General features: G+C 66.3%; 217 protein-coding genes and 1 pseudogene (1 of these 218 running past the window's edge). 111 read left to right on the forward strand and 107 right to left on the reverse strand.

Annotated elements, in window-relative coordinates; genetic code table 11:
* The 4 genes from fliI to fliF all read right to left on the reverse strand — a co-directional run.
* Positions 1–1,197, reverse strand: partial view of a flagellar protein export ATPase FliI gene (fliI, locus tag AB3147_RS11470; protein WP_056318674.1) — the 5' portion only. It extends 231 nt beyond the left edge of the window; 1,197 of the gene's 1,428 nt are visible here — the first part of the coding sequence; the start codon lies at positions 1,195–1,197; its stop codon lies beyond the left edge, outside the window.
* Between the two features lie 86 nt (positions 1,198–1,283).
* Positions 1,284–2,027: a flagellar assembly protein FliH gene (gene fliH / locus AB3147_RS11475; protein ID WP_175126258.1), complete on the reverse strand. Its 744-nt coding sequence runs from the start codon at positions 2,025–2,027 to the stop codon at positions 1,284–1,286.
* On the reverse strand, positions 2,020–3,030 hold the full coding sequence (gene fliG, locus AB3147_RS11480) for a flagellar motor switch protein FliG (protein WP_175126257.1): 1,011 nt from the start codon (positions 3,028–3,030) through the stop codon (positions 2,020–2,022). Before fliG ends, fliH begins: the two co-directional genes overlap by 8 nt.
* Positions 3,020–4,696: a flagellar basal-body MS-ring/collar protein FliF gene (fliF, locus tag AB3147_RS11485; RefSeq protein ID WP_175126256.1), complete on the reverse strand. Its 1,677-nt coding sequence runs from the start codon at positions 4,694–4,696 to the stop codon at positions 3,020–3,022. Before fliF ends, fliG begins: the two co-directional genes overlap by 11 nt.
* A gap of 331 nt (positions 4,697–5,027) precedes the next feature.
* On the opposite strand from fliF, the gene fliE reads away from it, so the two are divergent.
* A complete protein-coding gene (gene fliE / locus AB3147_RS11490) occupies positions 5,028–5,360 on the forward strand; it encodes a flagellar hook-basal body complex protein FliE (RefSeq protein ID WP_175126255.1) in 333 nt (110 codons plus the stop codon).
* Positions 5,361–5,449: 89 nt separating this feature from the next.
* On the opposite strand, the gene AB3147_RS11495 is transcribed toward fliE, so the two are convergent.
* The 7 genes from AB3147_RS11495 to AB3147_RS11525 all read right to left on the reverse strand — a co-directional run bounded on the left by AB3147_RS11495 (position 5,450) and on the right by AB3147_RS11525 (position 10,711).
* Complete coding sequence (locus AB3147_RS11495; protein ID WP_175139215.1) at positions 5,450–6,253, reverse strand: flagellar brake protein; 804 nt, start codon at positions 6,251–6,253, stop codon at positions 5,450–5,452.
* Positions 6,254–6,267: 14 nt separating this feature from the next.
* Complete coding sequence (locus AB3147_RS11500) at positions 6,268–6,594, reverse strand: EscU/YscU/HrcU family type III secretion system export apparatus switch protein (protein WP_175126254.1); 327 nt, start codon at positions 6,592–6,594, stop codon at positions 6,268–6,270.
* Positions 6,594–7,961 carry a flagellar hook-length control protein FliK gene (fliK, locus tag AB3147_RS11505; RefSeq protein WP_239213578.1) on the reverse strand — a complete coding sequence of 456 codons (1,368 nt, stop codon included), beginning with the start codon at positions 7,959–7,961 and terminating at the stop codon, positions 6,594–6,596. Before fliK ends, AB3147_RS11500 begins: the two co-directional genes overlap by 1 nt.
* Positions 7,958–8,308: a flagellar protein FliT gene (locus tag AB3147_RS11510; RefSeq protein ID WP_175121949.1), complete on the reverse strand. Its 351-nt coding sequence runs from the start codon at positions 8,306–8,308 to the stop codon at positions 7,958–7,960. The genes fliK and AB3147_RS11510 overlap by 4 nt, the downstream gene beginning before the upstream one ends.
* A 47-nt stretch (positions 8,309–8,355) precedes the next feature.
* Positions 8,356–8,784, reverse strand: a complete 429-nt coding sequence (fliS, locus tag AB3147_RS11515; protein ID WP_175186102.1) for a flagellar export chaperone FliS — start codon at positions 8,782–8,784, stop codon at positions 8,356–8,358.
* Positions 8,785–8,804: 20 nt separating this feature from the next.
* The gene (gene fliD / locus AB3147_RS11520) at positions 8,805–10,190 is read right to left on the reverse strand and encodes a flagellar filament capping protein FliD (protein WP_239213579.1); all 1,386 of its coding nucleotides are present in this window, start codon (positions 10,188–10,190) and stop codon (positions 8,805–8,807) included.
* 143 nt (positions 10,191–10,333) lie between these two features.
* Positions 10,334–10,711, reverse strand: a complete 378-nt coding sequence (locus AB3147_RS11525; protein WP_175121946.1) for a flagellar protein FlaG — start codon at positions 10,709–10,711, stop codon at positions 10,334–10,336.
* A gap of 139 nt (positions 10,712–10,850) precedes the next feature.
* On the opposite strand from AB3147_RS11525, the gene AB3147_RS11530 reads away from it, so the two are divergent.
* Complete coding sequence (locus tag AB3147_RS11530) at positions 10,851–11,588, forward strand: IclR family transcriptional regulator (RefSeq protein ID WP_175121945.1); 738 nt, start codon at positions 10,851–10,853, stop codon at positions 11,586–11,588.
* A gap of 21 nt (positions 11,589–11,609) precedes the next feature.
* Here AB3147_RS11530 and AB3147_RS11535 read toward each other — a convergent pair whose 3' ends face one another.
* The 4 genes from AB3147_RS11535 to AB3147_RS11550 all read right to left on the reverse strand — a co-directional run bounded on the left by AB3147_RS11535 (position 11,610) and on the right by AB3147_RS11550 (position 15,459).
* The gene (locus AB3147_RS11535; protein ID WP_367351977.1) at positions 11,610–12,776 is read right to left on the reverse strand and encodes an acyl-CoA dehydrogenase family protein; all 1,167 of its coding nucleotides are present in this window, start codon (positions 12,774–12,776) and stop codon (positions 11,610–11,612) included.
* Positions 12,766–14,007, reverse strand: coding sequence for a CaiB/BaiF CoA transferase family protein (locus AB3147_RS11540; RefSeq protein ID WP_367351978.1), 1,242 nt, complete (start codon positions 14,005–14,007; stop codon positions 12,766–12,768). Before AB3147_RS11540 ends, AB3147_RS11535 begins: the two co-directional genes overlap by 11 nt.
* Positions 14,004–14,975, reverse strand: coding sequence for a Bug family tripartite tricarboxylate transporter substrate binding protein (locus AB3147_RS11545; RefSeq protein ID WP_191578080.1), 972 nt, complete (start codon positions 14,973–14,975; stop codon positions 14,004–14,006). The genes AB3147_RS11540 and AB3147_RS11545 overlap by 4 nt, the downstream gene beginning before the upstream one ends.
* Before the next feature lie 67 nt (positions 14,976–15,042).
* The gene (locus AB3147_RS11550) at positions 15,043–15,459 is read right to left on the reverse strand and encodes a cupin domain-containing protein (protein WP_175121941.1); all 417 of its coding nucleotides are present in this window, start codon (positions 15,457–15,459) and stop codon (positions 15,043–15,045) included.
* Between the two features lie 166 nt (positions 15,460–15,625).
* On the opposite strand from AB3147_RS11550, the gene folC reads away from it, so the two are divergent.
* The 4 genes from folC to purF all read left to right on the forward strand — a co-directional run bounded on the left by folC (position 15,626) and on the right by purF (position 19,879).
* Positions 15,626–16,936: a bifunctional tetrahydrofolate synthase/dihydrofolate synthase gene (gene folC, locus AB3147_RS11555; RefSeq protein ID WP_367351979.1), complete on the forward strand. Its 1,311-nt coding sequence runs from the start codon at positions 15,626–15,628 to the stop codon at positions 16,934–16,936.
* Positions 16,937–17,009: 73 nt separating this feature from the next.
* Complete coding sequence (locus tag AB3147_RS11560; RefSeq protein WP_175121939.1) at positions 17,010–17,840, forward strand: SPOR domain-containing protein; 831 nt, start codon at positions 17,010–17,012, stop codon at positions 17,838–17,840.
* Positions 17,840–18,328: a CvpA family protein gene (locus AB3147_RS11565; RefSeq protein ID WP_175186107.1), complete on the forward strand. Its 489-nt coding sequence runs from the start codon at positions 17,840–17,842 to the stop codon at positions 18,326–18,328. Before AB3147_RS11560 ends, AB3147_RS11565 begins: the two co-directional genes overlap by 1 nt.
* 30 nt (positions 18,329–18,358) lie before the next feature.
* Positions 18,359–19,879 (forward strand): amidophosphoribosyltransferase, encoded by a 1,521-nt coding sequence (gene purF / locus AB3147_RS11570; RefSeq protein ID WP_175121937.1) that lies wholly within the window; start codon positions 18,359–18,361, stop codon positions 19,877–19,879.
* Between the two features lie 85 nt (positions 19,880–19,964).
* Here purF and AB3147_RS11575 read toward each other — a convergent pair whose 3' ends face one another.
* The 5 genes from AB3147_RS11575 to map all read right to left on the reverse strand — a co-directional run bounded on the left by AB3147_RS11575 (position 19,965) and on the right by map (position 25,261).
* A complete protein-coding gene (locus AB3147_RS11575) occupies positions 19,965–20,486 on the reverse strand; it encodes a M48 metallopeptidase family protein (protein WP_175121936.1) in 522 nt (173 codons plus the stop codon).
* A gap of 17 nt (positions 20,487–20,503) precedes the next feature.
* Positions 20,504–20,986 carry a disulfide bond formation protein B gene (locus AB3147_RS11580; RefSeq protein ID WP_175121935.1) on the reverse strand — a complete coding sequence of 161 codons (483 nt, stop codon included), beginning with the start codon at positions 20,984–20,986 and terminating at the stop codon, positions 20,504–20,506.
* A gap of 49 nt (positions 20,987–21,035) precedes the next feature.
* Positions 21,036–21,749 (reverse strand): MarC family protein, encoded by a 714-nt coding sequence (locus tag AB3147_RS11585; RefSeq protein ID WP_056570280.1) that lies wholly within the window; start codon positions 21,747–21,749, stop codon positions 21,036–21,038.
* Positions 21,750–21,817: 68 nt separating this feature from the next.
* Entirely contained in the window at positions 21,818–24,424 is a 2,607-nt protein-coding gene (locus tag AB3147_RS11590) for a [protein-PII] uridylyltransferase (RefSeq protein WP_175121934.1), read from the reverse strand.
* A gap of 15 nt (positions 24,425–24,439) precedes the next feature.
* Positions 24,440–25,261: a type I methionyl aminopeptidase gene (gene map / locus AB3147_RS11595; protein ID WP_367351980.1), complete on the reverse strand. Its 822-nt coding sequence runs from the start codon at positions 25,259–25,261 to the stop codon at positions 24,440–24,442.
* A gap of 290 nt (positions 25,262–25,551) precedes the next feature.
* On the opposite strand from map, the gene AB3147_RS11600 reads away from it, so the two are divergent.
* The 21 genes from AB3147_RS11600 (at position 25,552) to AB3147_RS11700 (ending at position 44,048) form a co-directional block, all read left to right on the forward strand.
* Positions 25,552–25,752: a hypothetical protein gene (locus tag AB3147_RS11600; RefSeq protein ID WP_343736942.1), complete on the forward strand. Its 201-nt coding sequence runs from the start codon at positions 25,552–25,554 to the stop codon at positions 25,750–25,752.
* Positions 25,753–26,209: 457 nt separating this feature from the next.
* Positions 26,210–26,959 carry a 30S ribosomal protein S2 gene (rpsB, locus tag AB3147_RS11605; protein WP_175121932.1) on the forward strand — a complete coding sequence of 250 codons (750 nt, stop codon included), beginning with the start codon at positions 26,210–26,212 and terminating at the stop codon, positions 26,957–26,959.
* 180 nt (positions 26,960–27,139) lie between these two features.
* On the forward strand, positions 27,140–28,018 hold the full coding sequence (gene tsf / locus AB3147_RS11610) for a translation elongation factor Ts (protein WP_092582300.1): 879 nt from the start codon (positions 27,140–27,142) through the stop codon (positions 28,016–28,018).
* Positions 28,019–28,198: 180 nt separating this feature from the next.
* A complete protein-coding gene (gene pyrH, locus AB3147_RS11615) occupies positions 28,199–28,915 on the forward strand; it encodes a UMP kinase (RefSeq protein WP_054425864.1) in 717 nt (238 codons plus the stop codon).
* Positions 28,916–28,930: 15 nt separating this feature from the next.
* The gene (frr, locus tag AB3147_RS11620) at positions 28,931–29,491 is read left to right on the forward strand and encodes a ribosome recycling factor (protein ID WP_056316760.1); all 561 of its coding nucleotides are present in this window, start codon (positions 28,931–28,933) and stop codon (positions 29,489–29,491) included.
* Positions 29,492–29,666: 175 nt separating this feature from the next.
* Positions 29,667–30,431, forward strand: a complete 765-nt coding sequence (uppS, locus tag AB3147_RS11625) for a polyprenyl diphosphate synthase (RefSeq protein ID WP_175121931.1) — start codon at positions 29,667–29,669, stop codon at positions 30,429–30,431.
* Between the two features lie 51 nt (positions 30,432–30,482).
* Entirely contained in the window at positions 30,483–31,340 is an 858-nt protein-coding gene (locus AB3147_RS11630) for a phosphatidate cytidylyltransferase (protein WP_175121930.1), read from the forward strand.
* A complete protein-coding gene (locus tag AB3147_RS11635) occupies positions 31,337–32,536 on the forward strand; it encodes a 1-deoxy-D-xylulose-5-phosphate reductoisomerase (protein ID WP_367351981.1) in 1,200 nt (399 codons plus the stop codon). Before AB3147_RS11630 ends, AB3147_RS11635 begins: the two co-directional genes overlap by 4 nt.
* A 42-nt stretch (positions 32,537–32,578) precedes the next feature.
* On the forward strand, positions 32,579–33,910 hold the full coding sequence (gene rseP, locus AB3147_RS11640) for an RIP metalloprotease RseP (protein ID WP_218343553.1): 1,332 nt from the start codon (positions 32,579–32,581) through the stop codon (positions 33,908–33,910).
* Between the two features lie 53 nt (positions 33,911–33,963).
* Positions 33,964–36,300, forward strand: coding sequence for an outer membrane protein assembly factor BamA (bamA, locus tag AB3147_RS11645; RefSeq protein ID WP_175121927.1), 2,337 nt, complete (start codon positions 33,964–33,966; stop codon positions 36,298–36,300).
* A 109-nt stretch (positions 36,301–36,409) separates the two neighbouring features.
* On the forward strand, positions 36,410–36,970 hold the full coding sequence (locus tag AB3147_RS11650; RefSeq protein ID WP_175121926.1) for an OmpH family outer membrane protein: 561 nt from the start codon (positions 36,410–36,412) through the stop codon (positions 36,968–36,970).
* 18 nt (positions 36,971–36,988) lie between these two features.
* Positions 36,989–38,086: a UDP-3-O-(3-hydroxymyristoyl)glucosamine N-acyltransferase gene (gene lpxD / locus AB3147_RS11655; protein ID WP_175186111.1), complete on the forward strand. Its 1,098-nt coding sequence runs from the start codon at positions 36,989–36,991 to the stop codon at positions 38,084–38,086.
* Between the two features lie 67 nt (positions 38,087–38,153).
* Positions 38,154–38,609: a 3-hydroxyacyl-ACP dehydratase FabZ gene (gene fabZ, locus AB3147_RS11660; RefSeq protein WP_006385190.1), complete on the forward strand. Its 456-nt coding sequence runs from the start codon at positions 38,154–38,156 to the stop codon at positions 38,607–38,609.
* The gene (gene lpxA, locus AB3147_RS11665; RefSeq protein ID WP_175121924.1) at positions 38,610–39,404 is read left to right on the forward strand and encodes an acyl-ACP--UDP-N-acetylglucosamine O-acyltransferase; all 795 of its coding nucleotides are present in this window, start codon (positions 38,610–38,612) and stop codon (positions 39,402–39,404) included.
* Positions 39,401–40,597, forward strand: a complete 1,197-nt coding sequence (lpxB, locus tag AB3147_RS11670; RefSeq protein WP_367351982.1) for a lipid-A-disaccharide synthase — start codon at positions 39,401–39,403, stop codon at positions 40,595–40,597. Before lpxA ends, lpxB begins: the two co-directional genes overlap by 4 nt.
* Positions 40,584–41,192 carry a ribonuclease HII gene (gene rnhB, locus AB3147_RS11675; RefSeq protein WP_367351983.1) on the forward strand — a complete coding sequence of 203 codons (609 nt, stop codon included), beginning with the start codon at positions 40,584–40,586 and terminating at the stop codon, positions 41,190–41,192. The genes lpxB and rnhB overlap by 14 nt, the downstream gene beginning before the upstream one ends.
* Positions 41,189–41,977, forward strand: a complete 789-nt coding sequence (locus AB3147_RS11680; protein ID WP_367351984.1) for a TrmH family RNA methyltransferase — start codon at positions 41,189–41,191, stop codon at positions 41,975–41,977. Before rnhB ends, AB3147_RS11680 begins: the two co-directional genes overlap by 4 nt.
* A gap of 128 nt (positions 41,978–42,105) precedes the next feature.
* Positions 42,106–42,573 (forward strand): DUF2846 domain-containing protein, encoded by a 468-nt coding sequence (locus AB3147_RS11685; RefSeq protein WP_367351985.1) that lies wholly within the window; start codon positions 42,106–42,108, stop codon positions 42,571–42,573.
* 167 nt (positions 42,574–42,740) lie between these two features.
* A complete protein-coding gene (locus AB3147_RS11690; RefSeq protein WP_255595513.1) occupies positions 42,741–43,073 on the forward strand; it encodes a hypothetical protein in 333 nt (110 codons plus the stop codon).
* Entirely contained in the window at positions 43,070–43,549 is a 480-nt protein-coding gene (locus tag AB3147_RS11695; RefSeq protein ID WP_218343559.1) for a DUF2846 domain-containing protein, read from the forward strand. The genes AB3147_RS11690 and AB3147_RS11695 overlap by 4 nt, the downstream gene beginning before the upstream one ends.
* Positions 43,550–43,571: 22 nt before the next feature.
* Positions 43,572–44,048 carry a DUF2846 domain-containing protein gene (locus tag AB3147_RS11700; RefSeq protein WP_367351986.1) on the forward strand — a complete coding sequence of 159 codons (477 nt, stop codon included), beginning with the start codon at positions 43,572–43,574 and terminating at the stop codon, positions 44,046–44,048.
* Between the two features lie 42 nt (positions 44,049–44,090).
* Here the strand turns inward: AB3147_RS11700 and ppsR are convergent, their stop codons facing one another.
* On the reverse strand, positions 44,091–44,918 hold the full coding sequence (gene ppsR, locus AB3147_RS11705; protein ID WP_175121920.1) for a posphoenolpyruvate synthetase regulatory kinase/phosphorylase PpsR: 828 nt from the start codon (positions 44,916–44,918) through the stop codon (positions 44,091–44,093).
* A gap of 215 nt (positions 44,919–45,133) precedes the next feature.
* Here ppsR and ppsA point away from each other — a divergent pair, with 215 nt between their 5' ends.
* The 5 genes from ppsA to AB3147_RS11730 all read left to right on the forward strand — a co-directional run bounded on the left by ppsA (position 45,134) and on the right by AB3147_RS11730 (position 54,403).
* A complete protein-coding gene (ppsA, locus tag AB3147_RS11710) occupies positions 45,134–47,500 on the forward strand; it encodes a phosphoenolpyruvate synthase (protein ID WP_175121919.1) in 2,367 nt (788 codons plus the stop codon).
* A gap of 268 nt (positions 47,501–47,768) precedes the next feature.
* Positions 47,769–49,919, forward strand: a complete 2,151-nt coding sequence (locus tag AB3147_RS11715) for a type VI secretion system Vgr family protein (RefSeq protein WP_367351987.1) — start codon at positions 47,769–47,771, stop codon at positions 49,917–49,919.
* Between the two features lie 7 nt (positions 49,920–49,926).
* Entirely contained in the window at positions 49,927–50,799 is an 873-nt protein-coding gene (locus AB3147_RS11720) for a DUF4123 domain-containing protein (RefSeq protein WP_367351988.1), read from the forward strand.
* Between the two features lie 8 nt (positions 50,800–50,807).
* The gene (locus AB3147_RS11725) at positions 50,808–53,408 is read left to right on the forward strand and encodes a T6SS effector BTH_I2691 family protein (protein ID WP_367351989.1); all 2,601 of its coding nucleotides are present in this window, start codon (positions 50,808–50,810) and stop codon (positions 53,406–53,408) included.
* Positions 53,408–54,403, forward strand: a complete 996-nt coding sequence (locus AB3147_RS11730) for a DUF6708 domain-containing protein (RefSeq protein WP_218343564.1) — start codon at positions 53,408–53,410, stop codon at positions 54,401–54,403. The genes AB3147_RS11725 and AB3147_RS11730 overlap by 1 nt, the downstream gene beginning before the upstream one ends.
* 59 nt (positions 54,404–54,462) lie before the next feature.
* Here the strand turns inward: AB3147_RS11730 and AB3147_RS11735 are convergent, their stop codons facing one another.
* Complete coding sequence (locus AB3147_RS11735) at positions 54,463–55,308, reverse strand: bifunctional transcriptional activator/DNA repair enzyme AdaA (RefSeq protein WP_367351990.1); 846 nt, start codon at positions 55,306–55,308, stop codon at positions 54,463–54,465.
* A 136-nt stretch (positions 55,309–55,444) separates the two neighbouring features.
* The gene (locus tag AB3147_RS11740) at positions 55,445–56,185 is read right to left on the reverse strand and encodes a glutamine amidotransferase (protein ID WP_367351991.1); all 741 of its coding nucleotides are present in this window, start codon (positions 56,183–56,185) and stop codon (positions 55,445–55,447) included.
* Between the two features lie 170 nt (positions 56,186–56,355).
* Between AB3147_RS11740 and AB3147_RS11745 the strand changes: the two genes are divergently transcribed.
* From AB3147_RS11745 to AB3147_RS11755, 3 genes are all read left to right on the forward strand, one after another.
* Complete coding sequence (locus AB3147_RS11745) at positions 56,356–56,787, forward strand: NfeD family protein (RefSeq protein WP_191578059.1); 432 nt, start codon at positions 56,356–56,358, stop codon at positions 56,785–56,787.
* Positions 56,788–56,883: 96 nt separating this feature from the next.
* Complete coding sequence (locus tag AB3147_RS11750) at positions 56,884–57,810, forward strand: SPFH domain-containing protein (protein ID WP_367351992.1); 927 nt, start codon at positions 56,884–56,886, stop codon at positions 57,808–57,810.
* A 26-nt stretch (positions 57,811–57,836) separates the two neighbouring features.
* The gene (locus tag AB3147_RS11755; RefSeq protein ID WP_218343566.1) at positions 57,837–59,024 is read left to right on the forward strand and encodes a GGDEF domain-containing protein; all 1,188 of its coding nucleotides are present in this window, start codon (positions 57,837–57,839) and stop codon (positions 59,022–59,024) included.
* Between the two features lies 1 nt (position 59,025).
* Here AB3147_RS11755 and smpB read toward each other — a convergent pair whose 3' ends face one another.
* Positions 59,026–59,535, reverse strand: a complete 510-nt coding sequence (smpB, locus tag AB3147_RS11760) for an SsrA-binding protein SmpB (RefSeq protein WP_224776897.1) — start codon at positions 59,533–59,535, stop codon at positions 59,026–59,028.
* 137 nt (positions 59,536–59,672) lie between these two features.
* Here smpB and AB3147_RS11765 point away from each other — a divergent pair, with 137 nt between their 5' ends.
* The 7 genes from AB3147_RS11765 to AB3147_RS11795 all read left to right on the forward strand — a co-directional run bounded on the left by AB3147_RS11765 (position 59,673) and on the right by AB3147_RS11795 (position 65,249).
* Positions 59,673–60,107 carry a type II toxin-antitoxin system RatA family toxin gene (locus tag AB3147_RS11765; protein WP_056316825.1) on the forward strand — a complete coding sequence of 145 codons (435 nt, stop codon included), beginning with the start codon at positions 59,673–59,675 and terminating at the stop codon, positions 60,105–60,107.
* Entirely contained in the window at positions 60,097–60,444 is a 348-nt protein-coding gene (locus AB3147_RS11770; RefSeq protein WP_175121910.1) for an RnfH family protein, read from the forward strand. The genes AB3147_RS11765 and AB3147_RS11770 overlap by 11 nt, the downstream gene beginning before the upstream one ends.
* A 261-nt stretch (positions 60,445–60,705) precedes the next feature.
* Positions 60,706–61,860, forward strand: coding sequence for an acyl-CoA dehydrogenase family protein (locus tag AB3147_RS11775; RefSeq protein WP_291386380.1), 1,155 nt, complete (start codon positions 60,706–60,708; stop codon positions 61,858–61,860).
* Entirely contained in the window at positions 61,857–63,032 is a 1,176-nt protein-coding gene (locus AB3147_RS11780) for an enoyl-CoA hydratase/isomerase family protein (RefSeq protein WP_367351993.1), read from the forward strand. Before AB3147_RS11775 ends, AB3147_RS11780 begins: the two co-directional genes overlap by 4 nt.
* Before the next feature lie 124 nt (positions 63,033–63,156).
* Positions 63,157–64,047: a 3-hydroxyisobutyrate dehydrogenase gene (mmsB, locus tag AB3147_RS11785; protein ID WP_239213598.1), complete on the forward strand. Its 891-nt coding sequence runs from the start codon at positions 63,157–63,159 to the stop codon at positions 64,045–64,047.
* Between the two features lies 1 nt (position 64,048).
* Positions 64,049–64,486, forward strand: coding sequence for a PaaI family thioesterase (locus AB3147_RS11790; RefSeq protein ID WP_175139179.1), 438 nt, complete (start codon positions 64,049–64,051; stop codon positions 64,484–64,486).
* A 73-nt stretch (positions 64,487–64,559) separates the two neighbouring features.
* A complete protein-coding gene (locus tag AB3147_RS11795) occupies positions 64,560–65,249 on the forward strand; it encodes a VIT1/CCC1 transporter family protein (protein WP_175121905.1) in 690 nt (229 codons plus the stop codon).
* A gap of 53 nt (positions 65,250–65,302) precedes the next feature.
* On the opposite strand, the gene ygfZ is transcribed toward AB3147_RS11795, so the two are convergent.
* Positions 65,303–66,301, reverse strand: a complete 999-nt coding sequence (gene ygfZ, locus AB3147_RS11800) for a CAF17-like 4Fe-4S cluster assembly/insertion protein YgfZ (RefSeq protein WP_367351994.1) — start codon at positions 66,299–66,301, stop codon at positions 65,303–65,305.
* 153 nt (positions 66,302–66,454) lie between these two features.
* Here ygfZ and mltG point away from each other — a divergent pair, with 153 nt between their 5' ends.
* The 11 genes from mltG to AB3147_RS11855 all read left to right on the forward strand — a co-directional run bounded on the left by mltG (position 66,455) and on the right by AB3147_RS11855 (position 76,759).
* Positions 66,455–67,561 carry an endolytic transglycosylase MltG gene (gene mltG, locus AB3147_RS11805; RefSeq protein WP_367351995.1) on the forward strand — a complete coding sequence of 369 codons (1,107 nt, stop codon included), beginning with the start codon at positions 66,455–66,457 and terminating at the stop codon, positions 67,559–67,561.
* Complete coding sequence (gene tmk, locus AB3147_RS11810) at positions 67,558–68,181, forward strand: dTMP kinase (protein WP_175121902.1); 624 nt, start codon at positions 67,558–67,560, stop codon at positions 68,179–68,181. The genes mltG and tmk overlap by 4 nt, the downstream gene beginning before the upstream one ends.
* A complete protein-coding gene (gene holB / locus AB3147_RS11815; RefSeq protein WP_175139183.1) occupies positions 68,178–69,227 on the forward strand; it encodes a DNA polymerase III subunit delta' in 1,050 nt (349 codons plus the stop codon). Before tmk ends, holB begins: the two co-directional genes overlap by 4 nt.
* 17 nt (positions 69,228–69,244) lie before the next feature.
* Positions 69,245–70,015, forward strand: a complete 771-nt coding sequence (locus AB3147_RS11820) for a TatD family hydrolase (protein WP_175186124.1) — start codon at positions 69,245–69,247, stop codon at positions 70,013–70,015.
* 38 nt (positions 70,016–70,053) lie between these two features.
* Complete coding sequence (locus AB3147_RS11825) at positions 70,054–70,932, forward strand: ankyrin repeat domain-containing protein (RefSeq protein ID WP_175121899.1); 879 nt, start codon at positions 70,054–70,056, stop codon at positions 70,930–70,932.
* A 182-nt stretch (positions 70,933–71,114) separates the two neighbouring features.
* Positions 71,115–71,855: an IclR family transcriptional regulator gene (locus AB3147_RS11830; protein ID WP_175139186.1), complete on the forward strand. Its 741-nt coding sequence runs from the start codon at positions 71,115–71,117 to the stop codon at positions 71,853–71,855.
* 138 nt (positions 71,856–71,993) lie between these two features.
* Positions 71,994–72,737 (forward strand): transporter substrate-binding domain-containing protein, encoded by a 744-nt coding sequence (locus AB3147_RS11835; RefSeq protein ID WP_175121897.1) that lies wholly within the window; start codon positions 71,994–71,996, stop codon positions 72,735–72,737.
* Positions 72,734–73,402, forward strand: a complete 669-nt coding sequence (locus AB3147_RS11840) for an amino acid ABC transporter permease (protein ID WP_056570374.1) — start codon at positions 72,734–72,736, stop codon at positions 73,400–73,402. Before AB3147_RS11835 ends, AB3147_RS11840 begins: the two co-directional genes overlap by 4 nt.
* A complete protein-coding gene (locus tag AB3147_RS11845; RefSeq protein ID WP_286898685.1) occupies positions 73,399–74,187 on the forward strand; it encodes an amino acid ABC transporter ATP-binding protein in 789 nt (262 codons plus the stop codon). The genes AB3147_RS11840 and AB3147_RS11845 overlap by 4 nt, the downstream gene beginning before the upstream one ends.
* The gene (gene hutG / locus AB3147_RS11850; RefSeq protein ID WP_367351996.1) at positions 74,184–75,131 is read left to right on the forward strand and encodes a formimidoylglutamase; all 948 of its coding nucleotides are present in this window, start codon (positions 74,184–74,186) and stop codon (positions 75,129–75,131) included. Before AB3147_RS11845 ends, hutG begins: the two co-directional genes overlap by 4 nt.
* Positions 75,132–75,469: 338 nt before the next feature.
* The gene (locus AB3147_RS11855) at positions 75,470–76,759 is read left to right on the forward strand and encodes a Glu/Leu/Phe/Val family dehydrogenase (RefSeq protein ID WP_175121895.1); all 1,290 of its coding nucleotides are present in this window, start codon (positions 75,470–75,472) and stop codon (positions 76,757–76,759) included.
* A 186-nt stretch (positions 76,760–76,945) separates the two neighbouring features.
* On the opposite strand, the gene AB3147_RS11860 is transcribed toward AB3147_RS11855, so the two are convergent.
* The 6 genes from AB3147_RS11860 to AB3147_RS11885 all read right to left on the reverse strand — a co-directional run bounded on the left by AB3147_RS11860 (position 76,946) and on the right by AB3147_RS11885 (position 81,134).
* Positions 76,946–77,764 (reverse strand): RsiV family protein, encoded by an 819-nt coding sequence (locus AB3147_RS11860; protein WP_175121894.1) that lies wholly within the window; start codon positions 77,762–77,764, stop codon positions 76,946–76,948.
* A gap of 28 nt (positions 77,765–77,792) precedes the next feature.
* Complete coding sequence (locus tag AB3147_RS11865) at positions 77,793–78,569, reverse strand: lipoate--protein ligase family protein (protein ID WP_105238573.1); 777 nt, start codon at positions 78,567–78,569, stop codon at positions 77,793–77,795.
* Complete coding sequence (locus AB3147_RS11870) at positions 78,566–78,841, reverse strand: lipoate protein ligase C-terminal domain-containing protein (protein WP_056318682.1); 276 nt, start codon at positions 78,839–78,841, stop codon at positions 78,566–78,568. The genes AB3147_RS11865 and AB3147_RS11870 overlap by 4 nt, the downstream gene beginning before the upstream one ends.
* Positions 78,842–78,879: 38 nt before the next feature.
* The gene (locus AB3147_RS11875) at positions 78,880–79,344 is read right to left on the reverse strand and encodes a GNAT family N-acetyltransferase (RefSeq protein WP_367351997.1); all 465 of its coding nucleotides are present in this window, start codon (positions 79,342–79,344) and stop codon (positions 78,880–78,882) included.
* A gap of 17 nt (positions 79,345–79,361) precedes the next feature.
* The gene (locus AB3147_RS11880) at positions 79,362–80,060 is read right to left on the reverse strand and encodes a glutathione S-transferase N-terminal domain-containing protein (RefSeq protein ID WP_367351998.1); all 699 of its coding nucleotides are present in this window, start codon (positions 80,058–80,060) and stop codon (positions 79,362–79,364) included.
* 168 nt (positions 80,061–80,228) lie between these two features.
* The gene (locus tag AB3147_RS11885; protein ID WP_175186129.1) at positions 80,229–81,134 is read right to left on the reverse strand and encodes a DMT family transporter; all 906 of its coding nucleotides are present in this window, start codon (positions 81,132–81,134) and stop codon (positions 80,229–80,231) included.
* Positions 81,135–81,256: 122 nt separating this feature from the next.
* Between AB3147_RS11885 and AB3147_RS11890 the strand changes: the two genes are divergently transcribed.
* A complete protein-coding gene (locus AB3147_RS11890) occupies positions 81,257–81,724 on the forward strand; it encodes an Lrp/AsnC family transcriptional regulator (RefSeq protein WP_105238577.1) in 468 nt (155 codons plus the stop codon).
* Here the strand turns inward: AB3147_RS11890 and AB3147_RS11895 are convergent.
* Positions 81,721–82,212, reverse strand: coding sequence for a glutathione peroxidase (locus tag AB3147_RS11895; RefSeq protein ID WP_367351999.1), 492 nt, complete (start codon positions 82,210–82,212; stop codon positions 81,721–81,723). The genes AB3147_RS11890 and AB3147_RS11895 overlap by 4 nt on opposite strands.
* Positions 82,213–82,370: 158 nt before the next feature.
* On the opposite strand from AB3147_RS11895, the gene AB3147_RS11900 reads away from it, so the two are divergent.
* Positions 82,371–82,703 (forward strand): tetratricopeptide repeat protein, encoded by a 333-nt coding sequence (locus AB3147_RS11900; protein WP_367352000.1) that lies wholly within the window; start codon positions 82,371–82,373, stop codon positions 82,701–82,703.
* Here AB3147_RS11900 and AB3147_RS11905 read toward each other — a convergent pair.
* Together AB3147_RS11905 and phrB are read right to left on the reverse strand one after the other, a co-directional pair.
* Entirely contained in the window at positions 82,693–83,715 is a 1,023-nt protein-coding gene (locus tag AB3147_RS11905; protein WP_367352001.1) for a methyl-accepting chemotaxis protein, read from the reverse strand. The genes AB3147_RS11900 and AB3147_RS11905 overlap by 11 nt on opposite strands.
* A gap of 128 nt (positions 83,716–83,843) precedes the next feature.
* Positions 83,844–85,262, reverse strand: a complete 1,419-nt coding sequence (gene phrB, locus AB3147_RS11910) for a deoxyribodipyrimidine photo-lyase (RefSeq protein ID WP_239213611.1) — start codon at positions 85,260–85,262, stop codon at positions 83,844–83,846.
* A gap of 307 nt (positions 85,263–85,569) precedes the next feature.
* Between phrB and AB3147_RS11915 the strand changes: the two genes are divergently transcribed.
* Positions 85,570–87,018, forward strand: a complete 1,449-nt coding sequence (locus AB3147_RS11915) for a CoA transferase (RefSeq protein ID WP_343738181.1) — start codon at positions 85,570–85,572, stop codon at positions 87,016–87,018.
* A 40-nt stretch (positions 87,019–87,058) separates the two neighbouring features.
* On the opposite strand, the gene AB3147_RS11920 is transcribed toward AB3147_RS11915, so the two are convergent.
* The 4 genes from AB3147_RS11920 to AB3147_RS11935 all read right to left on the reverse strand — a co-directional run bounded on the left by AB3147_RS11920 (position 87,059) and on the right by AB3147_RS11935 (position 90,103).
* Positions 87,059–87,595, reverse strand: coding sequence for a peroxiredoxin (locus tag AB3147_RS11920; RefSeq protein ID WP_175121884.1), 537 nt, complete (start codon positions 87,593–87,595; stop codon positions 87,059–87,061).
* A gap of 76 nt (positions 87,596–87,671) precedes the next feature.
* Positions 87,672–89,228: an adenylate cyclase gene (locus AB3147_RS11925; RefSeq protein WP_367352002.1), complete on the reverse strand. Its 1,557-nt coding sequence runs from the start codon at positions 89,226–89,228 to the stop codon at positions 87,672–87,674.
* A gap of 31 nt (positions 89,229–89,259) precedes the next feature.
* Entirely contained in the window at positions 89,260–89,427 is a 168-nt protein-coding gene (locus AB3147_RS11930) for a hypothetical protein (protein WP_175139197.1), read from the reverse strand.
* 268 nt (positions 89,428–89,695) lie between these two features.
* The gene (locus AB3147_RS11935; RefSeq protein WP_175121881.1) at positions 89,696–90,103 is read right to left on the reverse strand and encodes a DoxX family protein; all 408 of its coding nucleotides are present in this window, start codon (positions 90,101–90,103) and stop codon (positions 89,696–89,698) included.
* Between the two features lie 349 nt (positions 90,104–90,452).
* On the opposite strand from AB3147_RS11935, the gene AB3147_RS11940 reads away from it, so the two are divergent.
* From AB3147_RS11940 to AB3147_RS11950, 3 genes are read left to right on the forward strand one after another with little or no spacing between them, the layout of a single operon-like run.
* A complete protein-coding gene (locus tag AB3147_RS11940) occupies positions 90,453–91,844 on the forward strand; it encodes an SWIM zinc finger family protein (RefSeq protein WP_367352003.1) in 1,392 nt (463 codons plus the stop codon).
* Positions 91,841–94,426: a DUF6493 family protein gene (locus AB3147_RS11945; RefSeq protein ID WP_367352004.1), complete on the forward strand. Its 2,586-nt coding sequence runs from the start codon at positions 91,841–91,843 to the stop codon at positions 94,424–94,426. The genes AB3147_RS11940 and AB3147_RS11945 overlap by 4 nt, the downstream gene beginning before the upstream one ends.
* 8 nt (positions 94,427–94,434) lie before the next feature.
* Positions 94,435–96,804 (forward strand): DUF6493 family protein, encoded by a 2,370-nt coding sequence (locus tag AB3147_RS11950; protein WP_367352005.1) that lies wholly within the window; start codon positions 94,435–94,437, stop codon positions 96,802–96,804.
* A gap of 75 nt (positions 96,805–96,879) precedes the next feature.
* Here AB3147_RS11950 and dbpA read toward each other — a convergent pair whose 3' ends face one another.
* Positions 96,880–98,268, reverse strand: coding sequence for an ATP-dependent RNA helicase DbpA (dbpA, locus tag AB3147_RS11955; protein WP_367352006.1), 1,389 nt, complete (start codon positions 98,266–98,268; stop codon positions 96,880–96,882).
* 146 nt (positions 98,269–98,414) lie between these two features.
* On the opposite strand from dbpA, the gene AB3147_RS11960 reads away from it, so the two are divergent.
* Positions 98,415–98,933 (forward strand): hypothetical protein, encoded by a 519-nt coding sequence (locus tag AB3147_RS11960; RefSeq protein WP_175186142.1) that lies wholly within the window; start codon positions 98,415–98,417, stop codon positions 98,931–98,933.
* 9 nt (positions 98,934–98,942) lie between these two features.
* On the opposite strand, the gene AB3147_RS11965 is transcribed toward AB3147_RS11960, so the two are convergent.
* On the reverse strand, positions 98,943–99,701 hold the full coding sequence (locus AB3147_RS11965; RefSeq protein ID WP_175139204.1) for an IclR family transcriptional regulator: 759 nt from the start codon (positions 99,699–99,701) through the stop codon (positions 98,943–98,945).
* Between the two features lie 161 nt (positions 99,702–99,862).
* Between AB3147_RS11965 and xsc the strand changes: the two genes are divergently transcribed.
* The 11 genes from xsc to AB3147_RS12020 all read left to right on the forward strand — a co-directional run bounded on the left by xsc (position 99,863) and on the right by AB3147_RS12020 (position 113,060).
* Complete coding sequence (gene xsc, locus AB3147_RS11970) at positions 99,863–101,674, forward strand: sulfoacetaldehyde acetyltransferase (RefSeq protein WP_286898666.1); 1,812 nt, start codon at positions 99,863–99,865, stop codon at positions 101,672–101,674.
* Positions 101,675–101,773: 99 nt separating this feature from the next.
* A complete protein-coding gene (locus AB3147_RS11975) occupies positions 101,774–102,694 on the forward strand; it encodes a bifunctional enoyl-CoA hydratase/phosphate acetyltransferase (RefSeq protein ID WP_175139206.1) in 921 nt (306 codons plus the stop codon).
* Positions 102,695–102,816: 122 nt separating this feature from the next.
* Positions 102,817–104,394 (forward strand): ABC transporter substrate-binding protein, encoded by a 1,578-nt coding sequence (locus AB3147_RS11980; protein ID WP_175139207.1) that lies wholly within the window; start codon positions 102,817–102,819, stop codon positions 104,392–104,394.
* A gap of 11 nt (positions 104,395–104,405) precedes the next feature.
* Positions 104,406–105,374 carry an ABC transporter permease gene (locus AB3147_RS11985; RefSeq protein WP_367352007.1) on the forward strand — a complete coding sequence of 323 codons (969 nt, stop codon included), beginning with the start codon at positions 104,406–104,408 and terminating at the stop codon, positions 105,372–105,374.
* Complete coding sequence (locus tag AB3147_RS11990) at positions 105,371–106,273, forward strand: ABC transporter permease (RefSeq protein ID WP_175121871.1); 903 nt, start codon at positions 105,371–105,373, stop codon at positions 106,271–106,273. Before AB3147_RS11985 ends, AB3147_RS11990 begins: the two co-directional genes overlap by 4 nt.
* Positions 106,270–107,271, forward strand: coding sequence for an ABC transporter ATP-binding protein (locus AB3147_RS11995; protein ID WP_175121870.1), 1,002 nt, complete (start codon positions 106,270–106,272; stop codon positions 107,269–107,271). Before AB3147_RS11990 ends, AB3147_RS11995 begins: the two co-directional genes overlap by 4 nt.
* Positions 107,268–108,290, forward strand: a complete 1,023-nt coding sequence (locus tag AB3147_RS12000) for an ABC transporter ATP-binding protein (protein WP_367352008.1) — start codon at positions 107,268–107,270, stop codon at positions 108,288–108,290. The genes AB3147_RS11995 and AB3147_RS12000 overlap by 4 nt, the downstream gene beginning before the upstream one ends.
* A 79-nt stretch (positions 108,291–108,369) precedes the next feature.
* On the forward strand, positions 108,370–110,025 hold the full coding sequence (locus AB3147_RS12005) for an amidohydrolase (protein ID WP_367352009.1): 1,656 nt from the start codon (positions 108,370–108,372) through the stop codon (positions 110,023–110,025).
* Between the two features lies 1 nt (position 110,026).
* Positions 110,027–111,130, forward strand: coding sequence for a CobW family GTP-binding protein (locus tag AB3147_RS12010; RefSeq protein ID WP_367352010.1), 1,104 nt, complete (start codon positions 110,027–110,029; stop codon positions 111,128–111,130).
* A 113-nt stretch (positions 111,131–111,243) separates the two neighbouring features.
* Positions 111,244–111,636, forward strand: coding sequence for a nuclear transport factor 2 family protein (locus tag AB3147_RS12015; RefSeq protein WP_367352011.1), 393 nt, complete (start codon positions 111,244–111,246; stop codon positions 111,634–111,636).
* Between the two features lie 8 nt (positions 111,637–111,644).
* Complete coding sequence (locus AB3147_RS12020; RefSeq protein WP_313065700.1) at positions 111,645–113,060, forward strand: NAD(P)/FAD-dependent oxidoreductase; 1,416 nt, start codon at positions 111,645–111,647, stop codon at positions 113,058–113,060.
* Positions 113,061–113,147: 87 nt separating this feature from the next.
* Here AB3147_RS12020 and AB3147_RS12025 read toward each other — a convergent pair whose 3' ends face one another.
* From AB3147_RS12025 to AB3147_RS12055, 7 genes are all read right to left on the reverse strand, one after another.
* The gene (locus AB3147_RS12025) at positions 113,148–114,692 is read right to left on the reverse strand and encodes a MocR-like pyridoxine biosynthesis transcription factor PdxR (protein WP_367352012.1); all 1,545 of its coding nucleotides are present in this window, start codon (positions 114,690–114,692) and stop codon (positions 113,148–113,150) included.
* 110 nt (positions 114,693–114,802) lie between these two features.
* Positions 114,803–115,630, reverse strand: coding sequence for an ABC transporter permease subunit (locus AB3147_RS12030; protein ID WP_105238604.1), 828 nt, complete (start codon positions 115,628–115,630; stop codon positions 114,803–114,805).
* Complete coding sequence (locus tag AB3147_RS12035; protein WP_175121863.1) at positions 115,623–116,456, reverse strand: taurine ABC transporter ATP-binding protein; 834 nt, start codon at positions 116,454–116,456, stop codon at positions 115,623–115,625. The genes AB3147_RS12030 and AB3147_RS12035 overlap by 8 nt, the downstream gene beginning before the upstream one ends.
* Positions 116,457–116,562: 106 nt before the next feature.
* Positions 116,563–117,591 (reverse strand): taurine ABC transporter substrate-binding protein, encoded by a 1,029-nt coding sequence (tauA, locus tag AB3147_RS12040; protein ID WP_175121862.1) that lies wholly within the window; start codon positions 117,589–117,591, stop codon positions 116,563–116,565.
* Between the two features lie 211 nt (positions 117,592–117,802).
* A complete protein-coding gene (folE, locus tag AB3147_RS12045) occupies positions 117,803–118,348 on the reverse strand; it encodes a GTP cyclohydrolase I FolE (protein ID WP_056316955.1) in 546 nt (181 codons plus the stop codon).
* 153 nt (positions 118,349–118,501) lie between these two features.
* Complete coding sequence (locus AB3147_RS12050; protein WP_175121861.1) at positions 118,502–119,158, reverse strand: response regulator; 657 nt, start codon at positions 119,156–119,158, stop codon at positions 118,502–118,504.
* Positions 119,155–120,579 carry a cache domain-containing protein gene (locus tag AB3147_RS12055; RefSeq protein ID WP_367352013.1) on the reverse strand — a complete coding sequence of 475 codons (1,425 nt, stop codon included), beginning with the start codon at positions 120,577–120,579 and terminating at the stop codon, positions 119,155–119,157. The genes AB3147_RS12050 and AB3147_RS12055 overlap by 4 nt, the downstream gene beginning before the upstream one ends.
* Before the next feature lie 314 nt (positions 120,580–120,893).
* Between AB3147_RS12055 and AB3147_RS12060 the strand changes: the two genes are divergently transcribed.
* Positions 120,894–122,981, forward strand: a complete 2,088-nt coding sequence (locus tag AB3147_RS12060) for a carbon starvation CstA family protein (protein ID WP_175121859.1) — start codon at positions 120,894–120,896, stop codon at positions 122,979–122,981.
* A gap of 21 nt (positions 122,982–123,002) precedes the next feature.
* On the forward strand, positions 123,003–123,215 hold the full coding sequence (locus AB3147_RS12065) for a YbdD/YjiX family protein (protein ID WP_105238611.1): 213 nt from the start codon (positions 123,003–123,005) through the stop codon (positions 123,213–123,215).
* A 1,167-nt stretch (positions 123,216–124,382) separates the two neighbouring features.
* Here AB3147_RS12065 and AB3147_RS12070 read toward each other — a convergent pair.
* Positions 124,383–125,561, reverse strand: coding sequence for an MFS transporter (locus AB3147_RS12070; RefSeq protein ID WP_367352014.1), 1,179 nt, complete (start codon positions 125,559–125,561; stop codon positions 124,383–124,385).
* A 158-nt stretch (positions 125,562–125,719) separates the two neighbouring features.
* Between AB3147_RS12070 and AB3147_RS12075 the strand changes: the two genes are divergently transcribed.
* On the forward strand, positions 125,720–126,271 hold the full coding sequence (locus tag AB3147_RS12075; RefSeq protein WP_175121857.1) for a Dps family protein: 552 nt from the start codon (positions 125,720–125,722) through the stop codon (positions 126,269–126,271).
* A gap of 89 nt (positions 126,272–126,360) precedes the next feature.
* Here AB3147_RS12075 and AB3147_RS12080 read toward each other — a convergent pair whose 3' ends face one another.
* The 3 genes from AB3147_RS12080 to AB3147_RS12090 are packed head-to-tail and all read right to left on the reverse strand — an operon-like array spanning position 126,361 to position 128,691.
* Positions 126,361–126,861, reverse strand: a complete 501-nt coding sequence (locus AB3147_RS12080; protein WP_367352015.1) for a RidA family protein — start codon at positions 126,859–126,861, stop codon at positions 126,361–126,363.
* Complete coding sequence (locus AB3147_RS12085; protein WP_367352016.1) at positions 126,849–127,730, reverse strand: PhzF family phenazine biosynthesis protein; 882 nt, start codon at positions 127,728–127,730, stop codon at positions 126,849–126,851. Before AB3147_RS12085 ends, AB3147_RS12080 begins: the two co-directional genes overlap by 13 nt.
* Positions 127,723–128,691: a Bug family tripartite tricarboxylate transporter substrate binding protein gene (locus AB3147_RS12090; RefSeq protein WP_367352017.1), complete on the reverse strand. Its 969-nt coding sequence runs from the start codon at positions 128,689–128,691 to the stop codon at positions 127,723–127,725. Before AB3147_RS12090 ends, AB3147_RS12085 begins: the two co-directional genes overlap by 8 nt.
* Before the next feature lie 217 nt (positions 128,692–128,908).
* On the opposite strand from AB3147_RS12090, the gene AB3147_RS12095 reads away from it, so the two are divergent.
* A complete protein-coding gene (locus AB3147_RS12095; protein ID WP_175121854.1) occupies positions 128,909–129,706 on the forward strand; it encodes an AraC family transcriptional regulator in 798 nt (265 codons plus the stop codon).
* A 51-nt stretch (positions 129,707–129,757) separates the two neighbouring features.
* On the opposite strand, the gene AB3147_RS12100 is transcribed toward AB3147_RS12095, so the two are convergent.
* From AB3147_RS12100 to AB3147_RS12125, 6 genes are all read right to left on the reverse strand, one after another.
* Positions 129,758–132,163, reverse strand: coding sequence for a TonB-dependent siderophore receptor (locus tag AB3147_RS12100; RefSeq protein ID WP_218343598.1), 2,406 nt, complete (start codon positions 132,161–132,163; stop codon positions 129,758–129,760).
* Positions 132,164–132,298: 135 nt separating this feature from the next.
* Positions 132,299–133,333: a FecR domain-containing protein gene (locus tag AB3147_RS12105; protein ID WP_218343599.1), complete on the reverse strand. Its 1,035-nt coding sequence runs from the start codon at positions 133,331–133,333 to the stop codon at positions 132,299–132,301.
* 47 nt (positions 133,334–133,380) lie between these two features.
* Positions 133,381–133,887: a sigma-70 family RNA polymerase sigma factor gene (locus AB3147_RS12110; protein WP_175121851.1), complete on the reverse strand. Its 507-nt coding sequence runs from the start codon at positions 133,885–133,887 to the stop codon at positions 133,381–133,383.
* A 174-nt stretch (positions 133,888–134,061) separates the two neighbouring features.
* Positions 134,062–134,562, reverse strand: coding sequence for a hypothetical protein (locus tag AB3147_RS12115; protein WP_175121850.1), 501 nt, complete (start codon positions 134,560–134,562; stop codon positions 134,062–134,064).
* Positions 134,563–134,677: 115 nt separating this feature from the next.
* Positions 134,678–135,829, reverse strand: coding sequence for an NADH:flavin oxidoreductase (locus AB3147_RS12120; RefSeq protein ID WP_367352018.1), 1,152 nt, complete (start codon positions 135,827–135,829; stop codon positions 134,678–134,680).
* Between the two features lies 1 nt (position 135,830).
* Entirely contained in the window at positions 135,831–136,226 is a 396-nt protein-coding gene (locus AB3147_RS12125) for a RidA family protein (RefSeq protein ID WP_175136739.1), read from the reverse strand.
* Positions 136,227–136,371: 145 nt separating this feature from the next.
* On the opposite strand from AB3147_RS12125, the gene AB3147_RS12130 reads away from it, so the two are divergent.
* Positions 136,372–137,250 carry a LysR substrate-binding domain-containing protein gene (locus AB3147_RS12130; RefSeq protein ID WP_367352019.1) on the forward strand — a complete coding sequence of 293 codons (879 nt, stop codon included), beginning with the start codon at positions 136,372–136,374 and terminating at the stop codon, positions 137,248–137,250.
* Positions 137,251–137,304: 54 nt separating this feature from the next.
* Here the strand turns inward: AB3147_RS12130 and AB3147_RS12135 are convergent, their stop codons facing one another.
* The 7 genes from AB3147_RS12135 to AB3147_RS12165 form a co-directional block, all read right to left on the reverse strand.
* Positions 137,305–138,360 (reverse strand): RNA methyltransferase, encoded by a 1,056-nt coding sequence (locus AB3147_RS12135; RefSeq protein WP_367352020.1) that lies wholly within the window; start codon positions 138,358–138,360, stop codon positions 137,305–137,307.
* 12 nt (positions 138,361–138,372) lie between these two features.
* Entirely contained in the window at positions 138,373–139,488 is a 1,116-nt protein-coding gene (locus tag AB3147_RS12140) for a GGDEF domain-containing protein (RefSeq protein ID WP_367352021.1), read from the reverse strand.
* Positions 139,489–139,673: 185 nt separating this feature from the next.
* Positions 139,674–140,393, reverse strand: coding sequence for a peptide-methionine (S)-S-oxide reductase MsrA (gene msrA / locus AB3147_RS12145; RefSeq protein WP_367352022.1), 720 nt, complete (start codon positions 140,391–140,393; stop codon positions 139,674–139,676).
* A 33-nt stretch (positions 140,394–140,426) separates the two neighbouring features.
* Positions 140,427–140,936, reverse strand: a complete 510-nt coding sequence (msrB, locus tag AB3147_RS12150; protein WP_175136734.1) for a peptide-methionine (R)-S-oxide reductase MsrB — start codon at positions 140,934–140,936, stop codon at positions 140,427–140,429.
* A 60-nt stretch (positions 140,937–140,996) separates the two neighbouring features.
* A complete protein-coding gene (locus AB3147_RS12155; RefSeq protein WP_367352023.1) occupies positions 140,997–141,323 on the reverse strand; it encodes a pentapeptide MXKDX repeat protein in 327 nt (108 codons plus the stop codon).
* Between the two features lie 40 nt (positions 141,324–141,363).
* A complete protein-coding gene (locus AB3147_RS12160) occupies positions 141,364–142,152 on the reverse strand; it encodes a molybdopterin-dependent oxidoreductase (RefSeq protein ID WP_367352024.1) in 789 nt (262 codons plus the stop codon).
* 10 nt (positions 142,153–142,162) lie between these two features.
* Positions 142,163–142,882, reverse strand: coding sequence for a cytochrome b/b6 domain-containing protein (locus tag AB3147_RS12165; RefSeq protein WP_367352025.1), 720 nt, complete (start codon positions 142,880–142,882; stop codon positions 142,163–142,165).
* A gap of 142 nt (positions 142,883–143,024) precedes the next feature.
* Here AB3147_RS12165 and AB3147_RS12170 point away from each other — a divergent pair, with 142 nt between their 5' ends.
* On the forward strand, positions 143,025–143,744 hold the full coding sequence (locus AB3147_RS12170) for a response regulator transcription factor (RefSeq protein WP_367352026.1): 720 nt from the start codon (positions 143,025–143,027) through the stop codon (positions 143,742–143,744).
* Positions 143,741–145,219: a sensor histidine kinase gene (locus AB3147_RS12175; RefSeq protein ID WP_367352027.1), complete on the forward strand. Its 1,479-nt coding sequence runs from the start codon at positions 143,741–143,743 to the stop codon at positions 145,217–145,219. Before AB3147_RS12170 ends, AB3147_RS12175 begins: the two co-directional genes overlap by 4 nt.
* 6 nt (positions 145,220–145,225) lie before the next feature.
* On the opposite strand, the gene AB3147_RS12180 is transcribed toward AB3147_RS12175, so the two are convergent.
* The 12 genes and pseudogenes from AB3147_RS12180 to AB3147_RS12235 form a co-directional block, all read right to left on the reverse strand.
* Positions 145,226–146,845, reverse strand: a complete 1,620-nt coding sequence (locus AB3147_RS12180; protein WP_367353534.1) for a PEP-utilizing enzyme — start codon at positions 146,843–146,845, stop codon at positions 145,226–145,228.
* A gap of 81 nt (positions 146,846–146,926) precedes the next feature.
* A pseudogene (locus AB3147_RS12185) lies at positions 146,927–147,799 on the reverse strand (PEP/pyruvate-binding domain-containing protein); the annotation flags it as partial.
* The gene (locus tag AB3147_RS12190) at positions 147,796–148,443 is read right to left on the reverse strand and encodes a TetR/AcrR family transcriptional regulator (RefSeq protein WP_367352028.1); all 648 of its coding nucleotides are present in this window, start codon (positions 148,441–148,443) and stop codon (positions 147,796–147,798) included. The gene AB3147_RS12190 and the pseudogene AB3147_RS12185, both read right to left, overlap by 4 nt.
* 106 nt (positions 148,444–148,549) lie before the next feature.
* Positions 148,550–149,848, reverse strand: a complete 1,299-nt coding sequence (locus AB3147_RS12195; protein WP_367352029.1) for an RNA polymerase sigma factor — start codon at positions 149,846–149,848, stop codon at positions 148,550–148,552.
* Positions 149,845–150,252, reverse strand: a complete 408-nt coding sequence (locus tag AB3147_RS12200; RefSeq protein ID WP_175121831.1) for a VOC family protein — start codon at positions 150,250–150,252, stop codon at positions 149,845–149,847. The genes AB3147_RS12195 and AB3147_RS12200 overlap by 4 nt, the downstream gene beginning before the upstream one ends.
* 41 nt (positions 150,253–150,293) lie before the next feature.
* Complete coding sequence (locus AB3147_RS12205; RefSeq protein ID WP_367352030.1) at positions 150,294–150,707, reverse strand: YciI family protein; 414 nt, start codon at positions 150,705–150,707, stop codon at positions 150,294–150,296.
* Between the two features lie 441 nt (positions 150,708–151,148).
* Positions 151,149–151,502 carry a YciI family protein gene (locus AB3147_RS12210; protein WP_367352031.1) on the reverse strand — a complete coding sequence of 118 codons (354 nt, stop codon included), beginning with the start codon at positions 151,500–151,502 and terminating at the stop codon, positions 151,149–151,151.
* Between the two features lie 94 nt (positions 151,503–151,596).
* Positions 151,597–151,788 carry a helix-turn-helix transcriptional regulator gene (locus AB3147_RS12215; protein ID WP_175121827.1) on the reverse strand — a complete coding sequence of 64 codons (192 nt, stop codon included), beginning with the start codon at positions 151,786–151,788 and terminating at the stop codon, positions 151,597–151,599.
* Complete coding sequence (locus tag AB3147_RS12220) at positions 151,785–152,171, reverse strand: hypothetical protein (protein ID WP_175136724.1); 387 nt, start codon at positions 152,169–152,171, stop codon at positions 151,785–151,787. The genes AB3147_RS12215 and AB3147_RS12220 overlap by 4 nt, the downstream gene beginning before the upstream one ends.
* A 146-nt stretch (positions 152,172–152,317) precedes the next feature.
* Positions 152,318–153,406, reverse strand: a complete 1,089-nt coding sequence (locus tag AB3147_RS12225; RefSeq protein ID WP_367352032.1) for a flagellar motor protein MotB — start codon at positions 153,404–153,406, stop codon at positions 152,318–152,320.
* Positions 153,403–154,341 carry a motility protein A gene (locus AB3147_RS12230; RefSeq protein ID WP_367352033.1) on the reverse strand — a complete coding sequence of 313 codons (939 nt, stop codon included), beginning with the start codon at positions 154,339–154,341 and terminating at the stop codon, positions 153,403–153,405. The genes AB3147_RS12225 and AB3147_RS12230 overlap by 4 nt, the downstream gene beginning before the upstream one ends.
* 180 nt (positions 154,342–154,521) lie before the next feature.
* The gene (locus AB3147_RS12235) at positions 154,522–155,097 is read right to left on the reverse strand and encodes a GNAT family N-acetyltransferase (RefSeq protein ID WP_367352034.1); all 576 of its coding nucleotides are present in this window, start codon (positions 155,095–155,097) and stop codon (positions 154,522–154,524) included.
* Positions 155,098–155,217: 120 nt separating this feature from the next.
* Between AB3147_RS12235 and AB3147_RS12240 the strand changes: the two genes are divergently transcribed.
* The 3 genes from AB3147_RS12240 (at position 155,218) to AB3147_RS12250 (ending at position 158,066) form a co-directional block, all read left to right on the forward strand.
* Positions 155,218–157,107, forward strand: coding sequence for an NYN domain-containing protein (locus AB3147_RS12240; protein WP_367352035.1), 1,890 nt, complete (start codon positions 155,218–155,220; stop codon positions 157,105–157,107).
* A gap of 145 nt (positions 157,108–157,252) precedes the next feature.
* Positions 157,253–157,759: a DUF523 domain-containing protein gene (locus AB3147_RS12245; protein WP_367352036.1), complete on the forward strand. Its 507-nt coding sequence runs from the start codon at positions 157,253–157,255 to the stop codon at positions 157,757–157,759.
* Entirely contained in the window at positions 157,746–158,066 is a 321-nt protein-coding gene (locus AB3147_RS12250) for a hypothetical protein (protein ID WP_367352037.1), read from the forward strand. Before AB3147_RS12245 ends, AB3147_RS12250 begins: the two co-directional genes overlap by 14 nt.
* An 81-nt stretch (positions 158,067–158,147) precedes the next feature.
* On the opposite strand, the gene AB3147_RS12255 is transcribed toward AB3147_RS12250, so the two are convergent.
* Complete coding sequence (locus tag AB3147_RS12255) at positions 158,148–158,741, reverse strand: hypothetical protein (RefSeq protein ID WP_367352038.1); 594 nt, start codon at positions 158,739–158,741, stop codon at positions 158,148–158,150.
* 225 nt (positions 158,742–158,966) lie between these two features.
* On the opposite strand from AB3147_RS12255, the gene AB3147_RS12260 reads away from it, so the two are divergent.
* A complete protein-coding gene (locus tag AB3147_RS12260) occupies positions 158,967–159,581 on the forward strand; it encodes a TetR family transcriptional regulator (RefSeq protein ID WP_438860972.1) in 615 nt (204 codons plus the stop codon).
* Between the two features lie 100 nt (positions 159,582–159,681).
* Positions 159,682–160,014, forward strand: coding sequence for a hypothetical protein (locus AB3147_RS12265; RefSeq protein ID WP_367352040.1), 333 nt, complete (start codon positions 159,682–159,684; stop codon positions 160,012–160,014).
* A gap of 14 nt (positions 160,015–160,028) precedes the next feature.
* Here AB3147_RS12265 and AB3147_RS12270 read toward each other — a convergent pair whose 3' ends face one another.
* On the reverse strand, positions 160,029–161,003 hold the full coding sequence (locus AB3147_RS12270; protein ID WP_367352041.1) for a Bug family tripartite tricarboxylate transporter substrate binding protein: 975 nt from the start codon (positions 161,001–161,003) through the stop codon (positions 160,029–160,031).
* A 375-nt stretch (positions 161,004–161,378) separates the two neighbouring features.
* On the opposite strand from AB3147_RS12270, the gene AB3147_RS12275 reads away from it, so the two are divergent.
* Positions 161,379–163,832, forward strand: coding sequence for a mechanosensitive ion channel domain-containing protein (locus AB3147_RS12275; RefSeq protein WP_367352042.1), 2,454 nt, complete (start codon positions 161,379–161,381; stop codon positions 163,830–163,832).
* A 90-nt stretch (positions 163,833–163,922) separates the two neighbouring features.
* Here the strand turns inward: AB3147_RS12275 and AB3147_RS12280 are convergent, their stop codons facing one another.
* Positions 163,923–164,627, reverse strand: a complete 705-nt coding sequence (locus AB3147_RS12280) for a hypothetical protein (RefSeq protein ID WP_367352043.1) — start codon at positions 164,625–164,627, stop codon at positions 163,923–163,925.
* A gap of 117 nt (positions 164,628–164,744) precedes the next feature.
* Here AB3147_RS12280 and AB3147_RS12285 point away from each other — a divergent pair, with 117 nt between their 5' ends.
* From AB3147_RS12285 to AB3147_RS12295, 3 genes are all read left to right on the forward strand, one after another.
* On the forward strand, positions 164,745–165,494 hold the full coding sequence (locus AB3147_RS12285; protein ID WP_367352044.1) for a hypothetical protein: 750 nt from the start codon (positions 164,745–164,747) through the stop codon (positions 165,492–165,494).
* 141 nt (positions 165,495–165,635) lie between these two features.
* On the forward strand, positions 165,636–166,592 hold the full coding sequence (locus AB3147_RS12290; protein WP_218343628.1) for an alpha/beta fold hydrolase: 957 nt from the start codon (positions 165,636–165,638) through the stop codon (positions 166,590–166,592).
* An 83-nt stretch (positions 166,593–166,675) separates the two neighbouring features.
* Positions 166,676–167,590: an MBL fold metallo-hydrolase gene (locus AB3147_RS12295; protein ID WP_175121813.1), complete on the forward strand. Its 915-nt coding sequence runs from the start codon at positions 166,676–166,678 to the stop codon at positions 167,588–167,590.
* On the opposite strand, the gene AB3147_RS12300 is transcribed toward AB3147_RS12295, so the two are convergent.
* From AB3147_RS12300 to AB3147_RS12330, 7 genes are all read right to left on the reverse strand, one after another.
* Positions 167,574–168,974 (reverse strand): M20 family metallopeptidase, encoded by a 1,401-nt coding sequence (locus tag AB3147_RS12300; protein WP_175121812.1) that lies wholly within the window; start codon positions 168,972–168,974, stop codon positions 167,574–167,576. The two genes, AB3147_RS12295 and AB3147_RS12300, sit on opposite strands and share 17 nt — an antisense overlap.
* Complete coding sequence (locus AB3147_RS12305; protein ID WP_279974162.1) at positions 168,971–169,951, reverse strand: ABC transporter ATP-binding protein; 981 nt, start codon at positions 169,949–169,951, stop codon at positions 168,971–168,973. Before AB3147_RS12305 ends, AB3147_RS12300 begins: the two co-directional genes overlap by 4 nt.
* On the reverse strand, positions 169,948–170,937 hold the full coding sequence (locus tag AB3147_RS12310; protein ID WP_105238664.1) for an ABC transporter ATP-binding protein: 990 nt from the start codon (positions 170,935–170,937) through the stop codon (positions 169,948–169,950). Before AB3147_RS12310 ends, AB3147_RS12305 begins: the two co-directional genes overlap by 4 nt.
* Positions 170,938–170,939: 2 nt before the next feature.
* The gene (locus AB3147_RS12315; protein WP_175121810.1) at positions 170,940–171,848 is read right to left on the reverse strand and encodes an ABC transporter permease; all 909 of its coding nucleotides are present in this window, start codon (positions 171,846–171,848) and stop codon (positions 170,940–170,942) included.
* 1 nt (position 171,849) lies between these two features.
* A complete protein-coding gene (locus tag AB3147_RS12320) occupies positions 171,850–172,767 on the reverse strand; it encodes an ABC transporter permease (protein ID WP_175121809.1) in 918 nt (305 codons plus the stop codon).
* Positions 172,768–172,830: 63 nt separating this feature from the next.
* Positions 172,831–174,417 (reverse strand): ABC transporter substrate-binding protein, encoded by a 1,587-nt coding sequence (locus AB3147_RS12325; protein ID WP_175185423.1) that lies wholly within the window; start codon positions 174,415–174,417, stop codon positions 172,831–172,833.
* Between the two features lie 23 nt (positions 174,418–174,440).
* Positions 174,441–175,199 carry a GntR family transcriptional regulator gene (locus AB3147_RS12330; RefSeq protein ID WP_175136704.1) on the reverse strand — a complete coding sequence of 253 codons (759 nt, stop codon included), beginning with the start codon at positions 175,197–175,199 and terminating at the stop codon, positions 174,441–174,443.
* 200 nt (positions 175,200–175,399) lie between these two features.
* Here AB3147_RS12330 and AB3147_RS12335 point away from each other — a divergent pair, with 200 nt between their 5' ends.
* From AB3147_RS12335 to AB3147_RS12345, 3 genes are all read left to right on the forward strand, one after another.
* Positions 175,400–176,596, forward strand: a complete 1,197-nt coding sequence (locus AB3147_RS12335) for a pyridoxal-phosphate-dependent aminotransferase family protein (RefSeq protein ID WP_367352045.1) — start codon at positions 175,400–175,402, stop codon at positions 176,594–176,596.
* A 22-nt stretch (positions 176,597–176,618) separates the two neighbouring features.
* Positions 176,619–177,671 (forward strand): serine hydrolase domain-containing protein, encoded by a 1,053-nt coding sequence (locus AB3147_RS12340; RefSeq protein WP_175136702.1) that lies wholly within the window; start codon positions 176,619–176,621, stop codon positions 177,669–177,671.
* 108 nt (positions 177,672–177,779) lie between these two features.
* Positions 177,780–178,790, forward strand: coding sequence for an aldo/keto reductase (locus AB3147_RS12345; RefSeq protein ID WP_239215944.1), 1,011 nt, complete (start codon positions 177,780–177,782; stop codon positions 178,788–178,790).
* A gap of 45 nt (positions 178,791–178,835) precedes the next feature.
* Here the strand turns inward: AB3147_RS12345 and AB3147_RS12350 are convergent, their stop codons facing one another.
* On the reverse strand, positions 178,836–179,387 hold the full coding sequence (locus AB3147_RS12350) for a TetR/AcrR family transcriptional regulator (RefSeq protein ID WP_218343632.1): 552 nt from the start codon (positions 179,385–179,387) through the stop codon (positions 178,836–178,838).
* Positions 179,388–179,598: 211 nt separating this feature from the next.
* Between AB3147_RS12350 and AB3147_RS12355 the strand changes: the two genes are divergently transcribed.
* Genes AB3147_RS12355 through AB3147_RS12365 form a run of 3 tightly spaced genes read left to right on the forward strand, consistent with a single transcriptional unit; the run spans position 179,599 to position 185,418 of the window.
* Positions 179,599–180,777 carry an efflux RND transporter periplasmic adaptor subunit gene (locus tag AB3147_RS12355; protein WP_367352046.1) on the forward strand — a complete coding sequence of 393 codons (1,179 nt, stop codon included), beginning with the start codon at positions 179,599–179,601 and terminating at the stop codon, positions 180,775–180,777.
* A 39-nt stretch (positions 180,778–180,816) separates the two neighbouring features.
* Positions 180,817–183,978, forward strand: a complete 3,162-nt coding sequence (locus tag AB3147_RS12360) for a multidrug efflux RND transporter permease subunit (protein WP_367352047.1) — start codon at positions 180,817–180,819, stop codon at positions 183,976–183,978.
* A 3-nt stretch (positions 183,979–183,981) separates the two neighbouring features.
* On the forward strand, positions 183,982–185,418 hold the full coding sequence (locus tag AB3147_RS12365) for an efflux transporter outer membrane subunit (RefSeq protein WP_367352048.1): 1,437 nt from the start codon (positions 183,982–183,984) through the stop codon (positions 185,416–185,418).
* A gap of 76 nt (positions 185,419–185,494) precedes the next feature.
* On the opposite strand, the gene AB3147_RS12370 is transcribed toward AB3147_RS12365, so the two are convergent.
* Together AB3147_RS12370 and AB3147_RS12375 are read right to left on the reverse strand one after the other, a co-directional pair.
* Positions 185,495–186,835 carry an MFS transporter gene (locus AB3147_RS12370; RefSeq protein ID WP_239215952.1) on the reverse strand — a complete coding sequence of 447 codons (1,341 nt, stop codon included), beginning with the start codon at positions 186,833–186,835 and terminating at the stop codon, positions 185,495–185,497.
* Between the two features lie 73 nt (positions 186,836–186,908).
* Positions 186,909–188,570, reverse strand: coding sequence for a GMC family oxidoreductase (locus AB3147_RS12375; protein WP_367352049.1), 1,662 nt, complete (start codon positions 188,568–188,570; stop codon positions 186,909–186,911).
* A 135-nt stretch (positions 188,571–188,705) separates the two neighbouring features.
* On the opposite strand from AB3147_RS12375, the gene AB3147_RS12380 reads away from it, so the two are divergent.
* The gene (locus AB3147_RS12380) at positions 188,706–189,560 is read left to right on the forward strand and encodes an IclR family transcriptional regulator (protein WP_367352050.1); all 855 of its coding nucleotides are present in this window, start codon (positions 188,706–188,708) and stop codon (positions 189,558–189,560) included.
* A 16-nt stretch (positions 189,561–189,576) separates the two neighbouring features.
* Here the strand turns inward: AB3147_RS12380 and AB3147_RS12385 are convergent, their stop codons facing one another.
* Complete coding sequence (locus AB3147_RS12385; protein ID WP_367352051.1) at positions 189,577–190,005, reverse strand: VOC family protein; 429 nt, start codon at positions 190,003–190,005, stop codon at positions 189,577–189,579.
* Positions 190,006–190,126: 121 nt separating this feature from the next.
* On the opposite strand from AB3147_RS12385, the gene AB3147_RS12390 reads away from it, so the two are divergent.
* The 11 genes from AB3147_RS12390 (at position 190,127) to AB3147_RS12440 (ending at position 198,763) form a co-directional block, all read left to right on the forward strand.
* Positions 190,127–190,471, forward strand: a complete 345-nt coding sequence (locus AB3147_RS12390) for a GFA family protein (protein WP_175136693.1) — start codon at positions 190,127–190,129, stop codon at positions 190,469–190,471.
* Positions 190,472–190,556: 85 nt separating this feature from the next.
* A complete protein-coding gene (locus AB3147_RS12395; RefSeq protein ID WP_367352052.1) occupies positions 190,557–190,964 on the forward strand; it encodes a carboxymuconolactone decarboxylase family protein in 408 nt (135 codons plus the stop codon).
* Positions 190,965–190,977: 13 nt separating this feature from the next.
* Complete coding sequence (locus AB3147_RS12400; protein ID WP_367352053.1) at positions 190,978–191,589, forward strand: LON peptidase substrate-binding domain-containing protein; 612 nt, start codon at positions 190,978–190,980, stop codon at positions 191,587–191,589.
* Positions 191,590–191,616: 27 nt separating this feature from the next.
* Positions 191,617–192,537 carry a ParB N-terminal domain-containing protein gene (locus AB3147_RS12405; RefSeq protein ID WP_367352054.1) on the forward strand — a complete coding sequence of 307 codons (921 nt, stop codon included), beginning with the start codon at positions 191,617–191,619 and terminating at the stop codon, positions 192,535–192,537.
* A 157-nt stretch (positions 192,538–192,694) separates the two neighbouring features.
* Positions 192,695–193,375 (forward strand): RraA family protein, encoded by a 681-nt coding sequence (locus tag AB3147_RS12410; RefSeq protein WP_367352055.1) that lies wholly within the window; start codon positions 192,695–192,697, stop codon positions 193,373–193,375.
* Positions 193,372–194,574 (forward strand): aminotransferase class I/II-fold pyridoxal phosphate-dependent enzyme, encoded by a 1,203-nt coding sequence (locus AB3147_RS12415; protein WP_218343641.1) that lies wholly within the window; start codon positions 193,372–193,374, stop codon positions 194,572–194,574. Before AB3147_RS12410 ends, AB3147_RS12415 begins: the two co-directional genes overlap by 4 nt.
* Positions 194,575–194,648: 74 nt before the next feature.
* Positions 194,649–195,470: an ABC transporter substrate-binding protein gene (locus tag AB3147_RS12420; RefSeq protein ID WP_367352056.1), complete on the forward strand. Its 822-nt coding sequence runs from the start codon at positions 194,649–194,651 to the stop codon at positions 195,468–195,470.
* A gap of 123 nt (positions 195,471–195,593) precedes the next feature.
* A complete protein-coding gene (locus AB3147_RS12425; protein ID WP_175121788.1) occupies positions 195,594–196,283 on the forward strand; it encodes an amino acid ABC transporter permease in 690 nt (229 codons plus the stop codon).
* Complete coding sequence (locus AB3147_RS12430) at positions 196,276–196,965, forward strand: amino acid ABC transporter permease (protein ID WP_175122014.1); 690 nt, start codon at positions 196,276–196,278, stop codon at positions 196,963–196,965. Before AB3147_RS12425 ends, AB3147_RS12430 begins: the two co-directional genes overlap by 8 nt.
* A 12-nt stretch (positions 196,966–196,977) precedes the next feature.
* Entirely contained in the window at positions 196,978–197,712 is a 735-nt protein-coding gene (locus tag AB3147_RS12435; RefSeq protein ID WP_175121787.1) for an amino acid ABC transporter ATP-binding protein, read from the forward strand.
* A 64-nt stretch (positions 197,713–197,776) separates the two neighbouring features.
* On the forward strand, positions 197,777–198,763 hold the full coding sequence (locus AB3147_RS12440) for a LysR family transcriptional regulator (RefSeq protein WP_279974279.1): 987 nt from the start codon (positions 197,777–197,779) through the stop codon (positions 198,761–198,763).
* Here the strand turns inward: AB3147_RS12440 and AB3147_RS12445 are convergent.
* The 5 genes from AB3147_RS12445 to AB3147_RS12465 all read right to left on the reverse strand — a co-directional run bounded on the left by AB3147_RS12445 (position 198,760) and on the right by AB3147_RS12465 (position 206,402).
* Positions 198,760–199,143: an I78 family peptidase inhibitor gene (locus AB3147_RS12445; protein ID WP_175121786.1), complete on the reverse strand. Its 384-nt coding sequence runs from the start codon at positions 199,141–199,143 to the stop codon at positions 198,760–198,762. The genes AB3147_RS12440 and AB3147_RS12445 overlap by 4 nt on opposite strands.
* 214 nt (positions 199,144–199,357) lie before the next feature.
* Complete coding sequence (locus tag AB3147_RS12450) at positions 199,358–202,672, reverse strand: error-prone DNA polymerase (RefSeq protein WP_367352057.1); 3,315 nt, start codon at positions 202,670–202,672, stop codon at positions 199,358–199,360.
* Between the two features lies 1 nt (position 202,673).
* Positions 202,674–204,143 carry a Y-family DNA polymerase gene (locus tag AB3147_RS12455; protein ID WP_218343645.1) on the reverse strand — a complete coding sequence of 490 codons (1,470 nt, stop codon included), beginning with the start codon at positions 204,141–204,143 and terminating at the stop codon, positions 202,674–202,676.
* Positions 204,073–204,777, reverse strand: coding sequence for a translesion DNA synthesis-associated protein ImuA (imuA, locus tag AB3147_RS12460; protein WP_175121783.1), 705 nt, complete (start codon positions 204,775–204,777; stop codon positions 204,073–204,075). The genes AB3147_RS12455 and imuA overlap by 71 nt, the downstream gene beginning before the upstream one ends.
* Before the next feature lie 119 nt (positions 204,778–204,896).
* Positions 204,897–206,402, reverse strand: coding sequence for an amino acid permease (locus AB3147_RS12465; RefSeq protein WP_367352058.1), 1,506 nt, complete (start codon positions 206,400–206,402; stop codon positions 204,897–204,899).
* A gap of 198 nt (positions 206,403–206,600) precedes the next feature.
* Between AB3147_RS12465 and ypfH the strand changes: the two genes are divergently transcribed.
* Both ypfH and AB3147_RS12475 read left to right on the forward strand, forming a co-directional pair.
* Complete coding sequence (ypfH, locus tag AB3147_RS12470; protein WP_105238691.1) at positions 206,601–207,305, forward strand: esterase; 705 nt, start codon at positions 206,601–206,603, stop codon at positions 207,303–207,305.
* Complete coding sequence (locus AB3147_RS12475; protein ID WP_175121782.1) at positions 207,305–208,129, forward strand: IclR family transcriptional regulator; 825 nt, start codon at positions 207,305–207,307, stop codon at positions 208,127–208,129. Before ypfH ends, AB3147_RS12475 begins: the two co-directional genes overlap by 1 nt.
* A 91-nt stretch (positions 208,130–208,220) precedes the next feature.
* Here the strand turns inward: AB3147_RS12475 and AB3147_RS12480 are convergent, their stop codons facing one another.
* The 11 genes from AB3147_RS12480 to queE all read right to left on the reverse strand — a co-directional run bounded on the left by AB3147_RS12480 (position 208,221) and on the right by queE (position 219,175).
* Positions 208,221–209,015 carry an SDR family NAD(P)-dependent oxidoreductase gene (locus AB3147_RS12480; RefSeq protein ID WP_367352059.1) on the reverse strand — a complete coding sequence of 265 codons (795 nt, stop codon included), beginning with the start codon at positions 209,013–209,015 and terminating at the stop codon, positions 208,221–208,223.
* Position 209,016: 1 nt separating this feature from the next.
* The gene (locus tag AB3147_RS12485) at positions 209,017–209,994 is read right to left on the reverse strand and encodes a Bug family tripartite tricarboxylate transporter substrate binding protein (RefSeq protein WP_175121780.1); all 978 of its coding nucleotides are present in this window, start codon (positions 209,992–209,994) and stop codon (positions 209,017–209,019) included.
* 59 nt (positions 209,995–210,053) lie between these two features.
* Positions 210,054–211,778, reverse strand: coding sequence for a thiamine pyrophosphate-binding protein (locus AB3147_RS12490; protein WP_367352060.1), 1,725 nt, complete (start codon positions 211,776–211,778; stop codon positions 210,054–210,056).
* Positions 211,779–211,791: 13 nt separating this feature from the next.
* Entirely contained in the window at positions 211,792–212,625 is an 834-nt protein-coding gene (locus tag AB3147_RS12495; RefSeq protein WP_367352061.1) for a hypothetical protein, read from the reverse strand.
* 156 nt (positions 212,626–212,781) lie between these two features.
* Positions 212,782–214,203, reverse strand: coding sequence for an efflux transporter outer membrane subunit (locus AB3147_RS12500; protein WP_367352062.1), 1,422 nt, complete (start codon positions 214,201–214,203; stop codon positions 212,782–212,784).
* A 67-nt stretch (positions 214,204–214,270) separates the two neighbouring features.
* Positions 214,271–215,185: an efflux RND transporter periplasmic adaptor subunit gene (locus tag AB3147_RS12505; protein ID WP_367352063.1), complete on the reverse strand. Its 915-nt coding sequence runs from the start codon at positions 215,183–215,185 to the stop codon at positions 214,271–214,273.
* A gap of 2 nt (positions 215,186–215,187) precedes the next feature.
* Entirely contained in the window at positions 215,188–215,400 is a 213-nt protein-coding gene (locus tag AB3147_RS12510) for a DUF1656 domain-containing protein (protein ID WP_175121775.1), read from the reverse strand.
* Positions 215,397–217,448 carry an FUSC family protein gene (locus AB3147_RS12515; RefSeq protein WP_367352064.1) on the reverse strand — a complete coding sequence of 684 codons (2,052 nt, stop codon included), beginning with the start codon at positions 217,446–217,448 and terminating at the stop codon, positions 215,397–215,399. The genes AB3147_RS12510 and AB3147_RS12515 overlap by 4 nt, the downstream gene beginning before the upstream one ends.
* On the reverse strand, positions 217,445–217,918 hold the full coding sequence (locus tag AB3147_RS12520; protein WP_175121773.1) for a MarR family winged helix-turn-helix transcriptional regulator: 474 nt from the start codon (positions 217,916–217,918) through the stop codon (positions 217,445–217,447). The genes AB3147_RS12515 and AB3147_RS12520 overlap by 4 nt, the downstream gene beginning before the upstream one ends.
* A 152-nt stretch (positions 217,919–218,070) precedes the next feature.
* Positions 218,071–218,514 (reverse strand): 6-carboxytetrahydropterin synthase QueD, encoded by a 444-nt coding sequence (queD, locus tag AB3147_RS12525; RefSeq protein WP_175121772.1) that lies wholly within the window; start codon positions 218,512–218,514, stop codon positions 218,071–218,073.
* 28 nt (positions 218,515–218,542) lie between these two features.
* The gene (queE, locus tag AB3147_RS12530; RefSeq protein WP_175121771.1) at positions 218,543–219,175 is read right to left on the reverse strand and encodes a 7-carboxy-7-deazaguanine synthase; all 633 of its coding nucleotides are present in this window, start codon (positions 219,173–219,175) and stop codon (positions 218,543–218,545) included.
* Positions 219,176–219,376: 201 nt separating this feature from the next.
* On the opposite strand from queE, the gene arfB reads away from it, so the two are divergent.
* The 4 genes from arfB to AB3147_RS12550 all read left to right on the forward strand — a co-directional run bounded on the left by arfB (position 219,377) and on the right by AB3147_RS12550 (position 222,033).
* Positions 219,377–219,793 carry an alternative ribosome rescue aminoacyl-tRNA hydrolase ArfB gene (gene arfB / locus AB3147_RS12535; protein WP_175121770.1) on the forward strand — a complete coding sequence of 139 codons (417 nt, stop codon included), beginning with the start codon at positions 219,377–219,379 and terminating at the stop codon, positions 219,791–219,793.
* A gap of 8 nt (positions 219,794–219,801) precedes the next feature.
* A complete protein-coding gene (locus AB3147_RS12540) occupies positions 219,802–220,509 on the forward strand; it encodes a DUF2238 domain-containing protein (protein ID WP_367352065.1) in 708 nt (235 codons plus the stop codon).
* 69 nt (positions 220,510–220,578) lie between these two features.
* Entirely contained in the window at positions 220,579–220,926 is a 348-nt protein-coding gene (locus AB3147_RS12545; protein WP_056560656.1) for an ArsR/SmtB family transcription factor, read from the forward strand.
* Positions 220,927–220,977: 51 nt separating this feature from the next.
* Positions 220,978–222,033 carry an alkene reductase gene (locus AB3147_RS12550; protein WP_175121768.1) on the forward strand — a complete coding sequence of 352 codons (1,056 nt, stop codon included), beginning with the start codon at positions 220,978–220,980 and terminating at the stop codon, positions 222,031–222,033.
* 12 nt (positions 222,034–222,045) lie between these two features.
* Here the strand turns inward: AB3147_RS12550 and AB3147_RS12555 are convergent, their stop codons facing one another.
* Entirely contained in the window at positions 222,046–222,882 is an 837-nt protein-coding gene (locus AB3147_RS12555) for a CPBP family intramembrane glutamic endopeptidase (protein WP_367352066.1), read from the reverse strand.
* Positions 222,883–222,937: the final 55 nt, after the last annotated feature.

Here is a 222,937-nt window from a genome sequence, read left to right on the forward strand (position 1 = left end):
CTGCTGCGGCGTGATGAGCGAAGTCATTGCCCGCGAGATCGACGCTTCGATGTCGATGGCGGGGTAGTGGCCCGATTCGGCCAGGTGCCGCGACAGCACGACGTGACCGTCCAGAATGGCGCGCGCCGAGTCGGCGATCGGGTCCTGCTGGTCGTCGCCTTCGGCCAGCACGGTATAGAACGCCGTGATGGACCCGGCCTTGCCGGACGGACCGGGCGCGCCCATGCCCGCGCGTTCCACCAGCGTGGGCAGCTTGGCAAACACCGACGGCGGATAGCCCTTGGTGGCGGGCGGTTCGCCGATGGCCAGCGCGATTTCCCGTTGCGCCATTGCGTAGCGGGTCAGCGAGTCCATGATCAGCAGCACGTCCAGGCCCTGGTCACGGAAATGCTCGGCCAGGCGCGTCGCATAGGCGGCGCCCTGCAGGCGCAGCAGCGCCGACACGTCGGCTGGTGCTGCCACCACGACCGAGCGCGCCAGGCCTTCGGGACCCAGGTTGTGCTCGATGAATTCCTTGACTTCGCGGCCCCGCTCGCCGATCAGTCCGACGACGATGACGTCGGCCTTGGTGTAGCGGGCCATCATGCCCAGCAGCACCGATTTACCCACGCCGGACCCTGCGAACAGACCCATGCGCTGGCCGCGGCCGACGGTCAGCAGACCGTTGATGGCGCGCACGCCGGTGTCCAGCACCGTATCGATGGGCGCGCGCGACAGCGGGTTGATCGGTTGGGCGGACAGGGGGGCAAGTTCGGCGCCCGTCAGCGGACCCAGTCCGTCCAGCGGGCGGCCGGCGCCATCCAGCACGCGGCCAAGCAGCGCGTTGCCGACGGGCAGGTGGCGGCCAAGCTGGGGCTTGGCGTTGCCGTTCAGTTCGGCCTTGCGCGGCAGCGGAATCTGGCGCTGCACGGGCGGTTCGCCGGGCACGACGCGCGCGCCGGGCGGCAGGCCGGAAATATCGGCCTGCGGCATCAGGTACAGCGTGTGGCCGTCAAAGCCCACGACTTCGGCGTCGGCCCAATGGTCGTGGCCGCGCGCGATCTCGATGCGGGCGGCGGCGCCGACGGGCAGGCGCAGGCCGGTGGCGTGCAGCACCAGGCCCGTGGCCCGCGTGATCTTGCCGCTGACCAGCCAAGGATCGGTGGACGCCGCGCGGATCGAGCCGATCTCAAGCTGCGTCTGCCAGCGGTCGAGCACGGGCGCGGTCGGCTTGGCCGCCGCGGAAGCGGTTGCGGCGCCCGCGAGGGGCGCCTGGCCGGATTGCTCGGAGGCCGGATTGCCGTTCACACCGGCTCCTCCCAGGTTGCGTTGCGGCCGAGCGAGGCGGCCACGCGGCGCCAGCGGGTCTGCAGGGTGGCGTCGATGTCGCCGAAAGGCGTCTCGGCGCGGCAGCCGCCGCGCAGGATGGATTCATCGGCCAGCACGCGCCAATGGCCTTCTTTCAGTTCGTCGGCCAGGTGCAGGCGGATCAGTTCGATATCTTCCGGATTGGCCCACAGGCGCATTTGGCCGCCGGCCGTCGGATTGATGTGCAGAACGTCGCGAACCGCGTTCACCACTGTCTCTGGCTGTTCCGCGAGGGTGGTGCGGACCACTTGCTGGGCGATGTCCAGGGCCAGCGTCAAGAGGCTCTGGCCCATCTTTTCTTCCAGCGCGCCAATCGACACCGCGCAGGCTTCGACCAGCGTGTGCAGGCGTTGCGCTTCGGCGGCGCCCTGTTCGCGGCCTTGGGCCAGGCCTTCCGCATGACCGGCTTCGCGGCCGGCGGCAAGGCCGGCCTCGTAGCCCGCCTGCTGGCCGGCTTCCATGCCCGCGGCGTGACCGCGCGCCAAGCCTTCCTCGTGACCTTCCGCGATGGCCTGGGCGCGCAACTGCGCCATCACCACGGCGGGATCGGGACCCGGATCGGGTTCGGGCTCGGGTTCGACTTCGACGGGCGCCGGCTCGTCGAACGACAGCATCTGCCAGCGACGCCAGGCGGCGCTGCGCGAGATGAGCGTCGCCGCGCCGTTGTCCGCTTCAGACATACGCGTCGTCTCCGGAATTGCCCAGCACGATCTGGCCGCTTTCCGCCAGGCGGCGCGCGATCTGCAGAATCTTCTTCTGTTCGGTCTCGACCTTCGACATGCGGATCGGGCCCTGGGCTTCCAGGTCCTCGCGCAGCATTTCGGCCGCACGGCTGGACATGTTGCGCAGGAACTTGGCGCGCAGCTCTTCCTGGGCGCCCTTGAGCGCGACCATGAGCGTGTCGTTGTCGATTTCCTTGAGGATGAGCTGGATGGCGCGGTCCTCGACGTCGAGCAGGTTGTCGAAGACGAACATCTCGTCGATGATCTTCTGCGCCAGGTCGTTGTCGCGTTCGCGCAGGCTGGCGACCACGGTCTCTTCCTGCGTCGAGTTCATCATGTTCAGGATCTCGGCCGCGGTGCGCACGCCGCCCATCTTGCTGCGCTTGGCGCCCTGGCCGGCCAGCACGGAATTCAGCACTTCGGTCAGCTCGGACAGCGCCGCCGGCTGCACGCCGCCGAACGTGGCGATACGCAGCATCACGTCGTTGCGCAGGCGGTCGGTCAGCAGGGCCAGCACGCCGGCCGCGCGGTCGCGCTCCAGGTGAACCAGGATGGTCGCGATGATCTGCGGGTGCTCGTCGCCGATCAGTTCGGCCACGGTGTTCGGATCCAGCCAGTTCAGCGCATCGATGCCGCTGCCGCCGTCGCCGGCTTCCAGAATGTCTTCGATCAGGCCGGCGGCGCGATCGCTGCCCAGCGCCTTGGTCAGCACGCTGCGGATGTAGTCGTCCGAGCCCAGCGTCACGGCCATGAACTGGTCGGCTTCCAGGCGGAACTCCTCCAGCACGACGGCGACGTCGTTGCGCGTGACCTGTTTCAGGCTGGCCATCGCGGCGCCGACCTGCTGGACTTCTCGGGCGCTCAGGTACTTGAACACTTCAGCCGCGGCGTCTTCGCCCAGCGACATCATCAGGACGGCGCTGCGCGTCATGCCGTCCATCGGCAGGGAATCATTTTTCATCTTTGGTCATCCAGGTGCGCAGGACCATCGCGACAGCGCGCGGATCCTTGTTGGCCATGGTGCGTGCGCGCTCAAGGTTGTCCTGATAGCGGTCGGTTTCCTTGGCGCGGGCCAGGTCCTGCGCTTCGCGGGCGGCTTCGGCGCGCTCGGCTTCGGCCTGCTCCGGATCCACCGGCGGGTACAGGTACTCGGTGACCGAGCGGCGAATCTTGCGGTACAGCCACAGGGCCAGGACGCCACCGACCAGCCAGAGCAGGATCGTCTTGAACAGCGAGATCATTTCCGGATCGCGCCACATCGGCAGCGGCGGCGGGCCGTCGTTGAACTGGCTGTTGACCAGGTTGAGCGAGTCGCCGCGGCCTTCGGAATAGCCCATGGCTTCGCGCACCAGGTTGGTCAGCTTGTTCAGTTCCTCGGGCGGAAGGGCCTGCAGTTCGCCGTCCTTGTCGCGCACGTAGTTCACGACCACGGCCACCGACATGCGCTTGAGGTTGCCCGTCGGCTGCTTGATGTGGCTGATGGTGCGGTCGACTTCGTAGTTCGTCGTCGCGTCGCGGCGTTCGTTCAGGTTGGCGGCGGCAGCCTGGGTGCCGGTCTGCTGCTGTTGTTGTTGCTGCTGCTGCGCGTTGGCCTGGGGCGGCTGGCCGGGACGCGGCGGCTGTTGCTGCGGCGGATTGGCGATGGGCGCCTGCGCGTTGGCGGGGGCCTGGTTCGACAGCGCGCCGGGCACGCCCTGAGCGGGGCCGACGCCGCGCTGCGTGGAATCGCTGGTCTGCTGGCTGCGCACGGCGGCCTGGCCAGGTTCCTGGTTGGGACGATAAACCTCGGACGTTTCCTCGCGGCGCGAGAAGTCGACGTCCGCCGTGGCCTGGGCGTGCACGTTGCCGGGGCCGACCAGGGGATTCAGGATGGTGAGGATGCGTTCGACGGTACGCTGCTCGATCTCGCGCACGAAGCGAAGCTGATCGGCGTCCATGCCGCGGCCTTCACCCAGCGGGGAGGACAGCAGGCGGCCGTTCTGGTCGACGATGGACACGCTTTCGGCGGTCAGTTCCGGCACGCTGGAAGCCACCAGCCACGAGATCGCGGAGACCTGGGCGTCGCTCAGGCTGCGGCCCGGGTACAGGTTCAGCAGCACGGAGGCGGTGGGCGCCTGGCGCTCGCGCACGAACAGCGACTGGCGCGGCATGGCCAGGTGGACGCGGGCGTGCTGCACGGTGTGCATGGCTTCGATCGAACGGGCCAGCTCGCCCTCCAGACCGCGCTGGTAGTTGATCTGTTCGGCAAACTGGCTGGCGCCGAAGCGGGCGTTGTCCATCAGCTCGAAGCCGACGGAACCGCCGCGCGGCAGGCCTTGCGACGCAAGCTGCAGCCGGGCGTCATAGACGCGGTCGGCCGGCACGAGCAGCGCGGTGCCGTTTTCGTTGTAGCGGTAGGGCACGTTCATCGAGCCCAGGGCGGTCACGATGGCGCCGCCATCGCGGTCGTCCAGGTTCGAGAACAGCACCTTGTATTTCGGTTCGCTGCTCCACATGGCCACGGCGACGATCACCGCGACGAGGGCTGCGGCGGCGCCGATCAGGACGGGCTTGGGAAGCGCACGGACCCGTTCCAGCACGGGGAACTTGGCCAGAAGCGACGAGCTCAGGGTAGCCTGCTGATTCATTGACGGCTCCCGCTGGCTTCGCGGAGCAGGGAAAATGACTTCATGTCTGGGTAGGGCCGATTACACATGCAACGTGCTTCTGGTCTGGGGAGAGCGTGGATTATTGCCCCTGAGACAGCAATCCCAATCGATGAAAACAGCCGTTTTTTGGCGTTACTTAAGCCCTATGTCGATGACGAGGCGCAAAGCGGGGCCGTATCCCCGGCAAGGGGTGTCCGCATTCGTTGAAATGTCGGGTTTTTTGGCGGTTCTTGTCGGCTATGGACCGGTCCGATCGGAGTTACGCTGCGTGTGCACTTTGGCGTAATCCCCCACCAGCAAGGAATAGGTAATGGCTGTATCAGGCTTGTCCGGCATCGAAGGCATGCTCCAGCAGATGCGCGCGGTCGTGAGCAAGGCGGAGACCGGTAATCTGGGCGCCGGCGACGCCGTGGCGCAACCCGACGGGTTTGCCGCGGAACTGCAGCGCTCCATCCGTCGCGTGACCGCCGCGCAGAACGCGGCCAGCAATCAGGCCAAGGCCTTCGAGCTGGGCGCTCCCGATATTTCCTTGAACGACGTCATGATCGACTTGCAGAAGGCAAGCCTTGGCTTCCAGACGGCGGTCCAGGTGCGCAACAAGCTGGTGGCGGCCTACAAGGAAATCTCGTCGATGGCCGTGTAAGGCCCACGACTTGTACAAAGGCCTTCCCGCGGGAAGGCCTTTTGCGTTTCAGTCGCGTCCTTGGGGTTGCGCCTTCCGGCAGCCCGCCGTCAGTTGCGCTGCGCGCCTTTCTCCAGGCGCCACACCACCTGCTGCAGCCAGTTCTCCTGGCGCGCGTTCAGGTTCATGAACAGTGCGCCCACATGGCTGACCGGCGGCTCGCCCGTCAGCGACACGTGCTTGGGCGCCTCGCCGTCGCTGCTGCCTTCGGCCGAGGCCATCGGCTGCCCCGATACCGGATAGATGTTGCGCACTTCCAGGTCGGCGCTCAGTTTGCCGAGTTCGCCGAAATCCAGCTCAACGTCTTCCATCACCGCGCCGCGCTCGGGCAGCTCGCCCACCGCCAGACCCACGCGCAAGCCCACGCCGTCCACCGAGATGTCGCGCACGGTAAAGCCCACGGGCTTGTCCGCGGGCGCCGGTTGCCACGTGGCCAGACAGCGGCTGGCGCTGGAGATCATCGAGGCGCGGAACATCTTGCGGCGCTGGATGCGGGCAAGACGATCGGGAAAGGGCGACATCAGCGCCGCGCTGCCGTCATCGAAATGGATGACTTCCGGGCGCTGGATGCGGAAGCGGATCTGCACGCCGCCATAGGCGGTGGCATTGAAGTGGAAGGTCGTGCCGCTGAGCAGACCCATGCTGTCGGACTGTTCAAAGTCCGCGCCGTCGTAGTCGCGCGGCCGCCAGAAGAACTGGCGGGTCTGCTTGTCGGCGCCCAGGATCAGCACGGCGATCTCCCGGTCCGCGGCGTCGCGCACCAGGATGTGGCTGTCGGGGTGCGTCAGCTCGAAGAGCGCTGAGCGCATGTCTTCCGGCCGGGTCAGCAGGAATTCCGGATCGGCGGCATCCAACACGGTGATCGTCCTTAGGTAGAGATTTCGGGCCGCGCGGCCTGGGGGATGTCGCGCGATTCCAGGCGGTACAGCCAGGCGAGCAATTCTGCCACCGCGACATAGAGTTGGGGAGGAATATGTGCATCCAGGTCGACCTGCATGAGCAGACCCACCAGTTCGCGCGATTCGTGCACGTACAGCCCGTTTTCCTCGGCCGCCCGGACAATCGTGTCCGCCAACTGGCCGTAGCCCTTGGCGACCACGCGCGGCGCGCCGTCGCTTTCGTCGTACGAGATGGCGACCGCCGCGTTACGGTTGGCGTTCGGGCCGGCGTCCGCGGGGGAGGGAGGGGTGTTCATCAGAAATCGTTGGGGATGACGAGACGGGGTTCAACCACGTTCACGGTCAGATTGCTCAGGGTCAGCCCGGCGGCCAACAGGCGCGAGCGTAGCATGTCCGACGAATCGTTGATCTCGGCCGCGCTGTGCGGCGCAATCAGCTGCAGCACGATCTGGTCTCCGGCCAGGTTCAGGCGGGCGTCGACCAGGCCCAGGCGCGGCAGGTCCAGCTTCACGCGCGTGGCCCAGGTCGGCACGGCCGATTCGCGGTCCTCGCCGTAGGGGTCGCGCTCGACTTCCCACTCCATCGGGGTGCCGGGCCAGGCTTCGCCTTGCCAGTTCAAAGTCTGGTTGGCCAGCACGTCCAGTTGCTGGCGCACCAGCACGGTCAGATCCTGATGGATGCCGGTGATCGGCGCGCCGGGCGTGGATGATGAAGACGACGTTCCCGAGGCCGAGGGCGCATCTGCACCGGCGCCGGAGCGGCTGGCGCCGGCGGCTTCGCCGCGGCTGCGTGCCTGGGTGCTGGCGTGCGCGGCGGTGTCGCGCGACATCCTGGCCTGGGGTTCGTTTTCCAGTGTGGCCGGGTTCTTGCGACCGAAGACCATGTCGGTCAGGTGCGATTCGTAAAAGAGCCCGCTGGTCTGCAGGGCAGTGCGCAACGCCTGGCCCAGCGCGCGGGCGGACGGGCCGCCTGCGGCCAGCGAGGCATGCGTTGCGGCTTCGGCCCCTTTCGCGCCACCGGCCTGGCCCGCCGGGTGCCCGGCGCCCGGCTTGGCGTTGGCGGCGTCGGCGGCTGCGGTGGCCGACGGCGCGGCGGCAGGGGCGCCAGCCGGCAGGGTGGTCGAAGCCGGAAGCGGGGTGGTCGTCGCCGCGGCGGGCTGGCCGGGCTGACCTGCCTGCGCGGGCTGACCCGATTGGGCCGCAGCGGGTTGTCCGCCGGGGGCCGCACCGCCCGCCTGCTGTCCGCCCTGCGCGTCGGCGCTCCACAGCGGCGCGCGCCCTTGCACGGCCGGGGCCGCTTCGGGGTACTGCGCGAGCAGGGCAAGGATGGTGCGGGCGGTCGTGCCCAACGTGGTCGGCGCCGAGGCCGTCGTGTCGCTGCTGGTGACCAGGCCGCGGGCGGCCAGCGCCAGCGCGGCAGCGGTTTTGGGGTCGACAACAGTATTCTGGCGGTCGCCTCGGGCGCCGCCAGTCTGTATGCCTTGCCGGGTATCGCGCGCGGAGCCGTCCGACGGCCCGGCCTTCTCCGGGCTGCCAGGCTGGCTGACCGCGTCCGGCCGCGCGCCGGAAATCTGGTTGGCGTTCGCGGCGGACATCGTCGTGCCCAGCACGGCGTCCAACCGCTGCACCAGGACGTTGCCAAGCGCGGCGGGACCGATGCTCATTGGTCAGACGCCTGGTTGCCGTAGGCCGACAGCAGGGTCTGCTGGCGCTTCATGCGTCCCAGCAGTTCGCCCAGCCGCGCCAACTGGGGCAGCGCCAGATCACGCGTCATGGCATCGTTTTCAAGAATGCGCACAAGCAGGTCGTATTTCATGCTGCGGCCGGCCTCGTCCAGCGGACTGGACGGCTCGGCATGCCGCAGGCGTTCGACCTGTTCACAGTAGAGCTGACCGTGCACAAGCGCGGTGTCCCAGTCGCCGGCCTGGGCGGCCGTCAACATCTCGCCCGTTGATTGGGCGATCTCCTGATACTGTTCCAGGATGGCGGAGTACTGGGTGAGCGACGTCATAGAAATCTCGGGCGAGCGATGGCTGGCAATAGTCGTTGTGGGGGCCATCAAAGCGTTGCGTCCGGGGCAGGCCGATCGATGGAGGTCTGCCAGGCGTCGGAAAGGTCCGCCAGCAGGCGGTCTGCGATGTCGAGCTGCTCGACGTCCGCTTTAAGGTTTGCCATGAGCAGCGTGCGGACGATGTAGTCGTACAACCGGCTCAGGTTGGCGGCGATGTCGCCGCCGGCTTCCATGTTCAGGCCCATCTTCAGGCCCTCGTCGACGATCTTGATTGCCTTGGTGATAGCTGTCCCGCGTTCGGCGACGCGACCTTCCTGCATGTGCAGGCGCGCTTGTCCGATTGCCGCGCGCGCACCCTGGTAAAGCAGGGTGATCAGCCTTTCCGGCGTGGCGCTCATCACTTGGGTCTCCAGGCCGATATCGGCGTAGGAGCGGACAGAGTATGAGCCTGTGGGGCGGCGCGCGGCGTACGTCATTTAATGCATCTTCTCGGTTATCACTTCGACGACTTGTTCATGGCCGCGAATTGCTGCGTCAGATAGTTGGCCGTGACCGATTGCTGCGCAACGAATTTGTCCAATTGGACGAACTGGGCGCGCATCAGCTCAAGCTGGGCTTCACCGGCTGCCTTGGCGCGCGTGTACTGGTCTTTCACGGTGGCGATCGATTTGGCCAGGCCGTCGGTCTTGGTCTTGATCGAACCGGTGTCGCTCAGGATGTCCTTCGTGGCCTTTTCGAAATTGGCGGCCAGTCCGTTCGTGCCGGTCAGCAAGCGCGAGACGTCGGCGCCGTTCGTGGACAGTGCCTTGTCCAGCTTGGTCTGGTCCAGCGTGAGCTGGCGCGTCTGCGGGTTGGTCGTGATGCCCAGGTCGGCCAGCGAGCGCAGGGAGCCTTCGCCCGACAGCACCTGCAGCGCACCCGCCAGGGACGACTGGATGGCGCGCGTCGTGCCGTCGCCGGTCAGCGGCTGATTGGTGGCGGCGGCGGCGTCGAAGGCCGTCAGGTTCTTGATCGTCGTCTGCAGCGTGTTGTAGGCGGTGACGAAGCTCTGGATGGCTTTGCTGGCCACCGAGGGGTCGCTTTCCAGCTTCAGCTTGATCGGCTTGCCGTCTTCCGTCTTCGAGGACAGGTTGAGCGTGACGCCGTCGATGGCGGTCGAAATGTTGTTCGTGCCACTCTTGATCGTGATGCCGTTGATGTCGATTTCAGCGTCGACGGCGGCCGTGGCCGTCATCTTGCTGTTGGCGGCGTCGGTGCTGCTATAGGACAGGACGTCCTTGAGCGACTGGTCGCCCGTCACCGTGATGGACTTGACCGAGGCCTGAACGCCCGTGTTCTTGGCGGTCATCATCAGGTAGCTCTTGCCGTCGCCGTCGGTGATGACGGTGGCGCGCACGCCCAGCGTGTCGTCGGCGTTGACTGCCTTGACGATGCCGTTCAGCGAGGTGTCGCCCTTCAGGTCGACGGTCTTCTTGGTGCCGTCGGCCAGTTCGATTTCAAACGAACCCGTGGCGCCGTTGGACGCCTTGCGGTCCGCAACCGCACCCGATTGCAGGGTCTGGGAAGTGGCAACGTTCTTCACGTTGATCGTGTACTCGCCGGCCACGGCGCCTTCGGCAGCCACGGTCGCGGTGAGGGCGTCGCCGCCGGTCACGCTGCCTTTCACGGCGCCCAGCGTCTCGGGCTTGCCGAGCGCGGCGGCAGCCTTCTGCACGGCTTCCACGGCGCTCTTGAGCTGGCCGAACGCCGTAACGCGGGTCTCGAAGCTGGTCTGCCGTACGGTGTACTGCTGCAGCCTCTTTTCCTCGGCGGCTTCCAGCTTCGAGAGGATGTCCTCGAGGGGCAAGCCTGAATTCGAACCGAGGTTGGTAATGGTGGCCATGTGAAATTCCTTCCTAGCGATGCAATTCTGACAAAAATGTGATCCCGGCTATTGGCCGGGTAAAGGCATAAGGCGGGCCTAATTCGGCGGTTCTCTCACCGGGCCGCGCGTCAATCTTGGCGAACGGTGTTTTAAGTGCCGGATCAGGCCGACGTCTTGATACCGTTCCCTTGCATGTTCACGATCATCTTGGCGATCTTCAGCACCGCTTCGCTGGGGATGGTGCGCAGGACGTCTCCCGACTCCGCATCGATCACCGACACCACCACCTGGTGCACGTTCGGGTCGATTTCGAACTGAAGCTGGGTCGACCAGGCCTTCATCTGTTCGTTGATCTCATCCAGCGCCTTATCCAGGGGCATTTTTTGCGAATTCGCCTGGTCGGACGTGGCGCCGCCGGAGGCGCTGCTGTCGGTGGTCGCGGGCGCCGGCGTGGCGGTGGCAGCAGGGTCGGGCGTGGCGATAACGGTCGAAACCGGTAACGACGCGAACGCTGCGGGGGCTAACGGGGTTACGGCCATGATCACTCCAACGGCGAGGGGGGCGTCTCGGAGAACGCGCTGTTTTCAGGAAATTCTCAGTTACCATAACGGCACCCTCGCAGGGAACTTTAGCCTTGCGCAAATGGATGGTTCACGTGCTAAGAGTCTGGATCGGGCAATGAGTGTCAAGACGGCGTTGCGAGTTATCGAAATCATCGAAACCTTCGCCCGCGAGAAACGCGCGCTGCCCTTGTCGGAATTGGCCCGGTTGCTCGATGTGCCCGTGTCCAGCTGCCTGGCGCTGATCCGCACGCTGACCAGCCTGGGCTACCTCTATGAAACGGGCCGCCGCCAGGGCTATTACCCGACAGGCCGGCTGCTCGCCATGGCCCAGCGCATCGCCCGGGCCGATCCAGTTCTGGATCGCGTCTATCCCAGTCTTGTCGAATTAAGGGACGCTACCCGGGAAACCGTGGTCTTTGCCAAGCTGTCGCCGGACGGGCGCGTTGTTTACCTCGATGTTCTGGATTCGCCGCATACGATCCGATACGCGCCCGTTGCAGGCGAGTTCAAGGATGTTCACGCAAATTCGCTGGGAAAGGCGCTGCTGTCGCTGCTGGACGAACCGGCCCGTGACGCCTTGCTGGCGGACATTCCCATGACCCGCTACAACGACCGGACGCTCGTCACCCGCGAGGCGCTGCTGGCGGACCTGGACGCCGCGCGGCAGCGGGGATGGTTCATGAACAGCGGCGAGTCCATTGCCGACGTGGGCGCGATTGCCTGGCCGGTCACGCTGTCCGGCGAACACTACGCCATTTCGGTGGGCGGCCCGATCTACCGGATCGAGCCAGAACAGGAAACCTACGCCCGCATCCTGCGGGCGGCCTGCACGGGACTGGAGCAGCAGGCCTGACCCGCGCCTGCCGCCGTCCGCTCAATACGACTTGGGCAGCCCCAGCACCTTTTCCGCGATGAAGCACATGATGAGCTGCGGGCTGACCGGCGCGATGCGCGGGATGAAGCTTTCGCGCAGCAGCCGCTCCACGTGGTACTCCTTGGCATACCCCATCCCGCCCAGCGTCATCACTGCCGTCTGGCAGGCGTTGTAGCCGGCCTCGGCCGCCAGGTACTTTGCCGAATTGGCGGCGGGGCCGCACGGCTTGCCCGCGTCGTACAGGCTGGCTGCCTTGAACACCATCAGGTCTGCGGCCTCAAGCTGCATCCAGGCCTGGGCGAGCGGATGCTGGATGCCCTGGTTCTTGCCGATGGGGCGGCCGAACACGGTGCGTTCGCCAGCGTACTTGACCGCCCGGTCCAGCGCGGCGCGCCCGATCCCCACCGCTTCGGCGGCGATCAGGATGCGCTCGGGGTTCAGGCCGTGCAGGATGTATTCAAAGCCACGGCCTTCCTCGCCGATGCGGTCGGCGACCGGAATCCGCAGGCCGTCGATGAACAGCATGTTCGAATCCACGGCCTTGCGGCCCATCTTCTCGATCTCCCGCACCTCGATCTTTTCGCGGTCCAGGTCGGTGTAGAAGAGCGACAGGCCCTGCGTGGGCTTTTCCACCTGGGACAGCGGGGTGGTGCGCGCCAGCAGCAGCATCTTGCTGGCCACCTGCGCGGTCGAAATCCAGATCTTGCGGCCATGCACGATGTATTCGTCGCCCTGGCGCACGGCGCGGGTGCTCAGCTTGGTCGTGTCCAGCCCCGCGTCCGGCTCGGTGACCGCAAAGCAGGCTTTTTCCCGGCCGGCGATCAGCGGTTCAAGCCAGCGGCCGCGCTGCTCGTCGGTGCCAAACACCACCACCGGATTCAGCCCGAAGATGTTCATGTGGACGGCCGAGGCGCCCGTGAAGCCGGCGCCTGACGCCGCGATGGTCTGCATCATCAGCGCAGCTTCGGTCATGCCCAGGCCCGCGCCGCCGTATTCCTGCGGCATGGCGATGCCCAGCCAGCCGTCGCGCGCCAGGTCGGCGTGCAGCGGTTCCGGAAAGCCGCCTTCGCGGTCGCGTTCCAGCCAGTATTCGTCGGGATAGCGTTCGCAGATGCGGGATACGGCGTCGCGCAACGCCAGCTGTTCCGGGGTGAATTCAAAGTCCATCGTTGTTTCCGTCCTGGGTAATGCCACGGGCAAGCATGGCGTCGATCTGTTCCTGTCTGTAGCCCGCTTCGGCCAGCACCTCGCGGCTGTGCTCGCCCAGCCGCGGGGCGGGGCGGCGTATCGAGGTCGGCGTGCCGGCGTACCGGCCGAGCGTCCCGGTGGTGCGGATGCGGCCTTCCGAGGGGTGGTCCATTTCCTGGATGAAACCGGTCGCGGTCAGGTGCTCGTCCTGGATCAGGCCGTCGATGGTGTAGAGCTGCGAGGCTGGAATATCGGCGCGCGCCAGCTCGCGCAGCCAGTCGTCGCTGGGGCGGGTGGCGATCACCTCTGCCACGAAGGCATAGACCTCGCTGATGTGCGCGGCGCGGGCGCCATGGGTGCTGAAACGCGGGTCCTGCGACAGCTCCGGCCGCCCGATCAGTTCAAAGAAATTGCGCCAGTGCTTGTCGTTGTAGATCAGCAGGCAGATGTAGCCGTCAGACGTGGCGTACGGCCGGCGATGCGGCGCCAAGAGGCGCGCGTAACCGGTGGGTCCCATCGGCGGCTCGAAGGTCGATCCGCCCAGGTGGTCGCCCAGCACCATGTGCGCCATGCCCTCGAACATGGGGATCTCCACCGGCTGTCCGCGGCCCAGCGTCCGGGCGCTCAGCACCGCGGACACCAGCGCAATGCCGACGTGCAGGCCGACGGCCCGGTCCGCCAGCGTCAGTGGCGCGTAGCGCGGGACGTCGCCGCTTTGCTGCGCGGACAGCGCGGCAATGCCGGTCTGCCCCTGGATCAGGTCGTCGTAGGCGGGGCGGCCGGCATAGGGGCCAGCCTCGCCGAACCCATAGGCGCCCACGTAGACGATGCGCGGATTGCGCGCCGTAACCGCTTCGTACGACAGGCCCAGCCGCGCCATCGCTTGCGGGCGAATGTTGTAGAGGAGGGCGTCGCAGCTTTCGGCCAGTTTCAGGCAGGCTTCCAGGCCTTCGGGCGTCTTCAAGTCCAGCACGATCGAGCGCTTGTTGCGGTTCAGGTGCAGGTAGAGATGCCCCATGCCGGGGTTGCGCATGGGGCCGACGGCCCGCATGTTGTCCCCCGCCGGCGACTCCACCTTGATGACGTCCGCGCCCAGGTCCGCCAGGACCTGGGTTGCGTACGGCCCCATCACCACCGAGCTCAGATCCAGGATGCGCACGCCGGCCAGCGGCCCGGCAACCGGCGTTTCAGGCAGGGGCTGGTCGATCATTGCTGCTCGATCCCCGCGTCACGGATCAGCTTGCCCCACAGGTCGCGCTGTTCGCCAACAAACTGCGCGAAGGCTTCGGGCGTGCTCGAGAAGGCGTCAAACCCCAGTCCCGCCAGGCGCTTTTTCACGTCGGGCTTTGCCACGATCTGGTTGATGGCCGCATTCAGCTTGGCCACGATCTCGGGCGGCATGCCTGCAGGGCCGAAGTAGCCGTTCCAGGAGTTCAGGTCGAAGTCCGGCACGCCCGCTTCGGCCATCGAAGGCAGGTCGGGCACGATGGCGCTGCGCTCGGCGGTGGAGACGGCCAGCGCGCGCAGCTGGCCTGATTGCACGAAGGGCAGGCCAGAGGTCAGGTCCGTGAACATGAAGTCCACCTGTCCGCCGACCACGTCGGTCAGGCTCTGCGGCGTGCCTTTATAAGGCACGTGCAGGATGTCGATCTTGGCGCGGTTGGCCAGCGTGGCGCCCGCGACGATGCCGGTGCTGTTGCCGCTGGCGTAGGTGATTCGGCCAGGATTCTTCTTGGCGTCGGCCACCAGGTCGCCCACCGTCTTCCAGGGGCGCTTGGGATTCACGACCAGGATGAAGGGCAGGTTGCCGCCGCGCGCAATCGGGGTGAAGTCCTTGACCGGGTCATACGGCACGTTCTTCATCAGCCAGGGGGCGGCCGAATGGGAGGTGTTGGTGGTGACGAAAAGCGTATAGCCGTCCGGTTTGGCGCGGGCCACGTAGTTGGCCGCGATCGTCGCATTGGCGCCCGGCTTGTTCTCCACCACGACCTGCTGACCCAGCAGGGTCGACAACTCGGCGCCGAAGATCCGTCCTACGGCGTCCGTGCCCGATCCGGCGGGGAAGGGCACGACCAGGGTGATGGGTTTGTTGGGGTAATCGGCGGCATGGGCGGGGCCAGCCGCCATCAAGGCGGCGCCGCTGACCAGCGCGGCGCCCAGCAGGCGTAGGGATTGCATGGGTGTGTCTCCTGTATTTATGTAATGAGGCGCGGCTCTCGCGGCCGCTGCCTGCGCAAACGCCGCGTCAAGCGGCTGAGGGTGGCGCCGGAAAGTCGCGGATCACGCGATCGGGGGATTCTTCGTACGGGGGCGTGTAGATCACCAGCAACCGGGCCGGTTCGTCGCTCGTCACCGTGAAGACGTGGGGGATGTCCGGGGGGAAGTAACAGCAGTCGCCGGGGCCCATGTCGGCCCATTCGTCCTGCACCTGCGCGCGGGCGGTGCCCGAAATCAGGTAACAGACCTGTTCGATGCCGGGGTGTGCGTGCGGCAGGGCGCCTTTGCCCTTTTCGATCACCCCCAGCAACACTTCTACGCCGCGGGCGCCGACGGTCTCCGGGCTGATCAACCGGCGGTTGAGGGTGCCGGTGTGATTGGCGGGGCTGTAGCCCGGTACGTCGGCTTCACGAACAAGCCATTTGGGAGTCGAACGCTGCGTCATGTCTCTTCCTTTTATTTTCCATACATGAATTTATTTTTACGTATGAAAAAAACATGGGCAAGCACTTTTTGCCCGCGGATACCGTGCCGCGCCCTAGGGGATTAGGGAAAACACCGGGCACACGCTGCTAAAATCGCAGGCTGATTTCCTTTCGCGAACCCGCCTCATGTCTTCTGTCCGCACGCCTGACGCCGCCGCCAACCTGTCCGATTGGCTGCAGTACCTGGAGTCCATCCACGCCACGGCGATCGACATGGGGCTGGACCGGGTGCGCCAGGTCGCGGACCGCATGCAACTGACGCTGCCCGGCATCAAATTCGTGGTCGGCGGCACCAACGGCAAGGGTTCCACCTGTGCCATGCTCGAGGCCATCCTGCTTGCGGCTGGCTACAAGGTGGGCCTGTACACCTCGCCGCACCTCATCGACTTCAACGAGCGTGCCCGCGTCAATGGCCAGATCGCCTCCGACCAAGACCTCATCACGCAGTTCCAGGCCGTCGAAGCCGCGCGCGGCGATGTGTCGCTGACTTATTTTGAATTCACCACGCTGGCCATTCTGCGCCTGTTCTCGCAGTCTCGGCTGGACGCGGTGGTGCTGGAAGTCGGCCTGGGCGGACGCCTGGATGCCGTCAACATCGTCGATGCCGACGTCTCCATCGTCACCAGCGTCGACCTGGACCACACCGACTGGCTGGGCGACACGCGCGAAAAAATCGGCTTCGAAAAAGCCCACATCTACCGCAGCGGCCGGCCGGCCATCTGCAGCGATCCCGTCCCCCCGCAGTCGCTGCTGGATCACGTCGAAGCCATCGGTGCAGATCTGTGGCTGTTCGGACGCGACTACAACTATTCCGGCGACCGCCAGCAGTGGGCCTACGGCGGTCGCGAACAGCGCCGCAGCGCGATGGCCTATCCGGCGCTGCGCGGCGCCAACCAACTGCTCAACGCCTCGGCGGCGCTGGCCGCGCTGGAATCCGTGCGCGACCGCCTGCCCGTGCAGCAGCAGGCCGTTCGATTGGGGCTGTTGCAGGCCTCGCTGCCGGGCCGCTTCCAGATCCTGCCGGGTCAGCCCACGGTAATCCTCGACGTCGCGCACAACCCGCACGCCGCGGCCGTGCTGGCGCAAAACCTCGACAACATGGGCTTTCATCCCTACACCCACGCGGTGTTTGGCATGCTGAACGACAAGGACCTCGCCGGCGTGGTGGCCAAGCTGGGCTCCCGGATCGATTACTGGTATTGCGCCGGCCTTCCGGGACCGCGCGGCACGGCCGGCCAGGCGCTCGCGGATCAGGTCGCGGCGGCGCTCCCGCCGCTGCCCGCCGGCAGCGAATCCCCCGGCATCCAGGCCTACGCCGATCCCGCCCAGGCCTTTGCCGCAGCGCGCGAACGGGCAGGGGAGAATGATAGAATCGTGATATTCGGATCGTTTCTCACCGTAGCCTCCGTTTTGCAGGCTCTGGGTCGCAAGGCATAGGCAAATCGGGCCATTCGCGTCATGGCGGCCGCGCCGCCTCAATGCCGCAAGGCGCCGCAAGGAATTCTCTTCCATGGGTTTTTTCAAACGCAAAGATCCCGCCGAGCAGGCGCAGACCTCCAAACGGGCTGCCGTGCCAAGCGAGGTCCAGGCCGCCGAGTTGCGTGGCCGCGCGCGTCGCAGGCTTGCGGGCGCAGTAGCGCTGGTGCTGGCAGCCGTCATCGTCCTTCCCATGGTGCTCGATTCGCAGCCCACGCCGGTCGACGACAACATTCCCATCAAGGTGCCGGAACGCAATACGCCGTTCCAGCCGCAGGTCTCCGAACCCCAGGCCGCCGCACCGACCGAGCCTTCCGCGCCCACCGACCCTGCCGCCGTTCCCACGCCGCCTGGCGTGACGTCCGTGCCGCCGGTGGCCGCCGCGTCCAACACGCCGCCAGCTACGACACACACCACGCCGCCCGCCACGCAGCCGGCCACGCCTGCCGTGCCGCCGGTCACGCCGCCCAAGCCCGAGGTCAAACCCAAGCCCGAGCCGGCCAAGCCCACGACGCCGCCCAAGCCCGAGACGCGCTCGGACGACGGCGCGCGCGCCCTGGCGCTGCTCGAAGGCCGTAACGCCCCGGCGTCCGCGCCCAAGCCCGACACGCCCAAGCCGGCTGCCTCCAAGGGCAACTTCGTGCTGCAGATCGCCGCGTACACCACGTCGGAAGATGCCCAGTCGCGCCGCGGCAAGCTGCATCAGGCCGGGGTCACCAACGCATTTGTCGAGCAGGCCACCATCAATGGCAAGCAGCAGTACCGTCTGCGCGTGGGCCCGTTCCCGTCGCGCGAGGCGGCTCAGGCGGCCCAGGCGCGGTTGCGCACGCTGGGCTATGACAATGGTTTCATCGCCGCCCAATAGTGACCGGCTTCGACTTCGTCGTGCTGGCCATCCTGGCGGTATCGGGTGTGCTGGGCCTGGTGCGCGGCCTGCTCAAAGAGGTGCTGTCGCTGGTCGCCTATCTGCTGGCCTTCGTGGCCGCGATCTGGTGGGGTCCCACGGTCTATACCTGGCTGGAGCCCTATATTGAAACGACGCTGCTGCGCATGGGAGTCTCCTACGCGGCGGTGTTCATTATCGTGTTGCTCGGCGTGGGGTTGGTCAATATGACGCTTGCCGCCCTGATCCGCAGCACCGGACTCAGCCCGGCCGATCACGGCCTGGGCGGAATGTTCGGGCTGGCCCGTGGTCTATTGATTGTGCTGGCGCTGGTCGCCGCCGCAGGGTATACGCCGCTGCCGCAAGAGCCATGGTGGCAGGACGCCATGTTTTCGCATTCGGCCATCGAGGCCATCAAACATATCAAGACGTGGCTGCCGCCAACCCTGGCGACGTGGCTGCCGTACTGATTAGCTTCAAATCAACCAGGAAATCTCACCATGTGTGGAATCGTAGGGGTCATCGGGCGCGGGCCGGTCAACCAGCTGCTCTATGACAGCTTGCTGCTGTTGCAGCATCGCGGGCAGGACGCCGCGGGCATTGCGACGTCGCAAGGCAACCAGTTCAATATGTACAAGGCGCACGGCCTGGTGCGCGACGTGTTCCGCACGCGCAACATGCGCGCGCTGCCCGGCACGTCTGGCGTCGGCCAGGTCCGCTACCCCACCGCAGGCTCCAGCGCCAGCGAAGAAGAGGCCCAGCCTTTCTACGTCAACGCCCCGTTCGGCATCATGTTGTCCCACAACGGCAACCTGACCAACTGGCGCGAACTGCGTGAATCGCTCTATCGCGTCGACCGCCGCCACATCAACACGAACTCCGATTCCGAAGTCCTCCTGAACGTGCTGGCGCACGAGCTGCAATCGGCCGCCAACGGCGTGTCGCTGGACGATGACGCGATGTTCCGCGCGGTTGCCGCCCTGCACAAGCGCGTGCGCGGCGCCTATGCCGTCGTGGCCCAGATTTCCGGTTACGGCCTGCTCGCCTTCCGCGATCCCAACGGCATCCGCCCGCTGTGCATCGGCCGCCAGGAGACCGAAGAAGGCGTGGAATGGATGGCGGCCTCGGAATCCGTGGCCCTCGAAGGCAGCGGTTTCACCTTCGTGCGCGATGTCGAGCCCGGCGAAGCCGTGTTCATCGACCTGGACGGCCGCATGGTCGCCCGCCAGTGCGCCGACAACCCCCAGCTCGTGCCGTGCATTTTCGAGTACGTCTACTTCGCCCGCCCCGATTCGATGATCGACGGCGTGTCGGTGTACGACGCGCGTCTGCGCATGGGTGAATACCTGGCCGACAAGGTTGCGCGCAACATGCGCCTGGGCGACATCGACGTCGTCATGCCGATTCCCGATTCCTCGCGCCCGGCCGCCATGCAGCTGGCCGCGCGTCTGAACCTGGACTATCGCGAAGGGCTCATCAAGAACCGCTACGTGGGCCGTACGTTCATCATGCCGGGGCAGGCCGTGCGCCGTAAGTCGGTGCGCCAGAAGCTCAATGCCATCGGCATGGAATTCAAGGGCAAGAACGTGCTGCTGGTCGACGACTCCATCGTGCGCGGCACGACCAGCCGCGAAATCGTCGACATGGCCCGCGCAGCCGGCGCCAACAAGGTGTACTTCGCCTCGGCCGCGCCTCCGGTGCGCTTCCCCAACGTGTACGGCATCGACATGCCCACGCAAAGCGAACTGATCGCCACCGGCCGTACGGACGAGGAAATCGCCCGCGCGATCGGCGCCGACAGCCTGGTCTACCAGGACCTGCACGATATGCAGCAGGCGGTCCGCGACATCAACCCCAAGCTGACGCGCTTCGAGGCCTCGTGCTTCGACGGCCAGTACATCACCGGCGACATCACGCCCGAGTACCTGGCCCGCCTGGGGCAGTCGCGCTCCGAGCCCGGCAAGGACGAAGACGCGGGCGGTCTGCGCTTCAACATGGGCTACACGTCCGACGACGCCTGATTTCTCCCGGCGTTTCGCGCAGACAAAAATGCCGTCCCTCGGGACGGCATTTTTTTCGTCGGCGGGGCCGCGCCGCAGGCAATGGCTAGCCCTGCGCTTCCCATAGCGGCGTGCGCGTGGCCTCAAGATGCGTGAGGTACAGCCGCAGGTCGAACTCGTACTGATGGTAATGCGGCTCCATGCGCAGGCACATGTTGTAGAACGCCTTGTTGTGGTCCTTTTCCTTCAGGTGAGCCAGTTCGTGCACGGTGATCATCTTCAGGAATTCCGCGGGCACGTTCTTGAACAGCGTCGCCACCCGGATCTCGTGCTTGGCCTTCAGCTTGCCGCCCTGCACGCGCGAGATATAGGTGTGCTGGCCCAGCGCATGCTGGATCACGTGGATCTTGCTGTCGAAAGCCACCTTGTTGATCTGGTCGCCGTTGCGCATGTAGGCGTTCTTCAGGTCCGTCACGTACTGGTACAGCGCCTTGTCGGTGCGCACTTCATGCGCGCCACCCGGATACCGGGCAAGCAGGGCCGCGCCCAGCTTGTCCTGGTCCAGCAGCTTTTGCGCTTGCGCCAGCAGCGGTTCCGGGTAGCCGGTCAGGTATTTCAGCGTCTGCACGGATCGAAGCGGCCGGCTCAGGCGTGGCCGCGCCGGAACACCACCGGCAGGGCCATGAAGAACAGGATCACGAATAGCGCCAGGCTCCACAGGGCGTACTCGACGCCCAGCACCGGCACCTTGGCGTCCATGCAGGTGGCATAGATGCCGAACAGCGGCGGAATGGCGCTTTCCAGCCCAATGCCGGTCATGAAGCGGTCGGCAAACGTCTGGTCGCACGACAGCATGTTGGCGGCAACGCTGTACTGATACCAGGCGGCTACGATGCCGGACAGCGACAAGAGGGCAGCAAGAAAGCCGCAAATGCGCGTCAGCGCGCGTCCGCCGCCAAAGCCGCCGATCAGCGCAACGACGCCGATCACCAGGTAGATCAGGCGCTGCATCACGCACCAGGCGCAGGGCGGCATGTCGAAGACGTGCTGGGAAACGAGGGCGATGCCCACCGCGCCGAAGGAGAAGAGGGCGATCAGGCGGAGCAGGCGTTCTGAGCGAGAGGTCATTGTTGCGTTGGAATGAGTTGGACGAAGCCGGCGCGGCGGCCGGACTTGCTTAGGCCTTCGGGACGGGAATTGGTTGCATCACCTGCGTCAGCACGCTCAGGAGCAGTTCCCGCGCGCCTTCCCAGAAAATCTGCACCCCCAGGCACAGCATGATGAAGGCCGATAACCGCATGAAGACCGCCGTGCCGTTATCGCCCAGGCGATGCAGCATCTGCGCCGCAAAGCGCAGGCAGACGTAAAGCGTCAGGGACACGACGATGATGCCGGGAATGGACCCCGCCAGCCGCACCAGGCTCCATGCGTGGTTCGTGTCCCGCAGCGAGACGCCCACCGTGATGGCGGCCGCGATGGAGCCGGGGCCGCAACTGATGGGGAAGGTCAGCGGATAGAACGCGCGCGCCTTCGCCATCTCGGGCGTGAACGATTCTGCCATGCGCGCCACCCGCTCGGTGTCGGCATCTGGCGAGTTCACCAGCCGCCAGGCGCTGGCGATCACCAGCATGCCCCCGCCCACGCGCACGATGGACAGCGAGATGCCGAAAAAACTGAGGAGCACGTTGCCCGCCACCATGGCCACGATCAGCATCAGGCACACATTGATCGCGACCCGCTTGGCCAGCACCACCCGCGTGGCCGAGGACGCGCCCTCGGTCAGCGAAAGAAAGATGGGGGCGATCGCAGGCGGATTCAGGAACGGCAGCAGGGTGGCCAGCGCGAAGAAAAAGCTGCCACCGAAAATGCGCAGATAGTCGTTGAGCTGCATGTGAGCAAGCATCGCCTGGCCGAAAACCCGGATTGTATGCGGTCCGGGCCGGGTCTGGCGATGCCGGGTCAGGCAGCGCGCTGCTGGGCCTCGTCGCCCGACAGCGCGTCAAGGATGTCGCGTTCGAACTGCATCTGGCTGCGGGGGCGCGCCAGTGCGGATCCATCCACAATGAACACGTCTTCCACGCGGTCGCCCAGCGTCATGATCTTGGCCATGAGCAGGTTGATCTCGTGACGCGCAAAGACGCGCGCCAGGGCGTGCAGCAGCCCGGGGCGGTCGGTCGCCGTGACGGACAGGCGCCATGACGTGCTGCGCTCGTCCGGCTGCAGTTCGGCCTGGGGCATGACCGGAAACACGCGAGACACGCGGGATTGCCGGCCACGACCGTACCAACCGCCGCGGCCGGGCTGGGCCTGCGCGGCCGCCTGCGGATCCTTCAGGCGTTCGGCAAGCTCGTGTTCGACCAGCGTGGCCTGCGCCCGCAGGTCGCTGGCGCCCTCCGGCAGCAGAACGATGAAGCTGTCCAGCGCCCAGCCATGGCGGGTCGTGTGGATGCGCGCGTCCTGAATGGACAGCGACTTGGCGTCGAAATAACCGCAAATGGCGACAAACAGGTCGGGGGCGTCGCGCGTGTAGACCATGATCTGCAGGCCTTCGCCCTGCTCGGTGGGGCGCGCCTTGACCACGGCTTTGGCCGGCGCGACCTGGTGATACAGGTGGCGCGTGTGCCAGGCGATGTCGGACGCGTCATGGCGCAGGAAATACGCCACGTCGAGCTGATTCCAGAACGCCTCGCGCGCGTCGTCGCGCAGGCCGGCCAGCCGGGTCAGCCGCGCTGCTTCTTCCTTGCGCTCGGCCAGGACGGTGTGGGCGTCGGCATGGGCGCCGCCCAGCGCCGCCAGCGTCAGCTTGTACAGATCTTCCAGCAGCTTGCCCTTCCAGGCGTTCCAGACCTTGGGGCTGGTGCCGCGAATGTCCGCCACCGTCAGCAGATACAGCGCCGTCAGATGGCGCTCGTCCTTCACCGTGGCGGCGAATTCCTGCACGACGTCCGGATCGGACAGATCGCGCTTTTGCGCCACCGCCGACATCAGCAGATGCTGACGCACCAAAAACTCGACCAGTTTCGCGTCTTCCGGGTCCATGCCGTGATCCGCTGCGAACTTGCGCACTTCGCGCGCACCCAGTTCGGAATGATCGCCGCCGCGGCCCTTGGCGATGTCGTGAAACAGCGCCGCCACGTACAGCAGCCAGTGCCGGTCCAGCCCGGCGATCAACTGGCTGGCCAGCGGATATTCCTGCGCGTGCTCGGGCATGGTGAATCGCCGCAGGTTGCGCACCACCGCCAGCGTGTGCTGGTCCACCGTATAGGCATGGAAAAGGTCGTGCTGCATCTGGCCCACGATGCGGCGGAACACCGGCAGATAACGCGGCAGGATGTTCAGCATGGTCATGCGCCGCAGTTCGTGCACGATGCCGCGCGGCTGCTGCAGGATCTGCAGGAACAGCTTGCGGTTGACCGGGTTGCGGCGGAACTGCGCGTCGATGCGGTGACGAGAATGCCAGATGGCGCGCAGCGTGCGCGCCGACATGCCGGTCAGCTCGGGGTGCTGCTGCATCACCAGGAAGGCGCGCAGCAGCAGGGTGGGATTGCGCTCGAAGCCGTCGTCCCGAATGATGTCCAGGCGGTCGCGCAGGTTGCGGAAATCGTCATCGATGTCGCGCGCGTCGCTGTCGGGGCGCGGGAACAGCCGTTCCTCGATGTTCTGCACCAGGATGCCGTTCAGCTGCGTCACGAGCCGCGCCGCCCAGTAGTAGCGCTGCATCAGCAGTTCGCTGCCCCGCCGCGTGGCGGTGGCGTGGATGCCGTAGACCTCGGCTAGCGCAGGCTGCAGATCGAACAGCACCCGGTCTTCGCGCCGGTTGGCCAGCAGATGCAGTTCAATGCGCAGGCGCTTGAAAGCCTGCTCGGCCTTGCGCAGGTCGCGCGCCTCGGACGAGGTCAGCAACCCCGCCTGCGCCACCGAGCGCCAGTTATTGCCGAAACCGGCTGCACGCGCCATCCATAGAATGACCTGCAGATCGCGCAAGCCGCCCGGCGATTCCTTGCAATTGGGCTCCAGCGCGTACGGGGTGTCGTGGTAGCGCGCATGGCGCTGCTGCATTTCGACGCGCTTGGCCAGAAAGAACGCCTGCGGATCAAGCCGGGACTTGGTCGCGGCATCGAATTTGCGCATCAGCACACGGCTGCCGGCCAGCCAGCGGGATTCCAGCAGCGCGGTTTCCACGGTGATGTCCGCGTCCGCCTCGCGCTCGCAATCCTCGATGGTGCGCACGCTGTGGCCGGGCTCCAGTCCCAGATCCCACAGCGAAGCCACCAGTTTTTCGATCGCGCTTTCTTCGTCCGGCGTCGGGGCGTGGGGCAGCAGGATCAGCAGGTCGACGTCGGAATGGGGGTAGAGCTCGCCACGGCCATAACCGCCCACGGCAGCCAGCGTGGCGCCGATCGGCAGCGGACAATGCTTGACCAGATCCCGCAGGGCGGCATCCACGATGCGTCGCAATTCGGTCAGCAGGATGTCCGGCCGTTCGTGTTCCCGGAACTGGGCCACCGCGGCCCGCCGGGATTCCTGGATACGTTCGCGCAGCTTGGTAAGGATTTCGGCGGTCATGGGTGGCTGCGGGCTTCAGACGGCGGGAATGACGATGGGTTCGGTGATGAACGCGGGCGGCTGGGGCATGCCGGGCGAGAGGGTCAGGACCTCGTAGCCGGTTTCCGTCACGCAGACGGCGTGTTCCCATTGCGCGGACAGGCTGTGGTCGCGGGTGACGACGGTCCAGCCGTCGGCCAGTTGGCGGATCTCGCGGCGTCCGGCGTTGATCATGGGCTCGATGGTGAACAGCATGCCGGTTACCAGCTTCACGCCCGTGCCGGGCTTGCCGTAGTGCAGCACCTGCGGGTCTTCATGGAAGCGTTCGCCGATGCCGTGGCCGCAGAATTCGCGCACCACCGAGAAGCCGTTCGATTCGGCGTGCTTCTGGATCGCATTGCCGATGTCGCCCAGTGTGGCGCCGTTCTTGACCTGCTGGATGCCTTTCCACATGCACTCGAACGTGATGTCGGACAGGCGCCGGGACAGAATGGACTGCTCGCCCACCGCGTAAATCCGGCTCGTGTCGCCAAACCAGCCATCCTTGATGATGGTGACGTCGATGTTCAATGAGTCCCCGTTTTTCAGGACCTTGTCGCCCGGGATGCCGTGACACACCTGATGGTTGACCGAGGTACAGATGGCGCCGGGGAAGGGCGGGTAGCCCGGGGGCGCATAGCCGACCGTGGCGGACTTCACCTTGAGCTCGTCGGTCAGGTATTCCAGGCACAGGCGGTCGAGTTCGCCCGTGGTGACCCCCGGCTTGACGTGCGGGGTGATGAAATCGAGAACTTTGGCGGCGTCCTGGCAGGCGGCGCGCATCTTGGCCAGGTCGGCCGGATTGGTGATTGTGCCCATGGAATGCTTGCGACGAGTCGCTTGAATGTCTGCTTGAAAGAATAGTAGAATTATAGGCTTCCCTAAAAATTTGGGGAGCAATCGGGTTACCGGCAAGAAGAGTCAGGACAAGAACATCCATCAGGGTGGGAACATCCGGCTCCCAGCCAAACCCGGCGGGTGCTGGCCTTTGGGTCCAAAGCACAGGTCTAGAGCATAGGTTCTAGTGCACGCCCGGCAGGAAGTCTGGTTTCGCGCGGTTCTTTCTTGAGATCCCGTAGCAAGCCCTGAAGTTTCACCGCAAGCGAAGGTTGTGGAGCGAATTCGGGCAGGCTGCTGGTGTTGAGGAAAAAGTGGGCGACAAACGGAAATCCGGCTGGATGCGCTTAGGGCATGAAGCTTTTGGCATGGCGCTTGGGGCATGGATGCTGACACTGGCTGGGTGCGGTGTGCTTGCAAGCCCGGAAGTGTTTTCGAGCGGCGATGCAGGTTCGGTATGGGCGCTGGATTAAGTTCTTGGAATATTGCTTAGAAGCGTGTGCTGAAAAGCGTGTGCTGAAAAGCGCATCCTGAAAGGGATCCTTAAGAACTGCCACAGCGGCCTGATGCGCGGGCGGGCCTAGCGGCCACGTTTGCGAAGAACTGGATTTCGCCGCCAACAAAACAACTCCGGGTGCGTCTCGAAGAAACTTCCAGGAAACTCCTGGAGTGTCGGACAGCCGCAATGCAAGTCTCTTGTCGTGTGGCGGCCGTCTGGGTTTATCGCGGCAGCGTAGTAGAAGTCGTTAAAGGCGCGCCGCTACAGGCAACACGCCTGGAGCGTCGTAGTTATTGCGGCAGTGATCGGCCGGCCCGGTTAAAATTTTTGTCATCCCGCGTTTTTGCGGGAAATCGCGCGCAACACCACCCAGGGTGTCAGCAGGATGCTGATGCAGGTGCGGCGCAAGAAACCAACCCTTGGAGAATTAAATGTCTTTGATGCGCGAAATGCTGGAAGCGGGTGTCCACTTTGGTCACCAGACCCGTTACTGGAACCCCAAGATGTCGCAGTACATCTTCGGCCACCGCAACAAGATTCACATCATCAACCTCGAAAAGACGGTTGATAAGTACCAGGAAGCCACCAAGTTCGTGAAGCAGCTGGCTGCTCGCGGCGGCAACATCCTGTTCGTCGGCACGAAGCGCGCCGCTCGCGAGCTGGTCGCCGCTGAAGCCGCCCGTTGCGGCATGCCCTTCGTCGACGCCCGCTGGCTCGGCGGCATGCTGACCAACTTCAAGACGGTCAAGACCTCGGTCAAGCGCCTGAAGGACATGGAAGCCGTTGTCGCCGAAGGCGGCGCCGAGCGCATGATCAAGAAGGAAGGCCTGCTGTTCCAACGCGAACTGGACAAGCTGAACAAGTCGATCGGCGGCATCAAGGACATGAACGGTCTGCCCGATGCCATGTTCGTGATCGACGTCGGCTACCACAAGATCGCCATCGCCGAAGCCAAGACGCTGGGCATCCCCGTGGTCGCCGTGGTTGACACCAACCACTCGCCCGAAGGTATCGACTACGTCATCCCCGGCAACGACGACTCGGCCAAGGCCATCGCGCTGTACGCCAAGGGCATCGCCGACGCCGTCCTGGAAGGCCGCGAGCAAAACCTGAACGGTCTGGTCGAAGAACTGGGCGAAGGTCAGGAAGAGTTCGTCGAAGTTCAAGACAACCAGGCCTAAGCCGGTTGTCATGTCCGGCGGGTAAGGTCTGGAAGCGGTGCCGAAACCGGCCCGTTTCCGCCCCGCCGGCGCTGCGAAGCTGGGCTCCCATCTTCCAGGCCCGCCCAGTGCGGGCGTCCCATCGAATCAAATCACAGCCCCGGCCCGCCGGGGCGTGTCTTAGCAAAATTTGGAGCAAACATGGCTGAAATTACCGCTGCCCTGGTCAAGGAACTGCGCGAAAAGACTGACGCGCCCATGATGGAATGCAAGAAGGCCCTGACGGAAGCCGAAGGTGACCTGGCCCGCGCCGAGGAAATCCTGCGCGTCAAGCTGGGCAACAAGGCCAGCAAGGCTGCTGCCCGCGTCACCGCCGAAGGCCTGATCGGTCTGTTCATCTCCGCCGACGCCAAGAAGGGCGCCGTCATCGAAATCAACTGCGAAACCGACTTCGTCGCCAAGAACGACGACTTCGTCGGCTTCGTGAACAAGCTGGCCGAACTGGTCGCGACGCAGAACCCGGCCGACGTCGCCGCGCTGTCGGCACTGCCGTACGGTGAAGGCACTGTCGAAACCACCCGCACCGCCCTGATCGGCAAGATCGGCGAAAACATCTCGATCCGCCGCTTCGAGCGCATCGAGACCGCCAACTCGCTGGCCAGCTACGTGCACGGCGGCAAGATCGGCGTGCTGGTCGAATACACCGGCGCCGAAGAAGTGGGCAAGGACCTGGCGATGCACATCGCCGCCACCAAGCCCAAGGCCCTGAACGCCGACGGCGTGAACCCGGCCGACATCGCCGCCGAGCGCTCGGTTGCCGAGCAGAAGGCCGCTGAATCCGGCAAGCCGGCCGACATCGTCGCCAAGATGGTGGAAGGCTCGGTCGTGAAGTTCCTGAAGGAAGTGACGCTGCTGTCGCAGCCCTTCGTCAAGAGCGACAAGCACACGGTCGAACAGCACCTGAAGGAAAAGGGCGCGTCGATCAGCAAGTTCGTGCTGTTCGTCGTCGGCGAAGGTATCGAGAAGAAGACCAGCGACTTTGCCGCTGAGGTTGCCGCCGCCGCCGCTGGCGCCGCCTGACCTCTAGGTAGTGCTTAAAGGCCGGCGCTAGATTAAATTCTAGTCCGGCCTTTTTCGCCGCATGGGCTCCCAAAGGCAGACGCCTCGGGGGGCGCCCAACCCGCCTCGCGGGCGCGGCGCTGGGGGTCAACCCCATTCTTGACTTACACTTTCGTCGGATTGTTCTTCGGGATATCACCTATGAGCAGCAGGGCATACAAACGGGTTCTTCTCAAACTTTCCGGCGAGGCGCTGATGGGCGACGATGCATTCGGCATCAATCGCTCCACCATCGTCCGTATGACCGATGAGATCGCTGAAGTCGCCGCCACGGGCGTCGAACTGGCCATCGTCATCGGCGGAGGCAACATCTTCCGTGGCGTCGCCCCGGGTGCGCAGGGCATGGACCGCGCGACCGCCGACTACATGGGCATGATGGCCACCATCATGAACGCGCTTGCGCTGCAAGACGCGCTCAAGCACAAGGGTATCGACACCCGGGTACAATCCGCGCTGAATATCGATCAGGTCGTCGAGCCCTACATCCGGCCGAAGGCTTTGCGCTACCTCGAAGAGGGCAAGGTCGTGATCTTCGCCGCGGGCACCGGCAACCCCTTCTTCACCACCGATACGGCTGCGGCACTGCGCGGCGCCGAGATCGGCGCGGAGATCGTGCTGAAGGCCACCAAGGTGGACGGCATCTACAGCGCGGATCCCAACAAGGATCCCACCGCAACGCGCTATGCACGCATCAGCTTCGACGAGGCGATCGTCCGCCGTCTGGAAGTCATGGACGCCACCGCCTTTGCGCTGTGCCGCGACCAGAAACTGCCGATCAAGGTGTTTTCGATCAATAAGTCCGGCGCGCTCAAGCGAGTCGTGAGCGGCGAGGACGAAGGCACGTTGGTACACGTTTAAAGAAAAGGAAATTCCATGAGCGCAGCAGAAATCCGCAAATCCGCCGAGGCCAGAATGGCCAAGTCGCTTGATACGCTCAAGACCAACCTGGCCAAGATCCGCACGGGCCGCGCCCACACCGGCATCCTGGACCACGTGCAGGTCGAATACTACGGTTCGCCCGTGCCGGTGGGCCAGGTCGCCAACGTGAACCTGGTCGACGCCCGCACCATCAGCCTGCAGCCGTACGAAAAGCACATGGCCGGCCCGATCGAAAAGGCCATCCGTGAGTCGGACCTGGGTCTGAACCCCATCTCCATGGGCGACACGATCCGCGTGCCGATGCCCGCGCTGACCGAAGAGCGCCGCCGCGACCTGACCAAGGTCGTGCGCAGCGAAGGCGAAGACGCCAAGATCGCGGTGCGGAACCTGCGCCGCGAGGCCAACGAAGCGCTCAAGAAGCTGGTCAAGGACAAGGAAATCTCCGAGGACGACGAGCGTCGTTCGCAAGATGACGTCCAGAAGCTGACGGATCGCGCCGTCGCCGACATCGACAAGATGGTCGTCCAGAAAGAAGCCGAAATCATGACCGTATAATCCCAGCACGCCACGAGGCGCCGCATTGCGGCCCGCCTGGCGTCAGGATTTCATTGCACATGCGCCGTCCCGTCCATTGCCTCGCGGTACTTCCTCGTAGCGATGGAATCGACGGCGCAGGTTTTTTCCCGTATTCGTCTTTTTCGCCGGTCCGCCGCGCGCAGTCCCCAAACTAATGGCAACCAGTTCGACTCAGGCGGTCCCCGATATCCGTGACATCCCCGAGCACGTCGCCATCATCATGGATGGCAACGGACGCTGGGCGACGCGGCGCCTGCTGCCTCGCACTGCCGGGCATGCCAAGGGCGTGCAGGCCGTCCGGCGCGTGGTCGAGGCCTGCGGACGCGCAGGCGTGCGTTACCTGACGTTGTTCGCGTTCAGTTCCGAGAACTGGCGCCGACCGGCCGAAGAGGTGTCGCTGCTGATGCGCCTGTTCGTGCAGGCGCTTGAGCGTGAAGTCGGCAAGCTGCAAGAGCAGGGCGTGCGTCTGCACGTGATCGGCGACCTAAGCGCCTTCGAGCCGCGCCTGCGCGAGCTCATTGCCGCTGCCCAGGAACGCACCGCGCACAACGACCGGCTGCACCTGACTGTCGCCGCCAACTACGGCGGCCGTTGGGACATCCTGCAAGCCACCCGAGCCATGCTGGCGGCCGAGCCCGACCTCGCGGCGCACCCGGACCGGGTGGACGAAGAGCGCCTTTCCAGGCATCTTTCCATGGCATGGGCTCCCGAGCCCGACCTGTTCATCCGCACCGGCGGCGAACAGCGCATTTCCAATTTCCTGATCTGGCAGATGGCGTACGCGGAGTTCTACTTCACGGATCGCTATTGGCCGGATTTCGGCGCCAATGAACTCATGGCCGCCTTTGATTGGTACCGCACGCGCGAGCGCCGCTTCGGCCGCACCAGCGCCCAAGTCAGCGAAGCCGCCGCCAAATAGGCTGATCGCGACGCGCGCGTCTTTCCAGGCAGCACAAGAGGAGACCGTCACATGCTGGGCCAGCGTATCGTTACCGCCGTCGTTTTGTTGGCCATTCTGGCCGCCGCCATGGCGAGCGCCAATCCATGGTGGTTCGTCGCGTTGCTGGCCCTTGCGGCCGCCTGCGCCAATTGGGAGTGGCTGCGCCTGACGCTGCCGCAACCGCCATCCCCCGTCATTTCCATCGGCGTCGCCGTGCTGCTGTTCGCCGGCATGCTGGTGCTGACCTCCGCCTGGCTGGCGGGCGACCGTAGCGGCGCCGGCGATCCGGGCTGGGTGCTGCGCTACCTGGTTCCTGCCGTCTCGGCCGTCTGGCTGTTCGGCGGCGTGGCCGCCGTGGTGCGCGGGCGTTCCGATGCGCCGCCGGCCAGTCTGGCCTGGTCGGTCTTCTCCGTGCCGGCCGCGTTTGCCGCCTGGGCGGTTCTGGCCCAGATGTACGTGGCGCGCGGCGCGGTGTTCGTCGTGTCCCTCCTCGCCCTCGTCTGGGTGGCTGATATTGCGGCATATTTTGCCGGCCGGGCCTTCGGCAAGCGTAAACTGGCTCCGCGCGTGAGTCCCGGCAAGACCATTGAAGGCGCCATTGCCGGCGTCCTGGGCGCGGTGGTGTGGATTGGCTTGTCCAGCCTGTGGGACGGCACCTTCGGTCATGCCCTGGTCGAACGCTGGACCTTCTGGCTTGCATTGCCGATCGCCGCTGTTCTGGGCGTGCTGTCCATTGTGGGAGACCTGTTCGAATCGCTGCTCAAGCGACGCGCGGGCCGCAAGGATTCCAGCACGCTCTTGCCTGGCCATGGCGGTGTGTATGACCGCATCGATGCGATCCTGCCCGTCGCGCCGTTCGCGCTACTTTTGTCTGGAGTCTTGTTTTGACGGCTTTTCAACGTGTCGTCGTGCTGGGATCGACCGGATCCATCGGTGAAAGCACGCTGGACGTAATTGCTCGCCACCCGGAGCGGATGGCGGTTTATGCGCTGTCGGCGCACAGCCGGATGCAGCGCCTTGCCGAGCAGGCGCTGGCCAGCCGGGCCGCCGTCGTGGTGGTGCCCGACACCGCCGCCCGTCAGAAATTCATCGACGCGTGGCCGGGCGGACAGCCCATGCCCGAAATCCGCGTCGGCGCGCAGGCGCTGGCCGACACGGCCGCGGATACCCAATGCGACGCCGTCATGGCCGCCATCGTTGGCGCCGCAGGCTTGCCGTCTGCACTGGCCGCCGCGCGTGCAGGCAAGCGCGTATTGCTGGCCAACAAAGAGGCGCTGGTTGCCGCCGGCACGCTGTTCATGCAGGCAATCCGCGATAACGGCGCCGAACTGCTGCCTATCGATAGCGAACACAACGCCATCTTCCAGTGCTTGCCGCACCAAGGACGCGCCGATGCGCCGCATAGTCCGGCAAAGGGTGTGCGGCGCCTGTTGCTGACCGCGTCGGGCGGCCCGTTCCGCGGGCGCGATCTCGAAGACCTGCACGACGTCACCCCCGAGCAAGCTTGCGCCCATCCCAACTGGAGCATGGGCCGCAAGATCTCCGTCGACTCGGCCACCATGCTGAACAAAGGCCTCGAGGTCATCGAAGCCCATTGGCTGTTCGCAATGCCCGCCGATCGGATCGACGTGGTGGTGCACCCGCAGAGCGTCGTGCATTCAATGGTTGAGTACGACGACGGCTCCGTTCTCGCGCAGTTGGGACAGCCCGACATGCGCACGCCCATTGCCTACGGTCTTGGATTCCCCGATCGCATCGAGAGCGGCGTCGGTCCGCTGGACCTGACCCGCCACGGCCGGCTCGACTTTGAAAAGCCGGATCTGACCCGGTTTCCTTGCCTGGCCCATTCGTTCGCCGCAATGCGGGCGGGGCAGGGCGCCTGCGTGGCGCTCAACGCCGCGAATGAAGTTGCGGTCGACGCCTTCCTGGAAGGCCGGCTTGCCTATACCTGGATTCCGCGGGTCATCGAGGCGGCGCTCGAGTGGCAAGCACGGCAGGCATCTGTTACGCTCAGCAGTCTTGACGACGTACTTGCGCTTGACGCCGAGGCGCGCGCCTTTTCGGGCAACCTCGGACTGGCCTGATAGCGGGCCGCGCCTGCCTCTGATTTCCTAGATTCCGACCCCATGCTTTTCACCCTGCTGGCCTTTGCCGTAGCGCTTGGCTCACTGATCATTTTCCATGAGCTTGGGCACTATTGGGTTGCCCGCCTGTGTGGCGTGAAGGTCCTGCGTTTCTCAGTTGGCTTTGGCAAGGTCATCCTGCGCCGCACCGACCGGCACGGCACCGAATGGGCGGTTTCCGCGCTGCCGCTGGGCGGTTACGTCAAGATGCTGGACGACGCGCCGCCCGGGGCTTCGCCCGCCGTGGCGGCGTCGGCGTTCAACACCAAGCCGGTCGGGCAGCGCATCGCCATCGTGGCGGCCGGTCCCATCTTCAATCTGATACTTGCGGTGTTTCTGTATGCGGGCCTGAATATGGCCGGCACCGAGGAGCCCGTCGCCATCATCGCGCCGCCCGCCGCCGAGACGCCTGCCGCCCGCGCGGGTCTGCAGGGCGGCGATCGCATCCTGGCCATCGACGGCCAGGAAGTCGCATCGTGGTCCGACGCCCGCTGGCGCCTGATGGACGTGATGTCCACCGGTGGGCGCGCCAGCATCGAGGTCAGCACCCCGTCCGGCGCCGTTCAGCAGCGCGAACTCGACCTTCCCCCCAACACGATGGACCCGGCCGAGGGCGACCCGCTCGCCGCCGCTGGTGTTCGTCTGGCTCAACCCAAGCCCGCGGTGCGCGCCGTGATCGACGGCGGTGAAGGGCAGGCCGCGGGCCTGCGCGCCGGCGATCTGGTCGTGGCCGTGAATGGCCAGCCGGCCCCTGATACCGGCGCACTCGTCAAGCAGATCCAGGAAAGCGCCGGGAAGCCGCTTGCGCTTACCGTGGTGCGCAACGGCGCCAGCGTCACCCTGAACGTCACGCCTCGCCCCGAAGTCGTCAACGGCCAGGAGATCGGCCGCGTCGGCGTGCAGCTGGGCGGCAACGTGCCGATGGTGACGGTGCGCTATGGCGTCTTCGACAGCCTGTGGCGCGGCGCCGTCCGCACCTGGGATACCGCCTGGTTTTCGCTGCGCATGATGGGCAGGATGGTGACGGGCGACGTGTCGTGGCGCAATGTCAGCGGTCCGGTCACGATTGCCGACTATGCCGGCCAGACCGCCCGGATTGGCATTGTTGCGTATATCGCCTATATCGCATTGATCAGTATCAGCCTTGGCGTTTTAAATTTGCTTCCCATTCCTATGCTGGATGGTGGCCATCTGCTGTACTATCTCGTCGAAATTGTGCGGGGCAGCCCCCCGCCTGCCAGATGGATCGACATCGGACAACGCGCTGGCATAGGCATATTGGCGAGCCTTATGGGGCTTGCGCTGTTCAACGATTTCACGCGTTTGTTCACTTGAACGCGATTTAGCATAAAATCCCCCGCCATTTGCACGACCGAGGATACTCAAGGATGTCTTTTCGCCGGATGTTTCAACACAAAAAGGGTGTACTGCCGGGTCTCGTTGCCGCCGCATTGATGTTGCCGGCCTTGGCCCACGCCTTCGAACCCTTTGTCGTGCGGGATATCCGCGTAGAGGGTATTCAACGAACCGACGCCGGCACCGTCTTTGGTTATCTTCCCGTCAAAGTCGGCGAGAAATTCACCGAAGAAGAGGCCACTGAAGCCATTCGCCGCTTGTATGGCACGGGCTTTTTCACCGACGTTCAGATCCAGACGGACAATAATGTCGTCGTCGTGGTCGTCCAGGAACGTCCGACCATCGCCTCCGTTAATTTCAACGGCATGCGCGAGTTCGACTCCAAGGCCATCACCACGTCGCTCGCCCAGGTCGGTTTTGCGGAAGGCCGCATTTTCGACCGCTCCATGCTCGAGCGCGCTGAATACGAACTGAAACAGCAGTATCTGTCCAAGGGCAAATACGGCGTCGAAGTCACCTCCACCGTCACGCCGCTGCCGCGCAATCGCGTCGGCGTCAGTTTCGATGTGTTCGAGGGCTCGGTCGCCCGCATCCAGGAAATTCGTTTCGTCGGCAATAAAGCCTTCTCGGAAAGCGATCTGCTGGACGAATTCAAGCTCACCACCCCAGGCTGGCTGACCTGGTACACGGATACCGACAAATACTCGCGCGAAAAGCTCGAGGGCGACCTCGAACGCCTGCGCTCGTTCTACCTGGATCAGGGTTACCTTGAGTTCTCGGTCGAGCCGCCGCAAGTCACCATTTCGCCGGACCGCAAGGATATCCGCATCACGATCACCGTCCATGAAGGCGAGCCCTACAAGGTGCGCAGCGTAAAGCTGGCGGGCAACCTGCTGGGCCTGGACAAGGAAATCAACGACCTGGTGCAGATCAAGGCTGGCGAGACCTTCTCGGCCGCCAAGACCAACGATTCCGCCAAGGCGATCACCGACTACCTGGGTGAACTGGGCTACGCGTTCGCCAACGTCAACCCGAACCCGCAGCTCGACCGCGCCAAGCACGAAGCCGACCTGACCTTCTACGTCGATCCGAGCCGCCGCGTGTATGTGCGCCGCATCCAGATCGGCGGCAACACCCGTACCCGCGACGAAGTCGTGCGCCGCGAAATGCGCCAGCAGGAAGCCGCTTGGTACGACGCTGCCGACATCAAGACTTCGCGCGACCGCGTCGACCGCCTGGGTTACTTCAGCGACGTCAATGTCAAGACCGATCCGGTCCCGGGCTCGCCCGACCAGGTCGACGTCAACGTCGACGTGAAGGAAAAGCCCACCGGCATGATCAATCTGGGCGTGGGCTACGGCTCGTCCGAAAAGGCGATTCTGTCGGCTGGCATCAGCGAAGACAACGTCTTCGGCAGCGGCACCAACCTGACGCTGCAACTGAACACCAGCAAGACGAACCGCGCGGTGGTGCTGTCGCACACCGATCCGTACTGGACCAAGGACGGCATCAGCCGCACCACATCCGCGTACTACCGCGTGACCGAGCCCTGGAACAACAACGACGGCGATTACCGCGTCAAGGCCATGGGCCTGGGCATGAACTTCGGTATCCCGATCTCGGAGTATGACCGCGTCTTCCTGGGCGCCAACTTCGAACGCAACCAGATCGACCTGTACAACAACTCGCCGGCGGCCTACGAGCACTTCGTCGACCAGTATGGCGATTCGACCAATTCGGTGATTTTCAGCGCCGGCTGGTCCAAGGACACGCGTGACAGCGCGCTGGCGCCGACCAAGGGTTCGTACACGCGCCTGAAGGCCGACCTGTCGACGGTCGACCTGCAATACACCATGCTGACCGCGCAGCAGCAGTACTACGTGCCGCTGGGCGGCTCGTACACGCTGGCGCTCAACGGCATGGTTGATTGGGGCCGGAGCTACGGCAGCAACGATTACCCGGTCATCAAGAACGTCTATGCCGGCGGTATCGGCACCGTCCGCGGCTATGAAGGCTCGTCGCTGGGTCCGCGCGACGTCAAGACGGGCGACTACCTGGGCGGCACGCGCCGCATCGTGGCAAACGCGCAGCTCTACCTGCCGTTCCCGGGCGCGTCCAAGGACCGCACGTTGCGTTGGTTCATTTTCAGCGACGCCGGTCAGGTGTCGGCAGGCAGCGGCCTCTCCTGCACGGGCGGCCGGGACAATACCGAGGTCGAAGATCCGTGCGGCTGGCGTTTCTCGGCGGGCGTGGGCCTGTCCTGGCAATCGCCGATGGGTCCGCTGCAGTTGTCTTATGCGCGGCCGCTCAATTCCAAGCCGGGCGACGACAAGCAAAGCTTCCAGTTCCAGATCGGGACCGGATTCTAAGCGAGGCGTTACTCTTGAAAACAAGGGCAGGGCCCACCGGCCCAGCGTCCTTGCTGTTTAGTGGCACAATACACACTTTGGCTTTGCCTTACTGGAAGGTGAGATTTTCATGATGTCTGATTTCGCACTTAAATCATCGAAGACGCTGGGCGCGAAGCGCCGTGGCAAGCTGGGCGGCTCCATTGCCCTGGTGGGTGCGCTCATTCTCGGTTCGGCTGCCGCGATCCCCGCCCAAGCGCAAAACACCAAGATCGGTTTCGTCAATACCGAACGCATCCTGCGCGAATCGGGTCCGGCCAAGACTGCCCAGAGCAAGATCGAAGCCGAATTCAAGAAGCGCGACGACGAACTCCAACGCCTGAACAACAGCCTGCGCTCGCAAGCCGAGAAGTTCGACAAGGACGCCCCCGTCCTGTCGGAATCCGACCGCGTCAAGCGCCAGCGCGAACTGGCCAACCTGGACACCGACCTGCAGCGCAAGCGCCGCGAATTCCAGGAAGACTTCAACCGCCGCCGCAACGAAGAATTCTCGGGCATCGTGTCCAAGGCCAATGACGCCATCAAGCGCATCGCCGAACAGGAAAACTACGACCTGATCATCCAGGACGCAGTGACGGTCAACCCCCGCATCGACATCACCGACAAGGTGATTCAGAGCCTGGGCAAGTAAAGCGATACCCGTCTAGTCATGCCGGTTTTACTGGATCTTGCCCGCGCGCCGACACTCGAAGCAATGTTGAGCGCCGCCAATACCCAGGGTATGGACTGGCGTATCAGTGCGGTTCCCGGCGCAGACCCCATGCGGGTCTGCGGCATCGGGACCCTGTCTTCGGCCGGTCCTCAGGAAATCTCCTTCCTGTCCAACCCCCGCTATCAAAGCCAGCTTGGCGCAACCGGAGCAGGGGCGGTCATCGTCTCTCCCGACGTCGCCGAGGCGCTTGAGGCCCAGGGCACCGACCGGCCGCCGTTCGCATTGGTCGTCTGCAAGCATCCCTATCTGCTTTACGCGCGCGTCGCGCAGTGGTTTGACACTGCCCGCAGACCCGCCTTGCCCGCAGATACGCATCCCTCCGCCGTGATCGCGCCAGACGCCATCATCGAAGAGGGTGTGCGCGTCGGCCCCAACTGCGTCGTCGAAGCTGGCGTGCGCATCGGGCGCGGCACGGTGCTGGGTCCGGGTTGCGTCATCGGCGCTGGTTCGTCCATCGGTCCCGACGGCCGGCTGCATGCCAACGTCACGCTGTACGAAGGTGTGAAGATCGGCGCCCGGGTCATCCTGCATAGCGGATCGGTGCTGGGTGCCGACGGCTTCGGCTTTGCGCCGGATCCTTCGCTGGGCAAGGGCGCCTGGGGCAAGATTCCGCAGTTTGGCGGCGTGTCCCTCGGCGACGACGTTGAAATCGGCGCCAACACCACCGTCGATCGCGGCGCACTCGAAGACACCGTTCTGGCTGACGGCGTGAAGCTCGACAACCAGATCATGATCGGCCACAACTGCCGCATCGGGGCGCATACCGCGATGGCGGCGTGCGTCGGGGTGGCAGGCTCCACGACCATCGGCGAGCGCTGCACCATCGGTGGCGCCGCGATGCTTTCGGGCCATCTGGTGCTGGGCGACGACGTGCATATCTCGGGCGGCACGGCTGTGACGTCCAATATTTCCAAGCCTGGCCGCTATACCGGGGTCTTCCCGTACGCGGAGCATGGCGAATGGCAGCGCAACGCCGCCGTGATACAACAGTTGGCGCAATTGCGCCGCCGTTTGCGCACGCTGGAAAAGGATTAGGGCGCGTTCGCCGCCCTGGCGCGCGCGCGCCGCCACCTTATTTAATTTCGCAGGAACGCATAGAAAAATGGAACTCGACATCAAGGGGATCATGGAGAGGCTGCCGCATCGCTACCCGATGCTGCTGATTGACCGTGTTGTGGAAATGGTGCCTGGCAAGTCCATCGTCGCCATCAAGAACGTCTCGATCAACGAGCCGTTTTTCAACGGTCACTTTCCTCACCATCCGGTGATGCCGGGCGTGCTCATCGTTGAAGCTATGGCCCAGGCCTCGGCGCTGTTCTCCTTCACGGACGAGAACGGCGGCCTCAAGTGCGAAGGCGCCAAGACCGCCTATTACCTGGTCGGCATCGATGGCGCGCGCTTCCGCCGTCCCGTCGTTCCGGGCGACCAACTGCGTATCGAGGTTGAAGCTGAACGCCTGAGCCGCAGCATCTGTAAGTATCAAGCACGCGCGACCGTCGATGGCCAGGAAGTGGCGTCGGCCAAGCTGATGTGCGCGATTCGCAGCCTGGAAGAGTAAATGGCAGGAAACATCCATCCCACCGCTGTTGTCGATCCGGCGGCAAAAATCGACCCGACCGCGGTCATCGGCCCGTTCGCAGTGGTGGGGCCCGATGTGACCGTCGGTGCGGGGACCGAAATCGGCCCGTACTGCATGATCGACGGCGTGACCACCATCGGTCGCGACAACCGGTTCTACCGGTACTGCTCCATCGGCGGCATGCCGCAGGACAAGAAGTACGCGGGCGAGCCCACCCGGCTGACCATCGGCGACCGCAACACGGTCCGCGAATTTGTCACGCTGAACACCGGCACCACGCAAGACGGCGGCGAAACGACGTTGGGCGACGATAACTGGATCATGGCCTACGTTCACGTGGCCCATGACTGCCACATCGGCAGCCACACGATCCTGGCCAACTCGGTGCAGCTTGGCGGCCACGTGCACGTGGGCGACTGGGCAATCATCGGCGGCCTGACCGGCGTGCACCAGTTCTCGCGCGTGGGCGCGCACACCATGACGGGCGGCAACAGCTCGCTTATGCAGGACACCCCGCCGTTCGTCCTGGCCGCCGGCAACCCGTGCCGTCCGGTGGGCGTAAACGTCGAAGGCCTGAAGCGTCGCGGTTTTTCCGCCACCTCCATTTCGGCCCTGCGCGAAGCCTACAAGATCATCTACCGCCGGGGCCTGTCCCTGGACGCGGCACGCGCCGAATTGCGCGACCGCCAGCAGGCCATCCCCGAAGCTGCGGAACACCTGCAGACGTTGCTGGACTTCCTGGACGTCGCCTCCCGCGGCATCATCCGCCCATGAGCACCCGGATCGGCATGGTGGCCGGCGAGCCTTCGGGCGACCTGCTGGCCGGGCGCATCATTGCCGGTCTGCAAGCGCGCGACAACGGCGTGCGTTGCGAGGGTATCGGCGGGCCGCAGATGCAGGCCCGTGATTTTGAAGCCTGGCACCCGATGCACGCGCTGACCGTGTTCGGTTACGTGGACGCGCTCAAGCGCCTGCCCAGCCTGCTGGCCACCTACCGCGACGTCAAACGCCGCTGGCTTGCCGAGCCGCCCGCTGTGTTCGTCGGCATCGACGCGCCCGATTTCAACCTGCGCCTTGAGCATCAGTTGCGGCAGGCGGGTACGCCGACGGTGCATTTCGTTGGGCCCTCGATCTGGGCGTGGCGCTACGAACGCATTCACAAGATCCGCGAATCGGTATCGCACATGCTGGTGCTGTTTCCGTTCGAGGAAGAGATCTACCGCAAAGAAGGCATTCCGGTTACGTACGTGGGCCATCCGCTGGCCGGCGCCGTGCCGATGCAGCCTGACCGCGCCGCCGCCCGCGAACGCCTGGGTATCGACCAGAACGCCCGCGTGCTGGCGATCCTGCCCGGCAGCCGGTCGTCCGAGATCCGCCTGCTGGCGCCGCGCTTCCTGCAGGCCGCCCAGCAACTGCTGAAGAAAGATCCGGCCTTGCAGTGCATCGTGCCCATGGTCAATGACCAGCGGCGGGCTGAATTCCTTGAAATCCTGGCGCAGCACCCGGTGCCTGGCCTGCGCTGCGTCACCGCGCAGGACCTGCACGGCGAGGGCGGCGACCGCAAGGCGCCGGTGGCCTGGTCCGTCATGGAAGCCGCCACGGCGGTCCTCGTCGCCAGCGGCACCGCTACGCTCGAGACGGCGCTGTTCAAGCGGCCCATGGTCATTTCCTACGTGTTGTCGCCGTGGATGCGGCGCATCATGGCCTGGAAGTCCGGCCAGCAGCGCCCGTACCTGCCGTGGGTGGGTCTGCCCAACGTGCTGCTGCGTGACTTTGTTGTCCCTGAGCTTTTGCAGGACGACGCGACGCCCGATAAACTGGCCGAAGCGACTTGGCAGGCGTTGACCGACGACGCGCTCATCGCACGCGTGGAGGCGCGCTTTACCGCCATGCACCAAGACCTGTTGCGCGATACGTCGGCGCTGGCCGCGCAGGCGATCCTGGAGGTGGCCGATGGAGCAGCCTGAGCTTTTCGTGGCGCCCGAGCAGCCTGCGTTGCTGACCGCAGGCGTTGACGAGGCTGGCCGCGGCCCACTGGCAGGCGAGGTCTACGCGGCCGCCGTCATTCTTGATCCGTCACGATTCATCGACGGGCTGGCCGATTCCAAGGTGCTGACTGCGGTCCGCCGCGAGGAATTGGCGCTGCAGATCAAGGAGCAGGCACTTGCCTGGTGCATCGCCAGCGCCACCGTCGCGGAAATCGACAGCCTGAATATCCTGCGCGCCACCATGCTGGCCATGCAGCGCGCGGTGCAGGGCTTGGCCACCGTGCCGCAACTGGCCCTGGTGGACGGCAATCAGGCGCCCAAGTTGCGCTGCACCGTGCAAACCGTCATCAAGGGCGACGCGCTCGTGCCTGCCATCTCGGCCGCCTCCATTCTTGCCAAGACCGCTCGCGACGCGGACCTGCTGCGCCTGCATACGTTGTATCCGCAGTACGCGTTCGATCAGCACAAGGGCTATGGCACGGCGCTGCATCTGCAACGGCTGCGCGAGCACGGCCCGTGCGCCGAACACCGGCGCAGCTTTGCTCCCATCAAGGCTTTCGCCCTGGTTTCATGAAGCACATCAGTTCCCGGGACAACCCGGCGGTCAAGGCGCTGGTCAAGCTGGCCGGCACGGCCGGTAAGCGCGGCGCACCCGTGCTGCTGGACGGTGTTCATCTGTGCCAGGCCTGGCTGCAACATTACGGCCCGCCGGATCGGGCGATCTTCGACGTGGACCGCCTGTCCCAGCCCGATATCGCCGCGCTTGCCGCGGCCGTGCCGGACAACGTCAGCCTCGCGCTGGACGCGCGGCTGATGCACGCCGTGGCCGCGGTGGAAAGCGGGCAGGGCGTTGCCTTCCTGGTCACGCCGCCCGTTCCAGCGCTGCCTGCAGAGGTCGATGAAACCTGCGTCCTGTTTGACCGTATCCAGGATCCCGGCAACGTGGGTACGCTGTTGCGCACGTCCGCCGCAGCGGGCATCAAGCGCGTGTTCCTGGCGACGGGGACGGCGGCGGCGTGGTCGCCCAAGGTGCTGCGCAGTGGCCAAGGCGCGCACTTTGCCCTCGAGATCCACGAGCACGCCGACCTGGAGGCTCTGCTGCCCCGCCTGCGCGTGCCGCTGGTGGCGACCGCCCTGGACGGCTCGCGCGATCTTTTCGCGGACCGCCTGCCTGAACAGTGCGCATGGGTTTTTGGCCACGAAGGCCAGGGCGTGGCGCCGGCGCTGCTGGCGGCCGCCAGCCTGAAGGTACGCATTCCGCATGACGCCGTGGCCGTGGAGTCGCTGAACGTCGGCGCCGCCGCGGCGATCTGCCTGTTCGAGCAGCGGCGCCAGGCGAGCGTGCGCAGCCCCGCCTGATCCGGCGCAGGACCCCCCGCTTTTCCGCCGATTGAAGGCGGAGCCCTCCCCGTATACTGCCGCGCTCATGCAACATGGGCCGCGTTCAGGATGCGCTGCCCGCTTATCTGGACCCGGGGAGGGGATACATGAAGAACTGGATCAAACTGAGCCTGGCTGCGCTGGGCGCCGCAACCTTGCTGGCGGGCTGTGCCGGGCCGCGATACGCCGACGTGTCGGCAAAGATCTCCGCGCTGGAGCCGGGCGAAGGCCGGATCTATTTCTACCAGCCCAAGACGGCCAATGGCGACAAGGTTCGGCCGCCGGCGATCCTGGTGGACAACGCCCGCGTCGGCAAATCCAAGGCCGGCCACTTCTTTTTTGTGGATCGCGCCGCCGGCACGCTCGACGTGATCACGTCAACGGATCGCAAGGAGCGCAAGGACCCGCTGGTGGTGCCGCTCGTGGCAGGGCAGACCCAGTACGTGAGGGTCGACATCGACGGCGGCAAGCAGGTGCTGCGCCTGGAATCCTCGCCCGAGGCTGCGCAGCAAGCCCTGTCCGGACTGCGGTATTGGGGCGCCACCAACCGCGAACGCGAGGCGCTGCGCTACTGATCGCGCGACACGTTTTGTAGATTTCTGACGCACCCCTATACTTACGCACTTCGTTCGTAGCCGGGGTAACAATGGTGTCGTCGGTAGTTCCGAAAGTCGCGGGCGCAGCCCGCTTAGGCAGGTTTGCGGCGTTGGCCTTCGCGGGCATGCTGTCCTTGAGCGCATGCATGTCCGTCTCCACGCAGAAGGTCAGCTTGGTTCCCGTTGCGGCTTCAGAGCCGGTCAGCGTGATCCAGTTGTCTCGCATGGTCAGCGCCCAACTGCCCAACGACAGCATCGCCAATCTGCCGGCGGCGTCGCAATGGCAGCGTGTGGGAGCCCTGCCGCACGGTGGCGTCTACCGTGCGCTCGACGGGCTGTTCACCGTCCAGACGCGGCGCCAGGGCGAGGCCTACCTCGTGGCGTCTTCCGGAAAGCTTGTCGGCTTTTACCTGCCCGGCGAAACGGCTTATCTGCCGCTCAACCGTCCTGTCACCTTGCCTGTGGAAATGCGTCAATGAAGATCTGGCTGAAATTGGCGGCAACGGCCGCAACGGTGGTCGCATTGGCCGGTTGTGCCGGCGCGCAGTATCAATCCTTGCAGGGGCGCATGCCGCCCGTGGAGCAAGGCAATGGGCGCATCTACTTCTACCAGCCCCAGGCCCAGCCCTCGGCTGCCGCGTCGGCGCAGCATAAGCTGCGCGTGAACCAGGATGTCGTCGGCCGCAACAAGCCGGGCAGCTTCTTCTTCGTGGACCGTCCGGCGGGCAATTACGTCGTGACCAACCTGTATTGGACGGGCGATGGCGTCAGCTTCAAGCTCGACCCCGGCCAGACGCGTTACGTGCGCATCACGGCCGAATCGTTGGGCAGCACCGGCACTGTCGGCAAGCTGTCCATGGAACTGGTGGATCCCCCGGAAGTCGCCGAGGCCGAACTCCTGAAGATGCGCTATTGGGGCGCCGCTTCGTCCGAGCAGGTTTCGGGCCTGCGCTAGTCTCTGACAGTAGAGATATCCGATGACCCGCAGTTTCAAGATGATCGCTGCCGCCGCGTTGGGCGCCGCCCTGTTGGCCGGTTGCGGCGGTCCCCGCTACAAGGATGTGGCGGGCACCATTCCCGTCATGGTTCCGGACACCGGCCGCATCTATTTCTATCAGCCGCCGGCGCCGCTTGGCGTGGTGTCGAGTCAGCCGTATCTGCGCGTCAATGGCATAAAGGTTGGCCGGTCCAAGCCGGGCAGTTTCTTCTACGTGAACCGCCCCGCGGGCAAGTACGAGATCGATACGCTGCGCGACGGCGAGTCGCTGTCGTTCACCCTGGCGCCAGGACAGACGCGGTACGTGCGTCTGAGCATCGAAGGCGCAACCGGCAATGGCAGCGTGGGCCGGCAGGATATGCGTCTGGAAGAGTCCGAAGCGGTGGTTCAGCATGAACTCTCGCCGCTGAAGTACTGGGGCGCTGGATCTCGCGAACGCGTCAAGCTACGTCCCTGATTTCCCGCCGCAGAAGCAGGGCGCGCCTTGGCGCGCCCTTTTTTATCCCCGATCCAGTCCAACTTCCTGCAGCACCGTGGTGGCGATCTCTTCGATCGACTTTGTGGTGCTGGACAGCCAGGAAATGCCCTCGCGACGCATCATGCGTTCGGCTTCCGCCACTTCGTAGCGGCATTGTTCCAGTTGGGCGTAGCGGCTGTTGGGGCGGCGTTCGTTGCGGACTTCCGCCAGGCGTTCCGGCTGGATCGACAGGCCGAACAGCTTGGCGCGGTGCGGCGCAATGGTGGAGGGCAGGGTGCCGCGTTCGAAGTCGTCCGGCGTCAACGGGAAGTTGGCGGCCTTGATGGCGTACTGCATGGCCAGATACAGGCTGGTGGGCGTCTTGCCGCAGCGGGAGACCCCGACCAGGATCACGTCGGCCTGATCGAGCTGGTTCACGAACTGGCCGTCGTCATGCGCCAGGCTGAAGTTGATGGCGTCGATCCGGTTCCGGTATTTTTCCGAGTTGGCCTGCATATGCGACCGGCCGATGGAATGGCTGGACTTCAACCCCAGCGCCTGCTCGATATGGCTGACGAACGTGCCGAACAGATCCAGGAAAATTCCGTTCGCCTGTCGAACGCGGGCCAGGATTTCCGGGTTGACCAGGGTGCTGAAAACGATGGGCGGGACACCCGCGTCCTGGGCGCTCCGGTCGATCCGCATGGCGACTTCCGCAGCCTTTTCCAGCGTGTCCACGAAGGGCAGCCGGATGGGCTTGAAATTGACCTCTTCGAACTGCGAAAGCACGGACTGGCTGAACGTTTCCGCGGTGATGCCGGTACTGTCGGAAACGATGTATACCGTGCGTACGATAGGGGTAGATGTCATGTGTAAAAAATTCCAACCAGGCAGATGGCCGGACGTACTCCACCGAGTACAATCAGGCCCCTATAAGTCACCCCAAGGGCGGTCCAAGGCCAGTTTGGTCAGCGTCTGAAATCGGTTCTGTGAAGGCCGGAAAACTCGTTTTTTCCGGCATCAAAAACAGCACGATTCAGCCATTGACCAAACTCGCTTTCATTCCATTGTAAAAGGTGACTTCAATGTCGTATGTTGTTTTGTTCGAGCAGCTCCGCATGACGGACGTGGACTCGGTAGGAGGCAAGAACGCATCTCTTGGCGAAATGATCAGCCAGCTGTCTGGCGCGGGTGTCCGCGTGCCGGGCGGCTTTGCCACGACCGCTGACGCCTTCCGCGATTTCCTGAAGGCCTCCGGCCTGGACAAGCGGATCGCCGAACGCCTGACCACGCTGAATCCCGAAGACGTGCGCGAGCTGGCCACCGCCGGCGCGCAGATTCGCCAATGGATCGTCGACGCGCCGTTCTCGCCCGAGTTCGAATCGCAGATCCGCGAAGCCTTTGCCAAGCTCGATGCTGACGGCAAGGGCTCGTTTGCCGTGCGCTCCTCCGCCACGGCGGAAGACCTGCCCGACGCCTCGTTCGCCGGCCAGCAGGAAACCTTCTTGAACGTCGTGGGCATCGATGACGTGCTGGACAAGATCCGCCACGTGTTCGCGTCGCTGTACAACGACCGCGCCATTTCCTATCGCGTGCACAAGGGCTACGCCCACGCCGACGTCGCGTTGTCGGCCGGCATCCAGCGCATGGTGCGTTCCGACAAGGGCAGCGCCGGCGTCATGTTCACCATCGACACCGAATCGGGCTTCCAGGACGTCGTGTTCATCACGTCGTCGTATGGTCTGGGCGAAACCGTCGTGCAGGGCGCCGTCAACCCCGACGAGTTCTACGTCTTCAAGCCCACGCTGGAACAGGGCCACTATCCCATCGTCGGCCGCCGTATCGGCTCCAAGCTGATCAAGATGGAATTCGATCCCGAGCGCCCCGAAGGCCGTGCCGTGCGCACCGTGGATGTGCCGGTGTCCGAGCGCAACCGCTACTCGCTGACCGACGACGAGGTCAACGAACTGGCCCGCTACGCCGTCATCATCGAAAAGCACTACCAGCGTCCGATGGACATCGAGTGGGGCCGCGACGGCATCGACGGCAAGATCTACATCCTGCAGGCGCGTCCGGAAACCGTGAAGTCGCAGCAGGGCGTCAATGACGTGCAGCAGCGCTACCGCCTGAAGGCGACCGGCCAGGTCCTGATCACCGGCCGTGCCATCGGCCAGAAGATCGGTTCGGGTCCGGTGCGCGTGGTGGGCGACATCTCCGACATGGACAAGGTCCAGCCGGGCGACGTCCTGGTCACCGACATGACGGATCCCAACTGGGAGCCCGTGATGAAGCGCGCCTCGGCCATCGTGACGAACCGCGGCGGCCGCACGTGCCACGCCGCGATCATCGCGCGTGAACTGGGCATTCCGGCGGTGGTGGGCTGCGGCAACGCGACCGACCTGCTCAAGGAAGGCCAGGCCGTGACCGTGTCGTGCGCCGAAGGCGACGAAGGCCGCATCTATGACGGCCTGATCGAAACCGAGGTCGAGGAAGTGCGCCGCGGCGACATGCCCGCCATCGATCTGAAGATCATGATGAACGTGGGCAACCCCCAACTGGCGTTCGACTTCGCCCAGATTCCGAACGGCGGCGTCGGCCTGGCTCGCCTGGAATTCATCATCAACAACAACATCGGCATCCACCCGAAGGCGGTCCTGGACTACCCGAACGTGGACGGCGAGCTGAAGAAGGCCGTGGAATCGGCCGCCCGCGGCCATGCCAGCCCGCGCGCCTTCTTCGTCGAGAAGATGGCTGAAGGCGTGGCGACCATCGCCGCCGCCTTCTACCCCAAGCCGGTCATCGTGCGCATGTCGGACTTCAAGTCCAACGAATACCGCAAGCTGGTCGGCGGCTCGCGCTACGAGCCCGAGGAAGAGAACCCCATGCTGGGCTTCCGCGGCGCGTCGCGCTACATCGCCGAAGACTTCGCCGAGTGCTTCCGCATGGAATGCGAAGCGCTCAAGAAGGTGCGCGATGAAATGGGCCTGACGAACGTCGAAATCATGGTGCCGTTCGTGCGCACGCTGGGTCAGGCCGAGAAGGTCGTGAACCTGCTTGCCAAGCACGGCCTGGCGCGCGGCGAAAACGGCCTGAAGCTGATCATGATGTGCGAGGTTCCGTCCAACGCCATTTTGGCCGACGAATTCCTGCAGTACTTCGATGGCTTCTCCATCGGCTCGAACGACATGACCCAGCTCACGCTGGGCCTGGACCGCGACTCGGGCATGGAACTCTTGGCCGCCGACTTCGACGAGCGCGACGAAGCTGTCAAGTTCATGCTGCGCCGTGCAATCAAGGCTTGCCTGGCCGCCAAGAAGTACGTGGGTATCTGCGGCCAAGGCCCCAGCGACCATCCGGACTTCGCGCAGTGGCTGAAGGACGAAGGCATCCTGTCGATGTCGCTGAACCCGGACACCGTTGTCGATACGTGGCAGCGTCTGGCCAAGAACTGATTGGCCGGTTGAAGGGAAAGCCCCGCGTCCTTATGGGACGCGGGGCTTTTTTTATACGGCGTGGGAATGGGGCGCAGCCGCGCTAATGGAAAAGTGCTCGTCGAGCCTCGGCGACGAATGCTCTCTTCAGATGCCCCCGATCAAAGTAAGAGTCTTCTGATATCCATAGATTGGATCGTGTGACGTAATGGACCCCGTATTCCATTCGCGTCCATTGCGAAATTCTTCATTTGCAGCGGACGCGTTTCCATAGGCGGACCGCGCGCTCATGGCAAGTGCGAAAGGTCTGTCGCTGCGGGAGCACGTCATTCCTACCCAATCCGATCTGCGGTTCACTTTCACCATTGGCGACGAGTCATTTGAAGTCGTCGAATTTACGCTGCAGGAAGGGTTGTCCGAGACCTTCCTGCTGGAAGTGGACCTGGCCAGCGCCAATTCCGCCATCGATTTCGGCGTGGTGCTGGACCGCGCCGCGTTGCTTACGATCTGGCACGGCTCCAAGCCCGTGCGCTACGTGCACGGCGCGGTCTCGTCGTTCGTCCAGGGCGACACGGGCTTTCGGCGCACGCGCTATTCCGCCATCGTCGAGCCGCGCCTCGCGCGTCTGAAGCTAAGTTCCGACTGGCGCATCTTCCAGTCGCAAAGCGTCCCGCAGATCGCTGAGGCGGTGCTCAAGGCGCATGGCCTCAACCAGGATTACGAGCAGCGCCGCACCACCGAACACCAGGCGCGCGAATACTGCGTGCAGGCCGGCGACACCGACTATCACTTCGTCGAGCGCATCATGCGCGAGGAAGGCTTTTTCTACTCCTTCCGCCATGGTGCCGAAGGCCATAAGCTGATCCACAGCGACCGCCTGTTCATCCATGGCCGCGTCGGTGATGAACCGGTTCAGTACAACCCCACGCCCGGCGGCGACCAGCCGCGGCCAGCTCTGCGCCGCTTCTCGTACACCGAGAACGTGCGCACCGCGCGCCAGACCCAGCGCGACTACACCTTTCACCATCCGCGCTACACCCACCAGCACAGCCGCGATGGCCGAGATCTGGACCACCAAGGCCGCCGTTACGAGCGCTACGACTATCCCGCTCGGGCCAAGTTCGACGAAGCCGGCAAGCCCTTCGCCGAGAACCGTCTGCGCGGTCATCGCCGCGATTCGCGCGTCGCCTTCGTTGAAGGCGATGACCCGCGGCTCCAGCCAGGCATTTCATTCACCCTCGCCGATCATCCGCGCGAAGACCTGAACCGCGGCTGGCGTCCGGTGCGCATTGTCCACCGGGGCATCCAACACACGAGTCAGGCCGAGGAAAGTGCACGAGCCCAGATGGGTACGCACTACAGCTACGAAGCCGAACTGGTCCCGGACGACGCCGAGTGGCGGGCAGAACCGCTACCCAGGCCCCGCATCGATGGCCCGCAGAACGCCATGGTGGTCGGCCCGCCCAATGAAGAGATCTATACCGATGAGTACGGCCGGGTGAAGGTCCAGTTCCCGTGGGATCGGCTCGGCAAGGAGGACGAACGCAGCTCCTGCTGGATCCGCGTTTCACAGGACATCGCCGGCGCGACCTGGGGTCACATGGCCATCCCGCGCATTGGGCAGGAGGTCATCGTCTCTTACTTCGATGGGGATCCGGACCAGCCTGTGATCACCGGCCGCGCCTACAACCGCCTGCAATTGCCGCCCTACGAACTGCCGCGACATAAGACGCGGATGACGATCAAGAGCAAGACCCACAAGGGCGAGGGGTACAACGAACTGCGTTTTGAAGATGAGAAGGACCAGGAAGAAATCTACGTCCACGCGCAGAAGGACCAGAACACCCATGTCAACAACGACGAGTCGACGTTTGTGGGCCATGACCGCAGCGAGCAGGTCGAGAACGATGAAGCCATCATCATCGGCCACGACCGCATGGAGACGGTGGGCAACGACGAACAGGTCAACATCGGCCAGGACCGGCGGCATGACATAGGGCGCGTTGACTGTTTGACCGTGGGGCGCAATCACATCATCCACACCGCCAAGGACCGCACCGAGGAAGTGGGCAACCACCGCCGCGACGAGACCGCAGCGAATCATTGGGTGAGTATAGGCGGACACCAGGAGCATACGGTCGAGGGGCACTCGGAACTGCAGGCGGGGCAGGCGATCCGGCAGCGCACGAAGGTTTTTGAGAGCCAAGCGGCAGAGAGCCTGACTATCAAGGGGCCGGGGGGAACCATCCGAATCGACGCGTCAGGTATCACGCTTGATGGGGTCGCCATTCTGATCGAGGGTCCGATGAATCAAAAGCCCGGTGGCGGCACGAACTCGATCTCCGTCAACGGCACGCCGGAGCCCGGCGAACCCGTTTGTGTGGGATGCCTGCTGAAAGCCATCGCAGAAGGCCGCAGCATCGTGCGGTTCGGTGGATAGGCCACACATGAATCCATTTTCTGAAAGCGTTGTAAACGAACTGCGCCAGCTCCCCGATCATGGACTGACAGCCATCATCGAAATGGCTCGCATGAAGGCTGATGTCCGAAGGCACCTGATGGAGCGATTCTCCGGTTGGCCGCTACTGCAGCAGCGAGAGTTGGAGAATCTCCGCGAGATTGGCCCATGGTTGTTCACGCCTTCCGCCCAGAACAACCTGCAAGGACAGTACGACTTTCTCTGCGACGTTGCTGGCATTGCCGGAGACGCAGTTTGCGTCTGGCTGACCAGTGCCATGTCGCCCCCTCAGTTGGCCGAGCACCTTGGCCATGCCACGACAGCGAAGGGCCCGGATGGCGCTACCTATTTGCTGCGCTTTCACACGGAATTGGCCTTTCCCGTGCTTCATGCGCGCCAGGATCTCCCGGGAATCTCGGACTGGCTGGCGCCGGTCCGATCATGGTGGCTGGTATTTCCCCACCGAGAGCGCAAGGCCTGGAAACACTTTACAGGTCACGGTTCGACCAAGCCGTATCGCACGCCAGTTATTCAATTGGACGAGTCATGCTGGGAGGCGCTTGCGGGCGACCCGCTCACGTACCGTCTGGCGGACCAGCTTCGGGCGCCGCTTGAAAAGAAGGGCGACCGCGAAAACTGCCATGGCACCCGGCTTGGACTCGTACATGGCTTGTTAGCTCAAGCGGATCGCATCGGTCTGAGCCGACAGAGCGACCGAATCGACTACGTGACCTTGATGGCGTTGCAAGGCAAGGCGCTCGAAGGTTCTCCGGCATGGAACGACGCATTGCACGAGGCGAAAGCGCTGCGAGAACCCCTGGCGCAGGCGCTGCAAGTGCGCATGCGCAGAAAAAATGGTTGAGGACGTCAATGCTCGATTGGAACGACACCTTTAATGCGTGTGCAGAGAATCGCACGCTTCTCGATGGAATCTTGAATCGCGGGGCGGAGGTAACTTGCACTCGCACCTTCACGATACTTCCGCTACGGTATGGCGCCGTGGGAGGTAGCGCCGAACAGCGCAAACTCCTTCCGTCTTTGCCCGAGCATTTGAATAAGCCAAGCAGAGTGGGCAGTGTGAGCGAATCAACTTACGCCATACGCCCGCTGCGTCAGGGATTCCTGTACGTCCTTGTGCAGCGCGTGAGCGCGGGGACCTATGAATGGCACAGCCAGTACCGGGTATCGGAAGCCGGAACCCTCGCCTATATGAATGCCGACGAGCCGTGGGAGCCGAAACCCGCCGCGGGGCAGGGCATCATGGATGCATACACCGGCTGGAAGTGGATGTTCAAAGTCCATGACGTAGACGACATCAAGGATCTTCGCCTGCTCTTTAGCCCATGCCCTTTGACCAAGGAAACGCTGCGCAGATATCGCTCGCTCCCGGCAAGCAGGGATAAGTTGGTCTCGGTGGATATCGCCAAACTTGCGTCGCTGCCTCCCGAAGAAATGGATTGTGTCCGCTCGCAAGACGGCGTGCTGACTTTTGATCAGCTTGATTGCGTTGCCGACTTCGCGGCTGTAAACCAGCCCAGATTGAGTACGCTGCTCAAAACGCAGGCGTTCAGTATTCTTGCGCCACCCCTGCAGGCGACCCAGGCTGAAATGCGGCCCACGGCCGCGCACAATCGGTTCCGTGGTGCGGCCATCGTCGTAGAAAACGCTCTCGGCATTGCTCAGGAACTGAACGCCTGGCGCAATGCGAGTGTCGACGCACTCGATGCATTCATGGCGTACGAGGACGGCGAAAAGCTTACCAACCATCGCAAGTTCACGATCGCTTTCGGCATTGAAAACATCAGGAAACTGGTAGAGGACGAAGCCGAGAAACTCTATTACAAGGAGCAGCAGAACTACGGCGTGCGTTACTCGGATCGCGGGTACGAGATGAGCAACAACCACATGACTTTGCAATCGCGGGGTGATTTCATCAACTTTCGCAACCCGCAGCATCAACGGCAAGTTCAGGAAGCCGCAGCCAAGGAGCGCCGTGCCAAAAGTTGGAGCAAGTACGCCGACTACATCGATGAGGAAATGCGTCAGGATTTCCTCAAGCGCTACCGCGACGAAGTCAGCAGAGCGGACGCGGCCAAGGACGCGCGCGCCGCGGACCATTTACTCTGGCTCCAGAGCGAACCGCTTCTCGACGCGCTCGACACATTTGACCGCAACGATACCGAGCAGGCCTTGCTATTTGAAGACCAAATGGGAAAGGCTGTCGCCGGCATGAATGCTACGGCCGTTGGCGAGGAACTGCTTGATCGCTGGCGCAAAGCGGGGATATCCAGAGAAAACCTGTTCTGGCGGTCGTTGGCGCAGAACCAGGAGAGCATGGAAAGTGAAGTGAATCGACTTTTCGGCGAGCGCGAGACGCTGAAATCCGTCGACCCCGTCGCGTTGCAGAACCGACTAAAGAAGCTGGCGGATCTTTACGAAAAGAGCCACGCCATGCTCGATTCGATGGCAGATGCCTCAACGGGCGTAGGTCCACCGTCCGGCTACTTGGTCGGCGGTGCGATGCTGATCAACACGCTAGGCAACTCAACGTTCCAGGGCAAGACTGCTGCCGCCATTGTCGACGCCCCATTCAACAAGCTCGCGGCGTCAGTGCTGCTCGCGCGCCTGGGTCGATACGCGCAGCATTATCGCCTCGAATTGCGGAACGGCAAGGAACTGAGCCGAGGGTCAATGGTACGCATGGGCCGCTCCGCCAGTCGTCAGTTCGAGGAGGCCCTGCGGACGGGAGCAAAAGGTCCAATGACTGAAATCCGCATTGGAAGCACTCTGGTCTTCTTGGAAATGTGGAATCTGTACAACAGACTGACGGCGGAAAACAAGCGAAGCAAGGAGTATGTGGAGATTGTCGCGGCGCTGGTGGCGCTAACTGCAACGGGTTTCGAAGTGGGTGCGGGCGCGGTGAGCTTTGCGGAGAAAAGTGGCAGCGCTGCTGTGCAGCAAGGTGCCAAGGTATTCCGCAGTGGCCTTCGCTTGACGGCGGGGATCTTGGCTGGCGCAGCTTCGCTAGTCGGGGCAACCTATGACTTCCAAGACTTCAATAAGAATTTCGTCTTCAGAAGATTCTCGATAGCTGGCTTTTACTTTTTGCGGGCTAGCGCCCAGCTAGGTGCAGCCACACTATCCGTTGCGGTCGGGATGGGTGCGGCGGGCGCTTACTTGGAGCATTTATCGCGAAGGTATGGAACCAGTCGAATGTTAGGGCGTGCGCTCAACGCGGGCTCCAGGCTGTCAACAGCCCTGGCTGGCCGGATGGTCTTGATGCTCCGCATATTCCTGAGCGTGAATCTCGCGATCTTGGCTTTTGCTGCGGTTGAAATATATATCCTTCCTGATGCTCTGGAACTATTTCTGGATCACTGCTCGTTTCGTAAAAACCGCCGCAACGGTCCAGCGGCGACAGAAGAAATGGAGATCGAACTCATGCAACGATCAGTGAAGGCAGTGTACTGATGTATTTATTGGAGCGCGGTTTTCAGTGGTCGCGAAATTTGATGAGCTACGAGGAAGCGACTGAAGAATTGGGCAAGCAACAACGCCAGCCGGGGCAGGCAGAAATTCGTGCTCCCGAAGGTGTTGGCGAGTGTGTTTGCAGCGACGTCTACGACAATGAGTCGGTATATGCCTTGACCGACTCGGCTATGGATCTTCGCACGCCAAACGATGAGAAGAGAGGAGTAATCACCGCATTTTTAGGATGGATTTATGGGTTTCTGATCTACGCGTGCTTGCGTACCGTGATCGTGTCCGTGGACTACATCCGTCAAGGTCATGGCTACTATGATGATTTGCCACTGGATGGTGAGGATTACTTTTTCCTGATACTTTTTCCGGTGCTCTGGTTTGCGGTCCTATGTATTTTCTTAAAATACACATTACGGTATTTTCGGTTGGAATCCCTCACCGCTCGTCGCATCATCGTTCGTTTCAACCGAGCTACCCGCAAGGTTTACTTGCTACGCCCCGAGCATCTAGGCGGCATCCGTATCATGGATTGGGATAAGACCGAGGTACTTATGGACAAAGGCATGAGCGAACTGGAGGGCACCGGAGGTTTTGTCATTCTGGTTTGGGATCGGGGCGATGGTGTGGATTTGCAGGGAACTCCTACCGATAACATCGAAGTCACTTTCGTGGGTAAACCTACTCGCAATGCCAGCGAGCTCCTGGCGTTTTGGGAGTACATCCGCCGCTACATGGAGGACGGCCCCGCTGCCGCGCCTGCGCCGAAAAGGCTTATCAACAAGTTCCCCTGGCCCTGGCTTTCGTTCAAGGCGGCCTGGGGTTTGGACACTCAGTTCCTGCGCCACAGCCGCTTATGGGTGTTTGTCGTAGCGAACCTATTGATGTTGCCCGCTATCTTGATCCATGCTGCCGGCCACTGGCTTTCGCTGCTGCTGTGCTATGAGCCCAGATTTCCCCGCGACATCGAAGAGGCGGGACGATAATCCCGAAGCTGCTTTTGGCGCACCGAGGGGTCTGGGGCCCAGATCAGGCCGCGCACAGATCAGGCGGCCCGCGCTTCGCGGGCAATGAGTTCGCGCTTGCGGTCAATGCCCCAGCGGTAGCCCGCCAGCGATCCGTCCGTGCGCACCACGCGGTGGCAGGGGATGGCCAGCGCGATGTTGTTGGTGGCGCAGGCGCGGGCGACGGCGCGTACAGCGGCGGGTGCGCCGATGCGTTCGGCCACTTCGGAGTACGTAGCGGTTTCGCCGAGCGGGATCTCGCACAGCGCCTCCCAGACCTTGCGCTGGAACGCCGTGCCGCGCACGTCCAGCGGCAGATCCAGGCCGCGCGAAGGATCTTCGACAAAGCCGACCACGTCCGCCACCCAGCTTTCGAACCGGGGGTCGGCGCCGATCAGTTTCGCGGCGTGGAAGCGGTCCTGCAGATTCTGGACCAATCGGTCCGGGTCCTCGTCCAGCGCGATTTCGCAGATGCCGGTGCTGCTGGCGGCCACCAGAAGCGCGCCCAGCGAGCACTGCGCCACCGCGAACCGGATGTCCACGCCTTCGCCGTTCTTGCGGAACGCGGTGGGCGTCATGCCCAGGATGGCGGGGGCGGCTTCGTAGAAGCGTCCGCTTGAATTGAAGCCGGCGTCGTACATGGCGTCGGTGACGCTGGCGCTGTCTTCCAGGCGCTGGCGGGCGCGGCTGGCGCGCAGGGCGTTGGCATAGGCCTTGGGCGTGATGCCTGTGGCGGCCTTGAAAATGCGGTGGAAATGGAAGCGGCTCATGCCGGCCTGTTCGGCCAGCGCCGACAGATCGGGCGGCTGGTCGGCTTCCAGGGCGCGGCAGGCGCGCTCCACGGCGGCGGCGTGCTGTTTGCTCAAGGGGGCGGCGGCGGGGCTCATAAGGGACTCCTGGCTCTTGCGTGATTTCGTACGCTTGGCGCTATGGTCTCAAGGCTGGCCGGCCTGCGCACTCCGCTTGTTGCGGCTGTCCCTGCCGGCGGTCTCCGCATTGCCGGCGGAGCCGCGGGCGCAGGCGTCAGGCGCCGGGCGCGTAGGTTTCCAGGAACCGGCGCAGCAGGCCGGCCGCCACGGGCGTCGCGCGCACGTTGGCGGACAGCCCCGGCACGTCGAGGTTTTCGGCTGCGTAGCGGCGGCCATGGCGTTCAAGGTGGGCCCGGATGAAGTCCGGGCCGAACTCGGGGTGGAACTGGGTGGAAAAGACGTTGCGGCCGATGCGGATCATCTGGTGCTCGTCCAGGTCCGAGCGCGCCAGCACAGCCGCGCCCGCGGGCAGTTGCAGCACGGTCTGCGCGTGCAGCATCTGGGCGGGAAAGGTGGTCGGCACGCCGGCCATGAGCTGATCGCCGCCGGCCGTCGGCAGCAATTCGACGGTCTGGGTGCCGACTTCGCGGCCGGCGGGGTTGTAGCCGACCTTGCCGCCGAACGCGTGCGCCAGCAATTGATGGCCGTAGCAGACGCCAAACATGGGCAGGCCGGCTTCCAGGGCCTCGCGCAGCCAGGCGGCGGTGTCTTCGCTCCAGGGTTCCTTGTCCGAAACCATGGCGGGCGAACCGGTAATCAAAGCGGCGCGGTAGCTGGAGGGCGCCTGCGGACGCTGGCCTTCGTAGACCGCGACGATGTCGACGGCGCTTGGGGTCAGTCCGGCCGCCTGCATGATTTGTTCGGCATAGCCGCCGAACTGGCTTTTGAGCGTGTCGTCCGGATCGCCGGTATGCAGGATCAGGACGGGGAGAGCAGAAGAAGTTGCAGCGGTCATAAAAGCGTGTGGGTGAATAAGGGCGGCGCGAAGGTCCCGCGACCCGGCGCGCCAGGGGCACATCATAATCCAGCGAAAATGTTCCCGTCGGCGCACGGCAATTCCCGCTCCGTCCCGGAAATACGTACAATCCGCTCAGATACTCATCCTTACAGACGATTCTCGAGACTATGTGGATTTGGCTGGGATTGGCCGCGCTGGCCCTCATCGGCGAGCTGGCGACAGGAACCTTCTATTTGCTGCTGGTCGCCTTGGGTCTGGCCGCCGGCGGTATTGCCGCCTGGCTGAATGCGGGCCTGCAATGGGAGCTGGTGGCGTGCGGCGTCGTGCTGCTGCTGGGACTCGTGGTGTTGCGTAAGACGCGGGTACTGAAAAAGCGCGAGGTCAACTCCGCCCGCAACGCCGACGTCATTCTGGACATAGGCCAGACTGTCACGGTCGAGGCCTGGTCCGACAGCGGGTCGACGCGCGTCTGGTACCGCGGCGCACATTGGCAGGCTGAACTGGCCAAGGGACATGCCGCCCAGCCCGGCGAACACACCATTACTGAATTGCGCGGCTCGATCCTCGTGCTTACTCCCAAGCGCGGCGGCTCGGCATAGCAGAACGCGCCCGCGCAGCGCCGCGGGCAAACGCTGGAACCTTGGCCGGCATGGCGGGGCAGGCCAGCGCACCCACTCGAAAAGAGGCTTCACACCATGATCGATACTTCAACCATCGTGCTGCTCGTCATCGTTGCACTGGCAATCCTGATCGTCGTCAAGGCGATCGCCATCGTGCCGCAGCAGCATGCCTGGGTGGTCGAACGGCTGGGCAAGTTCGACCGCGTCCTGTCGCCGGGCGCCGGATTCGTGATTCCCTTTATCGAACGCGTGGCCTACAAGCATTCGCTGAAGGAAATTCCGCTGGACGTGCCCAGCCAGGTCTGCATCACGCGCGACAATACGCAGCTTCAGGTCGACGGCGTGCTGTACTTTCAGGTCACCGACCCGATGCGCGCGTCGTACGGTTCGTCCAACTACATTTCGGCGATCACGCAGCTGGCCCAGACGACCCTGCGCTCGGTCATCGGCAAGATGGAACTGGACCGCACCTTTGAAGAGCGCGATTCCATCAACAGCAACATCGTGTCGTCGCTGGACGAGGCGGCGCTGAATTGGGGTGTGAAGGTGCTGCGCTACGAAATCAAGGATTTGACGCCGCCCAACGAAATCCTGCGCTCGATGCAGGCACAGATCACCGCCGAACGCGAGAAGCGCGCGCTGATCGCCGCCTCCGAAGGCCGCCGTCAGGAACAGATCAACATCGCCACCGGCGAACGTGAAGCCGCCATTGCGCGTTCCGAGGGCGAGAAGCAGGCGCAGATCAACCAGGCGCAGGGCGAGGCCGCCGCGGTGTTGGCGATCGCCGAAGCCACCGCCAAGGCCATCACGCAGGTCGCCGACGCCGTGCGCCAGCCGGGTGGCATGGAAGCCGTGAACCTGAAGGTTGCCGAGCTTTACGTCGAGGCGTTCGGCAACGTGGCCAAGGAAGGCAACACGCTCATCCTGCCGGCCAACCTGTCCGACGTGGGCGGCATGATCGCCTCCGCCATGACCATCGTGAAGTCCACGCGCAACACCTGATACCGCGCCTTGCGGCGCGCCCGCCCATGATCGCTCCCGTTAATTTGCTTCTGATAGCAGCGCTGGCGGGAGTGCTTTCCCTTTGCGTGCTGGGGTCGCTGGCGCGCAGCGGCATGGCCGGCATCCGAGAAACCATCCGCGCCAACCTGCTCACGCTGTTGGCGTTTTCCACTTTTGCGCTGCAGAGCACCAAGGCGCCGCTGTGGGCGTCCATTCTGGTGCCCAATACGGCCATCGCGCTTGCCCTCTGTGCGTACTATGCCGGCGTGCGCCGGCTGCTTGGCCTGACGGTGCCCCGGCATCTGATGACGCTGGGCTGCGTGGCCGCACTGTCGGTCGTGGCGGTCTATACGTACGTGGACTGGCAGGTGGGGCCGCGCATCGTGGCAATGTCGCTGCTGCAGATGGGCTTCATGCTGGCCGTGGCCATCGTCGTCCAGCGCAACATGCCGGCGCACCGCTCGCGCTACAGCTACCGTTTCGTGTGGGTGGTGACGCTGATCTCCGCCGCGGTCTGCGCGCTTCGTGCGGCGGTTTACCTGGTCGAGCTGGACATGGTGTCGGCGTTTCTGGAGCCCACCTTGTGGAGCGTCGCCTTCCTGACGCTGGGGGTGCTGATCATGCCTTGCCTGACTTTGGGCACCATCATGATCATCCACGACCGCATGCTGGCTGATCGCGAACAAGAGGCCAGTACTGACTTCCTGACGGGTCTGATGTCGCGCAAGGCGTGGTGGTTGCAGGCCGAGCGCTATTGCGCCCAGGCCCTGCGCATGCGCCGTCCGCTGACCTTGCTGCTGCTGGACATCGATCATTTCAAGCGCATCAACGATACGCACGGCCACGCAGCCGGCGATGCGGTGCTGCGCCATTTTGGCCTGCTGGCAACGGCTACGCTGCGTACCGGCGATCACGTGGGCCGGGTGGGTGGCGAGGAGTTCTGCGTGCTGTTTGCGGACATGCGCAGCGACGCGGTGCTGGAGGTGGCCGAGCGGCTGCTGGATTCTGTGCGGCGCACGCCGTGTGCGCACGGCGGCAGCACGATTTCGTATACGTTCAGCGCGGGTGTGGAAGACTGGATACCCGGCGAGAACCTGCAGGTGCTGTTTGAGCGGGCCGACCGCAAGCTTTATGCGGCCAAGTCGGCGGGGCGCAACCGCATCGTGGGCCCCGGCCACGAGGCCGAACGCCCGGCGTTGCCGGTGGCCGCGTAGATCAGTCGTCCTTGCTGCGGCGGGGGGCGCGGGTGTCGTGCTTCATGATGCGTTCCTTTTCGCGCGCCCAGTCTTTTTCACGCGCGGTGTCGCGCTTGTCGAACTGCTTCTTGCCGCGGCCCAGCGCGAAGTCCAGCTTGATGCGGCCGTTCTTGTAGTGCAGATTCAGCGGCACCAGCGTGTAGCCGCGCTGCTCGACCTTGCCGATGAGCTTGCTGATTTCTTCGGCCTTGAGCAGCAGCTTGCGCGTGCGCATGGCGTCCGGGTGGATGTGCGTGGAGGCCGTGGGCAGGGGGCTGACGTGCATGCCGAGCAGGAAGAGTTCGCCATCGCGCACGATGACGTAGCTTTCCTTGAGCTGCACGCGGCCGTCCCGGATCGCCTTGACTTCCCAGCCTTGCAGGACAAGGCCGGCCTCGTAGCGGTCTTCGATGAAATAGTCGTGCGTGGCCTTGCGGTTGTCGATAATGCTCATAAAGCCTTCTTGCTGGGATTCTGCGAATCTGGCTATCCGGCCGATTGCGGGTTGTTGCGAACGGGGATTGCTCGTTATTCTGCGCGATGTGCTGGTCCAGTGTTTCGGCCCATTTAGGCCCACAAAGCGCTGTGCCGGTAAAATCTTGCCATTCTAGCCATTTGCGATAGTCGATGCACAAAGTACAACGATCCGTCCTGGTGCCTTACAGCGCCGCCCAGATGTTCGACCTGGTCGCCGACGTGGAGAAGTACCCCGAGTTCATGCCGTGGTGTGGCGGCGCCGAGGTGCAGACCCGCGACGAACACGGCATGCAGGCCTCCATCCTGATTTCCTTTGCGGGCATGAAGCAGCGCTTCACCACGCGCAATACCCACGTCTATCCCGAGCGGATCGACCTGGAACTCGTGGATGGTCCGTTCTCCAGCCTGGTGGGCCATTGGGTGTTCCAGCCGCTGGCCGAAGACGCCTGCAAGGTCCTGTTCACCATGGAATATGCGTTCTCGAACCGGCCGTTGGAGATGGTGGTGGGGCCGGTCTTCAACCGCATTGCGACCAGCTTCATTGATTCCTTCACCAAGCGCGCGCAGGCCAAGTATGGCGAGTGAGGCGTCCGCGGCAGGGCAGATCGGCGTCGTCGTCTGCTACGCCTTGCCCGGCCACGCGTGGCAGCGGGAAGTGCGCCTGCCCGACGGTGCGACGGTCGAAGACGCGCTGGCCGCCAGCGGATTTGCGCAGGCGTTTCCTGTGGTCAAGCCCTGGGAACGGGGCGTGGGCGTCTTTGGCCGCGCCACCGAGCCGCACGCGCGCCTGGCCGATGGTGACCGCGTGGAAATCTATCGCGGGCTGACCTTCGACCCCAAGGAATCGCGCCGTCGCCGCGCCGAGCACCGCCGCACCAAGACCGCCCGCAATGGGCGCGTCAGGCCGGCGGGGCTGCTGTAGCGCGCTGCACTGACGCCCTGATCGCCACCCCGGCGTGACACCGCCGCGGCGCGGCGCCCTGTTTCTCTGCTGGCGGCCGTCGCCGCCGGCCGTCTCCGCACATTGTCGTCAATAAGACAAAACACCCGGCCGCTTCGGGCGTAACATTAAGCCGGGTGTCCGTTTACGTTTACGTCAACGTCATGTCAAAATCGGCGGGCTGGCGTTCACGAGACGGCAGCAACGCCACCAGACAATACCGACTACAACAGGAGACAGGCTGTGGACTTGGAACTGACCGACGAGCAGCGCGCGTTTGCGCAGGCCGCGCGCGATTACGCAGAGGGCGAACTGGCTCCCCACGCCGCGCGCTGGGATGCCGAGGGTATCTTCCCCCGCGAAGCCTTCGCCCGGGCGGGCGAGATGGGCTTTTGCGCAATCTACGCCAGCGAAGACATCGGCGGCCTGGGTCTGCCGCGACTGGATGCCACGCTGGTGTTCGAGGAAATGGCGGCGGTGGATCCGTCCACGACGGCGTTCCTGACGATACACAACATGGCGACCTGGATGGTGGGCAAATGGGGCCAGCCGGGCCTGCGGGACGCCTGGGGGCCTTTGCTCGCCAGCGGGGAAAAGCTGGCCTCCTATTGCCTGACCGAGCCGGGCGCCGGTTCCGACGCGGCATCGCTTTCCACGCGAGCGCAGCGCGACGGCGACAGCTACATTGTCAACGGGGCGAAGGCCTTCATCTCCGGAGGCGGCGACACTGACCTGCTGGTGGTGATGGCCCGCACCGGCGGCGAGGGCGCCGCGGGCATCAGCGCCTTCGCGATTCCGGCCGACAGCGAGGGCATCGGCTACGGCCGCAAGGAAGAGAAGATGGGCTGGAACAGCCAGTCCACGCGCCCCATCACCTTTGAAAACGTCCGCGTGCCGGCCGCCAACATGCTGGGCGTGGAAGGCGAGGGCTTCAAGATCGCCATGAAGGGCCTGGACGGCGGCCGGATCAATATCGGCACCTGCTCGGTAGGCGCTGCGCAAGGCGCGCTGGACGCTGCCCGCCGTTACATGGATGAGCGCCGCCAGTTCAACCGCCGTCTGGCGGAATTCCAGGCGCTGCAATTCAAGCTCGCGGACATGGCCACCCACCTGGTCGCGGCGCGCCAGATGGTGCGGCTTGCAGCCTGCAAACTGGACGCTGGCGCGGCTGACGCGTCCACCTATTGCGCGATGGCCAAGCGCTTTGCCACCGACATGGGCTTCCAGATCTGCCTGGACGCGCAACAGATCCATGGTGGTTATGGTTACCTGAAAGACTATCCCTTGGAGCGTCTGGTGCGCGATACTCGCGTTCATCAGATTCTGGAGGGCACCAACGAGATCATGCGCGTGATCATTGCCCGCCAATTGTTGGAAAAAGGAGCCGACATAAGATGAATGCACCGGTGCTGTTCGAAGAAAGATCCGCTGCCAATGGAATGCGTTTCGGCATTGCGACGCTGAATGCGCCGCAAACGCTGAACGGTCTGTCGCTCGAGATGGTGGACCTGCTGGCTGACCGTCTGGACGCGTGGGCGCGGGATCCCAGTGTGGCATTGGTGGTGCTGCAAGGCGCGGGCGACAAGGCGTTCTGCGCCGGCGGCGATCTGCACGGTCTGTACCGCAGCATGCAAGAGAACGCGGGAAGGTCCGGCTGGAGCAACACTTACGCGCGCACCTTCTTCGAACGCGAATACCGGCTGGACTATCGCATTCACACCTATCCGAAGCCTGTGCTGTGCTGGGGCCACGGCATCGTCATGGGCGGCGGCATTGGCCTGATGATGGGCGCCAGCCACCGCGTCGTCAGCGAGACCTCCCGCCTGGCCATGCCGGAAGTTTCGATCGGGTTGTTTCCGGACGTGGGCGGAAGCTGGCTGCTGAACCGTATGCCGGGCCGCAGCGGCGTGTTCCTGGCGCTGACGGGCGCGCAGTTGAACACGTCCGACGCCTTCTTTGCGGGGCTGGCGGACTTCCGCCTGAACAGCGCGGACTGGCCCGCGCTGCTGTCGTCGCTGGAACAGCAGCCGTGGGCCGGCCAGGCCGCAGGCGCTGCCGAAGACGCCATTCCGCCGCGCTCCATCAACGACGGCCTGTTGCGCCGCGCGCTGACCGCCCTTGAGCCGGCCACGCCGCTGGAACCCGGCCCGCTGCGCCAGCACTCGTTTGTTGTCAACAACCTGTGCAACGGCAACCGGCTGGACGACATCTACGAGGAACTGTCCTTCCTGAAGGACCACGAGGATCCGTGGCTGTCGCGCGCCGCCAAGACCATGCTGGCGGGCTCGCCCGGATCGGTGCGGCTGGCGTTCGCGCTGCAGCAGCGCACGCGCCTGCGGTCGCTGGATGACGTGTTCCGCGTCGAGTACATCGCCGCGCTGGCGTGCACCGCGCATGGCGATTTTGCCGAGGGCATCCGCGCGTTGCTGGTCGACAAGGACAAGAACCCGCGCTGGAACCCGGCCGTCATCGACATGGCCACCGACGCCTGGGTGCAGAAATTCTTTGAGGAACCCTGGCCGGAAGGCGAGTCGCATCCGCTAGCCGATCTGGGGCAGGAAGGGCGCTGATCGGTCGCTGATAGAGGCCGGCCCGCCAGCCGGCCCTTGGCTTCTGCCCGTCACGCAGGTCACGCAGTTTCGCAGGTCACGATGAATCCATACCTACAGCAATAGCAACAGGAGACAAGACATCATGAGCAGCATCGCGTTTATCGGTTTGGGCAACATGGGCGCGCCCATGGCATTGAACCTGGTCAAGGCCGGCCACAGCCTGAAGGTGTTTGACCTGGTGCCGGCGGCCATCAAGCTGCTGACCGACGCCGGCGCGACGGCGGCGGCGTCCGCGTCGGAAGCGGTCGAAGGGGCCGAGGTCGTGATCTCGATGCTGCCGGCCAGCAAGCACGTCGAGGGTCTGTACCTGGATCAGGATCTGCTCGGCAAGATCGGCTCGAGCGCGCTGGTCATCGAATGCAGCACGATCGCGCCGGATTCGGCGCGCAAGGTGGCCCAGGCGGCCGAGGCGCGCGGCATTGCCATGATTGACGCGCCGGTCTCGGGCGGCACGGGCGGCGCGGCCGCGGGCACGCTGACCTTCATCGTGGGCGGCGCTGAAGCCTCGCTGGAACGCGCGCGTCCCGTGCTCGAGAAAATGGGCAAGAACATCTTCCATGCGGGCCCGGCAGGCGCGGGGCAGGTGGCCAAGATCTGCAACAATATGCTGCTCGGCATCCTGATGGCCGGCACGTCCGAGGCGCTGGCGCTGGGCGTGGCCAACGGTCTTGATCCCAAGGTGCTGTCGGACATCATCGCCAAGAGCTCGGGGCGCAACTGGGCGACCGAACTCTACAACCCGTGGCCGGGCGTCATGGAGCATGCGCCGGCGTCCAAGGGCTATGCCGGCGGCTTTGGCGTGGACCTGATGCTCAAGGATCTGGGCCTGGCGGCCGAGGCGGCGCTGTCGGCGCGTGCCTCGATTCCGCTGGGCGAGCTGGCGCGCAATCTGTATTCGCTGCACAGCGGCGGCGGCTCCGGCAAGCTGGACTTTTCCAGCATCGTCAACCTGGTCAAGCGCGAGCAGGACTGACGTGACGCCGTCCAACGCCGCTGTGGACCCGGCCTCGCGGGTCCAGGCCAGTTTCAGCCAGCAAAGCATCATGGCGCTGCTGGGCGCCAAGCTGGACACGGTCGAGCCGGGCAGGGTGGACATCGTTCTGCCTTACCGCGCCGACCTTTGCCAGCAGAACGGCTTTCTGCACGCGGGCATTTCCACCACCATTGCCGACAGTGCGGGCGGCTATGCCGCGTTCACGCTGTTCGGACCGGGCGAGGACGTGCTGACGTCGGAGTTCAAAATGAACTTCCTGGCGCCCGCAAAGGGTGATCGTTTTGTCGCGACCGGGCGCGTGGTCAAGCCTGGCAAGCGTCTTTCGGTCTGCCAGGTGGAAATGCATGCCTACGACGGCGAACACGCCACGCTGTGCGTGATAGGCTTGCTGACCGCGGTGCGCGTGACGCCGCGATGAACTCCGCGCGGGGCGCGCCGGGCCATGCCTGGCGCGCCTCGCGTCTGTCGCGCCTCGCATGGGTTTTCCGGCAATGCCAGCAAAAGAACATCATCGAATTTTCCGCAGCAACTGGCTGCGCGCCGCGGTGCTGGGCGCCAACGACGGCATCGTCTCGACAGCCAGCCTCATCACCGGCGTTGCCGCGGCCCAGGCCTCGCATGGCGCCATTCTGACTTCCGGACTGGCGGGCCTCGTGGCCGGCGCCTTGTCGATGGCGGCGGGCGAATACGTGTCGGTGCGCACCCAGGCCGACACCGAAGCCGCCGACCTGCGCATGGAACAACGCTCGCTCAAGCGCAATTCCGGCGAAGAGCTGGCCGAACTGGTGGACATTTATGTGGCCCGGGGGCTGACGCGCGATCTGGCCGAACAGGTGGCGCGCCAGCTCACCAGCCACGACGCGCTGGACGCGCACGCGCGCGACGAACTGGGCATCTCGCTGCACAACCGTGCGCGGCCGGTGCAGGCGGCGCTGGCCTCGGCCGCGTCGTTCGCGGGAGGCGCCGCAGTGCCGCTGGCGGTGGCGGCGGTGTCGCCCGGACCGCACCTGATCGGCTGGGTCATCGGCGCATCGGTGTGCTGTCTGGCGGCGCTGGGCACCATGGCCGCAAAGGCGGGCGGCGCACCCAAACTGCCCGCGGCGTTGCGCGTCACCGTGCTGGGCGCGGCGGCGATGGCCGTGACGGCCGGTGTGGGGGCGTTGTTCGGGGTCGCGGTCTGACGATGACCGCCAGGCCTGCGCGCGCGGGCTTCTGTGCGGCAGGCCCGGAAGGATCAGGGATTGATCGAGTACGGCAGCGGCGCCGCCGCGATGCGGGGACCGTCGGCGCTGGCCAGACGCAGATCGCCTTCGGGCAGCGCGGCCAGCGTGGTTTCGAACAGCACCGACACGACACCCGCGTCGGTGGCGGCCTGCACCACGCGGCCAATGGCTTCGCCGGGCTGCGCGGCGTCGAACACATCCACCCCCGCGAGCGCCGGGACTTTCAGGCCGGCGTCGGCAATGGTGCCGTAAGCCATGCGCCGTTTGACGGTGCCCCGGTAGTGGCTGCGCGCCACGACTTCCTGGCCGGGATAACAGCCCTTGGTGAAGCTGACGCCCTGGATCAGGTCCAGATTGACCGTTTGTGGAATGAAGACATCCTGCGTGGCGGCGGCAATCCAGGGAATGCCGGCCGCCAGGTCTCCTGCATGCCAGTGCGCGGCCGGCGCCAGTCCCAGCGCCTGCGTGAGCGCGCCGGATTGTTCCAGCTGCGCGTCCGAGGCGATCCACCACCAGCGCAGGCGGTCGTCGGCCGACGGCGCGACGATCCACGTGCCGGACGGCAGGTCCGCGCGCTGCCAGGTGGCGCGCGGCAACGTGCCCGTCAGGGCTTCCAGCGCGGCGGCCTGTTCCGAGGTGGCCTGCACACCGGCCACGTGCAGCGGCGCGGCGGCCAGCTTGACCTTGGCGCGCAGCACGAACATGGACAGGCGCTTGATGAGGGCCTGGGACAGGTCCTGCCGGACCATGCCGTAGAACTGGGGTGCGTCATCGGCATCGCCCGCGCCGCGCCACATGACCAGCGTGGCCAGCAGGCGGCCCTTGGCGGTGCAATAGCCGGCCAGGCGGGCGGCGTCCGGGGGCAGACCGGTCACGTCCTGCGTGAGCTGGCCGTGCAGAAAGGTGAGGGCGTCGGCGCCGGCGGCGGTGAAGACCGTCAGATCTTCCAGCGGGGCGCATTGGGCGCAACCTTCGGCGCGGACGGGAATCGAAGCGTAATAGGCGTGCATGGCGGCGGGGTTATCGCGTCATCAAAGTGCTGATGATAGCCCCGATCCCGGCACGGGCTTGCCATGTCCCCGATGGGCAAAGGGGCGCGCCGCGCCATCCGGCCCCGGTTGTGTCCCGGGCAAGGCCCGCGATCCATTAAACTTCCGACACTTATGAAGATGCGACTCCCAAATTTCGTCCTGTGGTTCCTGCTGCTCATCGTTCTGGCCGTTGGCGGCGCGGTGGGCGGTGCCTACATGTGGATGCACCGCCCGATGACGCTGGCGGCCGACAAGATTGACTTCGTGGTGGATCCGGGCAGCAGTCCGCGCACTGTCGCGCGCGCGCTCAACGTGGCCGGCGTGCCGATGTGGGAGCCCGGTTTCGTGTGGATGGCGCGTCTGTCTGAACGCGACAAGCTGATGAAGGCGGGCGGGTATCAGGCGATCAATGGCGATACGCCGTGGCTGCTGCTCGAACGCCTGGCGCGCGGCGACATGACCCAGCGCCAGATCACGTTCCTGGAAGGCTGGACCTATCGCCAGATCCGCCAGGCGCTGCGCGACAACCCGGACGTCAAGCAGACGCTGGACGGCGTCAGCGACGAAGACTTGCTGGAGCGGCTGGGCTCGACCATCAAGCACCCCGAAGGCCTGTTCTTCCCCGACACCTATATCTTCACGCCGGGCAGCACCGACTTTGACCTGCTGCGCCGCGCCTACCAGGAAGGCCAGCGCATCCTGAACGACACCTGGGACAAGCGCCAGTCCGACGTGGCCGTCGCCACGCCCTATGAAGCGCTGGTCCTGGCGTCGATCATCGAGAAAGAAACCGGCCACGGTCCGGAGCGCCGCCGCGTGTCGGGCGTGTTCACCAACCGGCTGAAGATCGGCATGTTGCTGCAGACCGACCCGACCGTGATCTACGGCATGGGCGAGGCCTACCAGGGCCGCATCCGCAAGCGCGACCTGCAGACCGACACGCCCTGGAACACCTACACGCGTCCGGGCCTGCCGCCCACGCCGATCGCCGCGCCGGGCCGCGCCGCCTTGCTGGCCGCCGTGCAGCCTGAACAGCACAAGTTCCTGTATTTCGTCTCGCGCGGCAACGGCACCAGCGAGTTCTCGGCCAATCTGTCCGAGCACAACCGCAACGTCGCCCGCTACATTCTGGGTCAGGGCCAGCGCGCCACGCCCGCACCCACGCCTACGCCAACCCCCGCGCCCGCCGACGCGCCGGCCGACCCCGAACCCGAATCAGCACAAGGACAAGATCAATGACCTCACGCGGACGCTTCATTACGCTGGAGGGCGTGGACGGCGCGGGCAAAAGCACGCACACCGACTGGATCGCGGATTTCCTGCGGGGGCAGGGCCTTGAGGTCGTGTCCACCCGCGAGCCGGGCGGCACACCGCTTGGCGAAAAACTGCGCGCGCTGGTGCTGAACGATGCCATGGGGCTGGACACCGAAACGCTGCTGATGTTTGCCGCCCGTTGCGAACACGCCCGCCAGGTCATTGAGCCGGCGATTGCGCGCGGCGCGTGGGTCGTCTGCGACCGCTACACCGACGCCAGCTACGCCTATCAGGGCGGCGGCCGCGGCCTGGGCGCCGAGCGCGTGGCGGTCCTGGAAGACTGGATGCGCGCCGGCCGTCCTGATCGGACCTGGCTGTTCGACGTGCCGCTTGAAGTCGCGCGGGCGCGGCTGGCCGATGCGCGCGAGCCCGACCGCTTCGAGCGGGAAGGCGCGGCGTTCTTCGAGCGCACCCGTGAGGCCTACCATGCCCGCGCCAAGGCCGATCCCGACCGCATCCGAGTCGTCGATTCCACCCGTTCCATTGCTCAGATCCGCGCAGACCTCGAGGCGGGCCTGCGCGAGCTGCTGGCCGTTCCTGCATGAGCGCGCCCCAGTTCCACCCCTGGCAGATGGAAACGGCCCGTGCGTGGCTGGGCAATCGTGACCGGTTCGCGCATGCCTGGCTGGTGCACGGGCTGGCCGGCATCGGCAAGCTGGATTTCGCCATCGCGGCGGCAGCCAGCCTGCTGTGCGAGACGCCCGAGAACGGGCTGGCTTGCGGCCACTGCGCGGCCTGCAACTGGTTCGCCAGCGGTAATCACCCCGACCTGCGCCGCATCCGTCCCGAGGCGGTGGCCGTGGAAGAGGGCGCGGACGCGGCCGAACAGGCCGAAGACGCCGAGCCGGCGGCGGGCGCCGCCAAGCGCGCGCCCTCCAAGGAAATCCGTATCGACCAAATCCGCTCGCTGGAATCCTGGTTCAACACCGCCACGCACCGTGGCGGCTGGCGCGTGGCGCTGCTGTATCCCGCCCATGCGCTGAACGTCGTGTCATCCAACGCCTTGCTCAAGGTGCTGGAAGAACCGCCTCCCCATACCGTCTTCCTGCTGGTCGCGGACGCGCCGGACCGGTTGCTGCCCACGCTGGTGTCGCGCTGCCGCCGGCTGCCGCTGCCCGCGCCCGATGCGGATACGGCGCTGCAATGGTTGCGCGACCAGAACGTGGAACCGGCGCGCGAATGGCTGGCTGCCGCAGGCGGCGCGCCGCTGGCGGCATTGCGGTTGGCGCAGTCGGGCGAATCCGCCTGTCCGGCGTGGCTGGGCCAGTTGGTCAATCCGTTGTCCAAGGGCCAGACGCCGGATGTGGGCACGCTGGCCGAATCCCTGGAAAAGGTGGCGGCGGCTGAATGGATCGATGCCTTGCAACGGCTCTACACCGATCTGATGCTGGCCAGCGCGGGCGCGCCGGTGCGGTATTTCCCGTCGCTGCAAACCGGTGTGGCGCAGGTCGCCGCCCGTATCAATCCCGCCCGCGTGGCCGAATCGGCCCGCTGGCTGACGCGCCAGCGCGCGCTGGCCACGCACCCGCTGAACGCCAAGCTTTTCGCCCACGCCACCCTGCAACGCGTGGTGCTATCCTGCCAGGCGTAAGCCCTACCAGACTCTCCATGTACGTCGATTCACACTGTCATCTGAATTTTCCCGAGCTTGCCAACGATCTGCCGGCCATTCTTGACCGCATGACCGCCAATCAAGTCACGCACGCGCTGGTCGTCAGCGTCAATATGCCGGAATGGCCCGGCCTGATGTCGCTGGTCGAGCCCGAGCCGCGCCTGTGGGCGTCGGTGGGTGTGCACCCCGACTACGAAGATACGCCGGACCCCACGCCCGAAGAACTGGTGCGCCTGGCCGAGCATCCCAAGGTCGTGGCCATCGGCGAAACCGGGCTGGACTACTACCGGCTGTCCGAACCGCTGGACTGGCAGCGCGAACGTTTCCGCCGCCACATCCGCGCCGCGCGCGACGCGGGCCTGCCGCTCATCGTGCACACCCGGTCGTCCGCTGAGGACACCGTGCGCATGCTGGCCGAGGAAAAGGCGGCCGAGGCGGGCGGCGTAATGCACTGCTTCACCGAGACCTGGGAAGTGGCGCAGGCCGCGCTGGACCAGAACTTCTACATTTCGCTGTCCGGCATCGTCACGTTCAAGAACGCGCAGATCGTGCACGAAGTGGCCGCCAAGGTCCCGCTGGACCGGTTGCTGATCGAAACCGACTCGCCGTACCTGGCGCCGGTGCCGTTCCGCGGCAAGCTCAATGATCCGTCCAAGGTGATCCACGTGGCCGAAAAGATCGCGGACCTGCGCGGTATCACGGCGGCCGAGGTCGCGCGCGCATCTACCGACAATTTCTTCAAGCTGTTCAGCAAGATCAAGAAATAGGTCATCCCGATTCACTGAATTTGCATCCGAGGACAGCCATGGCCATCCGCATCGCCTCCGCCCATCAAGCCTTACTGTCATGCGGCCGCGCCGGTCTACTGGCGCTGGCCATCGGCCTGGCCGCACCCGCGGCGCAGGCCGCCAATCCCGCCGATTGGTGGGTCTACGTCGCCAACGATTATCCCGACGACATCAAGGATCTGCTGGCGCAAGGCTCGGATCCCAACGTGCGCTACAAGAACGGCCAGCCGGCCATCATGCGCGCGGTCGTGGACAACGCCTGGAACGTCTTCGACGTGCTGGCCGCGGACAAGCGCACCGACGTCAACGCCGAGAACCCGGCGGGCGAGACGCCGCTGATGTACCTGGCCATTGCTGGGCAAACCGAACGCGCCAAGAAGCTGATCGCCCGTGGCGCGCAGGTCAACCGCCTGGGCTGGACGCCGCTGCATTACGCCGCGTCCAAGGGGCAGATGGAAATGGCGCGGCTGCTGCTGGCGAACAAGGCCATGGTCAATGCGCCCGCGCCCAATGGCGAGACGCCGCTGATGATGGCGGCGCTGTCCGGCCGCAAGCCCATGGTGGAGCTGCTGCTCAAGGCCGGCGCCGACGTCACCACGCAGGACACGAAGGGGCAGGACGCCGCCGCGTGGGCGGCCACGGGCAAGTCGGCGTCGCTCGCCGCCGAGCTGACGGCCTTGGTCAAGAAGGAAGAGGACGCCAGGCGCAAACGCCGCGCAGCGGCGCAGGGCGCGCCCCAGCAAGCGGATACCGCGCCGGCGGCTGAGGCGCCGGCGGCGGTTCCAGCGCCTGCGGCCCCGTCGGCGCCGGCGCCGGCCGCTGCGGCGCCCGGTGGTGGTGTGAAGGGCGTCTCCGGCGTCGGGCTGTCGGATTACGAGAAGCCCCCCGCGCCGTGACTGATCGCCGGTAGATTCGGAAACGTCCCGCTGCCGGCCCATCAAAACCCGCCTCGCGGCGGGTTTTTTTGCGCCCGGATTTCGGGGTTTTCCCTTGCGATTCTCAATCGATGGGAAAAATTAGAAGTGAAACCGCCACAAATTGATAATCTCGCTCCCATATTGCTGGGAGTTGAATCTTCATGTCGGAATCGTCTGTCGGGGCGGGCGCGGATCGCGTCCTGTATGTGCTGGCCACCCTGGCCCGGCACGACGGCCCGCTCAGCATTGCCGCGCTGGCCGAAAAAACGGGCCTGGCGCAGAGCACGCTCTACCGGCAGATCGCGCTCCTCAAGCGCTGGGGATTTGTCGCCGAACACGAAGGCGAGTACGGACCCGGCCCGCTGTGCGTGCAGCTCGCCTGGGGCTTTGACCAGTCGTCGTTCCTGATTCACGAAGCGCAACCCGACATGGCCGCGCTGGCCGCGTCGTCCGGCGAGACCATCGGCCTGCTCGTCGCCGTGAAGGACCAGGCCGTGTGCCTGGACATGGTGGAAAGCCAGCATCCGCTGCGCTGCTCGTTCACCAAGGGCCGCGGGCTGCCGCTGGCGCGCGGCGCGTCGGCCAAGTCGCTGCTGGCGTTCATGCCGCAGGCCCGCCTGCAGGCCGCGCTGACCTACCTGGCCGACGAAGCCGGCGTGGATGCCGCCCGCCTGACCGGCGAGCTGGAGGCCATCCGCGCGCAGGGCTATGCGGTGACCGACAGCGAAGTCGACGCCGGCGTCTGGGGCGTGAGCGTGCCGATCTTTCAACGGGCAAACCAGGCCGTGGCCTCGATCACGCTGATGGCGCCGTCCACCCGCGCCGCGCAACACCCGGACGCGCTGATCGAGATGACCCTCGCGGCCGCCCGCCGCATCTCGGAGCGCCTGAAGGCCGCCTGACGCCGTGTTGTCCGTCTTATCGAATACCTGTTTCACCTGCTTCATCGCTTAGCCCGTTCCCAGCCTCAACGATCGTCGTACCCACCGTCGTACCCACCGTCGTACCACCTGTCGCACCCACCTCCATAGGACTCCACCATGACCACTCGCCGCACCCTGCTGTCCGCCGCCTTGACCCTGAGCCTCGCCTGGGCCGCCGGCGCCGCGCACGCCCAGGAAACGATCCGCGCCGTCACCGACGCCACCTTCCCGCCGATGGAATTCGTCAAGGACGGAAAACGCACCGGCTTTGACATCGAGCTGGTCGAAGCGCTGGCCGGCGCGATGGGCAAGAAGGTTGAATGGATCGACATCGATTTCAAGGGCCTGATTCCGGCGCTGCAGGCCGGCCGCGCCGACATCGCGGTGTCCGCCATCTACATCACGCCCGAGCGCAGCAAGGTCGTCGATTTCACCGATCCGTACTACGCGGGCGGCCTGGTGGTCCTGACCAAGGCCGACGGCCCCGTCAAGTCGATCAAGGATCTGGATGGCCGCAAGGTGTCGGTGCAGGTCGGCACGAAGTCGGTGAACTACCTGAAAGAGCATTTCCCGAAGGTGCAGCGCGTGGAAGTCGAGAAGAACCAGGAGATGTTCAATCTGGTGCAGATCGGCCGCGCCGATGCCGCGGTGACGGGCAAGCCCGCGGCCAAGCTGTTCGCGCAGAGCACCAACGGCCTGACCGTGCTGAACGATCAGGTCACGACCGAGGACTATGGCATCGCCGTGCCCAAGAACAAGCCTGAGCTCACGCGCGACCTGAACGCCGCGCTGCAAAAGCTGAAGGCCGATGGCAGCTACCAGGCCATCGTGAACAAATGGTTCGAGGCGCCCGCGAAATGAACCTGGAATTTTCACCCGTCTTCGCCGACTTCGACGCGCTGATGCGGGGCGCGCTGGTCACCATCGAGGTGACCGCCGGCGCCTTGCTGCTGGGCTGCGTGATGGGGCTGCTGGTCGGGATCGGCCGCCTCAACCCGCAGCGCCGCATCACGTACCACCTGTGCAGCACGTACCTGTTGTTCTTCCGGGGCACGCCGCTGCTGGTGCAGTTGTTCATCTGGTTCTTCGGCCTGCCGCAGTTCGGCGTGACGCTCCCGGCGTTCGCCTGCGGCGTGCTGGGCCTGGGTATGTATTCCGGGGCCTATGTGTCGGAGATCGTGCGGGGCGCGATCCAGTCGGTGGATCGTGGCCAGACGGAGGCGGCGCGCTCGCTGGGCATGTCGTCCGGCCAGGCGATGCGCATCATCATCCTGCCGCAGGCATTCGTGCGCATGATTCCGCCGCTGGGCAACGAGTTCATCGCGCTCATCAAGAACTCGGCGCTGGTCTCGCTGTTGACCATTCACGATCTGATGCACGAAGGGCAGAAGATCATCAGCGTGTCATATCGCTCGCTGGAAACCTACCTGGTGGTGGCTTTGATCTATCTGGCGCTGACCACGACCGCCATGGTGATTTTGCGCAAGATCGAGCATCGTCTGCGCGCGGGAGGGATGGTGCAATGAGCCTCGTCATCGAAGGTCAGGAAATGATCCGCATCCGCGGCCTGCACAAGTCCTACGGCGATCACGCCGTCCTGCGCGGCATCGATTTCGATGTGCTGAAGTCGCAGGTGGTGGTGGTCATCGGGCCCAGCGGCTCGGGCAAGAGCACCTTGCTGCGTTGCTGCAACGGGCTGGAAGTCGCCCAGCGCGGCACGGTCGATATCTGCGGCCAGACGCTGCAGGAAGACGGGGCGATGTTGCCAGAAGCCGAACTGAACCAGTTGCGCACGCAGGTGGGCATGGTGTTTCAGGGCTTCAATCTGTTCCCGCATCTGTCGGTGCTGGACAACGTGACCGTCGGGCCCCGCACGCTGCTGGGCATGGGCCGCGAACAGGCCAATGCGTTGGCGGCGGACCTGCTCAACAAGGTGGGGCTGTCGCAGAAGATGGCGGCCATGCCCGCCAGCCTGTCCGGCGGTCAGAAGCAGCGCGTGGCCATTGCGCGCGCGCTGGCCATGCAGCCGCAGGTCATGCTGTTCGACGAGCCGACCTCGGCGCTGGACCCGGAGCTGGTGGGGGAAGTGCTGCAGGTCATGAAGCTGCTGGCCCGCGAAGGCATGACGATGATGGTCGTGACGCACGAGATGGGTTTTGCCCGTGATGTGGCGGACGTGGTGGCCGTGATGGACGGCGGTGTCATCCTGGAATCCGGGCCGCCGGAGGTGATTTTCAGCGAGCCGCGCGAAGCCCGCACCCGCGAATTCCTGCAGGCGGTCCTGAGCGCCGGTCCGGGAGCCGCAGCATGAGCGCGCCGAAACTGGACAAGAGCCTCTGGAAGGCCCGCGACGACAGCGCCGAGCAGGGCGACACCCGCCGGCTCGCGCACATCGTCGAGGCCGAAGCGGGGCAGGGCGAGATGGGCGAAGCGGTGCTGCTGGGCTTTGCCTGCGATGCGGGCGTGGCGCGCAATCAGGGCCGGGTGGGCGCCGCCGCGGGGCCTGCGGGCATCCGCAAGTATCTGGCGGGCCTGCCGGCGCATGGGCTGATGCGCCTGCTGGATGCCGGCGACGTCGACTGCCACGGCGACAAGCTGGAAGACGCGCAGGAACGCCTGGGCCTGCGTCTGGCCGAACTGATGGGGCGGGGCGCGCGCCCGGTCGTCCTGGGTGGCGGCCATGAAATCGCCTGGGGCAGTTTCCAGGGGCTGGCCCGCTGGCTGGACGCGCGCGGCGACGCGGGCGCCGTGCTGGTGCTGAATCTGGATGCGCACTTCGATCTGCGCACGGGCCGTCCCGGCAGTTCCGGCACTCCGTTCGACCAGATCGCGACAGACAGCGAGGCACGCGGGCGTGAGCTGCAATACGCCTGCCTGGGCGTCTCGCGGCTGGCCAACACGCCAGCGCTCTATGCCCGCGCCGCGGAAATCGGGGCCGTGTGGATCGAAGACGGCGACATGCAGGAGCGGCATCTCGAAGCCCGTATGGCCGACGTGGACGCGCTGCTGGCCAAGGCGCAGCACGTGTATCTGACGATCGATCTGGACGTGCTGCCCGCCGGCGTGATGCCGGGGGTGTCCGCGCCGGCGCCTTATGGCGTGCCGATGGCCGTGATCGAGGAAATCGTCCTGCGGGTCAAGGCGAGCGGCAAGCTCCGATTGGCGGACTTGGCGGAGTTCAACCCCAAGTTCGACGTCGACGGCCATGGCGCGCGCGCGGCGGCGCGTCTGGCGTGGCAGTTGCTGTCGGCGTGACTCGGCGCGGCAGAGGTGTCCGACGCCTTTGCTTCGGTGGCACACCGTGAAAGCGCGCCTTACCCCGGTGTCCGACACCGGGGCGGTCTGCAAGGTAGGCGTGGATGTAAAGGGCGGTCTTCCAAAAGAGGCCGCCTTTTTTTCGCCCCGAGTATCCCGGCCGCAGGCTGGACGCCGCCAGTTTCGCGGCTTAGGATAGGTGCAGCTTCCGGGCCCGCCTGCGACCCGTTCGGTATCCGCAACGTTAATGCGTCCCTATTTAAAATATTTAAACTTTAAATAGGGACGCTATAACTTTCGTGGATAAAATGGCGCAACTTTGTCAGGAGAGCATGCTCATGTCTCAAACTCCCACCCATGCCTTGCCGTCTTATCTGAATGCCGAGGACCTCGGCCCTTGGGGTAATTACCTGCAACAAGTCGACCGGGTCACGCCGTACCTCGGTTCCCTGAGCCGGTGGGTCGAGACGCTGAAGCGTCCGAAGCGCTCGCTGATCGTCGATGTGCCGATCGAACTGGACAACGGCACCATCGCCCACTTCGAGGGCTACCGTGTGCAGCACAACGTGTCGCGCGGTCCGGGCAAGGGTGGTGTGCGTTTCCACCAGGACGTGACGCTGTCCGAAGTGATGGCGCTGGCCGCCTGGATGTCGGTCAAGAACGCCGCAGTCAACCTGCCGTACGGCGGCGCCAAGGGCGGCATCCGTGTCGATCCCCGCAAGCTCTCCGCCTCGGAACTTGAACGCATGACGCGACGCTACACCAGCGAAATCGGCGTCATCATCGGACCGTCCAAGGACATTCCCGCCCCTGACGTGAACACCAACGCCCAGACCATGGCCTGGATGATGGACACGTACTCCATGAATGAAGGCGCCACCGCCACGGGCGTGGTCACCGGCAAGCCGATCGCGCTGGGCGGCAGCCTGGGCCGCGTCGAGGCCACCGGCCGCGGCGTGTTCGTCGTGGCGTGCGAAGCCGCGCGCGACCGGAACATCGATGTGGCCGGCGCGCGCGTCGTCGTGCAGGGCTTCGGCAACGTGGGCGGCACCGCCGCCCGCCTGTTCCATGAAGCCGGCGCCAAGGTCATTGCCGCGCAGGATCACACCGGCACCGTGCACAACGCGGCTGGCCTGGACGTGCACAAGCTGCTGTCGCACGTGTCGCAGACCGGTGGCGTGGGCGGCTTCTCGGGCGGCCAGGCGCTGGACAAGGCTGAGTTCTGGACGCTGGAAACCGAATTCCTGATCCCGGCAGCCCTGGAAAGCCAGATCACCGTCGACAACGCCGCCAAGGTGCGCGCCAAGATCGTGGTCGAAGGCGCCAACGGCCCGACGACCCCGGAAGCGGACGACATCCTGGCCGAGAACGGCGTCTACGTCGTGCCGGACGTGCTGGCCAATGCCGGCGGCGTGACGGTCAGCTACTTTGAATGGGTGCAGGACTTCTCCAGCTTCTTCTGGAGCGAAGAAGAGATCAACCAGCGCCTCGAACGCCTGATGCGCGAGGCCTACGCCGCGGTGGCGCAGGTGTCGCGCGAGCACAAGGTGACGCTGCGCACCGCCGCGTTCATCGTGGCTTGCACGCGGATCCTGCAGGCCCGCCAGGTGCGCGGTCTGTATCCGTAAAGACTGAATCGGCGATGCGCCCGCGGGCGCGTCGCCGAGGAGGCAGAGAGAGACAAAAAAAGGAATCGCTCCGCAAGGGGCGATTCCTATTTGTGGCGCAAGAAAATGTCGGGCGGATGCCCGGCATTTTCGTTTGCGGAGGCCGGCCGGGGCCGTGGATTCATGAAGCCGGCCGCCGCGGGGGCTTTACGACGCCGGCAGCAGCTCCGGCTTGAGGATGCCGCGCAGATCCTGGTACGAAATCGCCAACTCAGGCTCGCCGTGCGAATACGGGGCGATGGAATAGGCGTCGTACTTGACCACGATGCCGTCCCGCGTCAGCGCGAAGTTGTCGCTTTCCTGGAACGGCCACATCTTGTTGTACGCCGCCGGGTCGCGCTTGGCGTCCGGGTTGCCGGTCAGCCACTTTGCGTGCGCACGCTGCAGGGCCGCAACGTACTCGGCGCGCCGCCCCGGGATCAGCGCTTCGTCCAGGCTCATCACGCGGCCGCGGCTGCGCTCCCAGTTCAGATATTGCGTGGCCGGAATGCCGTGCGCGGCGCCGGTCAGGTACTGCTCCGTATGCAGTTCGATGGCAACGATGTCGCCGACCGTGTCCTTCACGCTGGCTTTGAAGTAGGTCGCGTCGCGCGGGCGCGCCGTGGACCAGAAATACTTCGTGTATTCCGACAGCGTGTCGTACGGGCCGCGCCGGTTGGCGTCGGTGCCGGTCATGTAGGCGAGCACGTGGTCCACCAGCGCCGTCAGCTTCGGGATGCCCGGGAAGGCCACGCTGTCGATCTCGATGCGCGGGCAGTCGCCCTCGCAGCCCGGCTTGCTGGCTGCCCACTTGATGCGCTCGGTGGACAGGTCGCCCACCTTTTGGGGCGTGGCTGAAGATTGCGCGTTGGAATCGGCCAGCGTGATGTTCGACGGGGGCGTGCTGCTGCAGCCGGCGATGGCCAGCAGGGCGGCGCCCAGGATCAGACCGCGTATCGCGCCGGGCGGCGTGAATGTGCGACTCATGCAATTACCTCCAAAAACCGAGGCGCCGTCAGGGTACGACGCCTGTCCACTCGGCGCGGGAGAACTTTTCGTCCGCCTGCGCCTGGGCGCGCGCCAGCGTTTCGCTGCCTACGCTGCCCGGGGTCAGACGATGCAGGCCGGCAAAAGTTTCCACCATGCGGTCGATGATGACCTCGCGCGCCAGCCCGGTCTGCGTGCGCAGGGGGTCAACGCGCTTCTTGGCGCTGGTGGTGCCCTTGTCGGAGAGCTTCTCGCGGCCGATGCGCAGGACTTCGACCATCTTGTCCGCGTCGATGTCGTAGGACATGGTGACGTGATGCAGCACGGCGCCCGCGCGGCGGGCCTGCGCCGCGCCGCCGATCTTGCCGATGTCGGAGGCGATGTCGTTCAGCGGCTGATACCAGGCCTTGATCCCCAGGCCTTGCAGCGCGGTCAGCACCCAGGCGTCCAGGAAGGCGTACGACTCCTGGAAGCTCATGCCGTGGACCAGCGCCTGCGGAGCGCTCAGCGAATAGGTAATGGAGTTGCCCGGCTCGATGAACATCGCGCCGCCACCGCTCACGCGGCGCACCACCTCGATGCCGTGGCGCGCAGCGCCGTCCGGATCGACTTCGTTCTTCAGCGATTGAAAGCGGCCGATCACGACGGCCGGCGCCGACCATTCCCAGATGCGCAGCGTGGGCGGCCGCTGGCCGGCGCCCACTTCGTCGGTAATGACTGCGTCCAGCGCCATGTGCAGCGCGGGCGGCTGCGGGCCTTCGTGGATCAGTTGCCAGTCGTAGTCGTTCCAGTCGGTACGGCTCATGCCAGCGCCCTCCGCAGCACCACGGCGATGGCTTCGGCCGAGAAGCCGAACATTTCGGCGTCGGCCGGCAGGGCCGATTGCACGGCCACCGCGAGTTCCAGTTCACCGGCGTCCGCGGGCATGCCGTTCAGGCCGCGGTTGATGGCTTCAAGCGCTTCGGGCGGCTCAAGAAAAAAGTCGCCGCTGATGCGCACGTCGGCCAGGCGGCCATCGCGCACTTCCAGATCCGCGACCACCAGTTTGCCGCCGGGGACTTTGTATTCGCCATGCAAGGGCATTGGGCGCTCCTTTCGAAAATCAGAATCAGACGTTACAGGCTGAGCTTCATGCCATCGTGGCTGGCCTTGAAACCCAGGCTTTCGTAGAACCGGCGCGCATCGGGGCGCGCACGGTCCGTGGTGAGCTGGACCAGCCCGCAGCCCTGGCTGCGGCACTGTTCGATGGCCCATTCGAACATGGCGCGGCCCAGGCCCGCGCCGCGGAACGCCGACGCGATGCGCACGCTTTCGATCTGGCCCCGCCACAGGCCCAGCCGCGACAGGCCGGGTATGAACGATAACTGCAAACAGCCCACCAGTTGTGAATCCTGCTCAACCACGGCCAGGAATTGGTTGGAATCCTGCTCAATTGCCGCGAAGGCCGCGACATAGCGCGGGTTCAGCGGGACGGAGGCGTCCTCGCGACCGGCGCCCAGGTCGTCATCGGCCAGCATGGCCACGATGGCAGGCAGATCGGCCGCGCGCGCGCGGCGAAAGACGCGTTGCGGTGCGTTCATGGCACGCTCCTTGGGCGTTAGCGGACGTGTTGGGCGGTCTGGCCGAACAGGATGAGGCGCGCTTCGTCGTCGCTGAGCGGGGGCGTGGTGTTGACCGTGTCGGCCAGCGCGTAGGCGCGTTGCGTCGCGGGGCGCGCGCGGATGGCGTCGAACCAGCGCTTGAGGTGCGGAAAGTCGTTCAGGTCCTGGCCCTGCTTGGCGTGCGGCACGATCCAAGGGTAGGCCGCCATGTCGGCGATGGAATAGTCGCCGGCGACGAATTCGCGATCGGCCAACCGTTTGTTCAGCACGCCGTACAGCCGATTGGTTTCGTTGACGTAGCGATCGATGGCGTAGGCGATGCGTTCCTGCGCATAGCCCGAGAAGTGGTGGTTCTGGCCGGCCATGGGCCCCAGGCCGCCCATCTGCCAGAAGAGCCATTGCGACACTTCTGCGCGGCCGCGCACGTCGGCGGGCAGGAACTTGCCGGTCTTTTCGGCCAGGTACTGCAGGATAGCGCCTGACTCGAACAACGGAATCGGCGCGCCGCCATCGGCAGGGGCCTGGTCGACGATGGCGGGGATGCGGTTGTTGGGCGCGATGGCCAGGAATTCGGGTTTGAACTGGTCGCCGCGGCCGATGTTGACGGGGTGAATCTTGTACGGCAGCCCGGTCTCTTCAAGGAACATCGTGATCTTGTGACCGTTGGGGGTAGTCCAGTAATAGAGATCGATCATGGGAGTGTCCTGTTCATCATGGCGCCGCAGGCAGCCGCCCGCGGATGGGAAGGGCCATGATAGCGGCGCGAACCGGACGCACGCCTGAATAACCGGGGACCGGGTGCGGGTTTGCCCGCAGGCTGCCTCAACAGTTCCTGCGGGCAAGACCCCGGTCATGCCGCCTGTTCAGACTGCACCGGCCCGCGGGCTGCGCGGCAGGCGCCAGTTCCAGTTCAGGCTGACGGCGGCGGCAGCCAGGAAGATCAGCGCCACGCCCGCCACCTGCGTCGCATCCATGCGATGGCCATAGACCACGAAGTCCAGCAGGATGGCGACCGCGGGATAGATGAAGCTGAGCGCGGCGGTGGAGGTGGTGGGCAGCTTCTGGATGGCCGAGTACATCAGGATGTACATCAGGCAGGTATGGATGAGGCCCAGCGCCACCAGATAGCCCCATTGCACGGGCTGCGCGGGCAGCGCGTTGAAGTCCGCCATGGGCAGCAGCATGACCGCGCCCAGCGTCACCTGCACCAGCGCCAGCACTTGCGGCGGGATGCCCTTCAGGCGCTTCACGATGATGGCCGTGATGCCATAGAGCGCGGCCGCGCCCAGTCCCAGCATCAGCCCCGAGAGATACGCGCCGCCGCCCGCGGCGCCGGTGTCGCCCAGACGCAGCACCAGCAGCAGGCCCGCAAAGGCCACGAGCGACCAGGCGACCTTGCCGCGCGAAGGACGTTCACCCAGGAACAGCACGCCCAGACCGATCAGGAAAAACGGCTGCACGTTGTAGACGGCAGTGGCCAGCGAAATGGACGCCAGGCGGTAGGCCGAGAACAGCAGCACCCAGTTCAGCACCAGCGCCGCGCCTGCGATCAGCGCCAGGGCCAGTGTTTTCGCGGTGAAAAGACCGGGCTTGAGCAGACCGCGCGCCCAGCAATACAGAAAGAGCGACAGCGCCCCGAAGACACAGCGAAAGAAGACCACGTTCCAGGCGCTTTGCCCGGACTCCAGTACGAAAACGCCCAGGGTGCCCGACAGGGTCATGGCGGCTGCCATCTGCAGGAGGCCGGTGCGTTCGGTTGAGGGGATCATGATGGTTCTCCAAGGGCCGTCTGGCCAGGAATTTGATGGAGAAATTATCCCAGGCAGTTCAATCTGCTTATATGATCTTGCGGTGGCACTTTCGCGATTCAACCTTGCTTTGGGTGGAATTTATGCAGAACGACCTAAAAAATGAAAGTCCGGTCCTGGATGGAATCGACCGCCGTCTGGTGGAGATGCTGTCGGCCAATGCGCGCACCACCACGGCCGATCTGGCGCGGCAGGTCGGCATGTCCGCGCCTAGCGTCGCGGACCGCATGCGGCGGCTTGAAGAGTCGGGGGTGATTCGCGCGTACACGCTGGATGTGGATCCGGTGGCGCTGGGTTATACGCTGGAGGCCATTGTGCGCATCCGGCCGTTGCCCGGGCAGTTGCGCCACGTGGAAGGTCTGATCCAGCAGATTCCGGAATTCGTGGAGTGCGACAAGGTGACGGGCGATGACTGCTTCATCGCCCGCATGGTGCTCAGGTCGATCACGCATCTGGACGGCATACTGGAGCGCGTGACCGAATTTGCCGAGACCAACACCGCCATCGTCAAGGCGCACACGGTGCGCAGGCGGTTGCCGCCACTGCGTTAGACGGGGGCGGACAGGGCCTTCTCGATGTCCTCGCGCAGGCTGGCCGGCGTGTCGGTGGGCGCATAACGCTTGATGACGCGGCCGTCGCGCCCGACCAGGAACTTGGTGAAGTTCCACTTGATGCCTTCAGTGCCGAAGACGCCGGGCTTCTCGCCCTTGAGCCACTGGTACAGCGGGTGGGCGTTTGCGCCGTTGACGTCAATCTTGGCGAACAGCGGGAAAGTGATGTCGTACTGGGTGCTGCAGAAATTCTGGATTTCGGCCTCGTCGCCGGGCTCTTGGTGGCCGAACTGGTCGCACGGAAAACCCAGCACGGTCAGACCGTCGTCGTGGAACGACCGGTAAAGATCCTCGAGGCCCGCATATTGCGGTGTGAATCCGCATTTGGACGCGACGTTCACCACCAGCAGCACGCGGCCGCGGTACGTTTCTAGAGACTGTTCCGTGCCGTCGATGGCGCGGGGGGAGAAATCATGGATCGTGCTCATGCGGGCTCCTGAAATCGGGCGTCCGTGCGCGGCGGCGCGGGCGCGGGGCAGACCTGCGAGTGTAGCGCCGGACAGGGGCGTGGGGGCTTTGGCGCCGCGAGGCCATGCCGGTTCTATGATGCGGTGTTGCTGAAGATCAGAGATGAGAGGAGCCCCGCATGGAAGGAATGATCGAGCGGCTTGAGGCGATGCTGGCCAAGGGCACGGACAACCTGCTGCTGCGGTATTCGTTGGGCAAAGCTTATGCGGAGCAGGAAAGCTATGCCGAAGCCGCCACGCATCTGCGCGCGGCGCTGGCGTTTGATCCCACGTATTCCGTCGCCTGGAAATGGCTGGGCAAGGCCTGCCTCGGGCTGGGCGACAAGCCGGGCGCGCGTGCCGCCTGGGAGTCCGGATTGCAGGCGGCTCAGGCGCGGGGCGACCAGCAGGTCGTCAAGGAGTTGCAGGTGTTCATCAAGCGCCTGGATAAGGAAGCGGCCGCTAGCGCCTGAACGCGCCGGTGGCGGACACGCGGAACACTTCGATGGCATGACGCAACCGGGCGCCATCCGTGCGCAGGTTTTCCACGGCCTGCGAGGCCAGCTCGACACGCGTGGCGTTGTCCTGCGCGGCGCTTTCGGTTTCGGCAATAGTGCGGCTTACGGCGTCGATGCCGGCGTGCACGTCGCGGGTGATGCTGATGAGGCTCTTGCGCATGACTTCCAGGGAGAACTTCAGCTCGCCGATTTCGTCCCGGGGCAGGGCGCCGGGAAGCGGCGTGCTCAGGTTGCCCGCCGCGATCTGGCGCGTGAAGTCGGAGGCCGCGGCGAGCAGTCCGGCGATGGACCGGGCAAAGGCCCAGCCCGCCGCAAAGATCAGGGCGACGCCGACCGCGGTCAACGCCGCGGCAAAGGCCAATGCCTCGGGGGTCAGGCGCGTGTGCAGACCGTAGATCGCCGCGCCGGCCGCGGTCAGGAAAAGGGATGACGACAGCACCGCCCATGCCAGCATGCGGGCGCGCACGCCGGTCAGCCGTCCGCGCGTCAGCCGTGCCAGGATGCCGCGCAGCCCGGTGGGCCGGACCTGGCCGCCGTGCAATTGGATGCCAGGCGCAGCAACGGTCCGCAACCTGTCGTAGGCCGCTTGCGCGGCCTCGACCTGCGCGCGCGTTGGCTTCACGCGCACCGACGCGTAGCAGACCGTCACGCCGCGCTCGATGATGGGCGTGACATTGGCAAGCACCCAATAAAAGCCGCCGTCCTTGCGGCGATTCTTGACCATGCCCGTCCACGGTTCGCCGCGCTGGATGGTGCGCCACAGGTCGTCGAAGGCGGCGGGCGGCATGTCCGGGTGGCGGACGATGTTGTGGGGCGCGCCGACCAGTTCCTCGCGCGAGAAGCCGCTGACCTCGACAAAGGCCGGATTCGCATAGATGATCCGGCCGCGGGAATCGGTGCGGGAGATCAGGTATTGCTCGTCGCGTAGTACATATTCCCGGTCATTGGCCGGCTGATTGTTGCGCATGCGTCGCTCGTCCTGTGATGGGCGAGGGCATGATCGGGGACGGCCGCGGCGGCGGCAATGACGTACGTCAACGCCGCCAAAGGTTCATCGCCGCTCAGGGTTCAACGTTGTTCATAGCTCAACGCCCCTCAGGCGGCGGGCAGGTTGCCGAAGGCTTCCAGCGCGCGCAACCGGCTTTGCGCCAGGTCGACGATCGGCTCGGGATAGCCTGCGGCGGCGCGCTCCATCGGGTTGGGATCGTGGATCGCCTTGTCGTCCAGGTGCGCCAGCTCGGGCAGCCATTCGCGCAGGAACACGCCGCGCGGATCGAACCTGCGCGATTGCGACAACGGATTGAAGACGCGGAAATAGGGCACGGCGTCGGCGCCCGTCGAGGCGCTCCATTGCCAGCCGCCGTTGTTGGCGGCCAGGTCGCCGTCCACGAGCTGGCTCATGAACCACGCTTCGCCCAGACGCCAGTCGATCAGCAGGTTCTTGGACAGGAACATGGCCGTCACCATGCGCAGCCGGTTGTGCATCCAGCCCAGCGCCAGCATCTGGCGCATGGCGGCGTCCACGATCGGGATGCCGGTCTTGCCCTGCTGCCAGGCCGCCAGGTCGTCGGGCGCGTCGCGCCACGGCACGGCGGCGGTTTCCGGCTTCATGGGCCGGTGCATGGACAGGGCGGGAAAGGCGGCCAGCAGGTGCTGGTAGAACTCGCGCCATAGCAGTTCGTTGATCCAGGTGGCGGCGCCGGCCTTGCCGCTGTCGATCTCACCCTGGTTGGCCGCCAGCGCGGCGCGTAGCGCCTGCCCCGGCGACAGGACGCCCGCGGCCAGGTAGGGCGACAGGCAACTGGTTGCGGGCAGCGACGGGAAGTCGCGCTCGTCCTTGTACGCAAAGATGGCGTCGTCGGCAAAGGCGGCCAGACGGTCGCTGGCCGCGGTTTCCCCCGCCGGCCACAGCGCCCGCACGGCGTCATTGGGCGCGTCGAACCCCTTGAACGATTCCGGCAGCGGATCGGCCTGCCAGCGCGGCGGCGTCTGGGCGCGCGGCGCGGGGATGGGGCGCAGCGGCGCGCTGCGCAGGCGCTCGCGGCAGGTGCGGGCGTAGGGCGTGTAGACGCGGTAGCACTCGCCCTTGCCGTTGAGCACGGTGCCGGGACGCAGCAGCGTTGCGCCATGGTGCAGGGTCCAGTCGACGCCGATGTCCGCCAGGGCGCTTGCGACCGCGTCGTCGCGGCGCCGCTCGTTGACGCCCCATTCGGCGTTGGCATGGACCTGTTCGATCGCGTGCTCCTGGCAGAACCCGGCCAAGGCGCGCGGCGCGTGGCGCCAGTCGTCCACGGTCACCAGCTTCAGGGGAATGCCGGCTTGCGCCAGGTCGCGGGACAGCTCACGCAGGTTGCGCAGCCAGAAATCCACCTTGGCCGGGGAATCGCCATGCTGGCGCCATTGACCCGGGGCGGCCAGGAATAGGGCGGTGACCGTGCCGGCCTCGGCCGCCGCGGCCAGCGCGGCGTTGTCGTGCATGCGCAGGTCGGTGCGCAGCCAGAGCAGCGTATTCATCGGAAGGGCTCCAGGAGACGGGCCGGGCGGGCGGGCCGGCGAGGCTGCGATTCTATCCTGTGCCAGCCCCTGCCCCCGGCGGGCGGCGCTTGGAAGCCGATGTAAAAACTACGAGGAGATGTGACGGGTGTTGCGGTGCAACCCGCTGCGCCGGACCCGCGCGAGGGGTAGCGGCGGGCAGGCCTGCGGGAGGCCGGCGGGCCGGATTTTGCCGTCAAACCCCGAAACACGCTGGCGCGCGGGGCGTATTGACGCAGGGTGGGGCGCGCCATGTAATGCAAATAAACGACTAAAGCAGGCAAACGCTATGGGAAATCTGATGGACTTTCGCCCGTCCTTTCTGAAGGGACGCACACCCGCCGGCAAGACGACCCGGGATGTCTTGCAGAAGCTCTGGCAATCGGTCGATTTGCCGGGCGAGTCGCTGGAGCACGTGGTGCTGACGGGCGCCGACCCTGTCGTCCCCTCCTCGTTCGCCGTGGGTACCGCCGCGCAGGCCAGCATGGCGGCCGCGGCGCTGGCCGCTGCAGAGGTCTGGCATTTGCGCGGCGGCGCGCGGCAGCAGGTCAGCGTCGACATGCTGCACGCGGCGCAGGAGTGCCGCAGCCACTTCACGATCAACGGGGTCACGCCCAACATCTGGGATCCCATTACGGGTGTCTATCGCTGCGGCGATGGCGGCTGGGTGCGCATCCACGCCAATTTCGCGCATCACCGTGACGGGGCGCTGGCGTTGCTGGGCTGCCCGACCGGCGACGGCGCGACGCGCGAGGCCGTGGAGCGCGCGCTGAGCCGCTGGAAGGCGCTGGACTTTGAACAGGTTGCTGCCGATGCCGGCATGGTCGTGTCAGCCATGCGCTCTTTCGAGGAATGGGACCGCCACCCGCAAGGGCAGGCCGTCGCGGCGCAGCCGCTGCTGACCATCGAACGCATCGGCGAGGCCGACCCGCGCCCGCTGCCCAAGTACGCACAGAACGCGCGTCCGTTGCAGGACATCCGTGTGCTGGACCTGACGCGCATCATTGCCGGTCCGGTTTGCGGGCGGGCGCTGGCGGCTTACGGCGCGGACGTCATGCTGGTCAACAGTCCGCAACTGCCCAACATCGACAACATCATTGACACCAGCCGCGGCAAGCTGTCTGTGCTGGCGGACCTGGACACGGCCGATGGGCGCATCGCGCTGGGCAACCTGCTGCGCAGCGCGCACATCTTTGTGCAGGGATACCGGCCGGGCGGGATGTCCGCGCTGGGCTTCGGTCCGCAGGATGCGGCGCGCATCCGGCCCGGCATTGTCTACGTGTCGCTTAGTGCGTATGGCACGACGGGCCCGTGGGCGAACCGCCGCGGCTTCGATTCCCTGGTGCAGACGGCCACGGGCTTCAACCACGCGGAAGCGCTGGCGGCCGGCCAAGCCGCGCCCAAAGCGCTGCCCATGCAGATCCTGGATCATGCGTCCGGTTATCTGATGGCGTTCGGCGCGCAGGTGGCGCTGGCGCGTCAGGCGACCGAAGGCGGCAGCTGGCACGTGCGCGTGTCGCTTGCTCAGACGGCGCACTGGCTGCGCGGCCTGGGCCGGGTGGACGGCGGGTTGGACTGTGCGATGCCTGGATTTGACGGCCTGATGGAGACGTCGCCGTCAGGCTTTGGTGAACTGGTTGCCGTGCGCCATGCGGCGCGCTTTTCGGAGACGCCGGCGCGCTGGATCCGGCCGTCCAGCCCCCCGGGCACGCACCCGACGGTCTGGCCGTTCAATTAAGGCTTGCAGGCGGCGCGTATCTTGTTTGCGCGCTGCCGTCCTACTGCTTTGCCTTCCAGTCCCGCAGCGCCCGCATCGTGTTCGCCACGTGCGATTCGGGACTCATGTCCGTGAATTCATACAGGATCTTGCCTTCGGGCGAGATCACGTACGACACGCGTTGCGCATACTCGGGCCGCCTGTCGTGCACAGCGTCATACGCCTTCATCACCTTGCCGTCGCTGTCTGCCGCGACGGCAAATTTGTTGCGGCATTCGCTGACGGAAAACTTCTTGAGCGTGTCGATGTTGTCGGTGGAGACGCCGACGACGGTGGCGCCCAGCGCCTTGTATTCGTCGGTGGCTTCGGCAAAGTTGTGGGCTTCGATGGTGCAGCCCTGCGTGAATGCCGCCGGGAAGAAATACAGCACCACAGGGCCCTGCTTGAGCGCTTCGTTCAGCTTGAACGTGTATTCGTTGCCGCCCAGCGAGGCGGGCACGCTGAAGTCCGGCGCGGCTGCGCCCACGGGAAGTGCCGCGTGCGCCGACGTCCCGGCCATCAGGCCGCAGACCAGGATCCAGGGGGCAATGCGCTTCATGGGTGTCTCCTATCGGAACCGCGGAAATGCCGCGGCAAGCTGCCTACTGTAGCGGCGAGGCGAACGAGGGTCCAGTTCAGCCGCCATCCGGTCCGCGCCCGTTGCCCTTGAGCTGGTCGCGCACGGAGGGCGGGCGGGATTGCTGGGCATCGCGCTGCTGTTGTTGCCGAGCCTGCTGGGCCTGCTGATCACGCTGTTGTTGCTGACGGGTCTGAATCAGCTGTTGCTGCTGCTGTTGGCGGGCTTGCTGAGACTGCTGATCGCGTTGCTGTTGCTGTCTGGATTGCTGGAGCAACTGCTGCTGGTCACGTTGCCGCTCCTGCCGCTCCTGCCGCGCCTGTTGCTCGTGCTCCTGACGGTCGCGCGCCATCTGCCTGGCCCGGTCATCGCGATCGCGCTGCTGGCGCGCCTGCTGTTCCTGTTGCCGCCGATCGCGCAGATCCTGCTGGTTCTGTTGGTCACGCTGCAGTTGCTGGCGCGCCTGGTGGTCCCGCATCTGCTGCTGCCTGAGCTGCTGTTGGGCCTGGGCGTCGTTCTGCAGCCGGTTGCGGTTGTCCTGCTCACGGACCTGTTGCTGCCGCCGCTGGTCGTTCTTGAGTTGATCGCGGACGAGCTGGTCACGGGCCTGCTGGTCACGCGCTTGCTGCTGGCGGTCCTGCGGCAGGCGGTCCTGCGGCAGGCGGTCCTGCGGCGACGGCCCTTGCGGCCGACCGTCGCGGCCGCGATCATCCGTCAGCCCCAAGCTCCGCTGGACGGCGGTGGGACCGCTGTCGGGACGGCCTTGCGCATTCCTGCCATCCCGACCTGGTCTGCCGTTGTCAGCATGATCCAGGTATGCCTGAGGCGGCCGTCCCTTGTTGTGTTCATAGAACTGCGCACGGTTGCCGCCCGCATCGCGGATGTAGCCGCGTTGCACGTCCGTGGGGCCGGAATGGCGGTCGCGGCGCGCGGCCAGTTCACGCGGGTCGGCGTTGCGACGCACACCTTGAGGTCCGCCGTGATAGCTGACACGGCGGTTGTCCACATTGTTGACGATGATGTCGCGGTGGTAGACGTTGGTCACGCGCGTAACGTTCACGTTCGTGACGGACCGGTTGTAGTAGAAGCGGTCGCGCTTCCAGTAGCCGCCGACATACCCCAGGCCGGTGTAGCCGAAGCCATAGTTGATGCCGCCATAAAAGCCCACATGCGGCCCCCAGTAGCCCGGATTCCAGAGGTACACGCCGTTGGAAAAGCCCCAGTATCCGGGCGTCCAGAGCGCACCCTGATACGGCGCCAGCACCCACGCGCCCGGGACCCAGAAGAAGCCGTAGCGGTTGCGGCTCCAGTAGCCGGGTACCCACATATAGCCATCGGCCGGGGCGGGCGGCTGCACATAGACGGGCAGGGGCGGGGGTGGTTCGGGACTGCGGTCGACCAATGCGAGGTTTGCGTTGGCGGGGTCGCCGTCGTCGTACCCGGGCTGATAGGTGGATGGTGCCGGCGCCTGCTGCGTGGAATAGACGTTCGCGCCGGATGGAGCCGGCACCTGCTGCGTGGAATAGACGTTCTGCGCGGCAGCGGCCGCGCTGGCCGCCAGGAGCGCAGCAGTGGCCAGGGGGCGCAAGCGGGCGATCTGGAAGGATGGGTTCATGAGAATGTCCTTTGCGCAGCAGGTCCGCGGGTCAATAGCCGCGATAGTAATAATGCGGGGCGGGATACGCCGGGTAGTAGTAATAATGCGGCGTGTAATAGACCGGCGCGGGCCGGTAGTAGGCCGGCCGGGCCGGCACAACCACGCAGCCGCTCAGGGCACTGGCCATCGCTATCAACAACAACACAAGCTTCTTCATATTTCGGCTCCCGCCGGGCGCAAGGCGCGAGATACGCCTTTCCTGCGCTCATAGGGATTAGGCCACGGCCGCGGGGTCGAGTTCGGGACTGTAATCGTTCCGAAACAGCTTTCGCGTGACCAGTGATTGCGCCTGCGTGACGGTCGATGTCGTTCGTATCAATGTCTGCGGACACGCGTGATTTACGTCGCAAAAAGAAAGGGACCGCATGATGCGGTCCCCTGTCGCCTTGATCGCCCGCGGCAATGCGCGCGGGCGCGACGTAAGGTCAGTTCCAGCGTCCGCCGTTGCCGGCCAGGCTGAAACGGCCGGCGCCCATGAAGGCAATGGCCAGTCCGGTAAAGAGGAACATGCCCTGCAGTTCAAGCGCCCAGCCGCCGTTGTTGGTCATGCTGGCAATGCTGCCGCTGTGCGCCAGCAGGATGGCGACAACCATGTTGATGGCGATGATCAGACCGCCCAGACGCGTGTAGACGCCGATGATCAGCAGGACAGGGGCAATGATTTCGCCCACGTAGACGCCGTAGGCCAGGAACCCGGGCAAGCCGTGGGAGGACAGCATGCCGCTGATGCCGCCGACGCCGCCGCCGGTCAGTTTGGCCAGGCCATGGAGCAGAATCAGAATACCGAGGGTCAGGCGCAGGATCAGCTTGCCGGTGTCATCGGACTTGATCATGGTGAGTTTCTCTTTTGATGGTTAAGGGGGACAGTGCGCCGAGTTGGAACGCACCGCTTGCCTTTGGTTCCGTGCCCGCCGCACATTCGAAAAATCCAGCATACGGGCGTACAGGCGGCGCCATTATGGCAAAGCCGGTGTAAAACCCACAAGCTTTGCGCGCAGTCGGTGGCCGGGCGCCTGCCCAGGCCAGTTAAGATGTGTCCCCAATGAACAAGCAGCTGAAAGTCTCATTGGCGCTGGCCCCCTGCGGCAGGCGTGCGCCCCAGCCAGATCGCCCGTATTCGTCCCTGCCTTTGACGGCAAAGGAGCCGCGCCGCGTCCCGCCGCAGTCCGGGAGCCATACAGCATGACGGAGCTGGCCTACGCCTATCTTGCCCCCTCCGACATCGCCCAGCGGCAGGGCCAGGCCGACCTGAACCTGGCCACCAGCGGCGGTCTTGCGCCGTCGGGCGCGGTGGCGCATCCCTTCTTCTTCTCCGGATTTGTCGCGCAGCCCGCCGTGGTGGCGCAAGCGCTGCTGATGCTGGCGCGGGTGGCGCGCACGCGTTTCTACGTGCCGCCAAACACGCTGGCGGCGGTGCTGCGGGCGGCGGATCCGGTCGTGACGTCCACGCCCGAGGGCCTGCGCTTCGAGTCCTTCAGCGTGTGCTGCGGCGTGTATGCGCGCCTGGACGTGGACGCGGCGGCGCTGGACGCCACGCACCTGGCGGCAGGCGTCACCAACGTGGACGTGAATCCGCCGCTGCGCCAAGCGCTGGCGGGGCTGCGCCCGTCGGAGGCCCTGCACCTGAACGTGGGTAGCGATGCGTTGCGGGTGACGACGCAGGCGGGTGAGGTCGTGGAAGAGAAAGTGCCGCTGCCCGCGCGCTGGCTCAAAGGCTTTGCCGAGACGCAGATGCTGTCGGCGGACATGGCGTGCCGCCACGCGCTGACGGGGCCGGCCTTGCGTCAGTTCGTGCAGGCCTTGCCGCGGTCGTCGGCGACCAAGACCGTGATGTGGGCGACGCAGGCTGCCCGTTCGCTACGGCTGGCCACGCAGGCCACGCCCGGCGCGGTCTGCGTGGCGGGGCCGGAACGGCTGCGCGTCCTGGAACCCTTGCTGCGACATGCCACGGCGCTGCGCGCGTATGGCGCCGATGTGGCGGCAGGGGCGTTGCCGCTAGCCAGCGCCTGGGTGCTGGAGCTGCCGGGTGCGCGGGTCACGCTGGGCCTCAGCCCGGAGAAATCGCGCGGATTCTCGGGCGAGGGGGCGGTGCTGCATCGGGTCGCGGGCGCAGATGCGAATGAGGATGCGGCGTTCGTATCGACGCTGCTGGCTTTCGAGCCGCGCATCGATATTGCGCGGCTGGCCGAGCGCGCTCTGCTGCCGGAATCGCAGATCCTGTCCGCGCTGAGCGTGCTGGCGTCTTCCGGCCAGGTGGGCTTCGATCTGGCGGCCGGCGCGTATTTCCATCGGCCGCTGCCGGTGCAGGCGGGGCTGCTCGATACGCTGCATCCGCGGCTTGCCGACGCACGCAAGCTGGTGGCCGGCGGTGGCGTCCAGCGGGAAGGCGAGGGGCAGTACTCCGTGCAGTCGGCGCAGCAGCGCTACCGGGTTGCGCTGGGCGCCGAGCCTGTCCTGGACCGCTGCACCTGTCCTTGGCACGCCAAATATCAAGGCACGCGCGGGCCCTGCAAGCACACGCTGGCGGTACGCCTGTTTCTTGACCCGCTTAATGCATCTGGAGCCGACGCATGACCCTGAGCCTGACCGAACGCCGTGCGGCGCTGCGCGAGGCCGCCGCCGGCGGCGACGCGGCGGATATTGCGTCTTTTGCGCGCGCACTGGATGGCGCGAACGAAGAGGATCGCGCCGCGCTGGCCAAGACCTTGCCGCCATCCCGCCTGTTCAGCGCGGAAGGTCCCACGCCCCGGGCGTGCTTTGTGTTGGTGGCGTTGGGCAAGCCCAAGCTCGTGGCGGACACGCTGGCGCCCGCGGACATGGTGCGCAAGCGCGAATATGCCGGGCGACACGCCGAGATGGCGCCGGCTGTCACCGACGCCGCGGCCGGACGGGACGCGCCGTGGCGCGCCGCGTTCGTCGAGCTGCTGGCGGAGCAGCGCTGGTGGGCCGAGGATCTGGCCTGGCCGGTATGCCACGCGCTGGTCCGGTTGGACGGCGATGCGCCGTTATCCATGCCGTATCTGCGCTGTTTCGTGCAACAGGTCAGCGCCATCGGCGGGGACGGACAGCTGGACGTGGATCATGGCAAGTGCATGGCCGCCTATCTGCAGGCCAACCCCGATCAGATCGAGCGCGAGTTCTGGGCCCTGTTCCGGGTTGAGGGCATGGGCGCCGATTACCTGCTCATGGAGCGCACCGGTCCCGCCTGGGACGCCGCCGTCCTCACGCTTTGCCAGGACAACCCCGCGTTCCGCGACCGCCTGCTCGCCGAATCGTTGGAAGCGCTGCTGCGCGATTTTCCAGCGAAGACCATTGCGTGGTATTTGCGCATGCATCGCCTGGCCGATCCGGCCGCGCACGAGATCGCGGCCCGCCAGCACACATACTTTGCCGTGCTGGGCACGGCGCCCAGCACGGCGGTCGGACTGGCGCTGGACATGCTCAAGCGCGCCACCGGACAGTTGGATGTGGACGCGATGATCGAGGCCGGGTCCGCCGTTTTGACCCGCTCGGAAAAGAAGCTCGTCAAGGCCCAGCTCGGGCTGTTTGCGGCGCTAAAGACAGATGCCGGCCAGCAGGATCGCGTCTCGCGGATCGTGGGCGACGCGCTGGACGGCATGCCGTTGGACCTGGCGTCGCTGGCGCGCAAGCTGGTGACGCCATCCCCCGAAACGCAACCGGCCGAGGCCAGCGGTCAGGCGCATGTTCAAGCGCGCGCCAAGGTTGGCGGCGACTGTGCATCGCAGGCGATCACGATGCCGGCGCCGCGCCGCAAGCCGCTGCCGGATCTCCCCAATCAAGCGCCCGGCATCTGCGGCGACGAGGAATTGCACGCGCTGATCGCGGCGCAGTTCGAGGGCACCGGGCACGGCGCCGACTTGCCGCGCATCTTCGATTACCTGGCCGTCCGTCCGCACCAATCGTTGCCTGAAGCATTGCAACACCGCGCCGCCGAGATCATCGAGTCGGTGTGGGAGGAACGCGACGCGTCGCCGCGACGCCTGCTGGCCGCCGCGCTGCTGGGCCGGGAAAACGTCAGTTTTCGAGGCTATGCCCGGTACGTCGTGGCCATCGCGGGTAAGCCGGATCCCGTCGGCGTGGCTTTGCAAGAACAAACGGTCTCCAGCAGCCGCTACGACGCAGAGACTGGCGACTGGAAGGCCGATGAAACCTGGACTTCCCGCTGGGGCTACCAATATCTGCCGACGCATTCGCCGCTGGCCTTGCTGGCCGGCGTCTTTCACGACCTGCGGTCGAGCCGGGCGCAGGAAACGCCGTTCCGCCCGCCGGTGGCCGTCCCCGCGCAGCGCGTCGTGTGGGAGCGCGTGCTTGCCGAGCCGGGTGATGGCACGTTTTCGCGAGACCTGGCTGTGCTGGGCGATGGCGCCAAGCCGTTCTGGATGGCGACAGACGCCGCGGCCTCCGCGTCGCCGGCCCTCGATGTCGCGGACGTGCCCGCTGAATTCACTTTCCGCGCCCAGGAGGCGCGCGAGCAGGATGGCTACGACCAGGTCGTGCAATGGACGGCCTGGCTGCTGCAATCCAACCCCGACACGTTGGCCGCGCATTTCCATCCGATGTTGTGCGCGGCGGTGCAGGTCATCAACGTGCGCGGCCTGGGGCCGCTGCTGACGGCGCTGGGCGCGTCCCGGTTGCCGCCCGGCGAGCCCGTGTACTCGGCCTTGGCGCTGGCCGCATCGGCGAAGATGGCCGAACAGCGCGCACAGGCGGCTGAGGCAATCGCGCGGCTGGCCGACGCCGGTTTACTGGACCCCGAGCCGTTCGCCGCGCAGATCGCGGCGCATCTGGTGCAGGGCTTCGCCCTGGCCGGACGGCTCGCGCAGACGTTGGCCGACGCCGCATCCATCAGCGCGATCACCGGCTGCCGCGCGCTCCAGACGCTGGAGGCGCTGCTGCCGCAATTGCTCGATGCCGAAGGCAAGCCGCTGGCCCAGGCCGGCAAGCTCATCGAACTGGCTGCGCGCCTGTCCGACGACTACGGTATGCCGATCGTCTTGCCCGCCACGCTGGCGGCGCGGCGCAAGGGCGCGTCCGTGCTGGCGGTAACCCTGCGCAGTCTGGAAGCCGTCGCGCCGCGCGTGACGTCGTTGGCCACAACCGCCGCTGCCGCCGCGCAGCGATCTCTCGAAGGATAGCCCCTCGCATGACCCCCTACAAAAACCTCTGGGACTTCTACCGCGATACGGCGCGGCTGATCGAGGAGGGCGCAACGTTGCGCACGCTGTACGACGCCATGCTGGGCGTGCAGTCGGAAGACATGCGCGCGGTGCAGGCCTCGCCCAAGCGCTTGCGCGAGATGGCGCAGGGCTGGTCACAGCGCCCGAATTTTTTGCCGATCCGCCTGAACGAGCTATTCAACGGGCTGCAGGTCGACCCTACGGATGACTACGTGCTGGCGATGGTCGGCGGGCTGGGCGGACGGCAGGAACAGGAAGTGCGCCTCTTCATGCTGCGCCACGATCATGCGCTGCGCGATGGGGCGTTCTGGCGGATCTTCGAGGTGGAGGGCGGCGGCGAGATCTCGCTGGCCAACATCGACAAGTTCTCGCGTGAGGAATTGAACTGGCACAACACGGTCGTGCTGCTGGCCAACGAAGGCACGCTGGATCGTCGGCGCGTGCTGCGCAGCTGCCTGGAGGCGCTCAACCGGGATTTCTCCGCCTATCGCGCCGGCTGGTTCTCGCGTCTGTACGTCGCGCTGGCCCCTGCGCCCGACGAGGCAGCGGCGGACCAGCCGCTGCTGCGCCAGAGTCTGGAGTCGCCGATCACGGCCACGGTCGCGCTGGCCGTGAAGCAGTTCGAAGCGCTGCACAAGCAGGGTCTGCTCGACGCCGCGCCCTTCGTGGACGCCTGCGGGGGCGCTTTCTCAGGTTCGAAGGCCGCTGCGGTGTCTGTGGTGCGCATCCTGGAGGCGCTGGGCGCGCAGGCGCGTGCCGAACCCGAATCCGTGGCGCAGGCGCTGTCCCTGGGCCTCGCGCATCCGCATGCCGACGTCCAGCGGGCGGCGGTGAAGGCCCTTGCGAAGCTGGGGCGGACAGACCTGGCGCAGCAGCAGCGCGACGCGCTGGCGCCGGCGGTGGCCGTCCTGCTGCCGGATGGGGCCGCGGAAGGCGCCCATGCGCATCTCCCGTCAAACATGCCGACCGGCTTGCCCTCGCCCGGGCCCCTGCGCCCGTGGACCGACACTGACGCCCTTGAACGCTATGCGGCGCTGCTGGAAGCGCCCGCCGACGTGCTGGAATTCGAGCTGGCGCTGGCGTGGCTGGCAACGTCCGGACAAGTGGCTGCCACCGTCGCGCCCTTGGCCAAGCGCGCACGCCAACTGGCGGAGCGCGACGCCCAGCACTACGCGGCGGCACTGCTGCTGGCGGCGCAGGATCCCAAGGCCCCGTTCCTGCCGCAAAAATATTGGCAGAAAACCACGAGCCAGGTCGTCAATGGCGAGTGGGTGTATGAGAACGTGGGCGAACCCCAGCCGCTGCCGAGCGCCGAGCAATCGTCCCTCCTGCCCAGCTTCATTTCCCGCCTGCGCGAGGTAGCCGGGATCGTTCAAGGCAGGGCGCCGCGCCGGCCGCTGCTGGCCACGCCCACCGACACGCAGGGCTGGATCGACGCCGATGTCCTGCTGGCCCGATTCGCGGCAGGCAGGGACAGCGGCGCGCCGCTCCCGGTGGATCTCGTGCAGGCCTTGTTGCGCGTACATCCCGAGGACCGCGCGAGGGTGGTCGAGGCGACCGGCGGCGCAGGGCCGCAGATCTCCGATTCGGTGCGGATCGAGTGGCGCAGCCGCGGATCGAGCGCCTTGAAGGCCGATGGCTCGCCGCAGTGGGTGTGGTGGAGTCCGGTGGCCCATGCCGAGCCTGCCGAGGCGCCGACGGCCACGCAGCCGGCGCTGATTCCGTCAGGCCCGCCGCAACACCAGGAAGGCGTCGACGCCCACGCGCTGGTCTGCGCCGAACTCGGCCTGGCCAATCCGGCATCGACCCTGCCGCTGGCCGTGGCCAGCGTGGAGATCATGAACGCGGCGGCGGGCGATGAGGCCGAGCATCGGGCGCCTGCCGTCTTACGCGTCCTGGCCGTGCATCCGGGCGTCTGGCAGCTGGAAACGGTCCAGTTGCTGGCCCTGGGAATGTCGGCCAAGCAGGCCGAGGTGCGCGCGCAAGCGGTGGAAGTCTTTGCGGCCGTGATCCCGCATCGCGTGGACGCAACGGTCGCGGCGCAAGCCTACGCCGCCTGCGCGCCGGCGATCGTACTCACGCGCTGGGCGGCGTCCTTCACCGACGCGGCGACGCTGGCGCCTGCTGCCGTCATCGCTGTGCTGGGCGGCCTGTTGCCCCACCTGGATCACAAAGCACGCGGTATCGGATCGTTGCTCACGGTGCTGCTGGATGAGTCGCTGCGCCATGCGCATCCTGTCGCGGATGCGGACCTGCGCGGCTGGCTGGCGGGCTTTACCGGCACGTCAGCCGCCGCCAAGGCTGCCAAGGCACTATTGGCGCTGAAGACGCCATAGCGCTGTCAGTGCCCGCCGGGCGGAAAGAACGCCAAGGTGTAAACCCGCCTTCAATCCGCTTCGGCAGCAATTCGCTCAGAACTCTTCCAGAAAGCGCATGCGAAAGCGCCGTCCCTTGATGTTGCTGTTGGAAATGCGCGAGAACGCCTGCTTGGCGATCTGCCGGTCCAGGGCCACGTACGAGTTGAACTCGGTGATGTTGATCTTGCCGACCTGCTCGAACGTCAGGCCGCCGTCGCCGGTCAGCGCGCCCAGCAGGTCGCCGGGACGCAGCTTGTCCTTCTTGCCGCCCTGGATGCTTAGCGTGACCATGGGGGCGCGAAGCGGGCGGTCGGCCTTGGGGCGAAGCGATTTGAGGTCGCCCCATTTCAGCGGCGCGCCCTGGTATTGCTCGATCAGGTTGGCCCAGCGCATTTCCTCTGGCGAACACAGGCTGAGCGCCAGTCCCTTTTGATCGCCACGGCCGCTGCGGCCGATGCGGTGCACGTGGACCTCGGTGTCCTTGGTCACGTCCACGTTGATGACCGCGCCCAGGTTCTGAATGTCCAGCCCGCGCGCGGCCACGTCGGTGGCGACCAGCACGGCGCAGCTCTGGTTGGCGAACTGAATCAGGATTTCGTCGCGTTCGCGCTGTTCCAGGTCGCCGTTCAGCGCCTGGGCGCTGATGCCTTCGGCCTGCAGGCGTTCCACCAGATCGTGGCTGCGGATCTTGGTGTTGCAGAAAGCCAGCGTGGACACCGGCCGGAAATGCGCCAGCAGCTTTGCCACCGCATCCAGGCGTTCACCTTCGTTGATCTCGTAGAAAATCTGCTCGATGCGGCTGGCGTCGTGCTGCGCCTCGACCTTGACTTCGGCCGGGTTGCGCAGGAACCGCGCGCTGAGCTTGCGGATGTTGTCGGGGTAGGTGGCCGAGAACAGCAGCGTCTGGCGCTTGGCGGGGCAGTGCGAGGCGATGGCGACGATGTCGTCGTAAAAGCCCATGTCCACCATGCGGTCGGCTTCGTCCAGCACCAGCGTGTTCAGTCCCGACAGGTCCAGGCTGCCGCGTTCCAGGTGGTCCTGGATGCGGCCGGGCGTGCCCACCACCAGATGCGTGCCGCGGGCCAGCGATTCGGCCTGCGGCCGGGCCGCAGCGCCGCCGCACAGCGTCAGGATCTTGACGTTGGGAATCAGGCGCGCCAGCCGTCGCAGCTCTTGGGCGACCTGGTCGGCCAGTTCGCGGGTGGGGCAAACCACCAGTCCTTGCGGGATCAGGCGGTTCACGTCCAGGTTCTGCAGCACGCCCAGGCCGAACGCGGCGGTCTTGCCGCTGCCGGTCTTGGCCTGCGCGATCACGTCGCGCCGTTCAAGGATCAGCGGCAGGGCCTGCGCCTGGATCGGCGTCATCTGTTCGAAACCCAGGGTTTTCAGGTTTTCAAGCAGGGGCGGCAGGAGGGGGAGGGAGGAAAAGGCGGTGTCGGTCACGGCGGGGCGGATCCCGCAAGGGATCGGAAAAAGGCTGAGTTGCGCGCTAGTGTAAAGCCTGAGTCGGTATGATCTGCCGACGGGCATGGCCGGCTGCGGGGCGGGCCTGACCCGATCACAACAAGCAATCGACGCCAGGGTGGATCATGTTCGACAAATTGAAGGCGCTACGGGAAGGCGCAGCCGTCAAGGCAAAGGCGCTGACCAGCCGCACGGCAGGCGCGCTCGAAAGTTCAAAAGCCCAGTTGGGCGATGCCGCGGCGAGTGCGCGGGCCAAGGGCCTTGAGTTGGCGGGCGCCACGGCGGAAAGGGGGCGTGAACTGGCAGGCGCCACCGCGGAAAAGGGCCGGGAACTGGCCGGCGCCACGGCGGAAAAAGGCAGCGCGCTTGTTGAACAGCACTGGCAGACCATCGAGCGCGTGACAGTCGACGGCCTGCTCAGCGTGTCGGCCGAAAAGCTCAAGGACGATGCGATGGTCAAGGACGTGCTGGAACGCGCTTACGAGGCGCTGCCCACCGTCATCAGGCTGGTCCTGCCCCGGGAACGCTATCTGGAAATCGTCATCCAGAAGAAGCAGCCGCTGCTTGCGAAGATTGAAGGGGCACGTAACCGCCGTCAGGAGCGCGCGCAATCGGGCGCCGCAAACAAGGACCGCGACGGCTGATTTACGGCGTTACGCGGACGCCTCATACGTCCCCGCCAGTGCCCGCGCCGCCTCTTGCATGCGCGGCAGCCACGCCCGGGCGCCATCGATCGACAACCTGGCCACAGGCGCATGCAGCGCCACGGCCGCAATCGCCCGCGACCCGTGCAGAATCGGCACCGCCATGCAGACGATGCCCAGCAGGAATTCCTCCCGGTCGAAGCTGGCGCCTTCCTTCTTGATGACCCGCAGCTCTTCTTCCAGCGATGCCACATCGCATAGCGTGTTCGGCGTGTAGCGCGGCAGTTGCGCGGCGGCCAGCATGCGCTGGCGGGTTTCACGGCGCATGTAGGCCAGGAACAGCTTGCCGCTGGCCGAACAGTGCAGCGGCACGCGCGATCCGGATTGCAGGTTGACGCGCAGCGGCCAGGCGGTTTCCACGCGGTCCAGGTAGATGACCTCGTCGCCGTCGAGCATGGTGCAGTTGCAGGTCTCGCCGATTTCGTCGACCAGGCTGTCCAGGATCCGATGGCGCTCGCCGCGCAAAGGCGAATTGAGCAGCGTGTCGCGGGCCAGCGCACCCAGGCGCGGGCCGCTGACATAGCTTTTACCGGCGGGCTCGCGCAGCAGCATGCCGGCATCGACCAGACGCGACAGGATCCGGAGCACGGAGGGTTTGGGCAGGCCGGTGGCCTCGGTCAGTTCGGCCAGCGACACGGGCTGGGCCGAGCGCGCCACCTGTTCCAGCAAGGTCAGCGCGCGCAGGGCGGCGGAGGATTCGTCTTTCATCTTTCAATAATTGAGATTTCAGCGATCGGCTGCCCATCCTCGCACAGAAACTGCAGAAAATGGAACGCCCGGGGGTGGGAAGCCGCGGGTTTCTGGCGCAGTATCGGATCACACCGGCCAATCAGCAATCGGACAAGCGCCGGCCCGCCAGGAGAGAGACCATGAGCAGCAAGCAACACATGACCCCCAGCGAAGCGTTTGTCGAGACGCTGGTCGCGCAGGGCGTCAAGGATGTCTTCGGCATCGTCGGTTCGGCCTTCATGGATGCGCTGGACCTGTTTCCCGCGGCCGGCATCCGCTTTGTGCCGACGGTGCACGAGCAGGGCGCGGCGCATATGGCCGACGGCTATTCGCGCGTGACCGGCCGGCACGGCGTGTGCATTGCACAAAACGGCCCCGGCATCACCAACTTCGTGACCGGCGTGGCGGCCGCCTACTGGGCGCACAGCCCGGTCGTGGCGATCACGCCCGAGACCGGCACGTCGGGCATGGGGCTGGGCGGCTTCCAGGAGACCGAGCAGCTTCCGATCTTTTCGCGCATCACCAAATACCAGGCGCACGTGAACCGGCCGGATCGCATGGCGGAATTCACTGCCAAGGCGTTCGACAATGCGATGGCCGAACGCGGCCCCGCGCAGTTGAACATTCCGCGCGACTATTTCTACGGCGAGATCGACGTGGCCATCCCGGAGCCGCGCCGCATCCGTCGCGGCCCCGGCTCGGAGGAGGACCTGGAAGCCGCGGCGCGCATGCTGGCCGAGGCCAAGTTCCCGGTCATCGTGGCGGGCGGCGGCGTGCTGTTCTCGGACGGCCAGGCCGAATGCGTGGCGCTGGCCGAGCTGCTGGGCGCGCCTGTCGTCACCAGCTATCTGCACAACGACGCCTTCCCGGCCAGTCACCCGCTGTGGTGCGGCCCGCTGGGTTACCAGGGCGCCAAGGCGGGGATGAAGCTCTTGTCGCAGGCGGACGTGGTGCTGGCGCTGGGCACGCGGCTGGGGCCCTTCGGCACCTTGCCGCAGCATGGCCTGGAATACTGGCCGCAGAACGCGCGCATCATCCAGGTCGACGCCGACCACCGCATGCTGGGCCTGGTACGCCCGGTGTCGGTGGGCATCTGCGGCGACGCCAAGCCGGCCGCCGCCGCGTTGACGGCCCGGTTGCAGGCGCGCGATGTCGCCTGCACGCGCACCAAGGAAGGACGCGCCAGCGAGATCGCCGCCCAGAAGGCCGAGTGGGAACAGGAGCTGGACAGCTGGTCGCACGAGCGCGACGACTGGAGCCTGGACATCATCGAGCAGGGCGGCGGCCGCATGCACCCGCGCCGCATGCTGCGCGAGCTGGAACGCGCGATGCCCAAGCATGTGATGGTGTCCACCGACATCGGCAACATCTGCTCGGTGTCCAACAGCTACCTGCGTTTTGACGAGCCCAATTCCATGCTCGCGGCCATGAGCTTCGGCAATTGCGGCTATGCGCTGCCCGCGCTGATCGGCGCCAAACTTGGCCGGCCCGACCGCCCGGCGGTGGCCTACGTGGGCGACGGCGCCTGGTGCATGAGCTTCCAGGAACTGCTGACCTGCGTGCGCGAGCAGATTCCGGTGACCGCGGTGGTGTTTCACAACGGCCAGTGGGGCGCCGAGAAGAAGAACCAGGTGGACTTCTACGGCCGCCGTTTCGTCGGCAGCAACCTGCTCAATCCGAATTTCTCGGAGCTGGCGCGGGCCATGGGCGCCGAAGGCATCCGCGTGGAACATGCGGATCAGGTCGGCGCGGCGTTGCAGGCCGCGTGCCAGGCGCAGCTGGAAGGCAAGACGACCGTGCTGGAAATGATGGTCAGCCAGGAACTGGGGGATCCGTTCCGCCGCGATGCGCTCAAGCAGCCGGTGCGCTTCCTGGACAAGTACCGCAAGTACGTGAACCAGCCGTTCCAGGCGGGCGAGGTGCCGCTGCCGATCGACCCGGTCGGACGCTGACGGGCGCGCGCGGCGCGGATCGGGGCGAGTTCTGTCGTCCTGATCCGCGCCGGTCATTCACCCGGCCGCCGCACGCGCGGCCGCGGCAGGAGCGAAGACATGGCTTTCGACCGTTTGTTCGAGCCGCTGCGCGTTGCCGCGCTGGCGGCCGGGCGGCTGCGCACCGCGGTGGCGTATCCGCTCTGTCCCGTCAGCGTGCGTGCCGCCGTGCAGGCCAGCGAGGCCGGCTACATCGAGCCGGTGCTGGTTGGTCCGGCCGGCCGCATCGCCGCGCTGATGGCGCAGGAAGGCCTGCGTGCGGGCTCGATGGAAATCATCGACACGCCGGACGACGAACTGCTGGCCGCCCGCGCCGCCGCGGCATTGGCGCGCGATGGCGCGGTCAGCATGCTGATGAAGGGCAGCCTGCACACCGACCATTTCATGTCCGCGGTGGTGACGCGCGAATCGGGCCTGCGCACCAACCGGCGCATCAGCCACGCTTTCGTGATGGCGGTGGCGGCCTATCCGAAGCTGCTGATCCTGACGGATGCGGCCGTCAACATCGCACCGTCGCTGCAGGAAAAAGCGGACATCGCGCAGAACGCGATCGACCTGGCGCGCGCGCTGGGCGTGGAGCGGCCGAAGGTGGCCGTGCTGTGCGCCACCGAATCGGTGAATCCGGCGATGCCTGCCACGCTGGATGCCGCGGCGCTGTCCAAGATGGCGGACCGGTCGCAGATCCGCGGCGGCGATATCGACGGACCGCTTGCGTTCGACAACGCGATCTCGCGCGAAGCAGCCGACCAGAAGGGGATCGTGTCGCGCGTGGCGGGCGACGCGGACATCCTGCTCGTGCCGGACATCGAGGCCGGCAACATGCTCTACAAGGAACTCACGTGGCTGGCGGGCGCCGGCGCGGCGGGCCTGGTGCTGGGCACGCGCGTACCGGTGCTGCTGACCAGCCGGTCCGACTCCATGGAGGCACGCGTCAACAGTTGCGCCGTCGCAGCGCTGTACGCGCACGCGCTGGGCAGTTGACAGCGGGAGCCTGGCACCACCAAGTCTGGCGGTTTGGTACTAAGCGCGCATCCGGGGGATGACTACGCTAGACCGCAAGCCATCCATGAATGGTTCACGCGACAACATCAAAGGGGTAGCACATGCGCAGCGCAAGACTAGGCCTGGCCACGATTCTGTCAGTGTTTGCAATGGCGGGGGGTGCCGCTGCGGCGGATGCGCCCAAGGCCGGCGGCACGCTTGTCATCGGCTCCACGCAGGTGCCCCGGCATCTGAACGGCGCAGTGCAATCGGGCACCGCCACCGCGCTGCCCAGTGCGCAGCTCTTTGCCAGTCCGCTGCGCTACGACGCCGACTGGAATCCGCAGCCTTACCTGGCCGAGTCGTGGGAACTGGCGCCGGACGGCAAGTCGCTGACGCTGCACCTGCGCGGCGACGCGATCTTTCATGACGGCAAGCCTGTGACGTCCGAGGACGTGGCGTTTTCGATCATGGCGGTCAAGCAGAACCATCCGTTCCAGACGATGTTCGCGCCTGTCGACAGCGTGGAAACGCCCGACGCGCGCACCGCCGTGTTGCGCATGAGCAAGCCGCATCCGGCCATTCTGCTGGCGCTGTCGCCGGCGCTGATGCCCGTGCTGCCCAAACACATCTACGGCGACGGCCAGGACTTGAAGACGCACCCGCGCAACTCTGCGAACGTGGTGGGTTCCGGGCCGTTCATCTTCAAGGAATTCAAGCCAGGCCAGGAGATCGTGCTGGAACGCTTCGACAAGTTCTTCATCAAGGGCAAGCCGCTTCTGGACCGCGTGGTGGTCAAGATCAATCCCGATGCGACCAATCTGCTGATCGGGCTGGAGCGCGGCGACATCGGCGCGCTGCCGTTCATGACCGAGCCGACGATCCTGCGCCGCGCCAAGGACAATCCGTCCATCGTCATGACCAACAAAGGCTATGAAGGCATCGGCGCACTGAGCTGGTTGGCGTTCAATACGGCGCGCAAGCCGCTGGACGACGTGCGGGTGCGCCAGGCTATCGCCTACGCGACCGACAAGGGCTTCATCACCAAGGCGCTGAACGCCGGCTTTGCCGCGCCGGCGCACGGCCCCATCGTGGGCACCAGCCCCTTCGCCAGCGACGACGTGAAGAAATACCCGCTGGACCTGAAGCAGGCGGAAAAGCTGCTGGACGAGGCCGGCTTCAAGAAGGACGGCAAGGGCGAGCGCATGACGCTCACGGTGGACTACATGCCGGGCAGCGACGTGCAGGGCAAGAACGTCGCGGAATACCTGCGCAGCCAGTTGAAGAAGGTGGGCATCAACGTGCAGGTGCGCGCCTCGCCGGATTTTCCAACCTGGGCCAAGCGCATCGCCGGCAAGGACTTCGACATGACCACCGACATCGTCTTCAACTGGGGCGATCCGGTCATCGGCGTGCATCGCACTTACATGTCGTCCAACATCCGCGACATCATCTGGACCAACACGCAGTCCTACAAGAATCCGAAGGTCGATGCGCTGCTGGAACAGGCGGGCACCGAGACAGACGCGGACAAGCGCCGCGCGCTGTACGGGGAATTCCAGCGCCTGGTGACCGAGGACGTGCCGATCGACTTCCTGACCGTCATTCCGTACCACACGCTGTCGTCCAAGAAGGTGCAGGGTCTGCCGTCCGGCATATGGGGCCTGCTGTCGCCGCTGGATGAAACCTCCGTGCAGTAGCGGGAGCCGACATGCTGCGATATCTCTCGCGCCGCCTGGTCTACGCCGCGATCCTGCTGCTCGCCGTGGTGACGCTGAACTTTCTGCTGATTCATATTTCGCCGGGCGACCCCGTGGAAACCATCGCGGGGTCGATGGGCGGGATCAGCGAAGAACTGCGCGCCCAGCTGCGGGTGCAGTATGGGCTGGACACGCCGTTCCTCACGCAGCTGGGCATCTACCTGGGGCAGGTCGTGCGCGGCGACCTGGGCTACTCCTACTTCTTCAACGTGCCGGTCGCCCAGCTGATCTGGGATCGCGTGCCCGCCACGCTGCTGCTGGTGGTGACGTCGGTGACGGTGGCGTTTCTGATCGGCACGCTGCTGGGCACGCTGGCCGCCAGGAAGCCCAACGGGCTGCTGTCGCAAGGCATCACGCTGCTGTCGGTCGTGGGCTATTCGGCGCCGGTGTTCTGGACCGGCATCATCCTCATCATCCTGTTCGCCTCGGTGTGGCCGATCTTCCCGGTGTCGGACATGCGGTCGGCGGGCGGTCCGCAGGATGGCTGGGCGGGCGCGCTGGACGTGCTGCATCACCTGGTGCTGCCCGCCTTTACGCTGGCCTTCGTGTACCTGGCGCAATACAGCCGTCTGGCGCGGGCCAGCGTCATGGACGCGTTGCAGGCCGATTACATCCGCACCGCGCGCGCCAAGGGGCTGCCCGAGAACACCGTGCTGTACAAGCACGCGCTGCGCAACGGGGTGCTGCCGGTGGTGACCATGCTGGGCCTGCAGTTTGGCAACGTGCTGGCCGGGGCGATTCTGGTGGAGACGGTCTTCAACTGGCCCGGATTGGGACGCTTGGCGTTCGACTCCGTGCTGCGCCGTGATTATCCGACGCTGCTCGGCATCCTGCTCTTTGCCTCGTTGCTGGTTGTGGTGATGAACCAGCTTACCGATCTGGCGTATCGCCTGATCGATCCCCGGATCAAGACATCATGAGACCCGCACCCATTGCGCTGCCCGGCGCCGCCGGCGCCGACGCCCGGCCCAAGCCGCCGCCCCGGCCAACCTATGAGGCGCTGCGCGTGTTCGCGCGCAACCCCAGCGCGCTGGCCGGCGTACTGCTGCTGGCGACGATCCTGGCCATCACGATCTTCGGGCCGATGCTGATGCACGCCGACCCGTTTGAAATCGCCGCGGCGCCCATGGAGCCGCCCGGCGGCGAGCTGCTGCTGGGATCCGACTACCTGGGCCGCGACGTGCTGACCGGCATGATCTACGGCGGCCGCGCAACGTTGCTGGTGGGCGTGGTGGCGGCGGTGCTGTCCATGGCCATCGGCATCACCGTTGGCGCACTGGCGGGCTATTACGGCGGCTGGGTCGACGAGACCCTGATGCGCATCACCGAGTTCTTCCAGGTGCTGCCCACCTTGCTCTTTGCGATGGTGCTGGTGACGCTGTTCAGCCCGTCGCTCGCCACCATCGCAGTCGCCATCGGCGTGGTGAGCTGGACCGGCACGGCGCGGCTGGCGCGCGGCGAGTTCCTGCGGCTCAAGCGGCGCGAGTATGTCCTTGCCGAGCGCGTGATCGGCGCCGGAGACGCGCGCATCATCTGGCGCGTCATCCTGCCGAACGCTTTGGCGCCGCTGATCGTGTCGGCCACGCTGGCCATCGGCACGGCGATCCTGTTCGAGGCAGGGCTGTCGTTTCTTGGCTTGGGCGATCCCAATGTGATGAGCTGGGGCTTGATGATCGGCAGCAACCGCCCCTACATCCTGACCGCCTGGTGGGCGGTGACGCTGCCCGGCGCAGCCATCTTCCTGACCGTGCTGGCCGTCAGCCTGATTGGCGACGGTCTGAACGACGCGCTCAATCCAACGTCGCGAGGCCGGGCATGAACGCCGCCGACATGGCCCCCGTGCTGGAAGTGGACGGCCTGAGCCTGGAATTCCGCACGCGCGGACGGGCGGCCGAAGTGCTGAGCGACGTGAGCTTCGACCTGCGTCCAGGCGAAACGCTGTGCCTGGTCGGAGAATCCGGCTGCGGCAAGAGCATGACGGCGCTGGCCATCATGCGGCTGATTCCGCCGCTGGCGCGCGTGGGCGCGGGCCACGTGCGCCTGCGCGGCGCCGACCTCGCCATGCACGATGACGAGGCGATGCGCCGGGTGCGGGGCAACAACATTTCGATGATCTTCCAGGAGCCGATGACGGCGCTCAATCCGGTGTACACGGTGGGCGACCAGATCGGCGAGCCGCTGCGCCTGCATCAAGGACTGTCCAAGCGCGACGCTCGCGAGCGCGCCATCGAGATGCTCAAGTCCGTGGGCATCCCGTTGCCGGAGCGCCGCGTGGACGATTATCCGCACCAGCTTTCCGGCGGCATGCGGCAGCGGGTGATGATCGCGATTGCGCTGGCGTGCGACCCGGACGTGCTCATCGCCGACGAGCCCACCACCGCGCTGGACGTGACGGTACAGGCGCAGATCTTCGACCTGTTGCGCGAGCAGCAGGCGCGCCGCGGTACCGCCGTGCTGCTGATCACGCACGACATGGGCGCGGTGTCCGAGATGGCAGACCGCGTGGTGGTGATGTACGGCGGGCGGGTGGTGGAGCAGGGCAGCGTCGGCCAGATCCTGGCGCAGCCGCGCCATCCCTACACGCAGGGCCTGATCGCCTGCCTGCCCGAACTGGACCGCGAACCCGATGACGAGCGGCCCGACCTGCCCGAGATTCCGGGCGTGGTGCCGTCGGTGTGGGAGCGTGGCGTCGGCTGCCCGTTCGTCGACCGCTGCAACCGCGCCATGGCGCGTTGCAGCCGCGAGTTTCCGCCTATGACCGTGCTGGATGGCGGGCAGGGCGTGTCCTGTTGGCTTTATCCGGAGGCATCGCAATGAGCCAGGCGCAATCGTCATCCCTGTTGTCGGTGCGCGACCTGTCGGTGCATTTTCCGGTGGGCGGGCGCGGGCGCGATGGCAAGCCGGTGGTGGTGCGGGCGGTGGACGGCGTGTCGTTCGACCTGGAGCGCGGCCGCACGCTGGCCATCGTGGGCGAGTCGGGTTCGGGCAAGACCACCACGGCGCTGTCGGTGCTGCGGCTGGCGGACCCCACGGGGGGCAGCATCCATTTCGACGGCAGCGATCTGACCGCGATGCGCGGTTCGGCGCTGCGGCGGATGCGGCGGCGCCTGCAACTGGTGTTCCAGGATCCGTACTCGTCGCTCAATCCGCGCCAGCGCGCCGAGGAGATCGTGCGCACGCCGCTGGACCTGATGGGCATCGACCCGCCCGGCGGCCGCGCGGCGCGCGTGGCGCTGATGTTCGAACTGGTGGGGCTGCGGCCCGAACAGCGGCAACTGTTTCCGCACCAGTTTTCCGGCGGGCAGCGCCAGCGGCTGAATATCGCGCGGGCGCTGGCCAGCGCGCCGGACCTGATCGTCTGCGATGAGCCTGTGTCGGCGCTGGACATCGCGATCCGCGCGCAGATTCTGAATCTGCTGCGGCGCATCCAGCGCGAACAGGGGCAGTCGTTTCTTTTCATCTCGCACGACATGGCGGTGGTGGAGCACGTGTGCGACGACATCGCCGTGATGTATCTGGGCAAGATCATCGAGCGGGCCTCGCGGCGGGCGTTTTTCTCGCGGCCGCTGCATCCGTACAGCGTGGCGCTGATGTCTGCCGTGCCGACCGTCAAGGGCGGCCGCGAAACGGCGGCGCGGCGCGTCAGGCTGACCGGCGATCCACCCAGCCCGGTCAATCCGCCGCCCGGCTGCCGCTTCGCGGGGCGATGTCCGGCCGCGCAAGCGCTGTGTTCCACCCGTGAACCTGAATTGCGCGAGGTGGCGCCGGCGCATCACGTGGCCTGCCATTTTGTCGAGACGCGCGATGGCGTGACGGTGTCGCCGTTGCAAGGCTGACGGGCTTGCCGATGTGCGTGTCCCGATGTGCGTTTCCCGATGTGGGCGTACCGATCTTCCAGACTGACAAGGAACCCCGATGACTCAGCCTTCCGGCTCTACGACGCTTTATGTCGCCCGATCCATCCTGACCATGAACCCCGCGCAGCCGCGCGCCACGCATGTTGCCGTGCGCGATGGCCGCATTCTTGGCGTGGGCAGCCGGGAGGAGCTGGCCGGCTGGGGGCCGGCAGAAGTCGATGACCGCTTCGCGGACAGCGTGCTGATGCCGGGCCTCGTGGAAGGCCATTGCCATCTGCCCGAGGGCGGCATGTGGAAGTTCGTCTACGTGGGCTTTTATGACCGGCGCGGTCCGGACGGCAAGCTCTGGTCCGGCCTGAAAAGCTTCGCGGAAGTGGCGGCGCGGCTTCGGGATGCCGAGGGCGCGCTGGCGCAGGGCGAGACGCTGATCGGCTGGGGCTTCGATCCCATCTTCTTCGGCGGCGACCGCATGAGCATTCATGACCTGGACGCCGTGTCGGCGCAGCGGCCCATCGTGGTCATGCACGCCAGCATGCACCTCATGAACGTCAACTCGCCCATGCTGGCTCGGGCGGGCATCGATCGCGACACGGACATCGAGGGCGTGACGCGGCTCGATGATGGAAGACCCAGCGGCGAGCTCTGCGAATTCGCGGCCATGTTCCCGGTCATGCGGCTGATCGGCAGCCCGTTCCGGACGGTGGGCCTGACGGAAGAAGGGCTGCGGATGTTCGGCAAGGTGGCACAGTGGGCCGGCGTGACCACCGCGACGGACCTGGTCAATGAGTTGAATGATGAAGGCTTGGCGACGCTGGCGCGGGTGACGGGTGAGCTGGATTATCCGGTGCGCATCGTGCCCGCGGCCTCGGCGCTGACCTACGCGGGCAACGCGGCGGGCTGCCTGGAAAAGCTGGCGGCCGCGCGGCGGCTGAATCACGGCAAGCTGCATCTGGGCATGGTGAAGCTGGTGGTCGATGGATCGATCCAGGGCTTCACGGCACGCGTGCGCTGGCCGGGATACTTCAACGGCGCGCCCAACGGCATCTGGGTCATCGCGCCGTCCGAACTGGATGCGATGGTGCAGACCTATCACGACGCCGGCGCGCAGCTTCACATCCACACCAACGGCGACGAGGCCACGCAGCTTGCAATTGAAGCCGTGGACCGCGCGTTGCAGCGCACGCCGCGGCGCGACCATCGCCACACCTTGCAGCATTGCCAGATGGCCGACGCCGCCCAGTTCCGCCGGATGGCGAGCCTGGGCATGTGCGTGAACCTTTTCGCAAACCACATCTACTACTGGGGCGACGCCCACTACGCGTTGACGATGGGACCGGATCGCGCCAACCGCATGGACGCCTGCGCATCGGCCGCGCGCGCAGGGGTGCCGTACGCCATCCATTCCGATGCGCCCATCACGCCGCTTGGGCCGCTGTTCACGGCATGGTGCGCGGTGAACCGGCAGACGGCCTCGGGCCGCGTGCTGGGCGAGTCCGAGCGCATTGGCGTCGACGCCGCCCTGCACGCTATCACGCTGGGCGCCGCGTACACGCTGCATATGGACCATCTGGTGGGCTCGATTGAGGTCGGCAAGTACGCGGACTTCTGCGTGCTGGCGGACGATCCGTCCGAGGCCGCGCCAGAATCCCTAAAGGACCTGAAGGTGCTGGGCACGGTCATCGGCGGGCGTCCGCTGCCGCTGCGGGAGGCGTGACGTGGCGCGCATTCCGCTGACGGTGGTGGGCGGCTTTCTGGGCGCAGGCAAGACCACCTTGCTGAATCATGTGCTGACCGCCAGCCCGCGTCGCGCGGCGGTGCTGGTCAATGACTTCGGGCCCGTGGACATCGACGCGGGCCTTATCGCGGATCGCGCCGACAACGTGATCCGGCTGGCCAACGGCTGCGTCTGCTGCTCGATGGCGGGCGGAATGGATGATGCGCTGGCGCGTGTGCTGGCGCTGGATCCGTTGCCCGAATGGATTGTCATCGAGGCGAGTGGCGTATCTGATCCCGGTCGGATCGCGCAGGTGGGGATGGCCGATCCGCTGCTGCAACTGGAGGGCGTGGTGGTGCTGGTCGATGCGGGGGCCATCCGCGAGGTGGCGGCGGATCCGCTGTTGGCCGATACGGTGCAGCGGCAGCTTCGCGCGGCGGATTTGCTGGTGTTGAACAAGATCGATCTGGTGGCGCCGGATGCGCTGGCGGCAGTTCAGGATTGGCTGCGCGAGGCTAGCGGCGGCGCGCCCGTGGTGCGGGCGTGTGAGGGGCGGGTGGATTTGGGGGTGTTGATCGGCGTGGGTGAGGGGACGGCAAGCGGGCATGAGGCGGAGCATGGTTGCGGCCATGGCGACAGGCACGGCGATGGTGCTATCTGCGGACACGGCCATGGCGGCCGCGTTGTCGGCGCCCACGGCGACGAGCTCGGCGGCGTTCGCGTGGGCGGACACATGCCGCGCCACGTCGACCCGTCCGATCCCGCCCATCCGTTCCAAAGCTGGCTATGGCGAGCCCCCGCGTTACTGGACGCCGACATGCTCGCCGAGCGCCTGAAGCAGTTGCCCCGCGACGTGCTGCGCGCCAAGGGCTGGGTCCGCACCAGCCGCCACGGTTGGGTGCTGGTGCAATTCGCGGGACGGCGCGTGCGCTTTGACACGCAGGCGCGCGCGCCGGCTGATCGATGCGAACCCTCGCTGGTCGTGATTGGTATCCGCGGCGTCACCAACATGCCGGTAATCGCGACGCTTCTGGACCGGGCGGCGCTGCACGACATCAATGTCGACGTCACCCTGGACGCGGCCCACGCCGTGCCGCTGCGCTAGTTCTGGTGCAAGCGATTCCCCGCGTCTGGTCCTACCGGCGCGCACGCCGCGCACGTACCTTGAGGGTTCAGCGTGGACGCATCTCGCGCCGCGCCAGCGAAGGAGGGTAGGCAATGCAACAGACCGTCACCGTGGAAATGCTGGCCGAGTTTGCGGCCGCCTGGAACCGGCACGATATCGACGCCCTGATGTCATTCATGAGCGAAGACTGCGTGTTCGAGACCGTCGGCGGCCCCGAACAGTACGGCAGCCGCCATGCCGGCCCGGAAGCGGTGCGCGCGGCCTTTGCCGCGGCCTGGAAGAACTTCCCGGACGCGCAATGGGAGAACGGCCGGCACTGGGTGGCTGGCGATCGCGGCGTCTCCGAGTCCACGTTCCGCGGCACGGCGGCGGACGGCACGCGGGTGGAGGCCGACATGGTCGACGTGTTCACGTTCAAGGACGGCAAGATCCAGGTGAAGAACGCGTTCCGCAAGCAGCGTCCCGCCTTGCCGGCACGTGCTTAGCCGCCATCATGGATACGCAAATGTCGGCCGGCATCTCCCGCCCGGCGCCCGCGTCCGGCGCCGCCATCAACGCCTACAACCCCGCCTACGATCCGCTGGTGTCGCCGCCCGGACAGGGCCAGGACTACGCGCCCACCTACTGGGTCGCGACGGCCGGCGCACCGCCCGAGGACGACGGGCCGATCCGCGGCGACATCGACGCTGACGTGGTGATTGTCGGCTCCGGCTTCACGGGCTTGTCGGCGGCGCTGGCGCTGGCACGCGATTTTGGCGTGAAGGCCGTCGTGCTGGAGGCCAATCGCGCGGTGTGGGGGTGCACCAGCCGCAATGGCGGCCAGGGGCAGAATGCGTCGGGGCGCCTGTACCGCTCGCAGTGGATCGAACGCTGGGGGCTGGACACGGCCAAACGCCTGGACGCGGAGATCCGCGAAGGCTTCGAGTATTGGAAGAGCCTGGTCGCGCAGGTGGACTGCGACGCGCAGCCCGGCGGCCATCTGTACACGGCGCATCGTCAGAAGAAGATGGCCTTCCTGCAAAACGAAGCGCGCGTGATGCGCGACGTCTTCGGTTACGACACCAAGATGCTCAGCCGCGCCGAATTGCACGAACGGTATGTGGATGATCGCGAGGCGGTGGGCGCCATGCACGAGCCCGACGGTGTCGGCGTGCATCCGCTCAAGCTCGCTTACGGCTATCTGCGGCAGGCGCGGGCGCTGGGCGTGCGCGTCCATCCGTCCAGCCCCGTGCTGGGCTGGCGCGTGGAAAACGGCATGTACCGGCTGCAAACCCCCGGCGGCACGGTGCGTGCCCGGCGCGTGGCCTTCGCCACCGGCGGCTACACCGCGCAGGGCGTCAACCGGCTGCTGGACAACCGCATCATGCCGGTGCTGTCCAATTCCATGGTCACGCGCGTGCTGTCGGCCGAGGAGCGCGAGGCGGCGGGGTTGAAAAGCACGGTGTTCATCACCGACACGCGCACGCTGCGCTTCTACTACCGCCTGCTGCCCGACGGCCGCATGCAGATCGGCAGCCGCAGCGCGCTACGCGGCGCAGACGCCGAAAACCCGCGCCACCTAGCGCTGCTGCGCGAGGGCCTCGCCCGCAAGTTCCCGGCGCTGCGCGGTGTGGACGTGGCGTATTCGTGGTGGGGCTGGGTAGACGTCAGCCACGACATGATGCCGCGCGTCACGCAACCGGACCCGGCGCAGCAGGTGTATTACGCCTTCGGCTATGGCGGCAACGGGGTGGCATTCTCGGCGCATGCCGGCAGGCGGCTGGCGCAGCGGATGATGGGCAAGGACGGCATTGCGTGGAACCTGCCGATCTACGACACGCCGCTACCGGGACACCTGTTCGCCCCGTTCCGCCGCATCGGGCAGGGGTTGTTGTATCGCTGGTATTACTTGCGGGACGAGTTGCTGTAGCAGTACGCGGGCCTCTGGCACCTTCAAGACTTGTAGGACTGATTGAGGTGTCAGACACCCCGTCAAAACGTAGGACTGATTCGGGTGTCAGACACCGTCCAGCACGAGATCCTGCGCCACCCGCCGCTGCGCGTCGACCACCTTTGCCAGCCGCGCGATGCCCGGTTCGATATGCTCCGGCCGGATCGACGTGAATCCCACGCGCAGGAAGTTCCGCGGCGCATTGGCGCCGTCCATGAAGAACACATCCCCCGGTTCGACCACCACGCCTTCGGCCAGCGCGGCTTCGGACAGCGCCGCCGCATTGAGCCACGGCGGACCCTGCAGCCAGCACGATGACGAACCGGTGATCGGAATGGCCGTGAAGTCCGGCAGGTGCCGCGCCAACGCCTGCGCCAGTTCGGCGCCGCGCTTCTGGTAAGCCTGCGACTGGCGGCGCAGCAGCGAATGGTGATGCCCCAGCGAGATGAACAGCGAGAACGCGCGCTGGATGTACGCGGACGGGTGGCGCAGCATCAGGCGGCGCAGCGCGCGCAGTTCGGCGGCCAGCTCGCGCGGCGCGACGATGTAGCCGATGCGCAGGCCCGGCGCGAAGGACTTGGCCAGGCTGCCCACGTAGATCACGCGGCCGTCCCGGTCCAGGCTTTTCAGCGCGGGGATCGCGCCTTCGCCCCAGCGGCTTTCGCTTTCGAAGTCGTCTTCGATGATGAGGCTGTCGGCCTGCCGCGCCATTGCCAGCAGGGAGGCGCGCCGCTCCATGGACAGCGTGACGGTAGTCGGACACTGATGGCCCGGCGTGACGAACAGGTAATCGCATCCGAGCAGTTGCGTCCCCGTGCGCAGGCCCTGTTCGTCCACGGGCAGCGGCAGCAGATGGCGCGTGTGGCTGGCGAAGATGTTGCGCGCGTCCGGATAGCCCGGGTCTTCCATGCCGACCACGGTGTCTTCATTCACCAGCAGATCGGCCAGCAGATAAAGCGCGTGCTGCGCGCCGACCGTGATGACGATTTCCTCGGCGTCGGCCCACACGCCGCGGCGCGGCAACACCTGGGTGCGGATCTGTTCGATGAGCGCGGGGTCGTCATGCGTGATGAGGTCCGGCGCCCAGCTGCGGATGTCCAGCACCGACAGCGCCTTGATGCAGCATTCGCGCCATTCGGCGGTAGGGAACAGGTCTTGATCGAACTGGCCGTAGACGAAGGGATAGGGCTGTTTCTGCCAATCGCGGGGCTTGGTGATGTTGCGTTGCCGCGAGGGGCGAAAGCGCAGACGTTCGTCCCAGCGCACGCCACCGGTTTCGGGTGCGTCCGCCGGTGAAGCGTCCGTCGCGGGACCCGAGTGGCCTTCCATGACGGTATCGCTGACGAAGTGGCCGCTGCGTTCGCGCGACACCAGATACCCTTCGCACACGAGCTGCTGGTATGCAAACACCACGGTATTGCGCGCGATGCGCAACTGGTCGGCGAGGTAGCGGCTGGACGGCACCGGCATGCCGGGCGGCAGGTGGCCGCTCAGGATGGCCGACACCAGCATCTGGCGCACGCGCCCCTGCAGGCTGAGGTTGGGCGCGCTGGCCTTTTCGAACAGGCGCTCCCACAACACAGGCTTTAGCATCGAGGCCTGGCTGGACATGGCTGGCTCCTTTTGACTGCGGACCTCACGGGCGCCGCGCTGCCGCGCCCGCGGTGTCCGAGTCTCAGAATAAAGGAGCCGGATGGGGGAAGGAATGCGGGATTGCCCTGTCAGATTCGTCCCTTCCACGGAATGGCGAAGCGTTCCAGGTAACGCACCAGCAGGTCGAAGGCGAACGCGAACAGCCCGATCACGATGATGCCCATGATGACCGTGTCGCTGGCCAGGAACTGCGCGGCGTTCAGCACCATGAAGCCCAGACCCCGGTCGGCCGCCACCATCTCGGCGGCGACCAGCGTCGTCCAGCCGACCCCGATACCGATGCGCATGCCCGTGAAGATTTCCGGCATGGCCGCTTTCAGGATCACGTGCCAGACGATCTGGCGGCTGGTGCCGCCCATGGCGTAGGCGGCGTGGATCTGTTCGATGGACACCGACCGTACGCCCGCGCGCGCGGCGATTGCCATGGGCGCGAAGATGGCCAGGTAGATCAGCAGGATCTTGGGGAATTCGCCGATGCCGAACCAGATGATGATGAGCGGCAGATAAGCGAGCGGCGGCAGCGGGCGGTAGAACTCGATCGGCGGATCGAAGACGCCGCGCGCGTAGCGGTTCACGCCCATCAGGATGCCGACCGGAATGGCCGTGACGCACGCCAGGAAGAACGCGCCGAACACGCGGCCCAGGCTGGCGAGCGCGTGCTCGGTCAGCGTGGAATTAGCCACCCCTTCGGTCATCGCAAAGACGAACTTGTCGTACACCGCGATGGGCGACGGCAGGAACAGCGGCCGCACCCAGCCGGCGCTGGTCACCAGGAACCACAGCGCGATCAGCGCCAGGCTGGTCAGCAGGCTGATGTGCCCGCTGTAGCCCGCGCCCGGCGCCCCGTACACCTTGCCCGGCGCCGCCGGCGTGTGGCCGATGCGGCGCTTAGGCATGGAGGGCGTGCGGGGAGGCGGCGCGCTCGTCCCCGTAGATGATGCCGAGGACTTCTTCTCGCATGGCGATGAAGTCGGGACTGGATTTGATGCCACGGCCATCGCGGGTCTCCAGGTAGCGCCGGTTGAAGGCCGGCTCGAACGTGTGCGTGATCCGGCCCGGGCGCGGCGACATGACGATCAGCCGCGATCCCAGGAAGAGCGCTTCTTCCACGCTGTGGGTGATGAAGAAAAACATCTTGTTGGTCTGCCGCCAGATGTCCAGCAGCAACTCCTGGATGGTTTCCCGGGTCAGCGCGTCCAGCGCGGCCATGGGCTCGTCCATCAGCAGCATGGCGGGGTCGCAGGTCAGCGCGCGCGCGATGCCCACGCGCTGCTGCATGCCGCCCGACAGCTGGTAGATCATGTGCCGGTGAAAGTCCTGCAGGCCCACCAGTTCAAGATTGCGGCGGGCGCGCGCACGGCGGGTCTCCTTGTCCACGCCTTGCAGCTTCAGGCCGAATTCCGTGTTCTCCAGCACGTTCAGCCAGGGCAGCAGGGCGTGCTTCTGGAACACCACGCCGCGGTCGGCGCCCGGCCCGACGATGGGGTTTCCGCCCAGCGTGATCTCGCCCTCGGTCGGCGACAGAAAGCCCGCCAGCAGGCTGAGCAACGTGGTCTTGCCGCAGCCTGATGCTCCCAACGCGACGACGAATTCGCCGGGCTGGATGGTCAGGTTGACGTCGTGCAGCGCGATGACGGGGCCGCTGTCGTGCAGGCCGGGATAGGTGACGCTGACGCCTTCCGCGCACAGGCGCTGCGCGGCGGATGTGGACTGCATGGTCATGCTGTTCCCCCTGATCGTTGTGGCGAGGCCTGCGGCGGCCGGCCTCGTCTTCGCGCTGCGGCCGGCGCCGGGGTGGCGCCGGGCCGGGGCGGACGGGTCGCGTGAATTACTTCGCGGCCGCCTTCGCGTACTGATCCGTCACGAACGGGCTGTAGTCGTCCAGTGCCTTGTCGATCTGCTTCTGATCCTTCAGGAACTTGGCGCTGGCCGCGAAGGCGCGCGCGGCGCCCGAGTCCTTGCCGCCGCCCAGCCAGGTCTTGGAGGCCTGTTCTTCCACGGTCGGGAAGACCAGAAGGCCCAGCGCCTCGACGATGTCTTCAGGCTTTCCGCCAATCAGCTTCACGATGCCCTTGACCTGCGGCGAATCCGCCGTCCACTTGGCGCTGTTGGCGCGATAGTCCGCGTAGGACTTGGCCAGCACCCCCGTGAAGGCGGCCATGAACTTCGGGTTCTTCTGCGCCCAGGCCTTGTCCACCACGATGCCGTCGAAGGTCGGCACGCTGGCCGCGCCGATCTGTTCGGAGTCGGCGATGATCTTGCCGGTCTTGGCGATCTCGGTCAGCGCGGGCGGCCAGACGTAGGCGGCGTCGATGTCGCCGCGCTGCCAGGCGGCCACGATCTGCGGCGGCTGCATATTCAGGATGCGCACGTCGCGGGGCGGCACCTTCCAGACCTGCTCAAGCCCGACCAGCAAATGAAAGTGCGACGTCGACACGAACGGTGTGGCAATGCGCTTGCCCTTCAGGTCGGCGGTGCTGTTGATGCCCGAGCCGTTGCGCGCCACCAGCGCTTCGGATTTGCCGATGTTGTCCAGGATCCAGAAGAGCTGCATGTCCACGCCGCGTGTGGCGGCCGAGGTGATCCCGGTCGATCCCAGCACGCCGACCGGCACGTTGCCCGAGGCCAGGGCGGTCGAGATGTCGCCGCCCGAGGTGAACTGGCGCCAGTCCACCTGGTAGCCGGCCTCTTTCAGGGCCTTGTCGAAACTGCCGTCCGCGATGGCGGACAGGAACGGCCCGACGATGAGCTGGTAGCCCACCACGAGTTTGGTCTGCGCGTAGGCGGGCGCAGCCAGTAGCGCGGCGGCCAGGCCGGCCAGGGTGCAGCGGCGAATCAGGCGGTATATCGCGTTCATGGAGATCTCCGGGAGAGAACGGCCGCGCCCCGGCGCGACCGGCTTGCTGGTGCCAGTTTGCCCGGATGGGACCAGAACGCTAGGGCCAGATGTCCGGATCAGTAGGTGCCAAAAGCAACCGGGCCCGCCGGCTGCGCCGGCCATGCCCGAACGGGCATCGTCGTCGCAGCGGGCGGGCCCGCGATATGCGCCAAAAGGATGAGATCGCCGCTTAGCGGATCAGGCTGAGAAACTCCGCACGCGTGGACGGGTTTTCGTGGAATTCGCCCAGCATCACCGACGTGACCATGGAGGAATTCTGTTTTTCGACGCCGCGCATCATCATGCACATGTGCTGCGCCTCGATGACGACCGCAACGCCAGCCGCGCCGGTGACGCTTTGCACGGCTTCAGCCACCTGGCGGCTGAGGTTTTCCTGAATCTGCAGGCGGCGCGCGTACATCTCGACGATGCGGGCCACCTTGGACAGGCCCAGCACCTTGCCGGCCGGCAGGTAGGCCACGTGCGCCTTGCCGATGAAGGGCAGCATGTGGTGCTCGCACAGCGAGTACAGCTCGATGTTCTTGACCAGGACGATCTCGCGCGTGTCCGACGTGAACAGCGCGCCGTTGACGATTTCTTCCAGGTTCTGGTCGTAGCCGCGGCACAGGTGGCGCATGGCCTTGGCGGCGCGGGCCGGCGTGTCGGCCAGCCCTTCGCGGGACGGATCTTCCCCTAGTGCTTCGAGAATGGCGGTGTAGTGCTTTTCCAATGACATGGGGACTCCTGGCGGCGCGCCCTCTGGCGCGCGGTGATGCAAAGGGTGATGCGTGGCGTAACGCTGGGCGTAATGCGTAGGTGTCGCAAGTCTACCTCAGCGCGGCGGGCGGACCGCGGGCTTACCCGTGGCGTGTGGGGGTATTTCCCGCGTTCAGACGCCCCGGTTCTCGACCGCGTACTTGATGAGTTCGGCCTGTCCGTCGATGCCCAGCTTGCGCTTGATGTTCAGACGGTGCGTCTCGACGGTGCGCACCGACAATCCCAGAGTCTGCGCGATCTGCTTGTTGGCATGGCCGTCGGCGATGTGGCGCAGCACGTCGCGCTCGCGGTGCGTCAGCAACGTGGCCAGGGCGCTGGCCTGCGACAGCCGCACGGCCGCTGCAGCGCTGAAATAGCTGCGGCCGGCCATGACGGCGTCGATGGCGGTGATGATCTCCTGCGCGGGCTCATCCTTGAGCAGATAGCCGCGGGCGCCGGCCTTGACCGCCTGCACCATGTACTCGGGGTTGTCGTGCATGGACAGCACCAGCACCGCGATCTGCGGATAGCGCTCGTGCAGCAGCGCCGTCAGCTCCAGTCCGCCGACGCCGGGCATGTTCAGGTCCATCAGCGCCAGATGGGGCAGGGTGCCGCCCTGCGGATCCTCAGCCATGCAGGCGGCCAGAAAAGCCTGCGCGGCGGCGGCGTTGCTGGCTTCACCTACTACCCGCAACGTCGGCACGGTTTCAAGGCGCAGGCGCAGGCCGTCGCGCACCAGGGGATGGTCGTCGATCAGCAGAAGGCGGACGGCGTCGGGTTTGTCGATCATGCTTGGGGAGGCGTCGGAAGGGGGCCGCCAGGAGGCGGCAGGGGAAGCCAGGCCTGCAAGGTCGTGCCTTGCGCGGTGGAATGAAAGGTCAGGGTGCCGGACAGCGCGCTCATGCGTTCGCGCATGTTGCGCAGGCCGATGCCGCGATGCGGGTCCTGCTGGACCTCGGCGTCGTCAAAGCCGCAGCCGTCATCGGTGACGGTCAGGCGCAAATCGCGCGCCGAATACGCCAGCGTCAGATCCGCGCGCGTGGCGCCGGCATGGCGCATGACGTTGGTCAGCGCCTCTTGCGTCACGCGGAACAGCGCCGTCGCGTAGGCGTCGGGCAGCTTCACTGGCTGGCCGACCGTGTGCAGGTCCACCGCCAGCGGCGGGGCGCCGTCCTCGGGGCGGATGGCGAATTCCCGGCCCAGATGCTCCAGCGCGGCGGGCAGGCCCAGGTCATCGAGCAGGGTGGGGCGCAGATTGTGCGAAATGCGGCGGACCTCGCCCACCGCCATGTTCAGACGGTCCAGCGCGCCGCCCAGCGGCGTGTCGATGTGCGCAAGCGCGCGCGAATCGTCCGAGTGCGACTGGCGCAGCCGCTCGCGGGCGGCCTCCAGCGACAGTTTTACCGACACCAGCACCTGGCTGATGCCGTCGTGCAGTTCCCGCGACAGGCGGGCGCGCTCGTCTTCCTGCGACCGCACGATCTGGCGCGCCATCAGCCGCAGCTTGGCGTCAGACTGGCGATGGTCGCTGATATTGAGGGCCAGACCACAGGCGGCCACGCCCAGGATGGATACAGCCGCAATGCCCGCCACCCACGCGAACATGTCGCGGATATTGGCCTGCGCCGCGGCGTCGATGCGCACCAGGGCCTCTTGCACGTCGTCCAGGTAGATGCCGGTGCCCAGCATCCAGCCCCAGCGTTCCAGCACCACCACGTATCCGAGCTTTTCAACGGTCTGGTTGGTGGACGGTTTTTCCCAGAGGTAATGCACCACCTCGCCTTGCTGCCCGCCGCGCCGGGCGGCCGTCAGCAGGTTCTGGATGACGGCCTGGCCCTTGGTGTCGCGCAGGTTCCAAAGGTCTTGCCCGACCAGCTCGGGCTGGCGCGGATGCATCAGGTTCTTGCCCTGCAGGTCGTAGACGAAAAAGTAGCCGTCGTGGCCGAACTCCATCTGCGCCAGCAAGTCCAGCGCGCGCTGGCGCGTCGCCGCGTCGTCGCCTGCGGCCTGCAGCGGCGCGATGGCGCTGTAAGCCAGGTTCACGTAGTGGCGCAGCTCGCCTTCCTTGCTGGCCAGCCAGGCGGTTTCGACCACCTGTTTTTCGCGCTGCGCCAACTGCAATCCCTGCACGTAGACGGCGACCGTGATGGCGGCGACGGCCACCAGCAGCGGGACTGCCGCAAGCAGCAAGATTTTGAGACGCAGCTTCATAAGGATTTGTATCAGGCCGAAGCGAATTTGCTGCGACGCATCAACCGGAAGGGTATCGAGGCGGGAACGCGGAAAGTTCGGAGATTTTACGGTTTCCACGGAAATTTGCTGCGGCGCATGACGTAGTAACACGTAGCTCGCTTGCGTAGTTCCGCGCTTGTTGGCGCGTTGGCCAGAGCGCAATACTGGCGCCCGCGTCGACCTGACGCAGCGCGGACGCGTGCGTCCGCCACCCCACAACAATGAGTCTGCCTTCCGCGGGACGAAAAAAGCGTTTCACGCCAAGAGCATGGCGGGAGGCAAGAGGAGCACTTATGCACACCAGCAGTAAGGGACTGGGTCAGCACCTGGTCTGGCTGGCGGTTGCGGTACTGGGCGCGTTTGCGCTTGGCACCGTGGCGCTGGCCAGAGGGGAGACCATCAACGCGCTATGGGTGGTGATTGCCGCCGTCTGCGTCTATCTCATCGCCTACCGTTACTACAGCCGCTTCATCGCGCGCAAGGTCTTCCAGCTTGACCCGACGCGCATGACGCCGGCCTGGAAGTACAACGACGGCCTGGACTACGTGCCCACCAACAAGCACGTGCTGTTCGGCCACCACTTTGCCGCCATCGCCGGCGCGGGCCCCCTGGTCGGACCGGTGCTGGCCGCGCAGATGGGCTACCTGCCCGGCATGCTGTGGATCCTGGCCGGCGTCGTGTTCGCCGGCGCCGTGCAGGACTTCACGATCCTCTTCATCTCGACCCGCCGCGACGGCCGCTCGCTGGGCGACCTGGTCAAGTCGGAACTGGGCAAGATCCCGGGCGTGATCGCGCTGTTCGGCGCGTTCATGATCATGGTCATCATCCTGGCCGTGCTGGCGCTGATCGTGGTGAAGGCGCTGACGCACTCGCCGTGGGGCACCTTCACGGTGGCCGCGACCATTCCCATCGCGCTGTTCATGGGCGTGTACCTGCGCTACATCCGTCCGGGCAAGATCGGCGAGGTTTCCATCATCGGCTTCGTCGGCCTGATGGCGGCCATCACGTTCGGTCAGGACGTGGCCGCGCATCCGGTCATCGGCCCGATGTTCGACTTCGACGGCAAGGGCCTGACCTGGATCCTGATCGTCTACGGCTTCATCGCCTCGGTGCTGCCCGTGTGGCTGCTGCTGGCCCCGCGTGACTACCTGTCGACCTTCCTGAAGATCGGCACGATCGTCGGTCTGGCGATCGGCATCGTGGTCGTCGCCCCGGAACTGAAGATGCCCGCGCTGACGCAGTTCGTCGACGGCACCGGTCCGGTGTGGTCGGGCAACCTGTTCCCGTTCCTCTTCATCACCATCGCCTGCGGCGCGGTGTCGGGCTTCCACGCGCTGATCTCCTCGGGCACGACGCCCAAGCTGATCGAGAACGAAACCCAGGCCCGCTACATCGGTTACGGCGGCATGCTGATGGAATCGTTCGTCGCCATCATGGCGCTGGTCGCGGCTTGCGTGATCGAGCCGGGCATCTACTACGCAATGAACAGCCCGGCGGCCGTGATCGGCACGTCGCCTGAGCAGGTCGCCCAGGTGGTGTCGAGCTGGGGCTTCGTGATCACGCCGGCCGATCTGGTGCAGACGGCCAAGGACGTAGGCGAAAGCACGATCATCTCGCGCGCCGGCGGCGCCCCGACGCTGGCGGTGGGCATGGCCCACATCCTGCATCAGGCGCTGGGCGGTCCGGGCATGATGGCGTTCTGGTATCACTTCGCCATCCTGTTCGAAGCGCTGTTCATCCTGACGGCCGTTGACGCCGGCACCCGCGCGGGCCGCTTCATGCTGCAGGATCTGCTGGGCACGTTCGCCCCGTCGCTCAAGCGCACGGATTCGCTGCCGGCCAACCTGATCGCCACGGGCCTGTGCGTGGCGGCGTGGGGCTACTTCCTGTATCAGGGCGTCGTGGATCCGCTGGGCGGCATCAACACGCTGTGGCCGCTCTTCGGCATCGCCAACCAGATGCTGGCCGCGATTGCGCTGACGTTGGGCACGGTGGTCCTGTTCAAGATGAAGCGCGACCGCTATGCGTGGGTGACGGTGCTGCCGACGCTCTGGCTGCTGGCTTGCACGCTGACGGCCGGTCTGCAGAAGCTGTTCCATTCGGACCCGCGCGTGAGCTTCCTGGCCCACGCCGACAAGTACAACGCCGCGATTGCCGAAGGCAAGGTGCTGGCGCCGGCGAAGTCGCTGGGCGAGATGTCGCGGGTGGTGATGAACGACTACATCAACGCCGGGCTGTGCGCGATCTTCATCTTTGTCGTGGTGAGCATCGTGGTGTTCGGTTTGAAGTCGGTGCAGCGCGCCCGCAACGAGAACAAGCCGACGTCCCGCGAAACGCCTTACGAGTCGCTGCCCGCAGCCGCTGCGGCTGGCGCGGACTGACCTTCATCCAGGAGAAGCCGCATGTTGTTCAGCAATATGACTTCAGCGGCCGGCGCCGCCGGCCGGTATCTGGGGCAGACGCTCCGGTTGATGGTTGGCGTGCCGGATTACGAGACGTATGTCGAGCATATGCGGCGGACGCATCCTGAGCAGGAGCCAATGAGCTATGAGGATTTCTTCCGGGAGCGCCAGGAGGCGCGATACGGGGGGAAGAAGCGGATTGGGTGCTGCTGAGTGTTTTGGATGGAAGGCCTTGCTGATGCAGGGCCTTTTTTTGTTTGGACGTTGGTTTTTTCTGGGGCGTCGCTGACTTTGTAGCGTCAGGTTTTTCGTGGGCGTTGCGGACTTCGTAGGTCGCCCGACGCCGCGGTCACCGGGGAGGCGATCGCCCACGATTGCGGTCCGGAGCCTTCGCTCCGGACTCCCCCGTCGTCATCTTCGTTGTCGCCTTCGGCGACTGCCTTCAGATTCCCTCGGGCGCATCGACGGCGCTCGCCTCCCCGGTGACCGCGACGCCGTGCTACCAGGGTCTTTGGTTTGCGCGCTACAAGAGCTGTGTGCAGGGAAGGGGATTTGCGGGGTCGCCGGGTTGCTGCCGCCCGGACGGCGGCAACCCGGCATATGAGCGGTGGGACGTCGGGGCGGTGTGCGCTTGCGCGCTGGCGGGGAGGTGATTGCTAATGGGCGCTCCAATACGGGGGTGGGGCGGTGATGGGCGGCGCGCGGCGACGGTCAATGTCAGCTTGCCCACCTGTACGCGCGCCGCCCATCGGGCACTGGAGTTCAATTGACGATTAACGGATAGCAGATCAAATGGCGCTGATGATTCGGGTGTCAGACACCCGAATCAGTCTTACAAATGTGCCGGTGGTTGCTGCTGCCGGTGTCTGACACCCTATGGAGGTGAACTCGGCATGACGCCCATCTCACCGGGGTGTCAGACACCTTACCCAGACGCAGCCACACGCGAAGCGTCATCGCCCCGACGTAAGACAGCGCGTAAGCCCACGAAGGCCGCCCGCGCGGCCGCCCGGGGGCGGGCACCGCAAGACGCTTCTCGACCACCCCGCCGTATGCAAGAACCTAAAGAACCCAACTCGCCCCAGCGCCCGCAAAGATCAAGCAATTCGAGCCCGGTGTGGCGTGGGCCTGGGGTGGGCGGGGCGTTTAGATGCGCCCGGCGGAAACCGAAGGGAGCCGAAGGCGGACGAGGTTGAGCACGGGGCAGTCCGGAGCGAAGGCTCCGGACCGCAATCGGAGCCCCGCCCACCCCAGGCCCACGCCGCGCCGGGCGTCCCAAGAACGCCGACCATCGCCAGCAATCCGCACCCGTCAAACCCCAAAAACACAAACCAAAAAATCACATGCGTAGATATAGAAATCTCGAAAAAGATACTGCCGTCACTCCGTACTCCGCTCCCGCAGCTTCTCCGAATAAATCACCAGCGGCACTGCTCCGGCAGCGCATATCGCCATGACCAGGAACCCGCCAGGTGCATAGGCCCGGTACAGAGCGCCGCCCAGCTGGATGCTGGCGAACATGAAGACGCCGCCTGAAAGCATGGCGTAGAGGGCGATGGCGGACGTCTTGCATGCCGCCGGTACGCGGCGAGTGATGTACCACATGATCGCGGCGTTGTTGCCCGCCAGGGTGAAGCATTGCAGCAATTGCAGGCCCGCGATAATCGCAGGATCCGTGGTGGCGGACAGTCCCGTCCAGCGAATGGCGGTCATGACGGCCGATGTCAGAATCAGCCACTGCGCACCCGTGCGAGCCAAAATGCGCGGCGCTAGAAAAAAGAACAGAACTTCGCTGGTCACCCCCACCACCCACAGCAGCGAGATCATCGCCGTCGACAACCCGTTCGCGGTCCAATGCAGCGTGGAGTACGAATACAGAAAGCCGTTGCTCGCCTGCACCAGCGACGCGGCCGCGATGCACATCAACAAAGGGCGGTCGCGCAGGACCTCTCGCATCGGCAGGCGTACGCGATCGACGGGGGCGTCAACCGCCGCCGGCCGTGCTGCCCGCGGCTGCAGGCGCACGCAGGCCAGGCACGCGACGATCAGCAGGATCGACAGCCACATCACCCAGTCCGTGTCGAACGTCTTGATCAGATAGCCGCCCGCCACCGTCACCGTCGCAAATCCCAGCGACCCGCACGCGCGCATCACCGTATAGGAATTGCCTTGTCCCCGCCCGCTTGCAATCGCCATCCGGTCCATCAGCGGCAGGACGGCGGGAAACACCGCGTTCAGCAGCAACGTGATTGCCAGCAGCCAAGCTGAACTCTGGCTGAACGGGTAACACAGGAAAAGCGCCAGCGATGCCGCCAGCGCCGACGCGATCAACGCATGGGCGCGGCCTGTCTGGTCCGCCACGTGCGCCACGATCGGCGTCGACAGGATTTTGGGCAGGAACGACGTGGCGACGATCAGCCCGATCAGCGCCGGGTCCAGTCCCCGGCTCGCGAACCACAACGGCAGAAACGGGATGCTTACGCCCTGCAAGCCGTAGTACAGGAAATAGAACCCGTGCAACGCGATGGCGCCTTGCCTGGCGTCGGGATTGCCGCGCATGGTGGTGAGGGAAGCTGGGAGATGCGAAGCGGCGTAGCATACTCCTTCGTTGTGCCGGCCATTGGCAAAGCGCAGCCGGAGATTTACGCTGTGCCTCGCGGCCGGCTGCAAGTGCGCCGCGAACGTGTTTTCCGATTTCTAATCAGGAGCTGCGATTCATGGCCAAGAAACTGAATGAGAAGACCACCAAGGCGCTGAAGGACCGCCGCAAGGCGCCGCTGGCGACGCCCACTGACCTCGCCGCTGAGGCCACCCGCGACATCTCCGCCGCGCTGAACCAGATACTGGCCGACGTGTTCGCGCTGTATCTGAAAACCAAGAACTTTCATTGGCACATCAGCGGTCCCCACTTCCGGGACTACCACCTGCTGCTGGACGAGCAGGGCGATCAGCTGTTCGCCATGACCGACCCCCTCGCCGAACGCATCCGCAAGATTGGCGGCACCACGCTGCGGTCCATCGGGCATATTTCGCGGTCGCAGCGCATTGCCGACAACGACGCCGACTACGTGCAGCCGCTGGACATGCTGGCCGAACTGCGCGAAGACAACAAGGTCCTGGCGGCCGCGCTGCGCGAAGCCCACAACGTCACCGACGAGCATCGCGACATCGCCAGTTCCAGCCTGATCGAAAACTGGATCGACGAGACCGAGCGGCGCACGTGGTTCCTGTTCGAAGCCAGTCGTCAGGGTGACGCGACGGGGCATTGAGTCTGGCCGCCGAAGCGGCGGGGCAGCCGTACCGTTATCGTCGTATCAGTGCCGCCCGCCCGACAGCGCGGGCGGGTTGGCTTGGCGGGTCAGCCGCGGTCGTCCAGCAGCGCGCTGATTTCGATTTCCGCCCAACTGCGGCCGGGCAGGCTGGTTACTCCCACCGCACTGCGTGCCGGACGCGGCATATGCGGGAATGCCGCTTCCAGCACTGCTGATGCACCGTCCAGCACCGCACTGTGGTCTTCAAATTCTGCCTCGCTGCGCAGATAGCCGCGCAATTGCAGCACGGCGCGCACGCGATCCAAATTGCCGCCGCAGGCTTCGCGCAGGGCGCTCAGCGCACTCAGCGCCGCGTGTGCACAGGCGGAGCGGGCGGCGTCCAGATCGGCGCCAGGCCGGCATATCCCCACGATCGGTGTGCCGTCCCGCCGGCTGGCCTGGCCGCTGATGCAGACCAGTGTTGCGCCGGTCAGGGCCGCCAAGTGGTAGGGCGCATAGGCGCCGCGCGGAACGGGCGCCGCAGGCAGGCGCCAGCCGGCCGCAGCCAGCCGCGAGTCGGACGTGCCGCCAGCGGTCACCGTATCCATTGCGTCTCGCCGCTCAGCCAACAGCCGGGGGCGTTCCCGCGCCGGCGCAACTGGATCGCCGACGGCGAGCCCATGGCCACGCCTTGGCGGACCGTGTATACCCCGTCCGCCGGCACGCTGCCCGTCTCGTTCAGGTAACCCCACAAGGCCGCAGCGGCGATGCCGGTGGCGGCATCCTCGGGGTAACCGGACGCCTTGGGAAATTGCCGCGCGCTGGCGCCGTCCGCGCTCAGCGCATAAGGGTAGAGACCGGTTGAGCCGATGGCTTCGCAGATGTCCCGCATCGCATCGAAGTCCGGCGCCAACGCATCCAGGTCGGCCACTGTCGGCAATCGCACCAACGTCTTTACGCGGCTGGTGCTGGCATTGATCATGTGCAGGCCGGGCAAGTCGGGGTCGATACGCAGCACGGTGGCGATCGCGCGGCATTGCGCGGGCGTGAGCGCGGATGTGGCGACGGCAGGTTGCGACACCCAGGCGCGATTGTCAGCCTCGTCCCATTCGATGTCCACGCTGCCGCTCAGGGTCTGAACGCGGGCGCGCGGCGTGCTCCAGCGTTGCCATTGCCGCAGCGCCCAGAGCGTCCCCACGGTCGCGTGGCCGCACATCTCCATTTCGTGGCCGGGCACGAAGAATCGCAGTTGGCACAGGTGGTCATCGCGGTCGGCAGGCACCACGAAGGACGACTCGTGGCCGTGATGCGCGGCCAGCGCCTGCATGTCGGCCGCCGACATGCCGCGCGCGTCAAGCACCAACGGCACCGGATTTCCGCCTTGCAGGGGCTGGGACGAATCGACGAATACGCGCAGCAGGGCCGCCTGGCCGGCGGGAGGCTGGGCGGGGATGAGGTTGGGGTGAAGGTCAGTCAAACTGGACTCCGGTCTTGGTGATGAGGTCGCCCCAGAAGGCGAGGTCTTGTGAGACGGTTTGGGTCAGCGCCTCTGCCGTGCCGGGTTTGACGTCCACGCCCTTGGCGGCCAGGTCGGCGGCAATGGCCGGGTCCCGCAGCACCGTATTCAAGGCAAGGTTCATCTTTTCCACGATGGCCGGCGGCGTGCCCTTGGGAAAGGCCAGGCCGTACCAGAGCGATTGCGTGTAGGCGGGCATGCCCTGGGCCGCGAAGGTGGGGACGTTGGGCAGGATGGGGGTGGCGCTGGTGGTCGCCACCGCAATCAGCTTGCCGCTCTGCACGAAGGGCGCCAGGCCCACGGGGTTATCGAACATGATGTCGACCTGGCCGCCGATCAGATCCGTGTAGGCGGGCGCCGCGCCGCGGTAGGGAACGTGCGTCAGATCCAGTGTCTCGTCCTTCTTGAACATCTCGCCCAGCAGGTGCGACACCGTGCCGGCGCCCACCGACGCATACGTGCCGACGGAGCGCGCTTTTAACGCGCCGACCACTTCGGCAAGTGTGGCCGCCTTCAGGGCCGGCTGCACGGCCAGGACATAGGGCGACGTGCCGATAAAGCCGATGTAATCGAAATCCTGGGCCGGCTTGTACGGCAGGTTCTTGTACAGGTGGGCGGCAAGCGCGGTGGTGCTGGTCGTGACGGCCAGCGCGGTGTAGCCGTCCGGCTTGGCGCGCGCGGCCTGGCCCGAACCCACGGTGCCGCCCGCGCCGCCGGCGTTCTGGACGATCACGGTCTGCTTCAGTTCGCGCGTCAACGCCGGCTGCAGCGTGCGCACCACCAGATCCGTGCCGCCGCCGGCCGGGAAGGGGACGATCAGCGTGATCGGCTTGTCCGGCCAGGCGGGTTGAGCCAGGGCGCTGGCCAGCGGAAGGGCAAGCAGGGCGGCGGACAGCAAGGCCGACGGAAGTGTGCGAATCATGGATTTCCCCTTGTGTGTTTGTGGAATGACCCAGATCGTAGGCAGCGGCCGAGCTGGCGGCGAACCGCGACGCGACAGAAGCTGATCCCAAGCGCGACAACGGAAACCACGCGCCCGCGCCAGGCTTGCATGAAAACGGCCGCGCGCCGATACTGGCCCAACGCCCAATCTTGCCGCTGCCGGGCAACGCCCAGCGCACCACACGCCCGCACTCTCCATGTCGCGTTCCGTCCCGCTTTCCTCCAAACAGGACCTCATCGCCCAGACAGGTTTCGCCCTGGCGGCCAGCCGGCAGCCGCGCTATGCCTTCCATTGGCATGAGCACGACTGCGCCATGCTGCTTTGGCCGCGGGCCGGCGCCCTGGACAGCGCCTGGCGGGACGAGGCCGGCGCCCGCCGCCGCTGCCGGCTGGTGCGGGGCCAGGCGTTGCTGCTGCCGTCTCATGTCGAGCACAGCACGCGCGCCGAGAGCATCTCGCAACAGCATGGCGAACTCTATCTGGCTCCGGAATTGCTTCGGGCCTGCCGGGCGGGGGGCGTGCTGCAATTGGATGGCGCGGCGCAGGCCATGCTGGATGCCCTCTGGAAGCCGGCATTGTCGGCGTCGGCGTTGCCGATGCTGGTGGAGGCATTGATCACCCAACTGGATGCGACGCACCGGATCCACGGCCAGATCATTACGCCGCAGGCGCCGCTACCGCTGGCGCGGCAATGGCTGGAACTGTTGCGCGAGCGGCTGGAAGCGGGGCAGCCGTTGCCGGCGATCGCCGATTCGGCCAGCGTGCTCGGCGCCACCACCCGTACGCTGCAGCGCGCCTGCATGGAGACCTACGGCCAGTCTCCGATTTCATTGCGCCGCATGGTCCTGGCGCAGGCCGCGCGCCAGCGGCTTGCGATGGGCGAACCGGCGGCAAGAGTCAGCGCCGAACTGGGTTTTTCCAGCAGCGGCCACCTGGGCCGGCTGCTGCGCGCGGTCGATCCTTCATCAGAAACCGGCATCGCCACGCAACCCTGAACGGGCAGGCAGCGGGGCGGCGCGAATCCCGGTTTGCCACACGAACGCGGCCTACCAGTTGACGCGCGCCGTCAGCGTGATGTTGCGCTCGTCGCCGTAATAGCAGGTGTAGGGGCACGCGGCCACGTAGGTCTTGTTGGCCAGGTTCTTCACGTTCAGCGCGAACTGCCACTTGTCCAGTTGATAGCGCACCGCGGCGTCATACGTGGTGTACGACGGTATCGGCATTTCGTTGATTTCCTGGCGGCCTACATAGCGCACGCCCACGCCCGCGCTCAGGCCCGGCACGGATGAAAACCGGTAGTCCATCCAGAGCGATGCCATGTTGCGAGGAACCGATTCGGGCCGCGCTCCTTCGTTGCCGAAATTGCTTTTGACCACGCGCGCGTCCGTCGTTGCCAGGGCGGCCACCAGGTCCAGTTGCCGGTTCAGGCTGGCCCGGGCCTCGATTTCCGCGCCTTTCGAGCGGACTTCGCCCGTCTGCACCAGGAATCCCACGTGGTCAGGGTCGCTGGTCAGGACATTGCGTTGGGTGATTTCGTAGAGCGCGAACGTGATCGACGCATCCACGCCCTTGGGTTCGTACTTCAATCCGATCTCGTGCTGCACGCCCGTGGTCGGCTTGAAGGGATTGGCGGCGAAGTCCAGTCCCGTCACGGGTTGGAACGACTTGCTGTAGCTGTAGTAGGGCGCCAAGCCGTTGTCGAACAGATACATCAGGCCGACGCGCGGCGTGAAGGCGTGGGAGTTTTGTGCGCCCGTGCCCGGCGTCGACTCGGTACGCACGGAGTCGTAGCGCCCGCCCAGCAGCGCGATCCAGCGTTCGTTGAATTTGATCTGGTCCTGCGCGTAGAAGCCCAGCTGGCGCGTGCTGTCTTCGCCATAACCGGTGGGGCCGAGGTCCGGCCGGGCGCCATAGACGGGGTGGTACAGGTTCAGCGGCGCGATGGAGCCGGATCTCTGGGCGCGCGAGAACTCGTTCTTGCTCCAGTCGATGCCGAACAGCAGCGTGTGTTCAAAGCTGCCGTGGCGCAGCTTGCCCAGCAATTGGTTGTCCACGGCCAGCCCCTTGTCGGTGTCGTACCGCGTCAGGGCATAGCGGGTGGCCAGGGCCGGGGCCGACGCGTCCACGCGCGTGTCTACCCCGGCGTACTGATTGTCGGCCCGCTGCTTGTAGGTCAGCAGATTCTGGCGCACCTTCCAGTCGTCGTTCAGCTTGTGTTCGAGCAGGTAGCCCAGCGTGGCGCCCTTTGTGACATAGCGGTCGAAGTCCGGTTCGCCAACGAAGCGCGTGCGCGAAATGCGGCCGTTGGGGTTGGGCAGCAGGGTGCCTTCCAGGGGCTTGCCCACATCGTAGGGGCTATCGGTGCGGCTGTAGCTGGCCAGGAACGTGATCAGCGTGGCATCGCTGATCTGCCACTCCAGCGCGCCGGCCAGCGAGGTGCGGTCGTTGTTGATGTAGTCGACCATGCTGTCGCTGTTGCGCGCCAGTCCGGTGAGGCGATAGCGGACATTGCCGTCCTCGGTGACCGGACCGCCCAGGTCCATCGCAATTTGCTTCTTGTTCCAGCTTCCGGTCTGCAATTCGAGCTCGCGCAGCGGCTCCGCCGTGGGGCGCTTGCTGACCAGATTGATGATGCCGCCGGGTGCGGCCTGCCCGTACAGGATCGAGGCCGGCCCCTTCAGCAGCTCGATGCGTTCGAAGTTGTAGGGCTCGATGGCGCCGCTGAGCGAGTTGATGGGGAACTTGGTGCCGTTCAGGTACAACGGAGCCGCGCCGGTAACGTTGAAGCCACGGATCGTGAAGCCCGTGCCGATGTGCCTGAGCGCCCCGCCTTCCAGCGACTGGACGCTGGCGGTGTAGCCCAGTGCCTGGTCCAGCGAGTCCGCCGCCTGCGCGACAACCTGGTCGCGCGGAATCACCGATACGGACTGGGGCGTTTCATGCAGCGCCGTGTCCGTCTTGGTGGCGGTTGCGCTGCGCCGGGCCACAAACCCTTGCACCGGGCCGAAAGCGGATTCCTCGGCAACGCCCGTCACCGTCACCGCGGGCAGGGTCTGCGCGGCGTCCTGGCCCGGCTGACTGCCGGGCACCGGACGCAGGATGTAGCCGCCATTCGGCTGTGGCCGGGCAGCCAGTCCGGTGCCTGCCAGCAGCCTGGCCAGCGCCTCGGGCGCGTCAAAGCTGCCCTGCAAGCCGGGACTGCGCTTGCCCGAGATGTCGGTGGCCGAATAGGACAACATCAACCCGCTTTCGAGGGCGTAGCGGGTCAGGGCGCTTTCCAGCGATCCGGCGGGGATCGCGTAGCTTTTCGCGCTGGCCTGGGCCTGTACGGCATCCGTTCCGGCCGACAGGGCGATGCCCGATGCTGTGAGCCAGAGGGCGCGGCTTGCCGCCAGCGCGAGGGTATTGCGTGCGATGAGGCGCGCGGCGCGCCGAGACTGACGGGGGGGCATGAGTGGTCCGGTTTCCGGTGAAAAAATGTGGCTTCTATTAGGTTTGCCACTTGGGAAACGGAAACCCCTCATGTTGGCGCGAAAAATTTTTGGGGTCGATGAATAGCGCGGCGAGTCGAGGCGGCCTGCGCGGCGCTAGGCGTCACGCAGGCGCACGGTGATCCAATAGCGCGTCACCTGGTCGACCTCGATCGGATGCGTCCGGCGCAGCATGTCCAGCACCCGGTCGGTGTCGTCCAGCGGATAGATGCCCGAGACCTTCAGGCGACCGGCAGCGGGGTCGCAGGCCAGCCGGCCGGGCACATACCGGGCAAGCTCCGCAATGAAGTCGGACAGCGGCATGTCCTGCGCGACCAGCATGCCAACGGACCATGACGCATCGCGCGGGTCCGCCACCTGCGTGGCGCCGACGGCGTCGCGGGTGAACGACGCCTGTTCGCCCGCGTGAATGACGCGCGGCGCATCCGCCTGGTGTTCGGGGCGGATCTCCACGGCGCCCTCGAACACCGCGACGTGGCTGCGGCCAGGGAACTGGCGCACGCTGTAGCGTGTGCCCAGGGCGCGCACGCGGCCTTGCGCCGTTTCCACCAGAAAAGGACGGGCAGGGCGCCCTGCCTGGGATGCCGGGTCGGGCGCGGTGGCGATCAGGATCTGGCCGTGCAGCAGGCGGACCAGGCGCTGCGAGCCGTCAAACCGGACATCGATGGCGCTTGCCGTGTCCAGGTCGATGCGGCTGGCGTCGGCCAGCAGGATGCTCGTGCGTTCTCCGGCTGCAGTGTGGTGATCGGACTGCCAGTCCAGCCAGCCGCGCCACAGGTTATCGCGCGCCAGCCAGGCGCCGCCGCCGGCAAACAGCGCCACCGCCAGCGCCTTGACGGCCTGGCGCCGCGCGGGACGGTTCCGGCCCTCGCGCGTCAGCGCGCCGCGTACGAGCGGCGTGTTCAATCCGCGCAACTGCTGGCCAAAGGTCTCGATGTGCCGCCAGGCGCGCTCGTGGTCGGGGTCTGCCTCGCGCCAGCGCCGGCAGGCCTCGCGCGTGGCGTCGCTGGCGTCGGGCGCCTGCAGGGCGACCAGCCAGTCCACGGCGCGCAGACTGACGCTGGCGGGCAATGGCGGGCCCTCAAGCTGGGGGAAGGCCGTCGGGCTTGAGTCCGCGGGCGAGTTGGGCATGGGTAAGGGGGCGTTCTTGATACAGGCGGCTGCGGCCGTGCCGATGCTCAGGCGCCGAAGAAGCAAAGGTGCGCGGCCTTAGCGATATAGCGCTGCACGGTGGCCAGGGAGACGTTCAGCGTGGCGGCGATGTCGGCCTGCTTCATGCCTTCCAACTGAGACAGCAGGAACGCCCGGCGCACGGGAGCGGCCAACGTATCCAGGCGGCGGTCCAGTTCGACCAGGGTTTCAAGCAGGATGGCGCGCGTTTCGGGGCCGGGCGTTTCAAGCTCGGGCAGGTCGGCAAGGGTGGCCAGGTAGGCTTCTTCGATCCTGCGGCGCCGCATGAAATTGGACACCACGCCTTGGGCCACGGTAGTGAGCAGCGCGCGCGGCTCGCGCACCTCGACGGTGTCGCCGCGGACCAGGAGGCGCATGAAGGTGTCGTGCGCAAGATCGGCAGCATCGGATGAATTTCCCAGCCGCCGCCGCAGCCATCCTTTCAGCCAGCCATGGTGATTCGCGTACAGGACATCGATGCCCTGTTGCGGCACTGCAAACTCAGTCGCGGACATTCTGCCTCCAGCGCGTCGCGGGGCTGGAGAATCCCGGCACCATGAAAAATGAGAATCATCCGCATTCTAAGAGAAGCCGCGATGTGACGACAAGCGGCAGCTCACTACCCGGCAGCCGCCCGCCTGAGCACGCTGTGGCGCGTGCTCGGGCGGAGTCTTCACAGGCCGGGAATATCAGCTCTGCCTGGCGAAGCCGCCCGCTGCCCATTCCGACGCCCGCTGCACGTTCAGCTTGTACGTCGGCGGCACGCGGATCTGCGCGAGCTGATCGCCGAATTCGTCGTAGGCGCTGAGCGTGGCATAGGGCTCGTCCTCGTCGGGCACGATGTCCAGCTTGATGGTCAGGCGACCTTCGTCGGTGTCGATCTTCACGCTTTTGTGCAGCGTGGCGTGCAATTGCTGCTCGTGGCGGCGCAGGACTTCGTTGGCCGTCTTGACCAGGGTGTGGAAGGCCGGCGCGTCGAGCGGCTTGGGGTTCTTCTTGTCGCGGCCCATGGTCCACGGGCCGACCAGCGCGGGCTCGGCCTGTCCGTCCAGCGTCATTTCGACGGCCCAGCCGTCGTCGTCTTCGTTCTTTATGACGCGCGCGGTCCAGCCGTCGTCGCGCCAGAGCCTGGCTTCCTGTTCCTTGGGCGCGTCGGAAATATCGGTGTCCGGCGTGGAAGTGTCGTTCACTGCGGTACTGCTCCTGGATTCGTTGATGCGCGGCGATGACGCCGCGGGCCTTGAGGGCGACCCAGCACTGTAGCCTACTGCGCGGGCAGGGCGGGTGACGCGGTTGTCACGGGTGTCACGCAGCCTGAGCCTGCGCGCGATGGCGGACCGCGTTGTCCAGGTCGGCAATCGGCGCAAGCAGGCCCCGGTCGAATTCCTCCTGTGGCTTGCCGGTGCGCAGTCTGGCCGGCCAGTCGGCATGCGTGAGCGCGCCGCGTCCCAGCGAAACGAAGTCCGCCTCCTGCCGGGCGATCAGGCCTTCGGCCCGCGTGGCGTCATGCAACGAACCATTGGCCAGCACCGGCACCGGGACATGCTTGCGCGCCAGCGCCGCCAGGCTTGGACCGGCCTCGCCGAATGCGGGGCGCCAGGCCTCGAACTCGGTGGTGTGCAGGTAATCGACGGGCTGCGTGCCCAACGTGCTGAAGATCCGCGCGGCCTCGTCCTGGCCGCCCGTCCACTTGTGGGTGAAGTCGTTGACCTTGCCCTGCGAACTGCGCACGCCCACGACAAAGTCCGCTGTCGTCGACTGCCGCACCGCCTGGATCACGTCCAAGGTCAGACGCAGGCGGTTTTCCACGCTGCCGCCGTAGCGATCCTCGCGCAGGTTGGTGTGGGCAGTGAGGAACTGATCAAGCAGATAGCCGTTGGCGCCGTGTATCTCCACGCCGTCGAATCCCGCCGCCTGCGCCCGGCGCGCCGCCTGCGCAAAGCCGTCGACCGCCTCGGCAATCTCATCGATCGTCATCGCTTCCGGCATCCGGTAAGGCCCTTGGCCGCGGTAGAAGGTCATCTGCTGTCCCGCCGGCTGCACGGCCGAAGGTCCCTTGGTCCGGGACCGATGCGGATTGCCCTGCGACAGCGCGCCCGCATGCATCAGCTGCGCAATGATGCGTCCACCCCGCGCATGCACACGATCCACCACGGGTCGCCATGCCTCACGCTGCGCATCGTCCGCCAGACCGGGCTGGAACAGGTAGCCCTGCGCATGCGCCTTGTCCGTATAGATGCCTTCGGTGATCACCAGGCCAAAGCCGCCAGCGGCGAAAGCCTCGTAGTAGTCGGCCATCTGCGCCGTGGCTCGGCCGTCCGCCGTGGCGCTGACGCGTGTCATGGGCGCGACGGCCAGCCGGTTGGGCAGGTTCAGCGCGCCCACGCGCAGCGGCGTGAACAGCATGGCGGGAAGCGTCGGCGCGTTGGTCTGCAGACGATTGTCGAGCGTGGTCATGTCACTGGCCCTCCGGTTGGCGGACCGCCGCGATGGCTTCGATCTCGATCATCGCGGCCGGATCGTACAGGGCCTTGATCTCGGCAATGGTGTCGGCCGGGTAGGGCGCCGAGAAGAACTTGCGGCGCAGCGCCACCACGTCGTCGAAATGCCCCATATCGGTGACAAAGATCGTGACCTTGATGACGTCTTTCAAGCTGGAACCGCCGGCTTCCAGCGCGCGGCGCAGGTTCTGGAAGGCTTGCTCGCCTTGCGCCAGAAAGCCGCCGTCCACGATCTTCCCGTCGTCGGCGGCGCCTGCCTGACCCGAAATGAAGAGCAGATTGCCGAACTGGATGCCTTGCGACAGCAGGAAAGGCGCGTAGTTGTCGGGCTGGGTGATGACTTGTTTGAGCATGATGCGAATTCCTTCATCTATGAGCGGCGGGATTGGGGGAGTGGGGTGCCGGTGAGTGAAGACAATGTAGGGTGGTGGCGAATCGGTGACAAAGGTTCGTTTGTCAGCTATAAGACGAGAAAAATTCATCCATAGGCAACCGCCCATGCATCGCCGATCCCTTCCGCTCTCTGCGCTGCGCGCCTTCGAAGCCGCCGCCCGTCTGGGCAGCTTCAAGGCCGCCGCCGAGGAACTTGCCGTCACCCCGACTGCCGTCAGTCATCAGATCCGCGCGCTTGAAGCCGGGACGGGTCTCGCGCTGTTCGATCGCCAGGTGCGCAAGGTCACGTTGACCGAAACCGGGTCGCAGCTGTATCCCGTGCTGCGCGACGGCTTCGACAAGTTCGAGGCGACCTTGGCGCGGCTGACGCAACAGCGCACGCGGGCGCAGGTCAGCATCTCGGCCACCAATGCCTTTACCGTGAAGTGGCTGGTGCCGCGCATGGCCGATTTCCGCCGCCAGCATCCCGACATCGACCTGCAATTGCAGGCGAGCGACGACCTTGTCGATCTGCGCTCGTCCTCGGTTGATATCGCGATCCGGTATGGGCGGGGTCCGTATCCCGGGCTGGTGACGCAGCCGTTGTTCACCGATCGATTCGGACCGGTCGCCAATCCGCGCCTGGGCGTTGTCTCGCCGGACGATCTGGCGCGGGTGCCGCTGATCCGCTTCGACTGGAAACGCGCGCAACCCGAAAACCCGACGTGGGAGCGCTGGTTTGCGGTGGCCGGGCGTCCGCTGCCGCCCGAGGCCGGGCAGTTGCGGTTTTCAGATGAAGGGCACGCCATACAGGCGGCGGTGGCGGGGCACGGGATTGCGTTGGTCAGCCTGGCGCTGGTGGACGATGAGCTTCGGGCAGGGCATCTGGTGCAGCCGTTCGGGCCCGAGATCGAGGGGCATACGTATCACCTGGCGATGTTTGGGGAGCGGGACGCGTCGGTGGCCGTGCAGGCGGTGGCGGATTGGTTGCGGGCGCAGGTGTGAAGGCCCCTTTCCGGCCTGACTTGCGTGGAGCGTGTCGCAGGCGCGCGCAAGGATTTATGTTGCGCGGGCAACTGACGTCGGCGTGCGGCGCAGTTCAACCACCTGCGCCGCGCCGACTGCACGCGCGCGCAACTGGCCACAGCCGCCGTCCACGTCCTGCCCGGCGCTGTTCCTGACCTTGGCCAGCACGCCACGGCCGTGCAGATGGCGGACGATCTCGCGGATGCGCTCGGCATCAGGGCGCTGGTAGTCATCGCCTTCTAGGCTATTGAAGGGGATGACGTTCAGCACACCGTACTTGCCCTTGAGCAGACGTACGACGGCATCGAGTTCGTCGTCGCCGTCGTTGATGCCCTTGAGCAGCGTCCATTGATACTGGATCGGGTAATCCGTGTCGCGAGCGTATTGCTCGCCCAGTTCAATCAGGGCTTCAGGCGTGATTTTTGGCGCGCGCGGCAGCAGGTGTGCACGCAGGTCGGCCTTGGTCGTGTGCAGCGACAGCGCCAGCGCCGGTTTGACGCGTTGTTTCGGCAGGGCGTCGAACACCCGCTGATCGCCCACGGTCGAGAACACGAGGTTCTTGTGGCCGATATTGCCTTCCGTGCCCAGCAGGTCGATGGCTTCGAGCACATTGTCCAGGTTGTGCGCGGGTTCGCCCATGCCCATGAAGACAACCTTCTTCACCGCACGCTGACGCCGCGCCAGCACGACTTGGGCAAGGATTTCCATGCTCGTGACCTGACGGATCAGCCCGCTCTTGCCGGTCATGCAGAAGCGGCAGCCGACCGCACAGCCAACCTGCGTGGAAACGCACAGGCCATCGCGCGGCAACAGCACGCTTTCCACCATCTGCCCATCGGCCAGTTCGACAAGCAATCGCGAGCCGTCGCTGCCCGCGTGTTCGGAGCGGATCCGGGCAAGACTGTCCAGTTCCGCCGTCACCTCGGGGATGGCGTCACGTAGAGCCAGAGGCAGGAAGTGTTCGGCGCTACGCCGCCGGGTGCCGGTGTCGAGCGCTTGCCCGTTCAGCCAGACGCGCACGACCCGCCCACGATGAACGGGCAGGGCGCCAAGAGCGGTGAGGCGATCGGTGAAGTCGGAAAAGCGCATGGGGGGCGGATTTTACTCTGCCTCGACCCGGTTCCGGCCCGCCCGCTTGGCTTGATACAGTTTGGCGTCAGCCCGCCGATACATGACCTCCCAGGACTCGGCGCGATCCGTGTGCGCCACGCCCGCGCTTATCGTGACCGGCGCTTCGTCGCTCGGATCCCGCACGCTCTGTTCAACGGCTGCGCGCAGGCGCTCCGCGCAGCGCAGGGCCTCGGGCGGCTCGGTGGCCGGCAGGAAGATGCCGAATTCCTCGCCGCCAATGCGCCCGAGCACGTCGTGCTTGCGCACCGCGTCGTTGAGGGCCTTGGCCACTTGCCTGAGCACGTTGTCTCCGCTTTGGTGGCCATGCAGGTCGTTGATGCGTTTGAAGTTGTCGACATCGCAGACGATGAGCGCCACCGCAGCGTTGCCATTCGATATGTGCGATCGGACGCGCGCTTCGAAGCCCCGCCGGTTATAGACGCCGGTCAGCCAATCGTTGTCGCCTTCCTTGCGGACCTCGTCAATGGCGTCGGCGGCGATCGCAACCAGCAGCGTGAGCGCCAGCGCGACGCTGAATACCGCAAGCGAAAGCTGCAACATCTGCCAAAACGGCGAGTCGGCAAAGGCAAGGGCGCCTTGTGGCGCCAGCGTCCCCATACTCAGCAGTGTGCGCGGCAGAAAATGCAGGCCGAAAAGCAACACCACAAAGAAAAGCGCCTTGTCGACCGGACGCTGACGCGAAGATCGCCGCATGCGCCACGCGGCAAAGCAGAACAGCAGTCCGAAGCCCGCATTCAGCACATAAACGCGGACAAGCAGGTTGCGATCGATATAGAAGAAGTACCAGAGCGCGCCCATGATGGCCGCCGCATACAGGCCAAATGCGGCCCAGGGCACGCGAATGCGTGCGCGTTCGAGAACGCCCCGCACCACCAGACATCCTGCAGCCGTGTATAGAAAACCCGAGACGAGCGCATTGAGACCCGTGTCGCGGGGTACGTACAGGACTTGTGAAATCGCCCCACAGGCAAATGTCATACAGCCTGCGGCAAGGTGCAGCAGGAAGCGTTTGCGTTGGAAGAAGAACCAGATGGCCAGGAAGGTAAGTCCGAAGATCAGCAGCAGTGCTGGCGCGATCAATGACAACGTCACTCGGACTTGCGAACCTACCATCGGGGCCTCGGGCGAAGCGGCGGCGCGTCTTGCGCGCGGGCCAAGTTTCGAGAGTTAACGGTGTCCGGGGGGCGACCTCCGCAGGCCGGCCCCCGTATCCCAAAGTGGCTGAAGTTTACGATAGGGCCGGCCCGGGGCGCCTGCGCTTCCCTCCAGCGCTATCTGTCCTTCGCGCTCACCAGCACCGGCTTGTCCCGCCATGCATCCGGAAAGGTCTTCGCCAGGTTCTCCACCTTGGGCACATCGTTGATCACGATGTACATGCTGTTGGGATTGCGCACCAGATAGTCCTGGTGATAGTCCTCAGCCGGATAAAACGCCTGCAGCGGTTCGATGGTGGTTGCCAGCGGCTTCGGATACACCCCTGTTTTGTTCAACTGCGCAATATAGGCCTCGGCCACCTTGCGCTGGCTGTCGTTGGCGGGAAACACGGCGGATCGGTATTGCGTGCCGTGATCCGGCCCCTGGCGGTTGAGCTGGGTGGGATCATGCGCGACCGAGAAATAGATCTGCAGCAGTTGTCCGTAGCTGACCTGTTTGGGGTCGTAGGTGATTTCCACCGCTTCCGCATGGCCGGTCCGGCCGCTGCTGACCGCGTTGTAGTTGGCGGTGTTGGCCTGGCCGCCGGCGTAGCCCGAGACGGCGTTGCTGACGCCCTTGACGTGTTGGAAGACGGCCTGCACGCCCCAGAAGCAGCCGCCGGCAATGACGGCTTTCTCCTGTGTGGCGGGCGCCGCGGAAGCATTAGCGGGCTGCTCCGCAGCGGGCGGGGGAATGATGAAGGCGCGTTCAGCGGCGGGCGCCGCGGTCGAGGCGATCAGGCCGCCCGCGGTGGCAAGTGCGGCGCAGAGACGGCGGAGGGAGGGGTGCTTGGACATGATGTCGGGTCCTTGTAGCGATGCGGTGGCGGATCAGGCTTGCGGGGCGAAGGTCATGGCCACGCCGTTCATGCAGTAGCGCAGGCCGGTGGGTCGAGGTCCGTCGTCGAACACGTGCCCCAGGTGGCCGCCGCAGTTGGCGCAATGCACGGCGGTGCGGGTCATCCCGAAGCTGCGGTCGCGGGTCTCGCCGACGGCGCCGGGCAGGGGCTGCCAAAAGCTGGGCCAGCCGGTGCCGCTATCGAACTTGGTGGACGACGAGAACAAGGGGTGTTCGCAGCCCGCGCAGGCGAAGGTGCCGTTGCGGTGTTCGTCGTTGAGCGGGCTGGAGTAGGGCCGCTCGGTGCCGTCGCGGCGCAGCACCTGGTACTGCTCGCGCGTCAGGCGCTCTTGCCATTGGGCGTCGGTGAGGGTGTAGGGAAAGCTGGCCGCGGGCGTGGCGGCTTGCGCCGGGCCGCTGCGCGTGACCAGCAGCGGGGCGATGCCCACGGCGGCTGCCGCGGCGCCGCCCAGGCCAAGGAAGTGTCTGCGTGTGAGGTTCATGGCGAGTTCCGTACGAATGGTTCGAGCCGGGGGCCGGCGGGCGCGGCCCCGGCGCGAGCGTTACTTCTGCATGCCGTCCTTGCTCATCCCGTCCTTCGACATGCCGCCTTTCGACATGCCGTCCTTGGACATCGACCCTTTCGACATCGAATCCCGGGACTTGGAATCCTTCGACATCGACCCCTTGGACATGCCATCGCGCGACATCGAATCCTTCTTCATCCCATCGTGCGACACGCCGTCCTTCTTCATCCCGTCCTGCGCCGGCGCTTCCTTGGACATGCCGCTTTTGCTCATGCCTTCCTTGCCCATGGTGTCGGCAGCGTAAGCGGCCGTGGCGCCGAGGGCCAGGCACACGGACAATGCGGCGGTGGTGAGTTTGTTCATGATGCGTTCCTTTTGACAGTGAAAAAAAGCGGGAAATCACCTAGCTGCCGCCGAACCAGTTGTAGCCCTGGTCCTCCCAGTAACCGCCCGGGTAGGTGTTGGTGACGAAAATCGCCTGGATGTGCTTGGGGTTCTTGTAGCCAAGCTTGGTGGGCATGCGCAGCTTCATGGGAAAGCCGTACTCGGGGGGCAGCGTCCGGCCGTCGTACGTGAGGGCCAGGATGGTCTGCGGGTGCAGCGCGGTGGGCATGTCGATGCTGGTGTAGTAGTCGTCGGCGCACTTGAAGCCGACGTATTTGGCCGACAGGTCGGCGCCCACACGCTTCAAGAATGCCGAAAACGGCACGCCGCCCCATTTGCCGATGGCGCTCCAGCCTTCGACGCAGATGTGCCGCGTGACTTGATCGACTTGCGCCATGGCGCGCAGTTCGTCCAGCCGCCAGCGGCGCTTGTCGGCCACCATGCCGGTGACCTCCAGCCGGAACGATGCCTCGTCCACCTGGGGCACGTCGTCGATGCCGTAGAAGGCATTGAAGGGAAACGGCCGGGTGATCATGGATTCGGGATAGGTCGGCGCGAGCTTGGCCGGGTCGAAGATCCAGCCCTGCACACGGTCGTTGAAGCGGGAGACGGCCGACAGCGCCTGTTCGACGCTTTCGTCGTCGGACAGCGAGCACCCGGACAACATGGCCAGGCCGCCCAGCGTCAGGCCGCGGCGCAGGAAGGCGCGGCGCGACGGTTGCTCGACGCGCTTGTCCAGCAGCTTTCCGGCTTCGCGCAGGATGGGCGGGGCGTCCAGGCCCGGCAGGAGGCGGCGTTTTTCGGTCATGGCGGGTTCCTTATTTGCCGCGGATCATGGTGAGCAGGCTGCGGGGCACCAGGGCGACCATCGCCAAGTGCACGGCGACGAAGCCGGCCAGCAGGGCCATCGCGAAGAAATGCACGCGCCGTGCGGCTTCATAGCCGCCCATCAGGTCGCGCAGCAGGTCGAATTGCACGGACTTCCACAGCACGAGTCCGGACAGGATCAGCACGGCGATGTCGGCCATCACGAAGAGGTAGGCCAGGCGCTGGACTTGGTTGTAGCGGCGCGGGTCGGCGTGCGAGAGCCTGCCGCGCAGCGCGGCCAGCAGGTCGCGGACCACGCCGCCGGGGCTGACCGGCAGGAACTTGCGCCACAGGCGGCCGGTGGCGACGTTCAGCGCCAGGTAGAGCAGGCTATTGGCAAATAGCAGCCACATGCCGGCAAAGTGCCATTGCAGCGCGCCGCCCAGCCACCCGCCCAGCGTGATGCCGTTGGGAAAGGTGAAATCAAAGAATGGCGCGGCGTTGTAGATGCGCCAGCCGCTCATGACCATGACGACGACGGCCAGCGCGTTCAACCAATGCGTCACGCGCAGCCAGCGGGGGTGGATGACGGGAGAAATAGCCGGAGGCGCCGGCTGGCTGGTCCGTTTTTTCCCGTCGGACTCGGCGGCGGTGGACGGTGGCGCGGCCGGCGACAGCGCGGACACCGGCGGGGCAAGCGGCGTATTGTTGAGGGCGGGTCGGGCCAGCATGGCGGTCTCCGGTGGGCTGTCGATGGAGGCATTCTTCCTCCTGGCCCATACCGAAGTCCTCACGCAAAGTTAAATTAATCGTTAACTTTGCCCCGCGCCGATTGGCGACAATAAGCGAATTGATCACGCCCCAGGTTGCCCCATGGATACGCCCCGCCGCGTACTGATAGTTGAAGACGACGCCCACATTGCGGAACTGCTGCGCCTGCATCTGCGCGACGAGGGCTACGCGGTGGAACACGCGGCCGACGGCAACGCGGGCATGCGACTGCTGGAAGAAGGCGGCTGGGACGCGCTGCTGCTGGACCTGATGCTGCCCGGCATCGACGGCCTGGAAATCTGCAAGCGGGCGCGCGCGATGGCGCGCTACATCCCCATCATCATCACCAGCGCCCGGTCCAGCGAGGTGCACCGCATCCTGGGCCTGGAACTGGGCGCGGACGACTATCTGGCCAAGCCGTTTTCGATGCTGGAACTGGTGGCGCGCGTGCGGGCGCTGCTGCGCCGCAGTGATGCCATCGAACGTAACGCCCGCCAGGACGCCGGCAGCCTGGCCGTGCATGGCGTGTCGATCGATCCGATCGCCCGCACGGTCGATGTCGACGCCCGCCGGCTGGACCTGACGCCGCGCGAGTTCGATCTGCTGCATTTCTTTGCGCGGCATCCGGACAAGGTGTTTTCGCGCATGGACCTGCTGAATCAGGTGTGGGGCTATCAGCACGAAGGCTATGAGCACACGGTCAACACCCACATCAACCGGCTGCGCACCAAGATCGAGGCCGACCCGTCCAACCCGCAGCGCATCCTGACGGTCTGGGGCCGCGGCTACAAGTTCGCGGCGGCGCCCGGGGTGCAGCCATGAAGCGATTCACGTTGACCCAGCGCCTGTCCGGCGTTTTTGCGCTGCTGCTGTTGGCGTGCTGCGGCGCGTCCGCGTGGCTGCAGATCGCGGCCAACTCGCGCTACGAGCAGGAGGTCGTGCAGCGGCTGTCCAGCGGCCTGGCGCAGCACATCGCGGGGTCCACCGAACTGATGGATGCGGGCGGCTGGAAGCCGGATGCCGTGCGCTCGATGTTCGACATGCTGATGACGGTGAACCCGGCGGTCGAGGTCTATCTGCTGTCCAACGATGGCCGTATCGTCGGCGACGCCGCGCCGCCCGGGCAGATCAAGCGTGATCGCGTCGACCTGGCGCCGGTCAAGCGGCTGCTGGCCGGCGGCATGCTGCCCATCACGGGGGACGATCCGCGCAGCCTTGACGCGCAAAAGGTGTTCAGCGCGGCGCCGGTGCGCGTGGATGGCCGCGAACAGGGGTATGTCTACGTGGTGTTGCAGGGCCAGGCGCATGATGCGCTGGCGATGGACGTGTCGCGCACGTCGGTGCTGCGCACGACGCTGTGGTCGATTGCGCTGGTGGCCTTGCTGGGGCTGGTGGCGGGGCTGGCGGCGTTTGCGCTCATCACGCGGCCGTTGCGGTCGCTGACGCGAGCGGTGCGCGCCTTTGACGGCGACGACGGCCAGGCGCTGGCCGCGCTGGAACAGCCGGCGGACCAATCGGCGCGCAACGGCGACGAGATCGCGGTGCTGCGGCGCACGTTTGCGCAGATGGGCCGGCGGATCTCGGATCAGTGGCGCGAGCTGACGCGGCAGGACCAGCAGCGCCGCGATCTGGTCGCCAATATTTCGCACGACCTGCGCACGCCGCTGACGTCGCTGCATGGCTATCTGGAAACGCTGCGTTTAAAGGATGAGGCGCTTGATCCCGCCGAACGCCGCCGCTATCTGGACATCGCGCTGGCGCAAAGCCGCAAGGTCGGCCGGCTGGCGCAGGAACTCTTCGAACTGGCGCGGCTGGAGTCTGGCCTGGTGCGCCTGGAACCCGAGACGTTTTCGCTGCCGGAACTGGTGCAGGACGTGATGCAGAAGTTCGAGCTGGCGGCCGAGGCGCGTCAGCAGCATCTGACCACGGACATTGCGCAGGCGCTGCCGCCGGTGCGCGCGGACCTGGGGCTGATCGAACGCGTGCTGACGAACCTGCTGGATAACGCGATCCGGCATAGCCCGCCGGGCGGACAGATTGCATTGCAGCTTGGCCTGTCGCGCAACCGGGTGCAGGTGCAGGTCAGCGATTCGGGGACGGGCATTCCGCAGGCGTTGCGCGCCGGGCTGTTCACGCGGGCGTCGGCGCTGAACCGCGGGCCGGGCGAGGCCGGCGGACTGGGACTGGTCATCGTGCAGCGGATTCTGCAGCTGCACCAGAGCGAAATCCGGCTGGTGGACGCAGCAGGGGGCGGGGCGGTGTTTCAGTTCGAACTGGCGACGGCGACGCAAGGGTAGGCGGGTTCAGTCCGGGGCCTCCTCCCGCAGCCGGGTGACTACGCCTTTCACGGCATCGACTTCCAGCATGTCGCCGGTGGCGACCCCTTGCAGAACCCCGTGGACGCTGACGACGGCCGGCACGCCGAATTCGCGCGCCACGATGGCGGCGTGCGACAGATATCCGCCGACTTCCATCACGACAGCGCCCGCGCGCAGGAAAAGGGGCGTCCACGCGGGGTCGGAAGACGCCGCGACCAGAATGCCGCCGGCGGGCATGGACAGGCCTTCGTCCGGCGTGCGCGCCACGAACGCGCGGCCACGTGCGCGTCCGCCCGCCACCGGGGTGCCGCGCCACGAATCTCGCGATGTGGCCGCTCCGGACGCGGGTTGCGGCTGGGACGGCGGCGTGGTCCGGCTTGCGAATTCGGTGATGACGTCGAGGTCAGGCAGCGCGGTCCAGGCCTGCAATTGCGCGCGCCGGGCCGCGGCGCGCCGTCCCAGCGCCGCGGCGTCTATCCGGCCGTCCGCCAGCGCGAAGAGCTCGGCCGCGTTCAGATGGAACACATCGTCGGCATCCGCCAGTCCGTCCGGGCCAGCGTTGCGCCGTCCCAATTCCAGCGCGTGCTTGCGGGCCGCGGCCAGATACGCCACGAGCACGCTGCGCGCGGCCTCGCGCTGGTTGCCTTCCAGGCGGGATGCCGCGAGCAGCTTGGCGGCGAGCAGGCGCTGCCAGAACGGCAACGCGCGGCGCACGCGTTGCCATGCCTGCCGCGCGGCGTCGTCCTGACGGGCGCGCAGGGCGGCGGGATCTGCGCCGATCAGGTTCAGGATGCTGTCCAGCAGATAACCGGGCGCTTCGCGCCAGCGCGGATTGCGCAGATAGGTCTCGTAGACGGCACGGTGGCCGTAGCGATGCAGGAAGTTGGCAAAGGCGTTCCTGAACGGACTGTCTTTGGGCAGTGCCGTTCCCCACGCGGCATCGTCGCGGTTGGGCCCGCGCAGCCACGCGAGCGCTTCGGCGTCCTGCTCGGCCAATTGCGCCAGCGCCATGAGCGCATAACCCTGCTGCGCCGTGACGCTGGGATCGCCGCCCGCCATCAGCGCGGCGGTCAGCGCGTGGCCTTCGCCGGGCACGGCTTTTTCCACCATGTCGAGCAGCTTGGACAGCGCACCGCCGCCTGAACCCTGCAAGAAGAACAATTGGTCCGCGGCCAGGACGGTCTGGAACTGTTCGCGCAACTGCGCGCCCAGCGCGGCGTCGGAGGCGGGCAGCGGCGCATCCAGCCAATCCTGGGCCCGGGCCAGAAGCCCGGGCAGGTCGGTGGCGGCCTGGCGGCGCAGCGGCGCGGCCCGGCGCAGATAGCGCACGATGCGCAGGCCGTGCCGCAGCCGCTGCATGGCGGTGACCGGCGGCACACGGATCTCGGGCTGCGGGCCGCCCAGCAACGCGTTCATGTCGCGCGGACTGACGCCCAGCGCGTCATGGCCGACCCATTGGATGACCGAGGCATTCAGATAGGCGCGCCCCTGGAACAGTGCGGCGAGGGGCACGCCGGGGAGCGTGCGGTAACCGCTCAACTCGAAGCCGCAGGTCAGCATCCGCTGGGCCATGACGCGGCCCGCGTCCCATTCCAGGGCTGACATGGCTTGCGGCAGGACCTCGCGGGTATTGCCGCGCGACCAGTAATCCGGCTGGTCTTGCAGCGCGGGATAGGTGTGGCGCGCCGACGCGGTCACCGGGCGCGCCTGCACGATCCAGAACCGGTCGCCGTCCCAGGCCCATTCAAGGTCGTACGCCGCGCCGCTGTAGTCCAATGCGCGGGCGGCGTCGCGGGCAATGTCGCCCAGCGTCTCAGCCTGCGCGTCGGTCAGCACGGCTTGCGCGGCGCGGGCGGCGGGCGTGTCGGTCAACTGTGTGCCTGCGCCGGTGGCGGCGGGCTGCGTGGCGTGACGTTTCGCGCCGATGCGTCGCGAAACGACCGGCCAGGCTTGGCGCAGATAGTCTTCGCGCAGGCGGTAGTCATCGCCGTCCGCCTCGCCGTTCACGAGCGATTCGCCCAGGCCCTAGTTGGCGTGGATGATCATCTCGTCGTGGCGGCCCGTGGCGGGGTCGATGGTGAAGGCGATGCCCGACGCCTGTGCTTCGATCATCGGCATGACGACGACCGCCATGCCGCCCGCGCCGTCGATCGGCAGGCCAAGGCGCTGCCGGTAAGCCTGCGCCTGCGGCGTCCATAGCGAATCCCAGATACGTCCAAGCGCCTGCTCGGCGGCATCGGGTCCGCGCACGTTAATGCAGGACAAATGGATGCCGGCGAACGACGCGCCGGCGGAATCCTCTTGCGGCGCCGACGAGCGCAACGCAAGGGGACGGTCCAGCCAGCCGCGTTCATGCAACGCCTGGCGCAGCGCTTGCGTGATGGCCGGCGGCAGGTCCTGGCCGGGCCGGTGCCCGGCGCTGGCCTGCGCCGCCAGCACGAAGCCGTCGGGCACCGGCACGCCAAATTGCGCCATGCGGCCCAACTGCCAGCCCTTGCCGCCCGCCGCTTGCGGACCGGCCTGCGCCGCGGCCGGCCAGTCTAGCACCAGGGCGGTCATGCCGCGCTCCCGGCAATACCGCGCAGGAACAGGGTGATGGCGGCGTCGAATTCCTGCTGAAGCGACGCGCCGGGCTGGTCCAGCCAGCGCAGCAGGGCGCCCAGGTAAAGGAACTGAAGATGATGGGCGAGCAGTTCGGCGTCCATGTCGGACCGGGCCTGGTTGGCGGCCTGGGCGTTCTGGATCAGTGCGGCAAACACGCGGTGCAGGCCGCTACGCGAATGGCGCTCGTCGTTCTGCGTGCCCGCCTGCATGGTGGCGAAGCGGTAACGCAGATAAGGGCCAAGGTAAGCGCGGTGCGATTCGGCCCAATCCGCCGATGCGTGCAGCAGCCGCGTCAGCCGTTCGGCAAAGGTGGGCAGGGCTTGAAGCGCGGGCCATAGCGTCGTCAGCGACCCGGCCAGCTCGCCGTGGAAGCGTTGCGCCAGCAGCGCCTCCTTGACGGGAAAGTGGTTGTAGAGCGTGCCCTTGGACACGTCGGCCTGCGCGGCAATCTGCTCCATCGTGACGGCGTCGTAACCGAGGGCTTCGAACAGGTGCCAGGCGGTCTGTGTCAGATGGTCCACCGTCTGCTGGCGCTTGCGTTCGCGGCGGCCGATGTCGGTGGGGTCCGCGCCGGGCAGGAGGAGATGGGAGTCGGGCATGATCAAACCAAAATAATTAAACGACGTTAAAAATTATACGTCGTCTAATAATTCGGTGTTTTGAAACGGCGCCAGGCGGTCGGGCCCGAGGCAGCGTCCGGCTCCCTCAATCGCCGCTGACGTCGCCCGTTTCCCCGGACATTTCCCGCGCGCGCGCCAGCAGCAGCTCGCGTTCGCGGGCGTTGCGGGTCATGCCGGCCGCGCGTTCGAATTCTGCGCGGGCTTCGGCCTTGCGGCCCAGCCTGGCCAGCAGGTCGGCGCGCACGCTGGGCAGCCAGTGATAGTTCGCCAGCGAGGGCTCCGACGCCAACTGGTCAGCCAGATCCAGGCCGGCCTGCGGGCCGAAGGCCATGCCGATCGCGACGGCGCGGTTCAGCGCGACCACGGGTGACGGCGCCGCCTGGGCGAGCGCATCGTACAGCGTCACGATCCGCATCCAGTCGGTTTCCCCGGGCGTACGGGCCCGCGCGTGACAGGCAGCCAAGCCGGCCTGCAGCGCATACGGCCCACGCGCGCCGCCCAGCGCATCGGCCCGGTCCAGCGCCGCCAGCCCGCGCCGGATCAGCAGCGGATCCCAGCGGCGGCGGTCCTGTTCCATCAGCAGCACCGGCCGGCCCTCGGCATCGGTGCGCGCATGCAGGCGCGACGCCTGCAGTTCCATCAGGGCGACCAGACCATGCACCTCAGGCTCCGACGGCGTCAATTCCGCCAGAATGCGGCCCAGGCGCAGCGCTTCGTCGCACAGGCCTGGCCGCATCCAGTCATCGCCCGAGGTCGCGGAATAGCCTTCGTTGAAGATCAGATAGATGACTTCCAGCACCGAGGCCAGACGCGGCGCGCGGTCGGCGGCCGAGGGCACCTCGAAGGGCACATTGGCGGCGGACAGCGTGCGTTTGGCGCGCACGATGCGCTGCGCGATGGTCGATTCCGATGCCAGGAACGCGCGCGCGATCTCGGCCGTCGTCAGCCCGCCCAAGAGGCGCAGCGTCAGCGCCACGCGGGCCTCGGTGGACAACAGCGGATGGCAGGCGGTGAAGACCAGCCGCAGCAGATCGTCGCCGATGTCGTCCTGGCGCGCCGCATCCAGCGCGTCGACGAAGTCGGGCTCCACGTCGGCCTGCAAGGCTTCCAGCTCGTGGCCGATCTGCTCGTGCTTGCGGGTGTGCAGCGCATCCAGCCGCAGCCGGTCGCGCGCACGGTTCTTGGCGGTGGTCATGAGCCATGCTCCGGGATTGTCCGGCACGCCCGTCTGGGGCCAGCGCTCCAGCGCCGCAACCAGCGCATCCTGGGCCAGCTCTTCGGCCAGCCCCACGTCGCGCACCAGACGCGCCACCCCCGCGATGACGCTGGCGGCCTCGATCCGCCAGACCGCCTCGATGGCGCGATGCGTGGCCGCCTGCGTCATGCGCCGGTCGCTTCGCCGGGAACCATGTAGGCGAACTCCCAGATGTGCCCATCCAGGTCCTCGAACCCGTGCGCGTACATGAAGCCGTGGTCCTGCGGCGCGCGCGGCGCCGTGCCGCCTGCGGCGACGGCCCGCGCCACCAGGTCGTCGATCTCGGCTCGGCTTTCGCAGGACAGGCAGACCAGCACTTCCGTGGTCTGCGTGGCGTCCGCCACCGGCTTGCCGGTAAAGCTCTGGAAGAAATCCTTCACCAGCAGCATCACGTAAAGGTTGTCGCCGACGACCATGCAGGCGCCCTGGTCGTTGGTGAAGTCGGGATTGAAGCTGTAGCCCAGTTTCTTGAAGAATGCCTGGGACTTCTGCATGTCGTTGATGGGCAGGTTGACGAAGATCTGCTTGTGCATGGCGTGTCTCGCTTGATGGTTCAGGGTGGGACGCAGGGGGATCAGACGTTCGGCGTCGGCATCTGGCGGAAGCGCTCGACTTCCTTGCTGGGCTCGAAGTCGTCCAGCTCGAATACCTGGCGCACCTCGATCTCGCAGTCCTGGCCGGGGAAGGGCGTCGGAAAGCGCATCGCCCATTGCATTGCTTCTTCCCGGGAGCGCACCTGGATCATCGTGTAGCCGGCGATCAGTTCCTTGGTTTCGGCAAACGGACCGTCAAGCAGCTTGCGTTCGCCGCTGCCGTCGTACTGCACGCGCCAACCTTTGGAGGTCGGGTGCAGGCCATTGGCGTCCAGCAACACGCCGGCCTTGACCAGGGCTTCGTGATAGGTCGCCATCGAGGCAAGCAGGCTGTCGTCCGGCATCTTGCCGGCTTCGCTGTCGGGCGTGGCCCGGACGATGATCATGAATCGCATCTGAGGTCTCCAGGGGAGGGATAGCAAGGCCGAAAGGGGCGCTTGTACAGGTACGACGAACGGCGCGGCAGTGGATCGACAACAACAAAGCGTGCCTAGGGAAAATACTGAGTCAGCCGGGGTGTCTGGGGCGCCTAGCACCCGGTTACGAAGGTCCAGGCCTTGTTGCAGGCGTGTCCCATACACTCGCAGCGTCCTTAACCACCCTGAAGCAACACCATGAAAGTTCTGTGCAGTCTTGCCCTCATCGTCTCCGTCTTGTCCGGCTGTGCCGTGTACACGCCGCAAGGCTCCGTGGTCGTCGATCCGCATGACGGCGGCGGCCGGGGCGGCTTCTGTCCGCCTGGACAGGCCAAAAAGGGCAATTGCTGATGTGGCGGCGGCCGGCCGGGAAAGCAGGGCCGGTCTGGCCCCGCGCATTTGCGCAGGCCGTCACTCGCCCTACATGAAGCAGGGCCCCAACTCCCGGACTTCAACCGTGGCCCACTGCGCGGCGGGGCATTCGGCGGCCAGCGCCAACGCTTCTTCGCGCGACTCGCAGGTCAGAAGGAAGAATCCGCCGATCATTTCCTTGGCTTCGGCGTAGGGGCCGTCCATCAGTTGGCGTTCCCCGTCGCGCATGCGCAGGCGCACGCTTTCGGCATCGGACTTGAGGGATTCGGCGCGCGTCAGCAGGCCGCGCGACTGCAGGGATTCGGCGTAGCGCACCATCTGCGCATAGGCCTCGCGGCCTTCCTCGGGCGTGCGCTGGGCGCGCTGGCCCACCGGTTCAACGATCAGCAGCATGTAGGGCATGGGGACTCCCGCTTGGGGACTGCGGTCGCCGCGAACGGCGGGTCCGCTAGGTTAACGCCGATCCCCGCGTCGGCGCCATGCCGGAAATTGCGCCTTAGCCTTCCTGAAAGATCGATTCGATGGATGTTTCAAACACGCGGGCGATGGCGAAGGCGAGCGGCAGGCTCGGATCGTATCGGCCGGTCTCGATGGCGTTGACGGTCTGACGCGAGACGTCCAGCCGTTCGGCCAGCGCGGCCTGGCTCCAGCCGCGCTCGGCACGCAGTTCGCGGATGCAGTTTTTCATCGATGGCGCAACGTGTCGACGATGGTGGTGAACGCCCAGACGCCGCCCATCAGCGGCCAGACCACGAACATGCTCAGTTTGGGAAAGCCGGCGATTTCCAGAAAGCCATACGTGAACGTGACGCCGGCGGTGACGGCGGCGGCAATGGCCAGGTGTTCCAGCGTGGTCTTGCGGATGAATTCGTCGGACTGGCGCACGGCGCGCACCACGGCCCGCAGCGCCAGTAGAAATGCCAGCATGGGCGTGAGCAGCACGACGGTGCGCAGGGCGCCGGGCTGCATGTCGAGGCTGAGCCACAGCGCGCCGGCCAGAAGCACGGCATACAGCGCCATCGAGAAGCCCAGTTCCTTGAAATAGCGGCGCTTGGCCTGGAGTTGATTCATGGGAATGCCCTTGTTGATGTAAAGCGTGCTTGACATTCTGGCGGCCGTACGGCGGTATGTCAAGCGTCCTTTACATCGCGAAAGTGCGGCAAGCGGGCAATAAAAAACCGGCTTGCGCCGGTTTTTTCAAGGGAAGGAATCGCGGATCAGGATTGCGCCGGGGTGGCGGGCGCGGGCGCCGTCATGGCGTTCGCAGGCGCTTTGGCGTCCGGTGTGGCCGCCTTCGCCGTGGACGGGGTCGCCGCCGGCTTGGACGGTGTGCCCGCGGGGGCGGCCGCTTGCGGCGCGGTGGGCGGTTTGCCAGCGGCGGGCGCCTGCGGGGCGGCGGCGGTCTTGGCCTGCGGCGGCGTAATGTCCATGATGAGCTCGACGCGGCGGTTTGCCGCGCGGCCGGCTGCCGTGTCGTTGGACTCGATCGGGCGCGTTTCCGCGTAGCCCACCGCGCGCAGCCGCTGCGGCGTCACGCCATCGCGCACCAGCTCACGCAACACGCTGGTGGCGCGGCTGCTGGACAACTCCCAGTTCGACGCGAACTGCTTGGTCAGGATCGGCACGGGATCGCTGTGGCCTTCGACCGAGACCTGGTAGTCGTTCTTGTTGAGGATGCCGGCCAGGCGCTTGATCACGTCCAGGCCCGCGGTGCTGAGCGTGGCTTGGCCGGAAGCGAACAGCAGTTCGTTGCTGATGCGAAAGCTGACCGACTGCTCGTTGACGATCACGTCCACCGAATTGCCCAGGTCCGCCAGGCCCAGCGATTCCTTGGACGGGGCGGTCAGCGGCGGGGCGGCGTCAGCCACGACAACTTCGTCTTCGGCCAGCGCGGGCGCGGCCGCGGCGAGGGCCGGCCCGGGCGTGGGCTGCGCTGACCAGCTTGCCGGGATCTGCACGGTTTCGAATTCCGAATACTCGCCGTCGTACTTGGGCAGGCCGCTGGCGCCCAGCGTACCGACCAGCTCGACGGGCTGGCCGGATTTACCGGAGCCGCCGCCGTACATGGCGACGGCCAGCATGACGACCAGCATCGCGAGCAGCAGCGTGATGAGGTCCAGATAGCTCAGCAGCCAATTCTCGGAATCCTGCTCGACGGCGTCTTCGACGTGCCAGCGCGCATAGCGGTCCTGGCGGTCGCTGTCGCTAGGGCGCCAGGCGCTCGCCGCCGACGCCTTCTGCGCGCGCAGTTGCGCCTGGCGGGCCTGCTCGATCCGCTGCGCAAGGGAAGGGGAAATCAGGCTCATTGACGCGCGGAAGCGGGGCGGGCGATGGAGACGGAGGCGGCTGCGGTGGCGCGGGCGGGCGAGCCGGCGGCCGGCGCTCCGGCGGTCGGCGCTCCGGCGGCCGGCGCAGTTGCGCCGGGCTTGACCTGGCCTTCCGTCTTGGTCTTGGGCTTGGCGTCGGCGCCGCCGTCGTAGATTTCGTCTTCGACGTGCATGACGAAGGAATTCAAGGTCTCGCGCACCATGGCCGGACCGCGCTTCTCGCACATCATCGAGATGCCTTGCAGCACCATGTTCATCGATTCCACGCGACGCGCCGTACGGCGTTCCAGCTTCAGCGCGATCGGCTTGCAGATCAGGTTGGCGAGCAGGATGCCGTAGAACGTGGTCATCAGGCCGATGGCCAGCTGCTGGCCGATGGTCTGCATGCTGCCATCGCCCAGGACGGCCATCAGGTTGATCAGGCCAACCAGCGTGCCCAGCATCCCGAAGGCGGGCGCAAAGGTGGCCATGACGCGGAACATCTGGGCCTCGGCTTGCTCACGGGCGCGCAGGCGGGCGACGCGCCACTTCAGCAGTTCGATGATCTGGTCTTCAGGCGTGTTGTCGATGATGAGCTGCACGCCCGTGCGCAGGAACGGGTTCGAGACCTTCTTGAGCTCGTGTTCGACCTTGTGGACGTCGGCGTTCATCCAGAGCTGCGCCATCGACACCAGTTCCTCGATGTCGCGCTGCTGGTCGTGCTGGTCGTTGCGGAACACCGTGCGCACCAGTTTGAACACGCGCACCACTTCCTGCAGCGGGTACGCAATGAACAGCGCGGCGCAGGTGCCGCCCAGCACGATCGCCAGGCCCGGCAGGTTGAAGTACAGGCTGGTGTCGTTGGCGGACAGTGCCACCACGATGATCAGGGTGAGCAGGCCGACAACGGCGCCGATGACGGTAGACGGATTCATGGATCTTGCCCGAAAACATGGCATCCCACGCGCGGAATGCCGGATTGTCGGGAATTCTAGCCAGCGCAAGCGCCGGTCAATTGGCCGGAAAGCGGGGCGAAATAGGCGGTAAGCGCCGGCTTAATCGGGCAGTCAGGCGGGCGGCGCGCCGCCGATTCGCGGGCGCAAATCGGGGACGGCCTAGGCTTGCCGCGGGGCGTCCTGCTGCGCCAACCATTCCTCGCGCGTGATCTCCCAAATCTCGGCGGGATGCCGTCCGCTGACGAAGCCGCGTTCTTCGGTGCCCACCAGCCGCATGCCGCTGCTTTCCGAAATCCGCCTCGAGGCCGTGTTGGCGATGGCCTTGGGCGCGCGCAGCACCGGTTTGCCCAGCACGTTGAACCAGTACGCCGTGACGGCCGCGCTGGCTTCGGTCATGTAACCCCGCCCTTGATGCGCCGGATCCAGCCAGAAGCCGCGGTTGTTGCCGGGCTCGTCGTCCATCAGGCTGACGACGCCGATCAGCTGGTCAGGTTGCGTGCGCGTGCGGACCGACCAATGCCATTGCGTTCCGCGGCGCATGGCGGGCAGGGCGGCGTGTTGCAGGAATTGGCGCGCGCCATCGTCGGGATACGGCCAAGGCACCTTGTCGGCCAGAAAGCGCACGACCTCCCATTGGGCAAACGTGCGCTGGATGGCGTCGGCGTCGTCCAGGGACAGGGGGCGCAGCATCAGTCGGTCGGTGACGAGTTCGGGCGGCGGCTGGGTGTCGGTCATGGCGGCTCGGGGCGGATGAAGGGGGAGGCCAAGCGGAAATGTATATCATGGGCGAATTCTGGCGGTGTAAGGCCGGGCATTGCCTGGGCCTGGCCTTCCGACCGCGGCATTGGAGAGAACATGAACAACCCCAACGAAAACGTCAGCATGGCGCTTTTCTGCGACTTCGAGAACGTGGCGCTGGGTGTGCGCGACACCAAATTCCAGAAGTTCGACATCCGGCCGGTGCTCGAGCGCCTGCTGCTAAAAGGCAGCATCGTCGTCAAGAAGGCGTATTGCGACTGGGAGCGGTACAAGGAATTCAAGGCGCCGATGCACGAGGCCAATTTCGAGCTGATCGAGATCCCGCACGTGCGCCAGTCCGGCAAGAACTCGGCGGACATCCGCCTGGTCGTGGACGCGCTGGACTTCTGCTATACCAAGTCCCACGTCAACACCTTCGTCATCATCAGCGGCGACTCCGACTTTTCCCCGCTCGTGTCCAAGCTCCGCGAGAACAACAAGAAGGTCATCGGCGTGGGCGTCAAACAGTCCACGTCCGACCTCCTGATCGCCAACTGCGACGAATTCATTTTCTATGACGATCTGGCCCGTGAAGGCCAGCGCACCGCCGAGGCGCGCCGCGACAATCGCGGCGTTAGCGCCCAGCGCCGCTCGCCCGACGAGGAGCGCCGCCGCAAGGAAGAGCAGGACGCCCGCAAGACGCGGGCGGTCGAGATGGTGGTCGAGACGTTCGAGGCGCTGATGGCCGAACGCGGCGACAGCGGCAAGATCTGGGCATCGGCCCTGAAAGACGCCTTGAAGCGCCGCAAACCGGATTTCAACGAGTCCTACTATGGCTTCCGCGCGTTCGGCAATCTGCTGGAAGAGGCCCAGTCGCGTGGGTTCCTGGAGGTCGGGCGCGAAGAGAAGTCGGGTACGTATGTCTATCGTGATGGCTCGGGCGAGGCATCCTCTGCCCAGGCTGGCGAGGCGCATGGCGGGGCGGCAGATGGGGTGGCCGATGCCACTGACGCGCCGGGCGCTGGCGGCCGGAACACACGTAAATCGCGTGGCGGACGCAAGACGGCGGGCGGTCGGACGGCGGGCTCGCACGGCGAAGGCACTGAGCGGGAAGATGCCGTGACCGCCTCGCCGGATGGATTCGCCGAGGCTGCGGATGCGTGGAAACAACCCGACGCGCCGCAGCAGACGGAAGAGGGCACCGTAGTGGATGTGTTGGAGACGCCGGGTCAGGTTGCTGGCGGCGATGCTGCCGGCGGCTCGCCGCAGGCGCGCAGCGCCAGACAGTCGGATAACGGCCGTCAGGGTCGCTCGGGCCGCCGTGGTCGGGGCGCGAGGGCGGGTGATGATGCCCGGCCGTCGAGTCATGCGGAGTCGTTGGAAGGAGCCGGTCAGCCGCGAGGTTCGGTTGAGGGGCGGGGGGCTTCTGAAGGGCAGGGTGCGGCCGAAGCGCGGACTCAGGCGGAACGGCAGGGTTCGTCCGGCGCGCAGGTTTCATCCGAAAGGCAGACGTCGTCCGAGGCGCAGGCGCCGGCTCGCCAGCGCGAAGACGTGGCTCCGCCCGCCTTCAAGCGTCCGGCGCCCCCGCCGCCGCAGTCGGCGCTGGTCTCCGGTCCGCCGCCGGTGGTGAATGTGGCCGAGTGGACGTTCGTCGCGCCGCCGGCCAACACCGAACGCGAACGCCGGGGCGAGGCGCCAGATCCTTTCGCCGGCGCGTCGCGAACGGCCGCCGGATCCCGGTCGGATGAGGCTTCACGGGCCGCCTCCGAAACCGCTTCCGACGCTGCTTCCGCAAAGTCCGCCGCCAAACCCGCCCGCAGTGCCCGCAAGACCACGGCCAAGGCGCCATCCAAATCGGAGAGCCCGTCGGCCCAAGCGGGAACGCTGGCGGCGCCCGCCGCCGAGACCGCCCCGGCCCCTGAACCGGCGCGCAAGACAGCGGCGCGCAAGACAACGGCCCGCAAGACGGCGCCGCGCAAGACCGCGAAGAAAACCGACGCGGCTTGACGTCGCGATCGGCCCGGCCCGCCGTCAGTCAGCGCTGACGAACGCTTCAGACGGCGCCTTGTGCGCCGTTTGCTTGCGGGGCCGGCTCGTGTCACCTGCCTGGCCGCGCCGCCCGCGGCCGCTCATCCACCGATTTCACCTGCCCATGCATCGTGTTCTGATCAGTTCCTGCCTCCTGGGCAACCCCGTGCGTTACGACGGACGCGGCGTGCCCCATGGCGATGCCATCCTGGCGCGCTGGCGGGAAGAAGGCCGTGTCGTGGCCGTCTGTCCCGAGGTGGCGGGCGGCATGCCGATCCCGCGGCCCCCGGCGGAGATCGACCCGGGCGAAAACGCGGCTTCGGTGTTGGCGGGCCGTGCCCGTGTCGTGGCGGTGACGGGCGACGACGTGACGGCGCCTTTCGTGCGCGGCGCGCACGAGGCGCTGGCGGCAGCGCAAGCGCGAGGTATTCGTATGGCCGTCCTGAAAGAGGGCAGTCCGTCCTGCGGCAGCAGTTACGTCTACGACGGCCATTTCGCGGGCCGCCGTCAGCCCGGCATGGGCGTGACCGCGCAATTGCTGCGCGGCGCGGGGGTGCACGTCTTCAGCGAGCATCAGTGGGCCGAAGCGGCGGCATTCCTGGCCCAACTGGAGGCGGATGATGCTCGCTGAGGTTGGCGACTGGATGGTGTTGGCCGGGGTGGCCGGATGCGGTTACCTGGCCTGGAAGGGGGCCGTTCGCACCCATCGCAGTGTGGTGTTTGCCCGCGTGGCCGCCCTGATAAGCCTGGCCCTGTCCGCCGTCTGCTTCTACGCCTGGTACGCGCAGTACCTGCGGTGGGAATTCAACGAGTTGGGCCGCTACTACGATCCTATTGAACAGGTCGTCTATACGGACTCAGGTTTTGTCTGGGTGCTGCCGGCCGGTCTGCTCCTGGCCGTCGGCGTGATATTTGCCTGGCGCGGCTGGCGCCGCTGATGCGCGGCGTCCGGCGCGCCGGCATGCTGCACGTGCGAGCCGGCGCGTCAGGCCAGCCAGATACACCCGCGATCACGCCTCTCAGTTGGCGCGATATCCGCGGCTGGTCATGCAGGAATCCAGCGCGCGGTTATACGTATCCACCATGATCTGGGTGGTCCACTGAGTGATGGTGGCAGGATCGTAACCGCTCTGGTTCATGGCCCAACGCTGGCAGTCGGTAGTGGCGTTCGCCTGGGCGACATTGACCGGGGGCGCGGACTCGTACTGCACGGGCGCGTGCTGGGGCACTGGTGTGGAATAGGCTACGGGCGGCGCTTCATATACTGGGGCGGTGTAGACCGGCGCGGCCTCATAGACCGTCGTGCCGTACACGGGCGCGGCGTACAGCGGCGGGCTTGTGTAGCCCACCCCTGACGAGTAAACCCCGGTCTGCACGTAGGACGGCCCCGAATTGGCCGCCAGCAGCAGTCCGACCGTCGCCAGTGCAAAGGCGCCGCCGATCCACCAGCCGCTGGAACTGCTTCCACCGCCGCCGTGATAGTGGTGATAGCCGCCGCCATAACCACCTCCATGGCCGCCCCAATTTCCGCCACGCCCGCCAGCCACTGCCGGCGCACCAGCAACCGCCAGCGCCAACGCCGCAATGGCCACCCGGCCTGTAAACCGCTTCATGATCTTGCTCCTGAGCCATCCGGCGGCGGCACTGTGCCGGCCGCCGGACGATAGACGTACTTTACTGCTGGGGCGCGCGGATTAGGTGTCTCAAGCGATACGGGGATTTCAACTGATTTCAGTACTGTGACAAGACGCTAAGGAAGAACCGCCGCCTGGACCGAAGTGTGGCAATTTGCGCTTGTCGCAGTGGCGGAAAGCGTGGATAGGTAGTATTTTTCCGCGATGATCATGGCACTACCCGATTCGGCACCGCAGGACAGGCGTCTCACCAAGGGAGAGCGCACACGGCTACAACTTTTGGCAGTCGCCGCGGCCGAATTCGCCGAACGGGGATTCCAGCACACCCGCGTCAGCGATATCGTTGCCCGCGCCGGCGTGACCCAGCCCGTGTTCTATCAATACTTCACCAGCAAGCAAGCGGCCTACGACGAGCTGGTGGGGCTATTCGCGCAGCGGCTGCGCCGGGCGATCAGCGAGGCCCGCCTGCCGGGCCACCTGCAGGGCGAAGCCCTGGTCAACCGCATCCGGCAGGGTATCGGGACGTTGCTTGCCATCCTGCAGGAAGATCCAAATCTTACGCGCATCGGCTTCTTCCAGGCCGAGGCGGCCGAGGCGCTGAAAGACGAGCTGGTGAACCTGATCGCCGAGAACGTCCGGTCGGAGCAGCAGGCGGGACTATTCCGCCCGGAGATTTCGCCCGAGTGGTTCGGTCAGTCGCTCATTGCCATCATCGAACGTTTCGCCCGGCTGATGCCCGACGCGGCCAGGCAGCAGGCGGTGGCGGAGTTCATTACGGATTTATTGCTCGACGGGATGCGTCGGCGACCCGAAGCTTGAAACGTCCTTTGCATCATCCGCCTGGGCGCCAACCGGGCGTGTGAGGACGACGGCCCCCTGCAGTGGGATGCATCATGTGATCGCTTAGGCGTCACAAAATGTGGGTACGCTTCCTGCAGTGTCCGTGGGATGGTTGTTTTTGCCCAAGAATCAGTATCAGACCCCCAGCTGTCCCCACTGGGGCCTGCACTATTCGGCCAATAGCGAATTGGGCATCGAATTCAAGACCCGAAAGATTTCGTTCGTCTATTTTTCGGCCTATCGGGATCTGGACGAACAGGCACGTTTTGAAGCCCGCTGTTCCATGACCAATGTCGTGGAACAGCTCGTGTACACCCTTGAACCGGTAAAGCCGTGCCCCGTGCGACCCGAAACCGGACCGGTGGCTTCGGGTGCTGATCCGCATCAACACCTGATCGACACCTTGGCTTAACGAAGAATCAGGGTCTACTCCACCCGCGCCCCGGAAGCGCTCACCACCTTTCCTGCCGCTTCAAAATCCGCCTTCAGCAACTCCTGAAACTGCGCGGCAGACTTAGCTTCAGCTTCGACGCCCAGCGAAGCCAAACGCGATTGCACCTTCGGGTCGGCCAGCACCTTGTTGACCGCGGTATTGATCTTGTCTCGGTCGGCCGCGGCGATGCCGGCGGGGGCGAGCAAACCGAGCCACGAATCGAAGGCGTAGCCGGGCAGGCCGCTTTCGGCAACGGTGGGAAGATCCGGTGCGAAGCGTGAACGGGTCTTGCCGGTGTAGGCCAGGAACGTGACGCGCGGGTCGTTGCGATAGGCGGTCACGCCGATGGTGGCGGCGGTGACGGCCTGGACGCGGCCGGCCAGCAATTCGGTCACGGCGTCGCCGGTGGACTTCATGGGGATGTGCTGCATCTGCGCGCCGGCGGCGGTCAGGAACGACGCCATGCCCAGGTGCGAGGCGCTGCCGTTGCCGGCCGACGCGTAATCGTATGCGCCGGGCTTGGCTTTGACGGCCTGGATGAATTCGGCGGTGTTCTTGGCGTTCAGCGAGGCGGACGCAAGGATCATGTAGCCGGTGTTGCCGATGTAGGCGACACCCGTGAAGTCCTTGTAGGGGTCGTAGCTGAGGTTCTTATACAGATACCCGGCGATGTTGTGGCTGGCTGCGGCAAGCACCAGGGTGTTGCCATCGGGTTTGGCGCGGGCGACCTGGGCGGTGCCCACGGTGCCGCCGGCGCCGGCGCGGTTTTCGATCACGATGGAGGCATCCAACGCGCGGCCCAGTTCGTCGCCGATCGCGCGGGCGATGGTGTCCTGGACTGCGCCGGTGCCGTAGGGCACGACGATGCGGATGACGCGTTGGTCGGCCTGCGCGGCGCCCGTGCCGGTGACGGCCAGAGCAAGGGCGAGCAGGGTGTTGCGGCGTGCAGCTTGGAATCGGGTGGTCATGAAGCGGACTCGTGGTTGGGCGCGCGCCTGTCGGAATGCGGCGCGGGCATGGCGGCGTTGGACTCTAATCACTTAAGCCGTCCGGACCAACGAATTAATCGCCGCTTGTTTATTGCTTCCAGCGATAAGCGCAGGCCGCCGCTAAAGGGGACAGAGCAGGGGCTTTATCATGTGCCCTTTGCCCAAGCCGGGTCTCCCGCAGTCGCCGGCTTCTCTTTTTACCTATGGCGTCCATGCCCTGATCGCACAGGAGATTTATTAGTGGTTCGATCCGCAACGACAGCATCCCGATCCCTTCACTCCCGCCACCATGCCGCCGTCTCCTGGCGGCGCAGACGGGAAAGGCCCTGGCTGGCGGCCTGGCTGTTGGCAGCGATGTTGAGTTGTTTATCGATCCTCTGGCACGCTCCGGCCATGGCAGCTTTTCCGCTGCTGACCCCCGCGGCGGCGGCTGAGCCGGCCCCCGCGGCTTCGGCGTTGACGCCCGCCGCGCTGGCCGATCTGCTGGACAACCCTCAAGCGCGCCAAGCCCTGATCGACCAGCTGCGCGCGCAGGCGGCCAGTGACAAACCGGCCGCCGCTGGCGCAGCGCCAGCCAAGACCGCGACGGCGAAACAGACGCCCGCCACCCCCGCCGAGCCGACGTTCCAGGAGCGCATGGCCAATGGCGTTCAGCAGTTCCTGACCGGGGTCGCGGCCGACATGGGGCAGGGCGTTGACGACATGCGCGCGCTGGCCTCGGGCCAGAACCTGCGCATGGACAGCGGCACGGCGCGCAGCGCGTTGCTGCCGCTCGCGCTGGCTGCCGCGGCCACCATCATTGCCTTCATCCTGCTGCGCATGATCGCCATGCGCATCTATACGCGGATCGACCGCTGGGTGGCCGAGCACGGTTGCGAAACCGGGTCGGCCCCCGTCCGCGGCAAGCCGGCGTCCATGAAGGTGCTGACCCGCCGCGCGGGCGCGATCGTGGGTGCGCTGGCGATCGACGTCGCCGTCGTCTTGCTGGCCGCCATGGCAGGCGGCGCGGCGGCGCTGTGGAGCACGCCGGGGCGCGGCACGCTGGATGGACTGGCCTCGCTGTTCCTGCAGGCCTTCGTGGCGGTGGAGATCGTGAAGGTGCTGATCCGCACGGTGTTCGCGGTGCGCCATCCGCATCTGCGCTTGTTGCCGATGTCGGACGAGCTGGCGAAGTACTGGAACGCGTGGCTGGTGCGCATCGTGGCGGCGGCCGGTTACGGCACGCTGGTGGTCGGACCCGTGATGGCGGCAGCGCTGTCGCCGGCGCTGGGCCGGCTGACTACGATGCTCATCATGCTGGCGGTGTACATCTACGCCGTGCGCGTCATCTGGCATAACCGGCAGGCTGTCCGCGAACGGCTGGACCGCCGGGCCGCGGGCGCGGCCACGTTCATGGGATCCCGGCTGCGGCTACTGTCGCGCATCTGGCACGTGCTGGGCATCCTCTATTTCACGATCCTGCTTGTGGTCAGCCAGGTCGACCCAACCGATGCGCTGCCGTTCATGGCGCGCGCCACGGCGCAGACGCTGCTGGTCATCGGCGTGGGCAGCCTGCTGATCCTGCTTCTGAACGCGGTGCTGGCCAAGCCGATCCGCCTGTCGGACGACCTGCGGCGGCGCTTGCCGCTGCTGGAGGCACGCGTCAACGCGTACGTGCCGGCTGCGCTGAAGGTGGTTGGCTGGATCATCCGCATCATCATCGTGCTGCTGATCCTGGACGCGTGGCAGGCCTTTGACCTGTCGCGCTGGCTGGCGTCGGACGCGGGCGCCGCCGCGATCAAGGTGGTGCTGAACATCGTGATCGTCCTGATGATCGCCATGCTGGCCTGGACGGTGATCGCCAGCATCATCGAGCATCGCCTCAGCCAAAGCGAAGAGCGGGGCATGCCCAGCGCGCGAGAACGCACGCTGCTGGCGCTGTTCCGCAACGCTGCGCTGATCGTCATCGTGACGATGACGCTGATGGTGCTGCTGTCGCAGATCGGCATCGACGTCGGCCCGCTGATCGCGGGTGCTGGCGTGGTGGGTCTGGCCATCGGTTTTGGTGCGCAGAAGCTGGTGCAGGACATCATCACCGGCGTCTTCATCCAGCTTGAGAACGGGATGAACGAGAACGACGTGGTGCAGGTGGCCGGCGTGTTCGGCACGGTCGAGAAGATGACCATCCGCTCGGTCGGCATCCGCACGCTGGACGGCGGCTACCATCTGGTGCCGTTCTCGTCGGTGGACGTGGTGGCCAACCACATGCGCGATTTCTCGTATCACCTGGGTGAATACACGATTGCCCACCGCGAAAGCGTGGACGACGCCATCGAGCATCTGCGTGCGGCGTTTGCCGAGCTGATGACCGATTCGGTGCTTGGACCGGAGATCCTGGAAGACATGACGGTGGCGGGCGTCACGGCGGTCAACGACAAGGGCGTGACCATCCGCATCCTCATCAAGACCACGCCGGGCATGCAGTGGGCGGTGCAGCGCGGCTACAACCGCCTGCTCAAGAAGCACTTCGACGCCGCAGGCATCGAGCTGCCGTACCCGCACACGGTGGTCTACTTCGGTCAGGACAAGCGCGGCTACGCGCCTGCGGCCAATGTGCACGTGCAGGCCGAGCGTGCGGACGAGGGCGACAGCGCGCGCGCCGCGGGCCATACGCGCCGCCGCCTGAAGCCGGAAGCCAGCAACGAGGATTCGGCCGAGGTGCTGGGCAATGAGCTGGAGGCTCGGGCTGAGGCCGAGGCGGAGGCCGAAGTACAGGCTGAAACGCAGGCCAACGCCGCTGCGGGCAGGACGGAGCCCGGCCGCAGCTGAACGCCTCGGGACTAGTGACGCTGGGCGCCGCCTGAGTGGCGGCTGCCTGCGCGCCCGCAATGGAGGGCACGCAGGAATGGCCTGAAAGGCTTACCGCCCGGTCTGCACGCCCGCCGCGTTCAGGCGCTCCGTCACGGCCTGATAGCCCGCGCGCGTCATGTCGGTCTTGCGGATCGCCTCGTCGCAGGCCTTGCGGTCGTCGGGGCAGCCGGCCTTGGCCGGCATGTCGCCCGCGACGACGAAGTAGTCGATCACGAACTTGGCCACGTACTTCTTCGCGGGCTTGCCTTGCAGGAATCCGGCGATGTCGGCGCGAAAATCCGCAACGGTCTTCTCGGCGACAGGCGTCCAGTTCTGGCACTGCGAGAACGTGGCGACGCCATCGGCAAAGGCCAGCTTGGCGCAGGTCAACATCAGGTCGTTGGCGGGCTTCGCGCCTGCCGGCAGCGTGGCGCGGACGGTGGCCCCGCGGGTGCCGGTGAACGTCACGACGCCGGCCTTCGCCGCTGCCGCATCGATCGTCGCCTTGAACACGAAGGAATCTTCGATCACGGCCGGCGCCTTGTCCGTCGGACCCTTGGCGTACATGTCCGAGATATCCGCGGGGTCCACACGCGATATGTCCATCATCCGGCCCAGCAGGCGCCAGTCGGCCCGGAGCAAGGCATCATGTTCTTCGCGTATGCCGTACTCGAGCACCGCCCGTTCGATCTCGGTGGGCGTGTACGCGGCGTGCGCCAGCGTGGGCAGCAGGGCGGTGGCAAGGGCAGCAAATGCGAGGGGAAGCGACTTCATGAAGGCTCGGTAGAAAGAAAAGGTCCGCAAGGGTAACCGAGATACGCGACATGGGATCGGGTGAATAGGCTGCGTGCGGTATAAACGAGCACCATCATTTCTGAGCAAGGGAGTCTCGTGTCCAGCAAACCCGGAGCAGGTCGTTTCATCGCCGCGACAGTGGGCGTCATCAGGCAGCACGGCCGCGCCATGCTGGCCGCCGCGCCGTGGTCACTGGCCGTGTTCACGCTGACGTTGCCGTTTGCGCTGATGACGTCCCGGCTGTACGGGCTTGTGGATTGGCTGATCCTCGCGCTGGCGCTCGTCTGCCTGATCGCCCTCGCGCGCACCACCTACGCCTGGCATCGGGTCATCCTGCTTGGCGAGACCGCGCATGCGGCCGCGCCGCGCGGCGGCAACCCGGAAGCCCGGCATCTGGTGCTGCTGGGCGGGCTGGTGGTTGGCGTCATGGCGCTTGCGCGCGCCACCGGCGATCTGCCGTATGTGCTGTACATGCTGATGGGCGGCGCCAACGAACCGCTGTTCTACGGCGTGCTGATCGCGTTGCTGGTGGTGGTGTGGGTGCCCGTGCTGTACGGGCTGGCCGTGTACGGCGTAAGCCTGCCACGCGTCGCGGTCACCGGCGTATATGGATTTGGCGCGGTGCGCGCCGCGATGCGTTATCCACGCTGGCCGTTGATGCTGGGGTTCCTGGTGTTGCTGGTCCTGGCCGCGCATGCCACGAACGATCTGCTCCCGCTGATGTATGACTACGTGGGCGTGCAGGCGCTGCAGGGCGTGTTGGGCGCAGTGGCGTGCGTCGCCATGACCTTCGTGCTGACGGCGATGATCGCCGTGGCGTATCGGGATTCGGCGCTGCCCGAATAGCGCCTGTCTCGCGCACGCCGGCAACCTCCCGCCGGCATTGGTGCGCATCGCACAACATCGTGCTTCCCGCGCCGTGTCTACCGCGCTCGCGGGCGCAGTCCTACGATGCCCTCACTGTCTCTTCCGACCTTGAGGATCCCCATGAACGACTCGTATAACGCCGCCCGGCGCACGCTGCTTGCCGGCAGCGCGCTCCTGGCTGGCAGCGCCATTGCCATCGGCGCACAAGCAGCCCCGCAGCGCAATTCCCAACCCCAACGGAGCACTCCCATGAACAGCAACACCTTCGTCACCAAAGACGGCACGACGCTGTACTACAAGGACTGGGGCGCCGGCCCGGTCGTTACGTTCTCGCACGGCTGGCCGCTGAACGCGGATGCGTGGGACGGACAACTGCACTTCCTGGCGCGCAATGGCTTTCGCGTGATTGCGCATGACCGCCGCGGCCATGGGCGTTCTTCGCAGCCGTCCAACGGCAACGACATGGACACCTACGCCGACGATCTGGCGCAGTTGATCGAGGCGCTGGACGTCAAGAGCATCGCGATGGTGGGCCACTCCACCGGCGGCGGCGAAGTGGCGCGCTATATCGGCCGGCACGGCACGAAGCGCGTGTCGCGCGCTGTGCTGATCGGCGCGGTGCCGCCGGTGATGCTGAAGTCGGCCGCCAATCCGGAAGGCCTGCCGCTGTCGGTATTCGACGGCATCCGCGACGGCGTGGCGGGCGATCGCTCGCAGTTCTACAAGGATCTGGCCGTGCCGTTCTACGGCGCCAATCGCCCGGGTTCGAAGGTGTCGCAGGGCCAGCTGGACCAGTTCTGGCTGTGGAGCATGCAGAGCGGCCAGAAGAACGCCTACGAGTGCGTCAAGGCGTTCTCGGAAACGGATTTCACCGAAGACCTGAAGAAGATCGACGTGCCCACGTTGTTCATGCACGGCGAAGACGACCAGATCGTGCCGATCCACGACTCGGCCAAGAAGGCTGTGCGTCTGGTGAAGAACGCGCAGGCGATCTATTACCCCGGCGCCCCGCACGGCCTGACGGCCACCCTGCAGGACCGCATCAACGCTGACCTGCTGGCTTTCCTGCGCGGCTGACGCACGCGCCGCCACGCAACGACCCGGCGCGAGGGCGCCGGTTTCCGGCCGGATCAACCGGCCGCCTTCAAGGAGATTCCGCCATGTTTTCCGCAGACACTTTGGACCCCATTACCCACCAGGCCATCGATCTGGTGCCATCCCGCTACGCCGTGCAGGTGGGCGATATCGATGCGCTGGTCGTCAGCGACGGCGTGTTGCCGCTGCCCACGTCGACGATGGCCACCAATGCCGACCCGGCCGATCTGGCCAACTGGCTCGATCACATGTTCATGCCGCCGGACGCCTTCGATTGGCCGCTGAACGTGATGGTCGCGCGCAGCGGTGACCAGACCATCCTCATCGACGCGGGGCTGGGCGGCCAGTTCTCGGGCTTTCCGCGCGCGGGCCAGTTTCCGCAGCGGCTGCAATCTGCGGGCATTCCGCTGGAGTCCGTGACGGACGTCATCATCACCCACATGCACATGGACCACGTGGGCGGCCTGCTGGTCCCCGGCGTGAAGGAGCGCCTGCGCAAAGATGTGCGCATCCACGTCAATGCGACTGAAGTCGCGTTCTGGACCTCGCCCGACTTTTCGCAGACGGTCATGCCCAAGCCGGTGCCCGCCGTGCTGCGCTCGACGGCGACCAGCTTCTATGAAACGTACCGCGATCAGATCCGCGTCTTCGAGGACCGCCACGAAGTGGCGCCGGGCGTCATCGTGCGCCATACCGGCGGCCACACGCCCGGCCACTGTGTCGTCGACCTGATCTCCGGTGGCGAGCGCCTGACGTTTGCGGGCGATGCCGTGTTCCCGGTGGCCTTCGACCATCCCGAATGGCACAACGGCTTCGAGCACGACCCCGAGGAATCGGCCCGCGTGCGCTTCGCGCTGTTCAACGAACTGGCCGAAAACAAGGGTCTGCTCGTGGCGGCGCACCTGCCGTTCCCCTCGGTGGGACGCGTCGCCGTGGAAGGCAACGCGTTCCGTTGGGTGCCGGTCATCTGGGACTTCTGATCTCCGGCGTGCCGCCCGCGCCGAGGTCCCAGTACAGCCCGGTCATCAACCCCAGCGCCTGCCGCAGCAGCTCCGGCGGCAGGTGCTCGTTGGGCGCATGCTGGGAGCAGCCGGGGTAGGAGTGCGGCACCCAGATCGTGCGCAGGCCCAACACGTCGGTGAAGATGTCGTTGGGCAGCGAGCCGCCCAGGTTGGGCAGCAGCGCGGTCTTCTGGCCAGAGGTGCGTTCCAGCGAGTCCACGGCCCAGCGCACCCAGGCGTCGTCCGGGTCGATGCGGGTCGCGCGGAACATGGATTCGCGCGTCAGCGAAATCTGCACCATCGGAAAGCCATGGCTGTCCAGGTGGCGGCGCAGGGCCGGAATCAGGTCGTCCGGGTCCACGCCCACCACGAAGCGCAACTGGCAGCGCGCCCAGGCACGCGGCGGGATGGCGTTGACGGGCGTGTCGGGGTTGCCGGTCTTGTAGGCCAGCACCTCGAACGAGCACCAGCCGAACACGCGTTCGGCGGGCGACAGACCGGGCTCGCCCCAGTCCGGTTCGATCTCGGGGCCGTCCGTGCCGCCGTCGACCTGGCAGTCGGCCAGCGCGCGCCGCACGGCCGGCGGCAGTTCCTTCGGCACCCATTCCGGGATGCGGATCTGGCCAACGGGCGAGGCGATGCTGGCGATCGCGTGGGCCAGCTGCAGCCCGGGATTGGAGATCAGTCCGCCCCAGTTGCCCGAATGATGTCCGCCGGCGCGTGCCTCGATCGTGAGGTCGAAATTCAGGCTGCCGCGCGCGCCCAGGAAGATGGTGGGACGGTTGGCGCTCAGGCGCGGGCCGTCCGAGGCGATCAGCAGGTCGGCGGCCAGCAGGTCGCGGTGCTCGGTGCACAGTTCGCGCAGCCCCATCGAGCCGGTTTCCTCGCCCATCTCAATCAGGTATTTGGCGTTGAAGCCGAGCTTGCCGCGCGTCTCCAGCACCAGCCGCAGCGCCTCCATGTTGATGGTGTGCTGGCCCTTGTTGTCGGCAATGCCGCGGCCGTACCAGCGGCCTTCGGCCTCGGTCAGCGACCACGGCGACAGGCCTTCCTTCCATTCCCGTTCCAGACCACGAATCACATCGCCGTGCCCGTAGCCTAGCACCGTGGGCAGGGCCGGGTCCTCGATGCGTTCGGCGTACAGGAACGGCGCCAGCGCCTTCGGATGCGTCAGGGTGCGGCAGGTGAATCCCAGGGCCTCGAACGCCGGACGGATCTCGTCCTGCAGATAGTCCGCCAGTACGGCGGCGCGTTCGGGGTTCTGGCTTTCCGTGGGCAGCGCCAATCGGCGCGCCAACAGCGTGCGGAAGGCGCCGGAATCAAAGCAGTGTTCCGCCTGGGCGATGGCGTGTGCGCGGGTCATGGCTGGGTGGCTCCATTGGAAGTCGAGGGGACGGGCGGATAGAGGTGACAGGCGACCAGCGCGCCTTCCCGCACGGTCAATGCGGGCCGTTCGGTCTTGCATTGCGCCATCGCGTGCTGGCACCGCGGATGGAACGGGCAGCCGGACGGCGGATGCAGCGGGTCAGGGAACGACAGGCCCAACCCCATGTCGGGGATGCCCAGCCCGGGTTCAGGCGTCAGCACCGACGCCAGCAGCGCCTGCGTGTAGGGATGGCGCGGGTCGTGAAAGAGCTGGGCGGTGGGCGCCGACTCGACCACGCGGCCCAGGTACATCACGGCCACGTGGGTGGCAATGTGCTCGACCACCGCCAGGTTGTGGCTGATGAACACATACGTCAGGTTGAAGTCGCGGCGCAGGTCCATCAGCAGGTTCATGATCTGCGCCTGCACCGACACGTCCAGCGCGGAGGTGGGTTCGTCGCAGATGACGAGCTCGGGCTGCATGACCAGCGCGCGCGCAATGGCCACGCGCTGGCGCTGGCCGCCGGACAGCTGCCCGGGCGTGTTGTGGGCCAGCCGCGGCGGCAGGCCCACGCGCTCGAGCATGTCGATCGCCTTGTGCATCTTCGGGTTCGGGATGCCATGCACCTCCAGCGGCAGCGACACGATCGACGCAATGGAGCGGCGCGGATTCAGCGACGAATACGGGTCCTGGAAGATGGGCTGCACGCGCCGGGCGAGGGCGCGCCGGTCCATCTGCCGGATGTCCTGGCCGTCGAGGCGGATGGCGCCTTCGGTCGGCGGCGTCAGCCCCAGCAGCATGCGCGCGAGGGTGGACTTGCCGCAGCCGGACTCGCCCACAATGCCCAGCACCGCGCCCCGGTCAACCGCCAGGTCCACGCCATTGACCGCGTGCAGCGTGCTTCGCGGACGGAACATGCCGGCGCGCACCGTGAATTGGCGGCTGACGCCATCGGCTTGCAGCAGCGCGCTCATGCCGGAACTCCTTCGGCGCTGAGGATGCAGCGCCATTGCTGGCCAGTCGCCTGGCCGTGGACGGGAACGGCCTGCCGGCATTGCGGCTGCGCGTAGCGGCAGCGGTCGGCAAAGGCGCAGCCGCGCAAGTCACCGACCAGCGACGGCACCACGCCGGGTATGGTGCCCAGCGCTTCGCCCGGCGCCGTGCGACCAGGCACGGGGATACAGCCCAGCAGCCCTTGCGTGTAGGGGTGATGCGGCGTCGCAAAGATGTCGGCGACGGGGCCTTCCTCGACGATCTGCCCCGCATACATCACGGCCACCTGCCGCGCGATGCGCGCGACCACGCCCAGATCGTGGGTGATCAGCACCATCGCGATGCCCAGTTCCGCCTGCAGGTCGGCCAGCAGCCGCAGGATCTGCGCCTGGATCGTGACGTCCAGCGCGGTGCTGGGCTCGTCGGCGATCAAGAGCTCAGGGCCGCACATGAGCGCCATCGCGATCATCACGCGCTGACGCAGTCCGCCGGACAACTGATGGGGATACTGCCCCAGCCGCTGGCCGGCCGAGGCGATGCCGACCTTTTCCAGCAGTTCCACCGCCCGGTCGCGTGCCTGCTGGCTGCTCGCCTTGCAGTGGTGGATGTAGTGTTCGGTGAGCTGTTCTCCAATGGCGTAGGCGGGGTTGAGCGCCGTCATGGGCTCTTGAAAGATCATCGCCATCTTGCTGCCGCGCAACGCGTTGACGCGCCGCCCGCGCGCCTTCGAAAGATCTTCGCCCAGCACCGCCAGCCGGCGCGTGCTGCGCCGGGCGGCCTTGGGCAAGAGACCCATGATGGCCAGCGAGGTCATGGACTTGCCGCAGCCCGATTCCCCCACGAGGCACAGCGTTTCGCCGCGCTTGACCTGGAACGACACGTCGCGCACCGCGTGCAGCGGCCCGCGTGGTGTGGCGATGTCGACGGTCAATCCCTGGACGTCCAGGACGATATCGGTGCCGTTCATGCTCAGGCCCTCTCTTCAGGCGTCAGGAGTTGATGCAGTCCGTCGCCGGCCAGGTTGATCGCGAAGATCAAGAGCGCCAGCGCCGACCCGGGAATGGCGATCAGCCAGAACGAGAAGAACATGTAGGCCTTGGCCTCGGAGATCATCAAGCCCCACGACGGCAGCGGCGGTTGGACGCCCAGGCCCAGGAAGGACAGCGAGGCTTCCAGCAGGATCGCGCTGGCGGCTTCCAGCGTGGCGATCACGATCAGCTGCGGCACGACGTTGGGCAGGACTTCGCCCCAGACGATGCGCCAGGTGCTGGCGCCGGCGGCCTGCGCGGCGGCCACGTACTCCAGCGAGCGCACCTGCTGCGTGGCGCTGCGCATCACGACGGCGTAGCGGTCCCACTTGAGCAGGCCCAGCACCAGGATCACCACCCACAGCGAGCCGCCGACGATGGCCACGGTAGCCAGCGCCACCAGGATCACCGGCATGGACAGGCGCGTGGTGATGAGGAACGACACGGCCATGTCGACCTTGCCGCCAAAGTAGCCGGCCGCCATGCCCATCGCCGTGCCGATCAGGCCCGAGATGAGCGCGACGCTGATGCCGATCAAGAGCGAGATGCGTGCGCCGTAGAACAGGCGCGACATATAGTCGCGTCCCAGCTGGTCGGTGCCCAGCGGGTGCAGCCAGGTGCCTTTTTCGTACCAGACGGGCGGAGCGGTGCGGTAGGCCAGATCCTGGAAATAGGGATCGTGGGGAGAGATCCACGGCGCCAGCAGCGCGATCAGCACGATGACGAAGAGGATGCCGCCGCCGGCCAGCAGCGCCTTGTTGCGCCGCAGGCGGCGCCAGCGCAGCGTGGACGCGGACAGTTCCAGCGGGGCTGCGGCGGGGGTGGCGGGGGTGAGCGTAGGCGTGTTCATGTCAGGACACCCGGATGCGCGGATCGAGCCACGCGTTGGCCACATCGGCGGCAAGCGTCAGCAGCACATACAGCACCGACAGCAGCAGCACGATCAGCTGCATGACCGGATAGTCCTTGTACGTGATGCTCTGATAGGCCAGATACCCCAGGCCGTCCAGCGCGAAGATGGTCTCGATGACCACCGAGCCGCCCAGCAGGTAGCCCAGCTGCACGGCGGCCAGCGCGACCACCGGCACGATGGCGTTGCGCAGGGCGTGCTTGAAGATGACCTTGCGGGCGGGCAGCCCCTTGGCCCGCGCGGTGCGGATGTAGTCGGCGCTCAGCACCTCGATCATGCCGGCGCGGATCAGGCGCATGAACGCCGGCGCGACGTAATAGCCCAGCGCGATCGCAGGCATGACGAAGTGCTGCCACGTGCCGCTGCCCGACACCGGCAGGATGCGCAGCGAGATCGAGAACAGCATGATCAGGATCAGCGCAAAGAAGAAGTTCGGCAGCGCCTGGCCCAGCACCGCGATCGCCAGACAGACGCGGTCGATTAGGCTGCCTTTGTACAGCGCGGCCAGCACACCCAGCGGAATCGAGATGCACAGCGCAAACGCCAGCGCCGCCATGCCCAGCTTCAGCGTGGTCGCCAGCTTGGACAGGATCAGCGGCCCGGCCTCGGTCTTGAAGTACACCGACGTCCCGAAGTCGCCCTGCAGGATGTGCCAGAGCCAGTCGGCGTACTGGACGATGATCGGGCGGTCCAGGCCGTAGGTCTTGCGGATCATGTCGATGTCGGCCTGCCGCGCGCCTTCGCCGGCCAGCGCCAGCGCCGGGTCGCCCGACAGGTGCAGCAGCAGGAACGCCAGGATCGACACGGTCAGCGCCACCAGCGCCGCCAGGCCCAGGCGCCTCAGCGTGAAATAAAGCATAGGACTTCCTCTCTGTTCAGCAGCGCCGGGCGTTTGCGAAGCCCGCCCGGCGCGGACCGCGCCTTACTTCCAGCTCATGTCCCAGAAGCGCACCAGCTCGTCCGAGTAGGGCTTGAAGTTCACGTCCTTGGTGGCGACGTAGTAGGCGGGCAGCGTCCACAGGGGAACGGCGTAGGCCTTTTCCGCGATGATGTCCAGCGCCTCCTTGTAGGCAGCCTTGCGCGGCCCGGGTTCGATGGTGGTATCGCCCTTCTTGAGCAGGTCGCGCACCTTCGGGTCGCGCGTGATGTCGTCGCTGCCGAAGGCGAAATACACCGGCGTGGACGCCGACACGTCGTTCACCAGGTTCGAGCCCCACGTCTGGTGCGTGAGCGACGCCTTGTTCGCGCGGATCATGTCGCGCATCGCGGCGTACTGCAGGAAGTTCAGCTTGGCGCGGATGCCGACGGCCTGCAGGTAGTTGATGATGGCTTCGGTCTGGTTGCGTTCGCGGTACGCGACGATGTCGATATCAAAGCCATTCGGGTAGCCCGCTTCGGCCAGCAGCTTCTTGGCCTGCGCGGGATCGTACTTGTAGGTCGGCGCGCCTTCCTGCGTGCAGCCCACCTGCGACGGCGTGCAAATCGTGTTGATGAGCCCGCCGCCTTCGCCCACGATGTTCTTGAGCATGGATTCGCGGTCGATGGCGTGGATGATCGCGCGGCGCACGCGCTCGTCCTTCAGTTGCGGCGCGGGCGTGCCTTCCAGGATGTTCATCTGCATGAACACGATGCGCATGGTGTTGCCCGTGACCATCTGCAGGTTCGGCATGCCGCCCAGCTGTTCAGCCTGGTCCTTGGGCACGCTCATGATCAGGTCTTCGCCGCCCGAGATGACCTCGGCCATCTGCGTCTGGCGGTCGGGGATGAAACGGATGACGACCTTGCCGATCTTGGGCTGCGCCTTGGGCGAATCCTTGAAGTAGTCGGCGTTGCGTTCCAGCGTGATGGACTTGCCGGGCTGGTAGTCAACGACCTTGTACGGACCCGAGCCCACGGGCTTGGCGTTCATGCCCTTGGGGCCGACCTCCTGGTAATACTTCGCCGGGTGGATCGCGGCCGTGGTGGACAGGTATTCCTTGGCGCCGGGGAAGGGCTCTTTGGTGGTCAGGCGCACCTTGTACTTGTCGATCTTCTCGACCTTGTCGATCCACGACACGTTCTGCTGCGTGACCGCCTTGTTCTTCGGGTCGGCCACGTAGTTCAGCGTGTAGACCACGGAGTCTGCGTCGAACTCTTCGCCGTTGTGGAATTTGACGCCTTCGCGCAGCTCGAACTCCATGGTCTTGTCGTCGACCTGTTTCCAGCTCTTGGCGAGCTGGCCCTTGTACTCATTGGTGACGGGGTCGCGGTAGAGCAGGGTGTCCCACACGTTGGCGGCAATGATGACGCCGATGCGCACGTTGTTGAAGTACGGGTCGACGCTTTCCGGCGCCTGGTCGTAGGCCATGCGCAGGGTGTCGTCTTTCTTGCCGGCAAGCGCCGGCTGGGTGGCGAACGCGGCGCAGGCGAGCAGGGCGGCGGCCAGGGCCTTGAGCGGGGTGGAACGGCGGGAGGACAGCGCAGGGGTAGCGGGGGTGAAGCAGCAAGGTGTGAAGCGACTATCAGCCATGGTGAAGGCTCCTCTTGATGACACTACATGTGTTGCGTATCTATCGTCTCGCTCCGGCTCTTGAGCGCCGCGTCGCATTTGCGCTGCAGGTGCTGCCGCATGATGGCTGCCAGCCGGTCCGCGTCGCGCGCGGCAAGGGCCTCCGCCATTTCTATGTGTTCGCGCATCGCCAGATCCCATTTCTGCCGGTCTTCGTTCGAGACGAAGCGCAGGTTCTGGATCCGCGCGTTCTGCGCGTCGTAAAGCTGTTTGAGCAAACTGTTGTGCGCGGCCAGGCTGATGCGTTCGTGGATCTCGCGGTTGACGCGAAAGTACGTCGGCAGGTCGTGGCGCGCGTGGCTGGCCATCATTTCGTAGGTCAGCGCGCGGATCTCGGCGATCTCGACGTCCGTCGCGCGCTCGCACGCAAACCGGCACGACATGGCCTCCAGGCCGCCGATCACTTCGAAGGCCTCGCGAATGTTGGCGTCCGACAGCGCCACCACCTGCGCGCCGCGGTTCGGTTCGATCTGCACCAGGCCTTCGGCGGCCAGCAGGCGGAAGGCCTCGCGCAGCGGGGTACGCGACACGCCCAGCAAATCGCACAGGGCGCGTTCGTTCAGCCGGGTGCCGGGCGGGAACTCGCCTTGGATAATGCGTTCGCGTAGCGATCCGGCCGCCGATGCCGCCAGCGTGCGCCCGTCGCCGGCGGCGCGAACGGCCGTCGGGGCGGAATCGGGCGTGAGATCGGACGAGGCAACGGCCTCGGCATGATCCGGCAAGAAGCTAGGATCGCTGCGCATTGGTATACAAAAATTCCCCTTGTTTTCGCAGACTATAAACCTGTCTTCACGGTGGTTTTGATGGGTGTATACCCTAGGTTATCGACGTAAAAACAATGGGATAGAGTGACGCATGCCGCAAGTCCGCCAGGCCGCCCCGCGCTGCCTGACCGCCGCGCAAAGCCGCCTTGGTATACAAACCGTCCACATTGGGGCCACGCATGCTCACGCTGAACACCCACCCGTCCGGCCGGCATTTCCTGCAGATTCCCGGTCCCACCAACGTGCCCGACCGGGTCCTGCGCGCCATCGACCTGCCCACTATCGATCACCGCGGACCGGAGTTCGGTGAACTCGGCAAGGCGGTGCTGTCGGGCCTGAAGCACATCTTCCAGACCGAGTCGCCCGTCGTGATCTTTCCGGCGTCTGGCACCGGCGCGTGGGAAGCGGCGCTGGTCAACACGCTGTCGCCGGGCGATCGTGTGCTGATGGTCGAGACCGGCCACTTCGCCAGCCTGTGGCGCAAGCTGGCCGGGCGGTTGGGTCTGGAAGTGGATTACATCGAGGGCGACTGGCGTCATCCGGTCGATGCCGGCGTGATTGGCGCGCGGCTTTCGGAAGATACGCAGCACCGCATCAAGGCCGTGTGCGTGGTGCACAACGAGACCTCCACCGGCGTCACCAGCGACATCGCCGCGGTGCGCGCCGCCATCGACCAGGCCGGTCATCCGGCGCTGTTGATGGTCGACACGATTTCGTCGCTGGGCTCCATCGACTACCGCCACGATGCATGGGGCGTGGACGTGACGGTGGCCGGTTCGCAAAAAGGCCTGATGCTGCCGCCGGGCCTGTCTTTCAACGCGGTGGGGCCGCGCGCGCTGGCGGCGGCCGAGACCGCGCTTCTGCCGCGGTCGTACTGGGATTGGCGCGAGATGCTCGGGCCCAATGCCAAGGGGTACTTTCCGTATACGCCGTCGACCAATCTGCTGTACGGCCTGCATGAAGCGCTGGCCATGCTGGCGGCCGAAGGGCTGCCGCAGGTGTTCGCGCGCCACGAGCGCCATGCCCGCGCCACGCGCCTGGCGGTGGCGGGCTGGGGGCTGGAGCTGCTGAGCGTGGACCCGGCCGCGCACAGCCCGGCGCTGACCGCCGTGCTGATGCCTGACGGGCACAGCGCCGACGCGCTGCGCAAGGTCATCCTGGACCGCTTCGACATGTCGCTGGGACAGGGGCTGGGCAAACTGTCCGACCGCATCTTCCGCATCGGCCATCTGGGCCACTTCAACGATCTGACGCTATGCGGCACGCTGGCGGGCGTGGAGATGGGGCTGGCCGCGGCCGGCGTCCCGCACCGCTCGGGCGGGTTGCAGGCGGCCATGGAATATCTGACCCGCGCGCCGGAACGCGCGGGGCAATGAACACACAACAACGAGGGAACCGATGAATACGCTCATGCAGCAGGCGATCCAGTTCGCCAACGACCACGAATCGACCTGGGACCGCAGCGTCAAAGGCAATTTCGGCGTGCACCTGAACGATCCGCCGCCCTGGAACCGCCTGCTCGGCCCCATCCATGACCGCGGGCCGGTGTCCGGCGTGGTCGTGGTGGACGGCAAGACGGTGGCCGAGTGGGGCGAGCCGGACCGCGCCGACCTGACGTTCAGCGTCGCCAAGCTGTACCTGGCCATCCTGGCCGGCGTGGCGCATGACCGCGGCCTGCTGCCGGACGTGGACGAGCCCGTCGGCAAGCGCGTGCCGGGCATCGGCTTTGACGAAGGCCGCAATGCGTCGATCACGTGGCGCCATCTGCTGCAGCAGACCAGCGAATGGGAAGGCGAACGCTTCGGCGTGTCGGATCAGGCGGACCGCTATCGCGCCGTCACGTTCGGTGTGCCGCCCGACGGCAAGAAGGGCGATGCGCGTCCGCTGCAGGAACCCGGCACGTATTGGGAATACAACGACGTCCGCATCAATCAGCTGTCCTACGCGTTGCTGCATCTGTTCCGCAAGCCGCTGCCGGAAGTGTTCCGCGAGGCCGTCACGCGGCCTATCGGCTGCAGCGAGGATTGGCAATGGGTCGGCTACGACAATGCCTGGGTCGAGATCGACGGCCAGCGCATGCCGTCGGTGCCCGGCGGCTCGCATTGGGGCGGCGGCATGTCCATCAGCGCCAAGGACCAGGCGCTGATCGGCCAGATGCTGCTGAACGACGGTCAGGCCAATGGTAAGCAGATCCTGTCGCGCGAATGGCTGCAGGCGATGCGCACCCCGTGCGACATCGCCCCGTACTACGGCTATCTGATCTGGCTGAACCACGAAGGCAAGGTGTTTCCCAGCGTGCCGTCGTCCAGCTTCTTCGGCGTGGGCGCGGGCAGCTCGTTCACGTGGGTGGAACCGGAACGCAAGATGGTCGTGATCGTGCGCTGGCTGAATTCGGCCCATGCGGACGCGCTGTTCGGGAAAATCCTGGCGGCGGTGGATGCGGGTGTGTAACTTCCAGGTTTTGCGGCATGTCAGGTTTTTTCGGGCAAGATGTGGCGTTCGGCTGCGCGGTGACGCGCGGCCACGCCTTATCCCTTCATCCGATCAAGGAACCACGCCATGAATTACCGCCGACTGGGAACCAGCAATCTCCGGGTGTCGCCGCTCTGCCTGGGCACGATGATGTTCGGGGAGCAGACGCCTGATGACGAAGCGGCGCGCATCGTTGCGTCGGCACGCGATCACGGCCTGAATTTCATCGATACCGCCGACGTCTACAACGAAGGCCGGTCGGAAGAGGTCGTGGGCAAGCTGCTCAAGGGGCAGCGCCACGACTGGGTGCTGGCCAGCAAGATCGGCAATCCGGTCGGCAAGGGGCCGAACCTGGCGCATTACTCGCGCCAGTGGCTGATCCGCGGGGTGGAGCAGAGCCTGTCGCGCATGGGCACGGATTTCATGGACATCCTGTACCTGCATCGCGACTACCACGAAGAAAACCTGGAAGAAGCGCTGTGGGCGCTGGGCGACCTGATCCGCGCGGGCAAGCTGCGCAGCTTCGGGCTGTCGAACTTTCGCGGCTGGCGCATCGCCGAGGTGATGCGTCTATGCGAAAAACTCGGCGTGCCGCAACCGGTGGTGTGCCAGCCGTACTACAACATGCTGAACCGCGGACCCGAAGTCGAGATCCTGCCCGCATGCAAGCATTACGGGTTGGGCGTGGTGCCGTACAGCCCGATCGCGCGCGGCGTGCTGACGGGCAAGTACCTGCCGGGCCAGCCGCCCGCGGCGGATACGCGCGCCGGACGCGGCGACCGCCGCATCCTGGCGACCGAATTCCGCGAGGAATCGCTGCAGATCGCGCAGAAGCTGGTGCAGCACAGCGCCGCGCGCGGCGTGCAGCCGGGCCATTTCGCAACGGCGTGGGTGCTGGCCAATCCGGTCATCACTGCCGTTATCGCGGGTCCGCGTACGCTGGCGCAGATGGACGATTACTACGCGGCGCTGGACGTGACGATCACGCCCGAGGACGAAACGGTCGTGAACGAGTGGGTGACGCCGGGCCATGCCTCGGCGCACGGCTACAACGATCCGAACTATCCGTTTTATGGCCGTCCGGTGACGGCAGCGTAAACAGGCGCGGGGCCTCGCTCCGCGTCACTTCCGCACAACCGCGGGCTAGGCCGAGATGCCGTGTAGCATCATCTGTTCGGCCACCTGCGCGATGCCCATCCGCGCAATCCGGCCGCGCCGCTCGGCGTCCACCATGCTGGTGATGATTCCGATCAGGAGTTCGCTGAGCGCGGCGGCGGTCATGTCCACGCGGAACGCGCCTTCGCGCTGACCGCGCAAAAAGAATGCATCCAGGGTTTCCTGATAGCCGGACCAGCTGTTCATGATGTCCGGCTCAAGTTCCGTGTCGGGCTTCCAGTTGTAGATCAGGAACGCCGTCAATTCCTTGTGCGCCAGGTGCTGTTCGATCAGGCTGCGCAGCGCCGTGCGGGGCGGGGCGCTGTCCAGGTGCGAATCCGCCAGTGCCTGTTTCATGACCTGCGCGCAATGCGTCATCAGGCGCAGCACCAGCTGATCCCGGGTCTTGCAGAACCGGTACAAGGTCGCCTTGCTGACGCCGACGGCCTTGGCCAGCTCCTGCAAGGTTGCGCGCGGCTGATCCACCATCGCCAGCGCCAGCGCGACCAGCAGCCGTTCGTGGCCTGCCTCTTCAGACATTGCCTCCTCCCCATTTGTGGTTATCCCTGGGCCGGTATTGGATCACGGGCGATTCACTTTGTACAAACTTCCGCGAATTTATCAAGTAAAGACTTGTGAGTCGTCAGATTTAAGCCTGAAAGCAGCAAATGAATCAATATTGATTCAAATCGTCCTTTCAGGTAGCATCGGCGTCTCTTTGAATTCAGAACGCGCAGCGCGGGGGTAGTGAATGAAGGTCAATCAAGCATGGCGGCTGCCCCTGGCGGTGTTGGCGACGGCAATCGTCTTGGCCGGTTGCGGCGGGTCCGATGGCGGAGAGCCGCAGGCGGCGGGGCCGCGTCCGGTCCAGGCGGTGGCGGTGCAACCCCAGCGCTACACGCTGATCAGCGAGCTGCCCGGCCGGGTCGAACCCATGCGCGTGGCCGAGGTCCGTGCCCGCGTGGCGGGCATCGTGCTGAGCCGCAACTTCGTGGAAGGTGCGGACGTCAAGGCCGGCGACGTGCTCTTCCGCATTGACCCGGCGCCGTTCAAGGCGGCCTTGTCACGTGCGGAAGGTGAGCTGGCCAAGGCCCAGGCCGCCGTGTCCGACGCACAGGCCGTGGTCAAGCGCTACACGCCCCTGGTCAAGATCGAAGCCGTCAGTCAGCAGGACTTCGACACGGCCAACACCACGCTCAAGAGCGCATTGGCCGCGCGCCGCTCGGCCCAGGCCGATGTCGAGACCGCGCAGCTCAATCTGGACTACGCCACCGTGAAGGCGCCCATCTCGGGCCGCATTGGACGCGCGCAAGTGACCGAAGGCGCGCTGGTGGGCCAGAACGAGGCCACGCCGATGGCGACTATCCAGCAACTGGACCCGGTTTACGTGGACTTCAACCAGCCCGTCGGCGACATGCTGCGCATGCGCGCGGCCATGCAGAACGGCAGCTTGGGCGAAGGCGAGGGCGCCAGTATCTCCATCACGATCGACGGCACCGACCAGCAGCGCGAAGGGCACCTCCTGTTCTCGGACATTGCCGTGGACCGCAGCACCGGTCAGGTGGCCCTGCGCGGCGAGTTCGCCAATCCTGACGTGCTGCTGCTGCCGGGCATGTATGTCCGGGTGCGCACGCACCAGGGCGTGGATCCGGAAGCGATCCTGGTTCCGCAGCGCGCCGTCACGCGCAGCACCGATGGCAAGCCGCAGGTGCTGGTGGTCGGCGCGGACGACGTCGTGGAGACCCGCGCGGTGCAGACCGGCACGATGCGCGGCGGCGATTGGCACATCACCGAGGGCCTGGCCCCCGGCGACCGGGTGATCGTGGGCGGCGTCAGCGCCGCCGTGCCCGGCCAGAAAGTCAGCGTGACGCCCGTGAACGAGCCCAAGGTGGCCGCCGCCGGCGATGCCGCCGCGTCCGCCAAGCAATAAGCGGCCCTCATGAACCGCGCGCAAATCCGAGGTTAGACCATGTCCAAGTTTTTCATTGGCCGCCCCAATTTCGCCTGGGTGGTGGCCATCTTCATCTCGCTCGCGGGGCTGCTGGCGATTCCGTCGCTGCCCGTGTCGCAGTTTCCGGTGGTCGCGCCGCCGCAGGTGACCATCGCCGCCACCTATCCGGGCGCGTCCGCGACGGTGCTGGTCGATTCGGTGACCAGCGTCATCGAGGAAGAGCTGAACGGCGCGAAGAACATGCTGTATTACGAGTCGTCCAGCAGCTCGAGCGGCAGCGCCGAAATCACCGTCACGTTCCAGCCGGGCACGGACCCCGACCTGGCGCAGGTGGACGTGCAGAACCGCATCAAGAAGGCCGAGGCGCGTCTGCCGTCTGCCGTGACGCAGCAGGGTCTGCAGGTCGAGCAGGCCAGCTCGAACTTCCTGATGATCTACGCCCTGACGTACAAGGGCGATGACGCGCACAAGGACGTGGTCGGTCTGTCCGACTACGCCGCACGCCACATCAACAACGAAATCCGCCGCGTGAACGGCGTGGGCAAGGTGCAGTTCTTTGGCGCCGAAGCCGCCATGCGCGTGTGGATCGACCCGCAGAAGCTGCTGGGCCTGGGCTTGTCGGTGGCCGATGTCAACGCCGCAATTGCCGCGCAGAACGTGCAGGTGCCGGCCGGCAGTTTCGGCAGCCGCCCCGGCGCGCCCGAGCAGGAGCTGACCGCGACGCTGGCAGTGAAGGGCACCCTGGACAATCCGGACGAATTCGGGCGCATCGTGCTGCGCGCCAACCCGGACGGCTCGTCCGTGCGCCTGGCCGACGTGGCGCGTCTGGAAGTGGGACGCCAGAGCTACGACTTTGAAACGCGCCTGAACGGCAAGAAGTCGGTGGGTGCGGCGGTGCAGCTTGCGCCGGGCGCCAACGCCATCGACACCGTCAAGGCCGTGAACGCGCGCCTGGAAGAATTGTCGGCCTCGTTCCCCGAGGACGTTGAATATTCGGTGCCGTTCGACACGTCCAAGTTCGTCAGCGTAGCCATCACGAAGGTGGTGCACACGCTGCTGGAAGCGATGGTGCTGGTCTTCCTGGTGATGTTCCTGTTCCTGCAGAACTTCCGCTACACGCTGATTCCGACGATCGTGGTGCCGGTGTGTCTGCTGGGCACGTTTGCAGTGATGTCGGTGCTGGGCTTCTCGGTCAACATGATGACCATGTTCGGCATGGTGCTGGCCATCGGCATTCTGGTGGACGACGCCATCGTCGTGGTCGAGAACGTCGAACGCATCATGGCCGAGGAAGGGCTGTCGCCGCGCGAAGCCACGGTCAAGGCCATGGAGCAGGTGTCCGGCGCCATCGTCGGCATCACGCTGGTGCTGTCGGCGGTGTTCCTGCCGCTGGCCTTCATGAGCGGTTCCGTCGGTGTGATCTATCAGCAGTTCTCGCTGTCGCTGGCCGTGTCGATCCTGTTCTCGGGCTTCCTGGCCCTGACGTTCACGCCGGCCCTGTGCGCCACGTTCCTCAAGCCCATCCCCAAGGGCCATCACGACGAAAAGAAGGGCTTCTTCGGCTGGTTCAACCGCGTCTTCAACCGTCTGACGGGCCGCTTCGAGGCGCTGAATACGCGCCTGGTGCGCCGCACGGGCCGCTACATGGTCATCTACGCGGCCATCGTCGCGGTGCTGGCCGTGCTGTACGTGCGCGTGCCCGAATCCTTCGTTCCGCCGGAAGACCAGGGCTACGTCATCGTTGACGTCCAATTGCCGCCGGGCGCAACGCACATGCGCACGGACAAGGTGGTGGCCGACGTCGAACAGCACCTGCTGTCGCTGGACGCGATGGGCGACGCCTTCACCGTCATGGGATTCAGCTTTTCGGGCACCGGCCAGAACGCGGGCATTGCGTTCCCCACGCTCAAGGATTGGTCCGAGCGCGGCGAGGGCCAATCGGCTACCGACGTGGCGGATAGCGTCAACGCGAAATTTGCAGTGATCGACGACGGCGCGGTCATGGCCGTCAACCCGCCGCCCATCGAAGGGCTGGGCAATTCGGGCGGCTTCGCACTGCGGTTGCAGGACCGGGGCGGACTGGGCCGTGCGGCGCTGATCGACGCTCGCAACCAGTTGCTGGCCCAGGCCAACAGCTCGCCCGTGATCGCCTACGCCATGATGGAAGGCCTGGCCGACGCGCCGCAGCTGCGCCTGGACATCGACCGCGAGAAGGCCGAGGCGCTGGGCGTGGGCTTTGACGTCATCAGCACGGCGATCTCTGCCGCCTATGGGTCGGCCACGGTCAACGACTTTGCCAACGCCGGACGCCTGCAGCGCGTGGTGGTGCAGGCCGACGTACGTGACCGCATGACGCCAGAAAGCATCCTGCAACTGAACGTGCCCAACAAGACGGGCGGCATGGTACCGCTCAGCGCGTTCGTCAAGACGGACTGGGAGAACGGCCCCGTGCAGATCTCCCGCTACAACGGCTATCCGGCCTTCAAGATCGCGGGCGACGCGATGCCCGGCAGCAGCACCGGCCAGGCGATGGCCGAGATCGAGCGCATCGTGGCGGGGCTGCCCGAAGGCATCGGCTACGAGTGGACGGGCCTGTCGTACCAGGAGAAGTTCGCCGGCTCGCAGGCGCCCATGCTGTTTGCGCTGGCGTTCCTGGTGGTGTTCCTGCTGATGGTTGCGCTGTATGAAAGCTGGTCGATTCCGGCGTCCGTGATGCTGATCGTGCCGATCGGCGCGCTGGGTTCGGTGCTGGCGGTGACGGTGCTGGGCATGCCGAACGATGTGTACTTCAAGGTGGGGCTCATCACCATCATCGGGCTGGCGGCCAAGAACGCCATCCTGATCGTGGAGTTTGCCAAGAGCCTGCGCGAGCAGGGGCATTCGCTGGCCGACGCCGCCATCCAGGCCGCCAAGCTGCGCTTCCGCCCCATCGTGATGACGTCGCTGGCGTTCATCCTGGGTGTCGTGCCGCTGGCCCTGGCCTCCGGCGCGGGCGCGGCCAGCCAGCGCGCGCTGGGCGTAGGCGTGATCGGCGGCATGCTGACCGCCACGCTGCTGGGCGTGATCTTCGTCCCCATCTTCTTCGTGTGGGTGCTGTCGCTGGTGCAGCGCAAGCGGGGCAAAGACTCGACCAAGTCCTCGCCCACCCCCGACGCCACGCCGCGCACGGTGCAGGAGTAATTCATGTTGCAGACCTTCTTTCCCCTGCGGATGTCCGCGCTGCTGCTGACCGCGGCGCTCGCGGGCTGCTCGCTGGCGCCCGTCTACGAACGGCCGGCGTCCCCCGTTGGTGACAACTGGAGCCTGGCATCGACCGGCCCCGGCGAATCCGCGGCGGCGACACTGGACTGGCAGTCCTTCGTCACCGACGATGCCTTGCGCAAGCTGGTGGAACTGGCGCTGGCCAACAACCGCGACCTGCGCCAGTCGCTGCTCAACATCGAGGCGGCCCGGGCGCAATACCAGATCACGCGCGCGGACCGGCTGCCCGGCATCAACGCGCAGGGCACGGGCACGCGCCAACGCGTTCCCGCCGACCTGAACGCCACCGGCGAGTCGGCGGTGCAAAGCAGCTACCAGGCCGGCCTGGGCCTCACCGCCTTTGAACTGGACCTGTTCGGCCGCGTGCGCAGCCTGTCGGACGCGGCGTTGCAGGAGTACCTGTCGACCGAGGCCACGGCGCGCAGCGCGCAGATCAGCCTGGTGGCCGAGGTGATCCAGGCCTATGTGGCCCGCGACAGCGCGCAACGCCGCCTGGATGTCACGCGCCAGACCCTCGCCAGCCGCGAGGCGTCACTGGAGCTGATCGTCAAGCGCCGCCAGGCGGGCACGGCGACGGCGCTGGACTATCAGGAAGCGCTGGGCCTGACCGAGCAGTCACGTGCGGAACTGGAACGCATGGACCGCGAGGTCCGCCAGGCCGGGAATGCGCTCGGCCTGCTGGTGGGGATCAACGACCTGTCGCCGTACCTGCCGGCGCGCACGGCCGATGCCCCGATGCTGGTGCAGGAGATCGCGGCGGGCGCGCCGTCGGCGCTGTTGGAAAACCGCCCCGACATCCTGGCCGCCGAACATCAGTTGCAGGCGCGCAATGCCAGCATCGGCGCGGCGCGGGCGGCGTTCTTTCCCAGCATTTCGCTGACCGGACTGTTCGGCAGTTCCAGCGCGGACCTGTCGGGTTTGTTTGAATCCGGGCAGCGGGCGTGGTCCTTCGCGCCGCAGATCACGCTGCCGATCTTTGCCGGCGGGCGCAATGTGGCCAATCTGGATTTGGCGTCCGTGCGCAAGGACATCGCCGTGGCGCAGTATGAACAGACGATCCAGACGGCGTTCCGCGAGGTGTCCGACGCGCTGGTGGCCACCGAGACGCTGCGCCGCGAAGAGGCCTCGCGCCTGGCGCTGGCCCAATCCAGCCAGATCGCCATGCAGTTGTCCGAGGCGCGCTATCGCGGCGGCGTCGACAGTCATCTGCGTTACCTGGACGCGCAGCGCAGCGCGTACACGGATCAGATCGCCTATATCGACGTGAGCGCCCAGCGCCAGGCGGCGCTGGCGACCTTGTTCAAGGCGGTGGGCGGCGGCTGGCCGGCCCAGCAGCCGCCGCAGGCGGCGCTGGACTGAGCGGGGCGGGCCGCGCCGAACCCGAACGGCGACGGCCCGGGCCCCTGCGCGCAGCCCATCGGGACCCGCCCGCCGGCTACGCCTTGCGCAGCCCCGCCCGCGGCATGGACGGCTGACCCGCGCCGTCCAGCTCCACCGGCTGCTTGCCACGCCCGATCAGCCACGCGCAGAACGCCGACACCACGCCCGCGAAGAGCACGTACAGGCAGATCAGCCATGGCTGCCCGCCGCCCGTCTTGAGCAGGGCGGTGGCAATGATGGGCGTGATGCCGGACGCGAAGATGCCCGAGAACTGATAGACGAACGAGATGCCGGTGTAGCGCACCTTGGCGTCAAACAGCTCGCAGAACAGCGCGGCCTCCGGGCCGTAGATGGCGGCATACAGGATCCCGAACGGAATGATGATGGCCAGCCAGATCAGCATTACGTTGCCGCCGCTGTTGATCATCATCCAGAAGCCGGGGAACGACGCCGCGGCGGTGATGAGCGATCCCCAGAAGTACACGCGCGTGCGGCCGATGCGGTCGGACAGGCGGCCGAAGAAGGGGATGAAGAAGCACATCACCAGCGCCGCCGCCATCACCCCGATCAACGCCTCGGTCCGCGTGATCTGCACCGACTGCGTCAGGAACGAGATCGAGAACACGCCAAAGACGTTGAAGAACACGCCGTCGATGTAGCGCGCGCCCATGCCCTTGACGACGTTGCCGGGATAGCGCCGCATCATGTCCATGAACGGGATGCGGCTTTCGGCGTTCTGCGCTTTGACCGCGGTGAACTCCGGCGTTTCCTTGATGTTGAGCCGGATGTACATGCCGACGGCCACCATGGCGGCGGACGCCAGGAAGGCGATGCGCCATCCCCACGCCATGAACTGCTCGTCGGTCAGCAGGACGGACAGCAGCGCCACCGTGCCCGACGCCAGGCACAACCCGATGGCCAACCCGATCTGCGGCAGCGACGCGTAAAAGCCTTTTTTCTCCGGCGGCGCGTATTCATAGGCCATGAGCACCGCGCCGCCCCATTCGCCACCCAGCCCGATGCCCTGGAACACGCGCAAGAGAAGCAGCAGGATCGGCGCCCAGATGCCGATCATGTCGTACGTGGGCACCAGACCGATGAGGAAGGTGGCGATGCCCATGATCATCAGCGTCATCACCAGCATGCTCTTTCTGCCGATGCGGTCGCCGAAATGGCCGAAGATCAGCCCGCCCAGCGGCCGGGTGACGAAACCGACGGCAAACGTCGTGTACGCCAGCATGGTCGAGACCAGCGGGTCCCCGGTGGGAAAGTACAGCTTGTTGAATACGATGCCGGCGACGACGCCATACAGGAAAAAGTCGTACCACTCGATGGTGGCGCCGATCAGCGAGGCGGTGACGACTTTGCGCACCGCCGCTTCGTTTTGCTTGGCCATGTCCAGTCTCCTTTGGTGGGTCGGCCTGGCAATCTGCGCTGCCGCGGCCGGGTCTGTCTGCGATATGGGTTTCCTAGCCGGGGTCCGTCATCTCCATCCGGGCGGGCGTGCGCACGACTTGCGCGCGCGCCTGCCGCACGTCCTGCAGCATGAAATCCGCCGCGCGCTCGGCCAGCATCACGACCGGCGCGTTGGTGTTGCCCGAGACCAGCGTGGGCATGATCGAGCAATCCACCACGCGCAGCGCCGACACCCCGTGCACGCGCAGGCGCTCGTCCACGACGGCCAGCGGATCGCTGCGCGGTCCCATCTTCGCCGTGCCTGACGGGTGGAAGATGGTGGCGCCATATTCGCGGCAGAAGTGCAGGATCTCGTCGTCCGTGTGCACGTCCGGGCCGGGCCGGAACTCACGTTTCATCAGGCCGGCCAGCGGCTCAGTCGCGGCGACCTGACGCGCATACCGCACGGCGGCCACCGCCATGCGGCGGTCCAGGTCCGTCGACAGGTAATTGGGCTGCATGGACGGCGCCTCGAACGGGTCCGTGCTGCGCAGGCGCACCCGGCCGCGCGAGGTCGGCCGAAGCTGGCACACCGAATAGGTGCAGCCGGAAAACGGATGCACCTTGCCGCCCGCCATGTCGGCGGACAGGGTCGCGAAATGGAACTGGGTGTCGGGCGTGCGGCTGGCCGGATCGACGCGGCAGAAAAGACCGCCCTGATTGATGCCCACGGCCAGCGGACCGCTGCGCAGCAGCAGCCATTGCAGCCCCATGCGCACCCGGCCGGTCAGGCTGCGCAACTGGTCGTTGGTGGTGATGGGGCGGGTGGTCTCGTAGATCAGGCGGATCTGAAGATGATCCTGCAGGTTTTCGCCCACGCCGGGCAGGTCGCGCACGACGCCGATGCCGAACTCGCGCAGCAGGCTGGCGGGCCCGACGCCGGATAGCTGAAGCAGTTGCGGCGATTGCAGGGCGCCCGCGCACAGCACGACTTCGCGCCGGGCGCGCAGCGTGCGGACCTGGCCGCCTTGCCGGTAGCGCACGCCGCAGGCGCGGCTGCCTTCGAACAGCACGGCCATCGCGTGCGCATCGGTCTCGATGCGCAGGTTGGGGCGGTCCTGCGCGGGGCGCAGGTAAGCCACGGCGGTGGAGCAGCGGCGGCCGTTGCGCGTGGTCAGCTGGTAATAGCCCACGCCCTCCTGGTCGCCGCTATTGAAGTCGCGCACGTGCGGCACGCCCAGCTTGCCCGCGGCGGCGATCAGCGCTTCCACCAGCGGATGCGGCGTCTTGATGGACGTGGCGTTCAGCGGACCCTCGGTACCGCGGGTGGGGCCGGGACCCAGGTCGTTGTTTTCCAGTTTGCGAAACCACGGCAGGCAGTCGTCCCAGCCCCAGCCCGCGTTGCCGGCCGCAGCCCAGGCGTCGTAGTCTTCGCGCTGGCCGCGGATGTAGATGAGACCGTTGATGGCGCTGGAGCCGCCCAGCGTGCGGCCGCGCGGCCAGTAGATGCGGCGGTCCAGCATGTTGGGATCCGGGTCCGTGTAGAAGCCCCAGTTCACCACCTTGTGGAACATCGTCTTGCCGTAGCCGATGGGGATGTGGATCCACGGATAGGTGTCCTTGGGACCGGCCTCCAGCAGGCACACCGTGTGCGCGCCGTCCGCACTCAACCGGTTCGCCATCACGCATCCGGCCGAGCCGGCTCCCACCACGATGTAATCGACGGTATCGGACATATCCGCGCGGTCTCCCTTATATTGTTCGGCAGGTCCGACCGGCTCGCGCTCCGCAATGCGGACCAGGCCGGCATCTGAGGCGATTCTAGGAAGCGCGCACACAGAACAAAGCACAACACGCGCTGGGGCAGACAAATGGAACAGAACATGCAGCGTCGGTTTCAAAATCGCAGTGCAGCATCGGAACAGGCGGCCGGCGGCCGGTCCGATGACCCCGGCGGGCAACAGGAAGCCGCCCGTTCGCTGCGGGCATTGCTGGTGCTGGATCACCTGGCCCGCGCGCAGCATCCGCCCACGCTCGCGCAGTTGGCGCAACGGCTCGACATGCCCAAGACCACGCTGATGCGCCTCTTGGCGGCCATGCAGCGCGCGGGCTTTGTGGCCGCCACCCCGACTGAAAACGGCGTCGTGACGGGGCCGCAGGCGACATCGCTGGCGCTGGCTACGCTGCGCGCCAGCGCCTTCACGCGCGCATGCCGCGCGGTGCTGACCAAGCTGGTGGGCACGTTGGGCGAAACGTGCAACCTGACCGCGCCGGACGGCGACCAGGTCGTCTACATGGAACGCGTCGAGACGTCCGAGCCCCTACGCCTGTTCTTTGCCGTGGGCAGCCACGTGCCCATGCATTGCACGGCCAGCGGCAAGCTGTTTCTGGCGTCGATGAACCGCCTGGAGCGCAGCCACGTGCTGGCGCGCCTGCCGCTTACGCGCAATACGCCGCGCACGTTTACCGACCCGGCCAAGCTGGACGCCGAGCTGGAGCGGCTGGCCGTGCGCGGCATCGGCATCGACAACGAGGAGTTCGTGCGCGGCATGAGCGCGGTGGCGGTGCCTGTGCGCGATGGCGAGGACCGCGTGGTGGCGGCGGTGGCCTGCCACGCGCCGACCGCGCGGGTGATGCTGGACGATCTGTTGCGCGCGGTGCCGGTGCTGCAAGGCGCCGCGCAGTCGCTGCACGACGTGCTGGCGGCGCACCGGCCGGGCGGTTAGGAAGGGTGCGGGGCGCTCAGTGGCTCATGCGGCCGCCGCTTACCATCCACCGCGTGCCATACCGGTCGACCAGCGCGCCGTAGGCTTCGGCCCAGAAGGTCTTTTGCAGCGGCATCGTGACGCTGCCGCCTTCGGCCAGGTGCTCGAACACGCGATGCGCATCCGACACGGTGGGATACACCAGCGCCAGCGCCACCCCGCGATTGCCGGGGTAGGGATGGCCGGCAGTGGCGTCGCTCCCCAGCAAGGTCTGTTCGTCCAGCGTCAGGCGGGCGTACATGATGCGCCCGGCGTCCTCGTCCGACAGAACCGGCATGGCGGCATCGGGCGGGGCATCTGCATAGCGGATCAGCGCGTCAAGGCGGCCGCCCAGCACGCGTTCGTAAAAGCGCATGGCCTCGGCGCAATTGCCGTCAAAACTGAGGTATGCGGATAACTGGGGCATGATGGCTCCGTGCGTGGCCGGGGGTGGGGTTGGGGCTGGGGTGCGGTGCGTCCGCATGGGCAAGGCGGGCGGGGCAGGCCTATGATGGGAGTCTGATCCGATTACGGCCGGGAGACAATCCATGCAATTAGGAAGCTGCCACTGCGGACAGATTGCCTATGAAGTCGATGGCGATGTGTCGCAGGTGTTGGAATGCAACTGCTCGCACTGCAGCCGCAAGGGCTATCTGCTGTGGTTCGTGCCGCGTGCCGCCCTGCGCATCACGTCGTCCACGCAGGCCATGTCGACGTATACCTTCAACAAGCACGTGATCTCGCACCATTTCTGCGCCAACTGCGGCTGTGCGCCCTTCGGGTTCGGGGTCGGGGCAGAAGGCAAGGAAACGGCTGCGGTCAACGTGCGTTGCCTGGAAAACGTCGACCTGAATACGCTGACCCGCATTCCGTACGACGGCCGCAACACCTGAGCGGCCGGCTGCGTTCCTGAACGGATCAAAAGGGGGCCGCCGCGATGCGGTGGTCCGATGTGTTTTTTCACGATGGAGAGGGGCAATGAGCACGGTAAGGCTGCTGAGCGATGACGAGATCCGCAGAAGTCCCGAGGCATGGGCGGTGTTCGAGGACATCCGCGCCACGCGCAAGTCGGACTTCGTCAACAACTTCTGGCGGGCGCTGGCCAACGATCCCCCGCGGATGCGCAGCGTCTGGGAGCAGCTCAAGACGGTGATGATGGCCGAGGGCGAGCTCTCGCCGCTGGTGCGCGAAATGATCTACATCGCGGTGTCCACCGCCAATGGCTGCTCGTATTGCGTCCATTCCCACACGGCCTCGGCCCGGGCCAAGGGCATGACCGATGGTCAGCACGCCGAACTGCTGGCGGTGATGGCGATGGCGTCGCAGACCAACGCGCTGGCGACGGCGCTGCAGGTGCCCGTGGACGATGCCTTCTACGTGAAATGACCAGGAGGCGGCCATGTCGCTGATTCCCTTGTTTCCGCTGTCCAATGCGCTGTTTCCCGCGGGCGTGGTGCATCTGCGCATCTTCGAGGTCCGCTATCTGGACATGATCCGGCGCAGCATCGCCGACAACACCGAGTTCGGCATCGTGGGCCTGTTGGCCGGCAGCGAGGTCCGCTCGCCCGAGGGCGTCGAGACGCTGTCGCCCGTGGGCACCATGGCGCGGGTCGAAACCTGGGAGGCGCCCATGCCGGCCTTGCTGGAAATCCGGTGCCGGGGCACCTCGCGCTTTCGGCTCCGGTCCAGCGAGGTGGCAAAATACGGCCTTTGGATGGGCGAGGCCGAGCCCATTGCCGATGATCCGCCCACGGCCGTGCCCGCGGCCATGCAGGCCAGCGCCGATGCGCTGGGGCGCCTGGTGGCGCAGTGGCAGCAGGACGGCGTGCCCGCCGAAAGAATGCCGCTGGCGCCGCCGTTCCGGCTGGACGATTGCGGCTGGGTGGCAAACCGCTGGTGTGAACTCTTGCCACTGCCCCCGGACGACAAGGCAACGCTGCTGGGCCTGACGGACCCCGTGGCGCGCCTGGCCGCGATCCAGGACGTGCTGCGCGGACAGGGGCTGGCCTAGGGCGCCGCCCGACTTTATTTGGACACCATGGAAATCAGAGTAGACGAAGGCCTGCGTGCCTATATAGACCCGCTGACCGAGGACGAACACGCCGCGCTGGAGCGCAGCCTGCTGGCCGAGGGGTGCCGCGACGCCCTGGTCCTGTGGGGCGACCTGCTGATCGACGGGCACAACCGTTACGCCATCTGCGTCAAGCACAACATCCCGTTCCAGACGATTCAGCATCCGCACTTCAAGTCCATGGACGACGTGCATCTTTGGATGATCGAGAACCATCTGGGCCGGCGCAGCGTGTCGGACTTCCAGCGCGGGGTGTTGGCGCTTCGCAAGAAGGAAATCCTGCTGGCGCGCACCGGCCCGGAAGCGGCTGGTGCAGCCGAAGGTGGGCCGGACGGCAGCGGCCAAGGATCGCCGGCGGACGGTGGGCCGGCGGACGACTCCCCGCCTTGGGACGAGGACACGCCCGGGGCCAGCGCCGCGCCGATGCGCGGGCATGCCAATCCCGATTGGAAGCCCGCCGTCCCCAGCCGCCAGGCGCTGGCGCGCGCCGCCCGCATCAGCAGCAATACCCTCAATCAGATCGAAAAGATCCAGAAGTCCGCGGCGCCGGAACTGGTGCGCGCGGTGAAGGAAGGCGCCATCTCCATCAACGCCGCGGCGGCCGTGGCGTCGCTGCCGGCCGAACGGCAGACCGCCGCCGTTGCAGGCGGGCGCAAGGAACTGCAGCAGGCCGCCCGGGAGGTCCGGCAGGCCAAGGCGCCGCCGCCGCGCGAGGCGCCGCCGGAAGAACCTATTGAAAACATCGCGGACATGCCGGCGGAAATCGCGCGGCTGCGCCAGTTGCTGGCCAAGCTGACCGATGAACGCGATCAGCTCAAGAAGAAGGTCATGCACCTGACGGTCGCGTTGTCGGAAGCCCGCAGCGGATCCGGCAGCGGGGATGATTGAGCGTCGATGCAGGAATAAGGGATAACCCTTAAACCGCATAATCCACGAAAAAAATTCGTGGATCGCTGGGAATTTATATCGTTTTGAGGAAAGGCTTGCGCGGCTTTGTAATGCAGGTTCGCTTCAACGCTTCCTGCATTCACACCTGACTTTCCTTATGAATCCCATCGGATATCGCATTCTTTCCCGGCCCGAGACGGCCGTCGCCGCCGACGTGCTGGCCGGTTTTGCCAGCATCGGCTCGGCCCAGATCAGCGACTGCATGAATCGCCTGTACGGCGTGTCGGGCCTGCGTCCGCTGCATAACGGCGCACGCCGCACGGTGGGCGTGGCCCTCACGGTCAAGACCCGTCCGGGCGATAACCTGATGATCCACAAGGCGATTTCGCTGGGCGGCGCGGGCGACGTGATCGTCGTGGACGGCTCGGGAGACACCAGCAACGCGCTGGTTGGCGAACTGATGATGATGGATGCGCAGTCGCGTGGCATCGAAGGCTTCGTGATCGACGGCGCGGTGCGCGATGCGGACGTGTTCGCCCAGGGCGAATTCGGCTGCTTTGCGCGCGACGTGTCGCACAAGGGGCCCTACAAGGACGGCCCGGGCGAGATCAACGTGCCCGTGTCGGTCGGCGGCCAGGTGGTCAATCCCGGCGACGTGGTCGTGGGCGATGCCGACGGCGTGGTGGTGATTCCCGCCGAACACGCCAGCGCCGTGCTGGCGCTGGCGCTGAAGAAGGAAGCCGACGAAGCCGTGGCCAAGGAAAAGTTGCGCGCCGGCACGTACACCAAGCCGTGGCTGGAAAAGGCGCTGGCGGAAAAGATGGGAGCGGCAAAATGAGCATCGTTGCCGACCGCATCAAGCGCATCAAGCTGTCGCCCAGCGTCGCCGCGCGCGCCATTATTGCGGAACTGCGCGAGCAGGGCCGCCGCATCATCGACCTGACCATCGGCGAACCGGATTTTTCGACGCCCGAACACATCCGCCAGGCCGCCACCGCCGCCATGAACCGCGGCGAAACCAAGTACCCGCCGGCGCAGGGCACGGTGGCCCTGCGCAAGGCCGCAGCCGTCCATCTGCGGGAAGCGACCGGCGTGGAATATCCGGCATCGCGCGTCATCGTCAGCACCGGCGCCAAGCAGGTGATCTTCAATGGCCTGGCCGCGACGCTGAACGACGGCGACGAAGTGCTGATCCCCGCGCCGTTCTGGGTGTCGTACCCGGACATGGTCCTGGTCAACGGCGGCGTGCCGGTGGCCGTGGAAACGTCGCCCGCCACCGATTACAAGGTGACGCCCGAGGCCCTGGAACGCGCCATCACGCCTCGTACCAAGTGGCTGATGATGAATGCCCCCAGCAACCCGACGGGATCGGTCTACAGCGCGGACGAACTGCGTGGTCTGACCGAGGTCCTGGCGCGTCATCCGCACGTCTGGCTGATGACCGACGACATCTACGCGCGCCTGAATTTCACCGGCGAACCGACGGTGCATCCGCTGCAAGTGGCGCCGGAACTGGCCGCCCGCACGCTGGTCGTCAATGGCGTGTCCAAGGCCTATGCCATGACGGGCTGGCGCATCGGCTACGGCGCTGGTCCCGATGAACTGATCAAGGCAATGGCGATCCTGCAGTCGCAAAGCACGTCGGGCGCCTCGTCGGTCAGCCAGGCGGCCGCGCTGGAAGCCCTGACGGGTCCGCAGGACTGCGTTGTTGAATTCGCCAAAGTGTTCCGCGAGCGCCGCGACCTGGCGATCGCCGAATTGTCCGGCGCGCCGGGCCTGGACATCGTCGTGCCGCAGGGCGCGTTCTATGTCTTTCCGGACTGCTCGGGCCTCTTGGGCAAGAAGACGCCGGCCGGCGACGTGATCGCCAGCGACACGGACCTCACGCACTACCTGCTGCGCGAAGCCGGCGTGGCGGTCATCGACGGCCATGCCTACGGCGCGCCCGGCACGTTCCGGTTGTCGTTTGCCGCCTCGCTGGACGATATCCGGCAGGGATGCGCGGCCATCCGCGAGGCCTGCGCCAAGCTGGCCTGACGGGCCACGCTTTCGCACCCATACGGCGTCATCGCCAGTCTGTACACCTAACAACCATTCAAGGGGAATGAACCATGAAGCGTCACACTCTCATCGCCGCCAGCCTGGCCCTGGCTTCGCTGGCCGCGGGCGGAATTGCCCACGCCGACCAGCTTGACGACATCAAGGCGCGCGGCGAGCTGGTTTGCGGCACGCTGGGCACGTCGCAGCCGTTCAGCTTCCAGGACGGCGCGACGCGCCAGCTGGTGGGCTATGACGTAGACGTGTGCAAGCTCGTCGCGGACAAGCTGGGCGTCAAGGTCAACTACAAGCTGCTGTCGGTGGCGGCGCGCGTGCCGGAACTGAACGAAGGGCGCGTGGACATCCTGGCGGCCAACCTGGGCTATTCGCCCGACCGCGCGCAGCAGATCGCCTTCAGCCACGCGTACTACGTCAGCCCGCAAAAGCTGATGGTGCGCAAGGATTCGGGCCTGGACTCGATCGAAGCTCTGAACGGCCGCCGCATCGGCGCGACCAAGGGTTCCAGCTCCGAGCGCGAGATCAAGCGCATTCTCGACAAGTCGCAGGTGATCGGCTACGGCGACAGCTCGGCCACGTACCTGGCGCTGCAGCAGAAGAAGGTGGACGCGCAGTTCGCATCCGAGCTGGTGCTGGTGCGTCTGGTGCTGCAAAGCCCGCCGACCGCGCCGGTCAGCGTGATCTCCAAGGCCGTGTTCGATGAGCCGTGGGGCCTGGGCGTGCGCAAGTCCGAGCCGCGATTCCTGGAAACGGTGAACCAGGCGCTGGACGAGGCCGAAACCTCGGGCGCGGCGGCCAAGCTGTTCGACAAGTGGTTTGGCCCCGACACCCCCTACAAGCTGGAGCGCGGCTTCAAGATCGGCCCGATCGCCGGCTAAGGGGCCGATCCGAGCGCTGCCGTTCGCCAGTATCCGTCACGGCTTCCCGCGTCTTGCAAGGCGATGCGCGGGAAGCCGTGATGCTTGGCGTTGCGCGCCCGAACGCAGGAGATTGACAGGTTTATGAGCTTTCTAGACGCTTCCCAATACCAGCTGCTGCTCAGCGGCATGGCGGTCACCGTGCAACTGTTTCTTGTTGCATGGGTGATGGCGTTTTCCATCGCGGTGACGCTGGTGGTGGTGCGCGCCACCAACCTGGCGCCATGCCGCTGGGTGGTCGACGCCTATGTGGAATACCACCGCAATGTGCCGCTGCTGGTGCAGGTGCTGTTCTGGTACTTCGGCATGCCCGAGCTGCTGCCCGAAGGATTCCGCATGTGGCTGTATGCGCACAACGCCGAAATGTCGCTGGCCGCGATCGCGCTCGCGCTGGGGTCGGCCGCCTATATCGCCGAAGACATCCGCAGCGGGCTGCGCGCCATTCCCGGCACCCAGTTCGAGGCTGCCCGCGCGCTGGGCGCCAGCTACCTGCAATGCATGCGCTTCGTCATCGTGCCGCAGGCGCTGCGCATCTCCATTCCGCCGCTGGTCGGACGCGCGCTGCTGCTCTTCAAGAACACCAGCGTGGCCATGGCGATCGGTGTGATGGAGCTGACCTACCAGGCGCGGGAAATCGAGAACGAGACCTACCGCACCTTCGCCACCTTCGGCGCGGCGACGATCATGTACCTGCTGGGATCGTTCCTCATCATGGCGCTCGGATCGCGCATCTACGCCCGTTATCGTCTGAACCGCGGAGGCCATGGTGCTTGATCTCCTGATGCAATACTGGCCCACGCTGCTGGTGGGCCAATACCCCAACGGTCCGCTCGGCGGACTGGCACTGACGCTCATCCTGGCCGCGCTGGGTCTGGCGATGTCCCTGCCGCTGGCGCTCTTGATCGCGCTGGCCAGGGTGAGTCCCTACGGGTGGCTGCGCACGGCCAGCAAGGCGCTGGTCAATGTGGTGCGCGGCATGCCGCTGCTGATGCTGATCTTCTGGGCCTACTTCGTGGTGCCCAAGATCACCGGCCAGGTGGTCAGCGGCTTCTGGACGCTGATCTTTGCGCTCGTGGTGTACGAAAGCGCCTACCTGTCCGAGGTCATCCGTTCGGGTATCGAGGCGGTGCCGCGCGGGCAGATCGAAGCCTCGCGTTCGCTGGGTGTGGGCTACTGGACGACGATGCGCAAGGTGGTGCTGCCGCAGGCGCTGTTCAACGTGCTGCCCAGCATGACCAGCCAGTTCGTGTCCACCGTCAAGGAAACCTCGCTGGGCTACGTCATCAGCGTCAACGAACTGACGTTTGCAGCCAACCAGGTCAACAACCTGGTGCTGACCCAGCCGCTGCAGGTGTTCGGCATTCTGGCCATCATCTACTTCATCGTGTGCTTCAGCCTGAGCCGTGGCTTGAGCTGGCTGGACCTGCGCATCCGCCGCACGCGGGCCATGGCTTAAAGGAACAAAAACATGATCAAACTCGAGAAAGTGAACAAGTGGTACGGCGAGCATCATGTGCTCAAGGATGTGGACCTGTCGGTGGCGCGCGGCGAGGTGCTGGTGGTTTGCGGACCGTCGGGGTCCGGCAAGTCCACGATGATCCGCACGATCAACCGGCTGGAACCCATCGAAAAGGGCCGCATCCTGATCGACGGCGCGGACATCTACGGCAAGGGCGCCAACCTGAATGCGCTACGCCAGAAGATCGGCTTCGTGTTCCAGCAGTTCAACCTGTTTCCGCACATGAGCGTGCTGGAAAACGTGATCTTCGCGCCCGTGAACATCCGCAAGCAGCCCCGCAAGGAAGCCGTGGAGCTGGCGCGCAGCCTGCTTGACCGCGTGGGATTGGCGCACAAGATCGATGCCTATCCGGGATCGCTGTCCGGCGGGCAGCAGCAGCGCGTGGCGATCGCGCGCGCGCTGGCGCTGCAACCGCCGGTCATGCTGTTCGACGAGCCGACCAGCGCGCTGGATCCGGAAATGGTGGGCGAGGTGCTTCAGGTGATGAAGGGCCTGGCCAAGGACGGCATGACGATGGTGTGCGTGACGCATGAAATGGGCTTTGCGCGCGACGTCTGCGACCGCGTGGTGTTCATGGACGCGGGCGAAATCCTGGAGATGGATACGCCCGAGCGCTTTTTCAGCGCGCCGGCGCATCCGCGCGCGCAGCGCTTCCTGGCGGACATCCTGCATCCGCGGGGTTGATCCGCGCCGATCGTCCGCGGTGGTAACGTCTGGGGTTTCCATGCGCTTTTCTTCGACCGCGGCGATGTACACCCTCAAGCAATTGGAGGCCTTTTACTGGAGTTCCGAACTGGGCAGCTTCAGCGCGTCGTCGCGCAAGCTGCACACCACCCAATCGGCCGTGGCCAAACGGGTGGGGGAACTCGAGGCCTTTGCCGGCGCGCCCCTGTTCGAGCGGCGCGCCAAGAAACTCCTGATGACCCCGCAGGGCCGCAAGCTGTTCGAGCTGGCCAGCCAGATGCTGGAGCTGAACAGCCGCATCGTGCAGAACATGGCCGATCCGGCCAGCTTCGAAGGCGTGGTGCGTCTGGGCGTGACGGAACTGGTGGGCATGACCTGGCTGGCCGGGCTGATCAAGCAGATCAGCCAGCGCTACCCCCGCGTGCAGTTGATGCCCGAGATCGATGGCGGCATCACGCTCTATGAACGGCTGGAGCAGGACGAACTGGATCTGGCGATCATGCCCGGCCCGTTCTGGGGCTACCAGTACGATTGCACGCACCTGGGGGCGGTCACCAATGTCTGGATGGCGAGTCCGGCGCTGGACATCGATGTCGCTGCCGCGTTGACGCCGCAGGATCTGGCGCCGTATCCGGTGATCTCGCAGCCCACCAATTCCGCGCTATCGCATCTGTACGACGCGTGGTTCGCGGAACAGGGGATGCCGGTCAAGCGCGTGCTGACCTGCAACAGCCTGGGCATGATGGCGCAGCTGACGATGCTGGGATTGGGGATCAGTTACCTGCCGGGCGCGTACTTTGCGCCGCTGGTGGCGCGCGGGGCGCTGTGCCAGTTGAATGTGCAGCCGGACCTGCCGACCATCAATTACTACGCGGTGCACAAAAAGAACATCGTCAATCCGGTCGTATCCCGGGTGATCGACATTGCGCGCGAGGAATGCGCGTTCGAGGTGGCGGGGGCCTTCCTGCCCCATGTGCCGCCGGCGGCGCGGCCCATCGAGGCAGGGGAAGGCGGCTTGCCGGATGGGAATCCGGCCGGCCGGCGCGCTTAACCGCAGCGGATCGCCGTCATCACGTCCTTGTCGTCCACGATGAGGTTCAGGCGGGTGTTGTTGTATTCCATGGTGACCAGCTGGCCCGGACGCAGCATGCGCGCGGTGGCGCTGCCGCTGCGCGTGCGCAGGTCTTCCATGACGGACGGCGTGGCTTTCTGACCGATCTGCGATTGCAGCGGGCCGGCGTCGCAGGTCTTGCCGGTGCTGCTGCCGGGCATGGCCGAGGACGAACCGTAGGAAGAGCCGGCGCCGGTGCTCGATGAAGAGGATGCGCTCGAGGAGCTGGAGGCCGGCGCGCTGGACGTACGCGAACCGCCGGTATTGGCGCACGCAGCCAGGCTGGCAACCAGCAGGAAGGGGATCAGCTTGCGGATCATGTAGGACTCCTTACAACGAGCGGACAAAAAGCCATGATAGACCAGCGGCGACGCGCTGTGCTCAAGGCGCGGCGGGCATGTGCAACCGGGCAACAACGGCGGGCGGCTGGGCGCGCGTCAGGTGTTCGCCAGGTGTCTGACACCCGTATGGACGGTCTTCAGGCTTGAAGGGTGCTTCAAGGGTGTCAGACACCGTCAAGTTGCTCCCGCATCCTCAATGGAAGTCGCGGCTCTGCGACGTCAGCCCGCCCAGGAGGTCGGACATGTCCACCAGCCGCTGCGCGATCAGGTGGCGCACGCCGTCCACGCTTTGCCAGGATCCGAACACCCCGAGCAGGGTGGCGCCCAGCAGCTCGCGGCGCTGGCGTTCGATCAGGTCGGGGCGGACCACCACGTTGACCGGGCCGGTCTCGTCTTCGAGGGTGACGAAGATGACGCCCTTGGAGGTCTGGGGGCGCTGGCGCACGGTGACGATGCCGCAGGCGCGCGCGACCCGCTTGTTGGGATAGTCGTTCAGCACCGAGGCAGGCTGGAAGTTGCGCGCGGCCAGTTGGGGGCGCAGCAGCGACACGGGATGGCTGTGCAGGGTCAGGCCGACGCTGCGATAGTCGGCGGCCACGGTCTGGCTCTCCGACGGGGCGGACAGCTGCGGGGCCTGGGTTTCCACGATCTCGGCGTCCCGCAGCAGGTCGCGGCTTTGTACGCTGGCGGCGGCTTCCCAACTGGCCTGGCGCCGGTGGCCGGCCAGGGTGCGCAGCGCATCGCCGGCGGCCAGCGCGTTCAGGTCGTGGCGATTCAGGCCGGCGCGGCGGGCCAGGTCGGCGGTGTTGGCAAAGGGGGCGTCGGCCCGCGCGGCCTCGATGCGGCGGGCGGCGTCCTCGCGCATGCCCTGCAGCAGGCTGAGTCCCAGCCGCACGGCGGGGCGGGGCGTGGCGACGCCCGGCGTGGCGACGCCCGGCGTATCGACGCCCGGCGTATCGACGCCCGGCGTGTCGACGCCCGACGCCTCTGCGGACGGCGCGTGGGGGTGGGGGCGGCGGCGGGCGCCCGGATGCCCGTCGGGCAGCGTTTCCAGCACCGAATCCCAGCCGCTTACCGTCACGTCGGCGGGCAGCACGCAGACGCCGTGGCGGCGCGCATCCTGCACCAGTTGGGAGGGCGCGTAGAACCCCATGGGCTGGGAATTGAGCAGGGCGGCCAGAAAGGCCTCCGGTTCGTGGCGCTTGAGCCAGGAGCTGGCATACGCCAGCAGGGCGAAGCTGGCGGCATGGCTTTCCGGAAAGCCGTATTCGCCAAACCCTTCCACCTGGCGGAACAGGGCTTCGGCGAAGTCCAGCGTGTAGCCGTGCGCCAGCAGCCCGCCCACCAGCTTGACGCGGAACTTGTCCACGCCGCCCTTGCGCCGCCAGGCCGCCATCGACCGGCGTAGCTGATCGGCCTCGCCGGGCGAAAAACCGGCGGCCACGACGGCGATCTGCATCACCTGTTCCTGGAAGATGGGCACGCCCATGGTGCGGCTGAGCACGCCGCGCACTTTTTCGCTGGGGTAGGTTTCGTCCTCCTTGCCCTGGCGGCGCCGCAGGTAGGGGTGGACCATGCCCCCCTGGATCGGTCCGGGGCGCACGATCGCCACCTGCACCACCAGGTCGTAGTATTCGCGCGGCCGCAGGCGCGGCAGCATCGTCATCTGGGCGCGCGATTCGATCTGGAAGACGCCAATGGTGTCGGCGTCGCAGATCATGTCGTAGGTGGGCACGTCGCCTTCCGGGATGTCCTGCAGGGCGAGCGGCTGGCCGCGGCGCTGGCTGGCCAGTTCAAGTGTGCGGCGCAGGGCCGACAGCATGCCCAGCGCCAGGACGTCGACCTTCAGCAGCTTCAGGGCGTCCAGGTCGTCCTTGTCCCATTGCACGACGCTGCGGTCTTCCATGGCGGCGTTCTCGATGGGCACCAGGCGCGAGAGCTTGCCGCGTGAAATGACGAAGCCGCCCGGGTGCTGCGACAGGTGGCGCGGAAAGCCCATCATGGTCTGCGCCAGCGATGCCCACTGGCGCGCCACCTGGGATTCCGGGTCCAGGCCGCAGGCGCCCAGCGTGCGCAGCATTTCCTTCTTGCCGTCCCACCACTGGTGCGCGCGGGCCACGGCGTCGATGACGCCCGGGTCCACGCCCAGCGCGCGCCCCGTATCGCGCAGCACGCTGCGCGGCCGGTACGAGATGACCACCCCGGTCAGGGCGGCGCGGTCACGGCCGTATTTGCCGTAGATGTACTGGATGACTTCTTCGCGGCGTTGATGTTCGAAGTCGACGTCGATGTCGGGCGGTTCGTTGCGTTCCTTGCTGATGAAGCGTTCGAACAGGTTGTTGCCGCGCTGCGGGTCCACCGCCGTGATGCCCAGGCAATAGCAGACGGCGGAGTTGGCGGCCGAGCCCCGGCCCTGGCACAGGATGCCGGCGTTGCGGGCGAACTGCACGATGTCGTAGACGGTCAGGAAGTAGGCCTCGTAGTTGAGGTCCGCGATGAGGTCCAGTTCCTTGTCGATCTGCGCCGTCACGCTGTCGGGCACGCCCTGGGGAAAGCGCCGGTCCGCCCCGGCCAGCGCTTCCTGGCGCAGATAGCTGGCGGGCGTGTGGCCGGGCGGCACGATCTCGTCGGGGTATTCGTAGTGCAGTTCGTCCAGCGAAAACGTGCAGCGGCGCGCCACCGCCAGGGTCTGCGCCAGCGCGTCGGGCGGATACAGGCTGGCCAGCCGCATGCGGCTGCGCAGGTGCTGTTCGGCATTGCCCGACAGTTCGTAGCCGCATTGCGACACCTGCTGGCGGGTGCGGATGCCGGTCAGCGTGTCGTGCAGCGGCTTGCGCGACCGGACATGCATCTGCACCTGGCCGACCGCCACGATCGGCAATTGCGAGGCCTGGGCTGCGTGTTCGACGGCGGCGCGGTGCAGGTCGTCGCGCGACTGGTGCAGCAGGTTCAGTCCCACCCACGCGCGCCCCGGAAAGACGCGCGCCAGCCAGCGCGCTTGGTCGGCCATGCGGTCGGCGTCGGTGCCGTAGGCGGGCGTCAGGATGGCCAGGCATTCCGGCAGACTGCGCAGGTGCGCGTGGCCGGCGGGTGGATCGGCAAGGTCTTGCGGGGAAAGCCGGTATTCGCCCTTGGGCGCCCGGGTGCGGCCCAGCGTGATGAATTCCGACAGGTTGCCGTAGCCTTCGCGCGTCTGCGCCAGCAGCGTCAGCCCCAGCGGCGCGGCGTCGGGCGCGGCGCGCAGCTGGAACGTGGCGCCCACGATGAGCGGCAGCTTGAGGGTCTTGGCTTCGGTGTGGGCGCGCACGACGCCGGCCAGCGAGCATTCGTCGGTCAGGGCCAGCGCGGCGTAACCGAGTTCGGCCGCCCGCGCGGCCAGTTCCTCGGGATGCGAGGCGCCTTGCAGGAACGAAAAATTGGACTGGCATTGCAGCTCGGCGTAGCCGGGCAACTGGGCCAGGACCTCGGCCGGGTCCAGGGGATCGGGGGCGTCGTCGTCCATGCGCATGTCAGGCGTACAGTCCGTGCAGGAACCAGCGCGCGTCCTCGGCGTCGCGCTCGCGGTAGATCCAGTAGCGCGCGCCCGCCGCGTCTTCGGCGACGAAGTAATCGCGCACGGTCAGGGCGGGGTCCCACCAGCCGCTTTCGATGCGTTCGGGGCCGCGCATCAGCCGCAGCGCCTGGCCGGCGTAGTGGGGGCGATGGCCGGACAGCTTGAGGGGCTGCGGGGTTTCCAGCAGCCAGAACGGCCGGTCGAGCAGCGGCGGCAGGGGGGCGGGACGTTCGGGCGCGGCCAGCGCATCGCCCCAGGAATTGGCGGCTTCGGGACGGTGGTCGGCGGTGGGCTGGGCATGGCGCACCCGGTCGCGGCCCAGCCGCGCCACCAGCAGGTCCAGCAGCCGCGCGTGGTCGGCGGCGGTGCCGCCCGGTTCGGGGAACAGGGTGGTGCTGGCCGCGGGCTGCTCGACGGTGTCGGGCGCGTGCAGCGTCACGGCGATGACGGGGGCTTCCAGCGTGAAGTGGTTGAGTTTTTCGCGCAGCAGATGCAGCAGCTGCGGCGCCTGCCAGATGGGCTGGGCCAGGGCCACTTCAAGTTCGGTGGGCGGGCGGGCGTGGCGGCCGCGTTCGTGATCCATGCTGAGCACCACGCGCCGCACGGCCAGTTGCCGGGCGGTCAGCCAGCCGCCCAGCTGCTCGGCCAGCCGGCCCGCCACGGCCAGCACGGCATCGGTGTTCTCCATGTAGTCCATGAGTTCGATCCGCCGCGAAAACTGGTTGGGCGGTTCGAGCCAGCGGTAGAGTTCGGGCACCTGGCCGTAGGCGGCGTCCAGCGCCTGCAGCAGATCGGGCGCGCTGCGCCGCTGCAGCCCCCCGCGCGGCAGGGCGCGCAGGTGCGCCAGCGTGTGGCAGCCGATGTCGTCCAGCCAGTTGCGGCGGTCTTGCGCCTGGGGCAGCAGCGACAGCGGCAGGGCATCGAGCCGCCGCGCCAGGGTGGGCAGCTTCAGGGTGCGCCGGGGCACGCGCCGGCCGGCGCGCCGCGCGAGCAGCCAGGCGCCCTTGGCCGTGGGCGCCATGCCCAGCGACACCCGCAGATCCAGCGCCCGCAGCGTGGCGGCCACCCGCCGGCTCAGCGCGCGCGGCCCGCGGAAGAACATCAGGCTGGCGCCCACGTTCAGCAGCACGGTGTCGCCGTCGGCCAGGGCGATTTCCGGGGTGTATTGCAAGAGGGCCAGGGCCGCGCCGTGCAGGGCGTCGGCCTCGGCCAGCGCATTGCGGGGCAGCAGTTCCACGCCGGGGGCGATGGCCGCCGCGCCCGCGCGGCGCATGCCGGGCGTCACGCCGGCCTGGCGGGCGGCGGGGGTCAGGGCGGCGACCCGTTCCTGATCCAGAACGGCGAACGCCTCCTGTTCATGCGGCCAGTGCGGGCGTATGGCGTCCAGCGGCAGGCAGCGCAGGTAGGCGGCGATCCAGAGGCGCATGGCGGGGAGAAGAGGGGGTAAGCGCGCCGGGCTCCAGGCCCACGTACAGCGGGGTGTCGCAGACAGGCCCCCGGCGCTTCAGGATGTGGACGGACAGGCCGCCGGGCGCGGGCGCCAGCGCCAGCCGCAAGGCGGCGGGCGTGGCGGTCTGCGCGGCGCGGGACGGGCGCACGGCGATGAACAGCAGGTCGCTGGCCTGGGCGGCCAGATGCAGGCGGCGCAGGGATTCGGGGCGCACGTGGGGCAGCCAGCAGATCAGCGCGCCGCAACTGGCGTTTTTCAGGATCTGTTCGCTGGCCCACAGCGCGTCGACCGGCTTTTCGGGCGCCACCCACAGCAGTTGCCGGGGATCCAGCCGCCAGCTCATCCAGCTGGCGATGTGCGGCACGTGCGGCGGCTGCACCAGGGCAATGGGACGACGGGTTTCCAGTTGGGCCAGCGCGGGACGCAGCAGGCGGATTTCTCCGATGCCGGGATGGGGGGTGAGCAGTTCAACGAGCGATCCGAGCGGCCAGCCGTTATCCGGCAGTTCGGCTGACAGCGCCGCGTGCCCGGTTGGCAGGGTGCGTGCGGCGCCTTTGGCCAACTGCGTGGCGCGCCACAACGCGGGATGGATCTGTTCGGGGGACTGCATGGCGAAAGCGCCCGGTGCTCAATACCTGTATGAATGTACAGTATTGTACCGGGCTTTGCGCCGGGCGGACGTATCGAAAAGTGCCCCCGAATGTGTCCCGAATGTGTCCCCGAAAAGTGCTAGAACCGCATGTCCTGGTACTTCACCCACCGCGAGCCGCGCAGCAGCCGGTGGCCGATCCACAGTCCCAGAAACAGCGGAATGGCCAGGTACGTCGACACCACGCCGATCCAGTCGACGCGTTCTTCAAGGAACGCCTGATAGTTCTGTCCCAGCGTGACCACCAGGCACAGCACGAAGGCCAGCAGCGGCCCGAACGGAAAAAGTCCCGCCTTGTAGGGCAGGTCGGCCGTGTCGTAGCCGTGCTTCACGTAGCCCTGGCGGAAGCGGTAGTGGCTGACCGCGATGCTCAGCCACACGATGAATTCCGTCATGCCCGCAAAATTGAGCAGCCAGATGTACACCGCCTTCGGGCTGTACACCACGCTGAACAGGCACAAGCAAGCCAGCAGCGTCGTGGCCAAGAGCGCATACAGCGGCACGCCGCGCGGGGTCAGACGCTTGAAGATCGCCGGCGCCTGGCCCTCGGCCGCCATGTTGAACAGCATCCGCGTCGCCGCATACATGCCCGAATTGCCGGCCGACAGCACGGACGTCAGGATCACCGCGTTCATCACCGTGGCCGCGGACAGCAGGCCCGCGTGCTCGAACACCAGCGTGAAGGGGCTGACCGCGATGTCCTCGACCTCGTTGCGCAGCAGTTGCGGATCGGTGTAGGGCACCAAGAGGCCGATGATCAGGATGGCCAGCACATAGAACAGCAGGATGCGCCAGAAGACGCTGTTGATCGCGCGGGGCACGTTGCGCCGGGGGTTTTCGGACTCGCCGGCCGCCACGCCCACCAGTTCGGTGCCCTGAAAGGAGTAGGCCACCACCATCGCCACGCCCACCCACGTCGCCGCGTTGCCGACGAAGGGCGCGTCGCCCACCTTCCAGTTGTCCAGTCCCACCGGTCCGCCGCCGTGGATGATGCCGGCCAGCATCGCCACGCCCACCACGATGAAGCACAGCACCGCCACCACCTTGATGATGGCGAACCAGTATTCGGCCTCGCCGAAGCTGCGCGCCGAGAAAGCGTTCAACCCGAAGGTCAGCGCCAAGAACGCCACGCTCCATATCCAGCCTGGCGTGTCCGGCAGCCAGTACGCCATGACGAGCTGCGCCGCCACGACGTCCACCGCCACGACCGTGGCCCAGCTGACCCAGAAGTTCCAGCCCAGCGCAAAGCCGAAGCCCGGATCCACATAGCGCGACGCATACGTGCAGAACGATCCCGACACCGGCATGAAGGTGGCCAGCTCGCCCAGGCTGGTCATGATGAAGTACACCATCAGGCCGATCACCAGGTAGACCATCAGCGCGCCGCCGGGGCCCGCCTGCGCAATGGCCGCGCCGGAAGCGACGAACAGGCCGGTGCCGATGGCCCCGCCCAGCGCTATCATCGTGAGGTGGCGTGCCTTCAGCACGCGGTGCAGCTGATTGTTGCCGGTGGTGTCGCCGGTAGTGTTGCTGGCAGTGTTGCTGACAGGCGCGGCGGCGCCCGAGTCGATGTTCGGTGTGTGCATGACAAGGCGTGTGGTGGCCGCCGCCCGGACATCGCCGGCGCTGGACATTGCCAACGGCGGGCGCCCGTCGTTGCGGGCAAGCGCGGGGCGGCGTGCAAAAAAGCCCGGCGTCGTCGGTACGATGCCAGGCGCGGCGCATTTTACAATGCGGCAATCGGGGCGCAGTCCCACCGTCCCAGGCCAGCACGGAGCAGTTTCATGGCGTCTTCCAGTTCTATCGAATTTCTTCCCGACCCGGGCGTCGACGTGCGCCAGCTCTTCATCCTGCTGCACGGCGTGGGCGGATCGCCCGCCAGCCTGGAACCCCTGGCCCAAGCGGTGCGCGCGGCCTTTCCGACGGCGGCCGTGCTGATCCCCGAAGGTTTCGAGGCCTTTGATGGCGGCGGGGCGGGCCGGCAGTGGTTCTCCGTGCGCGGCGTCACCGAAGACAACCGCGCCGAGCGCGTGGCCCAGGCCATGCCGCAGCTGGAAACCTATGTGCGGCAAGCCCAGGCGCGTTTCGGCCTGCTGCAGTCCGACACCGCGGTGGCCGGCTTTTCGCAAGGCGCCATCATGGCGCTGGAACTGGTGCAGGCGCACGACGGCATGGCCGGCCGCGTCATCGCGTTCTCGGGCCGCTATGCGCAACTGCCCAAGAACGCCCCGTTGTACACCACGATTCATCTGCTGCACGGCGCCGACGACGCGGTCATGAGCGTTTCGCAGGCGCAGGCCGCGCAGGCACGCCTGGCCGAACTGCACGGCGACTCCACCATCGACATCGCCACCCACGTCGGCCACGAATTGCATCCCGCCCTGATCCAGCGCGCCATCGTGCGCCTGCAGACCTGCGTGCCGCTGCGCAGTTGGGAGGCCGCGCTGGGCCTGAACCAGACGCCGCCGGACGGGACGACGGTGCATTGATGGCGGCATCTGCCACGACCGGCGCGAAAGCCTCCGCGCCCGCGCAGCAACGCGCGGCCGATGCCGTCGGCGGCGCGCAAAGCATCTTCCGCGTGCTGCGCATCCTTAAATACGTGGGGGCGGCGCCCGCGCGTGGCGTCGGTCTGACGGATGTGGTGCGTGACGTCGGCCTGACGCCGCCCACCGCGCACCGCATGCTGTCGGCCTTGCTGCAGGAAGGCTTTCTGTCGCTCAATCCGCGGCTCAAGACCTACAGCCTGGGCCGCGAGTCCTACATCCTGGGGCTGGCTGCCGAAAGCCGGCACGGCATCAAGGCCATCGCCGAATCCGCCGTGCTCCGCCTTGCGCAGTCCACGGGCGACACCAGCTTCCTGTCGGTGCGATCGGGACACGAAGCGGTCTGCGTGGACCGCAAGACGGGCGACTTTCCCATCAAGATCCTGACGCTGGAAGTCGGCCATCGCCGCCCGCTGGGCGTGGGGGCGGGCAGCCTGGCGCTGCTGGCATTCCTGCCCAACGACGATATCGACCGCGTACTGGCGCGCTACGACGCCAGCGCCGCGCCCGATCTGCCGTCCACCGACATGCTGCGCGAAGACATCGCCGCCGCGCGCAAGAACGGCTACGCGCTCAACCCGGGCCGCATCATTCCCGACATGCTGGGCGTGGGCGTGCCGGTGTTCGACCGCGAGCAGCACGTGGTGGCGGCGCTGAGCGTGGCGGCGATCCGTTCGCGCCTGTCCGGCGCGCGCCTCGCGGACGTGGTGGCCGCGTTGCAGCGGGCGGCTTCGGAATTGTCTGCGGACCTGGCCCCGCGCTTCTGATCGCTGCCGGGCGAACGGAAGTCCCGCATCTGGTTCGTCGGGAAACGCCGTGCAGCCGGCGCCTCGGCGAAAAGCCGCGCGCCCGCGCGCATCAACGCCCCGCGCAGGCCTTGCCGCCGTCTACCGGCAGACACACCCCGGTGATGTACTTGGCCTCGTCGCTCGCCAGGAACAGCGCGGCATGGGCGACGTCCCACGCATCCCCCATCCGGCCCATCGGACTGGCGGCATTGCGCCGCCGCCGCATTTCCTCGACATCGTCGAATTGCCCCGCAATCTGCTTGTAGATCAACGGCGTGTCGATGACGCCGGGCAGCACGGCGTTCACGCGGATATTGTCCGGCGCATAACGCACCGCCAGCGACCGCGTCAGATGGTTCAGCCCCGCCTTGGCCGCGTAGTACGAGGTGTACGGATACGAATTGACCTGAATCGACGCCAGCGACGAAATGTTGACGATGCTGCCTGAGCCCTGCGCCAGCATGGCGGGCAGCACATGCTTGCAGGTCAGGAACACGCCGGTCAGGTTGGTGTCCAGCACGCGATGCCAGCTTTCCTCGCTGGCCTCGATGGGATCGCCCATTTCGGTGATGCCCACGTTGTTGTGCAGCACGTCGATGCGTCCGGCGGCCGCCAGCACGGCGGCGACCGCGGCCTGGATCTGCGCGGAGTCCGTTACGTCCGCGGTCAACGTCTGGCAACGGCCGCCCGCGGCCTCGATGATGGCGCAGGTTTCGCGCGCGGCGTCCTCCCTGACGTCCACCGCGAAGACCCGCGCGCCTTCACGCGCATACAGCGCCGCCGCGGCCTTGCCGTTGCCCCAGCCCGGCCCCGACGACCCCGCGCCAAACACCAGCGCCACCTTGTCCTTCAGCCGCTCACCCATGTCATTCCGCCGAGATGTGGGCGAAGTCGGCCACCTTCTTCCACTTGGCCACGTCGTCCTGGATCATCGCCGCAAAGGCCTCGGGCTTGTCGGCGACCACATACGCGCCAACCCCCGCGTACTTGGCCTGCACGTCCTTGTCGGCCAACGCCTTGCGGGATGCGTCGTTCAGCTTGGCCAGCACGTCCTTCGGCAGGCCGGCGGGGGCCAGCAGCCCGTTCCACATTTCTGCGTCGTAGTCCGGCAGGCCGACTTCAGCAAAGGTGGGCACGTCGGGCAATTGCGGCAGGCGCGATTTGGCGGCCACCACGATCGGGCGCAGACTGCCCGACTGGATGTGCGCCATTGACGACGCCGCCGTATCCCACAGGATGGGCACCTGGCCGGCGATCACGTCGTTCAGCGCGGGGCCGGTGCCACGGTAAGGCACGTGCATCATGTCCAGGCCGGACAGCGACTTGTAGTACTCCATCGCCATGTGCGTGGCGCCGCCATTGCCCGACGAGGCATAGGAATACTTGCCGGGCGCGCCCTTGATCAAGGCGGTGAACGACGCATAGTCCTTGGCGGGAAAGTTCTTGTTCACCACGATCACGCCCGGCACGCGGATGATCTGCGTGACCGGCGTGAAGTCCTTCACCGCGTCGTAGGGCAGGTTCTTGTACACGGCGGGGTTGGTGCCGTTGGTGCTGGACGTGCCCAGCAGAAGCGTATAACCGTCCGGCGCGGCCGAGGCCACGGCGCGGCTACCGACGGTGCCACCCGCGCCACCCCGGTTCTCCACCACCACCGGCTGGCCGATCTGCTTGGCCAGCGCCTCGGCAAAGATGCGGCCGACCACGTCGGACGTGCCGCCGGGCGGGAAGGGCACGATCAGGCGGATGGGGCGGTCGGGGTAGGTGGCCTGCGCCGCGGCGGCGCCCGCCAGCGACAGCGTTGCAGCGGCGGCCGCCAGCTTGATCCAGGTTCTGCGCTTCATGATGGGTTGTCTCCTTGCTTGATTTTGTTGTGTCTTGAACCGGGCGTTGCGCGCTGCCGTCAGGCGATGCGGTCACCCGGCTTGATCTTGGCCGCCCGGCTGTCCACGCCCGGCAGCATGTGCGCGGGGTCGCGCGTGACCACCACGTCCAGGATGGTGGGACGGTCCTTGCAGGCATACGCCTCTGCCAGCGCGGCCGGCAGCTCTGCGGGGTCTTCGACGCGGATGCCATGGCAGCCCAGCGCGCGCGCCACATTGGCGTAATTGGTGTCGACCAGGTCCGAAGACTGGTAGCTGCCTTCGCCGTACATCAGGTGCTGCAGCGCCTTGATGTACCCGGAGGCCGCGTTGTTGACCACCACGAGCGTAAAGGCGAGCTTCATGCGCACTGCGGTTTCCAGTTCGCCCAGCGACATGTTGCAGCCGCCGTCGCCGGTCAGGCTGACCACCTGGCGTCCCGGCGCCGCCGCAGCTGCGCCGATGGCGCCGGGGATGCCGTAGCCGATGGAAGCAAAGCCGCGATCCGGCACGAAGCCTCGGCCCGCGCGCTTGGTGTCGAACAGCAGTCCGCCCCAGTGCGCCGCGAAGCCGCCGTCCGCGACCAGGATGCCGTCTTCCGGCAGCGAGGCGTTGATCTCGTGCAGCAGCCGCGCCATGCCGACGGGACGGTCGGCCGACGTCAGCTTGGCGTTCACGGATTCGCGCCATGCGTGCATGGCCTGGCCGACCTCGTCCACGTAGTTCTGGCGCGCGTGCTCGCCGTGGGCGGCCAGGCGCGTGTCCAGGTCTTCCAGCGTGGCGCGCACGTCGCCCCACAACCGCAGGGCGGGCGTGGTGGTGCGGTCGAATTCCTCGGCCACGATGTCCAGATGAATGATCGGCGCGCCGGCGGCCAGCAGGTCGTAGCGGCGCGTCGCCACTTCGCCCAGCTTGCAGCCGACGACGAACAGGCAGTCGGACTTGGCGATCAGGTCGTTGGCAATGCGGCTGTAGCGGCCGAACAGGCCCGCGTTCAGCGGATCGTTGCAGGCGATCGCGCCTTTGCCGCTCATGGTGTGGGCGACGGGGATGCCGAACTTGCGCGCGAAGGCCTGGACGGTCTCGGCGGCATCGCTGATGTGTACGCCGCCGCCGCACAGCATCAGCGGGCGGGCGGCGCCGGCCAGCATGCTGGCGGCTTGCGCCACGTCCTCGGCCGATGGCCGGCAGCGCAGCGCGGGCGAGCGCCGGTAGTTGGGGCTGGAATAAAACTCGTCGGCGTCAAAGGCATGGACGGCGTGCGCGATGTCCTCGGGCACGTCCAGCACGACGGGGCCGGGCCGTCCGCTGGTCGCCACGGCAAACGCGCGCCGCACCAGTTCGGGAATGCGCTCGACCATCTCCACGCGCAGCACGTCTTTCACGACTGGGCGCAGCACTTCCAGTTGCCGGGCTTCCTGCGTCATGTTCTTCCACGCGTGCATCCGGTGCGCGTCGCCGACCAGCGCGACCAGCGCGGTGCCGGCGTTGTAGGCTTCGGCCAGGCCGGTCACCAGATTGGTCGCACCCGGACCCAGCGTCGCGTCGCACACGCCGGGACGGCCGCTGACCTTGGTATAGGCGTCGGCGGCAAACACCGCGCAGCGCTCGTCGTTGATCAGGTTGTGATTCAGCTTCAGGCGGCGCGCCGCGTCATAGAAAGGCAGCAGTTGAAAGCCGCCCATGCCGAACATCAGGCCGACGTCGTGCGCCGCGAACATGCGGGCGATGGCTTCGCCGCCGGTGATTTCCAGTTTTTCGGACATGCGGGTGATGCTCCTAGTAGGGGTCGCGCCCGGTCAGCAGGGCGTCGATGAAGGTTTTGAGCGGCGTGCCGACGCGGCAGCCCAGGTTTCGGGCGCGGGCGTTGGCAGAAGAAATGGTCCCTTCCTCGTAGCAGGAACGGGCGTCGCCGATGCGGGCGGTTTGCGCGGATACGGTCAAGGCGGCAATGCCGCGTTGGTCCAGCAAAGGCAGGCGGCCGATGCCGGCGCTGTCCTTGCCGATGCCCGCGTCGTTGAACGTGACGAGGCGGGGGGACGCGCGGACACCGTCCGATTGCAGGCCCGCCAGCCGCTCCCCGTGCGAGGCCGTGATGGCGATGAGACCGTCGTCGCGGGAGTCGACCAGCGAGACGGAGTCGGCGCCGATCACCAGCGGCGCGCCGTCCGGGCCTGTCTTGAATACCGTGCGGGATTCCTTGACGTCGGCAGGCGGACGGGCGCTGCGCGACGCGCGCGCCAGCCGCGAGGCGGCCTCGGCCACTGGCATACCCGCTTTGCAGCCCAGGTCTTGCGCCAGCGCGTTCGCAAAGCTGAGGACGCCGTGCCGCGCCATGTCCGCGCCATCGCCGATGCGGCAGCTTTGATAGCTTGCGGTGGCGGCGGGCACGCCCCAGCGTTGCAGGTCGTCCAGGCCTGCAATGCCGGCACGCATCCAGCCCACGCCGGCGTCGTTCAGGACGACGGCCAGCACGCCACCGCGCGCCGCGCAGTAGGCGGCATAGCTGCCGCCATGCGACCCGGCGATCACCACGCGCCCGGCATCCTGCGGCGTGAGCTTGGTGATGCTGTCCAGCACGCGCGCGTCGCCGGCGCTTGCAGGTTGTTCCATATTATGAATTGTCCCCGTCCTCGAGCATCGTGTCGGCGTGGCCGGCGCGATCCCGTCGAATCGTCTGATGTAGTTATTGGCTTGAGACGATTCTAGGAGCGGGGGTTTGGGAAGATCAATGTCATCCCCATAATATGGAAATCAATTTTTGGCGGGCTACTTCTCCCAGCCGCCGCCCAGCGCCAGGAACAACGCGATCTGGTCGCTGCTCAAATCCGCCTGCGATGCGGCCAACGCGCTTTCATTGCTGGCCAGCGTGCGCTCGGCGTCCAGCATGGTCAGGTAATCCGTCTTGCCGTACTGGAACAGGCGGCGCGCCTGCGAGGCCGCTTCGGCGCTTTGGTCGCGGGCCGCGCGCAGGGCGGTGTCGCGGTCCAGCTGGCGGGCATAGACGACCAGCGCGCTTTCGGTTTCGCGCAAGGCGTTCAGCACGGCCGCATCGAAACGCGCGGCCGCGGCCTTGGTGTTGGCTTCGGCTTCGGCGATGCGGGCCTGCGCGGCGCCGGTGTTGGGAACGGTCCACGAGATCAGCGGGCCTACGCTCCAGCTGAACGTGCCGCGATCGCCGAACATGGCGGCCGGGCCGCCCGACGCGGCGGACAGGCCCAGCGTGATCTTCGGGTACAGATCGGCCGTAGCCACGCCGATGCGGGCGGTGGAGGCGGCCAGCGTCCGTTCGGCCTGACGGATGTCGGGACGGCGGCGCAGCAGTTCGGCGCCGTCGCCGACGGGGATGGTTTCGGTCAGCTTGGGGGCGCTGGCGCATTGCAGCAGGGCTTGCGGAATCTGGCCCGGCGTCTGGCCGGTCAATGCAGCTAGACGGTACAGCGCGGTGCGTTGCTGCGCCTGGAACGGCGGCAGATTGGCCTGCAATTGTTCGAGCTGGCTGCGCGCCCGTGTGACGTCCAGCGCCGTGCCGCGTCCCGCGCGTTGCAGGCGGCTGACGGCGTCGACCGACTCCTTCTGCACCTGCACGGAATGCTGCGCCGAGGCAAGCTGCATGCCCGCCGCGCACATGTTGGCGTAGGCGCGCGCGGTCTCGGCCGCGACGGTGACGCGGGTGGCGTCATAGGCGGCCTGGGCGGCCTGCGCGTCGCCGGTGGACGCTTCCACGGCGCGGCGGATCTGGCCGAAAAGGTCCAGCTGATACGACACGCTGGCGCCGGTGGAGTACGACCAGCGATTGGGCGGATCGATGCCGGGTTGCAGTTCCTGCAAGCCGGAAACGTGGCCGAACGTGGGCGAAGCATTGACGCCGATCGTCGGCTGTTGTTGCGCCTTCGTTTCCTGCACCGCGGCCTGCGCGCGTTCCAGATTGGCGCTGGCCACGCGCAGGTCGGTGTTTGCGGCCAGGGCCTTTTCCACCAGACCATCCAGCACGGGGTCGTTGTACAGGCGCCACCAGTGGCCGGGGACTTCCTCTTGCCGATACACGCCGGCCTGCGCCTCCACAAAGGAGGATTGCGCGCTCGGCCGCTGGGAGACGGCCTCCGGCGGCACCTTGTAGTCGGGGCCCACGGAGGCGCATCCGGCCAGCGCGAGGGCCAGCGTCAGCGGAAGGAGGAGTCTGGTTTTCATGGCAGGTACGGCTTGGCGTCGAAAAGAAATTGCGGAGTTTTCCGGAGAAAAGTGGTTCTGCGTCCCGTCAGGACGCGTGGGGCGCGGCGGCGGCGGACTGGGCCGGGCGGTCGTCCACCGATACCGTGGCGGTCTGGCCGGCGACCAGGCGTACGCCTTCGGGCACCTCGTCGATCTTCACGCGCACCGGGATGCGCTGCGCAAGACGGACCCAGTTGAAGGTCGGGTTCACGTTGGGCAGCAGATTGGCGCCGGTGCTGCGGTCGCGGTCCGCGATACCCAGAGCGATGCTTTCGACGTGGCCGCGGATGTGACGCGGTTCGCCCATCAGCGTCACGGTGACGGGGTCGCCTTCGTGGATGCCGGGCAGCTTGGTTTCTTCGAAGTAGCCTTCGACGTAGAACGAACCGGCGTCCACCAGCGCCATCACGCCGTGACCGGCGGTGGCGTAGGAGCCCGCGCGCAGGTCCAGGTTGGTGATGCGGCCATCGCTGGCGGCCACGACGCGGCTGCGTTCCAGATTCAGACGGGCGGTGTTCAGTTGCACCTGCGCCTGCGCTAGCGCGGCTTCGGTCTGCTGCACCTTGGTCTGGCTTTGTTCCACCGCTTCGGCCGCGACAAGCTGGCCCAGCGAGCGGTTGCGCTTGGCGTCGCGCAGCGCCTGGTCGTGCGCCACCTGCTGCGAACGGACCGAGGCCTGCGCCTGGTCGAACGCCAACTGGAAGCGGGCGCGATCGATTTCGAACAGCAGGTCGCCGGCCTTCACGTCCTGGTTGTCGTGGACGGGCACGCTGGTGACCAGGCCGGAGACGTCGGGCGCCACCTGCACCACATAGGCCTTGACGCGGCCATCGCGCGTCCAGGGCTCGACTTCATAGTGATCCCAAAGCTGCCAGCCGGCGTAAGCGGCGGCGGCGACGACGACAGCCGTCACTGCGAACTTGCCGATAGCAGCAGGGCGAAGGGCATTGGGGAGTTTCATACCTATCTCTGAAGAAAATAAGGGGAAATGAGGGAGACGCCGTACAGCAGCACCACGAACAGCGCCAGGTCAAACAGCGCGGGGTGCCACACCAGGCGATACAGCCCGGCGCGCGCCAGCACCCGGCGCACGCCCCAGGCCACGGCCAGGGTGACGACGCCCAGCACGAGCAGCCAGGGGAAATAAATGCCGTAGAGATTGAATTCGCCAATCATGATGCTTGGCCCTCCAGGGTCGGATGGGCGGGTTGATAATCGGGCGCGTCGGGAAAGAAGGCGCGGCGGATGCCGACCAGCGCCACCACGGCGCGGTCGCGCGCATGCGGGCCTTGCGGGGTGGCGGCCACACTGCTCAGCGCGCGATCGATCTGCGCCAGGAACTCCGGCGTCTTGTCCTGCATGCGGCCCGACGAACGGATCTTGAAGAACTGCGCCAGGCTGTTCAGCACCGGCTGGATCGTGGGCTCGGCCATCGGCAGATGGCGGCGCGCCCGCTGCAGCTCGGTGATGTCGCGGCCCACGCGCAGGTCCTTCAGCGCATCGGCGGCCACCAGGTCATCGGGCCGCTTGGCCAGCGCCAGTCGCGGCTGCAACAGGCCGATGCGGTCCAGCATGCGGGCGGTGTACGTGTGGCGCGAGGGCGCGCGGGGCGAACTGGCCAGCGTCGCCAGTTCCTTCCAGTTGGCGGCCTGGATGCGGCGCGCACTCCAGTCGACGCTGACGGTGCGGAAGATGGCGGCGATGATCGCGGCCGTGGCCACGCCCATGCACTGCGCAACCTGCGTGTCGATGAAGGACACGACGTCGGCGGTGTTGGTGTCCTGCAGCGCCATGGTGCCCAGGAACCCGAACAGCATGGCCATGGCCTTGCCGGTGCTGGCCGGGCGGGCAATGAACACGCCCAGCACGAAGGCGGTCGGCAGCATGGACAGCGCCAGCATCTCGAACGAGTGGATGGCCGGCATGATGCCCAGCAGATACAGCGCCGACAACGGAATGGAATACACCGTGTAGGTCAGGAACTGCATGATGCCCGGCACGGGATTGTCCTGCGACGCGAAAAAGCAGCTGAAGATCGCGGCCATCAGCGCGGCGGTGGCGCCGTTGCTCCAGGCCGTGCCGATCCAGAAGAGGCAGCAGACCGAAATCGCCAGTGCCGCGGCCAGCGCCGACAGCAGCGCCATGCCGTGGTCGCGGTGCAGCGCCGAGTTTGGATCGCGTGTCGTGCGCGGGGCGCGAACCGGCGCGCCCTGCAGCCCGGCGCGGATGTCGCGGCGCAGCGCCAGGCATTCGTCATAGGTGTCGATCAATTCGCGCAGACGCGCCATCAGGCTGGCCATCAGCGCGTCGCGCCACGTGGAGCGGCTGTCGATGCCGGGCGTCAGACGCGTCACGGCGGCGCGCAACTGGACGGCAGTTTCGTGCGAGGCCTGCGGGCCCGCGTTGATCCATTCCGAGATATCGGAGAGCAGCGACTGAACGGGTTCGGGCAGCGGCTGGCCATTGGCCTGCAAGGCGCGCATACGGTCTTCGACGGCTGACACGGCCGGCGTCAGCGCCGCGATCTGGTCCTGCATGGCGCGCACGGCGCCCGCGGTCCAGCGCAGGTTGCTGGTGTCGAACGGAACGTGGGTGGACAAGAGGCGCAGTTGCGTGATGTCGTTGGCCAGCTCGCGGCGGTCCTTGTCGCGCTGTTCGGCGGTCTTGCCGCTGAGCGTGTCGTGCATCCAGTTGCGCGCATCGCGCACGGCCTTGTCCAGCTGCAGCGTCAGCGCGGGCGCCAGGCCGCGCGGCAGCACGATGCTGTGGATCAGCGTGGCGCACACGATGCCCAGGCTGATTTCCTCGACACGCGCCAGCGCCGTGTCGAACACCAGGGAAGGGTCGGTGACGCTGGGAAAGCCGATCATCGCGGCGGTGTAGCCGGCCAGCATGAACAGATAGGACCGCGGCGTGCGGTCCAGCACCGACATGTACAGGCAGGCGCCCACCCACAGCACCATCGCGCCGGTCATGACGACGGGCGAGTTCGACAGCCGCGGCACCATGTACACGGTGGCCGCCGACCCGAAGAAGGTGCCGACCAGACGGTACAGCGCCTTGGAACGCACCGCGCCGGACCAGGGCTGCGCCACGACGTAGGCGGTGGTCATGGCCCAGAACGGACGCGGCAAACCAATGCTGTAAGCCAGATAGAGCGCCATGATGGCGCTCAGGTAGCTCTTGAGCGAGAAGATGGTTTCGCGGACGTTGGGCAGTTTCATGGCCGGGCGTCCTCTTGCGCACCGGCGCCGCTGCGGCCCAGCGACACCTTCATGGCGTCGAAGACGCGCAGGCAGGCTTGCAGATCGGATTCGCTGACGTCGTGAAAGATGCGGCGGCGAAGTTCAACCAGCACGTCTTCGACCTGCGCGCGCAGCGCGTGGCCGGCCTCGGTCAGGTGCAGGGTGCGTGCGCGGCGATCGTGGGGGTCTTCGCGCCGTTCCATCAGGCCGGCGGCCACCAGTTGATCCAGCACGCGCACAAGGGAGGGGCCTTCGACGCCCAAAGCTTCGGCCAGCGCGCCTTGGCGAACTCCGTCGCCAAGACGGCCGGCCAGAATGACGGGCCACGCAGTCGCTTGAGAAAGGCCGTAGTCGGCAAGCGCTTTATCGGCGGCGCCGCGGTAGGCGCGCGACAGCACCATCAGGTTGGCGGTGGTGGCCATGAGCTGGGAGTCGGATGGAGTAAGCATGAATTCGATTGTATCCTATCTATTAGCTTACTAATGATTGAAAATGGCGACTATCGCGATAGATTCTTTCAATTGGGAAGATGGCAGTGCAGTTTTCCGTGGGTGGAAAACTGAAGGCGGGCCCGAAGCCCGCCTTCATGCGCTATCGGGGATCAACCGTTGCAGTCGGCCCAGCAGTTCGGCGTTTCGTACAAACGCACGCGCGTCAGGCGCAGTTCGGCGCCGTAGTGGCCGTGGTATTGCGGCGCCAGCGTCTCGAAAACAATGGTGGCCAGGTTTTCAGCGGTGGGAATCCGGTCCAGCACGACGGTCTTGTGGCCGGGCAGGGTATCCAGAAAGCCGCGCACGGCGTCGTCGCCTTCGTAGACCAGGAACGCATGGTCCCAGACGTCCACGATGTGGGTCTTGGCGATTTGCTTGATCTCGGAAAAGTCCATGACCATACCGTTGTCGGACTCGCCGGGCGCCTGCACGATGTCACCCGTCAGCGTGATTTCCAGCACATAGCGGTGGCCGTGCAGATTGCGGCACTGGCTGCGGTGGTCGGGGATGCGGTGGCCGGCGTCGAACTCGAGCCTGCGGGTCACGGAAATCATCGCGTGCTCCGCAAGGCGTGGGGGTAAATCATGGAATGCCTATGTATTTGTGGGTTTGCAGGCTGAGCCGCCATTGCGGATGCTGCATGCAGTATTGAACGGCCTGCTCGGTGTTGGCTGCGCGCGCCGGTCCGTCCATGGGTTGCAGGAAAAAATGCTCGAAATCCAGATGTGCGAAGGCGTCGGGCAGGGCGTTGAGCTGCGGATAGACCAGCTTGAGCTCATTGCCGCGTTCGATCACGACCGGGGCCGTCCCCTTGGGGCTGACGCAGATCCAGTCGATGCCGGCGGGCGGCTTGATCGTGCCGTTGGTTTCGATGGCGACGGTAAAGCCGCGGGCGTGGATCGCGTCGAGCAGCGGCGCGTCCAGTTGCAGCAGCGGCTCGCCGCCCGTAAAGACCACGTAGCGGTTGCCGGCGTCCGGGCCCCAGGCCGCGGCAATGGCGTCGGCCAGCAATTCGGCCGTGGCGAACTTGCCGCCGCCGTCGCCGTCGGTGCCGATGAAATCGGTGTCGCAGAAGGTGCAGGCGGCGCTGGCACGGTCGCTTTCGCGGCCGGTCCACAGATTACAGCCCGCAAACCGGCAGAATACCGCCGCGCGGCCTGCGTGGGCGCCTTCGCCTTGCAGGGTCTTGAAGATTTCTTTGGCGGAGTAAGTCATAGGAGATGCGGGCGGCAGGGCGCCACGGAATTCGAGCAAAAGCGCACTATTTTACTTGGCGCGGCCGATATCCGCCGAAAGACCCTGCAAGACGGGTCCGCCGCCGGGCGGCGCATGGCCGCTGTGTGGCGCCCAGCCCCGGATCCAGCGGTTTCAACCGCCGGGTGCAGGAAGACGGCCGGCCCTGTAGACTTCCCGCCTATGTTTCACGTCCAAGATTCGCTTTTCATCGACGAGCGCGACCTGACCTTCACCATGATTCGCGCCCAGGGCGCGGGCGGGCAGAACGTCAACAAGGTGTCCAGCGCCGTCCACCTGCGCTTCGATGTGCGCGCTTCCCGCCTGCCGCCCGAGGTGCAGGATGCGTTGTGCGCCGTCAACGACCACCGCATCTCGAAAGAGGGCGTGATCGTCATCAAGTCGCAATCCTTCCGCAGCCAGGAAAAGAACCGTGCCGAGGCCATCGAACGGCTGGTGGGCATGGTGCGATCAGCCATCCAGGTCGACAAGCCGCGCCGCCCCACCAAGCCGACGCGCTCGTCGCAACGCCGCCGCGTGCAGCGCAAGGTGCTGCATGGCGAGGTCAAGCGGCTGCGCGGCCGGGTGCAGGGCGACTAGGACGCACCATGGCCGACGCGCGCCGCCGCTATCTGGTCACGCTGGCCGGCGTGTTCGCCGTCATCTGGGTGGCGCTGGCCATCAATCCGCATGACCGCTCGGCCTGGGCGCTGGAGAACGCGCTGGTGCTGGGACTGGGCGCCGTGCTGTTTGCCACGCGGCGGGCGTTCGTGTTTTCGCGGGTGTCATACACGCTGATCTTTCTGTTCCTGTGCTTGCACACGGTGGGCGCGCACTACACCTATTCGCTTGTGCCGTACGACGACTGGTGGCGCGCCTTGACCGGCCGCACCCTGAACAGCGTGCTCGGGTGGGAACGCAACAATTTCGACCGCGTCGTGCATTTTTCGTATGGGCTGCTGCTGGCCTATCCGATCCGGGAGATCTTCCTGCGGGTGGCCGAGGTGCGCGGCTTTTGGGCGTACTTCCTGCCGATGGACGTGACGCTGTCGACCTCGGCGCTCTACGAACTGATCGAGTGGGGCGCCGCTGAGTTCTTTGGCGGTGACCTGGGGGCGGCCTACCTGGGCACGCAGGGCGACATCTGGGACGCGCAGAAGGACATGGCGCTGGCAGCGCTGGGCGCGGTGATTGCCATGGCCATCACGGCGCTGGTCAACTGGAAGGCACAGCGCGACCTTGCCCGTGACTGGGCCGATAGCTTAAAACCAGCGCGCCAGCCGCCGGAGCGCTGGCCGGAATCCCCAAATCCTTGATTGCAACAGGGGCATGACGATATATCGGATAAACCCGATATATGATTCGATAAATTGCGATATACCAATATGACCGCAACTTCCTCACCCTCCGACCAGAACGCCGCGCAACCCGCGATCGACGCCGACGCCATCCTCAAGGCGCTGGCCAATCCGGTTCGCCGCGACATCCTGGCCTGGCTGAAGACGCCGCACGCGTATTTCGAGGAGCGCCCGGGCCACACCTTCGAACACGGGGTGTGCGCGGGCCACATCGATGATCGCTGCGGTCTGTCCCAGTCGACGGTCTCGTCGCATCTGGCCGTGTTGCAGCGCGCCGGCCTGATTTCGGCGACCAAGGTGGGGCAGTGGGTCTTTTTCCGTCGCAATGAACCCGTGATTGCCGCATTTCTGCGGCAATTGAATCTGGATATGTAGCCCGTCTGCCATACCCGCAAGCGCCCCATTGCCGGGACGAAAGGATTTTGCATGAACCCCCTGTTTGAACCGCTGAAAGTCGGCGACCTGACTCTGCGCAACCGCGTCGTGATGGCGCCGCTGACGCGCCAACGCGCCAGCGCCGGCCGCGTGCCGAACGACCTGATGGTCGAGTATTACACCCAGCGTTCGGGCGCCGGCCTGATCCTGACGGAAGCCACGGCGGTCACGCCGCAGGGCGTGGGCTATGCCGACACGCCTGGGCTCTGGTCGCCGGAGCAGGTCAAGGGGTGGCGCAAGGTGGTTGACGCCGTGCACGGCAAGGGCAGCTTGATCGTCGCGCAGCTCTGGCACGTGGGCCGCATTTCCGACCCGATGTTCCTGGACGGCGAACTGCCGGTCGCGCCCAGCGCCATCGCCGCCAAGGGTCACGTCAGCCACGTGCGCCCCAAGCGTGAGTACGTGACGCCGCGCGCGCTGGAAACCGAAGAGATCCCCGGCGTGGTCGAAGCCTACCGCCACGGCGCGAAGATGGCGAAGGAAGCGGGTTTTGACGGCGTCGAGGTGCATGCCGCCAATGGCTACCTGCTGGATCAGTTCCTGCAGGACAGCACCAACCACCGCACGGACCAATACGGCGGTTCCATCGAAAACCGCGCGCGGCTGCTGCTGGAAGTGGTCGACGCCTGCGTGGCGGTGTGGGGCGCGGGCCGCGTCGGCGTACATCTGTCGCCGCGCGCCGATGCCCACGACATGGGTGATTCGGATCTGCCGGGTCTGTTCGGCTACGTGGCGCGTGAATTGGGCAAGCGCGGCATCGCCTTCATTTGCGCCCGCGAACACGAAGCGCCCGACAGCCTGGCGCCGATGATCAAGGCCGAGTTCGGCGGCGTTTATATCGGCAACGAAGGCTACACGCGCGACACCGCCGAGGCCGCCATCGCGGCCGGCAAGGTCGACGCCGTGGCGTTTGGCGTGCCGTACATCGCCACGCCCGACCTGGCCGAGCGCCTGGCGCGCAAGGCCCCGCTGAATACGCCGAATCCGGCCACCTTCTACGCCTCGGGTCCTGAAGGGTATACGGACTATCCGGCGCTGGCGGCCTGAAGCGGCGGCCTTTCAGAACGCGGCGCGCATCGGATAGGTGAACAATCCGAAGTGGGCCGCGTTCAAGCCCAGATGCGCCAGCACGGCGGCGCCCAAACCGCCGTAACGATAGGCCGCGCCATACGCCGTACCCGCCAGGCCAGCCAGCAGCATCCACTGCCAACCGCCCGCGTAATGGGTCAATCCGAACAGCACGGCCGCCACGGCCACCGCCGCCCACGCGCCCCATGCGCGATGGCGCCACCACTGCGCCAGGCGTTGCTGCACATAACCTCGGAACAGCGCCTCTTCCGCCAGCGTCACCAGCAAGGCATTGTTGATCAGCCAGATCCAGCCTGAGGCCGGCCACTTCGGCGCCCATGCCACCACGCCCAGCGCCAGCGCCAATCCCAGGCAGACCGCCACCGCGGCTGCGCAGGCGAGGATCGCCGCCTGCAAGGTCAGGCGGGCATGGGCCGCGGCCATGGGCGGCGCCAGCACCAGCACCACCCAGAAGCCCACGAGCGGTTTGTCCAGATTCAGGTACATGCTGAAAGGAACTGCATCCGGACTGAGCGGCGCGGGATCAATCACGCGCAGGTTGTGAAAGCCGGGCAGCAGATGTGCAAAGAGCAGCACGGCCAGGATCACGAAGAGTCCGTGCCCGGCCATGCGCGCGGCCGGCCCCGCGTGGGATCGCACCAGCGCCGCGGCAACCAGCAGCAGCGCGGGCCATGCGAGCGCAACGAGGTCGACCGATCCGTCGGCCAATGCCCAGAGCCATGTCACCGCCAGCGGGGCAAGCGCCCAGCGGCGTGTGCCGGGCGGCCATAGCAAGGCGGCGGCCAGGAACAGGGCAAACCAGGGCATGACAGGCGGCATCGACGGGCGGGCGGCAATCGCAAAGGACCGAGTGTAAGCGCGG

Source organism: Achromobacter animicus (genome assembly GCF_040775605.1).
In the GTDB taxonomy this organism is placed as follows: domain Bacteria; phylum Pseudomonadota; class Gammaproteobacteria; order Burkholderiales; family Burkholderiaceae_B; genus Achromobacter; species Achromobacter animicus.

What these genes read in the sequence shown, in the direction of transcription:
- AB3147_RS11980 (WP_175139207.1), top strand. Translation starts at nt 102,817, where the DNA reads ATGCGCAGCGCAAGACTAGGCCTGGCCACGATTCTGTCAGTGTTTGCA.
- AB3147_RS12410 (WP_367352055.1), top strand. Translation starts at nt 192,695, where the DNA reads ATGAATCCCATCGGATATCGCATTCTTTCCCGGCCCGAGACGGCCGTC.
- AB3147_RS12495 (WP_367352061.1), bottom strand. Translation starts at nt 212,625, where the DNA reads ATGGAACAACCTGCAAGCGCCGGCGACGCGCGCGTGCTGGACAGCATC.
- AB3147_RS12465 (WP_367352058.1), bottom strand. Translation starts at nt 206,402, where the DNA reads ATGCACACACCGAACATCGACTCGGGCGCCGCCGCGCCTGTCAGCAAC.
- AB3147_RS11825 (WP_175121899.1), top strand. Translation starts at nt 70,054, where the DNA reads ATGGCCATCCGCATCGCCTCCGCCCATCAAGCCTTACTGTCATGCGGC.
- AB3147_RS12375 (WP_367352049.1), bottom strand. Translation starts at nt 188,570, where the DNA reads ATGTCCGATACCGTCGATTACATCGTGGTGGGAGCCGGCTCGGCCGGA.
- AB3147_RS12165 (WP_367352025.1), bottom strand. Translation starts at nt 142,882, where the DNA reads ATGCTGGCCCGACCCGCCCTCAACAATACGCCGCTTGCCCCGCCGGTG.
- AB3147_RS11890 (WP_105238577.1), top strand. Translation starts at nt 81,257, where the DNA reads ATGCAGAACGACCTAAAAAATGAAAGTCCGGTCCTGGATGGAATCGAC.
- AB3147_RS12170 (WP_367352026.1), top strand. Translation starts at nt 143,025, where the DNA reads ATGGATACGCCCCGCCGCGTACTGATAGTTGAAGACGACGCCCACATT.
- AB3147_RS11720 (WP_367351988.1), top strand. Translation starts at nt 49,927, where the DNA reads ATGAATCCATTTTCTGAAAGCGTTGTAAACGAACTGCGCCAGCTCCCC.
- AB3147_RS12230 (WP_367352033.1), bottom strand. Translation starts at nt 154,341, where the DNA reads ATGAATCCGTCTACCGTCATCGGCGCCGTTGTCGGCCTGCTCACCCTG.
- AB3147_RS11895 (WP_367351999.1), bottom strand. Translation starts at nt 82,212, where the DNA reads ATGAGCACGATCCATGATTTCTCCCCCCGCGCCATCGACGGCACGGAA.
- AB3147_RS12380 (WP_367352050.1), top strand. Translation starts at nt 188,706, where the DNA reads ATGGAACAGAACATGCAGCGTCGGTTTCAAAATCGCAGTGCAGCATCG.
- AB3147_RS11510 (WP_175121949.1), bottom strand. Translation starts at nt 8,308, where the DNA reads ATGACGTCGCTCACCCAGTACTCCGCCATCCTGGAACAGTATCAGGAG.
- AB3147_RS11905 (WP_367352001.1), bottom strand. Translation starts at nt 83,715, where the DNA reads ATGCGCAACAATCAGCCGGCCAATGACCGGGAATATGTACTACGCGAC.
- AB3147_RS12000 (WP_367352008.1), top strand. Translation starts at nt 107,268, where the DNA reads ATGAGCCAGGCGCAATCGTCATCCCTGTTGTCGGTGCGCGACCTGTCG.
- AB3147_RS12105 (WP_218343599.1), bottom strand. Translation starts at nt 133,333, where the DNA reads ATGCCCAACTCGCCCGCGGACTCAAGCCCGACGGCCTTCCCCCAGCTT.
- AB3147_RS12335 (WP_367352045.1), top strand. Translation starts at nt 175,400, where the DNA reads ATGCTCACGCTGAACACCCACCCGTCCGGCCGGCATTTCCTGCAGATT.
- tauA (WP_175121862.1), bottom strand. Translation starts at nt 117,591, where the DNA reads ATGAACGCGATATACCGCCTGATTCGCCGCTGCACCCTGGCCGGCCTG.
- AB3147_RS12190 (WP_367352028.1), bottom strand. Translation starts at nt 148,443, where the DNA reads ATGCCCGACTCCCATCTCCTCCTGCCCGGCGCGGACCCCACCGACATC.
- AB3147_RS12195 (WP_367352029.1), bottom strand. Translation starts at nt 149,848, where the DNA reads ATGACGCAGGCGGCCACGCATCGCGCCATCGAGGCGGTCTGGCGGATC.
- map (WP_367351980.1), bottom strand. Translation starts at nt 25,261, where the DNA reads ATGGGCACAATCACCAATCCGGCCGACCTGGCCAAGATGCGCGCCGCC.
- AB3147_RS12245 (WP_367352036.1), top strand. Translation starts at nt 157,253, where the DNA reads ATGCATCGTGTTCTGATCAGTTCCTGCCTCCTGGGCAACCCCGTGCGT.
- AB3147_RS12060 (WP_175121859.1), top strand. Translation starts at nt 120,894, where the DNA reads ATGCACACCAGCAGTAAGGGACTGGGTCAGCACCTGGTCTGGCTGGCG.
- AB3147_RS12025 (WP_367352012.1), bottom strand. Translation starts at nt 114,692, where the DNA reads ATGTCCAGCCAGGCCTCGATGCTAAAGCCTGTGTTGTGGGAGCGCCTG.
- AB3147_RS11965 (WP_175139204.1), bottom strand. Translation starts at nt 99,701, where the DNA reads ATGAAAGACGAATCCTCCGCCGCCCTGCGCGCGCTGACCTTGCTGGAA.
- AB3147_RS11580 (WP_175121935.1), bottom strand. Translation starts at nt 20,986, where the DNA reads ATGACCTCTCGCTCAGAACGCCTGCTCCGCCTGATCGCCCTCTTCTCC.
- ppsR (WP_175121920.1), bottom strand. Translation starts at nt 44,918, where the DNA reads ATGACATCTACCCCTATCGTACGCACGGTATACATCGTTTCCGACAGT.
- AB3147_RS12080 (WP_367352015.1), bottom strand. Translation starts at nt 126,861, where the DNA reads ATGGATACGGTGACCGCTGGCGGCACGTCCGACTCGCGGCTGGCTGCG.
- purF (WP_175121937.1), top strand. Translation starts at nt 18,359, where the DNA reads ATGTGTGGAATCGTAGGGGTCATCGGGCGCGGGCCGGTCAACCAGCTG.
- AB3147_RS11820 (WP_175186124.1), top strand. Translation starts at nt 69,245, where the DNA reads ATGTACGTCGATTCACACTGTCATCTGAATTTTCCCGAGCTTGCCAAC.
- AB3147_RS11940 (WP_367352003.1), top strand. Translation starts at nt 90,453, where the DNA reads ATGACGGAGCTGGCCTACGCCTATCTTGCCCCCTCCGACATCGCCCAG.
- AB3147_RS11960 (WP_175186142.1), top strand. Translation starts at nt 98,415, where the DNA reads ATGTTCGACAAATTGAAGGCGCTACGGGAAGGCGCAGCCGTCAAGGCA.
- AB3147_RS11740 (WP_367351991.1), bottom strand. Translation starts at nt 56,185, where the DNA reads ATGACCGCTGCAACTTCTTCTGCTCTCCCCGTCCTGATCCTGCATACC.
- AB3147_RS12260 (WP_438860972.1), top strand. Translation starts at nt 158,967, where the DNA reads ATGATCATGGCACTACCCGATTCGGCACCGCAGGACAGGCGTCTCACC.
- AB3147_RS12310 (WP_105238664.1), bottom strand. Translation starts at nt 170,937, where the DNA reads ATGAACGGCACCGATATCGTCCTGGACGTCCAGGGATTGACCGTCGAC.
- uppS (WP_175121931.1), top strand. Translation starts at nt 29,667, where the DNA reads ATGGCAACCAGTTCGACTCAGGCGGTCCCCGATATCCGTGACATCCCC.
- queD (WP_175121772.1), bottom strand. Translation starts at nt 218,514, where the DNA reads ATGATTTCCGTGACCCGCAGGCTCGAGTTCGACGCCGGCCACCGCATC.
- tmk (WP_175121902.1), top strand. Translation starts at nt 67,558, where the DNA reads ATGACCTCACGCGGACGCTTCATTACGCTGGAGGGCGTGGACGGCGCG.
- AB3147_RS12005 (WP_367352009.1), top strand. Translation starts at nt 108,370, where the DNA reads ATGACTCAGCCTTCCGGCTCTACGACGCTTTATGTCGCCCGATCCATC.
- AB3147_RS12370 (WP_239215952.1), bottom strand. Translation starts at nt 186,835, where the DNA reads ATGGCCAAGCAAAACGAAGCGGCGGTGCGCAAAGTCGTCACCGCCTCG.
- fliD (WP_239213579.1), bottom strand. Translation starts at nt 10,190, where the DNA reads ATGGCCACCATTACCAACCTCGGTTCGAATTCAGGCTTGCCCCTCGAG.
- AB3147_RS12490 (WP_367352060.1), bottom strand. Translation starts at nt 211,778, where the DNA reads ATGTCCGAAAAACTGGAAATCACCGGCGGCGAAGCCATCGCCCGCATG.
- AB3147_RS12035 (WP_175121863.1), bottom strand. Translation starts at nt 116,456, where the DNA reads ATGACCATGCAGTCCACATCCGCCGCGCAGCGCCTGTGCGCGGAAGGC.
- AB3147_RS11685 (WP_367351985.1), top strand. Translation starts at nt 42,106, where the DNA reads ATGAAGAACTGGATCAAACTGAGCCTGGCTGCGCTGGGCGCCGCAACC.
- AB3147_RS11750 (WP_367351992.1), top strand. Translation starts at nt 56,884, where the DNA reads ATGATCGATACTTCAACCATCGTGCTGCTCGTCATCGTTGCACTGGCA.
- AB3147_RS12425 (WP_175121788.1), top strand. Translation starts at nt 195,594, where the DNA reads ATGAGCTTTCTAGACGCTTCCCAATACCAGCTGCTGCTCAGCGGCATG.
- AB3147_RS12280 (WP_367352043.1), bottom strand. Translation starts at nt 164,627, where the DNA reads ATGAAGTCGCTTCCCCTCGCATTTGCTGCCCTTGCCACCGCCCTGCTG.
- AB3147_RS12485 (WP_175121780.1), bottom strand. Translation starts at nt 209,994, where the DNA reads ATGAAGCGCAGAACCTGGATCAAGCTGGCGGCCGCCGCTGCAACGCTG.
- AB3147_RS11545 (WP_191578080.1), bottom strand. Translation starts at nt 14,975, where the DNA reads ATGCAATCCCTACGCCTGCTGGGCGCCGCGCTGGTCAGCGGCGCCGCC.
- AB3147_RS11840 (WP_056570374.1), top strand. Translation starts at nt 72,734, where the DNA reads ATGAACCTGGAATTTTCACCCGTCTTCGCCGACTTCGACGCGCTGATG.
- AB3147_RS12020 (WP_313065700.1), top strand. Translation starts at nt 111,645, where the DNA reads ATGGATACGCAAATGTCGGCCGGCATCTCCCGCCCGGCGCCCGCGTCC.
- ygfZ (WP_367351994.1), bottom strand. Translation starts at nt 66,301, where the DNA reads ATGCACGCCTATTACGCTTCGATTCCCGTCCGCGCCGAAGGTTGCGCC.
- folE (WP_056316955.1), bottom strand. Translation starts at nt 118,348, where the DNA reads ATGTCATTGGAAAAGCACTACACCGCCATTCTCGAAGCACTAGGGGAA.
- AB3147_RS11745 (WP_191578059.1), top strand. Translation starts at nt 56,356, where the DNA reads ATGTGGATTTGGCTGGGATTGGCCGCGCTGGCCCTCATCGGCGAGCTG.
- AB3147_RS12065 (WP_105238611.1), top strand. Translation starts at nt 123,003, where the DNA reads ATGTTGTTCAGCAATATGACTTCAGCGGCCGGCGCCGCCGGCCGGTAT.
- AB3147_RS11875 (WP_367351997.1), bottom strand. Translation starts at nt 79,344, where the DNA reads ATGAACGCACCGCAACGCGTCTTTCGCCGCGCGCGCGCGGCCGATCTG.
- AB3147_RS12345 (WP_239215944.1), top strand. Translation starts at nt 177,780, where the DNA reads ATGAATTACCGCCGACTGGGAACCAGCAATCTCCGGGTGTCGCCGCTC.
- AB3147_RS11535 (WP_367351977.1), bottom strand. Translation starts at nt 12,776, where the DNA reads ATGGACTTTGAATTCACCCCGGAACAGCTGGCGTTGCGCGACGCCGTA.
- AB3147_RS12130 (WP_367352019.1), top strand. Translation starts at nt 136,372, where the DNA reads ATGCATCGCCGATCCCTTCCGCTCTCTGCGCTGCGCGCCTTCGAAGCC.
- AB3147_RS12160 (WP_367352024.1), bottom strand. Translation starts at nt 142,152, where the DNA reads ATGACCGAAAAACGCCGCCTCCTGCCGGGCCTGGACGCCCCGCCCATC.
- msrB (WP_175136734.1), bottom strand. Translation starts at nt 140,936, where the DNA reads ATGAACCTCACACGCAGACACTTCCTTGGCCTGGGCGGCGCCGCGGCA.
- AB3147_RS11650 (WP_175121926.1), top strand. Translation starts at nt 36,410, where the DNA reads ATGATGTCTGATTTCGCACTTAAATCATCGAAGACGCTGGGCGCGAAG.
- AB3147_RS11915 (WP_343738181.1), top strand. Translation starts at nt 85,570, where the DNA reads ATGGGAAATCTGATGGACTTTCGCCCGTCCTTTCTGAAGGGACGCACA.
- AB3147_RS12235 (WP_367352034.1), bottom strand. Translation starts at nt 155,097, where the DNA reads ATGACCGACACCCAGCCGCCGCCCGAACTCGTCACCGACCGACTGATG.
- AB3147_RS12055 (WP_367352013.1), bottom strand. Translation starts at nt 120,579, where the DNA reads ATGAAGCTGCGTCTCAAAATCTTGCTGCTTGCGGCAGTCCCGCTGCTG.
- AB3147_RS11730 (WP_218343564.1), top strand. Translation starts at nt 53,408, where the DNA reads ATGTATTTATTGGAGCGCGGTTTTCAGTGGTCGCGAAATTTGATGAGC.
- AB3147_RS11525 (WP_175121946.1), bottom strand. Translation starts at nt 10,711, where the DNA reads ATGGCCGTAACCCCGTTAGCCCCCGCAGCGTTCGCGTCGTTACCGGTT.
- AB3147_RS12090 (WP_367352017.1), bottom strand. Translation starts at nt 128,691, where the DNA reads ATGATTCGCACACTTCCGTCGGCCTTGCTGTCCGCCGCCCTGCTTGCC.
- AB3147_RS12545 (WP_056560656.1), top strand. Translation starts at nt 220,579, where the DNA reads ATGACCGCAACTTCCTCACCCTCCGACCAGAACGCCGCGCAACCCGCG.
- rpsB (WP_175121932.1), top strand. Translation starts at nt 26,210, where the DNA reads ATGTCTTTGATGCGCGAAATGCTGGAAGCGGGTGTCCACTTTGGTCAC.
- AB3147_RS11770 (WP_175121910.1), top strand. Translation starts at nt 60,097, where the DNA reads ATGGCGAGTGAGGCGTCCGCGGCAGGGCAGATCGGCGTCGTCGTCTGC.
- AB3147_RS11590 (WP_175121934.1), bottom strand. Translation starts at nt 24,424, where the DNA reads ATGACCGCCGAAATCCTTACCAAGCTGCGCGAACGTATCCAGGAATCC.
- AB3147_RS12135 (WP_367352020.1), bottom strand. Translation starts at nt 138,360, where the DNA reads ATGCGCTTTTCCGACTTCACCGATCGCCTCACCGCTCTTGGCGCCCTG.
- AB3147_RS12445 (WP_175121786.1), bottom strand. Translation starts at nt 199,143, where the DNA reads ATGATCCGCAAGCTGATCCCCTTCCTGCTGGTTGCCAGCCTGGCTGCG.
- AB3147_RS12290 (WP_218343628.1), top strand. Translation starts at nt 165,636, where the DNA reads ATGAACGACTCGTATAACGCCGCCCGGCGCACGCTGCTTGCCGGCAGC.
- fliG (WP_175126257.1), bottom strand. Translation starts at nt 3,030, where the DNA reads ATGAAAAATGATTCCCTGCCGATGGACGGCATGACGCGCAGCGCCGTC.
- lpxB (WP_367351982.1), top strand. Translation starts at nt 39,401, where the DNA reads ATGAGCACCCGGATCGGCATGGTGGCCGGCGAGCCTTCGGGCGACCTG.
- AB3147_RS12355 (WP_367352046.1), top strand. Translation starts at nt 179,599, where the DNA reads ATGAAGGTCAATCAAGCATGGCGGCTGCCCCTGGCGGTGTTGGCGACG.
- AB3147_RS12015 (WP_367352011.1), top strand. Translation starts at nt 111,244, where the DNA reads ATGCAACAGACCGTCACCGTGGAAATGCTGGCCGAGTTTGCGGCCGCC.
- AB3147_RS11990 (WP_175121871.1), top strand. Translation starts at nt 105,371, where the DNA reads ATGAGACCCGCACCCATTGCGCTGCCCGGCGCCGCCGGCGCCGACGCC.
- AB3147_RS11690 (WP_255595513.1), top strand. Translation starts at nt 42,741, where the DNA reads ATGTCCGTCTCCACGCAGAAGGTCAGCTTGGTTCCCGTTGCGGCTTCA.
- phrB (WP_239213611.1), bottom strand. Translation starts at nt 85,262, where the DNA reads ATGAATACGCTGCTCTGGCTGCGCACCGACCTGCGCATGCACGACAAC.
- AB3147_RS12110 (WP_175121851.1), bottom strand. Translation starts at nt 133,887, where the DNA reads ATGTCCGCGACTGAGTTTGCAGTGCCGCAACAGGGCATCGATGTCCTG.
- AB3147_RS12125 (WP_175136739.1), bottom strand. Translation starts at nt 136,226, where the DNA reads ATGCTCAAACAAGTCATCACCCAGCCCGACAACTACGCGCCTTTCCTG.
- AB3147_RS12240 (WP_367352035.1), top strand. Translation starts at nt 155,218, where the DNA reads ATGAACAACCCCAACGAAAACGTCAGCATGGCGCTTTTCTGCGACTTC.
- AB3147_RS11735 (WP_367351990.1), bottom strand. Translation starts at nt 55,308, where the DNA reads ATGAGCCCCGCCGCCGCCCCCTTGAGCAAACAGCACGCCGCCGCCGTG.
- AB3147_RS12550 (WP_175121768.1), top strand. Translation starts at nt 220,978, where the DNA reads ATGAACCCCCTGTTTGAACCGCTGAAAGTCGGCGACCTGACTCTGCGC.
- AB3147_RS11795 (WP_175121905.1), top strand. Translation starts at nt 64,560, where the DNA reads ATGCCAGCAAAAGAACATCATCGAATTTTCCGCAGCAACTGGCTGCGC.
- pyrH (WP_054425864.1), top strand. Translation starts at nt 28,199, where the DNA reads ATGAGCAGCAGGGCATACAAACGGGTTCTTCTCAAACTTTCCGGCGAG.
- AB3147_RS11860 (WP_175121894.1), bottom strand. Translation starts at nt 77,764, where the DNA reads ATGAGTCGCACATTCACGCCGCCCGGCGCGATACGCGGTCTGATCCTG.
- msrA (WP_367352022.1), bottom strand. Translation starts at nt 140,393, where the DNA reads ATGTCCAAGCACCCCTCCCTCCGCCGTCTCTGCGCCGCACTTGCCACC.
- AB3147_RS11585 (WP_056570280.1), bottom strand. Translation starts at nt 21,749, where the DNA reads ATGCAGCTCAACGACTATCTGCGCATTTTCGGTGGCAGCTTTTTCTTC.
- arfB (WP_175121770.1), top strand. Translation starts at nt 219,377, where the DNA reads ATGTTTCACGTCCAAGATTCGCTTTTCATCGACGAGCGCGACCTGACC.
- AB3147_RS11835 (WP_175121897.1), top strand. Translation starts at nt 71,994, where the DNA reads ATGACCACTCGCCGCACCCTGCTGTCCGCCGCCTTGACCCTGAGCCTC.
- AB3147_RS12325 (WP_175185423.1), bottom strand. Translation starts at nt 174,417, where the DNA reads ATGGCTGATAGTCGCTTCACACCTTGCTGCTTCACCCCCGCTACCCCT.
- AB3147_RS11780 (WP_367351993.1), top strand. Translation starts at nt 61,857, where the DNA reads ATGAATGCACCGGTGCTGTTCGAAGAAAGATCCGCTGCCAATGGAATG.
- AB3147_RS12450 (WP_367352057.1), bottom strand. Translation starts at nt 202,672, where the DNA reads ATGCGCATGGACGACGACGCCCCCGATCCCCTGGACCCGGCCGAGGTC.
- frr (WP_056316760.1), top strand. Translation starts at nt 28,931, where the DNA reads ATGAGCGCAGCAGAAATCCGCAAATCCGCCGAGGCCAGAATGGCCAAG.
- AB3147_RS12155 (WP_367352023.1), bottom strand. Translation starts at nt 141,323, where the DNA reads ATGAACAAACTCACCACCGCCGCATTGTCCGTGTGCCTGGCCCTCGGC.
- AB3147_RS12365 (WP_367352048.1), top strand. Translation starts at nt 183,982, where the DNA reads ATGTTGCAGACCTTCTTTCCCCTGCGGATGTCCGCGCTGCTGCTGACC.
- AB3147_RS11715 (WP_367351987.1), top strand. Translation starts at nt 47,769, where the DNA reads ATGGCAAGTGCGAAAGGTCTGTCGCTGCGGGAGCACGTCATTCCTACC.
- AB3147_RS11925 (WP_367352002.1), bottom strand. Translation starts at nt 89,228, where the DNA reads ATGAACCCATCCTTCCAGATCGCCCGCTTGCGCCCCCTGGCCACTGCT.
- AB3147_RS12400 (WP_367352053.1), top strand. Translation starts at nt 190,978, where the DNA reads ATGTCGCTGATTCCCTTGTTTCCGCTGTCCAATGCGCTGTTTCCCGCG.
- fliS (WP_175186102.1), bottom strand. Translation starts at nt 8,784, where the DNA reads ATGACGTACGCCGCGCGCCGCCCCACAGGCTCATACTCTGTCCGCTCC.
- AB3147_RS12205 (WP_367352030.1), bottom strand. Translation starts at nt 150,707, where the DNA reads ATGCGATTCATGATCATCGTCCGGGCCACGCCCGACAGCGAAGCCGGC.
- AB3147_RS12520 (WP_175121773.1), bottom strand. Translation starts at nt 217,918, where the DNA reads ATGCTTACTCCATCCGACTCCCAGCTCATGGCCACCACCGCCAACCTG.
- lpxD (WP_175186111.1), top strand. Translation starts at nt 36,989, where the DNA reads ATGCCGGTTTTACTGGATCTTGCCCGCGCGCCGACACTCGAAGCAATG.
- AB3147_RS12275 (WP_367352042.1), top strand. Translation starts at nt 161,379, where the DNA reads ATGTTGAGTTGTTTATCGATCCTCTGGCACGCTCCGGCCATGGCAGCT.
- AB3147_RS12385 (WP_367352051.1), bottom strand. Translation starts at nt 190,005, where the DNA reads ATGCCCCAGTTATCCGCATACCTCAGTTTTGACGGCAATTGCGCCGAG.
- imuA (WP_175121783.1), bottom strand. Translation starts at nt 204,777, where the DNA reads ATGCAGTCCCCCGAACAGATCCATCCCGCGTTGTGGCGCGCCACGCAG.
- queE (WP_175121771.1), bottom strand. Translation starts at nt 219,175, where the DNA reads ATGACTTACTCCGCCAAAGAAATCTTCAAGACCCTGCAAGGCGAAGGC.
- AB3147_RS12075 (WP_175121857.1), top strand. Translation starts at nt 125,720, where the DNA reads ATGGCCAAGAAACTGAATGAGAAGACCACCAAGGCGCTGAAGGACCGC.
- AB3147_RS11985 (WP_367352007.1), top strand. Translation starts at nt 104,406, where the DNA reads ATGCTGCGATATCTCTCGCGCCGCCTGGTCTACGCCGCGATCCTGCTG.
- AB3147_RS11765 (WP_056316825.1), top strand. Translation starts at nt 59,673, where the DNA reads ATGCACAAAGTACAACGATCCGTCCTGGTGCCTTACAGCGCCGCCCAG.
- AB3147_RS11830 (WP_175139186.1), top strand. Translation starts at nt 71,115, where the DNA reads ATGTCGGAATCGTCTGTCGGGGCGGGCGCGGATCGCGTCCTGTATGTG.
- AB3147_RS11935 (WP_175121881.1), bottom strand. Translation starts at nt 90,103, where the DNA reads ATGATCAAGTCCGATGACACCGGCAAGCTGATCCTGCGCCTGACCCTC.
- AB3147_RS11885 (WP_175186129.1), bottom strand. Translation starts at nt 81,134, where the DNA reads ATGATCCCCTCAACCGAACGCACCGGCCTCCTGCAGATGGCAGCCGCC.
- fabZ (WP_006385190.1), top strand. Translation starts at nt 38,154, where the DNA reads ATGGAACTCGACATCAAGGGGATCATGGAGAGGCTGCCGCATCGCTAC.
- AB3147_RS12300 (WP_175121812.1), bottom strand. Translation starts at nt 168,974, where the DNA reads ATGACCCGCGCACACGCCATCGCCCAGGCGGAACACTGCTTTGATTCC.
- AB3147_RS11920 (WP_175121884.1), bottom strand. Translation starts at nt 87,595, where the DNA reads ATGAAGCGCATTGCCCCCTGGATCCTGGTCTGCGGCCTGATGGCCGGG.
- AB3147_RS12250 (WP_367352037.1), top strand. Translation starts at nt 157,746, where the DNA reads ATGATGCTCGCTGAGGTTGGCGACTGGATGGTGTTGGCCGGGGTGGCC.
- tsf (WP_092582300.1), top strand. Translation starts at nt 27,140, where the DNA reads ATGGCTGAAATTACCGCTGCCCTGGTCAAGGAACTGCGCGAAAAGACT.
- AB3147_RS11680 (WP_367351984.1), top strand. Translation starts at nt 41,189, where the DNA reads ATGAAGCACATCAGTTCCCGGGACAACCCGGCGGTCAAGGCGCTGGTC.
- AB3147_RS12505 (WP_367352063.1), bottom strand. Translation starts at nt 215,185, where the DNA reads ATGAAACTCCCCAATGCCCTTCGCCCTGCTGCTATCGGCAAGTTCGCA.
- AB3147_RS12405 (WP_367352054.1), top strand. Translation starts at nt 191,617, where the DNA reads ATGGAAATCAGAGTAGACGAAGGCCTGCGTGCCTATATAGACCCGCTG.
- hutG (WP_367351996.1), top strand. Translation starts at nt 74,184, where the DNA reads ATGAGCGCGCCGAAACTGGACAAGAGCCTCTGGAAGGCCCGCGACGAC.
- AB3147_RS12360 (WP_367352047.1), top strand. Translation starts at nt 180,817, where the DNA reads ATGTCCAAGTTTTTCATTGGCCGCCCCAATTTCGCCTGGGTGGTGGCC.
- AB3147_RS12515 (WP_367352064.1), bottom strand. Translation starts at nt 217,448, where the DNA reads ATGAAACTGCCCAACGTCCGCGAAACCATCTTCTCGCTCAAGAGCTAC.
- AB3147_RS11950 (WP_367352005.1), top strand. Translation starts at nt 94,435, where the DNA reads ATGACCCCCTACAAAAACCTCTGGGACTTCTACCGCGATACGGCGCGG.
- folC (WP_367351979.1), top strand. Translation starts at nt 15,626, where the DNA reads ATGTCTTCTGTCCGCACGCCTGACGCCGCCGCCAACCTGTCCGATTGG.
- AB3147_RS12030 (WP_105238604.1), bottom strand. Translation starts at nt 115,630, where the DNA reads ATGCCTAAGCGCCGCATCGGCCACACGCCGGCGGCGCCGGGCAAGGTG.
- AB3147_RS12255 (WP_367352038.1), bottom strand. Translation starts at nt 158,741, where the DNA reads ATGAAGCGGTTTACAGGCCGGGTGGCCATTGCGGCGTTGGCGCTGGCG.
- AB3147_RS12215 (WP_175121827.1), bottom strand. Translation starts at nt 151,788, where the DNA reads ATGAAAAACTGCATCCGCGAACTGCGTGCCGAGCGCGGCTGGAGCCAG.
- AB3147_RS12555 (WP_367352066.1), bottom strand. Translation starts at nt 222,882, where the DNA reads ATGCCCTGGTTTGCCCTGTTCCTGGCCGCCGCCTTGCTATGGCCGCCC.
- AB3147_RS12500 (WP_367352062.1), bottom strand. Translation starts at nt 214,203, where the DNA reads ATGAAAACCAGACTCCTCCTTCCGCTGACGCTGGCCCTCGCGCTGGCC.
- AB3147_RS11725 (WP_367351989.1), top strand. Translation starts at nt 50,808, where the DNA reads ATGCTCGATTGGAACGACACCTTTAATGCGTGTGCAGAGAATCGCACG.
- AB3147_RS11700 (WP_367351986.1), top strand. Translation starts at nt 43,572, where the DNA reads ATGACCCGCAGTTTCAAGATGATCGCTGCCGCCGCGTTGGGCGCCGCC.
- xsc (WP_286898666.1), top strand. Translation starts at nt 99,863, where the DNA reads ATGAGCAGCAAGCAACACATGACCCCCAGCGAAGCGTTTGTCGAGACG.
- AB3147_RS12480 (WP_367352059.1), bottom strand. Translation starts at nt 209,015, where the DNA reads ATGGGTGAGCGGCTGAAGGACAAGGTGGCGCTGGTGTTTGGCGCGGGG.
- AB3147_RS12320 (WP_175121809.1), bottom strand. Translation starts at nt 172,767, where the DNA reads ATGCTTTATTTCACGCTGAGGCGCCTGGGCCTGGCGGCGCTGGTGGCG.
- AB3147_RS11550 (WP_175121941.1), bottom strand. Translation starts at nt 15,459, where the DNA reads ATGACGCAGCGTTCGACTCCCAAATGGCTTGTTCGTGAAGCCGACGTA.
- AB3147_RS12440 (WP_279974279.1), top strand. Translation starts at nt 197,777, where the DNA reads ATGTACACCCTCAAGCAATTGGAGGCCTTTTACTGGAGTTCCGAACTG.
- AB3147_RS12210 (WP_367352031.1), bottom strand. Translation starts at nt 151,502, where the DNA reads ATGCCCTACATGCTGCTGATCGTTGAACCGGTGGGCCAGCGCGCCCAG.
- AB3147_RS11900 (WP_367352000.1), top strand. Translation starts at nt 82,371, where the DNA reads ATGGAAGGAATGATCGAGCGGCTTGAGGCGATGCTGGCCAAGGGCACG.
- AB3147_RS12510 (WP_175121775.1), bottom strand. Translation starts at nt 215,400, where the DNA reads ATGATTGGCGAATTCAATCTCTACGGCATTTATTTCCCCTGGCTGCTC.
- holB (WP_175139183.1), top strand. Translation starts at nt 68,178, where the DNA reads ATGAGCGCGCCCCAGTTCCACCCCTGGCAGATGGAAACGGCCCGTGCG.
- AB3147_RS12225 (WP_367352032.1), bottom strand. Translation starts at nt 153,406, where the DNA reads ATGAGCCTGATTTCCCCTTCCCTTGCGCAGCGGATCGAGCAGGCCCGC.
- fliF (WP_175126256.1), bottom strand. Translation starts at nt 4,696, where the DNA reads ATGAATCAGCAGGCTACCCTGAGCTCGTCGCTTCTGGCCAAGTTCCCC.
- fliK (WP_239213578.1), bottom strand. Translation starts at nt 7,961, where the DNA reads ATGAGCATCGGTCCCGCCGCGCTTGGCAACGTCCTGGTGCAGCGGTTG.
- AB3147_RS12100 (WP_218343598.1), bottom strand. Translation starts at nt 132,163, where the DNA reads ATGCCCCCCCGTCAGTCTCGGCGCGCCGCGCGCCTCATCGCACGCAAT.
- AB3147_RS12455 (WP_218343645.1), bottom strand. Translation starts at nt 204,143, where the DNA reads ATGCGCCTCTGGATCGCCGCCTACCTGCGCTGCCTGCCGCTGGACGCC.
- AB3147_RS12475 (WP_175121782.1), top strand. Translation starts at nt 207,305, where the DNA reads ATGGCGGCATCTGCCACGACCGGCGCGAAAGCCTCCGCGCCCGCGCAG.
- AB3147_RS12220 (WP_175136724.1), bottom strand. Translation starts at nt 152,171, where the DNA reads ATGAATCAACTCCAGGCCAAGCGCCGCTATTTCAAGGAACTGGGCTTC.
- AB3147_RS12050 (WP_175121861.1), bottom strand. Translation starts at nt 119,158, where the DNA reads ATGATCGACAAACCCGACGCCGTCCGCCTTCTGCTGATCGACGACCAT.
- mmsB (WP_239213598.1), top strand. Translation starts at nt 63,157, where the DNA reads ATGAGCAGCATCGCGTTTATCGGTTTGGGCAACATGGGCGCGCCCATG.
- rnhB (WP_367351983.1), top strand. Translation starts at nt 40,584, where the DNA reads ATGGAGCAGCCTGAGCTTTTCGTGGCGCCCGAGCAGCCTGCGTTGCTG.
- AB3147_RS11540 (WP_367351978.1), bottom strand. Translation starts at nt 14,007, where the DNA reads ATGATCGACCAGCCCCTGCCTGAAACGCCGGTTGCCGGGCCGCTGGCC.
- AB3147_RS11975 (WP_175139206.1), top strand. Translation starts at nt 101,774, where the DNA reads ATGGCTTTCGACCGTTTGTTCGAGCCGCTGCGCGTTGCCGCGCTGGCG.
- AB3147_RS11930 (WP_175139197.1), bottom strand. Translation starts at nt 89,427, where the DNA reads ATGAAGAAGCTTGTGTTGTTGTTGATAGCGATGGCCAGTGCCCTGAGC.
- AB3147_RS12070 (WP_367352014.1), bottom strand. Translation starts at nt 125,561, where the DNA reads ATGCGCGGCAATCCCGACGCCAGGCAAGGCGCCATCGCGTTGCACGGG.
- lpxA (WP_175121924.1), top strand. Translation starts at nt 38,610, where the DNA reads ATGGCAGGAAACATCCATCCCACCGCTGTTGTCGATCCGGCGGCAAAA.
- AB3147_RS12540 (WP_367352065.1), top strand. Translation starts at nt 219,802, where the DNA reads ATGGCCGACGCGCGCCGCCGCTATCTGGTCACGCTGGCCGGCGTGTTC.
- AB3147_RS11695 (WP_218343559.1), top strand. Translation starts at nt 43,070, where the DNA reads ATGAAGATCTGGCTGAAATTGGCGGCAACGGCCGCAACGGTGGTCGCA.
- ypfH (WP_105238691.1), top strand. Translation starts at nt 206,601, where the DNA reads ATGGCGTCTTCCAGTTCTATCGAATTTCTTCCCGACCCGGGCGTCGAC.
- fliE (WP_175126255.1), top strand. Translation starts at nt 5,028, where the DNA reads ATGGCTGTATCAGGCTTGTCCGGCATCGAAGGCATGCTCCAGCAGATG.
- AB3147_RS11845 (WP_286898685.1), top strand. Translation starts at nt 73,399, where the DNA reads ATGAGCCTCGTCATCGAAGGTCAGGAAATGATCCGCATCCGCGGCCTG.
- AB3147_RS12390 (WP_175136693.1), top strand. Translation starts at nt 190,127, where the DNA reads ATGCAATTAGGAAGCTGCCACTGCGGACAGATTGCCTATGAAGTCGAT.
- AB3147_RS12435 (WP_175121787.1), top strand. Translation starts at nt 196,978, where the DNA reads ATGATCAAACTCGAGAAAGTGAACAAGTGGTACGGCGAGCATCATGTG.
- AB3147_RS12120 (WP_367352018.1), bottom strand. Translation starts at nt 135,829, where the DNA reads ATGACCACGCTCGACAATCGTCTGCAGACCAACGCGCCGACGCTTCCC.
- AB3147_RS11995 (WP_175121870.1), top strand. Translation starts at nt 106,270, where the DNA reads ATGAACGCCGCCGACATGGCCCCCGTGCTGGAAGTGGACGGCCTGAGC.
- AB3147_RS12415 (WP_218343641.1), top strand. Translation starts at nt 193,372, where the DNA reads ATGAGCATCGTTGCCGACCGCATCAAGCGCATCAAGCTGTCGCCCAGC.
- AB3147_RS12395 (WP_367352052.1), top strand. Translation starts at nt 190,557, where the DNA reads ATGAGCACGGTAAGGCTGCTGAGCGATGACGAGATCCGCAGAAGTCCC.
- AB3147_RS12350 (WP_218343632.1), bottom strand. Translation starts at nt 179,387, where the DNA reads ATGTCTGAAGAGGCAGGCCACGAACGGCTGCTGGTCGCGCTGGCGCTG.
- AB3147_RS12340 (WP_175136702.1), top strand. Translation starts at nt 176,619, where the DNA reads ATGAATACGCTCATGCAGCAGGCGATCCAGTTCGCCAACGACCACGAA.
- AB3147_RS11630 (WP_175121930.1), top strand. Translation starts at nt 30,483, where the DNA reads ATGCTGGGCCAGCGTATCGTTACCGCCGTCGTTTTGTTGGCCATTCTG.
- AB3147_RS12420 (WP_367352056.1), top strand. Translation starts at nt 194,649, where the DNA reads ATGAAGCGTCACACTCTCATCGCCGCCAGCCTGGCCCTGGCTTCGCTG.
- bamA (WP_175121927.1), top strand. Translation starts at nt 33,964, where the DNA reads ATGTCTTTTCGCCGGATGTTTCAACACAAAAAGGGTGTACTGCCGGGT.
- rseP (WP_218343553.1), top strand. Translation starts at nt 32,579, where the DNA reads ATGCTTTTCACCCTGCTGGCCTTTGCCGTAGCGCTTGGCTCACTGATC.
- AB3147_RS12315 (WP_175121810.1), bottom strand. Translation starts at nt 171,848, where the DNA reads ATGAACACGCCTACGCTCACCCCCGCCACCCCCGCCGCAGCCCCGCTG.
- AB3147_RS12175 (WP_367352027.1), top strand. Translation starts at nt 143,741, where the DNA reads ATGAAGCGATTCACGTTGACCCAGCGCCTGTCCGGCGTTTTTGCGCTG.
- AB3147_RS11880 (WP_367351998.1), bottom strand. Translation starts at nt 80,060, where the DNA reads ATGATCGATCTCTATTACTGGACTACCCCCAACGGTCACAAGATCACG.
- AB3147_RS12330 (WP_175136704.1), bottom strand. Translation starts at nt 175,199, where the DNA reads ATGCGCAGCGATCCTAGCTTCTTGCCGGATCATGCCGAGGCCGTTGCC.
- AB3147_RS11500 (WP_175126254.1), bottom strand. Translation starts at nt 6,594, where the DNA reads ATGAACACCCCTCCCTCCCCCGCGGACGCCGGCCCGAACGCCAACCGT.
- AB3147_RS12180 (WP_367353534.1), bottom strand. Translation starts at nt 146,845, where the DNA reads ATGTCAGCCCTGGAATGGGACGCGGGCCGCGTCATGGCCCAGCGGATG.
- AB3147_RS11855 (WP_175121895.1), top strand. Translation starts at nt 75,470, where the DNA reads ATGTCTCAAACTCCCACCCATGCCTTGCCGTCTTATCTGAATGCCGAG.
- ppsA (WP_175121919.1), top strand. Translation starts at nt 45,134, where the DNA reads ATGTCGTATGTTGTTTTGTTCGAGCAGCTCCGCATGACGGACGTGGAC.
- AB3147_RS11755 (WP_218343566.1), top strand. Translation starts at nt 57,837, where the DNA reads ATGATCGCTCCCGTTAATTTGCTTCTGATAGCAGCGCTGGCGGGAGTG.
- fliH (WP_175126258.1), bottom strand. Translation starts at nt 2,027, where the DNA reads ATGTCTGAAGCGGACAACGGCGCGGCGACGCTCATCTCGCGCAGCGCC.
- AB3147_RS11865 (WP_105238573.1), bottom strand. Translation starts at nt 78,569, where the DNA reads ATGAGCCGTACCGACTGGAACGACTACGACTGGCAACTGATCCACGAA.
- AB3147_RS12200 (WP_175121831.1), bottom strand. Translation starts at nt 150,252, where the DNA reads ATGCACAAGCAGATCTTCGTCAACCTGCCCATCAACGACATGCAGAAG.
- AB3147_RS12095 (WP_175121854.1), top strand. Translation starts at nt 128,909, where the DNA reads ATGTCGCGTTCCGTCCCGCTTTCCTCCAAACAGGACCTCATCGCCCAG.
- AB3147_RS11945 (WP_367352004.1), top strand. Translation starts at nt 91,841, where the DNA reads ATGACCCTGAGCCTGACCGAACGCCGTGCGGCGCTGCGCGAGGCCGCC.
- AB3147_RS11560 (WP_175121939.1), top strand. Translation starts at nt 17,010, where the DNA reads ATGGGTTTTTTCAAACGCAAAGATCCCGCCGAGCAGGCGCAGACCTCC.
- mltG (WP_367351995.1), top strand. Translation starts at nt 66,455, where the DNA reads ATGAAGATGCGACTCCCAAATTTCGTCCTGTGGTTCCTGCTGCTCATC.
- AB3147_RS12305 (WP_279974162.1), bottom strand. Translation starts at nt 169,951, where the DNA reads ATGAGCGCGCTGCTGCAAGCCGATGGCGTCAGCCGCCAATTCACGGTG.
- AB3147_RS12295 (WP_175121813.1), top strand. Translation starts at nt 166,676, where the DNA reads ATGTTTTCCGCAGACACTTTGGACCCCATTACCCACCAGGCCATCGAT.
- AB3147_RS11530 (WP_175121945.1), top strand. Translation starts at nt 10,851, where the DNA reads ATGAGTGTCAAGACGGCGTTGCGAGTTATCGAAATCATCGAAACCTTC.
- AB3147_RS12270 (WP_367352041.1), bottom strand. Translation starts at nt 161,003, where the DNA reads ATGACCACCCGATTCCAAGCTGCACGCCGCAACACCCTGCTCGCCCTT.